The sequence below is a fragment of the Halobacillus sp. KGW1 genome, assembly GCF_001592845.1.
In the GTDB taxonomy this organism is placed as follows: domain Bacteria; phylum Bacillota; class Bacilli; order Bacillales; family Halobacillaceae; genus Halobacillus.
In genome coordinates this window covers 1-226,941 of the sequence record NZ_LSOC01000003.1, presented here as the reverse complement: position 1 = coordinate 226,941, position 226,941 = coordinate 1, and the positions used below count along the sequence as shown (strand labels likewise).

At 46.0% G+C, this 226,941-nt stretch carries 248 protein-coding genes, 1 tRNA gene, 1 other RNA gene, 1 pseudogene, 5 riboswitches and 1 other annotated feature (1 of these 257 only partly in view); of the genes and pseudogenes, 191 read left to right on the top strand and 60 right to left on the bottom strand.

What is annotated here, in order from left to right:
• Together AXG56_RS10180 and AXG56_RS10170 are read left to right on the top strand one after the other, a co-directional pair.
• Positions 1-908, top strand: the 3' portion of a protein-coding gene (locus AXG56_RS10180; protein ID WP_008634230.1) for a YecA family protein. It extends 118 nt beyond the left edge of the window; the window shows 908 of its 1,026 coding nt (coding positions 119-1,026); its start codon lies off the left edge, out of view; the stop codon is at positions 906-908.
• Between the two features lie 275 nt (positions 909-1,183).
• Complete coding sequence (locus tag AXG56_RS10170; protein ID WP_062514299.1) at positions 1,184-1,645, top strand: hypothetical protein; 462 nt, start codon at positions 1,184-1,186, stop codon at positions 1,643-1,645.
• A gap of 34 nt (positions 1,646-1,679) precedes the next feature.
• Here the strand turns inward: AXG56_RS10170 and AXG56_RS10165 are convergent, their stop codons facing one another.
• Positions 1,680-4,136, bottom strand: a complete 2,457-nt coding sequence (locus tag AXG56_RS10165) for a glycoside hydrolase family 13 protein (RefSeq protein ID WP_062514298.1) — start codon at positions 4,134-4,136, stop codon at positions 1,680-1,682.
• Between the two features lie 129 nt (positions 4,137-4,265).
• Positions 4,266-4,856, bottom strand: coding sequence for a YdcF family protein (locus AXG56_RS10160; protein ID WP_062514296.1), 591 nt, complete (start codon positions 4,854-4,856; stop codon positions 4,266-4,268).
• A gap of 223 nt (positions 4,857-5,079) precedes the next feature.
• Here AXG56_RS10160 and AXG56_RS10155 point away from each other — a divergent pair, with 223 nt between their 5' ends.
• The gene (locus AXG56_RS10155; RefSeq protein WP_008635516.1) at positions 5,080-5,289 is read left to right on the top strand and encodes a YkvS family protein; all 210 of its coding nucleotides are present in this window, start codon (positions 5,080-5,082) and stop codon (positions 5,287-5,289) included.
• 219 nt (positions 5,290-5,508) lie between these two features.
• A complete protein-coding gene (locus AXG56_RS10150; RefSeq protein WP_153017415.1) occupies positions 5,509-5,763 on the top strand; it encodes a hypothetical protein in 255 nt (84 codons plus the stop codon).
• A 101-nt stretch (positions 5,764-5,864) separates the two neighbouring features.
• Here the strand turns inward: AXG56_RS10150 and AXG56_RS10145 are convergent, their stop codons facing one another.
• Together AXG56_RS10145 and AXG56_RS10140 are read right to left on the bottom strand one after the other, a co-directional pair.
• Positions 5,865-6,986, bottom strand: a complete 1,122-nt coding sequence (locus tag AXG56_RS10145) for an LCP family protein (protein WP_064503493.1) — start codon at positions 6,984-6,986, stop codon at positions 5,865-5,867.
• 197 nt (positions 6,987-7,183) lie between these two features.
• Complete coding sequence (locus tag AXG56_RS10140) at positions 7,184-8,647, bottom strand: APC family permease (RefSeq protein WP_062514292.1); 1,464 nt, start codon at positions 8,645-8,647, stop codon at positions 7,184-7,186.
• Between the two features lie 355 nt (positions 8,648-9,002).
• On the opposite strand from AXG56_RS10140, the gene AXG56_RS10135 reads away from it, so the two are divergent.
• Positions 9,003-10,046 carry a glycosyltransferase family 4 protein gene (locus tag AXG56_RS10135; protein ID WP_008635524.1) on the top strand — a complete coding sequence of 348 codons (1,044 nt, stop codon included), beginning with the start codon at positions 9,003-9,005 and terminating at the stop codon, positions 10,044-10,046.
• Between the two features lie 79 nt (positions 10,047-10,125).
• On the opposite strand, the gene AXG56_RS10130 is transcribed toward AXG56_RS10135, so the two are convergent.
• Together AXG56_RS10130 and AXG56_RS10125 are read right to left on the bottom strand one after the other, a co-directional pair.
• Complete coding sequence (locus tag AXG56_RS10130; RefSeq protein ID WP_008635527.1) at positions 10,126-11,139, bottom strand: LCP family protein; 1,014 nt, start codon at positions 11,137-11,139, stop codon at positions 10,126-10,128.
• A 17-nt stretch (positions 11,140-11,156) separates the two neighbouring features.
• Positions 11,157-11,798 carry a YigZ family protein gene (locus tag AXG56_RS10125; RefSeq protein WP_008635529.1) on the bottom strand — a complete coding sequence of 214 codons (642 nt, stop codon included), beginning with the start codon at positions 11,796-11,798 and terminating at the stop codon, positions 11,157-11,159.
• A gap of 189 nt (positions 11,799-11,987) precedes the next feature.
• Between AXG56_RS10125 and AXG56_RS10120 the strand changes: the two genes are divergently transcribed.
• From AXG56_RS10120 to AXG56_RS09950, 37 genes are all read left to right on the top strand, one after another.
• The gene (locus tag AXG56_RS10120; protein WP_062514290.1) at positions 11,988-13,127 is read left to right on the top strand and encodes a sensor histidine kinase; all 1,140 of its coding nucleotides are present in this window, start codon (positions 11,988-11,990) and stop codon (positions 13,125-13,127) included.
• Positions 13,128-13,291: 164 nt separating this feature from the next.
• A complete protein-coding gene (locus AXG56_RS10115) occupies positions 13,292-13,969 on the top strand; it encodes a response regulator transcription factor (RefSeq protein ID WP_008635534.1) in 678 nt (225 codons plus the stop codon).
• A gap of 209 nt (positions 13,970-14,178) precedes the next feature.
• Positions 14,179-15,024: a DegV family protein gene (locus AXG56_RS10110; protein ID WP_062514288.1), complete on the top strand. Its 846-nt coding sequence runs from the start codon at positions 14,179-14,181 to the stop codon at positions 15,022-15,024.
• A gap of 336 nt (positions 15,025-15,360) precedes the next feature.
• Positions 15,361-16,476: a DNA/RNA helicase gene (locus AXG56_RS10105; RefSeq protein WP_062514286.1), complete on the top strand. Its 1,116-nt coding sequence runs from the start codon at positions 15,361-15,363 to the stop codon at positions 16,474-16,476.
• Between the two features lie 128 nt (positions 16,477-16,604).
• A complete protein-coding gene (locus AXG56_RS10100; protein WP_008635550.1) occupies positions 16,605-17,138 on the top strand; it encodes a ComF family protein in 534 nt (177 codons plus the stop codon).
• A gap of 73 nt (positions 17,139-17,211) precedes the next feature.
• Complete coding sequence (locus AXG56_RS10095) at positions 17,212-17,634, top strand: TIGR03826 family flagellar region protein (protein WP_062514284.1); 423 nt, start codon at positions 17,212-17,214, stop codon at positions 17,632-17,634.
• Between the two features lie 77 nt (positions 17,635-17,711).
• Positions 17,712-17,975, top strand: a complete 264-nt coding sequence (gene flgM, locus AXG56_RS10090; protein ID WP_062514282.1) for a flagellar biosynthesis anti-sigma factor FlgM — start codon at positions 17,712-17,714, stop codon at positions 17,973-17,975.
• 12 nt (positions 17,976-17,987) lie between these two features.
• The gene (locus AXG56_RS10085; RefSeq protein ID WP_062514280.1) at positions 17,988-18,482 is read left to right on the top strand and encodes a flagellar protein FlgN; all 495 of its coding nucleotides are present in this window, start codon (positions 17,988-17,990) and stop codon (positions 18,480-18,482) included.
• A gap of 20 nt (positions 18,483-18,502) precedes the next feature.
• A complete protein-coding gene (flgK, locus tag AXG56_RS10080) occupies positions 18,503-20,041 on the top strand; it encodes a flagellar hook-associated protein FlgK (RefSeq protein ID WP_062514278.1) in 1,539 nt (512 codons plus the stop codon).
• An 18-nt stretch (positions 20,042-20,059) separates the two neighbouring features.
• On the top strand, positions 20,060-20,941 hold the full coding sequence (gene flgL, locus AXG56_RS10075) for a flagellar hook-associated protein FlgL (protein ID WP_062514276.1): 882 nt from the start codon (positions 20,060-20,062) through the stop codon (positions 20,939-20,941).
• A 70-nt stretch (positions 20,942-21,011) separates the two neighbouring features.
• A complete protein-coding gene (locus AXG56_RS10070; protein ID WP_062514274.1) occupies positions 21,012-21,563 on the top strand; it encodes a DUF6470 family protein in 552 nt (183 codons plus the stop codon).
• Between the two features lie 2 nt (positions 21,564-21,565).
• Positions 21,566-22,012 carry a flagellar assembly protein FliW gene (gene fliW, locus AXG56_RS10065; protein ID WP_008635557.1) on the top strand — a complete coding sequence of 149 codons (447 nt, stop codon included), beginning with the start codon at positions 21,566-21,568 and terminating at the stop codon, positions 22,010-22,012.
• Positions 21,999-22,226, top strand: coding sequence for a carbon storage regulator CsrA (gene csrA, locus AXG56_RS10060; RefSeq protein WP_008635559.1), 228 nt, complete (start codon positions 21,999-22,001; stop codon positions 22,224-22,226). The genes fliW and csrA overlap by 14 nt, the downstream gene beginning before the upstream one ends.
• A 156-nt stretch (positions 22,227-22,382) precedes the next feature.
• Entirely contained in the window at positions 22,383-22,736 is a 354-nt protein-coding gene (gene flaG, locus AXG56_RS10055) for a flagellar protein FlaG (RefSeq protein WP_026578203.1), read from the top strand.
• Between the two features lie 12 nt (positions 22,737-22,748).
• Positions 22,749-24,284: a flagellar hook-associated protein 2 gene (locus AXG56_RS10050; RefSeq protein WP_062514272.1), complete on the top strand. Its 1,536-nt coding sequence runs from the start codon at positions 22,749-22,751 to the stop codon at positions 24,282-24,284.
• Positions 24,285-24,300: 16 nt separating this feature from the next.
• The gene (gene fliS / locus AXG56_RS10045) at positions 24,301-24,690 is read left to right on the top strand and encodes a flagellar export chaperone FliS (protein ID WP_008635562.1); all 390 of its coding nucleotides are present in this window, start codon (positions 24,301-24,303) and stop codon (positions 24,688-24,690) included.
• Positions 24,690-25,040: a hypothetical protein gene (locus tag AXG56_RS10040; protein ID WP_008635569.1), complete on the top strand. Its 351-nt coding sequence runs from the start codon at positions 24,690-24,692 to the stop codon at positions 25,038-25,040. Before fliS ends, AXG56_RS10040 begins: the two co-directional genes overlap by 1 nt.
• 22 nt (positions 25,041-25,062) lie before the next feature.
• A complete protein-coding gene (locus tag AXG56_RS10035; protein ID WP_161484911.1) occupies positions 25,063-25,434 on the top strand; it encodes a hypothetical protein in 372 nt (123 codons plus the stop codon).
• A gap of 259 nt (positions 25,435-25,693) precedes the next feature.
• Positions 25,694-26,251, top strand: coding sequence for a ribosome hibernation-promoting factor, HPF/YfiA family (gene hpf / locus AXG56_RS10030; protein ID WP_008635578.1), 558 nt, complete (start codon positions 25,694-25,696; stop codon positions 26,249-26,251).
• A 44-nt stretch (positions 26,252-26,295) separates the two neighbouring features.
• A complete protein-coding gene (locus AXG56_RS19455; RefSeq protein ID WP_161484910.1) occupies positions 26,296-26,436 on the top strand; it encodes a hypothetical protein in 141 nt (46 codons plus the stop codon).
• A gap of 20 nt (positions 26,437-26,456) precedes the next feature.
• Positions 26,457-26,621 (top strand): hypothetical protein, encoded by a 165-nt coding sequence (locus AXG56_RS19450; RefSeq protein ID WP_161484909.1) that lies wholly within the window; start codon positions 26,457-26,459, stop codon positions 26,619-26,621.
• 120 nt (positions 26,622-26,741) lie between these two features.
• The gene (secA, locus tag AXG56_RS10025; RefSeq protein ID WP_008635580.1) at positions 26,742-29,255 is read left to right on the top strand and encodes a preprotein translocase subunit SecA; all 2,514 of its coding nucleotides are present in this window, start codon (positions 26,742-26,744) and stop codon (positions 29,253-29,255) included.
• Between the two features lie 72 nt (positions 29,256-29,327).
• A protein-coding gene (gene prfB / locus AXG56_RS10020; protein WP_152413350.1) for a peptide chain release factor 2 occupies positions 29,328-30,432 on the top strand; the annotation gives its coding sequence in 2 pieces (ribosomal slippage) (positions 29,328-29,399 and positions 29,401-30,432; 1,104 coding nt in all).
• A gap of 122 nt (positions 30,433-30,554) precedes the next feature.
• Positions 30,555-31,436: a UTP--glucose-1-phosphate uridylyltransferase GalU gene (gene galU, locus AXG56_RS10015; protein ID WP_026578206.1), complete on the top strand. Its 882-nt coding sequence runs from the start codon at positions 30,555-30,557 to the stop codon at positions 31,434-31,436.
• A 211-nt stretch (positions 31,437-31,647) separates the two neighbouring features.
• Entirely contained in the window at positions 31,648-32,487 is an 840-nt protein-coding gene (locus tag AXG56_RS10010; protein ID WP_008635586.1) for a YitT family protein, read from the top strand.
• Positions 32,488-32,542: 55 nt separating this feature from the next.
• A complete protein-coding gene (gene cccB, locus AXG56_RS10005) occupies positions 32,543-32,908 on the top strand; it encodes a cytochrome c551 (protein WP_062514270.1) in 366 nt (121 codons plus the stop codon).
• A 157-nt stretch (positions 32,909-33,065) separates the two neighbouring features.
• Positions 33,066-33,752 carry a cell division ATP-binding protein FtsE gene (gene ftsE / locus AXG56_RS10000; RefSeq protein ID WP_008635590.1) on the top strand — a complete coding sequence of 229 codons (687 nt, stop codon included), beginning with the start codon at positions 33,066-33,068 and terminating at the stop codon, positions 33,750-33,752.
• Between the two features lie 227 nt (positions 33,753-33,979).
• Positions 33,980-35,476, top strand: a complete 1,497-nt coding sequence (locus AXG56_RS09995; RefSeq protein WP_062514268.1) for a S41 family peptidase — start codon at positions 33,980-33,982, stop codon at positions 35,474-35,476.
• Between the two features lie 99 nt (positions 35,477-35,575).
• Complete coding sequence (locus AXG56_RS09990) at positions 35,576-36,763, top strand: PDZ domain-containing protein (protein WP_062514266.1); 1,188 nt, start codon at positions 35,576-35,578, stop codon at positions 36,761-36,763.
• A 100-nt stretch (positions 36,764-36,863) separates the two neighbouring features.
• A complete protein-coding gene (locus tag AXG56_RS19765) occupies positions 36,864-37,187 on the top strand; it encodes a DUF6366 family protein (RefSeq protein ID WP_235601493.1) in 324 nt (107 codons plus the stop codon).
• A 64-nt stretch (positions 37,188-37,251) separates the two neighbouring features.
• Positions 37,252-37,617, top strand: coding sequence for a hypothetical protein (locus AXG56_RS09980; RefSeq protein WP_161484908.1), 366 nt, complete (start codon positions 37,252-37,254; stop codon positions 37,615-37,617).
• Between the two features lie 119 nt (positions 37,618-37,736).
• Positions 37,737-38,393, top strand: coding sequence for an HAD family hydrolase (locus AXG56_RS09975; protein ID WP_062514262.1), 657 nt, complete (start codon positions 37,737-37,739; stop codon positions 38,391-38,393).
• A gap of 120 nt (positions 38,394-38,513) precedes the next feature.
• Entirely contained in the window at positions 38,514-39,035 is a 522-nt protein-coding gene (locus AXG56_RS09970; RefSeq protein WP_062515234.1) for a sigma-70 family RNA polymerase sigma factor, read from the top strand.
• The gene (locus tag AXG56_RS09965) at positions 39,025-39,447 is read left to right on the top strand and encodes a PadR family transcriptional regulator (protein WP_082794462.1); all 423 of its coding nucleotides are present in this window, start codon (positions 39,025-39,027) and stop codon (positions 39,445-39,447) included. The genes AXG56_RS09970 and AXG56_RS09965 overlap by 11 nt, the downstream gene beginning before the upstream one ends.
• On the top strand, positions 39,444-40,706 hold the full coding sequence (locus AXG56_RS09960) for an FtsW/RodA/SpoVE family cell cycle protein (RefSeq protein WP_062514259.1): 1,263 nt from the start codon (positions 39,444-39,446) through the stop codon (positions 40,704-40,706). The genes AXG56_RS09965 and AXG56_RS09960 overlap by 4 nt, the downstream gene beginning before the upstream one ends.
• A gap of 83 nt (positions 40,707-40,789) precedes the next feature.
• Positions 40,790-40,975, top strand: coding sequence for a hypothetical protein (locus tag AXG56_RS19445; protein ID WP_008635609.1), 186 nt, complete (start codon positions 40,790-40,792; stop codon positions 40,973-40,975).
• Positions 40,976-40,988: 13 nt separating this feature from the next.
• Complete coding sequence (locus AXG56_RS09950; protein WP_062514258.1) at positions 40,989-41,432, top strand: GNAT family N-acetyltransferase; 444 nt, start codon at positions 40,989-40,991, stop codon at positions 41,430-41,432.
• A 35-nt stretch (positions 41,433-41,467) separates the two neighbouring features.
• Here AXG56_RS09950 and AXG56_RS09945 read toward each other — a convergent pair whose 3' ends face one another.
• Positions 41,468-42,847, bottom strand: a complete 1,380-nt coding sequence (locus AXG56_RS09945; RefSeq protein ID WP_008635614.1) for a YfcC family protein — start codon at positions 42,845-42,847, stop codon at positions 41,468-41,470.
• A 276-nt stretch (positions 42,848-43,123) separates the two neighbouring features.
• A riboswitch (purine riboswitch) is annotated at positions 43,124-43,223 on the top strand.
• A gap of 60 nt (positions 43,224-43,283) precedes the next feature.
• On the opposite strand from AXG56_RS09945, the gene AXG56_RS09940 reads away from it, so the two are divergent.
• The 8 genes from AXG56_RS09940 (at position 43,284) to AXG56_RS09905 (ending at position 52,298) form a co-directional block, all read left to right on the top strand.
• Positions 43,284-44,621, top strand: a complete 1,338-nt coding sequence (locus AXG56_RS09940; RefSeq protein ID WP_026578211.1) for a 5'-deoxyadenosine deaminase — start codon at positions 43,284-43,286, stop codon at positions 44,619-44,621.
• A 180-nt stretch (positions 44,622-44,801) separates the two neighbouring features.
• Positions 44,802-45,869, top strand: a complete 1,068-nt coding sequence (locus AXG56_RS09935; protein ID WP_062514255.1) for an XdhC family protein — start codon at positions 44,802-44,804, stop codon at positions 45,867-45,869.
• Positions 45,853-46,491, top strand: coding sequence for an NTP transferase domain-containing protein (locus AXG56_RS09930; protein WP_161484907.1), 639 nt, complete (start codon positions 45,853-45,855; stop codon positions 46,489-46,491). Before AXG56_RS09935 ends, AXG56_RS09930 begins: the two co-directional genes overlap by 17 nt.
• Positions 46,488-47,360: an FAD binding domain-containing protein gene (locus tag AXG56_RS09925; RefSeq protein WP_062514253.1), complete on the top strand. Its 873-nt coding sequence runs from the start codon at positions 46,488-46,490 to the stop codon at positions 47,358-47,360. Before AXG56_RS09930 ends, AXG56_RS09925 begins: the two co-directional genes overlap by 4 nt.
• 3 nt (positions 47,361-47,363) lie before the next feature.
• Positions 47,364-49,622 carry a xanthine dehydrogenase subunit D gene (pucD, locus tag AXG56_RS09920; protein ID WP_062514250.1) on the top strand — a complete coding sequence of 753 codons (2,259 nt, stop codon included), beginning with the start codon at positions 47,364-47,366 and terminating at the stop codon, positions 49,620-49,622.
• Positions 49,613-50,134 carry a (2Fe-2S)-binding protein gene (locus AXG56_RS09915; RefSeq protein ID WP_062514248.1) on the top strand — a complete coding sequence of 174 codons (522 nt, stop codon included), beginning with the start codon at positions 49,613-49,615 and terminating at the stop codon, positions 50,132-50,134. The genes pucD and AXG56_RS09915 overlap by 10 nt, the downstream gene beginning before the upstream one ends.
• A gap of 102 nt (positions 50,135-50,236) precedes the next feature.
• On the top strand, positions 50,237-51,469 hold the full coding sequence (locus AXG56_RS09910; RefSeq protein WP_062514246.1) for an amidase: 1,233 nt from the start codon (positions 50,237-50,239) through the stop codon (positions 51,467-51,469).
• On the top strand, positions 51,414-52,298 hold the full coding sequence (locus AXG56_RS09905) for a fumarylacetoacetate hydrolase family protein (RefSeq protein ID WP_062514244.1): 885 nt from the start codon (positions 51,414-51,416) through the stop codon (positions 52,296-52,298). Before AXG56_RS09910 ends, AXG56_RS09905 begins: the two co-directional genes overlap by 56 nt.
• A gap of 22 nt (positions 52,299-52,320) precedes the next feature.
• Here the strand turns inward: AXG56_RS09905 and allB are convergent, their stop codons facing one another.
• The 3 genes from allB to AXG56_RS09890 are packed head-to-tail and all read right to left on the bottom strand — an operon-like array spanning position 52,321 to position 56,194.
• Complete coding sequence (gene allB, locus AXG56_RS09900; protein WP_062514242.1) at positions 52,321-53,649, bottom strand: allantoinase AllB; 1,329 nt, start codon at positions 53,647-53,649, stop codon at positions 52,321-52,323.
• Positions 53,650-53,668: 19 nt separating this feature from the next.
• A complete protein-coding gene (locus AXG56_RS09895) occupies positions 53,669-54,928 on the bottom strand; it encodes an alanine--glyoxylate aminotransferase family protein (protein WP_062514240.1) in 1,260 nt (419 codons plus the stop codon).
• Positions 54,929-54,943: 15 nt separating this feature from the next.
• On the bottom strand, positions 54,944-56,194 hold the full coding sequence (locus AXG56_RS09890) for a M20 family metallo-hydrolase (protein WP_062514238.1): 1,251 nt from the start codon (positions 56,192-56,194) through the stop codon (positions 54,944-54,946).
• Between the two features lie 194 nt (positions 56,195-56,388).
• Between AXG56_RS09890 and AXG56_RS09885 the strand changes: the two genes are divergently transcribed.
• From AXG56_RS09885 to AXG56_RS09845, 8 genes and pseudogenes are all read left to right on the top strand, one after another.
• A complete protein-coding gene (locus AXG56_RS09885) occupies positions 56,389-58,026 on the top strand; it encodes a PucR family transcriptional regulator (RefSeq protein ID WP_062514235.1) in 1,638 nt (545 codons plus the stop codon).
• A 93-nt stretch (positions 58,027-58,119) separates the two neighbouring features.
• Positions 58,120-59,610: pseudogene (gene pucL / locus AXG56_RS09875) on the top strand (factor-independent urate hydroxylase).
• A gap of 12 nt (positions 59,611-59,622) precedes the next feature.
• On the top strand, positions 59,623-59,970 hold the full coding sequence (gene uraH, locus AXG56_RS09870) for a hydroxyisourate hydrolase (RefSeq protein ID WP_008635643.1): 348 nt from the start codon (positions 59,623-59,625) through the stop codon (positions 59,968-59,970).
• A 67-nt stretch (positions 59,971-60,037) separates the two neighbouring features.
• Complete coding sequence (locus tag AXG56_RS09865; RefSeq protein WP_026578222.1) at positions 60,038-61,651, top strand: gamma-glutamyltransferase family protein; 1,614 nt, start codon at positions 60,038-60,040, stop codon at positions 61,649-61,651.
• Between the two features lie 18 nt (positions 61,652-61,669).
• On the top strand, positions 61,670-62,230 hold the full coding sequence (locus AXG56_RS09860; RefSeq protein ID WP_008635646.1) for a chromate transporter: 561 nt from the start codon (positions 61,670-61,672) through the stop codon (positions 62,228-62,230).
• Positions 62,227-62,757, top strand: a complete 531-nt coding sequence (locus AXG56_RS09855; protein ID WP_008635649.1) for a chromate transporter — start codon at positions 62,227-62,229, stop codon at positions 62,755-62,757. The genes AXG56_RS09860 and AXG56_RS09855 overlap by 4 nt, the downstream gene beginning before the upstream one ends.
• A 181-nt stretch (positions 62,758-62,938) precedes the next feature.
• Complete coding sequence (locus AXG56_RS09850; protein ID WP_008635652.1) at positions 62,939-63,781, top strand: ABC transporter ATP-binding protein; 843 nt, start codon at positions 62,939-62,941, stop codon at positions 63,779-63,781.
• 222 nt (positions 63,782-64,003) lie between these two features.
• Positions 64,004-64,888 (top strand): heme A synthase, encoded by an 885-nt coding sequence (locus tag AXG56_RS09845; protein ID WP_008635655.1) that lies wholly within the window; start codon positions 64,004-64,006, stop codon positions 64,886-64,888.
• 41 nt (positions 64,889-64,929) lie between these two features.
• Here the strand turns inward: AXG56_RS09845 and AXG56_RS09840 are convergent, their stop codons facing one another.
• Positions 64,930-68,130, bottom strand: coding sequence for a DEAD/DEAH box helicase (locus AXG56_RS09840; RefSeq protein ID WP_062514230.1), 3,201 nt, complete (start codon positions 68,128-68,130; stop codon positions 64,930-64,932).
• Positions 68,131-68,415: 285 nt separating this feature from the next.
• Here AXG56_RS09840 and AXG56_RS09835 point away from each other — a divergent pair, with 285 nt between their 5' ends.
• The 32 genes from AXG56_RS09835 (at position 68,416) to AXG56_RS09680 (ending at position 100,464) form a co-directional block, all read left to right on the top strand.
• Entirely contained in the window at positions 68,416-70,005 is a 1,590-nt protein-coding gene (locus AXG56_RS09835) for a peptide chain release factor 3 (RefSeq protein WP_008635659.1), read from the top strand.
• A 245-nt stretch (positions 70,006-70,250) separates the two neighbouring features.
• On the top strand, positions 70,251-72,230 hold the full coding sequence (gene uvrB / locus AXG56_RS09830; RefSeq protein ID WP_008635661.1) for an excinuclease ABC subunit UvrB: 1,980 nt from the start codon (positions 70,251-70,253) through the stop codon (positions 72,228-72,230).
• Positions 72,231-72,237: 7 nt separating this feature from the next.
• Positions 72,238-75,114, top strand: coding sequence for an excinuclease ABC subunit UvrA (gene uvrA / locus AXG56_RS09825; protein WP_008635667.1), 2,877 nt, complete (start codon positions 72,238-72,240; stop codon positions 75,112-75,114).
• A 66-nt stretch (positions 75,115-75,180) separates the two neighbouring features.
• Positions 75,181-75,552, top strand: coding sequence for a YojF family protein (locus tag AXG56_RS09820; protein ID WP_008635669.1), 372 nt, complete (start codon positions 75,181-75,183; stop codon positions 75,550-75,552).
• Positions 75,545-76,189 carry a bacillithiol biosynthesis deacetylase BshB2 gene (gene bshB2 / locus AXG56_RS09815; protein ID WP_008635670.1) on the top strand — a complete coding sequence of 215 codons (645 nt, stop codon included), beginning with the start codon at positions 75,545-75,547 and terminating at the stop codon, positions 76,187-76,189. Before AXG56_RS09820 ends, bshB2 begins: the two co-directional genes overlap by 8 nt.
• Positions 76,190-76,285: 96 nt before the next feature.
• Complete coding sequence (locus AXG56_RS09810; RefSeq protein WP_026578225.1) at positions 76,286-77,317, top strand: DUF4097 family beta strand repeat-containing protein; 1,032 nt, start codon at positions 76,286-76,288, stop codon at positions 77,315-77,317.
• A 31-nt stretch (positions 77,318-77,348) separates the two neighbouring features.
• Positions 77,349-77,702 (top strand): phage holin family protein, encoded by a 354-nt coding sequence (locus AXG56_RS09805; RefSeq protein WP_008635672.1) that lies wholly within the window; start codon positions 77,349-77,351, stop codon positions 77,700-77,702.
• A gap of 137 nt (positions 77,703-77,839) precedes the next feature.
• A complete protein-coding gene (hprK, locus tag AXG56_RS09800; RefSeq protein WP_026578226.1) occupies positions 77,840-78,772 on the top strand; it encodes an HPr(Ser) kinase/phosphatase in 933 nt (310 codons plus the stop codon).
• 15 nt (positions 78,773-78,787) lie between these two features.
• Complete coding sequence (gene lgt / locus AXG56_RS09795) at positions 78,788-79,624, top strand: prolipoprotein diacylglyceryl transferase (protein WP_008634040.1); 837 nt, start codon at positions 78,788-78,790, stop codon at positions 79,622-79,624.
• Positions 79,625-79,637: 13 nt separating this feature from the next.
• Entirely contained in the window at positions 79,638-80,594 is a 957-nt protein-coding gene (locus tag AXG56_RS09790; protein WP_026578227.1) for a nucleoside recognition domain-containing protein, read from the top strand.
• Positions 80,569-81,207 carry a pyrophosphatase PpaX gene (ppaX, locus tag AXG56_RS09785; RefSeq protein ID WP_026578228.1) on the top strand — a complete coding sequence of 213 codons (639 nt, stop codon included), beginning with the start codon at positions 80,569-80,571 and terminating at the stop codon, positions 81,205-81,207. Before AXG56_RS09790 ends, ppaX begins: the two co-directional genes overlap by 26 nt.
• Positions 81,208-81,211: 4 nt before the next feature.
• Positions 81,212-81,742 (top strand): DapH/DapD/GlmU-related protein, encoded by a 531-nt coding sequence (locus AXG56_RS09780; RefSeq protein ID WP_008634047.1) that lies wholly within the window; start codon positions 81,212-81,214, stop codon positions 81,740-81,742.
• The gene (locus tag AXG56_RS09775; RefSeq protein ID WP_008634049.1) at positions 81,739-82,284 is read left to right on the top strand and encodes a glycerol-3-phosphate responsive antiterminator; all 546 of its coding nucleotides are present in this window, start codon (positions 81,739-81,741) and stop codon (positions 82,282-82,284) included. Before AXG56_RS09780 ends, AXG56_RS09775 begins: the two co-directional genes overlap by 4 nt.
• Positions 82,285-82,407: 123 nt before the next feature.
• Positions 82,408-83,211 carry an MIP/aquaporin family protein gene (locus AXG56_RS09770; protein WP_026578229.1) on the top strand — a complete coding sequence of 268 codons (804 nt, stop codon included), beginning with the start codon at positions 82,408-82,410 and terminating at the stop codon, positions 83,209-83,211.
• 13 nt (positions 83,212-83,224) lie between these two features.
• The gene (glpK, locus tag AXG56_RS09765; RefSeq protein ID WP_062514228.1) at positions 83,225-84,724 is read left to right on the top strand and encodes a glycerol kinase GlpK; all 1,500 of its coding nucleotides are present in this window, start codon (positions 83,225-83,227) and stop codon (positions 84,722-84,724) included.
• A 245-nt stretch (positions 84,725-84,969) separates the two neighbouring features.
• Entirely contained in the window at positions 84,970-86,637 is a 1,668-nt protein-coding gene (locus AXG56_RS09760) for a glycerol-3-phosphate dehydrogenase/oxidase (RefSeq protein ID WP_008634058.1), read from the top strand.
• 121 nt (positions 86,638-86,758) lie between these two features.
• Positions 86,759-87,580, top strand: a complete 822-nt coding sequence (locus AXG56_RS09755) for a hypothetical protein (RefSeq protein ID WP_062514226.1) — start codon at positions 86,759-86,761, stop codon at positions 87,578-87,580.
• Between the two features lie 271 nt (positions 87,581-87,851).
• A complete protein-coding gene (locus AXG56_RS09750) occupies positions 87,852-89,033 on the top strand; it encodes an ATP phosphoribosyltransferase regulatory subunit (RefSeq protein WP_008634063.1) in 1,182 nt (393 codons plus the stop codon).
• Positions 89,026-89,664: an ATP phosphoribosyltransferase gene (hisG, locus tag AXG56_RS09745; RefSeq protein ID WP_008634065.1), complete on the top strand. Its 639-nt coding sequence runs from the start codon at positions 89,026-89,028 to the stop codon at positions 89,662-89,664. Before AXG56_RS09750 ends, hisG begins: the two co-directional genes overlap by 8 nt.
• A complete protein-coding gene (gene hisD / locus AXG56_RS09740) occupies positions 89,661-90,935 on the top strand; it encodes a histidinol dehydrogenase (RefSeq protein ID WP_008634067.1) in 1,275 nt (424 codons plus the stop codon). Before hisG ends, hisD begins: the two co-directional genes overlap by 4 nt.
• On the top strand, positions 90,926-91,519 hold the full coding sequence (gene hisB, locus AXG56_RS09735; protein WP_039870769.1) for an imidazoleglycerol-phosphate dehydratase HisB: 594 nt from the start codon (positions 90,926-90,928) through the stop codon (positions 91,517-91,519). The genes hisD and hisB overlap by 10 nt, the downstream gene beginning before the upstream one ends.
• Before the next feature lies 1 nt (position 91,520).
• Positions 91,521-92,159, top strand: coding sequence for an imidazole glycerol phosphate synthase subunit HisH (gene hisH, locus AXG56_RS09730; RefSeq protein ID WP_008634071.1), 639 nt, complete (start codon positions 91,521-91,523; stop codon positions 92,157-92,159).
• Between the two features lie 2 nt (positions 92,160-92,161).
• Positions 92,162-92,893, top strand: a complete 732-nt coding sequence (gene hisA, locus AXG56_RS09725) for a 1-(5-phosphoribosyl)-5-[(5-phosphoribosylamino)methylideneamino]imidazole-4-carboxamide isomerase (RefSeq protein ID WP_062514224.1) — start codon at positions 92,162-92,164, stop codon at positions 92,891-92,893.
• Entirely contained in the window at positions 92,893-93,651 is a 759-nt protein-coding gene (gene hisF / locus AXG56_RS09720; RefSeq protein WP_008634077.1) for an imidazole glycerol phosphate synthase subunit HisF, read from the top strand. The genes hisA and hisF overlap by 1 nt, the downstream gene beginning before the upstream one ends.
• Positions 93,648-94,271 carry a bifunctional phosphoribosyl-AMP cyclohydrolase/phosphoribosyl-ATP diphosphatase HisIE gene (hisIE, locus tag AXG56_RS09715; protein ID WP_008634079.1) on the top strand — a complete coding sequence of 208 codons (624 nt, stop codon included), beginning with the start codon at positions 93,648-93,650 and terminating at the stop codon, positions 94,269-94,271. The genes hisF and hisIE overlap by 4 nt, the downstream gene beginning before the upstream one ends.
• 89 nt (positions 94,272-94,360) lie before the next feature.
• On the top strand, positions 94,361-95,377 hold the full coding sequence (locus AXG56_RS09710; protein WP_008634081.1) for a lipopolysaccharide assembly protein LapB: 1,017 nt from the start codon (positions 94,361-94,363) through the stop codon (positions 95,375-95,377).
• Positions 95,378-95,584: 207 nt separating this feature from the next.
• The gene (gene trxB / locus AXG56_RS09705; protein WP_008634082.1) at positions 95,585-96,535 is read left to right on the top strand and encodes a thioredoxin-disulfide reductase; all 951 of its coding nucleotides are present in this window, start codon (positions 95,585-95,587) and stop codon (positions 96,533-96,535) included.
• Positions 96,536-96,765: 230 nt separating this feature from the next.
• Positions 96,766-97,236: an 8-oxo-dGTP diphosphatase gene (locus AXG56_RS09700; RefSeq protein ID WP_026578233.1), complete on the top strand. Its 471-nt coding sequence runs from the start codon at positions 96,766-96,768 to the stop codon at positions 97,234-97,236.
• A gap of 21 nt (positions 97,237-97,257) precedes the next feature.
• Positions 97,258-98,136, top strand: coding sequence for an RNase adapter RapZ (gene rapZ, locus AXG56_RS09695; RefSeq protein ID WP_152522225.1), 879 nt, complete (start codon positions 97,258-97,260; stop codon positions 98,134-98,136).
• Positions 98,137-98,139: 3 nt separating this feature from the next.
• On the top strand, positions 98,140-99,093 hold the full coding sequence (gene yvcK / locus AXG56_RS09690; RefSeq protein ID WP_008634090.1) for a YvcK family protein: 954 nt from the start codon (positions 98,140-98,142) through the stop codon (positions 99,091-99,093).
• A 32-nt stretch (positions 99,094-99,125) separates the two neighbouring features.
• A complete protein-coding gene (whiA, locus tag AXG56_RS09685) occupies positions 99,126-100,082 on the top strand; it encodes a DNA-binding protein WhiA (RefSeq protein WP_008634091.1) in 957 nt (318 codons plus the stop codon).
• Between the two features lie 130 nt (positions 100,083-100,212).
• On the top strand, positions 100,213-100,464 hold the full coding sequence (locus tag AXG56_RS09680; protein WP_008634092.1) for an HPr family phosphocarrier protein: 252 nt from the start codon (positions 100,213-100,215) through the stop codon (positions 100,462-100,464).
• A 95-nt stretch (positions 100,465-100,559) separates the two neighbouring features.
• On the opposite strand, the gene clpP is transcribed toward AXG56_RS09680, so the two are convergent.
• A complete protein-coding gene (gene clpP / locus AXG56_RS09675) occupies positions 100,560-101,150 on the bottom strand; it encodes an ATP-dependent Clp endopeptidase proteolytic subunit ClpP (RefSeq protein WP_008634093.1) in 591 nt (196 codons plus the stop codon).
• A 278-nt stretch (positions 101,151-101,428) separates the two neighbouring features.
• Here clpP and AXG56_RS09670 point away from each other — a divergent pair.
• The 11 genes from AXG56_RS09670 (at position 101,429) to AXG56_RS09620 (ending at position 110,721) form a co-directional block, all read left to right on the top strand.
• Positions 101,429-101,504 (top strand) — tRNA-Arg (locus tag AXG56_RS09670).
• 281 nt (positions 101,505-101,785) lie between these two features.
• Positions 101,786-102,010 (top strand): hypothetical protein, encoded by a 225-nt coding sequence (locus AXG56_RS09665; RefSeq protein WP_008634094.1) that lies wholly within the window; start codon positions 101,786-101,788, stop codon positions 102,008-102,010.
• A 33-nt stretch (positions 102,011-102,043) separates the two neighbouring features.
• Entirely contained in the window at positions 102,044-102,265 is a 222-nt protein-coding gene (locus AXG56_RS09660) for a glutaredoxin family protein (protein ID WP_062514221.1), read from the top strand.
• A 152-nt stretch (positions 102,266-102,417) separates the two neighbouring features.
• Positions 102,418-103,446 carry a sugar-binding transcriptional regulator gene (locus AXG56_RS09655; RefSeq protein WP_062514219.1) on the top strand — a complete coding sequence of 343 codons (1,029 nt, stop codon included), beginning with the start codon at positions 102,418-102,420 and terminating at the stop codon, positions 103,444-103,446.
• A gap of 36 nt (positions 103,447-103,482) precedes the next feature.
• Positions 103,483-104,490, top strand: a complete 1,008-nt coding sequence (gene gap / locus AXG56_RS09650) for a type I glyceraldehyde-3-phosphate dehydrogenase (protein ID WP_062514217.1) — start codon at positions 103,483-103,485, stop codon at positions 104,488-104,490.
• 172 nt (positions 104,491-104,662) lie between these two features.
• The gene (gene pgk / locus AXG56_RS09645; protein WP_008634099.1) at positions 104,663-105,844 is read left to right on the top strand and encodes a phosphoglycerate kinase; all 1,182 of its coding nucleotides are present in this window, start codon (positions 104,663-104,665) and stop codon (positions 105,842-105,844) included.
• Between the two features lie 20 nt (positions 105,845-105,864).
• Entirely contained in the window at positions 105,865-106,626 is a 762-nt protein-coding gene (gene tpiA / locus AXG56_RS09640) for a triose-phosphate isomerase (RefSeq protein ID WP_008634100.1), read from the top strand.
• Entirely contained in the window at positions 106,619-108,154 is a 1,536-nt protein-coding gene (gene gpmI / locus AXG56_RS09635; RefSeq protein WP_008634101.1) for a 2,3-bisphosphoglycerate-independent phosphoglycerate mutase, read from the top strand. The genes tpiA and gpmI overlap by 8 nt, the downstream gene beginning before the upstream one ends.
• Positions 108,155-108,172: 18 nt before the next feature.
• Positions 108,173-109,459 carry a phosphopyruvate hydratase gene (gene eno / locus AXG56_RS09630; protein ID WP_008634102.1) on the top strand — a complete coding sequence of 429 codons (1,287 nt, stop codon included), beginning with the start codon at positions 108,173-108,175 and terminating at the stop codon, positions 109,457-109,459.
• A 90-nt stretch (positions 109,460-109,549) separates the two neighbouring features.
• A complete protein-coding gene (locus AXG56_RS09625; RefSeq protein WP_008634103.1) occupies positions 109,550-110,134 on the top strand; it encodes a YdcF family protein in 585 nt (194 codons plus the stop codon).
• An 8-nt stretch (positions 110,135-110,142) separates the two neighbouring features.
• The gene (locus tag AXG56_RS09620) at positions 110,143-110,721 is read left to right on the top strand and encodes a nitroreductase (protein WP_008634104.1); all 579 of its coding nucleotides are present in this window, start codon (positions 110,143-110,145) and stop codon (positions 110,719-110,721) included.
• 139 nt (positions 110,722-110,860) lie between these two features.
• Here AXG56_RS09620 and ytzI read toward each other — a convergent pair whose 3' ends face one another.
• From ytzI to AXG56_RS09595, 6 genes are all read right to left on the bottom strand, one after another.
• Positions 110,861-111,025 carry a YtzI protein gene (ytzI, locus tag AXG56_RS19150; RefSeq protein ID WP_008634105.1) on the bottom strand — a complete coding sequence of 55 codons (165 nt, stop codon included), beginning with the start codon at positions 111,023-111,025 and terminating at the stop codon, positions 110,861-110,863.
• Between the two features lie 89 nt (positions 111,026-111,114).
• Positions 111,115-112,830 carry a phosphoenolpyruvate--protein phosphotransferase gene (gene ptsP, locus AXG56_RS09615; protein ID WP_008634106.1) on the bottom strand — a complete coding sequence of 572 codons (1,716 nt, stop codon included), beginning with the start codon at positions 112,828-112,830 and terminating at the stop codon, positions 111,115-111,117.
• Between the two features lie 4 nt (positions 112,831-112,834).
• Positions 112,835-113,101 (bottom strand): phosphocarrier protein HPr, encoded by a 267-nt coding sequence (locus AXG56_RS09610; protein WP_008634107.1) that lies wholly within the window; start codon positions 113,099-113,101, stop codon positions 112,835-112,837.
• Between the two features lie 55 nt (positions 113,102-113,156).
• Positions 113,157-115,052 (bottom strand): PTS fructose transporter subunit IIABC, encoded by a 1,896-nt coding sequence (locus tag AXG56_RS09605; protein ID WP_008634108.1) that lies wholly within the window; start codon positions 115,050-115,052, stop codon positions 113,157-113,159.
• A 13-nt stretch (positions 115,053-115,065) separates the two neighbouring features.
• Positions 115,066-115,980: a 1-phosphofructokinase gene (gene pfkB / locus AXG56_RS09600; protein WP_008634109.1), complete on the bottom strand. Its 915-nt coding sequence runs from the start codon at positions 115,978-115,980 to the stop codon at positions 115,066-115,068.
• Positions 115,977-116,726, bottom strand: coding sequence for a DeoR/GlpR family DNA-binding transcription regulator (locus AXG56_RS09595; protein WP_008634110.1), 750 nt, complete (start codon positions 116,724-116,726; stop codon positions 115,977-115,979). The genes pfkB and AXG56_RS09595 overlap by 4 nt, the downstream gene beginning before the upstream one ends.
• Positions 116,727-116,964: 238 nt before the next feature.
• On the opposite strand from AXG56_RS09595, the gene secG reads away from it, so the two are divergent.
• The 3 genes from secG (at position 116,965) to rnr (ending at position 120,465) form a co-directional block, all read left to right on the top strand.
• Entirely contained in the window at positions 116,965-117,198 is a 234-nt protein-coding gene (gene secG / locus AXG56_RS09590) for a preprotein translocase subunit SecG (protein WP_008634112.1), read from the top strand.
• Positions 117,199-117,387: 189 nt separating this feature from the next.
• Positions 117,388-118,131 (top strand): carboxylesterase, encoded by a 744-nt coding sequence (locus AXG56_RS09585; RefSeq protein ID WP_008634114.1) that lies wholly within the window; start codon positions 117,388-117,390, stop codon positions 118,129-118,131.
• A gap of 42 nt (positions 118,132-118,173) precedes the next feature.
• Positions 118,174-120,465, top strand: coding sequence for a ribonuclease R (rnr, locus tag AXG56_RS09580; protein ID WP_008634116.1), 2,292 nt, complete (start codon positions 118,174-118,176; stop codon positions 120,463-120,465).
• Positions 120,466-120,499: 34 nt separating this feature from the next.
• Here rnr and AXG56_RS09575 read toward each other — a convergent pair whose 3' ends face one another.
• A complete protein-coding gene (locus AXG56_RS09575) occupies positions 120,500-120,919 on the bottom strand; it encodes a hypothetical protein (RefSeq protein WP_008634118.1) in 420 nt (139 codons plus the stop codon).
• Between the two features lie 67 nt (positions 120,920-120,986).
• Positions 120,987-121,871, bottom strand: coding sequence for a GNAT family N-acetyltransferase (locus AXG56_RS09570; protein ID WP_026578243.1), 885 nt, complete (start codon positions 121,869-121,871; stop codon positions 120,987-120,989).
• 155 nt (positions 121,872-122,026) lie between these two features.
• Between AXG56_RS09570 and smpB the strand changes: the two genes are divergently transcribed.
• Both smpB and ssrA read left to right on the top strand, forming a co-directional pair.
• On the top strand, positions 122,027-122,491 hold the full coding sequence (gene smpB, locus AXG56_RS09565) for an SsrA-binding protein SmpB (protein WP_008634122.1): 465 nt from the start codon (positions 122,027-122,029) through the stop codon (positions 122,489-122,491).
• Positions 122,492-122,586: 95 nt separating this feature from the next.
• Positions 122,587-122,947: a transfer-messenger RNA gene (ssrA, locus tag AXG56_RS09560) on the top strand.
• Positions 122,948-123,014: 67 nt separating this feature from the next.
• Here ssrA and AXG56_RS09555 read toward each other — a convergent pair.
• Positions 123,015-123,950 (bottom strand): arginine deiminase family protein, encoded by a 936-nt coding sequence (locus AXG56_RS09555; RefSeq protein ID WP_008634124.1) that lies wholly within the window; start codon positions 123,948-123,950, stop codon positions 123,015-123,017.
• Positions 123,951-124,065: 115 nt separating this feature from the next.
• Here AXG56_RS09555 and AXG56_RS09550 point away from each other — a divergent pair, with 115 nt between their 5' ends.
• Complete coding sequence (locus tag AXG56_RS09550; protein WP_008634126.1) at positions 124,066-125,367, top strand: amino acid permease; 1,302 nt, start codon at positions 124,066-124,068, stop codon at positions 125,365-125,367.
• Here the strand turns inward: AXG56_RS09550 and AXG56_RS09545 are convergent.
• From AXG56_RS09545 to AXG56_RS09535, 3 genes are all read right to left on the bottom strand, one after another.
• Positions 125,362-126,105 carry a YqcI/YcgG family protein gene (locus AXG56_RS09545; RefSeq protein WP_062514216.1) on the bottom strand — a complete coding sequence of 248 codons (744 nt, stop codon included), beginning with the start codon at positions 126,103-126,105 and terminating at the stop codon, positions 125,362-125,364. The genes AXG56_RS09550 and AXG56_RS09545 overlap by 6 nt on opposite strands.
• 67 nt (positions 126,106-126,172) lie before the next feature.
• Positions 126,173-126,793, bottom strand: a complete 621-nt coding sequence (locus AXG56_RS09540; RefSeq protein WP_008634130.1) for a LysE family transporter — start codon at positions 126,791-126,793, stop codon at positions 126,173-126,175.
• A gap of 103 nt (positions 126,794-126,896) precedes the next feature.
• Positions 126,897-127,517, bottom strand: coding sequence for a spore coat protein (locus AXG56_RS09535; protein ID WP_062514214.1), 621 nt, complete (start codon positions 127,515-127,517; stop codon positions 126,897-126,899).
• A 174-nt stretch (positions 127,518-127,691) separates the two neighbouring features.
• Between AXG56_RS09535 and AXG56_RS09530 the strand changes: the two genes are divergently transcribed.
• A complete protein-coding gene (locus AXG56_RS09530; protein ID WP_062514213.1) occupies positions 127,692-128,294 on the top strand; it encodes a YpjP family protein in 603 nt (200 codons plus the stop codon).
• A gap of 71 nt (positions 128,295-128,365) precedes the next feature.
• On the opposite strand, the gene AXG56_RS09525 is transcribed toward AXG56_RS09530, so the two are convergent.
• On the bottom strand, positions 128,366-128,743 hold the full coding sequence (locus AXG56_RS09525) for a helix-turn-helix domain-containing protein (protein ID WP_062514211.1): 378 nt from the start codon (positions 128,741-128,743) through the stop codon (positions 128,366-128,368).
• 135 nt (positions 128,744-128,878) lie between these two features.
• Here AXG56_RS09525 and AXG56_RS09520 point away from each other — a divergent pair, with 135 nt between their 5' ends.
• Positions 128,879-129,856, top strand: a complete 978-nt coding sequence (locus AXG56_RS09520) for a zinc-binding dehydrogenase (protein WP_062514208.1) — start codon at positions 128,879-128,881, stop codon at positions 129,854-129,856.
• Positions 129,857-129,893: 37 nt separating this feature from the next.
• Here AXG56_RS09520 and murB read toward each other — a convergent pair whose 3' ends face one another.
• Positions 129,894-130,814, bottom strand: coding sequence for a UDP-N-acetylmuramate dehydrogenase (gene murB, locus AXG56_RS09515; protein ID WP_008635800.1), 921 nt, complete (start codon positions 130,812-130,814; stop codon positions 129,894-129,896).
• A 237-nt stretch (positions 130,815-131,051) separates the two neighbouring features.
• On the opposite strand from murB, the gene AXG56_RS19015 reads away from it, so the two are divergent.
• The 6 genes from AXG56_RS19015 to hpaB all read left to right on the top strand — a co-directional run bounded on the left by AXG56_RS19015 (position 131,052) and on the right by hpaB (position 138,552).
• Positions 131,052-131,210, top strand: a complete 159-nt coding sequence (locus AXG56_RS19015; protein ID WP_008635799.1) for a DUF1540 domain-containing protein — start codon at positions 131,052-131,054, stop codon at positions 131,208-131,210.
• A gap of 182 nt (positions 131,211-131,392) precedes the next feature.
• Positions 131,393-133,108, top strand: coding sequence for a dihydroxy-acid dehydratase (gene ilvD, locus AXG56_RS09510; protein ID WP_035388336.1), 1,716 nt, complete (start codon positions 131,393-131,395; stop codon positions 133,106-133,108).
• Between the two features lie 63 nt (positions 133,109-133,171).
• Positions 133,172-133,744 (top strand): histidine phosphatase family protein, encoded by a 573-nt coding sequence (locus AXG56_RS09505; RefSeq protein WP_026578249.1) that lies wholly within the window; start codon positions 133,172-133,174, stop codon positions 133,742-133,744.
• Positions 133,745-134,083: 339 nt separating this feature from the next.
• Positions 134,084-135,670 carry a malate synthase A gene (aceB, locus tag AXG56_RS09500; protein ID WP_026578250.1) on the top strand — a complete coding sequence of 529 codons (1,587 nt, stop codon included), beginning with the start codon at positions 134,084-134,086 and terminating at the stop codon, positions 135,668-135,670.
• 15 nt (positions 135,671-135,685) lie between these two features.
• Positions 135,686-136,978 carry an isocitrate lyase gene (gene aceA / locus AXG56_RS09495; protein ID WP_008635792.1) on the top strand — a complete coding sequence of 431 codons (1,293 nt, stop codon included), beginning with the start codon at positions 135,686-135,688 and terminating at the stop codon, positions 136,976-136,978.
• 134 nt (positions 136,979-137,112) lie between these two features.
• The gene (gene hpaB, locus AXG56_RS09490; RefSeq protein WP_062514206.1) at positions 137,113-138,552 is read left to right on the top strand and encodes a 4-hydroxyphenylacetate 3-monooxygenase, oxygenase component; all 1,440 of its coding nucleotides are present in this window, start codon (positions 137,113-137,115) and stop codon (positions 138,550-138,552) included.
• Between the two features lie 18 nt (positions 138,553-138,570).
• On the opposite strand, the gene AXG56_RS19660 is transcribed toward hpaB, so the two are convergent.
• On the bottom strand, positions 138,571-138,708 hold the full coding sequence (locus AXG56_RS19660; protein WP_201029310.1) for a hypothetical protein: 138 nt from the start codon (positions 138,706-138,708) through the stop codon (positions 138,571-138,573).
• Positions 138,709-138,836: 128 nt separating this feature from the next.
• On the opposite strand from AXG56_RS19660, the gene AXG56_RS09485 reads away from it, so the two are divergent.
• Together AXG56_RS09485 and AXG56_RS09480 are read left to right on the top strand one after the other, a co-directional pair.
• Positions 138,837-139,022, top strand: a complete 186-nt coding sequence (locus tag AXG56_RS09485; RefSeq protein WP_235601492.1) for a YozQ family protein — start codon at positions 138,837-138,839, stop codon at positions 139,020-139,022.
• 4 nt (positions 139,023-139,026) lie between these two features.
• Positions 139,027-139,290: an alpha/beta-type small acid-soluble spore protein gene (locus AXG56_RS09480; protein ID WP_026578251.1), complete on the top strand. Its 264-nt coding sequence runs from the start codon at positions 139,027-139,029 to the stop codon at positions 139,288-139,290.
• 45 nt (positions 139,291-139,335) lie between these two features.
• Here AXG56_RS09480 and AXG56_RS09475 read toward each other — a convergent pair whose 3' ends face one another.
• Both AXG56_RS09475 and AXG56_RS09470 read right to left on the bottom strand, forming a co-directional pair.
• The gene (locus AXG56_RS09475; protein ID WP_026578252.1) at positions 139,336-139,791 is read right to left on the bottom strand and encodes a flavodoxin; all 456 of its coding nucleotides are present in this window, start codon (positions 139,789-139,791) and stop codon (positions 139,336-139,338) included.
• A 4-nt stretch (positions 139,792-139,795) separates the two neighbouring features.
• Positions 139,796-140,182: a hypothetical protein gene (locus AXG56_RS09470; RefSeq protein WP_062514204.1), complete on the bottom strand. Its 387-nt coding sequence runs from the start codon at positions 140,180-140,182 to the stop codon at positions 139,796-139,798.
• A gap of 150 nt (positions 140,183-140,332) precedes the next feature.
• On the opposite strand from AXG56_RS09470, the gene AXG56_RS09465 reads away from it, so the two are divergent.
• Entirely contained in the window at positions 140,333-140,926 is a 594-nt protein-coding gene (locus tag AXG56_RS09465) for a hypothetical protein (RefSeq protein ID WP_008635778.1), read from the top strand.
• 74 nt (positions 140,927-141,000) lie between these two features.
• Here the strand turns inward: AXG56_RS09465 and AXG56_RS09460 are convergent, their stop codons facing one another.
• Entirely contained in the window at positions 141,001-141,759 is a 759-nt protein-coding gene (locus AXG56_RS09460; protein WP_062514202.1) for a TrmB family transcriptional regulator, read from the bottom strand.
• Between the two features lie 131 nt (positions 141,760-141,890).
• On the opposite strand from AXG56_RS09460, the gene AXG56_RS09455 reads away from it, so the two are divergent.
• From AXG56_RS09455 to AXG56_RS09420, 8 genes are all read left to right on the top strand, one after another.
• Positions 141,891-143,063 carry an MFS transporter gene (locus tag AXG56_RS09455; RefSeq protein ID WP_062514201.1) on the top strand — a complete coding sequence of 391 codons (1,173 nt, stop codon included), beginning with the start codon at positions 141,891-141,893 and terminating at the stop codon, positions 143,061-143,063.
• Between the two features lie 75 nt (positions 143,064-143,138).
• Positions 143,139-143,321 carry a YfhD family protein gene (locus tag AXG56_RS09450; protein WP_008635774.1) on the top strand — a complete coding sequence of 61 codons (183 nt, stop codon included), beginning with the start codon at positions 143,139-143,141 and terminating at the stop codon, positions 143,319-143,321.
• 126 nt (positions 143,322-143,447) lie between these two features.
• Entirely contained in the window at positions 143,448-144,257 is an 810-nt protein-coding gene (locus AXG56_RS09445) for a VLRF1 family aeRF1-type release factor (RefSeq protein ID WP_008635773.1), read from the top strand.
• Between the two features lie 164 nt (positions 144,258-144,421).
• Positions 144,422-144,727: an antibiotic biosynthesis monooxygenase gene (locus AXG56_RS09440; RefSeq protein ID WP_008635772.1), complete on the top strand. Its 306-nt coding sequence runs from the start codon at positions 144,422-144,424 to the stop codon at positions 144,725-144,727.
• Positions 144,724-145,092, top strand: a complete 369-nt coding sequence (locus AXG56_RS09435; RefSeq protein ID WP_062514199.1) for a hypothetical protein — start codon at positions 144,724-144,726, stop codon at positions 145,090-145,092. Before AXG56_RS09440 ends, AXG56_RS09435 begins: the two co-directional genes overlap by 4 nt.
• A 5-nt stretch (positions 145,093-145,097) precedes the next feature.
• Positions 145,098-145,757 carry a B12-binding domain-containing protein gene (locus AXG56_RS09430; RefSeq protein WP_062514197.1) on the top strand — a complete coding sequence of 220 codons (660 nt, stop codon included), beginning with the start codon at positions 145,098-145,100 and terminating at the stop codon, positions 145,755-145,757.
• Positions 145,744-146,508, top strand: coding sequence for an STAS domain-containing protein (locus AXG56_RS09425; protein ID WP_008635765.1), 765 nt, complete (start codon positions 145,744-145,746; stop codon positions 146,506-146,508). Before AXG56_RS09430 ends, AXG56_RS09425 begins: the two co-directional genes overlap by 14 nt.
• A 90-nt stretch (positions 146,509-146,598) precedes the next feature.
• The gene (locus AXG56_RS09420; protein ID WP_008635764.1) at positions 146,599-146,805 is read left to right on the top strand and encodes a cation transporter; all 207 of its coding nucleotides are present in this window, start codon (positions 146,599-146,601) and stop codon (positions 146,803-146,805) included.
• 35 nt (positions 146,806-146,840) lie between these two features.
• Here the strand turns inward: AXG56_RS09420 and AXG56_RS09415 are convergent, their stop codons facing one another.
• Both AXG56_RS09415 and AXG56_RS09410 read right to left on the bottom strand, forming a co-directional pair.
• Positions 146,841-147,170, bottom strand: a complete 330-nt coding sequence (locus tag AXG56_RS09415; protein WP_008635763.1) for a spore coat protein — start codon at positions 147,168-147,170, stop codon at positions 146,841-146,843.
• 11 nt (positions 147,171-147,181) lie between these two features.
• Positions 147,182-147,445, bottom strand: a complete 264-nt coding sequence (locus AXG56_RS09410; RefSeq protein ID WP_008635762.1) for a hypothetical protein — start codon at positions 147,443-147,445, stop codon at positions 147,182-147,184.
• 214 nt (positions 147,446-147,659) lie between these two features.
• On the opposite strand from AXG56_RS09410, the gene AXG56_RS09405 reads away from it, so the two are divergent.
• From AXG56_RS09405 to AXG56_RS09365, 9 genes are all read left to right on the top strand, one after another.
• Positions 147,660-148,577, top strand: coding sequence for a proline dehydrogenase family protein (locus AXG56_RS09405; RefSeq protein WP_062514195.1), 918 nt, complete (start codon positions 147,660-147,662; stop codon positions 148,575-148,577).
• Between the two features lie 211 nt (positions 148,578-148,788).
• On the top strand, positions 148,789-151,176 hold the full coding sequence (locus tag AXG56_RS09400) for a 3-hydroxyacyl-CoA dehydrogenase/enoyl-CoA hydratase family protein (protein ID WP_062514193.1): 2,388 nt from the start codon (positions 148,789-148,791) through the stop codon (positions 151,174-151,176).
• 24 nt (positions 151,177-151,200) lie between these two features.
• Positions 151,201-152,376, top strand: coding sequence for an acetyl-CoA C-acetyltransferase (locus AXG56_RS09395; RefSeq protein ID WP_062514192.1), 1,176 nt, complete (start codon positions 151,201-151,203; stop codon positions 152,374-152,376).
• Positions 152,377-152,393: 17 nt separating this feature from the next.
• Positions 152,394-154,175: an acyl-CoA dehydrogenase family protein gene (locus AXG56_RS09390; RefSeq protein WP_008635758.1), complete on the top strand. Its 1,782-nt coding sequence runs from the start codon at positions 152,394-152,396 to the stop codon at positions 154,173-154,175.
• Between the two features lie 139 nt (positions 154,176-154,314).
• Positions 154,315-154,674, top strand: a complete 360-nt coding sequence (locus AXG56_RS09385; RefSeq protein WP_008635757.1) for an arsenate reductase family protein — start codon at positions 154,315-154,317, stop codon at positions 154,672-154,674.
• An 83-nt stretch (positions 154,675-154,757) separates the two neighbouring features.
• The gene (gcvH, locus tag AXG56_RS09380) at positions 154,758-155,141 is read left to right on the top strand and encodes a glycine cleavage system protein GcvH (RefSeq protein ID WP_008635756.1); all 384 of its coding nucleotides are present in this window, start codon (positions 154,758-154,760) and stop codon (positions 155,139-155,141) included.
• Between the two features lie 119 nt (positions 155,142-155,260).
• Positions 155,261-155,608, top strand: a complete 348-nt coding sequence (locus tag AXG56_RS09375; protein ID WP_008635754.1) for a toprim domain-containing protein — start codon at positions 155,261-155,263, stop codon at positions 155,606-155,608.
• A 10-nt stretch (positions 155,609-155,618) separates the two neighbouring features.
• Positions 155,619-155,933 (top strand): thioredoxin family protein, encoded by a 315-nt coding sequence (locus tag AXG56_RS09370; protein ID WP_008635753.1) that lies wholly within the window; start codon positions 155,619-155,621, stop codon positions 155,931-155,933.
• A gap of 95 nt (positions 155,934-156,028) precedes the next feature.
• Positions 156,029-156,349, top strand: coding sequence for a hypothetical protein (locus tag AXG56_RS09365; protein ID WP_026578260.1), 321 nt, complete (start codon positions 156,029-156,031; stop codon positions 156,347-156,349).
• Here the strand turns inward: AXG56_RS09365 and AXG56_RS09360 are convergent.
• Entirely contained in the window at positions 156,342-156,761 is a 420-nt protein-coding gene (locus tag AXG56_RS09360; RefSeq protein ID WP_026578261.1) for a TlpA disulfide reductase family protein, read from the bottom strand. The genes AXG56_RS09365 and AXG56_RS09360 overlap by 8 nt on opposite strands.
• 197 nt (positions 156,762-156,958) lie before the next feature.
• Positions 156,959-157,067: riboswitch (SAM riboswitch) on the top strand.
• Positions 157,068-157,146: 79 nt separating this feature from the next.
• Here AXG56_RS09360 and AXG56_RS09355 point away from each other — a divergent pair.
• The 17 genes from AXG56_RS09355 to AXG56_RS19145 all read left to right on the top strand — a co-directional run bounded on the left by AXG56_RS09355 (position 157,147) and on the right by AXG56_RS19145 (position 173,482).
• Complete coding sequence (locus tag AXG56_RS09355) at positions 157,147-158,172, top strand: methionine ABC transporter ATP-binding protein (protein WP_062514190.1); 1,026 nt, start codon at positions 157,147-157,149, stop codon at positions 158,170-158,172.
• Positions 158,165-158,833, top strand: a complete 669-nt coding sequence (locus AXG56_RS09350; protein ID WP_008635749.1) for a methionine ABC transporter permease — start codon at positions 158,165-158,167, stop codon at positions 158,831-158,833. The genes AXG56_RS09355 and AXG56_RS09350 overlap by 8 nt, the downstream gene beginning before the upstream one ends.
• 24 nt (positions 158,834-158,857) lie before the next feature.
• Positions 158,858-159,688, top strand: a complete 831-nt coding sequence (locus AXG56_RS09345) for a MetQ/NlpA family ABC transporter substrate-binding protein (protein ID WP_062514188.1) — start codon at positions 158,858-158,860, stop codon at positions 159,686-159,688.
• A gap of 65 nt (positions 159,689-159,753) precedes the next feature.
• Entirely contained in the window at positions 159,754-160,119 is a 366-nt protein-coding gene (locus AXG56_RS09340; RefSeq protein WP_008635747.1) for a carboxymuconolactone decarboxylase family protein, read from the top strand.
• Positions 160,120-160,345: 226 nt separating this feature from the next.
• Positions 160,346-160,486 carry a hypothetical protein gene (locus AXG56_RS19595; protein WP_008635746.1) on the top strand — a complete coding sequence of 47 codons (141 nt, stop codon included), beginning with the start codon at positions 160,346-160,348 and terminating at the stop codon, positions 160,484-160,486.
• 235 nt (positions 160,487-160,721) lie between these two features.
• Positions 160,722-161,507, top strand: a complete 786-nt coding sequence (gene sufC / locus AXG56_RS09335; RefSeq protein ID WP_008635743.1) for a Fe-S cluster assembly ATPase SufC — start codon at positions 160,722-160,724, stop codon at positions 161,505-161,507.
• 19 nt (positions 161,508-161,526) lie between these two features.
• Positions 161,527-162,834: a Fe-S cluster assembly protein SufD gene (gene sufD / locus AXG56_RS09330; RefSeq protein WP_008635741.1), complete on the top strand. Its 1,308-nt coding sequence runs from the start codon at positions 161,527-161,529 to the stop codon at positions 162,832-162,834.
• 1 nt (position 162,835) lies between these two features.
• Positions 162,836-164,056: a cysteine desulfurase gene (locus AXG56_RS09325; protein WP_008635738.1), complete on the top strand. Its 1,221-nt coding sequence runs from the start codon at positions 162,836-162,838 to the stop codon at positions 164,054-164,056.
• Positions 164,046-164,489, top strand: a complete 444-nt coding sequence (gene sufU, locus AXG56_RS09320) for a Fe-S cluster assembly sulfur transfer protein SufU (RefSeq protein WP_008635737.1) — start codon at positions 164,046-164,048, stop codon at positions 164,487-164,489. The genes AXG56_RS09325 and sufU overlap by 11 nt, the downstream gene beginning before the upstream one ends.
• Positions 164,490-164,522: 33 nt before the next feature.
• The gene (gene sufB, locus AXG56_RS09315) at positions 164,523-165,920 is read left to right on the top strand and encodes a Fe-S cluster assembly protein SufB (protein ID WP_008635736.1); all 1,398 of its coding nucleotides are present in this window, start codon (positions 164,523-164,525) and stop codon (positions 165,918-165,920) included.
• Between the two features lie 151 nt (positions 165,921-166,071).
• A complete protein-coding gene (locus AXG56_RS09310) occupies positions 166,072-166,383 on the top strand; it encodes a hypothetical protein (RefSeq protein WP_062514186.1) in 312 nt (103 codons plus the stop codon).
• A 161-nt stretch (positions 166,384-166,544) separates the two neighbouring features.
• Entirely contained in the window at positions 166,545-167,357 is an 813-nt protein-coding gene (locus AXG56_RS09305; protein WP_008635734.1) for a sulfite exporter TauE/SafE family protein, read from the top strand.
• Positions 167,358-167,364: 7 nt separating this feature from the next.
• Positions 167,365-168,765 carry a bifunctional UDP-sugar hydrolase/5'-nucleotidase gene (locus tag AXG56_RS09300; RefSeq protein ID WP_062514184.1) on the top strand — a complete coding sequence of 467 codons (1,401 nt, stop codon included), beginning with the start codon at positions 167,365-167,367 and terminating at the stop codon, positions 168,763-168,765.
• Between the two features lie 58 nt (positions 168,766-168,823).
• Positions 168,824-169,591, top strand: coding sequence for a sporulation protein YunB (yunB, locus tag AXG56_RS09295; RefSeq protein ID WP_008635733.1), 768 nt, complete (start codon positions 168,824-168,826; stop codon positions 169,589-169,591).
• A 54-nt stretch (positions 169,592-169,645) separates the two neighbouring features.
• Positions 169,646-169,829, top strand: a riboswitch (Lysine riboswitch).
• Positions 169,830-169,963: 134 nt separating this feature from the next.
• The gene (locus tag AXG56_RS09290; RefSeq protein ID WP_062514182.1) at positions 169,964-171,520 is read left to right on the top strand and encodes a Na+/H+ antiporter NhaC family protein; all 1,557 of its coding nucleotides are present in this window, start codon (positions 169,964-169,966) and stop codon (positions 171,518-171,520) included.
• Positions 171,521-171,846: 326 nt separating this feature from the next.
• Positions 171,847-173,376 carry a sodium-dependent transporter gene (locus AXG56_RS09285; RefSeq protein WP_008635731.1) on the top strand — a complete coding sequence of 510 codons (1,530 nt, stop codon included), beginning with the start codon at positions 171,847-171,849 and terminating at the stop codon, positions 173,374-173,376.
• 1 nt (position 173,377) lies between these two features.
• The gene (locus tag AXG56_RS19145; protein WP_008635730.1) at positions 173,378-173,482 is read left to right on the top strand and encodes a methionine/alanine import family NSS transporter small subunit; all 105 of its coding nucleotides are present in this window, start codon (positions 173,378-173,380) and stop codon (positions 173,480-173,482) included.
• A gap of 40 nt (positions 173,483-173,522) precedes the next feature.
• Here AXG56_RS19145 and AXG56_RS09280 read toward each other — a convergent pair whose 3' ends face one another.
• Positions 173,523-174,458, bottom strand: coding sequence for a M23 family metallopeptidase (locus AXG56_RS09280; protein ID WP_008635729.1), 936 nt, complete (start codon positions 174,456-174,458; stop codon positions 173,523-173,525).
• A gap of 67 nt (positions 174,459-174,525) precedes the next feature.
• Positions 174,526-175,155, bottom strand: a complete 630-nt coding sequence (locus AXG56_RS09275) for a YhcN/YlaJ family sporulation lipoprotein (protein ID WP_008635728.1) — start codon at positions 175,153-175,155, stop codon at positions 174,526-174,528.
• Positions 175,156-175,295: 140 nt separating this feature from the next.
• Here AXG56_RS09275 and AXG56_RS09270 point away from each other — a divergent pair, with 140 nt between their 5' ends.
• A complete protein-coding gene (locus tag AXG56_RS09270) occupies positions 175,296-175,571 on the top strand; it encodes a YutD family protein (protein WP_008635726.1) in 276 nt (91 codons plus the stop codon).
• A 50-nt stretch (positions 175,572-175,621) separates the two neighbouring features.
• Here AXG56_RS09270 and AXG56_RS09265 read toward each other — a convergent pair whose 3' ends face one another.
• Both AXG56_RS09265 and AXG56_RS09260 read right to left on the bottom strand, forming a co-directional pair.
• Entirely contained in the window at positions 175,622-175,900 is a 279-nt protein-coding gene (locus AXG56_RS09265) for a hypothetical protein (RefSeq protein ID WP_008635722.1), read from the bottom strand.
• A 52-nt stretch (positions 175,901-175,952) separates the two neighbouring features.
• Positions 175,953-176,219, bottom strand: a complete 267-nt coding sequence (locus AXG56_RS09260) for a DUF3055 domain-containing protein (RefSeq protein ID WP_026578267.1) — start codon at positions 176,217-176,219, stop codon at positions 175,953-175,955.
• Between the two features lie 158 nt (positions 176,220-176,377).
• Here AXG56_RS09260 and AXG56_RS09255 point away from each other — a divergent pair, with 158 nt between their 5' ends.
• Positions 176,378-176,818, top strand: coding sequence for a DUF86 domain-containing protein (locus AXG56_RS09255; protein WP_026578268.1), 441 nt, complete (start codon positions 176,378-176,380; stop codon positions 176,816-176,818).
• 23 nt (positions 176,819-176,841) lie between these two features.
• A complete protein-coding gene (locus AXG56_RS09250; protein WP_062514180.1) occupies positions 176,842-177,612 on the top strand; it encodes a TIGR01457 family HAD-type hydrolase in 771 nt (256 codons plus the stop codon).
• Between the two features lie 47 nt (positions 177,613-177,659).
• On the opposite strand, the gene AXG56_RS09245 is transcribed toward AXG56_RS09250, so the two are convergent.
• Complete coding sequence (locus AXG56_RS09245) at positions 177,660-179,213, bottom strand: hypothetical protein (RefSeq protein WP_062514178.1); 1,554 nt, start codon at positions 179,211-179,213, stop codon at positions 177,660-177,662.
• 129 nt (positions 179,214-179,342) lie between these two features.
• On the bottom strand, positions 179,343-179,849 hold the full coding sequence (locus tag AXG56_RS09240; RefSeq protein ID WP_008635712.1) for a phosphatidylglycerophosphatase A: 507 nt from the start codon (positions 179,847-179,849) through the stop codon (positions 179,343-179,345).
• Positions 179,850-180,016: 167 nt separating this feature from the next.
• On the opposite strand from AXG56_RS09240, the gene AXG56_RS09235 reads away from it, so the two are divergent.
• Positions 180,017-180,982 carry a D-glycerate dehydrogenase gene (locus AXG56_RS09235; protein WP_062514177.1) on the top strand — a complete coding sequence of 322 codons (966 nt, stop codon included), beginning with the start codon at positions 180,017-180,019 and terminating at the stop codon, positions 180,980-180,982.
• A gap of 47 nt (positions 180,983-181,029) precedes the next feature.
• On the opposite strand, the gene AXG56_RS09230 is transcribed toward AXG56_RS09235, so the two are convergent.
• The gene (locus tag AXG56_RS09230) at positions 181,030-181,251 is read right to left on the bottom strand and encodes a NifU family protein (RefSeq protein ID WP_008635710.1); all 222 of its coding nucleotides are present in this window, start codon (positions 181,249-181,251) and stop codon (positions 181,030-181,032) included.
• A gap of 163 nt (positions 181,252-181,414) precedes the next feature.
• Between AXG56_RS09230 and AXG56_RS09225 the strand changes: the two genes are divergently transcribed.
• The 3 genes from AXG56_RS09225 to AXG56_RS09215 all read left to right on the top strand — a co-directional run bounded on the left by AXG56_RS09225 (position 181,415) and on the right by AXG56_RS09215 (position 182,530).
• Positions 181,415-181,744, top strand: a complete 330-nt coding sequence (locus AXG56_RS09225; RefSeq protein WP_008635709.1) for a YuzD family protein — start codon at positions 181,415-181,417, stop codon at positions 181,742-181,744.
• 69 nt (positions 181,745-181,813) lie between these two features.
• Positions 181,814-182,044 carry a YuzB family protein gene (locus tag AXG56_RS09220; RefSeq protein WP_008635708.1) on the top strand — a complete coding sequence of 77 codons (231 nt, stop codon included), beginning with the start codon at positions 181,814-181,816 and terminating at the stop codon, positions 182,042-182,044.
• Positions 182,045-182,170: 126 nt separating this feature from the next.
• On the top strand, positions 182,171-182,530 hold the full coding sequence (locus AXG56_RS09215; protein WP_008635707.1) for an iron-sulfur cluster assembly accessory protein: 360 nt from the start codon (positions 182,171-182,173) through the stop codon (positions 182,528-182,530).
• 78 nt (positions 182,531-182,608) lie between these two features.
• Here AXG56_RS09215 and AXG56_RS09210 read toward each other — a convergent pair whose 3' ends face one another.
• Positions 182,609-183,595 carry an NAD(P)/FAD-dependent oxidoreductase gene (locus AXG56_RS09210; RefSeq protein WP_008635706.1) on the bottom strand — a complete coding sequence of 329 codons (987 nt, stop codon included), beginning with the start codon at positions 183,593-183,595 and terminating at the stop codon, positions 182,609-182,611.
• Positions 183,596-183,825: 230 nt separating this feature from the next.
• Between AXG56_RS09210 and AXG56_RS09205 the strand changes: the two genes are divergently transcribed.
• From AXG56_RS09205 to AXG56_RS09195, 3 genes are all read left to right on the top strand, one after another.
• Positions 183,826-185,049 (top strand): NAD(P)/FAD-dependent oxidoreductase, encoded by a 1,224-nt coding sequence (locus tag AXG56_RS09205; RefSeq protein ID WP_008635704.1) that lies wholly within the window; start codon positions 183,826-183,828, stop codon positions 185,047-185,049.
• Positions 185,050-185,210: 161 nt separating this feature from the next.
• Positions 185,211-185,528, top strand: a complete 318-nt coding sequence (locus AXG56_RS09200) for a YuiB family protein (RefSeq protein WP_008635702.1) — start codon at positions 185,211-185,213, stop codon at positions 185,526-185,528.
• An 83-nt stretch (positions 185,529-185,611) separates the two neighbouring features.
• The gene (locus AXG56_RS09195) at positions 185,612-186,253 is read left to right on the top strand and encodes a 3D domain-containing protein (protein WP_062514175.1); all 642 of its coding nucleotides are present in this window, start codon (positions 185,612-185,614) and stop codon (positions 186,251-186,253) included.
• Positions 186,254-186,316: 63 nt separating this feature from the next.
• Here AXG56_RS09195 and AXG56_RS09190 read toward each other — a convergent pair whose 3' ends face one another.
• Positions 186,317-186,799, bottom strand: a complete 483-nt coding sequence (locus tag AXG56_RS09190; protein ID WP_008635699.1) for a divergent PAP2 family protein — start codon at positions 186,797-186,799, stop codon at positions 186,317-186,319.
• A 195-nt stretch (positions 186,800-186,994) separates the two neighbouring features.
• Here AXG56_RS09190 and AXG56_RS09185 point away from each other — a divergent pair, with 195 nt between their 5' ends.
• Entirely contained in the window at positions 186,995-187,195 is a 201-nt protein-coding gene (locus AXG56_RS09185) for a hypothetical protein (protein ID WP_062514173.1), read from the top strand.
• A 30-nt stretch (positions 187,196-187,225) separates the two neighbouring features.
• Here AXG56_RS09185 and deoD read toward each other — a convergent pair whose 3' ends face one another.
• Positions 187,226-187,936, bottom strand: coding sequence for a purine-nucleoside phosphorylase (deoD, locus tag AXG56_RS09180; RefSeq protein WP_062514171.1), 711 nt, complete (start codon positions 187,934-187,936; stop codon positions 187,226-187,228).
• A gap of 97 nt (positions 187,937-188,033) precedes the next feature.
• Positions 188,034-188,414: a kinase-associated lipoprotein B gene (locus AXG56_RS09175; protein WP_008635689.1), complete on the bottom strand. Its 381-nt coding sequence runs from the start codon at positions 188,412-188,414 to the stop codon at positions 188,034-188,036.
• A gap of 125 nt (positions 188,415-188,539) precedes the next feature.
• Between AXG56_RS09175 and AXG56_RS09170 the strand changes: the two genes are divergently transcribed.
• A complete protein-coding gene (locus AXG56_RS09170; protein WP_062514168.1) occupies positions 188,540-188,746 on the top strand; it encodes a hypothetical protein in 207 nt (68 codons plus the stop codon).
• Between the two features lie 89 nt (positions 188,747-188,835).
• Positions 188,836-189,405, top strand: a complete 570-nt coding sequence (locus tag AXG56_RS09165) for a superoxide dismutase family protein (protein ID WP_062514166.1) — start codon at positions 188,836-188,838, stop codon at positions 189,403-189,405.
• Positions 189,406-189,449: 44 nt separating this feature from the next.
• Here AXG56_RS09165 and AXG56_RS09160 read toward each other — a convergent pair whose 3' ends face one another.
• A complete protein-coding gene (locus AXG56_RS09160) occupies positions 189,450-190,616 on the bottom strand; it encodes a MalY/PatB family protein (RefSeq protein ID WP_008637542.1) in 1,167 nt (388 codons plus the stop codon).
• Between the two features lie 210 nt (positions 190,617-190,826).
• Positions 190,827-191,180, bottom strand: coding sequence for a helix-turn-helix domain-containing protein (locus AXG56_RS09155; protein ID WP_026578274.1), 354 nt, complete (start codon positions 191,178-191,180; stop codon positions 190,827-190,829).
• A 180-nt stretch (positions 191,181-191,360) separates the two neighbouring features.
• Between AXG56_RS09155 and yugI the strand changes: the two genes are divergently transcribed.
• The gene (gene yugI / locus AXG56_RS09150; RefSeq protein WP_008637545.1) at positions 191,361-191,747 is read left to right on the top strand and encodes a S1 domain-containing post-transcriptional regulator GSP13; all 387 of its coding nucleotides are present in this window, start codon (positions 191,361-191,363) and stop codon (positions 191,745-191,747) included.
• Between the two features lie 44 nt (positions 191,748-191,791).
• Here the strand turns inward: yugI and AXG56_RS09145 are convergent, their stop codons facing one another.
• On the bottom strand, positions 191,792-192,028 hold the full coding sequence (locus AXG56_RS09145; protein ID WP_008637547.1) for a DUF378 domain-containing protein: 237 nt from the start codon (positions 192,026-192,028) through the stop codon (positions 191,792-191,794).
• 145 nt (positions 192,029-192,173) lie between these two features.
• On the opposite strand from AXG56_RS09145, the gene AXG56_RS09140 reads away from it, so the two are divergent.
• The 3 genes from AXG56_RS09140 (at position 192,174) to AXG56_RS09130 (ending at position 195,343) form a co-directional block, all read left to right on the top strand.
• Positions 192,174-193,340, top strand: coding sequence for an iron-containing alcohol dehydrogenase (locus tag AXG56_RS09140; RefSeq protein WP_062514164.1), 1,167 nt, complete (start codon positions 192,174-192,176; stop codon positions 193,338-193,340).
• A 144-nt stretch (positions 193,341-193,484) separates the two neighbouring features.
• Positions 193,485-194,831 (top strand): glucose-6-phosphate isomerase, encoded by a 1,347-nt coding sequence (locus AXG56_RS09135; protein ID WP_008637550.1) that lies wholly within the window; start codon positions 193,485-193,487, stop codon positions 194,829-194,831.
• A 95-nt stretch (positions 194,832-194,926) separates the two neighbouring features.
• Positions 194,927-195,343, top strand: a complete 417-nt coding sequence (locus tag AXG56_RS09130; protein WP_026578276.1) for a YugN-like family protein — start codon at positions 194,927-194,929, stop codon at positions 195,341-195,343.
• On the opposite strand, the gene AXG56_RS09125 is transcribed toward AXG56_RS09130, so the two are convergent.
• Positions 195,326-196,324, bottom strand: a complete 999-nt coding sequence (locus AXG56_RS09125) for a TrkA family potassium uptake protein (protein ID WP_008637552.1) — start codon at positions 196,322-196,324, stop codon at positions 195,326-195,328. The genes AXG56_RS09130 and AXG56_RS09125 overlap by 18 nt on opposite strands.
• 96 nt (positions 196,325-196,420) lie before the next feature.
• Positions 196,421-196,978: a thioredoxin family protein gene (locus AXG56_RS09120; protein ID WP_008637553.1), complete on the bottom strand. Its 558-nt coding sequence runs from the start codon at positions 196,976-196,978 to the stop codon at positions 196,421-196,423.
• A 122-nt stretch (positions 196,979-197,100) separates the two neighbouring features.
• Here AXG56_RS09120 and AXG56_RS09115 point away from each other — a divergent pair, with 122 nt between their 5' ends.
• Entirely contained in the window at positions 197,101-198,159 is a 1,059-nt protein-coding gene (locus AXG56_RS09115) for a M20/M25/M40 family metallo-hydrolase (protein ID WP_008637554.1), read from the top strand.
• 112 nt (positions 198,160-198,271) lie between these two features.
• A complete protein-coding gene (locus AXG56_RS09110) occupies positions 198,272-198,496 on the top strand; it encodes a hypothetical protein (RefSeq protein WP_008637555.1) in 225 nt (74 codons plus the stop codon).
• A 46-nt stretch (positions 198,497-198,542) separates the two neighbouring features.
• Here the strand turns inward: AXG56_RS09110 and AXG56_RS09105 are convergent, their stop codons facing one another.
• From AXG56_RS09105 to AXG56_RS09100, 3 genes are all read right to left on the bottom strand, one after another.
• Positions 198,543-200,033 carry a potassium/proton antiporter gene (locus AXG56_RS09105; RefSeq protein ID WP_062514162.1) on the bottom strand — a complete coding sequence of 497 codons (1,491 nt, stop codon included), beginning with the start codon at positions 200,031-200,033 and terminating at the stop codon, positions 198,543-198,545.
• A gap of 83 nt (positions 200,034-200,116) precedes the next feature.
• A complete protein-coding gene (locus AXG56_RS19655; RefSeq protein WP_008637557.1) occupies positions 200,117-200,293 on the bottom strand; it encodes a hypothetical protein in 177 nt (58 codons plus the stop codon).
• A 52-nt stretch (positions 200,294-200,345) separates the two neighbouring features.
• Entirely contained in the window at positions 200,346-200,681 is a 336-nt protein-coding gene (locus tag AXG56_RS09100; RefSeq protein ID WP_062514160.1) for a hypothetical protein, read from the bottom strand.
• Positions 200,682-200,954: 273 nt separating this feature from the next.
• Between AXG56_RS09100 and AXG56_RS09095 the strand changes: the two genes are divergently transcribed.
• From AXG56_RS09095 to AXG56_RS09085, 3 genes are all read left to right on the top strand, one after another.
• On the top strand, positions 200,955-201,179 hold the full coding sequence (locus tag AXG56_RS09095) for an NAD(P)H nitroreductase (protein WP_008637558.1): 225 nt from the start codon (positions 200,955-200,957) through the stop codon (positions 201,177-201,179).
• A 121-nt stretch (positions 201,180-201,300) separates the two neighbouring features.
• The gene (locus tag AXG56_RS09090; protein ID WP_062515232.1) at positions 201,301-201,876 is read left to right on the top strand and encodes a TetR/AcrR family transcriptional regulator; all 576 of its coding nucleotides are present in this window, start codon (positions 201,301-201,303) and stop codon (positions 201,874-201,876) included.
• A gap of 48 nt (positions 201,877-201,924) precedes the next feature.
• Positions 201,925-202,857 (top strand): SDR family NAD(P)-dependent oxidoreductase, encoded by a 933-nt coding sequence (locus AXG56_RS09085; RefSeq protein ID WP_062514158.1) that lies wholly within the window; start codon positions 201,925-201,927, stop codon positions 202,855-202,857.
• Positions 202,858-202,879: 22 nt separating this feature from the next.
• Here the strand turns inward: AXG56_RS09085 and AXG56_RS09080 are convergent, their stop codons facing one another.
• Complete coding sequence (locus AXG56_RS09080) at positions 202,880-203,398, bottom strand: GNAT family N-acetyltransferase (RefSeq protein WP_062514157.1); 519 nt, start codon at positions 203,396-203,398, stop codon at positions 202,880-202,882.
• A gap of 80 nt (positions 203,399-203,478) precedes the next feature.
• Between AXG56_RS09080 and AXG56_RS09075 the strand changes: the two genes are divergently transcribed.
• The 3 genes from AXG56_RS09075 (at position 203,479) to AXG56_RS09065 (ending at position 205,622) form a co-directional block, all read left to right on the top strand.
• Complete coding sequence (locus AXG56_RS09075) at positions 203,479-203,970, top strand: ferritin (protein ID WP_062514155.1); 492 nt, start codon at positions 203,479-203,481, stop codon at positions 203,968-203,970.
• 246 nt (positions 203,971-204,216) lie between these two features.
• On the top strand, positions 204,217-204,510 hold the full coding sequence (locus AXG56_RS09070) for a hypothetical protein (protein ID WP_153017414.1): 294 nt from the start codon (positions 204,217-204,219) through the stop codon (positions 204,508-204,510).
• A gap of 207 nt (positions 204,511-204,717) precedes the next feature.
• Positions 204,718-204,862, top strand: a riboswitch (FMN riboswitch).
• A 166-nt stretch (positions 204,863-205,028) separates the two neighbouring features.
• Positions 205,029-205,622 carry an ECF transporter S component gene (locus tag AXG56_RS09065; protein ID WP_008637569.1) on the top strand — a complete coding sequence of 198 codons (594 nt, stop codon included), beginning with the start codon at positions 205,029-205,031 and terminating at the stop codon, positions 205,620-205,622.
• Positions 205,623-205,650: 28 nt separating this feature from the next.
• Here the strand turns inward: AXG56_RS09065 and AXG56_RS09060 are convergent, their stop codons facing one another.
• The 3 genes from AXG56_RS09060 to AXG56_RS09050 form a co-directional block, all read right to left on the bottom strand.
• Positions 205,651-206,028: a TraR/DksA C4-type zinc finger protein gene (locus AXG56_RS09060; RefSeq protein ID WP_035388343.1), complete on the bottom strand. Its 378-nt coding sequence runs from the start codon at positions 206,026-206,028 to the stop codon at positions 205,651-205,653.
• A 34-nt stretch (positions 206,029-206,062) separates the two neighbouring features.
• On the bottom strand, positions 206,063-206,458 hold the full coding sequence (locus AXG56_RS09055) for a hotdog fold thioesterase (protein WP_008637574.1): 396 nt from the start codon (positions 206,456-206,458) through the stop codon (positions 206,063-206,065).
• 132 nt (positions 206,459-206,590) lie between these two features.
• Positions 206,591-207,535 (bottom strand): 1,4-dihydroxy-2-naphthoate polyprenyltransferase, encoded by a 945-nt coding sequence (locus AXG56_RS09050; protein ID WP_008637583.1) that lies wholly within the window; start codon positions 207,533-207,535, stop codon positions 206,591-206,593.
• Between the two features lie 221 nt (positions 207,536-207,756).
• On the opposite strand from AXG56_RS09050, the gene AXG56_RS09045 reads away from it, so the two are divergent.
• The 8 genes from AXG56_RS09045 to ytkD all read left to right on the top strand — a co-directional run bounded on the left by AXG56_RS09045 (position 207,757) and on the right by ytkD (position 216,247).
• A complete protein-coding gene (locus AXG56_RS09045) occupies positions 207,757-209,148 on the top strand; it encodes an isochorismate synthase MenF (protein ID WP_026578288.1) in 1,392 nt (463 codons plus the stop codon).
• Positions 209,149-210,885 carry a 2-succinyl-5-enolpyruvyl-6-hydroxy-3-cyclohexene-1-carboxylic-acid synthase gene (gene menD / locus AXG56_RS09040; protein WP_062514151.1) on the top strand — a complete coding sequence of 579 codons (1,737 nt, stop codon included), beginning with the start codon at positions 209,149-209,151 and terminating at the stop codon, positions 210,883-210,885.
• On the top strand, positions 210,885-211,682 hold the full coding sequence (gene menH, locus AXG56_RS09035) for a 2-succinyl-6-hydroxy-2,4-cyclohexadiene-1-carboxylate synthase (protein WP_062514149.1): 798 nt from the start codon (positions 210,885-210,887) through the stop codon (positions 211,680-211,682). The genes menD and menH overlap by 1 nt, the downstream gene beginning before the upstream one ends.
• A gap of 58 nt (positions 211,683-211,740) precedes the next feature.
• A complete protein-coding gene (gene menB, locus AXG56_RS09030) occupies positions 211,741-212,559 on the top strand; it encodes a 1,4-dihydroxy-2-naphthoyl-CoA synthase (RefSeq protein ID WP_008637591.1) in 819 nt (272 codons plus the stop codon).
• An 84-nt stretch (positions 212,560-212,643) separates the two neighbouring features.
• Positions 212,644-214,098, top strand: coding sequence for an o-succinylbenzoate--CoA ligase (locus AXG56_RS09025; protein WP_082794459.1), 1,455 nt, complete (start codon positions 212,644-212,646; stop codon positions 214,096-214,098).
• Positions 214,095-215,201 (top strand): o-succinylbenzoate synthase, encoded by a 1,107-nt coding sequence (gene menC, locus AXG56_RS09020; protein ID WP_062514147.1) that lies wholly within the window; start codon positions 214,095-214,097, stop codon positions 215,199-215,201. Before AXG56_RS09025 ends, menC begins: the two co-directional genes overlap by 4 nt.
• Before the next feature lie 69 nt (positions 215,202-215,270).
• The gene (locus tag AXG56_RS09015) at positions 215,271-215,582 is read left to right on the top strand and encodes a hypothetical protein (protein WP_008637597.1); all 312 of its coding nucleotides are present in this window, start codon (positions 215,271-215,273) and stop codon (positions 215,580-215,582) included.
• A 197-nt stretch (positions 215,583-215,779) separates the two neighbouring features.
• The gene (gene ytkD, locus AXG56_RS09010) at positions 215,780-216,247 is read left to right on the top strand and encodes an RNA deprotection pyrophosphohydrolase (protein ID WP_008637598.1); all 468 of its coding nucleotides are present in this window, start codon (positions 215,780-215,782) and stop codon (positions 216,245-216,247) included.
• A 47-nt stretch (positions 216,248-216,294) separates the two neighbouring features.
• Here the strand turns inward: ytkD and pckA are convergent, their stop codons facing one another.
• The gene (gene pckA, locus AXG56_RS09005) at positions 216,295-217,884 is read right to left on the bottom strand and encodes a phosphoenolpyruvate carboxykinase (ATP) (protein WP_062514145.1); all 1,590 of its coding nucleotides are present in this window, start codon (positions 217,882-217,884) and stop codon (positions 216,295-216,297) included.
• A 317-nt stretch (positions 217,885-218,201) separates the two neighbouring features.
• Positions 218,202-218,316, top strand: a riboswitch (SAM riboswitch).
• Between the two features lie 214 nt (positions 218,317-218,530).
• Here pckA and metK point away from each other — a divergent pair.
• Positions 218,531-219,727, top strand: coding sequence for a methionine adenosyltransferase (gene metK / locus AXG56_RS09000; protein ID WP_008637600.1), 1,197 nt, complete (start codon positions 218,531-218,533; stop codon positions 219,725-219,727).
• Positions 219,728-219,764: 37 nt separating this feature from the next.
• On the opposite strand, the gene AXG56_RS08995 is transcribed toward metK, so the two are convergent.
• On the bottom strand, positions 219,765-220,283 hold the full coding sequence (locus tag AXG56_RS08995; RefSeq protein WP_008637601.1) for a gamma carbonic anhydrase family protein: 519 nt from the start codon (positions 220,281-220,283) through the stop codon (positions 219,765-219,767).
• Positions 220,284-220,343: 60 nt separating this feature from the next.
• On the opposite strand from AXG56_RS08995, the gene AXG56_RS08990 reads away from it, so the two are divergent.
• Entirely contained in the window at positions 220,344-221,123 is a 780-nt protein-coding gene (locus AXG56_RS08990) for an alpha/beta hydrolase (protein ID WP_062514143.1), read from the top strand.
• 16 nt (positions 221,124-221,139) lie between these two features.
• Positions 221,140-222,216 carry a tetraprenyl-beta-curcumene synthase family protein gene (locus AXG56_RS08985; RefSeq protein WP_008637606.1) on the top strand — a complete coding sequence of 359 codons (1,077 nt, stop codon included), beginning with the start codon at positions 221,140-221,142 and terminating at the stop codon, positions 222,214-222,216.
• 21 nt (positions 222,217-222,237) lie between these two features.
• Here AXG56_RS08985 and AXG56_RS08980 read toward each other — a convergent pair whose 3' ends face one another.
• On the bottom strand, positions 222,238-222,810 hold the full coding sequence (locus AXG56_RS08980) for a class I SAM-dependent methyltransferase (protein WP_008637608.1): 573 nt from the start codon (positions 222,808-222,810) through the stop codon (positions 222,238-222,240).
• An 81-nt stretch (positions 222,811-222,891) separates the two neighbouring features.
• On the bottom strand, positions 222,892-223,023 hold the full coding sequence (locus AXG56_RS19830) for a hypothetical protein (protein ID WP_255358524.1): 132 nt from the start codon (positions 223,021-223,023) through the stop codon (positions 222,892-222,894).
• Between the two features lie 115 nt (positions 223,024-223,138).
• Positions 223,139-223,358 (top strand) — a binding site (T-box leader).
• 78 nt (positions 223,359-223,436) lie between these two features.
• Here AXG56_RS19830 and leuS point away from each other — a divergent pair.
• The 3 genes from leuS (at position 223,437) to AXG56_RS08965 (ending at position 226,652) form a co-directional block, all read left to right on the top strand.
• A complete protein-coding gene (gene leuS, locus AXG56_RS08975; RefSeq protein ID WP_008637609.1) occupies positions 223,437-225,851 on the top strand; it encodes a leucine--tRNA ligase in 2,415 nt (804 codons plus the stop codon).
• A 122-nt stretch (positions 225,852-225,973) separates the two neighbouring features.
• Positions 225,974-226,285: a rhodanese-like domain-containing protein gene (locus AXG56_RS08970; RefSeq protein ID WP_062514142.1), complete on the top strand. Its 312-nt coding sequence runs from the start codon at positions 225,974-225,976 to the stop codon at positions 226,283-226,285.
• Between the two features lie 19 nt (positions 226,286-226,304).
• Entirely contained in the window at positions 226,305-226,652 is a 348-nt protein-coding gene (locus AXG56_RS08965; protein ID WP_062514141.1) for a rhodanese-like domain-containing protein, read from the top strand.
• Positions 226,653-226,941: the final 289 nt, after the last annotated feature.

Genomic DNA, 226,941 nt, shown 5'->3' with positions numbered 1-226,941 from the left:
ACAATCATTACAGTCACTTGATGGCTTATGTGAACCGCAACTACCCGAATTTGGCTCCGCTGGAACAAAAAGAGACCCAGGAAGAAGAAATCGAAGCGGCCTTCCGAATGGTGCAGAAGGTCTTTATGGAAGAACAGGAGAATGGCGGCACGATCTTCGATGAGTTCTTTGAGAAGAAAAAGAAAAAAATAAACCGACCTTCCACGCTTGCTTCCATGGAAGAGTGGAAGCAGCCGAAGACCGGCATTTTTAAAATTGTCAACGTTGACGCTGCTCAAAGTGTCACCGTCGAGGACGTTTGGACGAAGGAACTGTTGGAAGTCAATCAGCAGGGAATTCCTCTTAAGGAAGAGAACTATGCGCGCATGCCTTACTGCATTGGTATCCTTCTGAAGTGGGGACCGGTCTTTAACTTCATTCCATTGTCCATCCCTAATTATGAGGAATCCTACCTTTCCTTCCGAGAACAGCTGGAAGAGAATTATGCTGCATCAGAAGCATCCTCCATCGAGGCTTATCTGGAAGAGACATTTATTGAATCCCTGAGAAAATGGATGTTCATGAACGGGGAGCAGCAGGTGCAGACAGAAGAGCAGGCAAAAGCAGCTCCTTCCAATGAAAACGATGAAGTGCTGGAGTTGTTGCAGCTGGATATGGATGATCAAGAAGCGGTTGATCGACTGGAGAGAGCATGGCTGTCTTATAAAGAAGCAGAGCAGCCGAATCTTAGAAAGCCTGAAGTCGTCGCTGCAGCGCTTGAGCATATGTTTGTCACAACGACGTACTTCCGGGAAGAGACACAAAAAGTCACAAAGAAAGCTGTTGCTGAAAAATATGGGGTAAGCCCAAGCAGCATGACAAACCGGATCAATCAACTAAAAGAGTATTTTGACACGATTACAGAATGAAACTTCTGGAAAGACACCTGGATACAGGTGTCTTTTTTTGGATAAAAAAGCTTACCGTACAGGAAATCCCTAAATACGAAGAGAGATACGCAATGGATAAAAAGGAAAATCAAGATAATCTGTTGGCCTTGGGCAGAGGGGCATCCTGTTCAATCAGCCAAATTTGCGGACAGTCAACCAGGCATAAGGATAAAGGACAAAAAAGAGCCCGCCATTCGATGCCAGGCTCTTTTTTGTCCTTCTTCTGCATAGGGTAAGGAAGGAGGGGGGAAGAAATGAAAAGGAAGAAGCAGCCTGCATTAATCCTCTTCATTCTGTTCTTATTGCTGACACTGATAGCTGCCGGAGCATTTTTCATTATGACAAGGCCGAGTTATCAAGCTGAACGAGTGGTCGATGAGTTTTATACGTTGGAGCAGGAAGGCGAGTACAATAAGTCATGGGAATTGTTACATACCAGCATACAGGAGAAATTTGCGAAGGGAACATACATCCAAGACCGATCCCACGTATTCATGAACCACTTCGGTGCGGACACCTTCACCTTTACGATAGACGGCAAGAAGAAAAGAGATAACTGGAAGATGGAGAAGGATGGGGAGCCGTTTGGTGTTGTCTACGAAATGGTCGTCACGCAGACGTACCATGGTAAATACGGACACTTCCTTTTTACACAATTCGTTTACGTTACGAAGGAAGAAGGGGAATGGCGTATCCTATGGGATTATAATAAGTGAGCCCCATCCATCTATAAGGAGGGGGCTCACTTATTTATCTCAGTTTACCTTTGACTTCATAGGCGGATACTGTTTTTGCTTCACTTTCAATCATCAATTTCCCTTTATGACTCTTGTATTTATCCTTGTCCAACAGTGATTGGAGCTGCACACGATTAGGGGTACGCTGATTGTATAATTCAAAAGCGTCCAGGCGTCGATTCTCTGTTCCCTGGTTAACGACGACTAATACATGATTTTTACGTGTTTTCCTTTCAAAAACAAGGACGTCTTCATCAGAGTAAACAATCCTGAAATCGCCGTGGGTGAGCGCCTGCTCCTTCGTGCGGATATCAATCAACTTCTTGTAATGATTTTTGATTTCCCTGTTTTGTTCCTGCTTATTCCAGGGCATAAATTCGCGGTAATAGCGGTCCTTCCATTCTTCTACAGCATTGTGGTCACCGCTTTGGGACAGCCCTACTTCATCACCGTAATAAATGATCGGTGCTCCCGGAAGCAGGAATTGAAGAGTGGCCGCGTTTTTCATGGTCGTTTCATTTTCCTTCGCTTCATAGAAGAAGCGTGGCATATCGTGGCTGTCAAGGAACGTAGCAGCGACGAATTCCTCGGCATACCCGTTTTGGATGGTTTCAAGCGAAGCAGCCAGTTCGTTCATCGATTTTCCTTGAATAAATGCGCCGTGAAGAGCGGTTTGCGTTTCGAAATCAATAGCGCCGTCAAGCTTCCCGGTGTAGGAAGTGATCGTATCCAAGTCATCCCATACCTCTCCGAAAATGAATGCGTTGGAATCAATCGACTTTACTTTATGTCGAAAGTCGACCCAGAAGCTCTGGCTCGGTCCTTTGGCATAATCAAGACGAAAGCCGTCGACACCGATGTCTTCCATCCAGAATGGAACGACTTCATTCAGCATGTAGTCCCTCGTGTCCGGATTATCATTGTTCAGCTCCGGAAGCTCTTTGACACTGTAGAAAGTATCGTATTCGTCCGGCCATTTGGTAAACGTGTACCAGTCATAGTATTTACTGCCTGTTCCTTGGGACAGGGCATCTTGGAAAAAGTCATGCTGGTTCGATGTGTGGTTGGGAACGAGATCATAGATGACTTTCATATCCCGTTTGTGTGCTTTTTTGACCAATTCTTTCATCAGCTTATTGCTGCCGAACCGGGGATCAACCTTCATAAAATCGGTTGGATGATAGCCGTGGGAATAGGGCCCTTCATAGATCGGTGAGATCCATAACGTATTGACACCCAGTTCTTCGATGTAATCCAGCTTATCGATGACTCCCTGAAGGTCTCCTCCCATCCAGCCTTTCAGCTGTTCGTCTTTCGGAAGATCAGGCTGAACGGATGTGTTGTTGGTTACATCGCCATCCCGGAAACGGTCGACGAATACTTGATAGATGACTGCTTCTTTTGCCCATTTCGGCGATTTATAGTCATCGACATAGTAAGCGAACTCCGTTGCTTCCTCAGATGTCAACGCGTTATTATCAGCAAACTGGGACCCTTCAGATGACTTGTTCCACACATCTATCTTATATTTGACGCGGGTCTTGTTCTTTTGAGCAGGAATGGTGCCTTCCAATATGGACGTCTGTAAACCGTCCGGGGCAGTAGATGTCTCTTGAACAGTAAGGAAGGACGTCCTGCCTTGAACAGCTGTTCCGCGTTTTCCATCTGGAATCGATCCGTCTGTCGTGTAGTAGACCGCGCCCGCGTCAATTGGGCCGAAATGCTGGACCTCTACTTCTACCTGGACGACGTCTTTTTTATTAGGAGTGTAAGGGGCGTGATTAAAATCATGACGCACAGATTGGGCGACTGGAATTGTCAACCATTTGTCGACTTTATCGTACACGTTGTCGCCGTCTTCACGCAGCGTTACGGTCCGCGGATCTGTCCGATCTTCCTTATAAGCTTCACCTGAAAGGCTGTAGAAGTAGGTAAGCTCCTCGGAAGCATCCCCGACAACGCGGAGGGTGTAGATGCCGTCTCCTGTTTTCTCCATCGGGCTGACGGTGTAATTGAAACCGTTTTTGCTTGATGCGACAGTCGGGATTGCCCAGTCCGGTGTCTCTTCAGGCACAGACAAATTCAACGTGACACTGCCGCTGTGGGTATCCGCTAAGCGGATATCAACGGTCCTTTCTTTGTCCGGATGGAAGGTAAAGATATATTTCCCATCTTGAGAAGGGGTGAACGTCAAGTTCGATCCTTCCATCCACTTGCCGTCATAGACGAACTTATACTCCACGGTTTTTCCACCCTTTAGTTCCACAGGTGCACTTTCCCAAAGCTGCTTCTCTGCATCATAAGCAAGTGGATGATTATCCGACCCCCAATCCAATGACTCCGCACTGCCGCGAAGAACTACCTTGTCATATGTAGTCTCCGCCGCATCCGCTTTCTGTGCAAACGGTTGCGCAAAAAGCAAAAACAAAAGTGCTATCCCTACGAATGAAATAAGCGACCACTTTTTCATTAACTGCATTCCCCCTCATAATTTTGAAATCGCTTTCATAATATAGAATAAAGCTTCGAATGTCTATGGGACTAATCTAGTGATTTCCAGAAAAAAGAAAAGGCAGAGGGGACTCTGCCCTCTACCCGATTAATAAGTCAGCAGTCTGACGGAATAGGCGATATACTTCACATACTCACTGAACGTCATTTTTTGTTCCCGCTCATTTAATCCGTCACTTGCGTCGAAAAAGGAGGGGGCGAATGCATAGGAAAGGTCGATGGAATCTTCATAGATCTTATCAAAGGTCATCTTCGTCCTACGGGAATGGTAATCGCTTGTTACCACAATTGCTGAAGTGAAGTCGTATTTGAACATGATTTCTTCGGATAATACAGCATTATCCAAGGTGCTCTCGGCCTCCGTTTCTTCAATAATCGCGTCCGATGGAACACCCAGGTTCTCTGCGTCCTCTCGTGTTACGCCCTTCTCTGTAGAATTTGTGAGAATGATAGAATCGGCAAGTCCTTGATTGAAGAGATCGACGGCATAAGGGAGACGGTTGGATTCGCCGCTCAAAACAATGAGAGCATCTGCCGGCTGCACGTCTTCTGAATCCTCTATGAACAAAAAGCCACTCCCTAAGTTGTAGAGTATGATGATTCCGGTAATGAATAATACAACGGTAATTGCGAAGATACTTAGAATAACTTTCTTGACTCTCGGCAAAGGTGTGTGCACCATAGACTTCCTTTCTATGTAACGAGAAATTATAGAATATTTTACCACATGTTTTGACATAATTGTTAGGAGGGTATAACAGTTTAAGTCTGGTTCGACTTGTTTTTTTTAATGGAATCGAGTAATATATCCTGTAAAACATTTTATTTGAATTGTTTGTCAATTAGATGTAAAATGAATTCAACTTTGTTGAAAATATGAATATGAGAAAGGGTAGAGAAAGATGATAAAGCCTGATGATCGCATTGCAACACCCGGTCAAATAGTAACGTTTGAAAGAAACGATATTGTTTTTAAAGGAAGAGTAATCCCCAGTCAATGCCAACAGTCTGTCATCGTCGACCTGACCATCATGGACAATTTAGCAGAGATTGACTTTGAGTATGACAGAACTGTAGTAGCTCATACCAATTACCGCATTATAGAAGAATAGTGTTGAACCTCCTCTTATATAGGGGAGGTATTTTTATGTAGCAATGCTTTATATCGTAATATATACGACGAGTCAATATGATAATTTTTCCTCTACTTTATTTTATAGGAAAAAATCCTGTGTTCATCTTCCGTTTTTTTTATTACTATTAAAAGGAGGGGGACGTACTGGGGGATTCGTGAATAAATGAGCATGAGAGGATGAAGTGGTTTGGCGCATTTGACTAAATTACTTTTGGATCAGGATGAACTATCGATCACCGGGCGCTACAGTGTGCGTATCGATAAGACAATTGTCATTGAGCCTCTTCGGCACCTGACGGAAGACACCTTCCGTAATTTGCTTAGAAGTAAGGCAATTGTGAAGCGGATCGGAATTCGCAGACAGGAAGATGAGAGCTTCCTGACGTTCGATGGACCGTACTCTTTCCGCAGGGTGAACGGTATCTTGATCTTCCAGCGTACGGCAATATAATCCATACATAACATCTTTAGAACTTCCAAACAGGAGTGGGGAGTTCTTTTTGATTGGTATGATGAAAAAAAGCGCCCGCATTATTTGCGGGCGCTGCTTCGTTATTGGGAATAATAGTTGTCTTCTTCATACTGCGAGTCCGATGAGTTGTATTCATTGGACTGGTTATAGCCACTGTCGGTTTCTTCGTAACTAGATTCATTCGTCTGGCCATTTTCTTGTTCAGCTGGTGGATCGAGATTCAGAGCATCTCTCAATTTCGTTTGAACATCAAAGAGACTCTCCTCATCAGGAGTGAAGTAATACAGTCCATCCTGCAACCGTTCATTGACACCTTCAATTTCAAATGTCTTCGCATTAGACTCGGAAGAGAAGGCTTTCTGAATCGCGTAAATTTCACGTGGACTCAAATTCGTTTGAATGTTCTTCCCTAAAATATCAGTAATTTCTCCAACTTTAAAGATGGTACCGGCTGAGATAGCCTCGTCCATGGCGGCCTTGATGAATTGTCTCTGTCTTTCATCCCGTGGATAGTTGACGGCGGCTGCCTGTTTTCTCATCCGAACAAAGGCGAGGGCTTCTTCTCCATCCATCTTTTGTGGTCCTGCTTCAAATTCAATTCGTTTATCATGATCGAGGTGGCTCCGTTCCCAGAACCCTTCTTTGACATCAACCGTTACTCCTCCAAGTGCATCAACAATTTCAGTGAACCCTTGGAAGTTTACGGTGACATATTTATCTATAGGAATGCCTAGCTCATCTTCAATCGTTTCAACCGCTAAGCGTTCGGCCCCGTATCCGGAAAGTTCCCCGATTGAATAGGATGCGTTTAATTTATGGTAGCCGGCATACTCTTCCCCGACTTTGGATGCAGGTAGTTCAATCTGCGTATCCCGCGGTATAGATGTCATCGTCACTTCATTCGTTTTTGGATCGAGTGTCATGACAATTTGGGTATCCGCCCGCCCGGCTTGTCCGTTTGTGGAGTAATCTTCTACTCCAAGGAGCAAAATAGATATTGGATCATCCCCGATATCTACGGCTTCTTCCCGCAGATCAGACTTCTCGCCGCGATCTAACCCTTCAAAAGATGCTGTATAAACTTGGGAAACGTAATAAAAGCCGCTCCCCACTAATAGTCCAAGTAATAACAGGACGAACACGAGCCTTCTTATCTTTTTCTTTCGGCTGCGCCTTCGAACGCGTACAATTCGTTTAGCCAATGGTTACACCTCAATTCTTAACCTCTCGATGTTCTATTCTATCACAATTGTCGATAATGGAAGAACAAGTTACACAGGTGTATAGATTTGTAATTTATTTGTCATATTATCCCGAATTCTGAAACTTTCACGTTGTTTTTCCGTCTAAATCTATAACAAAAGCAAAGAACCTTCCTGTTATAAGGAAGGTTCTTTTATTAATCGATTTCTTCTTTTTCAAAAATGAGGTAGTTCATTTCTTTGCGGCTGATGCTGTTGTAACGTTTAGCATTAAAGAGATAAAAGACGAGTCCGATCATAATCCAAACACCGAGAGCGATGTAGGATTCCCTTCCTAGTGCTGCGGGAGACCATGGCAGCAGGAGCAAGGCGAGGAACCCGATGGAGCTGATTATTCCGATCAAGGACAATGCTTTCCTTCCGGGGGCAACGGTTTTAGGGAAGCTCCCGTGTCTATCTTGTTCCGACCACGCCAAAAATTTATAAGCTGCAGCGGTACAGAAGAAATATGCGACAGCTACACCAGTCGAAGACATGTCTACGACCCACAGCAATGCCTCTCTGCCGAACCACGGGGCAAACAGACAAAAGAACATCGTAAATAGGATGCCGATGTATGGCGTATTATATTTCGGATGAAGACGCCGGAAAGCATCTGGGAGAATTCGGGCGCGGCTCATAGCAAACGTCAGTCTGCTTGACGAAATGTAAAAACCGTTCAATCCAGTAAATATTCCCATACAGACAGCCAGGGCAATAATGAAGACACCGGCTCTTCCAAGGTAACTTTCAATCGCATCTCCTGTCCCCCATACCGATCCCGTGTCTTGTATATAGGTAAGAAGTTCCTGCCATGGCATGGAGCTCGCTGTCACCCAGATCATTATACTGTAAGCGAGTCCGGCTGCGAGAAGAGACCAGATAATCAATCCGAAGGCTTTCTTCGGCTCGAATTCGAACTCTTCTGCTGCCTGGGGGATATTATCAAATCCTACATAAGCAAAAGGAGCCAGGGCTAATATTGTTAAAATGGAACCAATTGGTGTCTTATCAGGCGAGAATCCAGGAGACATATTGGTAAGGCTCGGGCCCTCCGTCAGGATTGCTCCGATCGCGAGCAGCACAATTCCGGCAATGAGCAGCATGCTGAAAAAGAATTGTGTACGCCCGGAAAAGCTCGCTCCACGGATGTTTAATAATGCGAATATAATAAGAGCGATACTGGCAATAGCAATTTGAATGATGGATACGTCATAGCCCGCCACTGTGTATAGGTTTCCGGTATGGACGAATTCCGGAAAAAGAAATTTAGCGAGTAGAGCCAGCGCTGATGCATTCAATGCAACGATACAAATATAACCAAGTGTTAAAAACCAGCCGGCGAAAAAAGCAACCTTTCGACCGAATCCTATATAGGCATAGGCGAATTCCCCTCCGGTTACGGGGAATTTCTCAATCAGAAACCCGTAGCTGACGCCGATAATCATCATCAGGACAGCTCCAAGAAGAATACCGATCGTCACGCCCATAGGCCCTGCTTGATTAATCCAATCGGTAGGCAGCACAAATGCTCCCCAGCCAATGGCGGAACCAAAGGCAATAGCCCAGACCCAGTGAGGCTTAAGGGATTTTTCTAATTTTTTTCTTTCTGACGTAGTCATGGTGTCATAATCCTCCTAAAGATTTAAAAACATACTTTCCGAGCTTATAGAGTATAAAAGACTGGTGCAAACAAAACGAATTCAAACGAAAACATTCAGAATTTAAATATAAATGTGAGAGGATTAGAAGGGTGATAAAAAGGGGATAAGCCAGATGTGGAAAACCATTTGCCATTTTTAGTAAATGGGTGGCGGAATTTTAAAGAAATTGTTATGTTTGACATGAAATTGTTGTGCTATAATTCTTATGGTTAATATGTCGTGGACAAAGGGTTCTTATTCGAATCCATTTGGAAAAAATATTAAAGCTTACGACATACAGGGAGAGGACATAATAAACCGGAGGAGGGTCTTTATGGAATACAAGGCCTTGCTGTTTTGCTTGATTGCATCTGTGCTCATCACACCGCTCGTCAAGAAAATGGCATTGAAGATAGGTGCTACAGATAAACCGAACCATCGAAAAGTACACAAAAATGTAATGCCGCGGCTTGGCGGCTTAGCTATTTTTCTCAGCTTTGCATTGGGGATAATTTTCTTCTTTCCGGAAAGCTCCTACACTTGGCCGGTGCTGATCGGTGCGACAGTGATTATTATTACTGGTGTCGTTGATGATATGCGAGAGCTTTCGGCTAAGGTAAAGCTTGCCGGACAGCTGCTTGCAGCTGCGATTGTTGTTATCGGCGGCGTTCAGGTCGAGTTCATCAATTTACCTTTCGGAGGCCAGCTTGATTTTGGATATTTGAGTATACCGATTACTATTTTATGGATTGTGGGCATTACTAACGCCATCAATCTCATAGACGGCTTGGACGGCTTAGCCGCAGGTGTTTCAGCTATTGCCTTACTGACGATTTCCGGTATCGCCATCACGATGGGGAACGTATTCGTTGTTTTTGCCGGTCTGATGATGCTTGGAAGTACACTTGGCTTCCTTGTCTATAACTTTTACCCGGCTAAGATCTTCATGGGCGACACAGGAGCACTTTTCCTCGGGTTTATGATTAGTGTGTTGTCTTTACTCGGCTTTAAGAACGTCACGTTGTTTTCCTTCATTATTCCAGTCATCATTCTCGGTGTACCGATATCTGATACGCTGTTTGCAATTGTACGTCGAATTATTCAGCGAAAGCCGCTTTCGGCACCTGACAAATCTCACCTGCACCACTGCCTCCTTAATTTGGGGTATAGTCATCCCGAAACGGTATTGATGATTTATGCAGTCAGTGCTTTGTTCAGTCTTGCGGCAGTTATCTTCTCCCAGGCAACGATCCTTGGAGCCATGGCTGTTATTCTGGCACTCATTATTATGATTGAACTGATTGTCGAAGTTACAGGATTAATTGGAAAAGAATACAGACCAATTCTGAACATGATACGTGATCGAAATCGAAGATAAAAAGAAGGTGCGCCGGCTAATGCCGGGCACCTTCTTTTAATTATATCTTATTGCCTGGGAAATAATTTCTGCAAATACTTCATTCATTCGGCATGGCTTGCTCTTCTCCAGAAGACGGACTGAGTTCCGGCTCGTCCGTTTCTACAAATGGTTGATCCATGTCGAGATGTGTTTTTAATGAACCAATCGTTGTCGTCAGGCTCTCCTGGTCGACTTGATAATACCATCCACCATTTATATACATGCCTTCTCCATCCAACTGGAGTTTATCGAAATCAAGTCCGTCCTTTTGTAACAGATAGTCTTTAAAGGATATCATTTCATCAAAGGTCAAGTTCGTCTTCATATTCTCACTCACTGAAGTGAGGATGCTGTCCATATTGTTCAGGGAACGGGTAGAAATTGTTTCACTGATGATCTCCTGGATAATGTCCATCTGCCGCTGTCCTCTTGCAAGATCGCTGTCGTATTTGCGTGTCCTAGCCAATGCCAGGGCTTCCTCTCCATTCAAGAGTTGAACCCCTTCCTCCAGTTTAATGACACCTGCTTCCCGGGAGCTGTCCTGTTCTGTCATATCGAATGGGACGTCATAGGTAATGCCGCCGATGGCGTCGACGATGTCAACGAAAGATTGGAAATCGAGCCGGACATAATAATCGACAGGAACATCCAGCATTTGCTCCACGGTTTCTACTGTTGCATCCACTCCGCCGAACGCATGGGCGTGGGTGATTTTATCCTGATAGCCGACCTCTGGAATGTAGGTATAAGAATCCCTCGGGATATTGACCATCTTTATGGATTTGTTTTCATCATTGAATGTTGCGAGGACAAGAGCATCAGAGCGTGAGGGTGCCTCGGCTGCAGTTTCATCTACCCCGACGAAAAGGACGGAAATGTGGTCGGACCCCGGGTTTACAGCTTTCGTTCTTTTTTCTGATTTATCTCCCCGGTCTAATTCCTGGTGGGACTCCGTGGCAGTCTGTTTGACCTGATCGGTTAAATAAAGAGCGTATCCACCGGCAGCGCCGATGGCGATCAGCAATACGAAAAATAGAGACAAAAGGAAAATTCTTGTTTTTTTCCTTTTCATATCATAGACGGGCTCCTTTACTCGGGTTTGACATCCTTTTCTACATAAGAAGTTGTACCCTCATGGATTTCAGCCTGTGCGCTTGTCAAATCGGTCATCCATGAGATAAATGCTTCTTCTTCTCCACTTACTACATATACTATCAATTCCACATTTTCGAGATAATTAACCGTTTCGAGTGTATATTTGGAATTCCTTACTTCGTTTTCCACTTTTCCAAGTAAGTGATATTCCACTTTTACCTTTATTTCTTTCATTAACTGCCTCTTCACTACACCGGTCGTATTGATGGCAGCAGAGGCCGTAGAGGAATAGGCGCGAATGAGACCGCCCGCTCCGAGTTTTATACCACCGAAGTAACGGGTGACGACAACGGCTGTATCTTTAAGCCCCTTTTTCTTAAGTACTTCAAGCATCGGCACGCCTGCTGTGCCGCTTGGCTCTCCGTCATCGTTGGCTTTTTGTATCAAATCATGTTCTCCAATCATATAGGCGGAGCAGTTATGGGTTGCATCACTGTGTTTCTTCTTGATTTCCTGAATGAATGATTGTGCTTCCTCTTCTGTTTCGCAGCGTTTCACATAGCCGATGAAACGGGATTTTTGAATGACGACTTCTTCTGAACCTTCCGGCTTTACGGTATAATACGTTTCTAACATCGATTAACAAACCTCCTGTATTCAATTATATAGAGGGAAGGAATAATCGGCAATCTCGGGGAACTAATTACATAGGCTGATAAAAGAAGTATTTGCTATATACTTTTTTGTTCATTGTTCAGCGAACACCCCCACAAATGGACATGGGCCATACGAATGATTATGTGAATATTGATGGAGGGACTTGTCATGAGCGAAAGGAAAAATGGGGATATCGCCCTTGACTATATTATTAATGAAATGGTCGAGACGGTCACCAACAGTAAGGATGAGATATTTCAAATTGGTGAAGAATCCCGGAGCGAATTCGAAACACTGAATAAAGAGCTTGCGGAAACAAAGGACCAAGTGCTCACTCTTATTGAGGAGGGAGACATTCTGGACCGAAAAGTACGTTTCTCGCGTATACGCTTATCCGAAGTTAGCAAAGAATTCCAGAAATATTCAGAAGATGAAATCCGTAAAGTGTATGAACAGACGCACGCTTTGCAGATGGATCTATCCATGAAACGAGAAAAAGAAAAACAACTGCGTGAACGCCGGGATGACATAGAAAGAAGGCTGCGCAACCTGGAAGAGACGATTGGGCGGGCGGAGGCCTTGAGTGGAAAGATTTCGGTCGTCCTCAATTATTTGACAGAAGACTTCAAGCATGTGTCCGATGTGCTTGAGACGGCAAAAGAAAAGCAGCAGTTCGGCCTGCAGATCATTGAGGCGCAGGAGGAAGAACGCCGGCGCTTGTCCAGAGAAATCCATGATGGGCCGGCACAGATGCTGGCGAACGTGATGCTGCGGTCCGACCTTGTCGACCGGACATATCGTGAACGGGGCATTGAAGAAGCGATGGCAGAGGTAAAGAGTGTCCGATCTATGGTTCGGTCTGCTCTATACGAAGTGCGCCGCATTATATACGACCTCCGACCAATGGCGCTTGACGATCTCGGTTTGATTCCTACACTTAAGAAATACCTCACAACGGTCGAAGATTATAATGAAGGAATGGTTTTCTCCTTTACATCTTTCGGTTCTGAGGAGAGGTTGGAGTCCAAGTACGAAGTTGCACTTTTTAGATTAATACAGGAAGCCGTCCAGAATGCCGTTAAGCATGCAGAAGCAAAAGAAGTTAAAGTGAAAATTGAGATTCAGCCCTACGCGGCAACCATCATTGTGAAAGATGATGGGAAAGGCTTCGACCCTTCGGCGAAAAAAGAGAAGTCATTCGGGTTGGTCGGAATGAGGGAACGTGTCGACATGCTCGAGGGGGACCTTCATATCGATTCCAGCCCTGGAGAAGGGACCATTGTCACGATCCATTTACCAATAAATTGATATTCTATACAAAAACTATGTAAATGGACGTGTATCGTTTATAATAGAAATAGGATTAGGGTAGATCGACCAAACACAGATAAAGATAGATGTAGACAGAGAAGGAATAGGTTTCAGGGGAACGTGAAAACCATTCTATGTATAAGAATCAGGAGGAAGTAATCATGACGACCAGAATAGTCCTAATCGACGATCACAAATTATTTCGGGAGGGCGTAAAAAGAATTTTGGATTTTGAATCCAGTTTCGAAGTCGTGGCAGAAGGCGACGATGGAGATACAGCCCTTCAAATCATCGAAGAATACATGCCGGATGTTGTGTTAATGGATATCAACATGCCGAGCATGAACGGAGTCGAGGCGACTGCGGAGATTACAAAGCGTTATCCGGAAATGAAAGTGATCATTCTTTCTATCCATGACGACGAAAACTATGTGACTCATGCGTTGAAAACTGGTGCGCAGGGGTACTTGCTGAAAGAGATGGATTCAGACGCTTTGATTGAAGCAATCAAAGTTGTAGGGGCAGGCGGTTCTTACCTGCATCCGAAAGTGACTCATAATTTAGTTGCGGAATATCGCCGCCTTTCTGAGACGAAAGGAAGCAGCGCATACCGTACGATCGAATACCGTAAGCCACTTCATCTCTTGACCCGTCGCGAGTGTGAAGTGCTTCAGCTTCTTGCCGATGGAAACAGTAACCGAGGTGTAGCAGAGTCTCTGTACATCAGTGAGAAAACCGTTAAAAACCATGTGAGTAATATCCTTCAGAAGATGAATGTAAATGACCGTACGCAGGCCGTTGTTACAGCAATAAAGAATGGATGGGTAGAAGTTATTTAACCCACTCTGACCTTTGGAAACAAGCGGGTCGTTTTTCAGGCATACGAAATGTATACCTGAAAAACGACCCCTTTTTTGTAGATGGGGCCGGTGTTAGTTTTCTGATGCATTGTTACACCCCTTCATGTAAAATAAGAGGAAGAAGAAGCTGGAAGGTTTTCGTGCATAGTTAGAGGAATGTTAAATATTAAAGCAAGGAGTTGAATCGGATGAAAACAGCGGTAATTACGGATAGTACAGCATATTTACCGAAGCAGGTCCGACAGACGAATCATATACATATGGTGCCGTTAAACGTTATTTTTGGAGAAGAATCGTACCAGGAAGAGATCGATATTAAAGCAGATGACTTTTATGACATGGTAAGAGAAGGGGGGAAGCTTCCTAAAACATCCCAACCTGCTATTGGATTGATGACGAAAAAGCTGGAAGAGCTTGCGAAAGAGTATGATGCGGTCGTTGCCATCCATCTTTCGAGTGGAATCAGTGGTACATACCAGGCGATGGTGACAGCAGGTGAAATGGTAGAAAACATGGAAGTGTATGTTTTCGACTCAGAGATCAGTTGTCACATGCAGGGCTATTATGCTCTTGAAGCGTCTGAGTTGGCTGCGAATGGTGCGACACCGGGTCAAATTCTGAGTCGCTTGGAAGAAATGAAAGCGAGCATGCGCGCTTATTTCATGGTGGATGATCTCAGCCACCTTCACCGCGGCGGGAGATTGAACGGCGCTCAAGCGTTTGTTGGAAGCCTGCTGCAGGTGAAGCCTGTGCTTCATTTCGTAGATAAGCAAATTGTTCCTTTCGAAAAGATCCGTACAAATAAAAAAGCGATCAAGCGAATTCTCCAACTGTTTGATGAGGACGTCCGCAATGGCGGGAACTACCGTGCTTGTATCATTCATGCCAACCGTCCTGCGGAAGCGGAGCAGATTAAAGAAGAACTGGAGTCTTCCTATGATAATGTGGAAATGTCTGTCAGTTACTTCGGCCCTGTCATCGGTACGCACCTGGGTGAGGGAGCGATCGGTCTGGGTTGGTACCGCCGCTCCTGAGGATAAAGGGAGCCTGTTTGTGAGACTCAAACAGGCTCTAATTATCACATGGAAGGTGAATCAATGGTGAAATTATGGTTGAACAAAAAGAAAGACGATTATTCCTGGCTCCCGCACGATTCCCCCTCTCATACCACTCCGGAACTGGCTGGAAAATTGTTGTTGAAACACGAGCTCCCTTTTGATATACCTCCTCATTATGTTACACCTCTCTCATCTATCGAAATGTCTTGGTCCGGTTACCTTTGTCGGAGGTGCGGCAATTCGTCTCCCCATCTTTTTGGAAACATGCCCCATTGTGGTGATACTTGCACGTACTGCCGTTCGTGCATTCAAATGGGGAGGGTGTTATCCTGTGAACCCCTCTATTACGGAAGTCCTAACGTAACTTGGCCGTTTTTTTCATCCCCCTGCAAATGGACAGGCAGACGCACAGTCTCCCAGGATAATGCTGCCGAAACCATCCGCGATCTCGTTGACCGCGGATCGGGGGAACTGCTGGTTTGGGCCGTTTGTGGAGCGGGGAAAACCGAAATGCTGTTTTCCGGCCTTTCCGCTGCTCTTGAAGCAGGTAAAAGAATCTGCCTTGCCACTCCTAGAACGGATGTTGTACGCGAATTACTTCCACGTCTTCAACGGGCATTTCCCGATGTTCCAATTCAGGGGTTGTATGGAGAAAGCCCGACCAAAACTAGCGATGCTCCTTTTCTAATAGCAACGACCCACCAACTTTACCGCTTTGCACGTGCTTTCGACTTTTTAATCATTGATGAAGTCGACGCTTTCCCTTACCATAACGATCCGAATCTTCATTACGCTTCCAGACGCGCAGCCAAAACAGATGCTGCTATCGTCTATTTGACAGCTACTCCTCGCAAAGCGGAAAGAAAACGCATTCGCAATAAGTCCCTTCCTGCCGTTTTCATTCCAAAAAGATTCCACGGCCACCCTCTTCCAGTTCCCATATTAAAGCTCCTTTTCCATTTAAATTCCTATTTAAAAAAGGGAATGCTTCCACCGAAAATCTTACAAATGATTGCCGAACAACAGACGTCTTCTCGGCAGTTGCTTCTATTTCTTCCATCTATTAAAAAAGCGGAAGAGGTTGCACGAATGCTTAAACAATTAGGTTATTGTGTGACGGCTGTCCATGCGGATGATCCGGACAGAGCGGCTAAGGTGGACGCATTCCGTGAGAAGAATTACCGGATGCTTGTTACGACGACAATCCTGGAAAGAGGCGTTACTTTCCCTTCGGTTGATGTGTATGTAATTGATGCCGGTCACGCCGTATTTGATGAACCGGCACTCGTACAAATTGCCGGCCGAGCCGGGCGGAGTCCGGAAGACCCGGACGGGGACGTGTACTTTTTTCACGGAGGCAAAACCGACGATATGTTGGATGCGGTAGATTCGATTCTTTATATGAACAAGCTTGGCAGGAAATTATGAAGTGTCTGATCTGTCACGGGGAGATTATTCCGGATGTAACATGGGTTACTTTTTGGAGACTTCCTGATAAGAAACAATGCTGTCGGTCCTGCTCCCGTGCTTTTAGGATAATTGAGAATCCCGGTTGTTTGAAGTGCGGGCGTCCGGATGGAGACGGCATCTGTCCGGACTGCCGGCAGTGGCAGGTTACGAATCCGGGCTTACTCGAATGGAACCGGTCTGTTTTCAGCTATGAAGAGGCTGCAAAAGATTTCGTGGCGCGGTGGAAGTATCGGGGGGATTATGCTCTTTTGGAGGCATTAATACCAGAAGTTCAGCGGATTTTTAAGCGTGAGCAGCTTGGCGAAGTCTCATTTCTTGCCGTTCCTTTAAGTATAGAAAGAGAGAAAGAGCGTGGGTTCAATCAGTCAGAAGCAATCATTCATCATCTTGGTCTTAAGCCAATCCATGCATTCAAGCGTGTTCATTCAGGGAAACAGGCGAAGAAGGGCCGCCAAGGACGACTTCGCGGCATCAATCCTTTTTCGCTGGTGACAGAAGTTGATGGTCCCTGCGTGATCGTCGATGATATCTATACGACAGGAAGGACCATCCGCCATATGGCAGCCCTTCTGAAACAATCGGGTTGCCCGGCGGTCTATTCTTTTACGCTTTTTCGATGAATATACTCTCCGGACTTTGGAATCTCTTTTTTCTGACGATATAATATAAAAGAGAGATTTGGGAGGCGGAATGATGGGAGAAGTGGCGAATTGTCCCAGATGTAACGGCATTTTCATAAAAGGTTCTTCGGTAGTTTGTCCGAACTGTAAGCAGAAGGAAGAGAGCGATTTTCAAGCCGTGTACACTTTTATGCGTAAAAAACAGAACCGGACGGCTGTGGTGGCAGAAATTGTTGCTAAGACTGGCGTTTCGGAGGAGAGAATCAGGCAGTTTGTAAAACAAAAGCGCCTGCATCCCTCCCAATTTCCGAATTTAGATTACCCTTGTGAGAAATGCGGGACGTCGATATCTGAAGGTAGAATCTGTAAAGGATGCCGGGAAGATATCACGCGTGGTGTTGCTGTCGATGAAAGAAATAAAGCACTGGAGGATCGAAAGCGTGCAGCTGAGAAAGAGCGTGTGAGCAGGACTTATTATTCAGTAGAAAATGATTAATAAGGCATATTAAACTACAAAAGAACGATACCGATAAAAGAGGTAACTACAACCGGACTGGAAACGAGGTGAACACGATGAAAATCAACGGGCCGAACTCCACTAATTTTAATCCCTATCAGAAACAAATCCAGAAACAACCGGACGTCCGTATGCAGCAGAAGAATGATCAGCTGCACATTTCCAAGGAAGCGAAGATGATGCAGGAGGCGGACAAGCCGGATCAAGCCCGCATGAATCTCATCGAGAAGATCAAAGCAGATATTGATTCTGATCAATACAAGGTAGATACGAATGCGGTTGCTAAGAAAATGCTCGATTTCTGGTCAACCAAAGAATAAAGGAGAACGGATATGACAGTAAATGCGATCGTTGAAGAAATGGGACGCCTGCAACAGCTGCATGAGAGTCTCCTCGCGTTGTCGACGCAAAAGACAAGTGCTTTAAAATCTAATGATACAAAGGCAATTCAGCAGCTGTTGACTAAAGAGCGTAAACACATTCAGGCGATAGAGAAAATAGAGAAAGAACGCAGGACAGCCGTCGACAGCTGGCTTCACAAAACAGGAATGAATATGGATAGCCCTACGGTTTCCGCCATTTGTGAATGTCTTGAAGGGCAGGATAAGCAGATGCTGGAAGGAGCATATGAGTCGCTTCTTCATGTTCTTGCAGACTTGAAGAGTCAGGAAGAGTTGAATGCGGAACTTACAAAGCAGTCCTTGCAGTTCGTTTCCCTATCCCTGGATCTTCTGCAGCCATCCATTCAGTCGATGAACTATGCTCAAAACGAAAACCCAGGTGATAGTGGTGCGCCGAAGCGCTCGCTGTTTGATTCCAAAGCTTAACAGAAGAGGAGCAAAAGAATATGGTATCAACTTTCCACGGACTGGAAGTGGCAAAGCGGGGACTCTACGCCCAGCAGTCCGCTTTATACACGACAAGCCACAACATTGCTAATGCGAATACAGAAGGATATACGAGACAGCGCGTGAATTTTGAGCAGACTGGTCCTTTCCCTCCTGCTTCAAGGAACCGACCGCAAATACCCGGTCAGGTGGGAAGCGGAGTGCAGGCAGGCTCCATCGAACGTGTACGTACGGGATTCCTCGATCACCAATTTCGTGGGGAAAACAGTAAATCCGGCTATTATGACTCCCGCTCGGAAGCGTTGGGCAGATTGGAGACGGTCATGAATGAACCTTCTGAGGATGGCTTGTCTGCAACGATGGGCCGCTTTTGGAAATCTCTCCAGGATTTATCCACGAATCCGGAGAATTCCGGAGCAAGGTCCGTCGTAAAACAACGGGGCGAAGCAGTAGCGGATACGTTTAATTACCTGGCGGGCACCCTTCAGACGATTCAGAAGGATATCAAACAGGAAACACGTGTGACAGAGACAGAGATCAATTCGATTGCCAATCAAATCAACAACATCAATCGGCAGATTTCAGAAGTCGAGCCGCACGGCCTTGTTCCTAATGATTTATATGACGAACGGGATCGCCTCATTGATCAGCTTTCCAAACATGTGAACGTTCAGGTAAGCTACGAAAACACGGCGGATTCGGCAAGTCCTCTGGCTATGGGGAATGTAACAATTTCGTTAGTTGACAAGGACGGTCAGGATTTGACTCCAGCAGCGAAACTTGTTGATGGAGCTGTTAATGAAGTGAATACTGTCCAAGTTTCTTACGAGAACGGAGGACCGGCAGCCAATGGTATACAAATAGGAGAAGAGACGTATTCCATTGAAAGTTTTGGATCTCAGGGGAAACTGAAAGCATTGATCGAATCAGGCGGGTATATCGAGGCTGGAGAACAGAAAGGAACGTATGCAGAGATGCTTTCCAATCTTGATCGGATGGCGACTGGTTTTGCTGACGCTTTCAATACGATTCATAAAGAAGGACAGTCTCTGAACAGTATAAAAAACGGGGATGCTGTTCCTGATTTCTTCGCTATTGATATGACCGAAGTAAATGAAGATGGTGTAGTAGAAGGAATTGCGGGCAGGCTGTCTCTCACGGATGAGATTCAGACAGATCCGGATCATATCGCAGCAGCAGGAGCCTTGCAGACAGGGAACGGAGAAAATGCTCTGAGACTCTCTGAAGTGCAGAACGAAGCTAATGCCCTTTTTGGAGAAGAGACGTCATTAAACAGCTTCTACCAATCGATGATAGGAACGATGGGCGTAGAAGCACAGGAAGCATCACGCATGTCCAGAAATGCCGGCACGTTGAAATCAGCCGTGGATGAGCAGCGTCAGTCAGTCAGCTCGGTTTCTCTCGATGAAGAGATGTCTAACATGATTAAATTTCAGCATGCCTATAACGCAGCAGCCAGAAATATCACTGTCATAGATGAGATGCTCGATACAATCATCAACCGTATGGGTGTGTAGAAAGGAAGGTGAACCTAAATGCGTGTTACGCAATCCATGCTGTCGAACAATATGATGCGCAACTTGAGCGACAGCTACCGCAATATGGGAATATACCAGGATCAGCTTGCAACTGGGAAGAAAATAAGCAGGCCGTCTCAGGATCCTGTTGTTGCAATGAAAGGAATGAATTACCGCTCTCAAGTAGAGGAAGTAGAGCAGTTCCAACGGAATATCGGCGAGGTGCACAACTGGATGGACAATACGGACTCCTCTCTTGATAAGGCGACACAGGCAATGCAGAGAATACGAGAGCTGACGGTACAGGCGAGTAACGATACATATGAAGAAGGACAACGCACCGCTGTCGCTAAAGAAATACGTCAGTTGAAAGAACACCTCGGTACGATAGCTAATACGAAGGTGAACGACAAATATATTTTCAACGGGGCAAATACGCTGGAAGCGCCTTTTGATATCAGTGATTTGGAAAATTCCGGTCCGCCGAGTTCAGATCCGGTCCTCATCGAAGTATCTGCTGGAGTAAAAATCCAAACGAACGTCACAGGAGGAAATGTCTTCAATCAGGATTTGTTTCAGGACTTGGAGAACTTTGCATCGGCCCTTGAAGGAAACGGTACCGAAGAAGAGCTTGGCAGCTTTCTTGATACCTTTGACGGACATATCAACAATATCGTAAACGAACGCGCAGACCTTGGAGCTCGGATGAACCGTGTTGAGCTGATTGAAGACCGTCTGGAGACGCAGAAAATCAGTGCGACGAAAATGATGTCCGATAACGAAGATGCCGATATAGAGAAAGTAATTACGAATTTAAAGACACAGGAGAGCATCCACCGGGCTGCAATGGGCGTCGGTGCGAGGATCATCCAGCCAACACTGATGGACTTCCTGCGCTGACGAATATCACTAAAATAGGAAGCTTTCTCTGGTATAGAGGAAGCTTCTTTTTACGAAAGGGAAGAGAAACATGGGCGTCCCGCAAATCCAATTACAGACCTCTCCGGGGAAGATCAGCCTTTCGACAAAGAGACCGGAACAAACAATCCGTCAACCAAGGGCCGAGCAGTCGATAGAACAACCTAAAGCTGATGTAACCATACGCCAGAAAAAAGGGAAGCTTACGATTGACCAAACGAATGCATGGCATAACATCGATTTAAAAAGTTCCCCTGTACGTACAAGAGAGCTCGCAGGAATGGCAAGGGAAGACCTGCTGTCAGGGATCGCGAGGGTGGCCGGCGAAGGAGACGAGCTGATGAGGATTGAAAACGGCGGCAGTCCAATTGCCGATCAAGCTCAGCGTAACAGTGGCTATGACTTCACTTTCACCCCTGGCGGCCGTCCTGTCTACGAACTCGTTGCTCTTTCTTATGAGCCTGGGAAAGCGGAAATTTCCGTGACACCAAGGAAACCAATAATTGAAACCGTGCCCCATAAACCAGAACACATCTATAGAAAGGGGGCTGTCCAAGTGGAGATGGCCCACTATCCAGAATTGAAGATTGATTGGAAGGTGTAAGCATGTATATACAGACAAAATATTTTTCTGAGTTGGAAGTAACGGACAGCGATCTTTTAGTATTCGCCCATGGTTTGCCCGGGTTTGAAGACTATCATCAATTTGTTTTACTTCCAATCGATGACACTGGAACCTACTTCGTATTACAGTCCGTCGAAGAAGCGGATGTAGCTTTGATCGTAACGAATCCGTACCTTTTCTATAAAAATTATTCTTTCGATTTTGATGAGAAATCTATGGGGATTAAAGGACTGGAAGAAGTAGCGGTGTACAGTGTCGTCACGTTAGAAGATCCGTTTGAGAAATCTACGTTAAACCTTCAGGCACCGATCGTTATCAATGTCAGGACAAAAGAGGGAAAACAAATCATTTTGAATGATTCCGTCTACCGGACGAAACATGAACTTCTTCAGGAAATAAAAGGTGGTGGCAATCATGCTCGTTCTTAACAGGAAGGAAGGGGAGTCGCTTCGAATTGGCGACGATATTATTGTCACGATTACAGCCGTCGAAGGTGGTCAGGTGAAACTTGGTATCGAAGCCCCGAAAGATATCGCCATCCACCGCGAAGAAATTTATATCTCTATTAAGGATGAAAACAAGGCAGCAGCCTCTGCTCCCGATCATATGCTCGATTTGTTAAAAAGCTTCCATACGGATTAATCCATCGCTGGAGGTATTGGAGGTAAAAGGGTATAGTCGGTGTCTTGGTTCAGATTGTATATAGGTAAGCAATTCTTTTCTTCCCCGTTCTATTAAACTAATTTCTCTTATTCCGATATTATTATAAAGCGAATGAGATTTAAGGAGTTGTTCGGTGTGGATATAACTAAGCATCAATCACTTCTGCAGAGCAGTATGCCCCTTAGTCCTACAACAACCGCTCAGAAGCAAGGTTCAGTCGCGCAGGAAGGTTTACAAAAAGCGGTCTACTTTTCCGATCGGAATGAGAAAGAGAAAGTGAAACAAATGGTGGAAAGTGTAAATGAGTTTCTGAAACCGGTAAGAACTTCGCTTCAGTTCCAATTTCATGACAAGCTTGGCGAGTACTATGTAACCGTCGTTGATAATGAAACGAGAGAGGTCGTTAAGGAAGTGCCTCCGAAGAAGCTTCTTGATATGTACGCGGCGATTGCAGAGAAGCTGGGGTTCCTTGTCGATCATAAAATATAAGCAGGTGATCATATGAGTGATATGCGAATTGGCGGTCTTGCATCCGGAATGGATACAGATCAGATTATAAAAGACTTGATGAAAGCGGAACGTATGCCGCTAGACAAAATGGAGCAGAAACGGGAGTGGCTCACTTACCAGAGAGACTCCTATCGTGATGTGAACAAGCTGCTTTCGGAATTGGATGAAATGGCGTTCGATATGCGGTTGGAACGCACCTATTCCCAAAAAACGACAAGCTCATCGAGCGATGCTGTGTCTGCAACAGGGACCGCGACGGCAGATAACGGCAGTTATAAAGTAGAAGTGCTGGCACTTGCTGAACGGGCTTACAACTACAGCGAGAGCCGCATAACTAATGGAAGCTTCGATCCTGATGATGCACTTCAAAATCAAAAAGACAATTTTATAAACGGACTGACACTGGATGAAGCCTTCTCGATTACGACCTACAATGCGGAGGGAGAAGAAACGACAGTGTCCTTCGATGTATCCGGGGATAAGTCGTTGAATGACTTGTTAAAGGAAATCAGTGACTCGGATCTTGGTGTCCGGGCTTTTTATGATAAAGGTGCAGACAAGGTAATGATGGAGCGTACCATAACAGGAAACTTTAATAAAGACGAAAACAAATTTCTTGGTGCGGAAATCGGCTTTAATGGAAGTACGGCTCCTTTTCTAGCCGATACACTAAATATTAAGAACGGGTCAAATGATGGGACTGGATGGGTTTTAAATGAGAAAGGCGGGACAGATGCCCGTTTCAAATACAATAATTCCTTTGAAATGACGTCACACACAAACGATTATAGTTTAAACGGCATGAATTTCACCTTCCACGAAGTCGGGACGTCTACGATCAGTGTTTCCAATAACGTCGATGACTCCTTTGATAAAGTGAAAGAGTTTGTTGATAAATATAATTCCATCATCGAAGACTTGAATGGAAAGCTTCAGGAGAAGCGTTACCGCGACTTTCAACCGTTGACAGCAGAACAAAAAAAAGCAATGGAAGAGAACGAAATTGAATTATGGGAAGAGAAATCGAAGAGCGGGATGCTTAGAGGCGATTCCGTCATCAGTAGTGCTCTGAGTAAAATGCGCCAGAATTGGTACACTCCCGTGGAGACAGGTGGTGCGTTTACCCAGCTGGCCGACATCGGCATTAAGACCTCCTCCAACTATCTGGATCGTGGGAAACTGGAAATTACCGAGGCGGACCTTCGTAAAGCACTCCAGGAGGATCCATCCTCCGTTCGCCAGCTTTTTGCAGGAACGGAAGAGAAGCCTGGTATTGCGCGCAGGTTGGAGGCGACGATGACGGAAGCGGTCAAGTCGATTGAGAGCAAAGCCGGAAAACCGACGAGCCTGGACAATAATTTCCTGCTGGGGAGACAGATCAAGGATATCAATGAGGAAATGACAGATTTCGAGGACCGTCTGACATCCATAGAGGATAGGTACTGGCGGCAATTTGGCGCAATGGAGAGTGCCATTCAGAAGATGAATTCCCAATCCGCATATATTATGCAGAACTTTTTTAATTAAAGGAAGTGTTTGATAGATGTCTATTCAAGCGTATCAAAACAACTCTGTTTCCACAGCTTCTCCCGGGGAACTGACGCTCATGCTTTATAATGGCTGTATTAAGTTTATTAAAGCCGGGAAAAAAGCGATGGAAAGCAACGAGATCGAAGCAAAAAATACAAACATTCAAAAAGCCCAGAAGATTATCCAGGAGCTGATGGTCACCATCGACGATCAGTATGAGGTATCGAAACAGATTCTTCCGCTCTATGATTATATGAACCGTCGCTTGATCGAAGCGAATACGAAAAATGATACCGGCGTTCTTGATGAAGTTCAAGGAATGGTGGAGGAGTTTCGTGATACTTGGAAGCAGGTGCTGCTTGCTGACAGGAAACTTCAGCATGGTTCCGGCGGGAATGCTTGATGTGTGTGTGGGAGCAGTTTCTAACAGTAACGAAAGAACTGAAACACACTGTAGAACAGCCCGTAACGGACCAGAATAGAGCGGGAATCATTGCAGATATTCAGAAACTTTTAGCGAAAAGAGATGATTTGCTTCCCCATCTTCCTCAGCCTTCTCGATCAGAGCAAGAACTGGTTAGAGCTGTCGGTAACCATGATCTTGTGATTAATCAAAAGATGGAGTTTCTTTTTGAAGGGTTAAAAAGGGATATGCGGAACATGAAGAAGCAGAAAAAATCAAAACAAAGCTATACAAATCCGTATCAAAGCATTTCTGGTTATGACGGGATGTATCTGGACCATAAGAAGTAGAATAGGTGATTATTTGAAAGCTTTGGCAGAAGCTCAGCACTACTTGCTTATCCAATATGACAACCTAATACATACAATCAGTGAAGGGTTGGAATATGTGGAAAAACAAATCTGTGATGGAGGTTCATTCAGGACACCAGTGGTTTTCCAGGATATCCTGGATGCCTTCATCCAGATGAACCACACCCATGAGCAGATAGCAGACATCTTCAACGAAGAGGGGATGCACCTGCTTTTAGAAGAATTCAGTCGGATGATCATTCATTTACAGGCATGGTTTGATGAAGATACAGAAGAAGGGAAAATACTTCTCCTTCGTACCCGGATCATTCCAAGTTATGAAGCTTGGAAACTGGACGTTCAGCGGTATCTGTATCCATATGTCACCCATTAATAGAGAGAAACAAGTCCGTCCTCTTCTTAGTAAGGGGGCTTTTTTAAGTTCTCCTTTGATAGAAGAAACACCCTCTTCCACCCGATGTTTATATTTTTCTACTTAATGCGACCGTCGAAAATCAACGTTTTTCCCTCCGATTGACACCTTCCAGCAATTACCGACACAAATATGACAAAATATTTAGAAAGTTTATGCAGGAAAGGCCATGGGTATGGTAGAATATATATCACATAAGGATGAAAGGAGGACACTTCTGATGCTACAATACAACATTCGTGGTGAAAACTTGGAAGTGACGGATTCTATCAAGGATTATGTGGAGAAAAAGGTGGGCAAGCTTGAACGCTACTTTGACACTCCCCCGACTTCCGAGGTACACGTAAACTTAAGTGTCTATAATGATGAGCAGACAATCGAGGTAACGATCCCGATGAAGAATTTACTTCTTCGTGCCGAGGAACATAACACAGATCTATATGCTGCCATCGACCTTGTGGTAGATAAATTGGAACGACAGATTCGAAAGCATAAAACGAAAGTGAATCGCCGTTTCCGCCAAGAGGGTGCTCCGAAATACGTCTTTGCTGAACTTGAACGCGAGTCTCAGCAGGGCCAGATCCAAGATGAGAATGAACTCGATGTACAAATCGTAAAAACGAAACGTTTTGACTTGAAACCGATGGACAGCGAAGAAGCGGCTCTTCAAATGGATATGCTGGGTCATAACTTCTTTGTCTTCACAAATGCAAGCACCGACGAAACAAATATTGTCTACAAACGTCGGGATGGCCGTTATGGCTTGATCGAAACTTAATATAAGAAAAGATGCTCCTCCTGCCCCGGCAGGAGGATTTTTTAATGTTTGTAGAGTTTGATGTAGCAATTCTTCCTTTTTTATACGCTGAAAAGGGAATTTTCGACATGAAAACCGGTGAAGAATTGATATTTGGCTCCTCGCTCCAGTCTTATTTATGTAGTATAAACAGTGTAGAAGATTAATTAGATGAGGAGAGGATGGAATGATGTGCAACGAATGCAGGGATGTTAAGGAACGTTTGAAAAGACAGGAAGATACGATTGCCCAACTGGTTACGATTATTGCCGCCACCAACCGCCGTGTCTCCGATATGGATCAGTTTCTCCACGAGCCACTAAAAGAGGAAGTAACCCCCTCCCCAATATAATATTTCCACACAAATTCCTCATTTGTCTCCTTTATTGTCAGTCTGCTTCTCTTAGTGTTATGATAGGACATGGATTACACTATTTAATGAAGATAGGAAATCAATAGAGGAGCGGTTTCAATGCTTGGAACGTTAAAAAAAATATTTGGCGATGGAAATAACCGCCAACTCAAAAAGTTAGAAAAGGTTGCCGACGATATTGAGGCAATGGAATCACAAATAGAGAAATTATCCGATGAAGAACTGACAAATAAGACAGCTGAATTTAAAGAGCGTTATGAGAAAGGCGAGAAGCTGGATGATATGCTTGTCGAGGCATTCTCGGTCGTCCGGGAAGCTTCTAAGCGTGTTCTTGAGATGCGTCCCTTCAAAGTCCAGCTTTTAGGCGCGCTCGCTCTGCATGAGGGTAATATTGCAGAGATGAAGACAGGGGAAGGTAAAACTCTTGCTTCCACAATGCCTGCCTACTTGAACGCAATTACAGGAAAAGGTGTACACATCATCACGGTCAACGATTACTTGGCCAGCCGTGACGCGAAGGAAATGGGTGAGCTGTTCCAATTCCTCGGATTGACTGTCGGTCTTAACCTGAACGGGATGTCCAAGGAAGAGAAACGTGATGCTTATCTGGCTGATATCACGTACGGAACGAATAACGAATTCGGGTTTGATTACCTGCGTGACAATATGGTGCTTTATAAGGAACAGATGGTCCAACGTCCGTTACACTATGCCATTATTGACGAGGTCGACTCTATTCTAATTGACGAAGCACGTACGCCGTTGATCATTTCCGGCTCCGCTTCAAAGTCTGCAGACTTGTATCAGTCTGCAAACTCGTTCGTCCGTCTTCTTGAGAAAGAAGAGGACTTTACGTATGATGAGAAAACGAAAAATGCCCAGCTTACAGAAGAAGGTATTAATAAAGCAGAACGGTTCTTTAAAATTGAGAACTTGTTCGATTTGTCCAACGTCTCTTTGATTCATCATATCAATCAGGCGCTGAAGGCCCATTCTTCTATGCACCGTGATACGGACTATGTCATTGAAGACGGAGAAGTAGTCATTGTGGACCAGTTCACAGGCCGTTTGATGAAGGGACGCCGGTACAGTGATGGTCTTCACCAGGCTATCGAAGCAAAAGAAGGCTTGGAAATTCAAAATGAAAGCCAGACGCTTGCCTCCATCACATTCCAGAACCTTTTCCGTATGTACGAGAAGCTTTCCGGGATGACCGGTACAGCAAAAACAGAAGAAGAGGAATTTCTGAACATTTATAATATGCGTGTTATTGTCATTCCGACGAACCGCGACATTGCGCGTGATGATAAGCCGGACCTCGTTTATAAAACGATGGATGGAAAATTCAAAGCGGTAGTGGAAGATATCAAACAGCGTTATGATCTTGGGCAGCCTGTCCTTGTCGGTACCGTTGCTGTCGAGACGTCTGAAATTATCTCCCGCTACTTGAATAAAGCCGGCGTTCCGCACAACGTCCTCAATGCGAAGAACCACTTCAGAGAAGCGGAAATCATTGAGAATGCAGGTCAAAAAGGTGCGGTGACAATCGCAACTAACATGGCCGGTCGTGGAACGGACATCAAGTTAGGCGAAGGCGTCAGAGAGCTTGGCGGACTGGCTGTCATCGGTACAGAGCGTCATGAATCACGTCGGATCGATAACCAGCTCCGTGGTCGTTCCGGTCGTCAAGGGGACCCTGGTATGTCCCAGTTCTATCTGGCGACGGATGACGAATTGATGCGGCGCTTCGCCTCAGACAATATTCGCAGTATGATGGATCGTCTCGGTATGGATGATTCTCAACCGATCGAAAGTAAAATGATCTCCCGCGCTGTTGAATCTGCCCAGAAACGGGTGGAAGGAAACAACTTTGATGCTCGTAAAACCGTTCTTTCCTATGATGATGTGCTTCGCCAGCAGCGTGAAGTTATCTATAAACAACGATATGAAGTGCTGACTTCTGAGAACCTGCGTGAAATCATAGAACAGATGATAGAACGTGTCGTGTCTCAAACAGTCGATGTTCATACGGCAGATGACGAGGACGAAAACTGGAACCTGGAAGCAGTTGCAGAGTATTTGAGAGCTAACCTTCTTCAGGAAGGGGACGTTACTGCTGATGACCTGAAAGGTAAAGATCCGGAAGAAATGAAGGAACTGATCCTCGATAAAGTCAAGCTGCGCTATGACGAGAAGGAAGAAGAGCTTTCATCCGAACAAATGCGGGAATTTGAGAAAGTTATCCTGCTTCGTTCCGTCGACCAGAAGTGGATGGATCACATTGATCAGATGGACCAGCTTCGTCAAGGAATTCATCTGCGTGCTTATGGGCAGAACGACCCACTTCGTGAATATAACTTTGAAGGCTTCCGTATGTTTGAACAGATGATTGCAAACATTGATGAAGAAGCGGCCCGTTATATTATGAAAGCGCAGATTCGCAACAACCTTCAACGACAGGAAGTTGCGCAGGGGGCGAAAGCCGTCTCCGGCGGCGGGGAAAGCAAGGAAGCGAAGAAGAAGACCCCTTTCGTGAAGAAAGATACAGTCGGTCGAAATGACCCTTGTCCTTGCGGAAGCGGTAAGAAATACAAGAATTGCCACGGTCAATAAGGTTGAAGACACTCTCTTTATATAAGAGGGTGTCTTCCCTTGTGTGTTAGATATTAAGAGGAGTGATCATTTATGGATATGGCAGAAATTCGCCACGAGTTAGATAATACAGCTAAGAGATTAGCGGACTTCAGGGGGTCTCTTTGACGTCGATCATAAGAAGACCCGCATTGCAGAATTAGAGGAACAAATGACAGAGCCTGGTTTTTGGGACGACCAAAACACGGCTCAAAAAGTCATTGACGAGGTGAACGGGCTGAAAGGTTTAGTCCACACACTGGAAGCGCACGAGGAATCCCACGAAAACCTTGAAGTTTCCTATGAGCTTGTAAAAGAGGAAGCGGATGAGGAACTGCTGGAAGATCTTATACAAGAAGTCCAGCAGCTCTCTAAGGATTTGAACGAGTATGAGCTTAACATTTTGCTCAGCGAGCCTTATGACAAAAATAATGCGATTCTCGAACTTCATCCCGGTGCAGGTGGAACAGAGTCACAAGACTGGGCGAGCCTTCTGCTGCGTATGTACACCAGGTGGGCAGAGAAGAAAGGTTTTTCCGTCAGTACGATGGATTACCTTCCGGGAGAAGAAGCTGGTGTCAAGAGTGTCACGCTTCTTATTAAAGGTCATAATGCGTACGGCTACTTGAAAGCGGAAAAAGGCGTTCATCGCCTTGTACGGATATCTCCGTTCGATTCCTCGGGCCGTCGTCACACATCTTTCGTATCGTGCGAAGTAATGCCGGAATTCAATGACGAAGTGGAAATCGATGTGAAAACAGAAGATCTTAAGATCGATACGTATCGTTCCAGTGGTGCCGGCGGGCAGCACGTTAACACAACAGATTCCGCTGTCCGGATTACCCACCTGCCAACGAATACAGTTGTAACCTGTCAGTCTGAGCGTTCTCAGATCAAAAACCGTGAGCAGGCGATGAAGATGTTGAAGGCAAAGCTCTATCAACTTGAGATTGAGCGTCAGCAGCAGGAGCTAGACGATATTCGTGGAGAACAGAAAGAAATCGGCTGGGGAAGTCAGATCCGTTCTTACGTCTTCCACCCGTATTCAATGGTGAAAGATCACCGGACGAATATTGAAAATGGAAATACACAAGCTGTCATGGATGGAGACCTTGATAAGTTCATCAATGCGTACCTTCGTTCTCAAATGGATAAATGATATAAAAGCTTTCCGCCCAAAAGGCGGGAAGCTTTTTTTGTTTGTCATTATAGATGATTTTCCTGAAGAACGAAATTCTGCTACTATGAAAGCAGATACATACGGAGGAGGCGTTAGGAAGGATGAAGGTGAAAAAAGCAATTATACCGGCTGCCGGGCTCGGGACAAGGTTTCTTCCGGCGACGAAAGCGATGCCGAAAGAAATGCTGCCAATCGTTGATAAGCCGACTATACAGTACATTGTAGAAGAAGCCATTGAGTCCGGGATAGAAGATATCATTATCGTAACAGGGAAAGGAAAACGTGCGATTGAAGATCATTTCGATCACGCGTTTGAGCTGGAGGAGAACCTTTTCAAAAAAGGGAAGATTGACCTGCTTCAGGAAGTGAAGCAATCCGCGAAGGTTGATATCCACTATATTCGCCAGAAAGAGCCGAAGGGGCTCGGTCATGCTGTCTGGTGCGCGCGTAAATTTATAGGTAATGAGCCTTTTGCGGTTCTGCTTGGTGATGATATTGTGCGTGCCGATAAGCCATGTTTAAAGCAGTTGATGGAACAGTATGAAGAAACAGGGGCTTCTGTGATTGGTGTTAAAGAAGTGCCGAGAGAAGAGACCTTCCGGTACGGTATTATCGACCCTGAGGAGCAGCAGGATCGTCGTTACGGGGTGAAGCGCTTCGTTGAAAAACCGAATGTGGAAGACGCCCCATCCAATCTTGCCATCATCGGCCGCTACATATTCACACCCGAGATCATGGATTTGTTGTCCACGCAGGAATCAGGCGCCGGCGGTGAGATTCAATTGACCGATGCCATTGAACGTTTGAATGCAGAGCAGCCGGTGTATGGGTATCGATTCACTGGCGACCGATATGACGTTGGTGATCAACTTGGCTTTATTAAAACAACTCTTTCTATTGCTATGGAGAGGGAACATATGAGAGATGATGTCCTGAAACTTCTTCATGAGGTGTTGGAAGAACAGGAGTCAATCCAACGGTGAAAAAAGCAGGGGTGCCCTGCTTTTTTTCATGGATAGAAACGGTGGAATGAATGAGACTATACATAGACGCTTTACTCTGGTAACACGTTATCCGGCATTCATTTACACGGTGGGTGCCTAGTGTTATACTCCAATCGGTTAAATAAACGGGACAAATGTTCAGGGAGAGTTGGACAATATGATGATGGCAAAAAAATACCGTAGAGAACCGATGCCGCCGCTGCTCCGGCATGGGTTCGATTATGTGTTGGTTATAGTAGGCGCATTCTTCGTTGCGCTGGCATTTAATTTATTCTTATTGCCAAATAATATCGCTTCCGGTGGTGTTGCTGGAATTAGTACCATTACGAAGTACGTCTTCGGATGGGAACCCGGCATTGTTCAATGGGCGCTGAATATCCCATTATTTATAATGGGACTGCTGATTCTCGGCAAAAATTTCGGCATCAAATCGTTTGTCGGCACGGTTACACTCCCGCTATTCGTGCTTCTGACAAGTGAACTTGCCCCTGCGACTCCCAATCCTCTTCTTGGGGCAATTTTCGGAGGTATGGGAGTAGGACTGGGTCTCGGCATCGTATTTCGCGGCAGAGCTTCTACAGGCGGGATTGACCTGGCAGCTCAAGTCGTACATAAGTATACACACCTCCCTCTCGGAATTTGCGTTGCAATGCTGGACGGAACGATTGTGATCACTTCGGCTTTCGTCTTTTCGCTTGAATCCGGTCTTTACGCCTTGATTGGATTGTTTGTAACAAGCCGTACGATTGATTTCGTTCAGGTTGGATTAAACACATCAAAAAATGTTCTCATTATAACGGATGAAGTGGATGGAGTAAGGGCAGCCATATTCAAGCGGATCGACCGCGGGGTAACGGTTTTAAGCGGATCGGGCGGATATACGGATAAAGAGAGACAGGTCGTTATGTGCGTCGTTCAGCAGAATGAATTCATTAAATTGACACAAACGGTTAAAACGGTGGACCCGCGGGCATTCGTTGTCGCCATGAATGCGACCGAAGTTCTCGGTGAGGGTTTCAAAACGACGTGACTCGGTTATAATACAGGTTAGTAGAATGTACGTTTCATGAAGGGGGACTTTTTGGATGGAGAAGTGGTGGTTGGTATTATGTTTAGGGCTTGTACTTGTCCTTGCTGCCTGTGGCGGTGGACAGGAAGACGGAACGCAGGATGATACCGGATCAGATGAGCAGACAGAAGAAGATGCGGGTGCAGATAGTAATGGTGACGCTTCAGCAGCGGAAGCCGTTTATCAAGCTAATTGTACAAACTGTCACGGTGGGAATCTGGAAGGCGGCTTCGGGCCTTCGTTGACAACGATCGGTTCCAAGTATTCTGCAGACGAAATAAAGGAAATTATTTTAAATGGGCGTGGCAGCATGCCGCAGCAGGATGTATCAGAAGAAGATGCAGACCTGGTGGCCAAATGGTTGTCTACAATGGAAGAATAGAACGAAGGAGTCCGGGTTGTACCGGGCTCTTTTTTTTCGACATTGAAAAACAATTGTAATAATTTCATGTCTAAATTCATCGAATATTAATGTTATAATGGACTTGTTTGTCAATGATAACTGGATTAACAAATATAGAAATACAGGTGATTCTTATATGATAGAAATGCAAGGGGTATATAAAACCTATACCAACGGTGTGACAGCGCTGAACGGTGTCGATGTCAAGATTGATCAAGGTGAATTCGTCTATATCGTCGGTCCGAGTGGAGCAGGTAAGTCTACGTTTACGAAATTAATTTACAGAGAAGAAAAGCCGACAACAGGCAAAGTGACGATAAACAATATGGATACGTCCACAATGAAGCAGCGCAAGATTCCTCAACTGCGCAGGCAGATCGGTGTTGTCTACCAGGACTTCAGACTGCTGCCGACGCTGAGCGTCTATGAGAATGTTGCTTTCGCTCTGGAAGTAATCGAAGAGAACCCGGCCAATATCCGCCGCCGTGTCATGGATGTACTTGATCAAGTACGCCTGAAAAACAAGGCACGGTTTCTTCCGGATGAATTGTCCGGCGGGGAACAGCAGCGGGTATCCATTGCCCGTGCCATCGTCAATCATCCGAAGGTCGTCATCGCAGATGAGCCGACAGGAAATCTCGATCCGGAAACGTCTTGGGAGATCATGCACATTCTGGAGGAGATTAATGCCGGTGGAACGACTGTGTTAATGGCGACCCACAGCCAGGAAATCGTGAATACGATTCGTAAGCGGGTCATAGCGATTGAAGACGGCATGATCGTGCGTGATGAAAGCCGTGGAGAATACGGATATCAATACTGACAGATGAAGGCTGCCTCTTACTGAAAGAGGTGGTTTTTCTTTTTTTAGGCCTGCTATATCATCCAAATACCGGTAGATAGATGGCGGAGGATGACTTATAATGGAGAGGACATGCTCTTATGGAAAGATGCATATAGTAGTAGCACATAGAGGCATTGGTCTATGATCACCGAGCTCATCGGTAGCACGATCAGCATAGGGAAATCCATTATAGAAGGGTGAATGCGATGAATTGGAAACCGCGTTACATCGCGCTGTTGATGGCGCTTGCGGTCCTCGTGGGAGCAGCAGGCTCTTACATAGGGATAGAGTACTTCGGCAGTGGGGAACAACAATCGCAGTCCGCACAAGTCGCAGATAAAGGCGCGGAGAACTTTGGCAGCTTATCTGCAGATGAACAGAAAGAATTCTTGAAGGACATGGCTGGCTCGGAGGATTTGAAGAAAATTGAGCAGGCAATGGGTGTCATCAAGAAGAATTACGTAGAAGAGGTAGACGATAAGAAGCTCGTTGAAGGCGCCGTTCAGGGTATGCTTGATACGCTCGAAGATCCATACAGTGTTTACATGGATCAGGAAACGATGGAGCAGTTCAATGAGACGATCGAGTCTTCTTTTGAAGGAATCGGCGCAGAAGTCAGCATGGTCAATGATAAAGTGACCATTGTTGCTCCAATTAAAGGTTCCCCCGCGGAAGAAGCGGGTCTGAAGCCGAACGATCAGATTCTGAAGGTGGACGGTAAAAGTGTCGAAGGCCTTGATTTGTATGATGCGGTTCTTAAGATCCGTGGGGAAAAAGGAACAGAGGTAACGCTCGAGATCGACCGCCCCGGGGTGACGGACCCGCTCAGTATTAAGCTGGTACGTGACGATATTCCGTTGGAGACCGTCTACAGCGATATGAAGACGATCGATGGTAAAAAGGCCGGAGTGATTGAGATTACTTCCTTCTCGGAACAGACGTCTGATGAATTTCATGAAGCCCTGCAGAAGCTGGAAGAGGATGGAATGGAAGGTCTTGTGATCGATGTCCGTGGAAATCCAGGGGGATTGTTCACGGATGTCAAAGATATTCTGAAAGAATTCCTCACGGATGATAAACCGATCGTACAGGTGGAAGATCGGAATGGAGAAATTTCGAAGGAATATTCCAGTAAGAGTAAGAAGAAGGACTATCCGATTACGGTATTGATGGATGAAGGCAGTGCTTCCGCCTCTGAGATATTAGCGGCATCGATGCAGGAAGCAGGAGGCTATGACCTTGTTGGAACGAAGAGTTTCGGTAAAGGTACGGTTCAGCAGGCGATTCCGATGGGGGATGGAAGCACCATCAAACTTACCCTCTTCAAATGGTTGACACCGGACGGTAACTGGATCCACGAAAAAGGGATCAAACCGACGGTGGAAGTAAAACAGCCGGCCTATTTTTATACCAATCCGGTGGAAATCAAAGAACCGTTGAAATACAATGACACGGATGAGAAAGTAGGAAACATCCAGAAGATGCTGAAGGGGCTCGGTCACGATCCCGGCCGTACGGACGGCTATTTCAGTAAAGGAACGGAAGCCGCTGTCAAAGATTTTCAGAAGGAAGCGGACCTTTCCGTAACCGGTGAAGTCGACGAAGAGACCGGTGGAAAACTGGAAGAGGCAATTATTGAGGAAGTTCGTAACGAGGACAATGATAAACAGATGCAGAAAGCCTTGGACGTCTTGTTCCAATAAGGAGGATTCTGTTGAAGTTTGCCGAACTATATCCGTAGTCGATGACTGCGGATTTTTTCGTACATAAGACATCAAGAAGATTCAGAAAGGAGAATCACGTTGGACGTTTGGATTTGGGAGCTTTTGCGGGGGATCGGGCGAGCATTCGCCCAGCCCTTTTTGTACATAGCATTTTTTGGAATGGCTTGGTTTGCTGTGAAGCGTATAAAGAAGGAGCGTGCCACCTTCGGCATTCGTATTTTTGATCGATATTCCGATTGGCGCGGGACGGTCGTACTATCGATCGCTGCAGGGCTGCTGTTATCCATTCTTGCTGTCGGAGGAGGAATAGTTATCAGCTTTTCTTTTCTTCTGCTTGTATCGGTCGTTCTTCTTCTGGTTAGTTTGACGGGAAAATCAAATTGGTACTCGCCGGCTTATACGCTTGGAATCAGTTATTTGCTGCTTTTGTTCCTTCCGCTCCTGCCGGAAAGATATCGTTCCAATGGCTCGGTGGAATCTCTGGAACAAACTCCGCTGACAGGGGTAGTCCTTGTGTTGGCGGTGTTATTGTTCGTCGAAGCGTTTCTTTTTTTGAAGACAACACCTTCTCACACTTATCCGGAGCGGGTGATGGGAAGCCGAGGCATGTGGATCGGACAGCACCGTTCGCGGAATATCGCTGTTGTGCCTTTCTTTGCCCTTCTACCTTCGGGAAGTATCGAATCGCTCGCCTCCTGGTGGCCGCTGTTTCCAATTGGACAGGACGGCTTTGGCCTCATTCTTATTCCGTTCGTCATGGGATCGGAATGGACGGCACGGGGACAGGCGCCGGAAGTGGCAGCAAAGGCATTAGGAAGACATACGTTCCTTCTTGCGTTTCTGGTCCTTTGTCTGGCCGGTGCCAGCTTTTATATCCACGCCCTCTCCCTTGCGGCGGTAATAGTAAGTCTTTTAGGGCGGGAAATGATTCATATCCTGCACCGGCTGAGGGAAGATAGACCTGCTTTCTTCTCCTCCAATCCAAAGGGCGTTCGGATTCTGGGTATTCTTCCGGGAAGCCCTGCCAGTCAGATGGGGCTTGTTCCCGGTGAAGTGATTGAGCGTGTGAACAGTATCCCTGTCCGTACAGAGAATCAGTTCTATGAAGCTCTGCAGAATACCGGCGCTTTTACGAAGCTGGAGGTCCGTGACGCGGAGGGGGAAAACCGCTACGTACAGCGTGCTATGTATGAAGGGGAACACTTTGAATTAGGAATTGTTTTTGTAGAGCCACCAGCTCACGAATCCTCGGTAGGTTTCTTTTAAAACAATAGGTCACTGCCACACCGGTTTCCGCTGTGGTGGTGACCTTTTTTCTTGTGATAAAAAGATTCGTTTGAAATAATTGTAAAAAGGAGGAGTGGGGATGAGTGAAGCAAAGGAAACACCGGAAGAAAGAAGAGAACGTATGCGTGCGAAGGACATCAAGCGTAACTCATCGAGTGCATCCGGAGGCGGGGCACTGCCGGATTTGGTCGGAGCACTCGGGTCAAAGTGGACGACGCTGTTTCTCGTGCTGCTGATCGTCGGGTATGTCATTTACCAGGTTTTTAATGAGCAGGGGGCGGAGTATAAGCTGCTTGGAAAAAGCCTTCCCACCGTGTTTAGCAGAAGATGTACGGGTAGTTCTATCATTATGGAGAAAAAAAACGTTCCATGTTTCCGGAACCTTTTGTGTACGGTTTCATGAAACAGAACTCGTGATCCCTGAACGAATGTACGATAAGCCCATCTCCTCTCGGCTGGTTAATAACTTGACAGACCAGCAGCAGATGATCGCGGCCTGCCTTTTTTCAAGACATCACGATGGATTTGAAAGACAGAATCAGCTGGAGAAAATCCTGAGCTTTAAAAACGTGTATCCTTGGGTGCTGCCATATGTAATTCGTCTGTCCGGGGAGTATGTGAAGGAAATCCTCCATGTCATATATGACAACAGGCGGAGGCTCGATACAGAGGAATTAAACAGGTTCCTTTTGGATAACCCTGTCTTCCATCAGCTTATCGAGAGCCGAGTGATCAGCTATTGGAATGCTTATTACAGGGAGGAGTACCCGGATCGTTCCACCTATATTGGTACTAAAATCATACAATTCTATCGGGAAGCTTTCTATGATTGAGAATGGTGATTCTTTTTAATGGAAACCGATAGAGACTGGCCGCCGAATCTTCCTTTCTTTTTAGGGAGATTGTAACCGGTGGAGTACTATCATTACTTTTTTTATGGAGGTTCTGGTTCATGATTAAAGCCGTTCTTTGTGATTTAGATGGAACGATGCTTGATAGGGATTCTTCCCTTAAACGGTTTGTCACGGCACAGTATGACCGTTTGACGGAGCAATTGACTCACGTACCAAAACAGGACTATGTGGATCGTTTCATCGAACTGGATAACCATGGATACGTTTGGAAGGATATTGTATATCAGCAGCTCATCGAGGAGTTTTCTATCTCCTCTTTGACATGGGAGTGGCTGCTGGCCGACTACATTAACCATTTTCCGTGCTACTGCATTCCTTTTCCCGGCATGATGGAAACGGTCAGGAAGTGGAAAACGGAGAAGCTTCTTATCGGTATCATTACTAATGGCAAAAGCGGTTTTCAAAGGGCCAACATCACCGCGCTCGGATTGGATCCGTATGTAGATGTTATTCTTGTATCGGAAACGGAAGGGATAAAGAAACCTGACCCCGCTATTTTTCAACGAGCTGTGGACGCCTTGTGTGTATCTCCGGAAGCTTGTGTATTCCTCGGCGATCACCCCGTGAACGATATAGAAGGAGCAAGGAATGCCGGTATGCAGACAGCGTGGAAAGACGACGGTCGAAGTAAGGGAGTACCGGCGGATTACATATGGAAGGACTGGAAAGAACTGCGCCCCATCTTTCATCGTTAGAAGAAGTTCCTTTTCAACGGGAATTTCTTTTTTTTATGAGAAAAAGAAAACTATAAGTCAGGTAGTGTCGTTAAATAGGCAGGAGGCGAGAATGTGGAACAATCAATCGAGAAATACACGATGTTAGAAGACAAGGAACGGGCAATTGCGGAAATTATGCATACGTATGGAGATGATGTGCTTCGGCTTGTTTATACATATGTGAGAAACCAGGCAATAGCGGAGGACCTCACCCAGGAGATTTTCATTAAGTGCTATACAAATCTGCATAAATATAACGGTACCTCAAAACTGAAAACGTGGTTGTGGCGAATTGCAATCAATCAATGCAAAGATTATTTAAAGAGCTGGTACAACAGAAAAGTCATCGCTGTAGGAGAAGAGACGCTTAGGCAGAAGGAGGAGCCTTTGGGCACGGAGGAAAAGGTTGTTCGGGGCTTTATGGATGTAGAACTAATAGCGGCTGTCATGCAGCTCCCTCCGAAGTATCGGGAAGTCATTTATCTCTATTATTACGAAGAGATGACTGCCAAGGAAATTGGAAACGTGACAAAGAAGAGTGAAAATACGATCAAGACCCGTCTTAAACGGGCGAAGGAACTGCTTGAAAATCAATTGGGAGGAGATTTGTATGATGGATGAACGATTGAAGAGATTAAAACATTCTCTAGATGAAACAGCATTAGGCAGGCTTCGGTTTAGTGAAGAAAAAATGGAGACCGTTATCAACCATATACGGAAACAGGAGGGAGAAAGGGATATTGATGTGTTACTTGTTGTCTTCCAACTGCTTGTGTATAAGAAAAACGGGCATCATTTGACGCAGCAGCTTAGAGTGAGAGGGATTACAAGGTTTGACGGCGAGGAAGGCAGACTCTATCTTCTGTTGCACAAACTGGAGAACCAGTCCTATCTCTCTTCATCCTGGGAATCGGACGTTAAATATTATCGACTGACATCTAAAGGTCAAAGACTCCTGAAGAAGTACGAAACTACCCCTGGAACGAAAAAGACTCTGTTTCAACCCTTGCTTGAGTCGGTGATTCACGTATGACCAGAGTCGAAAGTGATTTCTTACACCAAGTAAAGGGACATATTAAAAACAAAGAAGCGAGGGAACTGGTAGGAGAAGAGTTGGCTCGCCATTTAGAGACCGAAAGGGAGCGTCTCGTTAAGGAAGGTATCCCACATGATCATGCAGAACAACAGGCGGTGGAACAAATGGGGAACCCGGTTTCCCTTGGTATGGATTTAAATAAGCTTCATCGTCCGAAGACAGATTGGTGGATGGTATTGCTTCTCGGTATCGCCATCACTCTTAGTTTTCTTCCGGTTTTTGATTACGGAATAGACCAAGGATACTCGACTTGGAACAAAGTGTTGTACACAACGCTAGGCATAGCGATTATGACAGCTTTGTTCTTTCTGGACTATCGTTTGTTGAGGAAGTGGGGTGGGTTAGTGTATGGATTCGGGGTGGCAGGGCTGTTTTCTTTACTGGTCCTTCCGGTATCTTTTGTCAACGGAGCTCCAGTTTTGCAGGCTGGTCCCCTCTCTTTCAAAGCATTCATGTTCCTCCCGTTGCTGCTGGTTGGATTCGCTGCCTTTTTCGTAAAGAAAAGTTCAAATAGATGGATAGGTCTTGCCATGATTGCTCTTCCTTTGTTTCTCTATGTGATGATGCCCGACATCGCATCGCTGTTTCTATTACTGACTGCCTTTATTGCAATGGCATGGAATGCAAACTGGCACAGGAGGATGATTGCGGGGGTATTAATCGGTGGATCAGCAGTTATAGTTGGTGGTGGTGTATGGGTATGGAAACACATGGAAGTATATCAAAAAGAACGATTGCTCGCCTTCCTTCATCCGGAGCAATTTACAGAAGGAAGTGGAGCTGTCTATATGGGAGTCAGATATATGCTCTTGAACGGCGGCTGGTTCGGACACAGGAGTGAGCCGGATGTTTTGACTTCTCCATATGAAGATTTCATGTATGCCAGTCTCGTCTATCACTTTGGCTGGATTACTGCGTTCATAGTCCTGTTCGTTCTCGTCCTTCTTATCATACGTCTTGTCCTCGTTCATCTAAGGGTAAGGGATCCGTTCGGGAAAATGTTGGTGACGGGTGGAGGAGTGTTCTTCACTGTTCAAACCTTCTATCATATATTGATGATCGTGGGTCTTCTTCCTATTACGAGAATCTCTTTGCCGTTTTTCAGCTACGGCTTCTATCCGACGGTTATGAGTGCTTTAGTGTTCGGACTCGTCCTCAGCGTACACCGGAAAAAAGATATAATATACGTCCACTAATTCCTTATTAAACTGAAAATTCGGTCATTTAAAAGGGAGACTGTGGTAAACTAGTGGAAAGGGAAAAAATGGAGGTGGACGTAATGAATGTTCTGGCGGGTATTGGACTGGGATTGCTTACGATCATCTGGCTGTCGATGGAGATCGCTTCCGTTAGTGATGAGGGTGGAGGCTTCCGCTCTTATTTTCGGGCTTTACGAGGGTCGCTGCTCTTCGTCATTCCGCTGTTTTCGCTGGCGGGTTTCATTTATTACGGCTTTTTCAATTAATGGAGGGATAGGTTTGAACTACAGCACGGCTTCTTTGAAAGGAGAAGACCTCGTATCCTGTGTGGAGCTGTTTCGGACTATTTTTCAGTCAGCCCCCTGGCTTGAATCATGGTCCGTGACGGCTGCAGAGGAACGATTGCGCGATTTAATGAATACACCTAAAAGTTTCGGTCTGGCTTTGTATGCGGAAGGGAAAATGATCGGTTTTACTATTGGAAACAGCAGGCGGACGTCGGGAGGGTGGACCTTCTATATAGCGGAATTCTGTATCGACAATCGTTTGCAGGGCCGGGGTGCCGGTTCTTTTTTAATGCGGTCTTTAGAAGAATTCCTAGAGGAGAAAGGTGTTTCTTCTATTAATCTACTGACAAGCCATGCAGGTGACGCTGCCGATTTCTACATAAAGAACGGCTTTGTGGAAAAAGAAAATCGGATTGTAATGGTGAAACAAACATAAAAAGAACAGCACCGAATTCGGTGCTGTTCTTTTTTTTATACTCCTGTCCACTGAAGCCATTGTGCCAGGATGAGAAAGAGGATGCTGACGCCCACCCACATCCCGAACAGTGGCAGGTAGAACTTGACCCACTTCTGCCACTTCACGCCGGCTAGTACCAGAGTTGCCATGAAATATCCGGACGTCGGGTAAAGAATATTTCCGAGCCCGTCCCCTAATTGATAAGCGAGTACGGCTGTTTGTTTTGTGACGCCGATGATTTCGGCAAGAGGAGCCATGATCGGAATGGTCACGAGCGCTTGACCACTTCCTGACGGCACGAGGAAGTTGAACAGTAATTGCACACCGAACATGCCGATGGCGCTGAAAATGGAAGGGAAATGCCCGACCCATTCTCCGAGATAAAAAACAATCGTATCCATAATTTGCGCTTCTTCCATGATGACGGCTACGGCTCTTGCGACACCTACGATGAATGCGCCGAGCAGGACGTTTTTAAAGCCTTCATTAAAGCCATCGCATATATCACTGGTCGACAATCCTGCCACGAGCCCGACCACGATACCCATCATAATGAACAGCCCGGCCATTTCCATCATGAACCAACCATGTTTCAGGACACCATAAACAAGAATTCCGAAGAAAAGGAGCGCTGTAACGGCTGCTGCTTTTTGTCTTTTTGTTGCCTTGTAGCGTTTTGTTTGATCGGCGGAAGAATAGAGCTGTCGTTTTTCTTTGTCTTCTTCATAGACAAAACTGGCAGATGGAGTAGTGCGTATATTCTTCGCGTATTTCATGACATAAAGGATACCAATAGTAATGATGATAAGGAATATTCCTAGGCGCAGACCGAGGCCGCTGTATAAAGGGACACCGGCAAGCTGCTGGCCGAGCCCCGTGTTAATCGGGTTTAAGAATCCGGCAGTGAAACCTGCTGTTGTCGCACAGAGGGCTATGGCTACAGCGGTCATGGAGTCGTAACCCAGTGCGATGATGAGAGGAAGGATGACAGGCACATAGACGAGGCTCAGTTCCTGTGTTCCTATTAAACTGCAGACGACTGCAAAGGTGATCATCAGAACCGGGACGACCGCCAGGCTTCTGCCGGCAAATGTCCTCGTCAATCCATCTACTGCGTTTTCGATAATGCCCGTTTTTCTAAGAACCATGAATAAGCCGCCAATAATGAAGGTGAAGAATACCACGGAACCGGCGCTAACCAATCCTTGAGGGAAAGCCAGCATAAAGTCCATTAAACTGGTGGGGTTGGATTCGGCTGCTTGATAAGAGGTGGGATCAATCGTAGTTCTGCCCTCCGGTCCCTCAATCCTGTCGTAGGTTCCTGCGGGAATGAAGTAGGTAGCAATGGCTGCCAGAGCGCTGAATGTAAACAAGATGACGTAGATATGGGGCATTTGAAATTTTCTTGGAGCCCCTTCAGGCAGATTTTTCTGTGCTGGACGGGGTGTTTGAGATGCCAAATTAGGTAAACTGATAAGATCTCCTCCTGTTTCATTACAAGTTATGTAAGATTTGTTGACATTATATCTAACGAATGAATGATGGTCATTAGTTAAAATGACTATAATATTTCTGAATTTTTGGATTTCATCAACAAAGGAGGGCGAAGGAACCATTGAATTTGTTTGTTACATAATGTGACATAACTGTTGAGTGATTGGAAAAACCAGGGTACGATTGCTGAAAGTGTTCGTATAAACCTGATAATTGGTTCGGGTGTTTCTACAGGGAACCGTAAATTCCCGGCTACGCAACGCAGAGGGGGATCTCTGTGGATCAGTTGGGTTGGAGTATCTCCTTGCTCTCTTATTAAATGAAGGGGTGGGTTTGTTGGAGATAACGTTAATTAAAAATGCGGAAATCGTAACGATGAATGCGGACGAAGAGGTTTTGTGCGGCGATATATTAATAGAAGGGGACGTTATTGCGGGAATTGGAAAAGATCTACAAGAATCCCGTGCTCATCGAATGGTGGACGCCGGTGGCAGAACGGTCATCCCCGGTTTTGTGCAAACGCACATCCATTTATGTCAAACGATCTTTCGGGGGCGCGGCGATGATTTGGAGTTGATGGATTGGTTAAAGAACAGGATATGGCCGCTGGAAGCAGCTCATGATGAGGAATCTGTCTATTATTCCGCCATGCTTGGGATTGGTGAATTGATTCAAAGCGGAACGACGACTGTAGTGGATATGGAAACGGTCCATCATACAGATTCGGCATTCCGGGCCTTGTCGGAGAGTGGTATTCGAGCGCTCTCAGGGAAAGTGATGATGGATAAGGGGGATGAGGTGCCGCGTGAGCTTCAGGAAACGACGGAGAGATCCGTCATGGATAGTCTCGACTTGTTGGATAAATGGCATAACTACGACGGGGGAAGAATCCGTTATGCTTTTTCGCCTAGATTTGCTGTCTCTTGCACGGAGGAGTTGTTAAGGGAAGTTGCGCGTCTTTCAAAAGAACGTCAAATATTCGTCCACACCCATGCGTCTGAAAATCGAGGGGAAATTGCCATCGTTGAAGCGGAGACCGGTATGAGAAATGTCGTTTATCTGGATCATCTGGGCCTTGCCAACGAGCGTTTAATACTTGCTCATTGTGTATGGTTGGATGAAGTGGAAAAACGAATCATTAAGGAAAAAGGGGTCCATGTCAGCCATTGTCCAGGGTCGAACTTGAAGCTTGCATCAGGCATTGCTGATACGAAAGGTATGTTGGATCGCGGCATTTCGCTCAGTTTAGGTGCGGACGGAGCACCCTGTAACAATAATCTGGATATGTTTCAGGAGATGAGACTTGCTGCTTTACTGCCGAAACCTTTTCATGGTCCGACAGCTATGGATGCCAGAACCGTATTTCGAATGGCAACGATCGGTGGCGCGAAAGCTGTTGGTATGGAAAAAGAGATCGGCAGTCTCGAAGTGGGAAAGAAAGCGGATTTGTCGATATTGAATTTGGAAGATTTTCATACCTATCCAATGCATGGGGTGGACCCGATTTCCAGAATCGTCTATTCCGCTACCCGGGCGGATGTGGAATCGACTATGGTTGGGGGCAGATTTTTGATGGAAAATCGAAAAATGAAAACGATGGATAAAGCGGTCGTTCTAAAAGAAGCTGACGTATCGATTAAAAGACTCATAAAGCGTACGCCTGTGTTAACGTAATTGTTTAATGTGCTGAAAAGCCGGAGTTTTATTGGTCAGCTTGAACAATGACCTGAGTAGTCGTTTGGTCTAAACTGATGGTAATAACACCAAATATGACAAATAATTACATCTCTGTAATTTTAATTATCGGAATATTATAACAATTAATAAAAGACTAAATTAGGAGGGAAGGCCGGAATGGACGACATCCATGGAATTTTTAGAGATTTAAAGGGGATTCCGTCCCTGGGCAGTGTGATGGCGTCGATTGTTTATGTGGAAGGCTCCGCCTATAAAAAAGAAGGGGCGAGGATGATCATTGACAGAGACGGCTGCCAATACGGCATGCTTAGTGCAGGCTGTCTCGAGCAGGATCTTGCCGCCAGGATGGAGCAGGGGAAAATACCAAAAGATCCTGAAGTGATTATCTATGATATGCGGGGATTTGACATGCTTTCCTGGGGGGAAGGATCGGGGTGCAATGGTGTCATTCATGTTCTTGTCGAATGGGTCACACCCAAAGTTCAGAAGGAGCTGGCTGCTTTAAGGGATGCTCTTGAACGCGGGGAGCAGATAACCATGATCCGGACGCTCCCGGAAAAAGGATCACCGTCGTTTGTGATGTATAAAGGAAGCGAAGGAAATAGATTCGGTGATCACTGGCTTTCTCATTCAGCAGAACAGAAGCTTCTTCATGAGGCAACCTATCGTTCGAATGAAAGAAGTCAGCGGATTCAGGGGACGTCCGTGAAAGAAGATATATTCATCCATACCTTCCAGCCTAAGCAGCGATTGGTCATACTCGGTGCAGGTAGAGATGCACGTCCGGTGCTGGAACTTGCTGAAAAAGTCGGGTACTATACGATTCTCGCAGACTGGCGTCCCGGTTTGATTGTAGAAGATTCATGCTGTCCCGCAGATGAAAGAATAGCTGCCTCCCCTGCCGATATAATCAAGCATATCCATTGGCAGCCAAATGACTGTGTAATGATTATGACTCACAGTTTTCAAAAAGACCGGGAGTTCCTTCAGGGATTAATAGGGAAGCAATTGAAGTATCTGGGGATCCTGGGTTCGAAACAACGGACGAAACGTCTGTTGGGAAACAAGGAGATTCCACCTTCCATCACCACTCCTCTCGGCTTATCAATCAAAGCGGAGGGGCCCGAAGAAATAGCAGTAAGCATCATGGCGGAGCTCATTCCTTTATCCAAAATCGTACATGGTGTTTCGAAGGAGGCTGTCGCCCGTGAAACGCTGGAATAAAGTAGGGATCCTCCTTGCGGCTGGACAGAGCAGGAGAATGGGGGAAAACAAGCTTGCACTACCCTTTGAAGGAAGCACGATTGGAAGCAGAGCTTTGAGCAGAGCCTTAGATTCTGAGCTGGATCATGTGTTTGTTGTCGTAAGGAAGGGGGATTCGCTCCATTGGATCGATCCTCTCCTGAAAGACCCGTCTTTCTCTGAGAAGTGGAGTGCTGTCCGATGCACCGAATCTGCTGACGGACAGTCGAAATCCTTGGCCCAAGGTGTTCGGGCAGCTCAAGCTTATGGCGCATCCTTTGTCATTACGCTTCTTGCTGACCAGCCATTCCTGTCTGCGAGTATCATCAATAAACTGATCACCTGCTACAGTGCTGAGAAGGAGCATGGTATTTATTATGTCGCTTCCGTTCATGAGGGAATTGTGCAGCCGCCTGTATTAATGGGCGCTCCCATTTTCGAACACTTACTTTCTTTGGAAGGAGATGCTGGGGCAGGTCGATTACTGAAGCAATTTGCAGAAAGAGGCAGGCGTGTACCATTTCGAAACGGATGGAGCTTCTTCGACGTTGACACGAGAGCGGATTATGCGTGGGTTAGAAGTATGGAGGTGGAAGCGAAATGACGACAACTGACCCCCCTGCCGTTTCCTCTCCGGTTACATTAACAGAAGCATGGCGGATGAAAACCATGCACGGATCTGATGCTGTTTATACAGCCGGAGGGACGATCCTCCAGTTACAGCGGGAGAAAGGTGAAGATATCCCCTTTCATATCGTAAGTCTGTCAGCAATTCCAAACCTTGATAAAGTCGACTATTTGGTAAGGAATGGAGAACGGGAATTGTCTATTGGAGCGATGACGAAGCTCCAGGAATGTGCCTCTCACCCATTGATTCAGGCGAAGTGGCCAGTTCTTTCGGAAGCAGCTTCAAGAATCGCTTCCCCGGCTGTCCGTAATCAGGCAGTCATCGGAGGCAATGTCGGCTATGGAATCGGCGACCTTGTGCCTGCGCTGCTGGTTTTGGGAGCGAAAGTTGTTTGGTTCCATGGTGGTAAAGAAATGGTTGAACCTCTTCGTTCATTTATTCGGTCACCGAAACCGAAAAATATGATTCTTGTATCCTTTCGACTACCTGATGAAGAGAGAATATGCTTTTACCGGAAAGTAGGGAGGAGAGAGGGGTTTATTCCATCTGTCGTTACTGTAGCGGGAGGCATTGAAATCGATTCCGATCAGAACGTAAAGAAAGTACGTATAGCGGTCGGTGGAGGAGGATACCAGCCGAGACGTCTGGAGAGGACGGAGCTGTTTCTCAGGGATCATGCGATTCGCCGAGACCGATGGGAGGATGTTGCAAAGATAATAGAAGAGGAATACCACCCGGCTCCTACACCTTTCGCATCCGAGGAATATTGCCGGCAGGTCGTAGTGAACATTGTTGCCTTTGAGATGGAGAGGCTTAGGAATGAACTTTGGACTGGAGGAATCTAGAAAATGGAAACATTGTCATCTTATAAGCAGATGATCCGTCCGGATGGAAAGGCGAAAGTTTCAGGAGAACTGCAATATTTAAGTGATCTGTCTTTCCCCTCCATGCTTTATGGGAAGGTGTTGAGAAGCGGTTATCCGCATGCGGAGATTCTCTCCATTGATACAACAGCTGCTGAAAAGATTCCAGGAGTGCAGGCAGTCATTACAGCAGCCGATATTCCGGGTCTTAATGGATTTGGTATTATCACACCGGATCAACCGGTGTTCTGTGAAGATAGAGTCCGGTATGTGGGAGATGCCGTTGCGGCGGTGGCGGCTGATTCTATGACCATCGCAGAAAAAGCATTGTCCCGGATCTATGTAGAGTATGCCCCTTTACCTGTAATCGATGATCCTGAAAAAGCCATGGATGAGGCTGCGATCCTTCTCCATCCAACCGGGAACCTTCTTCATGAGGCATCTCATAGAAAAGGGAATGTAGCAGAAGGATTTGGTTATTGTACGACTATTATTGAAGAAACTTATTCCGTTCCCCGCCAGATGCATACGTATATGGAAACAGAGGGGGGAGTGATTGTCCCCGAAGCTGATGGAAAGTTGACGGTCTATGTAGGGACACAGCATGGATACAAAGACCGTTTCCAATTAGCGAGGATTCTTGACATGAAGGAAGAAGATATTCGAATCATATCAAGTCCTATGGGAGGTTCGTTCGGTGGAAAAGATGAATTGAATATTCAGCCGTACGCTGCTCTTCTGGCTTTAAAGACAAAGAGGCCGGTCAAGATTCATCAGACGAGGAGGGAGTCCATTGTTTCCGGTCTCAAGCGGCACCCAATGAAAATCACCATGAGAACCGGGATGGACAGCGCGGGGAGACTCCAAGCGCATCAGGTTAAGATTCTCTCTGACACAGGAGCATACGCCACGCTAGGTCCGGCGATCCTTGACTTTGCTGTAGAACATGCCGTCGGCCCATATATCGTACCGCATGTCGAAACAGAAGGGAAAGCCGTGTTTACAAATAACGGGGTGTCCGGCGAATTTCGTGGATTCGGAGGAAACCAGGTGACTTTTGCGCTTGAAGGACAGATGGACCGGCTGGCAGAGGCAGCTGGAATCGATCCGCTTGAACTCAGGAAGATCAATATCCGGGGAGTGGACGATCCGGGCCCCCTCAATCATCGCATTGCCCCGACAAACGGAGCGTCCGCTGTTCTTGAAAAGATGGTGGAACATGTAAAGAGAAAGGAACTGAATGTCCCCGGGAATGGGAAACTCACTGGTAGTGGTATCTCCATATCCATGCACGGAGGTGGTCTTGGTTATGGGCGTCTTGATCCTGCAGGGGGGAGTCTTACTTTAAAGAAGGACGGCAAAATCGAAGCGGCTTTTGGTTTTGAAGAAGTAGGGCAGGGGATTTTAAACGTAATAGAAACGATCGGGGTAGCGGAGTTGAATATTACTACCGAAGATTTGATAATTATTATCGGGGACACCGATAAAGTACCTTCGACCGGCTCTACGACAGCATCGAGAGGAACGAGCATGGTATGGCATGCATTTCGCCGGATGAAGGAACCGTTCCAGAGGCTTATTACACAGGAAGCGTCAAGATTAACAGGGGACCCGTACGAAGAATTACGGCTCGGGCCGGGTGGCGTGTATAAGCGTTTATCGGAGGAACGACTTCTTGATTTTCAGACAATAGCAAAGCACGCTGCAAACGGAAAACCGCTTTGCGTGACAACAGAATTTGATTTTCCAACGACTTCTGATCCAGTAGATGGCGGTCATTTTCTTTATACATTCAGTGCGGCTTATGCACAGGTGGAAGTTGATACGTGTTCAGGGCAGGTGACGGTGACGGACTTGGATCAAATCGTTGCCGCCGGGCCGGTTGTCAGCTTAATTGGCTATCGTGGACAAATCGAGGGCGGAGGCATTATGGGGCTTGGGTACGCCTTGATGGAAGACGCCATTATGGATAAGGGGAGGTATGTGACAGAGAACTTGGATGAGTATTTAATACCTACCATAAAGGATGTTCCCAAGACAATGCTGGTGGAACCAATCCAGGAATTGGAATTTGGGGATGAATACGGTCCGAGAGGTGTAGGGGAAATAGGCACCGTGGCAGCAGCACCCGCCATTGCTTCCGCCGTATTTCATGCAACAGGTCATTGGGTGGACCGCCTTCCTATTTCACCTGCTGCCGTCCTTGGAGCGCTTGCTGACAGGAGGAACAAGCAATGGATATGAGAGAAATGGAAGATGAAACCAGGGGGAGAAAGGACGCTCCTCCGCTCCGTATTACAATTAATGGGGATTATGAGGAGTATTACGTCGACCCCTCTATGCGGCTTGTAGATTTCCTTCGTGATTACCTGGGTATGACAGGAACAAAAATCTCCTGCGAAATCGGCCGTTGCGGTGCTTGTTCAGTACTTGTGGACGAGGTGTTAATGAACGCATGTTTGCTGAATGTGTATCAGGTTGCAGGTAAGTCCATCCAAACCATTGAGGGATTGAAGGGAGAAAAGGCGCTTCACCCAATCCAAGAAAGTTTCCTGAAGGATGGAGGTTTCCAGTGCGGGTACTGCACACCGGGGATGGTGATGGCCGTTCAGGCATTATTGGCAGAATACCCCGAACCGACAGAAGTGCAAATTAGAGAAGGTTTGTCCGGAAACCTCTGCCGCTGCACAGGCTACGGAGGGATTATCCGTGCTGTTAAAAGAGCGGCACGTGAGCTTCGTCAAGTCAAGATATAAAAAGGAAGAGCCGTGGTATCTCAGTGGTATAGAGGGTGTATGAGTGAAAGATTTCTTATTATCCTGTGAAAAATACATCTTTAAGATGGGGGAGTTTAGGAGATGACTGATGCTTTCATAAAAGAAGATATGCGGAAGGAACCGACTGGGTCCGGAATTCTTGACGGCTTAACCTTCGGTGTGAAGGATGTTATTTCTGTGGAAGGTCACACAAACGCAGCAGGTAACCCGGATTGGTTGAATACCCATGCTCCTGCACAGCACAATGCGCCTGTCATAGACCGGCTGCTTGAGGAAGGAGCATTACTTCACGGGATGACTCATACAGATGAGCTGATGTACAGTTTGAACGGAGAAAATGTTCACTATGGTACACCAATCAATCCAAAGTCCCCTGCCTGTATTCCTGGTGGTTCCTCAAGTGGATCGGCGGCAGCGGCATCGGGTGGTGAGGTCCATTTCGCATTAGGGACGGATACGGGCGGATCTGTGCGGATCCCAAGTTCTTACTGCGGAATATATGGATTTCGGCCGACGCATGGAGCAATCGACGTTCAAGGGGTCATCCCCCTGGCTCCCAGTTTTGATACGATAGGCTGGATGGCAGATGATCCTGTGATACTGTCACGTGTCGGGGATATTTTCTTCCGAAGGGGAAAAGGGAGTCCGCGGTTGGAAAAGATAAAAATCGCATCAGATCTATGGGAGCTGCTCGATCCCGACTTACATAAATGCTATGCCGCTCCGCTTCGTCAAGTGAAAGCGATGTTTAAGGAAGAAGAAACACGCCTTCTTTCTGAGGATGGTCTTGGGAAATGGGCGGATACGTTCCGGGTGCTCCAGGCGCAGGAAATATGGCAGGAACACGGGGGGTGGATAACAGACGTTCGTCCAAGGTTTGCTTATGATATATACAGACGCCTTCTTTGGGCCCGTTCTATCTCTGGTCAGGATATGACGGAACGAAAGGCTTACCGGAATAAAATCAAGGCTTGGACGAATGCGTGGATTGGTGATGACGGAGTACTTCTTCTTCCGACTACTCCTGCGGGCCCGCCGAAGAGAGGTACCCCCGCATCGCGTTTGGAGGATATTCGTACCAAAACAATGAAATTGTCATGCATCGCAGGTCTCGCCGGCCTCCCTCAGGTCACTATTCCTCTTCCTTCTACGGTCGAAGGACCGGTTAGCATATCGCTCATAGCGGCAAAGGGACAGGATCTGAAATTATTAGAAACGGCGTGCTTGATTAGTAAAGAACTACGAAAAGGGGATGCTTATGAAACTGACAGCGTTCAAGGAACACCAGAAGAGTTACTGTGGAATCGTGCATGAAGGCAAGGTTGTTTCTCTGCAGACAATCAATTATATAGAAGGAAAGAACTGGAGTATTGATTTGGACGGGCTGTTGAAGGAAGGACAATGGGAAGAGCTTGTGGGTTGGTATCGGAGTTCCGGAAGAAACAAGCTTTCCTCTTTTCCTTATCGGAAATTAGAGAACCTTCAGCCGGATGATATGCTTCTCTGTCCCGGGAAAACTCTTGGTGTAGGTATGAACTATGTAGAGAAAGTGATGGAGCTTACAGGCGAAGCGCCGAAAAAGGAGCCGGTTACGTTTATGAAGCCTCCAACAACGTTGATCGGTCCTGGAGCGGCGGTGCAGCTTCCGAAGGGATCGACTTCTGTAGCAGCGGAAGGAGAGCTTGCTATTATTATAGGAAAAACCTGCAGGGATATAGAGGTGAGGGAGGCTCAGCGCTTTATTGCCGGGTACACGACAGCTCTTGATATGACGGAGAAAGACATTCATAGAGCTGATGATAAGTATCTGCAGTGGTCCAAAAGCTTTGATACCTTTTGTTCCCTTGGGTCCGATCTCGTATCTGGAGATCATTGGTCTTCTCTTGAAGACGTCATAGTGAAGACAACCTTAAATGGAAAAGTTACGCATGAGAATACAGTAGGAAATATGATGTATTCACCAGCTTTCATCGTTTCTTTTTTCTCGAAAATCATGACGTTACAGCCCGGGGATGTCATTTTGACCGGGACGCCGGGTTCAAACATGATTCATCCAGGTGACCGTCCTGGCTGCTTAATCACCGGTTTAAATCCATTGGAAAATCCAGTAGAAAGAAAAGAAACCAGGGTGACCGTCCTTTAGCAGGATGGAGCCCTGGTTTCTTTTAATTAGTGCGTTGCTTTTCGTAGTCTTGCTTGAAAACCATCCTCCCGCGTGACAGAGATGCTTCGATCGTGCACGGAAAAGTGTGTCCCATATATATGCTGTGCTTATGCTTAGCCCGGAAGTTGTCCTCTGTCACGGTGAAGGGTCTTCTGGTGTTCACTAAGGCGAAATCTGCATCGTTACCAATTCGGATATGTCCTTTGTTTTCCAATTGAAACCGCCTTGCAGCATTGCCGGCAGTCAACGAAGCAATTTTTTCAAAAGGAATATTATAAGTGACGGCAAGCTCGACCATAGATAGTAGGGTGAATTGTCCACCACTGATACCGCCCCATGACTCAAACAAGTTGTCCGATGATTTCATATCGGGGGGGCATGGAGAGTGATCGGAAGTAATGAAATCGAATCGCTCTTCCATCACCAGTTCAATCAATTCTTTTTGCTCCTCTTCGGAGCGCAGTGGTGGAGCGCATTTAGCGATGGCTCCTTTTTGCTTTAATGCGATATGGTTGAATAATAAATAGTGGGCACATGTTTCGACTGTAATGTCCATGCCCTTTGCTTTCGCTGCTTCAATTCTTTCTAAGGATCTCTTGCTGCTTATATGGACGAAATGGAGAGGGCATTTCGCTATCTCCGCATAATAAATAGCTCTTTCCACTGCTTCCAGTTCTGCTTCGACAGGTCTGGAAGCGAGGTATTCCTCCGGTGTACCATTACCTCTTTTTGAAAATTCCTTTGTTAGAAATGCAGTCATTGGTCCACTTTCAGCATGCAAAGCCAGGATCTTTCCTGTTTTTGCGATTTCTTTCATTCCTTGAATCAAGGTATGGTCATCGACTGCTTCAAATTCATCGTTTCCTGTCTCAGAAAGAAAGGCTTTAAAGCCGATCACCCCCTCCTCCGCCATGGACGCGAGGTGGTGTTCATTTCCGGGAACCAAACCACCCCATAATCTGAAATCTATGAGTGATTTTTGAGCTGCTACTCTTTGCTTTTCGATGAGGGCTCCGCGTGTGGTGGTGGACGGTATGCCGTTCAAAGGCATATCGAAGAACATCGTTGCGCCTCCGGCGGCCATCATGCGTGAACCGGTAGTGAACCCTTCCCATTCTTCCCGGCCCGGTTCATTGAAATGGACATGGGTGTCGATCATCCCCGGGAACAGATGCAGCCCGGAGGCATCATACACATCGGCGGCCGGTTGGGAAAGCGTATCTTCGATAGAGACGACCTTCCCGTTTTTAACACCGATATCCTTCTGTAGGATACCGCTTTCTAAAACGACGGACGCCTGTTTTATTATTAAGTCCAACGTTCCATTCATATCAGCTGTCCCCTTTCTGTCAGTGCTGCGCTGACTTTCTGAATGTCTGTACGCCGTAGCTGTCCAAAGCAGCCTGCAGTGCTTTTCCGGGCTGTATATCTGTGCCGTGTCGGATAAGAACAGCTTCCAACGCGCTCAGTGTGTGGAGGATGTTTTCCTTCCGGCAGCTGTACCCCATCGTTCCTATTCTCCATATTTTTCCTTGGAGAGGACCGAATGAACTTGCGATCTCGATTCCGAATTCATCAAGCAGCATCCTTCGTACCGATTCCCCATCAATCTCAGAAGGTATTGTCACACACGTTACGGTCGGGAGTTTGCAGGCTGGATTGCCGAAGATTTGCAGCCCCATTGCTTCTAATCCTTTGATGAGGGCGGACTCATGGTGCTTGTGGCGTTCAAACCTATATTCCAGCCCTTCTTCCAGAACGATGCGCAGGCCTTCTCTCAGAGCATACAGCATGGTCGTAGCTTCTGTGTGGTGATTCAGCCTTCTAGGGCCCCAATAATCCTGCAGCATACTTAAATCCAGGTAGTTGCTCTTAATAAATGGTTTGGATCTGAGTCCTTCTTTTTCGCGGTCCCCTTCTGTCGAGATGCCGCGTTCGACTTTCTTCCTCGCTCGGATTAGTTCCTCAATTCGTTCGTTATAAGTGAGCGGTGCCATTCCGGAAGGTACGGAAAGGCATTTTTGTGTTCCGCCGACAATTCCGTCGATCTCCCATTCGTCTACTTTAATTTCCACTCCACCTATGGAGGCAACAGCATCGACAATAAAAAGGGCGCCCGCCTGTCGACATGCGTGTCCTATCTTCGTCATAGGCTGCATCCGGCCGGTCGATGTCTCTCCGTGGACAAGGGCAACGATTTTAGGAGAAATTCGTTCTATTTCTTTGATTACCTGCTCCTCCTCGAACACTTCTCCCCAGGGGCATTCCATCGTGTGTACCTCTGCTCCGTACCGCTCGCAGATTTCCGCCAAAAGATAGCCGAACCGTCCGAAAATCGGGACGAGAACGTTGTCGCCCGGCTCGATGATGCTGCACAGCATCGCTTCTATTCCGGATCTCGATGTACCGTCGACGGGAAATGCCCATTTGTTCTTTGTCTGAAACGTTTGCCGGAGCATTTCCATTACTTCGTTCATAATGGCGGTAAAGGCGGGGTCAAATTGTCCGACGATCGGTGTGCTCATGGCTCGAAGCACTCGAGGGTCCACCTCCACAGGTCCTGGTGTCATAATGGTTCGTATTGGAGTGTTTAAGTCACGGTAGGTCATATTCTTTCTCCCTTCTTATACATAAGCAGATTGATAAAGCATACTTGTGAGCAGCTCAATTCCCTTTTCCAGTTCTTCGGGGGGTGTATATTCTTCCGGGCAGTGGCTTCGTCCATTTCGACTCGGGACGAATAGGAGAGAGGTTGGACAGAAAGGAGCGAAAACCTGTGCGTCATGTCCGGCTCCACTGATGATCGTTCTCGCGTTAATGTTCATCCTGTCAGCCGTATGGCAGGCTAATTGAAACAGAGACGGATCCATTTCTGCCGGCGTTACCTCAAGCCAGGGCTTCATATCGACAGACATGAGATAGGCGGCTTCGCAGTGAAGACAGTAACGGTGGATTTCCTCACAATAATCCTGGAGAATGTCGTTATCCTGGTGGCGGACGTCAAGGGTGAAAAGGGCTTCCCCTGCAATGACGTTGGGAACGTTCGGTACCGGCCGGATCTGCCCGACTGTGGCGACGAGGTCCGGGTGTGTGGATGCAGCCGTTTTCGTAATGAAATGAATGATATCCGCTGAAACGGCGAGGGCATCCTTTCGAAAAGGCATTGGTGTCGTACCTGCGTGATTGCTTTCTCCATTAACTTTTATGGTGAAGCGTTTCTGTCCGACGATATGGCGGACGATACCCAGCGCTGATCCGGTTTTTTCAAGGACGATTCCCTGTTCAATATGACACTCAAAGAAACGATGGATATCCTTCCGAACGGGGGAAGTGTACCGGGCAGGATCGAAGCCGCATGCTTTCATCGCTTCATATAAGGAAATACCGTTATGATCCTGGATGTTGGATCCATCCTCCAAACCATATCGTCCTGTAATGTGTCCGGAACCCCAGAAGGTAATGGGAAACCTGCTGCCCTCTTCTTCGCAGAGAGAAACGATTTCAATCGAGCGCTTCGGTCTTCCGAATTCATTCATTAGTCGCTGAACGGCAATCAGACCCGCAATGATTCCGTAGGCGCCGTCATATTTGCCTCCGTTCCTTACGGTATCGATATGAGAACCGGTCAGGACGCAGTCCGCTTCCGGCTCACTTCCTTCCAATCTCCCAAAAAGATTGCCGACACTGTCAAAGCGGGAAGTGAGTCCGATAGATTCCATGTGTTCCTTCAAAGCGTTCTGGGCACTCAGCCAAGCCTCCGTATAGAGGAGACGTTCGACACCTCCATCTTTTGTTTTACCGTAGGATGCCAGCCATTCGATCAGTTCCTCGTTTGCAGGAATATTGATTTGATCTCTTCCCGTATTGGTATTCATTCCTATCCATCCTTTGTCTGGTAATGGAGACAGGAAAGGTCCTGTAACCATAATAGTAGTTGTAAGTGTATCAATAGACAGGAAGAACATCATTAGCAATTATGTAGGATTTTGCTCATTTATTTGTGCAACATCAATAAATTATCAGAAATTTGTGATAAAATGTACGCAATAATAGTTAGGGGGATACTCGTTTGAAAGTAAAAAATGTTTTAGATGTTCCGGCGTTGAGCGGCAGCAGAGTGATTGCCGGTGTCACGGGGATCGACCGGGAAGTGCTCCATGTCAATATGATGGATGCACCTGACATCGCGCGCTTTTTGAAACAGGATGAAATGCTTGTCACGACTGCCTATCATGTTCGGAAAAATCCTGCGGAGCTCGTAGACCTCGTTCGACATATGGATAGTCAGGGATGTGCTGCACTCGGAATTAAAACGAAGCGTTTTTTACAGGAGATCCCTGGTGAGGTATTGGGGGAAGGAGATAGTCTCGGGTTTCCAATCATTGAAATTCCTGCAGATAATTCTCTTGGGGATATTGTCAATGAAATTTTGAGCAGTATTCTCGACCGGCGTACCAATGAGCTGAAGGAAGCATTGGAGACGCATAAACGCTTTACCGATCATGTGATGAGAGGCAAGGGGATGGAGGGATTGATGAGGAACATTGCAGAAACGATCGACCATCCAGTTGTTCTGCTTGATCCTTATGCGAAGCCGATCGCTTATTCAAATGTCAGCACACGATTGAAAAAAGGGATTGGAGAGCTGTATTTCAAAGATTTTTCTGCTTATTTTCCGGATACTCCGTTCTTCAGTTTTTCCATCGTGTCTGATCGGGAGTGTTACTCTGTGTTTGTCGTTCATACACACGAGAAAAGAGCAGGGTACCTCCTTGTCATGGGGGAACTTCATCCGACCGATCATGGTAAGATGCTTACCATTGAACAGGCTGTCAACGTCATATCTTTTGAACTCGTAAAGGAAAATGCACTGAAGCAGTACTCCAAACGGGTAAAGAATGATTTCTTTTTCCATTTCACAGAGGGTTTATACCATTCCGATGATGAAATCGTAAGCCGAGCGAAAGAATTCTCGCTGCAGAGGGAAGCGAATTACATATGTGCAGCAGGAAAAGTAGATGGGAGTCTTGCTGAAGGGAGCTATACTCAGAATCAGAGAGCGATCGATGCCATCTATGAATATATGGAAGATGAAGTAATCCGGCTTTCTTCATCCACTCATTTATTCACGAAGGGGGATCTGTGTGTCCTCATCTTTGAAGTGAAGGACACGGTGGAAAATATTAATGCCTATGCCCGGTCCTCCCTGGGGTTGGTTCAAAAGAAAATAGAACAGCGTTTTCAACGTTCTTTGTCTTTTGGAGTCAGCAATATTGCGAGGGGGCTTCTGCAGGTGAAGAACGCCTTCAAGGAAGCTGAGAGAGCTATGAAGACGGGAACGTTAGCCGGGAAGCACGGGTTTATTCAACTCTATCAAACGAAAGATATCGAAGAATTGCTGCGCATTATTCCTCGGGAAGATTTACAGGAGTTCTGCGCTCATTCCCTGAAGCCTTTGCTCTCCAGGGGGATGGATAAAGAAGAGACGCTGCTTCAGACTTTGTTTGTTTTTCTTGAAACACATTGTCAAATCTCTGAAACGGCAAAACGGCTGTACGTTCACAGAAATACAGTGGTGTATCGTCTTGAGAAATGTGAAGAGCTGCTGGGGGAACGTGTATCAGATTCAGAGGTCACCATCCGTCTTCGACTTGCACTACGAATCAGACACTTACTAGAGGCGCCTGAATTTAGTTACTATGATTAAAATTGTGTGTGAAACTTGTGGATGCTGCATAATGACTTTTGTCAGAATATTAAGTAAAATTCAGGTAAATAAAGCATGGTGGAGGAGGAAGCGATGGTCCGATTACAAGAATTGAATGATTGGAATGACGAGCAATTTATCCAGGAGCTCGGTGGAGTGTTCGAAAGCTCCCCGTGGGTGGCGAAGAAAGCAGCCAAGTTCAGGCCTTTCATCTCCCTGAAAGACCTTCATGAGAAAATGGTCGGAATTGTGGCTGATTCTCCTCAAACGGAACAGCTGGAGCTTATCCGTTCTCACCCCGACTTGGGTGCAAACATTAAAATGAGCAGTCAATCTGTTTCTGAACAAGAAGAGGCGGGACTGAGAGATTTAACAGAAGAAGAATTCAGGAGTTTCCATCATCTGAATGAAATCTATCAGCAGCGTTTTCAGTTTCCTTTCATTTTTGCGGTGAAGGGAAAACGTAAAACTGAGATTCACGCCGCATTGCGAACGCGGGTTGCTAATGACAGACGAGCGGAATTTGAGAAGGCGCTGGAAGAAGTCTATGCGATCGCTTCCTTTCGTCTTATAGACAAAATAGAAGAATAGAGGAGAGATTTAATGGATAATGACCGCTTAATGTATTATGGGAAAAAAGATGTCTTTGCTTACCGCACCTATATGAAACCGCTCGAAGGAGTAAAGGAAATCCCGGAATCGGACTTCAGTGGCCGTGACAATGTCGTGTACGGCCTCAATGCAAGCGTATCTGTCGGAGGGAAGGAATTTTTATCCTCTTTTACCGAAGGGGATAATACAAAAGTTGTCGCGACGGATTCTATGAAAAACTTCATTCTAAGGCACCTTGCCACCTACGAAGGAGCAACGACGGAGGGATTCCTTGCTTACGCAGCCAAGGCTTTCCTGGATCGGTATCCCCACTTTGAGCGGGTGGAAATGTCAGGGGAAGAAATCCCTTTTGAGCAGACCTCAGCACGATCCCTTTCTGACGGCAGGAGTAAGAGCGATGTCGTTTTCAAGCATTCCCGGAATGAGCGGGTATCCGCTTCGACGGAATTTATCCGTACAGCAGACGGTGGAACGGTCATAAACAAACAACGCAGCTCTCTGACCGACCTTCAATTGATCAAAGTAAAGGGAAATTCATTTACGGGGTACATTCGTGATGAGTATACGACGCTTCCGGAAGACAGCAACCGACCGTTATTCATTTACCTGAATATTCACTGGGGTTATGAAAATGTTGCAGATGCCTATGGTGGGAAACCTCCATTATACGTTGCCGCCGAACAAATCAGGGATATTGCTTCCAGTGTGTTTCACGAACTCCAGACACCATCGATCCAAAACCTCATCTACAGGATCGGCTGCCGTATTCTCGAACGTTTCCCGCAGCTGAAGGACGTGACCTTTGAATCCCAGAACCGGACGTGGGAGGCCGTAGTAGAGGAAATCGAGGGGTCTGAGGGGAAAGTCTATACGGAGCCCCGTCCGCCTTATGGTTTTCAGGTATTCCACGTAACAAAAGCTGATCTTGGTTCCGAAGAAACTACCGTATCCGAAGCACGGATGCATACGTAAGGAGTTTAACTGATGGCATCACTGACTACGCATGTACTTAATCTTGCTGATGGGAAACCCGCATCCCGAGTGAAAATTGACTGTCTGGAAATTCGAGACGGGGAATACTTTCATTTAAAAACGGATTATACGAATGAAGACGGGCGTCTGGATGCTCCAATTGTGGAAGAGGGCTCGTTGCATGACGGAACGTATGAACTTGTTTTTCATATAGGGGACTATTTTAAAGAGAGGGGCGTAGACGGACAGCCGTTCCTGCAAACGATTCCGGTTCGATTCGGAGTGGAAGCAGGGGAAGATCATTACCATGTACCGCTTCTCGTCTCACCGTTTGGTTATCAGGTTTACAGAGGAAGCTGATCAGGAAATGGCGGAATTCCGTCATTTCCTTTCTGTCTGTTCATAGAAAAAAGAAAGGGTGGAAAGAATGGCGAAAATCAATCACTTGCATTACCCATATCAATCCCGTCGTGTGAGCACAACGGCCAGGAAAGGGATGGTGGCAACATCTCAACCGCTTGCGGCTCAAATCGGGTTGGATATATTGAAGAAAGGGGGGAACGCTGTCGATGCAGCGATCGCATCTGCTGCTGCCTTGACAGTTGTCGAACCGACATCGAACGGTATCGGCGGTGATGCCTTCGCGTTAGTCTGGATAAATGGAAAACTGCACGGGCTGAACGGGAGCGGTCCCGCCCCTTCAGGCATATCGATTAATAAAATGAAAGCTCTTGGGTATGAAGAGATGCCGCAATATGGCTGGATGCCTGTGACGGTACCTGGTGCTCCCGGGGCGTGGGTGGAACTTTCGAAAAAGTTCGGAAAGCTTCCATTTCGGGAACTTCTTGAGCCGGCAATTGCATATGCAAAAGAAGGGTTTGCAGTCTCTCCCATCGTGAGCAAGCTGTGGAACAGGGCATATGAACGGTATAAGCATGAGTTGACGAGGGAAGAATTCTCTTCTTGGTTTGATACCTTTGCACCGGGAGGAAAGGTTCCGAAAGCCGGCGATACATGGCAGTCGACAGACCACGCTGCGACACTTGCCGCCATAGCTGAAACGGAGGGGGCTGATTTTTATACCGGCGAACTTGCTGACCGTATAGCGGCATTCTCTGAACAGTGCGGTGGTTTCCTTACGAAAGAGGACCTCTCCGGTTACAAGCCGGAATGGGTGGACCCCGTGTCTGTCCCGTACCGGGGGTATGAGGTATGGGAGATGCCTCCGAACGGACAGGGAATCGTCGCTTTGATGGCCCTTCGTTTGTTGGACGGATTCTCATTTGAAGAGAGAGACAGCGGCAGCACGTTCCATAAGCAGATTGAGGCAATGAAGCTTGCCTTTGCAGACGGTGGTCACTATATTGCTGAGAAACATTCAATGAGAGTTGATGTTGATGAACTCCTGAGTGAAGCATATGCAGATAGTAGAAGAGGAGAAATCGGTGCTAAGGCCGCTTTGCCGGCACCTGGAAATCCATCGACGGGTGGAACGGTTTATTTAGCAACAGCAGATGAAGAAGGAAACATGGTTTCTTTCATACAGAGCAACTATAACGGATTTGGATCCGGACTTGTCGTTCCAGGAACAGGAATTGCGCTTCAAAATCGCGGTCGTAATTTCTCTTTTGACCCCGATCACCCCAACTGCCTGGAGGGTGGAAAGCGAAGTTACCACACGATCATTCCCGGTTTCCTGACATGTAAGGGGCAGGCAGTGGGGCCGTTCGGTGTCATGGGAGAGTTCATGCAGCCGCAGGGGCATGTCCAGGTCATTATGAATATGATCGATTTCCACCTGAACCCCCAAGCCTCTCTTGATGCACCCCGCTGGCAATGGAAAACCGGCAGGAATGTGCTTGTAGAAAGTGATTTTCCATTAGAGGCATTGGAGGCATTGCGCGCACGGGGCCATGAGATAGAAGTGATGGAAGACAGAACATCGTTCGGACGTGGGCAGATCATCTGGAGAGATTCGGAGACCGGCACGTTATACGGAGGAACAGAATCCCGGACCGACGGTTCTGTCGCGGCCTGGTAAAGGGAAGGGGGAAGGGAAATGAGAATACAGCTTCAAATCTTCCTCGCATTCTTCCGAGTAGGTATCCTCGGCTATGGCGGGGGGCCGTCTTCTATACCGCTCGTACATAAAGAGGTCGTTGAAAAGTATAAATGGATGAATGATGATGAATTTGGTGATCTTCTCGCTCTTGCGAATACGCTGCCTGGACCCATTGCGACTAAAATGGCCGGCTATATCGGTTTTCGGGTAAAAGGAACGCTGGGGATGACCAATGCCATTCTAGCTACCATTCTCCCCACCATTGTTTTGATGATTGTGCTGTTGACTTCGCTTTCTTCTTTTAAAGACAAAGCATGGGTGCAGGGGATGACGCAGGCGGTCATACCGGTTGTCGGTGTGATGCTTGCCGTTCTGACTTGGCAGTTTCTACAGAAAGCAGCAAATGGACTTGGTTATCTAATGACAGGTTTGCTTGCATGTGGCACGCTCCTCCTTTTGCGGCCGCTGGGCGTACACCCGGGAATTATCATTGCCATTCTGTTAGTAGCGGCACTGACCGGTAAAGGGAAGCAAAAATCGAAGGAGGGTGCATCATGATCTATTGGAAGATATTTGTCGCCTTTTTCATACCGGGGATTCTAGGATACGGCGGTGGACCGTCTTCCATCCCTTTAGTGGAGAATGAAGTAGTGGATCGTTATGGTTGGTATGAGGTTAGGGAGTTCAGTGAAATATTGGCTATGGGGAATGCATTGCCCGGACCGATTGCGACAAAAATGGCAGGTTACATCGGATATGAACAGGGCGGGGTTCTCGGTGCCGTCATCGGAATTGCAGCCACAGTAGGGCCGTCCATGATTCTAATGATCGCACTGCTTGGAATTTTGTATAAATACAAAGAATCACCACGCGTAAAGCGGATGACTATGCTGGTGAGACCAACGATCGCTGTATTGCTCGGAATAATTACGTATGATTTTTTTGTGAATTCTTATGAAGGGGCGGGGCTTTTCCAAACTATTTTTCTGATAGCAGCGAGCTTTCTGCTTTTGGAACGGTGGAAAGTCCACCCTGCGTTGGTCATTGCAGGTGCACTTGGTTACGGCGCGCTTTTTCTCGGATAAGAAGAGTTCTTTCACAGAGGCATCCTGCATATTATTTTCAAGTGTGTAATGAAAATGATTCTCAAATTCATTGACAGCAATCGATAGAGCCCATAAACTAGAAAGTAGAGAAAACTCGGAATTCCATGATTGAATATAGATGACGGCGTTGGAATGTGTGATAACAAAGGAGAGATCGACTATGGATACCTTGTTTGCAAATAACTTGACATTAGGATATGGCGACTCAATCATTATCGATTCTTTGGATGTGAAAATCCCTAAAGGAAAAGTGACGGTACTCATCGGTGGGAACGGGTGCGGGAAGTCCACTCTGCTCCGGTCAATGGCGCGGTTACTGAAACCGAAATCAGGCGAAGTCATCCTTGATAGTAAGGATATCGCAAAAATGCGGACAAAAGAGGTTGCCAAGAAGATGGCGATTCTTCCGCAAAGTCCAACGACTCCGGAAGGTTTGACTGTGTATCAGCTTGTTAAACAGGGCCGCTATCCATACCAGGGCTTCGGAAAGCGTTGGTCGAAAGACGATGAACATGCAGTGATGACGGCATTAGAAGATACGAATTTAACGGAATTGAAGGATCGTACCGTCGATTCTCTTTCCGGTGGACAACGGCAGCGTGCGTGGATTGCCATGACATTGGCTCAAGACACCGATACGCTTCTGCTTGATGAACCGACTACCTATCTGGATATGACTCACCAGATTGAGATTTTAGATCTGCTGTTCGACTTGAATCAGGATAAAGGCCGGACGGTCGTCATGGTGCTCCATGATATCAACCTTGCCTGTCGTTATGCCGACCATATCATCGCTGTCAAAGATAAAACGGTGTATTCTCAAGGGAAGCCGGAAGAAGTCGTTTCCTGTGAAATGATGCAGCACGTATTTGAGATGACGTGTGATGTCAGAGAAGATCCGTTGTTCGGCACACCGATGTGTATCCCGCACGGAAAGGGCCGCTGTCTTATCAAACAAGCCCAGGCGGAAGCGCGCAAACAACAAGCAGCAGTTACGGTCTGATGGAAACCGGGGAGGAATGGACCTTCCCGGTTTTTTTTGTTTTATGATCGTCCATTCTTTTAATGGTCAACCTCGAAGAAGTAGGTGAATTTAGGTTGTTCACAAAAAGTTCATGAGAAACGTATAGGATTTCCTTTCTCTATTAATTCTAATTCGTGATATGATTTATTTTGGAACTTCATGTTTTTATAATTAACATCTAAATAGAGAAAGGGTAAGACGATGAAGAAATTTTCAATTTTAACTACCATCGTCACGTTTCTCGCACTAATTCTCGGGAACCTTGTCGTCGCAACCGATTCCGGGGATGCGTGCGGAAGTACGTGGCCTGTATGTAATGGACAAATTATTCCTGATATTACGGATTATCATGTCATCATCGAGTATTCCCACCGTTTAATGGTTCCACTTCTTGTTGTATTGACTGGAATCAATGCAATCGGTGCTATCATCAAATACCGTAAGCATAAGCCTGTATTCGTATTGGCTATCCTGAGTATCATTCTGCTGCTTTTCCAATCCATGGTTGGTGGTTTGAACGTGCTCTTGGGAACACCTCCCGGCTTCACGACATTTGATGTAACGTTCAGCCAAATGCTGTTGGTCATTCTTGTACTGCTCAGCTACAGTTTGAACAACAAACCAGTCGAGTTGGATCGAGATCGCTGGTCGTCTGTATCTCAAAGCTACCGTGCTTTCCTGATCGGCTATAGTGTATACGTTCTTCAAGTCATTTTGGGTGCTTTCTTTAAACATAGTCGTGCCAGCAATGTTCTCTTGGATATACCTGCAATGGAGTACTTAATTAAGAGTGAATCCATTGCCAACATGATTTATTCGCTCCATTGGGTCGCTACGTTCGTCATTATCGTAGCTGCCATTTGGTTTGTCATTTACGCTTCCAGGTTCCGCTATCATATCTTGTTGTCCTGGTTGTACCTGTTATCAATCGTTATGAACGCTGCTGTAGGGTTTGTAATCGTCATTACGGGCAATGTCGTATTGGCATCGTCCCTCCACATGTTGATATCAACGGTTACGATGGCTATCGGAGCAAGCATCCTTGGCGGGTACTGGTTTAAAATGCGTAAAAAAGCCGCAGTGTAAACAAAAGCAGCTGTCTCTTGTGAGACAGCTGCTTTTTTATTTCATGCAAAGAGTTGTTTGATTTCCTCTTCACTTAAAGAGGTAAGCATCGATTCACCAGGCTGGATAATTTGATCAACAAGATCCCTTTTCTTCTGCTGCAGTTGATAGATCCTTTCTTCAATCGTACCTTCTGCTATCATTCGAATGACCTGAACGACTTTTTCCTGGCCGATTCGATGTGCACGACCGGCGGCTTGTTCCTCGATTGCCGGGTTCCACCACAGGTCATACAAAATGACCGTGTCGGCTCCGGTCAAATTCAGACCGGTCCCTCCGGCTTTTAAGGAGATAAAGAAAGCATCTTTCTCTCCGGCATTGAACCGATCGACCATTTCCATACGTTTTTCTGTTTTTGTCCGACCGTCCAAATAAAAGGCATCCAGACCGGATTTCTGGAGTTCCTCGTGCATGAGAGAAAGCATACTGGAAAACTGAGAGAAAATAAGAAGACGGTTGCCATTTTCTTTCCGTTCCAAAGCAAGTTCCTTCAGCTGCTCCAATTTACCTGATTTCCCTTCATAGTTCTCCAGGAATAATGCCGGGTGGCAGCAAATTTGGCGGAGGCGTGTTAATCCAGCCAGGATCTCAAGTTTCCCTCGCTGTATTCCTTTTGTCGCAATGGTCTCCTGGATATCGTTCTGGATTCGTTCCAGGTAGGCGAGGTAAACCTCTTTCTGCTCCCTGGTCAGCTCTGAGTACTGGACAGAATCGATCTTATCCGGTAGTTCATCAAGAACCTCCGTCTTCATCCGTCGTAATATAAACGGCCGCGTCATCATGGAGATCTTCTCTGGTTTTAATTGCGTGAATTTCTTTTTGCTCGGAAAGAACCCCGGCATAATTGCACGGAATAAAGACCACAACTCTTGAAGAGAATTCTCAATTGGTGTTCCACTTAAGGCGAAGCGGTGTCTGCTTTTTACGGATCGTACCGCGACGGCAGTTTTGGTCGCTTCGTTTTTGATCGCCTGTGATTCATCAAGAATCATGGTGTGGAATGACTGGTCGCTGTAGGAGGCAACATCCTGTCTCAATAATGGATACGAGGTAATCCAAACATCTTTAGAAGCAGCTGCTTCCAGAGCTTCCTGACGTGAAGACGGGTCCCCGGTCAACACCTGGAGAGAAAGGGAAGGTGCAAATTTCTCTAATTCCTTCTTCCAGTTAAAGACGAGAGAAGCCGGAGCAACAATCAGCGCCGGTTCATTCATCAGCCCTTCTTCTTTTTCATGAAGCAGGTAAGTGATCGTCTGCAGCGTTTTTCCAAGTCCCATATCATCCGCAAGGACACCGCCGAGACCATAGTGGCTGAGCATCTTCATCCAACGAAAACCGGTGAGCTGATAGGAGCGCAGCTCTGCATTCAGTCCAGATGGAGGTGCGATATCAAACGACTGTGGTGATTTAAGCTGGTTCACAAGTTCATGGAACAGCCGGTTTCGTTCCGCATCCGTCGGTTGAAGGGCATCTTCCACCTGAAGGCTCCGCGCCGTGGAAACGTGGAGTTGATTGTCATCTAAATCCTGTGCGGTAAGATCCAGTTCGTTCATAAGTTTCTGGAAGCGTTCAAAGGAGTCCGAGGTCAAAGACATTAGAGCTCCATCCGAGAGTCGATAATACTTTTTCTTTTCAATTACGGCCTTGAGCGCTTCGTGTATGTCATCAGAGCTGATTCCCTCAATGGTAAAGCGGATATCAAGCCAGTTCCCTTCGTTTTCAAGCTCGACGGAACTTTGGAGTTCGTGTGCTTCTTCGCTAATTAAAGAGCGTACGGAGGAAGATAAGTAGACATCACTCCACTCTTTAAGCTTCGGAAGATAATAGCGCAGAAAAACATCTAAAGGGTATTCATCTTCAATATAGACCATTTCTCCATCAAATTTAAATTCGGCAGACTCAATGATCTGCATGATATGCTCTTCCGTTTGACTGTCTCTCTGTATAATTGCCTGAGAGACGTTATTCTGTTGAAAAGGATCGATGGTAATGTCACCATAATGGAACTTTACATCAATGGTTAATGTCCATTGGGAGAAGTCCAAATAAACTTCTGCCCGCAATGGCTCCTGAATAATTCTTTCCTTAGCGGAAGAGTCCAGATTAACGTCAGCTATCCGCTCTAACTCTGGCAGGACGTAGGAAACAATTCCTTCCATATCGTGATAGCTTACTGTGTGACTTCCGCTCGAGTTGTATGGGAGCGTGGTATATAAGGTCCTCAAAATATCTTCTTTCTCCGGGTCAATTGGATAGAAGGAAGACTGACGGTACAGCATATGGTAATCTGCCAGGTAATCATATTCCTTCAACTTGTTCATATGCATATGAAAGTGACCGCGTTCTTCCGTTACGTAAAAGGACAAATCCGGAAAATCTTGTTCGAAGCGGAAAGCCCCCATCGGATCGCCACGGTCAATCATCGCAGCATTTTGTTCCTGTAGCAATGGAAGGAGATCCTTGGTCATGGCAGGTGGAATGCGTAAAACTTTCTTATCGTTCATACTCCAATGCTGCTCATAAAACTGCTCCTGTTCATATGCCCGCTGAAGAATATGGAAAATTCGCTTATCCAGCTCTGTAAACAGGTGTTCGGATGGGTCAAAGGTGAACTTTTTCGTAATCCTGTAAGGCTGCTGCTTCCGAATGTGGTCAAGAAGCTCCCGAATATTCTTGATGACGTAGGGATAGCCTTCGCCGATTTTAATCTCCATTCCAAGACTCTTCGCGCCAAGCATGGATTGAAGGTGCAGAAAATAGTTGACTTGCAGCGGCCGCTTGCTTTCTGTTTCCGACTGGTTTTCCTGACGCTGCCGGAAAGCCTCAAACAAACTTACAGCGAACATACGGTCTTGACTGGCCGGAGGGAATTGGACGTTCTTCCCTTTCTCAGCCAGACGCGGAGCGAGCTCCTCCAATGTTTTCTCACGTATGGCGATTAAAACGGCGGCGATATGTTTACACGTATAGTGCTCTGCATATGCCGGGCATTCGCACGTCGCCTCGACATCTTCATCGTCAAAAAAGAAAACGCGGACTTCATAATCATGGGTCCCCGCTACGACCGCCCGCCAGGAACGGATGGCGCTATTATGTGACAGTCCATACACTTTACCTGATTCGAAGTAGCGTTTACCCCGCTCATAGTAAGTGGGACCGGTAATCTTTTGTATATCTTTCGGTTGTAGTAAATAACTTTGCATATATGGCATCCTTACTGAACGTTATTTGCTTCTATTATAACAGGTTTGCAGAGGGGGAGAGAAGTGGAAGGAATCATGGCCTGTCACGTCAAGCATTGATTTTAGCGGGCGGTTATGCTAACTTTCAAAGTATAATCAAAAGTGTTGAAGCGCTCTGAAATCGAGGCGCGCTTTTTTTATGGAAAAGGAATGCTGTACGGATCATGTGTCCACGACACGGTCGTTGTAACGTATATCCTGCCTTAAATCAAAACATATAAAATTTATAACATGGAGGATATCACGATGAATCCTATTCAAGAAGAAATGAAAAAGCGTCGTACGTTTGCTATTATCTCCCACCCGGACGCCGGAAAAACGACGATGACGGAAAAAATGCTGCTGTTTGGTAATCTGATTCGTTCAGCAGGAACGGTAAAAGGAAAGAAATCTGGTAAATTCGCTACATCCGACTGGATGGAAATTGAGAAGCAGCGGGGAATCTCAGTAACATCGAGTGTTATGAACTTCCCATATAAAGGCTACCAGGTCAATATACTGGATACGCCTGGCCATGAAGACTTCAGTGAAGACACGTATCGCACGCTGACAGCTGTCGACAGTGTTGTCATGGTTATTGACGGGACGAAAGGAATCGAGGCACAGACGCTCAAGTTGTTTAAAGTCTGTAAAATGCGCGGCATCCCAATTTTTACGTTCATTAACAAGATGGACCGGGAAGGACGCGAGCCGTTCGATTTAATGCAGGAAATTGAAGAAACTTTAAATATTGAAACATACCCGATGACCTGGCCTGCCGGTATGGGGAAACGATTCCTCGGGGTTTTTGACAGAGAACAGGAACAGTTCGTTCATTTCACAGGAAATGAGGAAGAAGATTATATTCCTTATAACCAGCTCGATCAGTATCCGGAATTAACAGAAAATGCAACATTCCAGGAAGCTCAGGAAGAGATGGAACTTGTGGCAGAAGCCGGGGAAGCTTTTGATATGGAGAAGGTGCTGCGCGGTGATCAAACGCCGGTATTCTTCGGTAGTGCACTCGCCCCATTCGGAGTCGAAACATTCTTTAATTCATTTATTGAAATGGCACCCGAACCTGCACCACGTAAGTCAACGGAAGGTGTCGTTTCACCAGAAGACGAGGAGTTTTCAGGTTTTATTTTCAAAATCCAGGCTAACATGAATCCGCAGCACCGCGATCGGATCGCTTTTGTTCGAGTTTGTTCCGGTAAATTCGAACGCGGAATGAACGTCACGCTCTCGCGAACCGGAAAAACCTTTAAACTTGCCCAGTCACAACAGTTCGTAGCCTCTTCCCGTGGAACCGTAGAGGAAGGATATGCAGGAGATATTATCGGAATCTATGATCCAAACGTCTATCGGATCGGCGATACGATTGTTACAGGTAAATCCAAGTTTGAATATGATGAACTTCCTCAATTCCCGCCGGAGATCTTCAAGAAGGTTACAGCTAAAAACGTTATGAAATCGAAGCAGTTCCGCAAAGGTTTGGAACAGCTGGTTCAGGAAGGAGCAATTCAGCTGTTTAAACGCTACAGCTTCGAAGATTTTATCATCGGTGCTGTCGGAGAACTTCAATACGAAGTATTCGAATATCGGATGAAGAATGAGTATAATGTGGATATTGAGTTAATACCGCTTGGAGAGCGTATTCCACGCTGGCTTAAAGAGGATCAGGTGGACGTTTCGCTGTTCGATGAACGGAACATGCTTGCTGAAGATCGGGAAGGGAATCCGGTTGTTCTGTTCAAAAACGATTTTTCCCTGCGTTGGTTCATTGATAAGAATCCGGATATTGAGTTGATCGATTTGTTTGAAGTAAATGAATATAATCAAACCTTTGATGCGTAAGCCCTGAATTGATATAGAAATAAAGAAAGCACCTGTGGATACAGGTGCTTTCTTTATTTTTCCGAGTCGTAAAGGATATAGGTGAGCGTTGGTTGGATGGAAAAGGAGTATGTCGGAGAGAGGGGGTAAATATGGAAAAATAGGGAAAAACCAATTGCAAGTGCGAATGTTTGTTCGTTTAAGGTTAGAATGGTAAACTGTTGTGGTAAACTAGGAAGGAATAGTGAGGAACGGAGGTTTTCGTCGTGGAGGGACAATTCGAATTAGTATCTAAATACACCCCGCAGGGAGATCAGCCGCGAGCAATCAAAGCATTGGTCGAAGGGATTAACAATGGGGAAAAACATCAGACGTTACTCGGTGCAACGGGTACCGGTAAGACGTTCACCATGTCAAACGTCATTGAACAGGTCAACAAGCCGACACTGATCATAGCCCATAACAAAACGTTGGCAGGGCAGCTCTACAGTGAATTCAAGGAGTTCTTTCCAAATAACGCTGTGGAATATTTTGTCAGTTACTATGATTATTATCAGCCGGAAGCTTATGTCCCTTCGTCGGATACGTTTATCGAGAAGGACGCGAGCATCAATGATGAGATCGACAAGCTGCGCCACTCCGCTACGTCTGCTTTGTTTGAGCGGAACGATGTCATCATTGTTGCCAGTGTTTCTTGTATTTATGGTTTAGGTTCTCCCGACGAATATCGAAGTCAGGTGCTTTCCATTCGTACGGGAATGGAGAAGGATCGGGATCAGCTGCTCCGGAACCTTGTAGACATTCAATATGCGCGGAACGATATTGACTTTCAGCGTGGTACATTCCGCGTGCGCGGGGATTCGGTGGAAATTATTCCTGCTTCACGGGAAGAACATGCGATGAGGATTGAATTTTTCGGAGACGAAATTGACCGGATCAGAGAAGTGGATGTGTTGACCGGCGAAGTGATCGGCGATCGGGAGCATGTAGCGATTTTCCCGGCCTCCCACTTCGTCACCCGGGAAGAAAAGTTGAAAAAAGCCATTGAAAATATAGAACAGGAAATGAAAGACCGTGTAAAAGAGCTTCGGGACAACGACAAGCTTCTCGAAGCGCAGCGTCTGGAGCAGCGGACAAACTACGATTTGGAAATGATGAGGGAAATGGGTTTCTGTTCAGGAATCGAAAACTATTCCCGTCATTTGACGTTCCGGGAGCCGGGAGCGACGCCTTATACGCTTCTCGACTATTTCCCGGATGATTTCCTGATTATGATTGATGAATCCCATGTGACACTTCCACAGGTGAGAGGGATGTATAACGGGGACAGGGCTAGGAAACAAGTGCTCGTCGATCATGGATTCCGTCTCCCTTCCGCTATGGACAACAGGCCGCTTATGTTTCATGAATTCGAGGAACACATCAACCAGATTGCTTACGTTTCGGCGACGCCTGGTCCATACGAAATCGAACATACACCGAAGATGATCGAGCAGATTATCCGGCCGACCGGACTTCTTGATCCGGAAATTGAAGTGCGTCCGATTCATGGTCAGATCGATGATCTGGTGGGAGAGATCAACAAGCGGAAAGATCGAAATGAGAGGATACTGGTTACAACACTTACGAAGAAAATGTCTGAGGATTTAACGGACTACCTCAAAGAGTTGGGAATGAAGGTTGCTTACCTCCATTCAGAAATCAAGACGCTCGAACGGATTGAAATCATCCGGGATCTTCGTGTCGGTAAATACGATGTGTTGATCGGAATCAACTTGTTGAGAGAAGGTCTGGACATTCCGGAAGTATCTCTCGTTACTATTCTCGATGCAGATAAAGAAGGTTTCCTCCGTTCCGACCGTTCCCTGATTCAGACGATCGGACGTGCAGCACGAAATGAAAACGGAAGAGTTATCATGTATGCCGACAAAGTGACGGCTTCCATGCAGTTTGCTATAGATGAAACATACCGTCGTCGGGAGAAGCAGATTGCCTATAACGAAGAGCACGGTGTAACTCCGACAACGATCAAGAAAGAAGTGCGTGACGTTATTAAGGCTACTGCCGTCGCAGAAGAAGAGGAACAGTACGATACGGGTAAGAAGCCGTCGGAAATGACGAAGCGCGAACGTCAGGAGCTTATCGACAATATGGAAACGGAAATGAAGCAGGCAGCTCGGGAACTCGATTTCGAGCGTGCGGCTGAACTGCGTGATGTTTTGTTGGAACTAAAAGCGGAGGGATGATTTGAGTATGGCTAGTAAACATATAAGTATCAAGGGAGCCAGAGCCCACAATTTGAAGAATGTCGATATCGACATTCCAAAGAATAAGCTGGTGGTCATGACTGGTTTATCCGGTTCAGGGAAGTCTTCGTTGGCATTCGATACCATTTATGCCGAGGGACAGCGCCGATATGTGGAATCCTTGAGTGCTTATGCCCGTCAGTTCCTTGGGCAGATGGATAAACCGGACGTCGATGCAATTGAAGGGTTATCCCCGGCAATTTCCATCGACCAGAAAACGACAAGTCGGAACCCTCGTTCTACTGTAGGGACCGTGACCGAAATTTACGATTATTTACGTCTGCTCTTCGCCAGGATTGGACGTCCGACCTGTCCGAAACACGGAATAGAAATCAGTTCTCAAACCGTCCAGCAGATGGTGGATCGTGTGATGGAGTATCCTGAAAGAACGAAGCTTCAGATTCTCGCACCTGTCGTCTCCGGGCGAAAAGGGGAACACGTGAAGGTGTTTGAACAGCTCCAAAAAGAAGGATATATCCGTCTTCGTGTCGACGGAGAAATGCGCGAAATTTCCGAGGAAATAAAACTGGATAAGAACAAGAAACATTCAATAGAAGTCGTCATCGACCGAATTGTTGTTAAAGATGGTGTGGAAGGCCGCCTTTCTGATTCCATCGAAACGGCTCTTAATCTAGGAAATGGACATACGATTGTGGATGTAATCGGCGAGGAGGAGCTGATGTTCAGTGAACACCATGCATGCCCGATATGCGGATTTTCCATCAGCGAGCTGGAGCCGCGTATGTTTTCCTTTAACAGCCCGTTTGGAGCATGCAGCCGCTGCGACGGTTTAGGTACTCAGCTTGAAGTAGATATCGATCTTGTGATTCCAGACAGGAGCCGGTCCTTGAACGAACACGCAATCGCCGCCTGGGAACCTCAAAGCTCACAATACTATCCGCAGCTGCTTAAGAGTGTTTCAGATCACTACGGTATTGATATGGATCAGCCTTTCGAAGAATTACCGGAGGAGCATAAAGAACGGATCCTTTACGGTAGTGGAGAGGAGAAGGTTTATTTCCGCTATGAGAACGATTTTGGAAAAGTAAGGGAAAATGAAATCTTCTTTGAAGGCGTTATTCCAAACATTTCCCGGCGCTATAGAGAAACCAGTTCCGACTATATTCGTGAGCAGATGGAAAAGTACATGGCACAGAAACCGTGTCCGAAGTGTAAAGGAAACAGATTGAATGAAGAAGCTCTCGCCGTTCTCATCAACGGCAAACACATCGGGGTGACAACAGACTTCTCTGTTACGGAAGCGAAGAATTTCTTCGATTCATTAGAACTGACAGAGAAGGAGGAAACGATCGCGCGAATGATCCTGAAGGAGATTGTAGAGAGATTGAGCTTTCTTGCGAATGTCGGCCTTGATTATTTAACACTTTCCCGGTCTGCCGGTACCCTTTCCGGCGGTGAAGCGCAGCGGATCAGGCTTGCGACCCAGATCGGTTCTGCACTTACGGGAGTATTATATGTACTGGACGAGCCTTCCATCGGCCTCCACCAGCGTGATAACGACAGACTGATTGAAACGCTCAAGCGGATGCGTGATTTGGATAATACGCTGATCGTGGTAGAACATGATGAAGATACGATGTTGGCTGCCGACTATTTAATCGACATTGGACCTGGTGCAGGAGCACATGGCGGAAATATTGTTTCCCAGGGAACGCCGAAGCAGGTAATGAAGAGTCGGAAGTCTTTAACCGGGCAGTACTTGTCCGGTAAAAAATTCATTCCGCTTCCAGCAGAGCGCCGGAAACCGGATGGCCGCTTTTTGAAAATCAAAGGAGCGGAAGAGAACAACCTTAAGAAAGTGAACGCCGATGTGCCGCTTGGACTTCTGACCGCTGTCACCGGGGTATCAGGTTCAGGGAAGAGTACATTGATCAATGAAATCCTCTACAAAACACTTTCGATGCGGCTTCATAACGGAAAACAAAAACCAGGGAAGCATAAAACTGTAGAAGGAATCGATCAGCTCGACAAAGTGATTGATATCGATCAGTCGCCTATCGGCCGGACACCACGCTCCAACCCGGCTACGTACACAGGTGTATTCGATGATATCCGGGATGTTTTTGCACAGACGAACGAAGCGAAAATCCGCGGATACAAAAAAGGACGATTCAGCTTCAACGTCAAAGGTGGAAGGTGTGAAGCGTGTCGCGGGGATGGAATTATTAAAATCGAAATGCACTTTCTGCCGGATGTTTACGTTCCGTGCGAGGTATGTGACGGGAAACGCTATAACCGGGAAACGCTCGAAGTGAAATATAAAGGGAAGAGCATTGCAGATGTACTGGGGATGACGATTGAAGAAGCGCTGGATTTCTTTGCCAACATCCCGAAAATCAAACGGAAGCTGCAGACGGTGGCGGATGTCGGGCTTGATTACATTAAGCTTGGGCAGCCTGCGACGACCCTTTCCGGTGGGGAAGCCCAGCGTGTGAAACTTGCCAGCGAGCTTCATCGCCGTTCAAACGGAAAGTCCTTCTATATTCTGGACGAACCGACGACAGGATTACACGTGGACGACATATCCCGACTTCTTCAAGTGCTGCAGCGACTTGTGGAAAACGGAGATTCCGTTCTGATTATTGAACATAATCTGGATGTCATTAAAGCGGCAGATCACATCATTGATCTTGGACCGGAAGGCGGACAGAATGGCGGACAGATCATTGCTACCGGTACACCGGAAGAAGTGGCAGAACACAGGGAGTCCTATACGGGACGGTATTTAAAACCGGTTCTGGAAAGAGACCGCAAGCGAATGGAACAGCGTATGAGTGAGCGGGAAGAAGTCGCCTCCAAGTAGATGTTTTGACGCCTGCCGGAGAATTCAGTATCGTTAAACAAGAATCGTTTGACGGGAGGAATACTAGTGAAAGCAATACAGCAAGAAGCAGTTCAGAACAAAATAGATCAATTTGCCAACAAAGATGTCTACGTTCACTTGGAAACGACGAATGGGGCTTATGCCAGCCACTTTGATCAAAACGCCTATAATGTAGGGGCATTTATTCGCAATGCAAAAGTGAAATATAAGCATGGAAAAATTGTCAGCACAGGCGGAGGTTTCCGCGTCGGATTGAAACTGGATCTTGGATGGGTGTACGCAGAAGGAGTGTCGGACTTCGAAATTGATGAACATGACCGTCTCCTTTTGGCTGGACACGACCGGGAAGGTCGCCTTATGGTAGCTCTGGAAATCAGTGAGACTCCTTTTTCTCATGAGGTCGATCCGGATGAGTAAAGAGAAAGTGCTCGTCATCTTCCCTCATCCGGATGATGAATCCTTTGGGGCTTCGGGAACCATATCGAAGTTCAGGGAAGAAGGCGCAGAAGTCACTTATCTATGTGGTACATTAGGAGAGATGGGGCGTAATATGGGTAAGCCCGTATTTGCAAACAGAGAGACGCTCTCCTCGTTCCGTAAGGAGGAGCTCCAAAAAGCGGTTGAGGAGCTGGATATCGGCCTGGAATTTCTCGGTTACCGTGACAAGACGCTGGAGTTTGAACCATTGGATCAAATGGCTCTCTATCTGAAAGAGAGAATCGAGGCGTACGGAGCTTCCATCATTATCACACACTATCCTGGCTATGCCGTACACCCGGATCACGACGCTCTCGGTGCCGGCGTGGTGGAGGCTGTGCGTTTAATGGATGATTCGAAGCGGCCGGAGCTGTGGCTGCATGCCATTTCCAACGATCATCAGGAAGATTTGGGAGAACCGGAAATCGTATTGGATATCCGCCCTCATTGGGATAAGAAAATGGCAGCCATACGCGCTCACCTGTCTCAGGTGGATGGTATGATGAGTTTAATGGAACAGAACCCGGAACAATTAGAACGTATGAAAACAGAGCGTTTCTACCGCTGTAGTATTTAGGCAGATTACACCTTGAGAAGACACGATGTCTTTTCAAGGTGTTTTTTGAATCACTGGCTGTTGGCAAATCGTACGAAGAAGTAAGGAGTGAGGAAAATGACAGAAGAGCGAATGAAGATCCTCAAAATGATTGAAGAGGGGAAAATAACGGCTGATGAAGGAGCGAAGCTGCTTGAAGCTGTAGAAAGAAAGCCGGAGGAAGACAAAGAGAAACCCGCCTCCAAAAGGTATGGGTTACGAAACTTTTTCGATGATGCGGTTGAGAAAGTGAAAAAATCAGATTTTGACATGGTTTTCGGGGAATATCAATCTTTTTCCGAGGAGGCAGTGCTGGAGGCAGGGGAAATGAATGATATCGATGTATGGATTGCAAATGGTTCCCTTGTACTTCGATCGTGGGATCAGGATTATGTCAAAGCCGTATTTGATGGGAGGGTGTATGGGGCGGAGAGTGAACAGCAGGCGAAGGACAGGTTCCAAGAGGACGTGAACCTGACTTTGAAAGCAGGTTTGCTCCGACTTTCCAGCCCGGTCAAAAAAACAAAGGTGAAGGTGGAGCTTTATGTTCCTCCTGTCCACCTTTCCTTTATTAAAGCGAAGCTGTCCAACGGTGAGCTGGAAATAGAGGAGCTGAAAGCAGATCAGCTGCAGTTGAAAACATCAAATGGTCCTGTGAAATTAAAGGAGTTGATTGGTCGCAGCTGCAAGGTTGAAACAGGTAATGGAAGTATTACGGCAGCATCCGTTAATTTTGAGGAGTGGGAAGCAGATACCATCAATGGGACCGTCTCCCTTGTTGGTGATCTTGGCAAGAGTGATATTTCAACCGTAAGCGGACAAATTAAAGTGGATCATTTGAGCAATAAAGCTCATACGGGCTTCTATAAGACAACTGCTGGAAGCATTCGTGTTTCCATACCCAATGAAAGAAAAATAGTAGGATTATTGAAAAGCAATATAGGGAACGTATATTGCGAGTTGGAAAACTACAAGATTCTAAAAGACAAGAAAGATGTAATGAACAAACGTCTGGAATTCGAAGCTTACGAACAATATGACCAGACATATCATATAGAGGCTGAGACAAAGACCGGGCCTGTGACCGTCACCCCGCCGTCCATCCTCTGATCTTGTCTAAAAAAATAGGTAGGTGGATAGTGTGAAGAATTGGTTCCTGCATATCTTGGTGAATGCCATAGCGATCATAGCTGTCGGTGCCCTGTTTGATTCTGTACAAATTGAAGGGGTGGGCGGGGCATTACTCGCTGCGCTGATCTTATCGATCCTGAACGCAATTGTACGTCCAATATTGGTTATCTTGACGCTGCCGATTACGCTCGTATCTCTTGGACTCTTCCTGTTCGTCATTAACGCCATTACACTTTGGCTTACAGATGCGCTGCTTGGCAGTACCTTTGATATTGATGGATTCGGAATGGCAATCATTTCTGCCATCATCATTTCCATTATCAACCTGGTATTGAACAGTCTGATCAAAGATATGAAAAAATAATGTTCTATGGAAGCACGGGCGAAACAGCCTGTGCTTTTTTTATGGATTACTCTGTAGTCAGGACTAAATATTCAAGAATTAAAAAAACATGCTACAATAGGGGACAGTGGTTCACGAATAAGGAGGTTGTTAGAGAGATGAGCAAGGTCCGAACAGAAGATTTATTAGAGCAGTTTAAATTAGAATTGATAGCCGGAGAAGACGGCATTCATCGTGAAATACATATGAGTGATATTTCCAGACCTGGTGTGGAAATGACCGGGTATTTCAAGTTCTATCCAAAAGATCGTCTCCAACTATTGGGCAAAACGGAACTATCCTACTTCAATGAGTTGACACATGAACAGAGAAAAGAGCGTGCCGAAAAACTGTGTACGGATTTGACGCCGGGTATTGTCATTACCAGAGGAATGGATGTACCTGAAGAACTTCGTGAGGCAGCGATTGATGCCGGCGTTCCATTAATGAGGTCGCCGTACAAGACGACACGTGTGATCAGCCGTTTGACAAATTTTCTTGAATCTAAATTCGCACCATTCACCGCAATTCATGGTGTACTCGTAGATATATATGGTATCGGCGTTCTGATTACCGGTCAAAGCGGCGTCGGTAAAAGTGAAACAGCGCTCGAACTTGTCAAGAGAGGGCACAGGCTCGTTGCGGACGATAGTGTAGAGATTCGTCAAGAAGACTACGATACATTGATCGGGAACAGTCCCCCTTTGATTGAACATCTATTGGAAATCCGTGGTCTCGGCATTATCAATGTGATGACATTGTTCGGTGCCGGTGCTGTCCGCAGTTTCAAGCGAATCACTCTTGTCATTGATCTGGAGCTTTGGGATAAGAATAAACAATACGACCGTCTCGGTCTCGAAGAAGAAACGATGAAGATCATGGATGTCGAAGTTCCGAAGGCGACCATTCCTGTACGACCGGGAAGAAACCTGGCTGTTATCATCGAAGTGGCAGCAATGAATTTCCGTTTGAAACGGATGGGCGTCAATGCAGCAGAAGAGTTCTCAGAACGTTTGACTAAAGTGATTGACCAAGATAAAGAGACGGAGTAAAGGAGGAAATACATCATGCAAGTTTGTACACCAGAACCGTTGAATCCGGTGTTCCTCCAGCTCGGTCCTCTCACCATCTACTGGTATGGGTTGATTATCGCCACCGGAGCCTTTCTTGGGCTGCTCATAGCAACAAGGGAGACGGAACGACTTGGTTTAAAGAAAGATTACATGGTGGATATCGTGGTTTATGCGATTCCGGCAGCTATTATCTGTGCCCGTGCCTACTACGTTCTGTTTGAATGGGATCGGTATGCGGGAGGGCCGTGGTGGAAAGTTTTCGCCGTATGGGAAGGCGGAATTGCTATACACGGCGGTTTGATCGGAGCTGTATTAACCGCCTATCTTTATACCCGTGCGAAGAAGCTGTCCTTTTGGCAGATGGCCGACATTGCCGCACCGAGCATCATTCTCGGACAGGCAATCGGACGCTGGGGTAATTTCATGAATCAGGAAGCGCACGGAGGCCCGGTCTCTGAATCGTTCTATAATAATTACATGCAGTATCTGCCCGACTTTATTAATCAACAGATGTGTATCGAAGGGACCGTCTATCATCCTACGTTCCTCTATGAATCCCTGTGGAGCATCATCGGATTCATCTTATTGCTGATTCTTCGTCACAAATTCGATCCTCGTCGAGGGGAAGTTTTCCTGAGCTATGTCATCTGGTATTCCGTCGGACGCTATTTTATCGAAGGAATGCGGACGGACAGCCTGTATCTATTTGCTGAAATCCGCACAGCTCAGTTCATTTCGATCGTGCTGATTGTCTTATCTGTCATTCTGATCATTTATCGCAGGAAGTCAGGAATGGCGGATAAATATTATAGTGGAAAAAAAGTAAAATAAAGGAGCATGTGCCATGATGGGTGTTGCGAAAAGAGGGGCTCGAAAAGGGATCGATTTGACATGGACGTTGGGGAAGGTCATCTTTCCTGTAACGTTGATTGTAACGATTCTTCAATACACCCCTGTTTTACCTTGGGTCATTGATCGGTTGGAACCGATGATGCGGTGGATTGGTCTATCTGGAGAAGCGGCGGTTCCACTTGTTTTAGGTAATGCATTGAACTTGTATGCGGGAATAGCCGCAATCTTGTCATTTGAATTCACGGTCAAAGAAGTATTCATCATGGCAATCATGCTGTCCTTCTCGCACAACCTATTAATTGAATCGACGGTTGCCAAGAAAGTTGGAGTCAGCTGGTGGATCGTTATCTGCGTCCGCGTGGGTTTGGCACTTCTTGCTGCGGTGACGGTCAACCTCGTCTGGAACGGCGGCAGTGAAATCGCCCAATACGGCCTCGCTCCTGAGCAGGCAGCTGATCCGGAAGGCTGGTCAGCAATTATCTTTCACGGAGTTCAGACGGCCTTCATGGGGATCGTCCAACTGGCATTGATTGTTATTCCGCTCATGATTGTCATGCAGTACTTAAGGGAACGAGGGTGGCTCGATCGCTTCTCAGGCTGGATTGCGCCTGCGACCCGCTTCCTCGGTATGGAGAGAAACACGTCGATGACGCTTGTTGCCGGGTTAACGATCGGTCTCGCGTATGGGGCCGGGTTGATGATTCAGGCGGTCAAAGAAGACGGCGTCTCAAAGAAAGATATGACACTCGCAGTGATCTTTCTTGTCTCCTGCCACGCAGTGGTCGAAGATACGCTTGTCTTTATCCCGCTCGGAATACCGGTATGGCCTCTGCTTGTTATCCGGTTGCTCACGGCTGTTATTTTGACCGCGGTCATCGGTTTTGTTTGGAACAGACTACACCAAGATAGGAAGGATTCTACTAATGAGCATACGTACCATTCTCTTTGACTTGGACGGAACGCTGATCGACACGAACGAACTGATCATCGCTTCCTTTACACACACCATTGAGCAATTTGCAGATCGTCCTTACAGCAGGGAGGAAATCCTTGATTTTATCGGTCCGCCTCTTATAGAAAGTCTGAGAAAAGTTAACCCTGATAAAGTACAGGAAATGATTGAAGTTTATCGGGAACACAATGTGGAAAATCATGACAAGTATGTGAAGGCATATGAAGGAGTGGTGGAGACGATTCAGACATTGAAGGAAGAAGGATACCACCTCGGAATCGTCACTACGAAAATGCGTCACACCGTCCAGATGGGGCTGGAAATGACCGGTCTTGCCGGTATGTTCGAAACGATCATCACCCTGGATGATGTCACGAATGCGAAGCCGCATCCGGAACCAATTGTCAAAGCACTCGATCGTTTAGGTTCCAAAGCATCGGAAGCATTGATGGTCGGAGACAACACGCATGATATTGAAGCAGGACAGAACGCCGGCACAAAGACCGCAGGCGTGGCGTGGACAATAAAGGGAAGACGCGTTTTGGATGAGTTAAATCCGGATTACATGCTGTCCAACATGCGCGACCTGCTTTCCATTACAAGGGGTTGAAGGAATGAGGAAGACGGATCGTTATCCGGTGGAAGGCGGCAACTCACTTTGGCACATCTACAAGACCGTTCCGTTCACTAAAGTGGTAAAAAATTTTGTCATTATTCAGGTGGCAAGATACACGCCGTTTCTCGGGTTGAAAAATTGGCTTTATCGGACCTTTTTAAGGATGGAAGTCGGAGGGCAGACGGCATTTGCGCTCATGGTCATGGTGGATATTATGTTTCCGGAGAAGATCCGTGTCGGACGGAATTCGGTTATCGGCTACAATACGACGATTCTTGCTCATGAATATTTAATCGATGAATATCGTTTGGGGATAATTGACATTGGAGATGAAGTCTTGATCGGTGCAAACACGACGATTCTTCCTGGTGTCACAATTGGAGACAGAGCTGTTGTATCGGCAGGGACGCTTGTGCATAAAGACGTTCCTGCCGGAGCCTTTGTCGGTGGTAACCCGATGCAGATCATCTATACGAAAGACCAAATGGAAGAGAGGAACAACATGCAGGGAAAAGAGGAGACGTTATGAGCTTCAGCCAGCCGGTACTGCCCGCTGTTAAGAAAATAAAGGAATTTGAAACGCTTTTGGAAAGTAACACGGATTACATTATTCTTCTGGAGAGCCGGCTCGGACTATTGAGGAAGCTCGTGAAGGTGGGGCAGAAAGCAGGTAAGAAAGTATTGGTCCATGTTGATTTGATTCAAGGTTTGAAGGCCGATGATTACGGCATGGAATACATTGGTCAGGAAGTAAAACCGGATGGTGTGATCAGTACAAGAGCCCATGTCATCCATCAGGCTAAGAAGTATGGCATTCTCTCCGTCCAACGTTTATTTCTGATAGACAGTCAGGCGATAGAACACAACGTGAAGATCATCCAGAAGACATCCCCGGACTATGTGGAAGTTTTACCGGGTATTTTGCCGGGTATGATAAAAGAGATTAAGGATCGTATAGGAGTTCCGGTGATTGCGGGTGGTTTGATACGCACAGATGAAGAGGTTGAGAAAGCGCTTGCGTCCGGAGCTTCAGCTGTTTCCACCTCACGTTCAGAATTATGGAAGTTTTAGCATCACGAATACATACCACCTTTCGTGAGGGGACAGACGGATCCACACAATCATTAGCGTGACTAATATTGTGTGGTTTTTTTGTTCGATCTGTTCAATAGGAGAAAGGGGATGTCGTTGCATATGACGGAATTCGTCGGGGAACTGATCGGGACGATGATCTTGATTATTTTTGGTGCCGGTGTCATCGCAGGTGCTAACTTAAAAGCAACAAAGGCCGATGGGAATTGGGTGTTGATCACCATCGCGTGGGGGCTTGCGGTAGCTTTAGGTGTCTATGCTGTAGGAAGGATCACCGATGCTCATATTAATCCAGCGGTGACGCTCGGATTCGCTATTGTCGGAGATTTCCCATGGTCAAAGGTGCCACAGTATATCACCGCTCAAATGATTGGTGCCTTCATTGGTGCTGCAATTGTATATTTTCATTACCTGCCCCATTTCAAAGATACAGAGGACCAGCTTGCTATAAAGTCTATTTTCTGTACGGATCCCGCGATTCGGAGCCCAATCTCCAACCTTGTCAGTGAAATGATTGGAACATTCGTATTGGTGATGGGATTGTTATTCATAGGTGCCAATGATTTCACGGATGGTCTGAATCCGCTTATTGTCGGATTATTGATTGTAGCGATCGGGATGTCGCTCGGTTCTACAACGGGATATGCCATTAACCCCGCCCGTGATCTTGGACCGCGGATCGCTCATGCGGTTCTTCCAATTCCGGGTAAAGGCGGGTCGGACTGGGGGTATGCCTGGATACCAGTGCTTGGTCCTGCAATCGGCGGTATGTATGGAGGATTGTTTTATAAAGCCATTTTTGAGGGCGAACCAACGATCGTTTTCTGGGTCGGGACAATCCTTGTCGGTGCCATCCTGCTCTCATCCATGAGGGTGGAATTAAGAAAAGCGGCTCAAGTCAATTAAAGGAGTGATGAAGATGGAAAAATATATTTTATCGATCGATCAGGGGACGACCAGTTCACGAGCAATTTTATTCAATAAAGAAGGCGAAATCGTGGAGACCGGTCAAAAGGAGTTTGAACAATATTTTCCTAAGCCGGGCTGGGTGGAGCATGATGCCAATGAAATCTGGACATCTGTGCTTGCGTGTATTGCAGATGTACTTAGAAAATCGGATGTCGAAGCGGATCAAGTAGCCGGCATCGGTATAACAAATCAGAGGGAAACAACCGTTGTGTGGGACAAGAATACAGGGAAGCCGGTCCACAAGGCAATTGTATGGCAGAGCAGACAAACGCAGCCGATCTGCAATGAGTTAAAAGAGCAGGGACATGAACCGACGTTCCGTGAAAAGACGGGGCTGCTTCTCGATCCCTATTTTGCCGGTACGAAGGTCAAATGGATTCTCGACAATGTAGAAGGAGCACGTGAAAAAGCGGATCAAGGAGAGTTGATGTTTGGAACGATTGACACGTGGCTTATCTATAAGTTGTCCGGGAAGGCGGCTCATGTAACGGATTATTCCAATGCTTCCCGGACATTGATGTACAATATTTTCGATTTGAAGTGGGATGATGAACTCCTTGAAATTCTTGGTGTTCCGTCCAGTATGCTTCCGGAAGTAAAAGAATCATCAGAAGTCTATGCAGAAACGGTGGATTATCACTTCTTCGGAAAAAATATTCCCATTGCCGGCATAGCCGGCGATCAGCAGGCAGCTTTGTTCGGGCAGGCTTGTTTTGAGAAAGGCATGGCTAAGAATACCTATGGTACTGGTGGATTCATGTTGATGAATACCGGAGAAGAGGCGGTTAAGTCCAATAACGGCCTGTTGACCACAATTGCCTGGGGGTTGGATGGAAAAGTGGAATATGCACTGGAAGGGAGCATTTTCGTCTCCGGTTCTGCTATTCAGTGGCTCAGGGACGGACTGGAGATGATCGAATCATCTCCTGCCAGTGAAGAAATTGCCGGCAGTGTCAACTCGACGGAAGGTGTGTATGTCGTACCTGCCTTTGTAGGATTGGGAACGCCGTATTGGGATAGTGAAGCACGAGGAGCTGTGTTCGGACTGACGCGCGGAACAACGAAAGCCCATTTTGTACGTGCAACTCTCGATTCTCTTGCGTATCAGACGAAAGACGTCGTTGATGCAATGGTGGAGGATTCCGGAATTGAGTTGAAAAAGCTGCGTGTTGATGGAGGAGCGGTCAAAAACAACTTATTGATGCAGTTCCAAAGTGATCTTCTGATTGTTACGGTGGAGCGTCCGAGAATTAATGAAACGACGGCTCTTGGTGCTGCCTATTTGGCGGGACTTGCGGTAGGATTCTGGGAAGACCGTAAAGATATAGATTCCCAATGGGAAATGGAGCGGGAGTTCGACCCTGCCATGAAGGAAGAGAAGAGGAAAAAACTTTATCAAGGCTGGCAGAAGGCTGTGGAGGCGACAAGGGTGTTTAAACAGGAAGAGTAAAGCCTTTGACACACGTATGAGCGTAGGATATAATATACCCATAAGTTAATCAAATTGGTCGGAGATACGGAGAGACCACGAAACTTTATGTTTATACATAAAGGTGTTCGTGGTCTCTTTTTTTGTATTCTCCTACGGAAGAGACGGCCGCTCGATGAGCAATCGGACACATATTTGGGCCCGTTTTAGGGAATACCCCTATCAGACCGATTAAATTGAACATCAATGGAAGAAGGAGAGATCGTATGCAATCACTTTCTAGTTATGAAAGACAGGATCAATTAAATCGTTTGGCACAGGAAGAGTGGGATGTTCTAGTAATTGGTGGAGGTATCACCGGTTCCGGAATCGCTTTAGATGCGGCAAGCCGGGGAATGAAAACAGCTGTCGTAGAAATGCAGGACTATGCAGCAGGTACATCCAGCCGTTCGACAAAGCTCGTTCACGGAGGGTTGCGTTATTTGAAGCAATTTGAAGTGAAGATGGTCGCTGAAGTAGGGAAAGAAAGGGAGATCGTCTATGAGAACGGTCCACATGTAACGACTCCTGAATGGATGCTGCTGCCGTTCCATGAAGGCGGTAACTTCGGTCCGTTCTCCACGAACATCGGTCTGCGGGTATATGACTACCTGGCAGGTGTTAAGAAATCAGAACGCCGTACCATGATGAGTGCGGAAGAAGCGCTTAAACGTGAGCCTTTGATTAAGAGTGAGGGGCTGAAAGGTGCCGGCTATTATGTAGAATATAAAACAGACGATGCCCGTTTGACTCTGGAAGTCATGAAGAAAGCAGTTGAACACGGCGCCTTGTCTTCGAACTATACGAAAGTTGTTGATTTCATTTATGATGACGGCGGCAAACTTGCCGGTGCTAAAGTCGAAGATACAGTAACGAATGAACAGTACCACGTGAAAGCGAAGAAAATTATTAATGCAGGTGGTCCGTGGGTAGACGAATTACGTGAAATTGATGGTTCCAAAAAAGGGAAGACCCTTCATTTGACGAAAGGTGTCCACCTTGTGTTTGACCAAGCCAAGTTCCCATTGAAACAAGCGATTTATTTTGATACGCCGGACGGCCGCATGGTCTTTGCCATTCCTCGTGATGGAAAGACCTATGTGGGTACAACAGATACGACGTATGACGAAGATATTGCGCATCCGACTATGACAGAAGATGACCGAGACTATATCTTGAATTCTATTCATATGATGTTCCCGTCTGTAGAAATTAACGCCAATGACGTGGAATCCAGCTGGGCCGGTCTTCGTCCGCTTATTCATGAAGAAGGAAAAGATCCGTCTGAAATCTCCCGTAAGGATGAAATTTTCGTTTCGGATTCCGGGCTTATTTCCATGGCCGGAGGTAAACTTACCGGTTATCGTAAAATGGCACAGACAGCCGTTGATCTTGTTCGTGATCAATTGACGGAAGAGTACGGCATTCGTTACTCTGATTCAGAAACGAAACATATGCCTATTTCCGGTGGGGAAGTCGGCGGATCCAAAGGCTTTAAGAAATTCAAAGAAGAACGGATGAAAATTGGAGATTCCATCGGCCTGGACGCTAAAGTAGCGGATAAATTGATCCGCCTGTATGGTGCTAATGTCGATAAGGTTTTCCAAAACCTTAAGAATCGCAGGCAGGAAGCGGAACAAGCCGGCGTGGATCCTGTTGTATTCGCTCAGCTTACGTACGGATTGGAGAATGAACTGGTTATGAAGCCGGTCGATTTCTTTGTCCGCCGTACAGGTGCCCTGTTCTTTGATATCAACTGGGTACATGAGCACAAGGATTCCGTTATTGAATACTTGACGACTGCACTTGGGTATTCCGAACAGCAGAAACAAGAGTACACGAAAGAACTGAACCTTCTGCTTGAAGAAGCAGTTAAACCGGTGGAGTTTGTATAAAGACGTTCTAAAAAAGCCTCTCCAAATTAGGAGAGGCTTTTTTGTTAACAACAGTCAGTTTTCAGCGAAGTGGAACCTTTCTCTAAGTCAAACCGTAGAAACAGTTAGAGGAGGGATACATATGACGAGTGTAGAGGAACTTATTAAAAAGGATGCGAAACGCCAACTGCTGGCAGGGACGGTGCTGTCCATATTAGCGGTTCTTTTCCTTGTTGAACTATTTTGGTACCGGTCTGTCTCTATTGCATTCATGGGTTTATACTCATTCGCTTTCACGCTGGGCGGAATCGGCCTTTTGCGAACTGGTTTTGTTGATTGGAAGAAAGCAAAGAAAACGGATATGCATGTCAAGGCTGACGAAACGTCCTTGACCATTGAGAGGGTCCTAGGCAGGATGTATGTCGGTCAGAAAACATTAGATTCCGCCCATGCGGTGCTGGTGGATATGGATGGAGCCGTATATGCAGAAGCAGAGGAAAGGAAACTGGGGAAGTATCCGCTTTGGAGAAAGCTTTCTGTATTGCTTTCTGTGTCTGACATTCGTTCCTTTGAATGTGAAGTGACGGACAGAGAAGGAAACCTCTTGTACACGATGGAGAAAAAAGGAGGATTTGCTTGGCGAGGGTACGTTCAGAACCATGCGGGTGAGTACGTCGCTTATACCAAAGAAACAAAAGACCGGGAATCCGGGAAACGTACGATTGTCTATGTCGGGACGGATAATAAGCGCTGGACTGCAGAAGGGGATGCCTTTATCGGTCATTTTCTTGTTAAAGATCAAGCTGGTAAGGAATGGGCAATGATCAAGCGTGGTGCGATCCCTTCGGAAGCGGCGGACCGGTTTGAGAAGATGCCCGGCTGTTTGATTGAGTGGAAAGAGAGGGGGAAGATTCCAGCCTCTTTAATTGCTTTCTTATTTTTAATGAATACAAGGGAAAGATAAAAGAGCCTTTCTTAATGGAGGGGCTCTTTTTCTGTGCTTCGAGAAAAGGTTAACAGAAGGCAATAAATATAATCCATTTTTAGCAATAAACGAGAAAAGCGTCTATTTCAAGCATATTTTTATGATAAGATGTCGTATTTACAGAAATATTTCGACATTTTCTGCTATCATTGATGAATAAAAGCAAAAAAAGGAAAAGATGTTTGACGCACTATCTTTATTTTGTTAGCATGTTAGCAGACTAAAGGATTTGGGGAAAGGATGAGTTCCGTTGGTTAAACGTCTAATGTTTGAAAAACCTTTAGGGATGCGAGACACGCTGCCCTTCTTTCATAATCAAAAAACGAATGCACGTAAAAAATTAGCCGATACAATCTTATCTTATGGCTATTCTTTTATGGATACGCCGATCATGGAATATCACGAAACAGTTGGAAAAGTGAGTGCTACGCTTGATACACAATTGTTCAAGCTTCTCGATCAGCAGGGACACACGTTGGTGCTGCGCCCGGATATGACCGCACCAATTGCAAGAGTGGCTGCATCCCAGCTTAAAAACTCAGAGTTCCCTCTCAGGCTTGCTTATGATGGACCGGTGTTCCGTGCGCAACAGACGGAAGGCGGGAAGCCTGCCCAGTTCGAGCAGGTAGGCACGGAGCTGATTGGTGATCATTCGTCATATGCCGATGCGGAAGTAATCGCACTACTCGTCGAATCTTTGAAACGGACGGGGCTGCAGGACTTTGTCGTTACAGTCGGGCATATCGGCTATGTGAAGGCATTTTTCCAGGACCTCCTCGGAGAAGAGCAGGAAACAATGGAAAAGCTCTTGAATTACTTATACCGTAAGAATTATGTGGGATATAGAGAAGCGGTCAAGGAACTTACGATCAGCGGGGATAAGCAGGATGCTTTGCTCCAGCTTTTAAACTTGAAGGGCGGAGAAGAAATATTCGATGCAAGCCGGTCCCTTGCCCGTAATCAATCATGTATGCAGGCGGTAAATGAATTGAAGCAGTTATTCCGACTGCTCAAACAATATGGCGTCGAACGCTACATTCATTTCGACCTGAATTTGATCAGCCATATGGACTACTACACAGGAATTCTATTCGAAGGGTATGCACCACACATAGGTGCGCTGCTCTGCAACGGCGGCCGATACGATACACTGCTTCCTTCTTTCCAGCTGAATGCATCAGCTACAGGCTTTGCCATTCACCTGGAACGTCTAGTGGAAGCATTGGACGAGAGGGAAGGAAGCGACGAACGGGTAGGAATCATTGTCGATGATGACAGCTTTCAGAAGGGTCTTTCTCTAGCTTCTGACTATCGGGAGACGGGGAGAAAAGTATTGCTTCAGCATATGGATCAAATCCCGGATATTCAAGCATTTCGTAAGGAGTTAGCAGAAACGGTGGATGTAACGAAAGGTGGTAGCGGGAATGAGTAAACCATTGACGATTGCCATGCCGAAAGGACGTATTTATGAAGAAGCAGCGGAACTAATGAAGCGGGCAGGTTATGAACTGGGCGCCGATCTTGATGAATCAAGAAAATTGATTTTGGAGTTTCCTGATGAGAATATCCGAGTGATGATGGCAAAACCGATGGATGTCGTGACTTATGTCGAGTACGGGGCAGCAGATATCGGCATCGCCGGCAAGGACGTCCTACTTGAACAGGACCGGGATGTATATGAAGTTCTCGATTTGAAAATCAGCCCTTGTTACCTTGCTGTTGCTGGTCTTCCTGATCAGCCGCTCAGCAGAATTGCTCCAAAGATTGCGACTAAGTATCCCAAAGTCGCTTCCGACTATTTCCGTGAACAGGGAGAACAGATAGAAATCATTCCGCTTAATGGTTCCATCGAACTGGCACCGCTGATCGGTCTCGCTGATCGAATTGTCGATATTGTATCGACAGGTCGTACGCTTAAGGAGAACGGTCTGATCGAATATGAAAAAATCACAGAAATTACGTCCCGTTTAATTGTGAACCCGGTCAGCTACCGACTGAAAAGTGAGGAAATCGAACAGATGGTTACCAATTTGAGTCTGGTCATGGAAGGAGAAAAGGCATGAAGATAGTAAAGAAGAGTGACCGGATCTCCTTGAAGCGAAGTGTTGATCAAGGAACAGAAGAGCAGCGGAAGACGGTGCAGTCTATCATCCAGGATGTTAAAGTCATGGGGGACCAGGCACTTATAGACTACACACAAAAGTTTGACGGTATTATGCTGAATTCCATCCAAGTGTCGGAAGCAGAATTCGAGGAGGCTTACGAATCGCTAGAGGGCGGGTATGTAGAAATCTTGGAAGAGGCAGCGGCAAATATTCGCCGATTCCATGAAAAGCAGCTCCCGAATTCATGGTTTGACACCACGCAGGACGGTTCGATTCTCGGCCAGAAGATTACAGCAATCGCAGCAGCAGGTGTGTATGTGCCGGGAGGGACAGCTGCCTATCCATCTTCTGTTTTTATGAATGTCATTCCCGCGCAGGTAGCCGGAGTGGAACGTATTGTCATGGTCACTCCTCCTGGAAGTGATGGCAAAGTGCCGGCGGGTGTCCTGGTCGCGGCGCGTATTCTGGGCGTGGATAATGTGTTCAAAGTGGGCGGTGCCCAGGCGATTGCGGCATTGGCATATGGAACAGAAAGTTTAGCTCCTGTTGATAAAATAACCGGTCCCGGCAATATATACGTGGCTCTTGCGAAACGGGAAGTTTTCGGGGATGTGGATATCGATATGATAGCTGGTCCCAGTGAGATCGCCATCCTCGCTGACGACACAGCGTTTCCGGGTGAAGTGGCGGCCGACCTCCTTTCCCAGGCGGAACATGATGCGCGATCTTCAAGCGTGCTTGTAACAACAAGTGCAGCGCTCGCAGAAGCTGTAAAGGAAGAAGTGCGGACGCAGGTTAAAGTGCTGCCAAGGTCAGATATTGCCAGAAAGAGTGTAGAAGACTACGGAATGATCATCATTTGTGATACATGGCAGGAGGCCGTGGATACGGTGAATGAAATAGCACCGGAACACCTGGAAGTTCTAACAGAGGATCCGTTCCGCGACCTTGCTCTGATCAAAAACGCCGGAGCCGTCTTTTTAGGTCCTTACAGCTCGGAACCTGTCGGGGATTATTTTGCTGGACCCAACCACGTGCTTCCGACGAACGGTACAGCCCGGTTCTCCAGCCCTTTGACGGTCGACGATTTTCTAAAGAAATCCAGTGTTATATCCTACAGCGAGGCAGCCTTGAAAAGAAATGCAGATAAAATTGCCCGCTTTGCGCGTCTTGAAGGTCTCGAAGGTCACGCCAGAGCAGTAGAAATCAGGAAGGAGCGATGGAATTGACGAGAAGTGCAGCAATTGAACGTACGACAAGAGAAACAGATATCCGACTGGAATTCAATGTAGACGGGCAGGGGAAAGCGGATTTGGATGTGCAGGTGCCCTTTCTGTCACACATGCTGGAGCTGTTTACGAAGCATGGACTGTTCGATTTAAAGGTGGATGGTAAAGGGGACATCGAAGTGGATGATCACCACTTGACCGAAGACATAGGCATCTGCCTTGGACAGGCACTGAGGAAGGCTGTCGGGGATAAGTACGGGATGAAGCGCTACGGGTCTATGACGCTCCCTATGGATGAAACGCTTGTAACGGTGGCTGTTGATTTGAGTGATCGACCGCACTTGGAATGGAGAGCAGAACTTCCCAAAGATAAGGTAGGTACATTTGATACGGAGAACGTCCATGAGTTCTTCTGGAAGCTTGCAGTCGAAGCGCGGATGAACCTACATATTGTTCTACACCACGGCATAAACACCCATCACATTATCGAAGCTATGTTCAAAGCGCTTGGGCGAGCCTTAGATGAAGCAACGACCATTGATCCGCGTGTGAAGGGTGTGCCGAGTACGAAAGGAAGTTTGTGAAATGATCGGAATAATTGATTATGGAATGGGCAATTTATTCAGTGTTTCCAAGGCGCTGGAGCGAATCGGTGTCGACTATTGTATCGGAGACCGTCCCGAACTGCTGGAAGGTTGCGACGGCTACATACTGCCGGGTGTGGGAGCCTTCCCAGATGCGATGAAAGCTCTCGATCTTCATGGGTTCATCCCATTCATCAAAGCGGAGGTATCGAGAGGTGTTCCGTTGTACGGGATCTGTCTTGGTATGCAGCTGCTATTCGAATCCAGTGAAGAGGGCGGATGGACGGAGGGTTTAGGCCTCTTTCCAGGAACCATCACCCGTTTTCCAGGTGTAGATGAAGAAGGTAAGTCTTATAAGGTTCCTCATATGGGATGGAACGAGCTTGATATTCACAAGCCGGGCGAGCCTCTCCTTGCCAATGTGAAAGCGGAACATGTCTACTTTGTCCATTCTTATGTGGCCAGGACTGAAGCCAGGGAAATTCTTTATGCGACTTCCGACTATCATGTCGAAGTTCCTGCGATCATCGGTAAAGAAAATCTCGTTGCAAGTCAATTCCATCCGGAAAAGAGTGGGCGGGCAGGGATGCAGCTGCTCGAGAATTTTTGCAAAGTAATGTGTAAACAGGGAGTGGTATAATCATGACTTTCACTATATACCCGGCCATCGATATGCGTGGCGGCAAGTGTGTTCGTTTAGAACAGGGGGACTTCGCAAAAGAGACGATTTATGGCGAGAACCCTTTTGAAGTAGCAAAAGAGTTCGCGGAAGCCGGTGCATCATGGATCCATATGGTGGACCTTGACGGTGCCAAAGCGGGTTCAAGAAAGAACGCGGAATATGTTATTCGTACAGCTGAAGAGCTCGATTGTCGTGTCCAGATCGGCGGGGGCATCCGTACGGAAGATGATGTACGCTACTACTTGGATAAAGGAGTTGACCGTGTCATTATCGGTTCACTTGCCGTCAGCGACACAGAAGCCACGAAGCAACTGTTGAGGAAATACGGCGGAAGGATTGCCATCGGTCTTGATGCAAGGAATGGCTTCGTTTCTACAGCCGGATGGCTGGAGCAATCCAAGGTTCGTGCGGTGGATTTAGGTAAAGAGCTGGCCGAAGCAGGAGCGGAAACGTTTATTTATACGGACATTGCTAAAGATGGAATGCTTTCCGGACCAAATACGGAAGAAATAGCCCGGCTTGCCGTAGAGACCGGTGTTAATGTCATTGCTTCCGGTGGAATTAAAGGACTGGATGATTTAACAGAACTGAAAGAATACAGCGATAAGCACGTAGTCGGTTCTATAATCGGTAAAGCGCTATACACGAATCAATTCACTTTGCGTGAAGCATTAGAAGTGGAGGAGGACTGATGTTATCGAAACGGATCATTCCATGTTTGGATGTAAAAGAGGGACGGGTTGTCAAAGGTATCCAATTTGTCGACATCCGTGATGCCGGTGATCCTGTGGAACTGGCGAAGGTGTATGATGAACAAGGAGCGGACGAACTGGTCTTCCTTGACATTTCCGCAACCCATGAAGGGAAGAAAACGATGATTGACGTCGTAAGGGCTGTCGCTTCCGAGCTTGCGATACCGTTCACTGTAGGTGGCGGCATTCGCACCCTTGAAGATATGAAGGAGACGCTTCGGAACGGCGCGGACAAGGTGTCCCTTAATTCCGCAGCAGTATTACGGCCGGATTTAATACGAGAAGGTTCAGATTTTTTCGGCAGTCAATGCATCGTGCTTGCCATTGATGCAAGGTATGACGAAGAAGCGGGAGACTGGAGGGTTTACACGCACGGCGGGAGGACACCGACAGACTGGCTTGTGACCGAATGGGCGGAAGAAGGAGTTCGACTGGGTGCCGGTGAAATCCTCCTTACTTCCATGAATAAAGATGGCGAAAAAACCGGATTTGACCTTCCGCTATTGAAAGCTGTTCAGCAAGTCGTCTCCGTTCCTGTTATTGCTTCCGGAGGAGCGGGGCACGCCGAACATTTTCATGAAGTATTCACGGAGGTCGATGCAGACGCTGCCCTGGCAGCTTCGATCTTCCATTATAAAGAAACATCCGTAGCAAATGTGAAAACCTATTTGAAGGAAAAAGGAGTGCCGGTGCGATGAATATGAGCGATGTGAAGTACGATGAAAAGGGCTTGGTCCCTGCGATTGTCCAGGATGCAAGATCTAAAACTGTATTGACACTTGCTTACATGAGTGAAGAATCTTTGAAAGAAACCCTTCGTAAAGAAGAAACGGTGTTTTACAGTCGCTCCAGAGAAGAACTTTGGTACAAGGGTCAGACTTCCGGGAATACGCAGCGTGTAACAAGTATCCACTATGACTGTGATCAGGATGCCTTGCTCGTACAGGTTATCCCGGCTGGTCCTGCCTGTCATAAAGGGGACTACAGCTGTTTTTCAGAGGAGCTGACAAACACAGGCGTAGAGCCTAAAGAAGAGCGGTATCAGATTCTTGATACACTGCAGACGATTCTTGCAGAACGGAAAGCATCACTCCCTGAGGATTCTTATACAGGGCAGCTGTTTGCAGAAGGCATCGACAGAATCGCTAAGAAAATAGGAGAAGAAGCCGGGGAAGTGATTATCGCAGCGAAGAACGACGATCCGAAAGAACTGGCTATGGAATCGGCCGATCTTCTGTTCCACTTGATGATGGTTCTGACGGATTGTGGTGTTCCTCTTGATGAAGTGCTGAAAGTGTTGGAGCAGAGACACTCCTGATTTTGTTACCTTTTTCTCCTATTTCTATATCGACATTTATGTTATACTGCATAACTAGTGAGATTGGAAACGGAAATAGGGGGACAGTCATGACGACATCACTAAAAGAAACAGCGGCACAAAAGGATACGAATATTATCCCATTTCTTCCATCAGGGTCGTTTTATTTCACCCATGGGATTCAGGCTTTCAAAAAGCGTCGTTTCAGTGCTGCTGTGAAGTGGCTGAAAAAAGCGATGGAAGCTTCTCCCGATGAACCGCTCTATCAGTGCCAACTTTCTGTCGTGTACACGGAAGTTGGTTCTTATCATGCTGCCAATCAGGTATTGACGGAAGTGTTGGCGCAGTTCGGCAAAGAATATGTCGATTGCTATTATTTGATGGCGAACAATTATGCACATCTTGGTCTTTTAAGTGACGCGAAGAAGTATGTAGAAACCTATTTGGAACAGGCAGAGGACGGAGAGTTCGAGGACGCTGCCTTACAGCTTCGGGACATGTTGGATAACTTAGAAGAAGAGGACGAAGAAGATGATTGGGCATTTGAAGATGAAGATGAACTTCTTATCTATCAGGAGACAGCTTTTTATCACCTAGAGCACGAAGAGTGGCCTCAGGCATTGAGTGTTCTGGAGGAAATGATGGAATCATTTCCGGAATTTTCGCTTGCGAAGCATAAATATGCCTATGCATTATTTATGAACGGCGATCAGGAGGCGGCTTTGGAATTTGAACGTTCGATATTGGAAGAAGATCATTCTAACATCCAAAGTTATGTGAATCTGGCCGTCTTTTTATTAAAACAGGGAAAGACGGAGGAAGCGATGAATTATGTCCGTCTGCTGCGTAATGTTTATCCGATGCATGAGCAACAGAAGGTGGCAATTGCCGAAATTCTTACAAGGGCGGGCCACTATCAGGAAGCCGTGGATCGGTTCCGTCTATTGAAGGATAGACAAGTGACTCGACGGAGAGGCTATTATAAATGGTACAGCATTGCTGTATATCATACAGGCAACCCTTCCAAGGCCCTTCAGCTTTGGGAAAAAGGCTGCAAACAGTTTCCTAAGATGGCGGATGAAGGCGGACCGTGGGAAGAGGTATAATAAATATCCTGCGGCTTCCCTTCCTGCATACACGGACATAAGCTGAGCGCTTCTGTGAAGTCCAGTCCTTCACTGCGGCGCTTGTCTTATGTCGATGCGGTTTTGCAGTCCGCTTATTTAAGCACATTGATGGACGGGTTGCACTTGATTTATTATGATTAAGACATCAGACAACAGTGTCTATGCTAACGAAGGAGTGGATAATCAATGACGGAAGAACGTATTTATGATGTAATCATTGCAGGAGCCGGTCCTGCTGGAATGACTGCTGCCGTATACGCTTCCCGTGCCAACCTGGATACGCTTATGATTGAACGCGGCGTACCCGGCGGTCAGATGGCAAACACGGAAGATGTAGAGAACTATCCTGGATATGAAAGCATTCTTGGTCCGGACCTTTCCAATAAAATGTTCGAGCACGCGAAGAAATTCGGTGCGGAGTATGCGTACGGAGATATTAAAGAAGTTATAGACGGCAAGGAATATAAAACGGTCCGTGCCGGTAATAAGGAGTATAAAGCCCGTGCTGTCATCGTGACGACCGGCGCCCAGTATAAAGAACTAGGTGTACCGGGTGAAAAAGAGCTCGGAGGTCGTGGTGTGTCCTATTGCGCGGTGTGTGACGGAGCTTTCTTCCGTGATAAAGAACTCGTCGTTGTAGGAGGCGGAGATTCCGCTGTAGAAGAAGGGGTATATCTCACTCGCTTTGCCAGCAAAGTTACGATTATACACCGTCGCGATGAGCTTCGTGCACAGAAAATCCTTCAAGACCGTGCATTTGATAACGATAAGATCGAATTCATCTGGGATACGGTTGTTAAATCCATCAATGATAAAGACGGGAAAGTGGGAAGTGTCACACTTCACAACAATAAAACAGGCGAAACGCAGGAATTTGATACGAACGGTGCATTCATTTATATTGGAATGAATCCTCTGAGTAAGCCTTTTGAAAGCCTTGGGATTACGAATGAACAAGGTTATATTGAAACAGACGAAAACATGGAAACGAAAGTTCCTGGTATTTTTGCAGCCGGGGATATTCGTGAGAAAGAGCTGCGGCAAATCGTCACTGCGACTGGTGACGGCAGTATCGCCGCTCAATCTGCGCAGCACTATATCGAGAACCTTTTAGAAGAATTGAAAGTGGTCAATTAACACAGCTTTTTAACGCATGTGTAACACGTGTGAAACATTCACTTGTTATGATGAAATCAAGCAATTGACCCCCCTTTAATAGATTTTTCCATCAGGCACAGGTGCATGTCATCTGTGCCTTTTTTTGCGCTTTGGACCAGGCGTATCAATCCAATCATTGTGGGCGTCTGTGTATTCATTGTATAATGGGGGAAGATGCCTTTTCAGAAAGAAACAGAGGTGACTGGAGAATGCAACGTGTAGCAAACTGTGTATTACATGTGAATGATTATGTACTGTTATTGAAAAAGCCGCGCCGAGGATGGTATGTAGCACCGGGCGGGAAAATGGAAGCAGGCGAAAACATCAAAGATTCAGCTGTCCGTGAATTTTGGGAAGAGACGGGATTGACCGTCACAGATCCTGAAATGCGCGGTTCTTTCACGTTCGTCATGCGTGAAGAAGGAACGACCGTTCAGGAATGGATGATGTTCACTTTTTACAGCACTTCCTATACAGGAGAACTCCTCGAAATCAGCGAAGAAGGTGAACTGGAGTGGGTACACGTAGACGACGTGCTTCAAAAACCGATGGCTGAAGGAGACCGGGAAATTTTCCGCCATCTTCTCAACAGTAAGGAACAAGTATATGGAACATTTGTATATACGACGGACTTCCAGTTGCTTGATAAGGAACTGGACCCGTCTCAGCCTGAAAAATGAGGAGCGATGCAAACGATGCATATGGATACAGATGAAACGCAGTTAGTCATTATCACAGGAATGTCAGGTGCAGGAAAAACCGTGGCTGTTCAAAGTTTTGAAGATCTCGGTTTTTTTTGTGTCGATAATTTACCACCCGCTCTCCTTCCAAAGTTCCTGGAACTGATGAAAGATTCGAGCAATAATATACAAAACGTGGCTCTTGTCATGGATCTGCGTGGAAGAGAATTCTTTGATTCCTTATTTGACTCGCTGGACCGGCTGGGTAAAGAAGAGTGGTTGCAGGAGCATATTCTATTTCTCGACGCAGAGGATCAATCACTTGTGTCCCGCTATAAAGAAACAAGGCGTTCTCATCCACTTGCGAAAGACGGGCTTCCCCTTGAAGGGATAAGGAAAGAACGTAAGATGTTGGATGAGCTTCGGGGAAGATCACAGAAAATTATTGACACCACCACATTAAAGCCTAAAGAATTACGTGAACAAATCATAGAGAACTATCGTCAGAGAGAACAGCAGGTCTTTTCTGTCCAGATGGTGTCGTTCGGTTTTAAGTACGGGGTGCCTATTGATGCAGATCTAATGTTTGACGTTCGTTTCCTCCCAAACCCCCATTACGTGGAACACATGCGTCCTCTAACCGGATTGAATACAGAGGTGTCTTCGTATGTTTTTAAATGGTCGGACACTCAGAAATTCCTTGAGAAATTGAAGGATCTTCTCCAATTCATGCTTCCCCAGTATAAAAGGGAAGGAAAGAGCCAGCTCGTAGTTGCGATCGGTTGTACAGGCGGTCAGCACCGCTCTGTCGCATTGGCTGAGCATTTGTGCGAATATTTCTCCTCAGACTTTGTCACCCACGTGACTCATCGAGACATTGAGAAGAGAAAGGGTCGGTAAGGGATGGATAAGAAGACGAAACCACGCGTCGTCGTCGTAGGAGGCGGGACTGGAATGCCGGTCTTGTTACGCGGTTTGAAGTATCTCCCCATTGATTTATCCGCAATTGTTACCGTAGCAGACGACGGAGGCAGCTCGGGTCGTCTGCGGACGGAAATGGCAATCCCGGCTCCTGGTGATATTCGAAACGTGGTAGCTGCGTTGTCGGATGCAGAACCAATGCTTCTGGAATTGTTTCAGCACAGATTCTCAAATGGGAACGGCTTATCCGGTCACTCTATGGGAAACCTTTTACTGGCTGCGATGGCATCGATGACCGGGGACTTCTATCAGGGTATTAAAGAAATCTCCCGGGTGCTGAACGTGCGCGGAAACATATACCCGATCGCCAATCATTCGATGAGCCTGCATGCAGAAATGGAAGACGGAACCATTGTTACAGGTGAATCGCTCATTCCTAAGCAGAATAAAAGGATCAAGAAGGTGTTTGTAAGCCCTACACCGGTGCAGCCACTTCCGGAAGCGGTCGAAGCAATCAATGCTGCAGACTTGATTGTCATCTCTCCGGGGAGCCTGTATACCAGTATCCTTCCAAATATCATCATCCCGGAAATTGGAGAGGCATTAAGGGAAACGAAAGCAAAAGTGACGTATATCTGCAATGTGATGACCCAGGAAGGGGAAACTTCCGGTTATACGGCAGCAGATCACATCCAGGCACTGTTCGATCATATCGGTGAAGGTGTACTCCAGTCGGTCATTGTCCATAATCAGCCGATTGATCGAGGTGTCAGGAAGGCATACGCCGAGGAAAATGCAGAACCGGTAGTTTATGACATCGATCGGATCAAATCGATGGGAATAGAAGTAATAGAAGAAGACATCATAGACAGGAGCAAGCCAATGCTTCGTCATGATACAGAGAAAATTGCCCGTTTACTGCAATCCATGCTTTAAACGGTAACTTCTCGACAAAGGGGGTGGACATCATGTCATTTGCATCAGAAATTAAGAAAGAATTGACCAATGTAGAGTCGGATACACATTGCATGGAATCAGAATTGGCGGCTTTAGTGAGAATGAACGGGACGTTTTCCTTCTCAAATCGAGAATATATCCTCGATGTCCAAACGGAAAATGCGGCTATTGCGAGGAGAATCTATACGCTCATCAAGAAGCTCTATCCCTACCCGGTAGAACTGCTTGTTAGGAAAAAAATGCGTTTGAAAAAGAATAATGTCTATATTGTCAGGCTGACGGAGAATGCGAAAATCGTTCTGGAGGACTTGGAAATATTAAAGGGGCCGCTGTCGATAAATCCTGAAATTCCCGAGAAGTATTTGCAAGAAACCTGCTGTAAACGTGCATACTTGAGAGGCGCATTTCTTGCAGGGGGATCTGTTAACAATCCAGAGACATCTTCCTATCACTTAGAGATTTACTCATCCGATGAGGAACACAACGAAGCGTTGTGTACGTTGATGAACAGTTTCGGTCTTCATGCACGCACTCTGAGCAGAAAAAAGGGCTATATCACGTATTTGAAAGAAGCAGATAAAATTACAGAATTGATTAGTAACATCGGAGCACACCAGGCTTTATTCAAATTCGAAGACGTACGTATTGTACGCGATATGCGAAACTCGGTGAACCGTCTCGTCAACTGCGAAACGGCGAATTTGAATAAAACGATCGGTGCAGCGTTCCGTCAGGTAGAGAACATCAAGTTCATAAAACGTACGGTTGGTTTAGAAGCTCTTCCGGATAAACTCCAGGAGATAGCTATGCTTCGGCTTCAATATCAGGAAGTTTCCTTGAAAGAACTGGGCGAGTATGTCTCAGGTGGTGCCATCAGTAAATCAGGAATCAATCATCGTTTACGGAAAATAGACGAGTTTGCTGAAAAGGTACGCAGAGGAGAAGTTGCAGAAAACTCAAGAAACTGATGTAAGCTTAACAAATCCGTGCTATAATATTAGGTAATCCAACGCTTTCATAATTTTGGAAAGCGTTCTTTTTTACACCGGACTGAATCCGCTTACAACGGAGCGGTATTTATAGAGAGGAGCGTGAGTGATGATTGAGAAACAAGTGAAAATTGAATTGGACACAGGGCTTCAGGCAAGACCGGCCGCGCAGTTTGTCCAGGAAGCCAACAAGTTTTCTGCTGATGTGTTTATAGAAAAGGCGGAGAAGCGTGTAAATGCGAAAAGCATTATGGGATTAATGAGTCTTGCTGTCGGAACAGACGAGGAAATCAAATTGATTGCTGACGGTACAGATGAACAGGAAGCGATAGAGCGTCTGACAGCATTCGTGAAGAATTGACGACATTCTTGTGAAAGAATGAGCGCAAAGCAGGTATCGATTTCAAAAAAATAAAAAATCCTCTTCGGCTGACCGCCGGAGAGGATTTTTTGGAGTTATTTGTCTGTAACTTTTGTCATAACCTTATCAATCAAACCATACTCTACCGCTTCATGTGCGGACATAAAGTTGTCGCGGTCTGTGTCGCGCTCGATTACTTCAATCGGCTGACCTGTACGCTCGGAAAGGATTTGGTTTAATTTTTCACGCATTTTAATAATTCGTTTCGCGTGAATCTCGATGTCCGTCGCTTGTCCTTGCGTACCTCCAAGCGGCTGGTGGATCATTACTTCACTGTTAGGAAGTGCGTAACGTTTGCCGGGTTCTCCTGCATTAAGGAGGAACGCACCCATAGACGCTGCCATACCTGTACAGATGGTGGATACATCAGGCTTGATGAACTGCATCGTATCATAGATGGCCATACCTGCGGTAATAGATCCACCCGGAGAGTTAATGTATAGAGAGATATCTTTCTCCGGATCATCAGCGGCAAGGAATAGCAGCTGGGAAACGACAGAGTTCGCGATATTATCATCGATCGGGCTGCCGAGCATGATGATACGGTCTTTAAGTAAGCGGGAGTAAATGTCGTAAGCACGCTCTCCACGGTTTGTCTGTTCAATAACTGTTGGGACTAGATTCATTTCAAATTCCTCCTTATCATCAAGTCAATATGATGGAATACATTAATCATACAATTAAGGTCAATGAAGGTCAAACAAAAACGATCGACCTTTTTCTCGATTTTCCTTCTACCATCATACCCTTAAATTTCCTTACTAAACGTCGCACGTCGTAATTGAATAATTTTTCTGCCTTTCCTCTTTATTTCCCTCCTTGATAAATAAGATTTCAGGAATGTAGTGGAAAAGGTTGCGTTTTTTTAAGAATAACCTTATAATAGATTTTGCATGTCGCTAATGCGCCTGTAGCTCAGTTGGATAGAGCGGTAGATTCCGGTTCTACGTCAGTCGGGGGTTCGAATCCTCTCAGGCGCGCTGAAAATACATAATGTGATAAAAACCCCGATCATTCATTGAGAAGATCGGGGTTTTTATTTTGTGCGTATCTGTTATTATATAAATATAATGATTTTCGAAGGATGAACTGCGGTTACAAAGATGTTCTTTAGATTAAAGTTATACAAAATACGCACAAATACGATACGAACATTTATTTGGTTTTGCTATCGTAATGTAGTTCCTTAAAGGGTCGGAGTATGTTAGAATTTATATAATAGATGAGATACTTTTCGCTTTGGAATAGAAAAGGGGTATATATGACAAACCTAATCCGTTACAAAATGTTGTCGACTGAGGAAATATCTGAAGACAGACGGATCCACGTGTTCGACATGCAGCGTCAGCGGAAGCTGTCCTTCAATTATGAGTCGCTGAAACGTACACCCGAGAATTATGTAGGCGAAGAGTTAACGGACTTTCTGAAAAAGAGGAAAATGAAAATCGACAATGGTTTTTACGATAAGACCGGGCACGCTTCATAAGCGTGCCTTTTTTGTAAGGAAAGGGGTGTTCATATGAAGGAGGTAGTCTTGTACAGCAAGCCGGGTTGTAAATTGTGTGAAGAGGTAAAACAGTTGATCGAACTGTTCGATGCACATGTATTGGAAGTAAATATTGAGGATAATCCAGATCTATTGGAGAAATATATACTTGAAATACCGGTGGTCGATATCTCAGGCGAGACATTGGATTATAGAAGCATAGACTATTTCCAGTTGGAAAAGCGTTTACAATAAAAAACGTGTCGTATTCTGCTTGCGATTAGCCGGAGCGACTGTTAATATTAAACCTGTAATAAGATATTTTTTTGCTCCAAGCGGGACAGAATATGACTGGCTGGGACATAAATTATCCCGGTTGGTATTATTTCAAAGAAGGAGCTTTTTCCATGAGAGCGTTCATCGACTTACAGAAGAAATTATTCCCCGACGTTCTGGACGTTATGCAGCGGCGTTATCAGTTGTTGTACTACATTCAGATCATGCAGCCAGTCGGGCGGAGGGCGTTGGCGGAGAACATAGCACTCGCTGAGCGTACCGTTCGAAGTGAGGTTGATTTTCTTAATAAACAAGGCGCCGTCGAGATTACGTCCAGAGGTATGCATTTGACATATGAAGGGCAGAACATTCTTGAGCAGCTAGCCGAGTTTATTAAAGAGGTCACGGGAATAAAGGTTTTAGAACAGCAGCTTAAGGATAAATTAAACCTAGATTATGCTGTTGTTGTTCCTGGAGACAGCGATGAGCTCCCTTGGGTTAAACAAGAGATGGGAAAAGCGTGTACCGAATATTTGAAAAGGCATATTGTCCCGAATCAAGCAATCGCCATTACAGGTGGATCCACGATGGCCGCTGTCGCACAAATGATGCGTTCATACCGTGGAGCCGACCAGTGCCTGTATGTGCCTGCCCGCGGCGGTCTTGGGGAGAGAGTGGAGAATCAGGCCAATACGATCTGTGCTGAAATGGCCAAAAAAGCAAAAGGAGACTATCGTCTTCTTTATGTACCCGATCCACTTAGTGAAGAATCCTATATGACGATAAAAAAAGAGCCTTCCATTAAAGAAGTGCTTGAAATCATCCGCCATGCGGATATCGTCATCCACGGAGTAGGAGACGCCCTGACGATGGCTGAACGACGGAAAACATCCCGGGAACAGCTGGAGCTCATTAAAGAGAACCATGCTGTCGGGGAAGCTTTCGGATATTACTTCAATAGAAGTGGGGAAGTTGTTCATAAAGTCCGCACCGTCGGCCTTCAATTAGAAGATCTGAAGGATGCAGAGCACGTCATCGCTGTCGCAGGCGGCCGTTCCAAAGCCCAGGCGATCGCATCTTATTTCCAGCCCGGACAAAGTAATGTCCTCATCACGGATGAAGGGGCTGCACAAGAGTTAATAAGGGGTTTATCCCTTTAAATAAATGATTTTTTAATCATCAAGGAGGAATTTTGCATGACAGTAAGAATTGGTATTAACGGTTTTGGACGTATTGGACGTAACGTATTCCGCGCTGCGTTGAAAAACAACGACGTTAAGGTAGTTGCAGTAAACGACCTTACAGACGCTAACATGCTTGCACACCTTCTACAGTACGATACTGTACATGGTAAGTTGGATCAGGAAGTATCTACAAACGGTGACAACCTTATCGTTGGTGGTAAAGAAATTAAAGTACTTTCTGAAAAAGATCCTGCGCAACTTGGTTGGGGAGATCACGGTGTAGATATCGTAATTGAATCTACCGGCCGTTTCACTCAACGTGAAGATGCTAAGAAACACTTGGATGCAGGCGCGAAGAAAGTTATCATCTCTGCTCCAGCTAAAGGGGAAGACCTTACAGTCGTAATGGGAGTTAACGAAGACAAATACGACAAAGATTCTCACCATGTAATCTCTAACGCTTCTTGTACGACTAACTGCCTTGCTCCATATGCTAAGGTACTTGACGAGAAATTCGGTCTTAAACGCGGTATGATGACAACTGTTCACTCTTACACAAATGACCAGCAGATCCTTGACCTTCCACACAAGGATTACCGTCGTGCGCGTGCAGCAGCGGAAAACATCATTCCTACAACAACAGGTGCTGCTCAAGCAGTTGCTAAAGTTCTTCCACACCTTGATGGTAAACTTAGCGGTATGGCTATGCGTGTACCGACTGCGAACGTATCTATCGTAGACTTGGTTGCGGAGCTTGACAAAGACGTTACTGCTGAAGAAGTTAACGAAGCGCTTAAAGCAGAAGCAGAAGGCAAACTTAAAGGTATCCTTGGATACAGCGACGAGCCACTTGTATCTACTGACTACAATGGCAACACTCACTCTTCTGTAGTAGATGGTCTATCTACTCTTATCCTTGAAAACAACATGGTTAAAGTTGTATCTTGGTATGATAACGAAACTGGATACTCCAACCGTTGTGTAGACCTAGCTGTTTACCTTAAAAATCAAGGCCTGTAAGCCGAAAGCCTGATTTGAAAATACTATAAAAAAATGGAAAGGAGGGGGTCTCATGTCCTCCTCCTTTATCCATGTTTTATTGGTTCCCGTTCAGACGGCGTTTCCATATCAGGAAGATGTGGAAACGTACATAAGGGGACATCAAACACAACTCTAAGGAGGTTGTCATTCTATGAACAAGCAAACAATCCGCGACGTAGAAGTACAAGGGAAGACGGTTTTCTGCCGTGTGGACTTCAACGTACCTATGGCTGATGGAGAAGTGACAGATGACACTAGAATTAAAGCTGCCCTTCCTACCATCAAACACCTGACTGGCAACGGAGCGAAAGTCGTTCTTGCAAGTCACCTTGGACGTCCTAAGGGAGAAGTAGTAGAAGACCTGCGTCTTGATCCTGTTGCGAAGCGTCTAAGCGATCTGCTGGGGCAGACGGTTACGAAGACAGACGAAGTAGTAGGAGACGAAGTGAACAAAGCTGTGTCTGACATGGCAAACGGCGACATCGTCCTAATCGAAAACGTCCGTTTCCACCCTGGTGAAGAGAAGAATGACGCAGATTTGGCGAAAGCATTCGCAGATTTGGCTGACCTCTATGTGAATGATGCCTTCGGTGCAGCTCACCGTGCACATGCTTCTACAGCTGGTATTGCCGAGCATGTTCCTGCTGTAGCTGGCTTCTTGATGGAGAAAGAGATCAATGTACTCGGTAAAGCTCTATCAGATCCGGAGCGTCCGTTCACGGCAATTGTCGGCGGCGCGAAAGTTAAAGACAAAATTGGTGTGATCGATAATCTGCTAGACAAAGTCGATAATCTGATTATCGGTGGAGGACTTGCTTATACATTCGTGAAGTCTCTTGGCCACGAAATTGGTAAATCCCTGTTGGAAGAAGATAAAATCGATCTGGCGAAGGAATACATGAAGAAAGCAGAAGAAAAAGGCGTGAACTTCTATATGCCTGAAGATGTTGTCGTAGCCGACGACTTCTCTGATTCTGCCAATAAAAAAGAAGTTGCGATCGACAGCATTCCTGCTGATTGGGAAGCGCTTGATATCGGACCGAAAACGAGAGAGAAATACGCTAAAGTCATCAAGGATTCCAAACTTGTAATTTGGAACGGACCAATGGGCGTATTTGAAATTGAATCTTTCGCTAACGGTACGAAAGCTGTAGCCAACGCTCTTTCTGAAACGGAAGGATATACAGTCATTGGTGGAGGCGACTCTGCGGCGGCTGTCGAGAAATTCGGATTTGCAGACGCCATGGATCACGTATCCACAGGCGGCGGTGCTTCTCTTGAATTCATGGAAGGTAAAGAACTTCCAGGCGTCGCTCTATTGAACGATAAATAATAAAGGAGAGGTGAATCATTATGCGTAAACAAGTCATTGCAGGTAACTGGAAAATGAATAAGAATCACCGTGAAGCGGCTGATTTTGTTCAGACGACAAAAAATGAGGTTCCTTCTTCCGAGCAAGTGGAATCCATCGTTTGTGCTCCGTTCCCTTTTCTACAGAAACTGGTAGAAGAGACGGAAGGTACAAGCCTGAAAATCGGTGCACAGAATATGCACTTTGAAGAAAACGGAGCATTCACTGGGGAAGTTAGTCCGGTTATGCTGAAAGAACTTGGCGTGTCCCATGTCGTACTTGGTCACTCCGAGCGTCGCGAGATCTTCAAAGAAACAGACGAAGAAGTAAACAAGAAAGTCCATGCGGCATTCAAGCACGGTTTGACTCCAATCATCTGTGTAGGGGAATCCCTTGAACAGCGTGAAGCGGACCAGACAATGGACGTTGTTGAAACGCAAGTGAAGAAAGCGTTGGACGGTCTTACAAATGAACAGTGTGCAGAATCCATCATTGCTTACGAGCCTATCTGGGCGATCGGTACCGGTCGTACAGCTACTTCCGAGCAGGCAAATGAAGTATGCACATACATTCGTAAAGTTGTCAGCGAATTTGTTAACACAGAAGCTGCAGAAGCTGTACGTATCCAGTACGGTGGAAGCGTGAAGCCTGCTAACGTAGAGGAACTTCTATCCCAGTCTGATATCGACGGCGCACTTGTCGGCGGTGCCAGCTTAGAAGCGGATTCTTTCTTGAAATTAGTGGAGGCAGGTAAGCATGAGTAATCAAAACCTTGCTGCCTTGATCATCCTTGACGGCTTCGCTATCCGCGAGGAAGAGAAGGGGAATGCCGTCAAACAGGCGAACACACCAAATTTTGATCGGTACTGGAACAATTACCCCCACTCCCAGCTTACGGCTAGTGGAGAAGCGGTTGGGCTTCCGGAAGGTCAAATGGGTAACTCAGAAGTGGGTCACTTAAATATTGGTGCAGGCCGGGTGGTCTACCAAAGCTTGACAAGAATCAATCTTTCCATCCGTGAAGGAGATTTCTTTGAAAATGAAGTATTGCTGAACGCCGTTCGCCATGCAAAAGAAAACGGCAAAGCGCTTCACATTTTCGGTCTGCTTTCCGACGGTGGAATTCACAGTCATATCGATCATATGATTGCAACATTAAAGCTTGCTAAACAGGAAGGGCTGGAGAAAGTATTTATCCACGCATTCCTAGATGGTCGTGACGTAGGACAGCAGTCAGCGAAAACGTACATCAAGCAGGCACAGGAAGCGATGAAAGAAATTGGTATTGGTCAAATTGCGACGCTTTCCGGTCGTTATTTTGCGATGGACCGTGACAATCGCTGGGAACGTGTGAAGAAGGCTTATGACGCCATCGCTTATGGAGAAGGATCTAAGTATCAGGATCCAATTAAAGCGATGGATGATTCCTACGCAGAAAACGTGTACGATGAATTCGTTGAGCCGGTCGTTCTGACTGATGAAAACGGACAACCGCTCGGAACGGTAGAAGATGAAGAAAGTGTTGTATTCTTCAACTTCCGTCCTGACCGTGCGATCCAGCTTTCCAAGGCGTTCGCCAACGATGATTTCAGTGACTACGATCGTGGAGAAGAAGCTCCTAAGAATCTTCACTTCGTAGGAATGACTCAATACAGCGATCAAGTGAACAGTAAAGTTGCTTTTCCTCCGAACAATCTGAAGAATACGGTCGGAGAAGTACTTGCATCTAATGATATGAAGCAGCTGCGTATTGCGGAAACGGAGAAATACCCGCACGTAACGTTCTTCATGAGCGGTGGCCGCGAGCAGGAATTTGAAGGGGAAGAGCGCATCCTCATCGATTCTCCGAAAGTGGCGACATACGACCTTAAACCGGAAATGAGCGCCTACGAAGTAACGGATGCTCTACTGGGTGAATTGGATGCGGATAAGCATAATGCTATCATCCTCAACTTTGCCAACCCGGATATGGTTGGTCACTCCGGCATGCTTGAGCCGACAGTCAAAGCGATAGAAGCTGTCGATGAATGTCTAGGTAAAATCGTAGACAAAATCCTTGAAAAAGGCGGCCATGCGATCATCACGGCCGATCATGGTAATTCCGACGAGGTGACGACCTTGGACGGTGATGCGATGACGGCACACACGACGAACCCGGTTCCTGTAATCGTAACGAAAGAAGGCGTAGAACTTCGCGAAGGCGGAATTCTGGGCGATCTTTCACCGACGCTTCTTGAACTATTGGATGTCGAGCAACCAGAAGAAATGACAGGAAAATCATTAATCAAATAATTAAGGGAGAGAATTTATATGCCATACATTACTGACGTATATGCACGCGAAGTCCTTGACTCTCGTGGTAACCCAACTGTAGAAGTAGAAGTTTATACAGAATCCGGAGCTTTCGGTACAGCACTTGTACCAAGTGGAGCTTCAACTGGTGAATATGAAGCAGTTGAACTTCGTGACGGTGACAAAGAACGCTACCTTGGTAAAGGTGTTGAAAAAGCAGTTGCCAACGTAAATGAAACAATTGCTCCAAAACTTCTTGGAATGGACGTTACACAACAAGTCCTTATCGACCAAATGATGAGAGAACTTGATGGTACAGAAAACAAAGGAAACCTTGGTGCGAATGCAATTCTTGGTGTTTCCATGGCTGTTGCACACGCGGCTGCAGATGTTGTAGGTCTTCCACTTTACAAATATCTTGGAGGATTCACTGCTTCTACTCTTCCAACACCGATGATGAACATCCTAAACGGTGGAGAGCACGCGGATAACAACGTAGATATCCAAGAATTCATGATCATGCCTGTGGGCGCTCCTACTTTCAAAGAAGCTCTACGTATGGGTGCGGAAATTTTCCACTCCCTTAAGACAGTTCTTAAGAACAAAGGCTACAACACTGGTGTTGGTGACGAAGGCGGATTCGCTCCAAACCTTCAATCCAACGAAGAAGCACTATCTACTATTATTGAAGCAATTGAAGCAGCAGGCTACAAGCCGGATGCAGAAGTTAAGCTTGCTATGGACGTAGCATCTTCTGAAATCTATGAAGACGGCAAATATAACCTTAAAGGTGAAGGTGTCGTACGTACTTCTGAAGAAATGGTTGACTGGTACGAAGAGCTTGTTAACAAGTACCCGATCGTATCAATTGAAGACGGTCTTGATGAGAACGACTGGGAAGGTACGAAGCTTCTTACAGACCGTATCGGCGACCGCGTACAGCTTGTTGGTGACGACTTGTTCGTTACAAACACAGCTAAACTAAGCCGTGCGATTGAAGAAGGCGTTGGCAACTCTATCCTGATTAAAGTTAACCAAATTGGTACGCTTACAGAAACATTCGAAGCGATCGAAATGGCTAAACGTGCAGGTTACACAGCAGTCATCTCCCACCGCTCCGGTGAAACAGAAGACGCTACTATTGCTGACATCGCAGTTGCGACGAACGCTGGTCAAATTAAGACTGGTGCACCGTCCCGTACAGACCGTGTAGCTAAATACAACCAGCTTCTTCGTATTGAAGATCAGTTGCTTGGAACAGCTAACTATGCAGGTGAAAAAGCGTTCTACAACCTGAATAAATAATTTTTTCAAATTGAGCCTCTCTGATTATTCAGAGGGGCTTTTTTCTATGATATGATAGGAAAAGATTATCAGGAGTAGGAGAACGAATGTATGAAACGAGTAGCCAAATTCGTATGTTTAATTGTCTTTATATACAGTATTTATACCGCATATTCTGTGTGGACCTATGGAGAAGAGGAGCCTGTTCAAAAAGCAGATGCAGCCATCGTCCTCGGAGCCGCTCAATGGAATGGAAAACCAAGCCCTGTCTTTGAAGGAAGACTGAAACAGGGGATTGAACTGTATAAGGACGGGAAAGTGGACTACCTCGTCTTGACAGGTGGTAGAAGTGAAAACGCAGCTTCTTCGGAAGGGGAGACTGGTAAGGCCTATGCGATGGAGCATGGGGTCCCGGAAGAGCATATTCTTTATGAGGATCGTTCCATGGTGACGGAAGAGAATTTGACGAATGCAAAAGAGGTAGCCGAACAAAAAGGGATTCACACGTATATTCTCGTCAGTGATCAATTCCACCTCAAGCGTGCGGTAGGGATGGCGAAGAACCAGGGAATGAACGTACGAGGCGTCCCGACGAAATATAGTGCTTATGAGACGTTGGAAACGAAAGTACCCTTTTTCCTGAAGGAGTGGGGGTACTCGATGGGCCAGCAGGTAACGAAGATTTTAATTGTGTGAGGTGACTTATGGAGCTGGAAGATGCGATTCTCGGGCGAAGATCCGTTCATGAGTATAAACAGGAGTTGGTTCCCGAAGGAGTATTAGAGGGAATTTTCACAAAAGCTTCCTGGGCTCCCACCCACCATATGAAGGAGCCTTGGAATATTTATATGTACCAGGGGGCGGGGGTGAAAATGTATGCGGACAATGTGCTCCGCAGCTATGAGAGGCAGGGCTTCTTCTCGGGATACAAAGAAGACCGTCAAACAAAAGTGAGAGAAGGTATCCGTGATTTCTTATTGCGCATTCCTCATCATGCCCTTATTTATATGGAGAAGGACCCGGATAAGAGGAAATACGATGAAGATTATGCTGCGGTATGCGCCTATATCCAAAATGTTCAGCTTCTCGCCTGGGAATCTGGAGTGGGTGTTCTGTGGACGACGAATCCTTATTTGTACGATTCGGAGTTCGTCCGTGATATCGGATTGGATCCGCACATTCACCGTCTCGTGTCTGTGTTGCAGATGGGGTATCCGGCGAGAGTTCCTAAGCCGAAGCTGCGGACGGAGATAGGTAAGAAGTTGAGTATTATCGATCGATAATAAACAGAGTGAACCCGACGTGGGCATTATAAGCGACAAAGACCATGGTTAGAAGCGTTTTCGTTGCGTGGCAGGGTTTGGGGTTTGTAATAGGCAGAAAGATCATAGAAGGTCTCTAATAAAGAAAAAAAGCTGACGCTTAAGGGGCGTCAGCTTTTTTGTGTTTGTCTTCATGGAGATCCTCTGCGGGCAAAGGATCGACGGTGTGTTTATAGTCATAGCCTTTAGAGACAGCAAAACCAAACATAGCGGCTATCAGTAGTACAATACCGATGCACACGATTAAGAGAATCGTCAATGTCATGGAAACACATCTCTTTCGTCAGATTCGACGTACTGAGACTTGCATCAGCACACACTTATTGTCCCACAAAGCAATTAGTTATACCAGTTTTATTTCTGTGTCTTTTCTTTAATGAAATCAACGACTTCTTCTGCAGTACCCATAGAAAGAATCTGATCCTTGAAGGAAGCAAGCTCTTTCTTGGATAGATCTTTGATTTGTGTACGTGCAGGAAGAATGGATGTGGCGCTCATACTGAATTCGTCCAAGCCGAGTCCAAGCAGGATAGGGATAGCGATTTCGTCTCCCGCCATCTCTCCACACATGCCGGCCCATTTGCCTTCGGCGTGAGCAGCTTCAATCACGTTATTGATAAGGTTCAGGATGGCAGGGTTGTATGGTTGATACAAGTAGGATACTCGTTCGTTCATACGGTCAGCAGCCATCGTGTATTGAATAAGGTCATTTGTACCGATACTGAAGAAGTCGACTTCTTTAGCGAACTGACGAGCGATGACCGCCGTAGCAGGGATCTCAACCATCATACCGACTTCAATGTCATCCGATACTTCCTGACCTTCCTTCACCAAGTTGGCTTTCTCTTCTTCAAGAAGAGCTTTTGCCTGACGGAACTCGTCCAGCGTAGCAATCATTGGGAACATGATTTTAAGGTTCCCGTGAACGCTCGCACGAAGTAGTGCTCTCAGCTGCACACGGAAAATATCGTCGCGCTCAAGGCAGAGACGGATAGCACGATAGCCGAGGAACGGGTTCATTTCATGTGGAAGTTCCAAATAGTCCAATTCTTTGTCGCCGCCGATGTCAAGCGTCCGGACAACAACTGGTTTGTCTCCCATTTGCTTCAGAACGGAGGAATACGCATCGTATTGCTCTTCTTCTGTTGGAAGCTGGCTTTTGCCCATGTATAGGAATTCTGTACGATACAGACCGACACCTTCACCGCCGTTGTTCAAAACTCCTTCTACGTCTTCCGGAGTACCGATGTTGGCAACAAGCTCCACGTGCTCCCCTTCAGAAGTGATGGTCGGCTCATCTTTAAGCTTCGCCCATTCCTGTTTCTGCTTCTCGAAATCATCCTGCTTCTGTTTGTACGCTGCAATCTGCTCGTCAGAAGGATCGATGATGACATCTCCGCTGATACCGTCAACGATGATCATCGTATCTTTATCAGCCTGGGAAGTGATGTTCTTCGTACCTACGACCGCAGGGATTTCAAGCGAGCGGGCCATGATAGCGGAGTGGGATGTACGTCCTCCGATGTCTGTAGTAAACCCTTTAACGTACTGTTTGTTTAATTGAGCTGTATCAGAAGGAGTAAGATCATCGGCAACGATGACTACTTCTTCGTTGATCAATGCTGGATCCGGGAAGGTCACACCCAGAAGGTGGGCCATAACACGTTTTGTAACGTCGCGGATATCAGCAGCACGTTCGCGCATGTACTCGTTATCCATGCTTTCAAACATGTTGATAAACATATCCGCCGTTTCAGATAAGGCAAACTCAGCATTTACATTATCACTCTTGATTTTATCTTCTACAGGCTGGATCAACTCCGGATCACTAAGGACCAAAAGGTGAGCAGAAAAGATTTCTGCATGTTCGTCACCAAGTGATTTCTTCGTATGTTCCTTGATTTTCTCCAATTCTGATTTAGAAGTGTTCAAAGCCTCATGCAGGCGTTTTACTTCTTCTTCTGGTTGTTCAATATCGTTTTTCGTGAACGAAAGGTCTGGAGCTTCCAGACGATATACTTTCGCTATGGCGATGCCGCTGGAAGCTGCAATACCTTGAAGCTGTGTCATGCTGTTATTCCCCCAAGCCTTCATTCTTCATAGTGTTTTCTAAATGATCGATTGCTTCTTGTTCATCGTTGCCTTCTGCAGTAATCTTCACTTCTGCGCCGGCAGGGATGCCAAGGCTCATGATTCCCATGATGGATTTCAGGTTCACGGCCTTCTCTTTGTAATGTAAGTTGATATCAGACTCGTATTTACCAGCATTCTGAACAAGAACAGTGGCTGGACGAGCGTGTACACCGTCAGCAGATGTAATTTTAAAAGTTTTTTCTACCATGATAATTCCTCCTAAGAATTAGTGTTAATGATGAAAATACCCTAACTTTATCATTTTAAGCTTTTCTTAGGTCTTTTTTCAACAATCCTACAATAATTGCGCCAAGAATCGATCCGGCAATAATTGCCACCAGGTAAAGCAGAATTTGCGTTATTCCACCTGCCACCAACGGAGCTACAATAATTCCGCCGTGTGGTGCCTGTAGGTCGATGCCGAACAACATTGTCAACATTCCGGCGAGGGCGCTACCAGCCACCATGGACGGGATAACACGCGCCGGGTCCGCTGCTGCAAACGGAATCGCACCTTCGGTAATGAAGAATGCGCCGAGTGGATAGGCTGCTTTTCCAGTTTCGCGTTCTTCTTTCGTAAATTTATTTTTGAACAGCGTTGTGGCAAGAGCCATAGCCAGTGGTGGAACCATTCCACCTGCCATCGCTGCTGCGATGAACGTGTAGTTTCCAGCCTCAAGAGCTGCGATACCGAACGTGTAAGCCGCTTTGTTTACGGGACCACCCATATCTACAGCCATCATACCGCCGACAATTAACCCGAGAAGGGCAAGGTTGGAACCGCTCATGCTGTCAAGTAAATCAAAGAGCCATGTGTATACACTTGTTAGAGCAGGGTTGATGAGTAACATAATCATTCCTGTAAGGAAAATCGCAAAAAGAGGATATAGAAGAACCGTCTTCAATCCGTCCATAACAGCTGGCAGGCCTTCAAGCATTTTCTTCACAAGGAGTGTCAAATAACCGGCTAGGAAACCGGCGATTAATCCGCCTAAGAAACCAGAACCGTTTCCAGCACCTTCAACTGTTTGAGTAACGGCAATCAAACCACCGATCATACCTGGGGCGAAACCTGGTTTATCAGCAATACTGGATGCGATGAAACCGGCAAGGACAGGAACGAGCAGGAAGAATGCGTTTGCGCCGCCAATGATGTTCAGCATTTCTGCGAAGCGGTTGTATTCGCCGCTGGCCGGATCTGCGGAGTTAATTCCCCAGAAGAAAGAAATAGCGATCAGAATTCCGCCTCCGACAACAAATGGAAGCATGTTGGATACACCGTTCATCAGGTGCTTGTAGAATCCGGAACGTCCTTTAGCATCAGAGCCGCTGTCTTGCTTCTCGCCTCCGCCTTGATAGATCGGTGCGTCTTTATCTACTGCTTTCTGAATAAGTTCTTTCGCTTCGTGGATTGCTTTGGCAACAGGTACTTGAATGACCGGCTTGCCGGCGAATCCTGACATATCCACATTGACATCAGCTGCTACGATGATAGCGTCTGCTTCTTCAATATCTTCTGCTGTCAGACGGTTTTTTACACCGCTGGACCCGTTAGTCTGTACTTTGATCTGGACACCCATGTCTTTAGCTGTTGCTTTCAACTTATCAGCCGCCATGTACGTGTGAGCGATACCTGTTGGGCATGCAGTGACTGCAAGGACTTTACCGGATGCGCCGTCTCCTGTTTCTTCTTCGCCTTCTTCTTCCGCTTCTTTAGCGTTAATAGCAGCGAGAACGTCTTCATCCGTCTCTGCTGCTTCCAGCTTCTCGCGGAAATTCGTGTCCATCAAGAAGGAAGAAAGGCGGGACAGCGTTTCCAGGTGAGCGTTGTTTGCACCTTCAGAAGCCGCAATCATGAAGAACAAGTTTGTCGGCTGTCCGTCCAGTGACTCGTAATCCAATCCTTCTGTGGAACGTCCAAAAGCGATCGCTGGATTTTTTACAGCAGCTGTTTTGGCGTGAGGAATAGCAATTCCGTCACCGATTCCTGTTGTGCTTTGTTCTTCCCGAGCTTCGATGGCCTGTTTGAATGCAGCGCGGTCATTCAATTTTCCTGCGGTATCAAGCTTACCGACAAGTTCATCGATCGCTTCCGGCTTAGAAGCGGCAGACATGTTCAACAAAATGGTGTCTTTTGTCAAAAGATCTGTGATTTTCATATGGTTACACTCCTTATTTAATAGTAGTTAATTTAATTTCTGGCAGTAATTTCTCCACGTCTTCCTGCTGACAAAGGTCATCCTGGAAGGCTGTAGCACTTCCGGAAGCTACGCCGTAGCGGAATGCTTCCTCTTCCGGCTTGCCGTGGTGAAGGGCAGATAGAAAACCGGATACGACAGAATCGCCGGCTCCTACTGAATTCTTCAATACACCTTTCGGAACATTGGCGTAACGAACGCTCTCTTTTCCTACATAAACGGCGCCCTCGCCGCCCATTGATACAATGACGTGCTCCACACCTTTGTCCAAAAGTTTCTTCCCATACTCCGCTGCGAGTTCTTTGGAGTCTATCGTTACATCAAATAACTCTCCAAGTTCATGGTGATTGGGTTTCAGCAGGAATAAAGGAAGGCCGATCAGCTGTTCGAGTGCTTTTCCTGAAGTATCGGCTACTACTTTCGTTCCGTTCTCTGCGCAGATACCTACAACGGTTACGTAGAAATCAGATGGCAGGGAGGAAGGGACACTTCCTGCAAGCACAAGCGTATCGTTCTCATCCATACTGCGGATTTGTGTAAGGAGGGTTTCCTGTAATATTTCTGAGATTTCAGGTCCTGGACCGTTAATTTCAGACTCACCCTGGCTCTTCAACTTAACATTGACACGCGTGTTCTGCTTCGTGTCGATGAAGTCGTGGGATACATTTTCCGCTTCAAGAGCTTCTTTTACAAACGCTCCCGTGAACCCGCCGAGGAACCCGAGTGCTTTTGTTTCGACACCGAGTCTGCCCATGACGCGGGACACGTTGATTCCTTTTCCGCCCGGGTAGTAGAAGGTCCGTTCTGCGCGGTTCAATTCACCGGCTTCGAATCCATCTACATGCATAATGTAATCAATGGAAGGATTCAATGTACAAGTATAAATCATGTAGTCACAACCTTTATGTTCGTTTTGCTTTGATATTCTTTCAAGTCTTCTCCATCATAGTCTGTCACAATTTCAGCATCCGATAGATCGGAAATCTTAGTGAAGCTGACTTCCCCGAATTTCGAGTGATCAATCAATACATAACGCTTCCGCGAAAAACGGATCGTCGTTTGTTTGATAACAGCTTCTTCAGGATCCGGTGTCGTAAAACCGTCCTCCAGGGTGACGCCGTTCGCTCCCATGAAACAGATATCAAAGCGATACTGCTTCAAGTTATCCAAAGCGCCGGCTCCTATGACTGCGCCGGTCCGGTGTTTGACCCTTCCACCTAAGACGTATGTCGCTATCTGATGGTCATTGAGGGCATCCAGATGGGATAGACCGTTCGTTACAACAGTGATGTCGTTTTGCTTAAGGTACGGAATCATTTCGAATGTTGTGGAACCCGCATCAAGAAATATGCAATCTCCGTCCTGTACAAGGGATGCGGCAAATTTTGCTATGTGAGTTTTTTCTTTGTGAAACTTGGTAGCTTTCTCGCGCATCGTCGGTTCCGTATTCGCAGAGCTCTTCAGGGAGGCACCGCCGTGGACGCGTCTCAGCAACCCTTCCTTTTCCAAATGATCTAAGTCACGACGGATCGTTGATTCAGAAGCACCCGTAGCATCGACCAGTTGTTGTATCTTAGCTGTGTGATTGTTTTTGACTGCTTTCAGGATGAGTTGGTGACGATCTGGCGTGAGCATGCACGATCCTCCTCTCCGATGATTCCTACAACCATAATAAAGTAAGCACTTACATAAAGCAACCAAAAATAATCAAAAACAATCAATAACTTTCAACATTATACACGAAATTCGTCAAAATACGCGAAAAACCTACAAAAAATTTTAGAGTGGAATGGATAATTATCTTGCTGGAACAAGGTGTTTATGCTACATTTAAACTAGTTATTTGTACGTCTTCCGGGAGGTGTTGGATATTATGGAAACACTTGCGATTACTTTATTGACGATTGATACGGTTATTTTGATCATTCTGGTTCTTCTGCAGTCAGGAAAGAGTGCCGGGCTGTCCGGAGCTATTTCCGGCGGAGCGGAACAGCTGTTCGGTAAGCAAAAAGCAAGAGGGATTGATGCAGTCCTTCACAGAGCAACTATCGTGACAGGAGTTCTGTTCTTCGTTTTCGCTTTCTTGGCGACATATATTCTCGGGTAAAACAAAATGATGCACATAAGACCGCGCCTATTTTAAGCGCGGTTTTTCTATTTATTCCCCTGCTTCCATGATCTGCATGCATGGAAAGGAAATGCCACTTCTTCTTGCATTTGATAAAATAGAAACGATTGTGTAAGAGAATGAAATTGCGTAATTAGGACAATGATGAAGGTAAGGAGAGAATGACATATGAAAATCAAACAACCTCAGCCATTTACGTTTGAAGGAGGAGAACGTGCGGTATTATTACTACATGGATTCACGGGGCATTCTGCCGATGTGAGAATGCTGGGACGATTCCTTCAAAAGAACGGATATACGGCTCATGCGCCCATTTACAGAGGGCACGGCCGTGAACTGGAAGCTTTGATCGATGCAAGACCGGAGGATTGGTGGAAGGATGTACAGGATTCCTTAAACCATCTAAGGGATTCCGGTTACGAGAAGATTGCAGTCGCTGGTCTTTCCCTAGGCGGTGTGCTCGGATTGAAAACCGCTTATTCCGAACCGATTAAAGGTCTTGTTACGATGTGTGCACCGATGTTCTTCGATAACGAAAAACAGCTCACACAAGGATTTGAATTCAAAGCAAGACAGTACAAACAACTGGAAGGCAAAGATAAAGAAACGATTGATAAAGAGGTAGCTGAGCTGCTCGATGAATCGTCTGAAATGTTCAAACAACTTGGCGCTTTTATCACAAGCGTACACGATGAAGTCGACCAAATCTACACACCGACTTTCGTTGTCCAGGCTGCACAGGATGACATGATCAACACAGATAGTGCTGACTACATCTATGAGCAGGTGGAAGCAGATCAAAAAGATATTAAATGGTACAAAAACTCCGGGCATGTCATTACGATGGATAAGGAAAAGGAACAGCTTCACGAAGATATACTTGAATTCCTTGAATCATTGGATTGGTCATAAACACCGGAGTCTTGTCCTTCATTTAAAAGGAGGTAAGACAAATTGAGTTCAGAATTAAAGCAGAAGATATTAGATTTATTCCAGGAGCATATTTCCAAACCATTATCCGTCGAAGAATTGCAGGATGCATTGGAACTTGATGGGGCTGATTCATTTAAGGAATTAATGAAGACGCTGAACAGTCTTGAAGAGGAAGGGGAGCTCGTTCGTACTAGGAAAAACCGCTTCGGTCTACCGGAGAAGATGAATTTGATCCGTGGCCGAATCCAAATGCATGCCAAAGGTTTCGCATTCCTCATTCCTGATGAGGAAGACAAAGATGATGTGTACATCCATCATTCCGATTTGAATTCTTCCATGAACAATGACAAAGTACTTGTTCGAATTGAGAAGCGGAAGGAAGATGGAACAAGGCCGGAAGGTGCGGTTATCAGAATTCTTGAAAGAGCGACAACCCGCGTGGTGGGGACCTATGAATCCAGCCGCAATTTCGGTTTTGTCATTGCGGATGATAAACGTATCCCTAATGATATTTTCATTCCGAAGGGACAGACGAATGGTGCGGTGGACGGCCATAAAGTCATCGTCAATATCACCAAATTCCCTGAAGGGCGTATGAGTGCGGAAGGTGAAATTGTTGAAATACTTGGTCACAAAAATGACCCGGGTATCGATATCATTTCCATTATATATAAGCACGGAATTAAGGTGGACTTTCCGGAAGAAGTGCTGCAGCAGGCAGCGGATACACCGGAGACAATCAGTGAAGATGAAATTAAGAACCGTCGGGATCTTCGTGATGAAACGATCGTTACGATTGACGGGGCGGATGCGAAGGACTTGGATGACGCGGTTACAGTGAAGAAACTGGATAACGGCCATTTCAAACTCGGTGTTCATATCGCAGATGTTTCCTATTATGTCAAAGACGGATCTCCTATTGATAAAGAAGCGAGGGAACGCGCGACCAGTGTGTATTTGGTGGATCGGGTTATTCCTATGATTCCTCACCGGTTATCGAATGGAATCTGCTCTCTGAATCCTCAGGTGGACAGGTTGACGTTGTCCTGCGAGATGGAAATCGACAGCAGCGGTGAAGTAGTCCAACATGAAATTTTCCAAAGTGTGATCAAGACAAATGAACGAATGACATATAAAGATGTAAACAGCATTCTTGAAGATGAGGATGAGGAACTCATTAAGAAATATGAGAGCCTTGTACCGATGTTCCGGGAAATGGAAAGACTGGCCAGCACGCTGCGCGGAAAACGCATGGGACGCGGAGCTATCGATTTCGATTTCAAAGAAGCCGGCGTCGTTGTGGACGAAGAAGGAAAAGCAGTCGATGTCAAGCTTCGGGAACGGTCGGTGGCAGAGCGTTTGATTGAAGAATTCATGCTTGCAGCCAACGAAACCGTTGCGGAGCACTTCCACTGGATGGAGGTCCCTTTCATTCACCGGATTCACCAGGACCCGGATGAAGAGAAACTGCAAAAGTTCTTTGAATTTGTAGCAAACCTGGGCTATGTCGTGAAAGGCTCTGCCGAGAGTGTTCACCCGCAGGCGCTGCAGAAAGTGTTGGAAGAAGTCAAAGGGACGCAGGAAGACATGATCATATCAAAACTGATGCTCAGATCCATGCAGCAGGCTAAGTATGATCCGCAGAGCCTTGGACACTTCGGTCTTGCAACGGATTTCTATACGCACTTTACATCTCCGATCCGCCGTTACCCGGACTTAATTGTGCATCGCCTGATCCGCACTTACCTTGTAGAAGATAAGCTGGATTATAAGACGCGTAAGCATTGGAAAGATCAAATGCCGGAGATCGCCCGCCATTCGTCCGAAATGGAACGGGCGGCAGTTGATGCCGAACGGGAAACAGATGATTTGAAAAAAGCGGAATTCATGCAGGATAAAATCGGGGAAGAGTTTGAAGGTGTCATCAGTTCCATCACCAGTTTCGGTATGTTCGTTGAATTACCGAATACAGTGGAGGGCCTTGTTCATGTTAGTACTTTAACAGATGATTACTATTCCTTCCACGAAAACCAGTTCGCTATGATTGGAGAAAGGACCGGGAACGTCTTCCGTATTGGAGATGAAGTCACCATCCGTGTGACGAATGTAAATCTTGATGAACGGGTTGTGGATTTCGAAATTGACGGTATGAAGCCCCGTAAACAGCGTCCCCGTCCGGAGCGTCCAAAGCAGATTAAATCCAAAGGACCGGAACGGAAGAAAGATAAGAAGAAAAACAAGCAAAAAGGAAACAAACCATTTTATAGAAATAAAGGCGTTCCTAAAAAAGGAAGCAAGAAAAAGAAAAAATAACAAAAAAGCCGTCCATTGCGGACGGCTTTTTTGTTTAGGCACTGAGTTTGTTCTGTACGTTCTCGATGTCTTTTTCGTTGAGGTGACGGGCAGAGGTCTTTAGGTCTACATCGACATAGCGCGCCCATTGAGGCAGCTCCTGCTCGTCGATCAAATGATTGTTCAAAACCTCGCCGTTGTGTTCTGCGCAGATTTGGTAGGAAACGAACAGTCTGCCCTGCATCAGTTCACGATCGTGAGAAACGGAAACGATCGTCCAGCGGTCTTTTTCTACCTGCTCCCAGTCGTCTGCGAGAGCGTCTGTCGTGGAGAGTTGATAGATAGCCGGTTCATTGTGATCGAAGAAGCTTATCGTTCCTTGTTCGTCTTTTGTTATATATCCAGCACTTGTCCATGAAGTACGTCGTAATGCATTACCTTCGTCCAACAGCTGTACGGCTTGAATAAAGTTCATTTTATCATTTATCCTTTCTGGAGAAGAAGTTTCACCATCAGGATTTTAAAGACTAAACCCACTCGTGTCAATACTTACAGGTTGATTTCATTAAAAAGTCAAGATGGTTCCGCTTCCATTGTCCGTACAGGATCCAAGGGTCCTGAAATTCAAAGGCAGTCGTGTTTGGGATGGTTTGGAAGCCTGCTTCGGTAAAGTCAAACCAGCACCCATCATTTTCGCTGTTCTTCTTCCAGTACTCCAGCACGGTTTCATAAAAACCGGGTTGATGAAAAGCATCATCCCAACTGTATTTCACATGGGCATATGCTTCACCTTTTACATCATTTCTAATGATCATAAAACGATCCTCTGCTTTGTTTATGTAGAAAGAGGAAGCTTTCATGTAAGCATCTGTAAAGAATACCTCGTCGTAGGGAAGGGGATAGTAGCATTCATAAGGGAAAACCTTTGAAGCGTACTGCATCAGAAGGCTGCGTTTATGAGAGGGATCGGTGACTTCCTCCCAGACAGGCCCTGGTGTGTGCCCTTTCAAGTGCTCTGGTTTCTTAAGAATGACGGCATGAGTAACCGATTCACCGTGAAAACCGAGTTTGGAAAATACTCTTCTCGCTGCTTTGTTGTTTATTTGTGTGTGCCCTCCGAACCAACGGATATTCTCATTTATTTGAAAATCTTCAATAACGCGGGAAAGCAGGTTGGTGGAGCAGCCCTTTCCTTGGTGCCGTCGGTCACTCCGCAGCCGCCCCAGCATCGCATAACGTCCCTTGCCATATAGACTGATGCCGCAGATGGAAAGGAGGGCATCGTCTTCAAACATCCCGTACAAGTACTCGCTATCCGATTCCACTAAACGTGGAAAGATACGCAGCACGTAATCATCTTCTATTCCTGTATCCATTCGCTTAAAGACATCATAGTCGTTTCGTGTTAAGCGCCTTATATCAGCCATCGCTTGTTCTCCTTTTCTATATATACATCCATCTTCTCATATGCCGTTTAAAGAAGTCTATTCTAATAAATCAGATAATTGCGACGTTCGTTTGGAATTGGAAACAACGGGTACATTTGGTACAATAGAAGGTACGCGAAAGAGGAGGAAAGCTTATGCCTAAGGGAAACGGAAAGACATTAGCACAAAATAAAAAAGCACGTCATGATTACCATATAGAAGAGACGTTTGAAGCGGGCATTGTCCTTCAGGGCACGGAGATCAAGTCGATCCGTAATGGACGCCTAAATTTGAAAGACAGCTTCGCCCGGATTAATAAAGGGGAAGTGTTTCTCCATAACATGCATATTTCGCCTTATGAACAGGGGAACATCTTCAATCACGACCCGACTCGGGCGCGTAAACTGCTTCTGCACCGAAAAGAAATCAACCAGCTTATTGGTCAGACCCAGCAGAAAGGGTATTCGGTCGTACCGCTCAAAGTCTATATAAAAAACGGGGTAGCGAAGGTTTTAATTGGACTCGGTAAAGGGAAGAAGAAATATGACAAACGGGAAGACTTGAAGCAGAAACAGCAGAAGCGGGAAATTGACCGCGCCATGAAAGACAGCCTGCGGTAGCTCCGGGTTGAAAAAATAAATGTTTCTGTTATAATAATATTTGTCGTCAATATGACATTGGATACAGCTTGACTGTACTCCCTTTTAATCCTAACGGGGACGTTACGGATTCGACGGGGATAGGTCGAGCTCGGGTCGCGAGTCGAGCGACGTCTCGTAAACCGTCATTTGCCTATAATAACTGGCGAATCTAAACAAAACCTAGCTGTAGCTGCGTAAGTAGTCTATAGCTGATCCTTCCCGGCATCGCCCATGTGCTGGATGAAGGGTCTCAAACTGAAGTGGGCTACGCGTTTCTCCACCGCCTGAGGAGAGACGAAGAGACTAATCAGGCTAGCTCCTCGGAAGCCTGTTGATAGGCCGAAGAGGTAGTGAATGATAATATATCAACTACGCCCGTAGAAGCCCGAGTGCCGATATCTCCGGACGTGGGTTCGACTCCCACCGTCTCCACCAATACATACTATTGGTGGTTTTTTTATGCTTAAAAAACAGAAAGCTGCCCCTGAAGGAGCAGCTTTTTTTATTCTCTTGTCACAGGCAGCGTCATGCAGCGTATTCCACCACCGCCTTTTTCCAGTTCATCAACATCAATTTCAATCAGCCGCTTCTTTCGGAAGACATCTTCTTTAAGAATTTTTTTGTTGGCTTTCGTACTGATCAGGATGGTTTCCGGATCCAAATTAAGAAAGTTAATATCTGCGACAGTATGCTTTACATCATCGGTCCACACGGGGGAATAACCGTGACGCTCAAGGAAGGGGCCTGTCATCATATACGAAGCACCATCCTCCTTCCATACTTCCACAGGAAAGAAACGCATGTAGCTTTTGCAGAGGATGGAAGTCGCACCTATGATGGCGCAGTTCATATCCAAGTGCATTTCCGCTCCTTGTCGGGGCAGATCAATGATACCGACTTCTGAGAATCCGCTTGCAAGCAGTCGATCTTTCAAAAGTCGTGCGCTCTCGTGACTGGAGCGTAATCCTACATTGATAAAGACGGCATCTCTGCTGAGAAGGAGAACATCTCCAAATTCGAGCGCGTGCAGAGGATCGTTCCAGTCAACAGAATATTGGTCAGGACTTGTCCATTTCTCAAAAAGAGGATGCGCAAGCCGGTATTCCGGCCGTCTTAGAGAGGTGCCAGCTTCACCAGGGATGAATATCGATCCGAAACTGCAGGCAAGATCTCTTGTGAAATAACGGTTGATTAATTGTTTATGGGTGTTTTGGTCCTCTTTAGACAAGTAATTGCAGTAGTTGATCACTTCCACACCCTCTGTCTTCATCGCATCCACCATGCCTTCGAAAGAGGCCCTAGCTTTGTCGGATTGGACGGGCTTTTCCCACTGCACATAATCCGCAGTTTTCTGATCGGGAATATCGAGACAGGATGGTGTACAGACGATGACAGTCTTCAAACGATCAAATTCATTCCAGCAGTTCGGATTCAGCATAACACGTTCCCCCTGGTCATTTTTAAATTTAGTTTGTCCCTACGTGCTTTATCCATTCGTTTACATAAACTTCTCATTTCCCCTAAGACTAAGAAATAAAAAGGGGGAGAAAACCGTGGATGGAAAGCTGACTTGGTGGCAGATGTCCTTCATAGGCGTGGGCTGTATTATCGGAACAGGATTTTTCTTAGGGTCAAGCATAGCGATAGAACTGGCCGGGCCGTCGGTCCTTGTTTGTTATCTGGCAGCCGGAATCGGTACCTATATCGTTTTTCACGCCCTTGCTTCTATGACGGCACACCATCCAGAGAAAGGGTCCTTCCGTACGTATGCGAAACAGGCATTTGGAACGTGGGCGGGATTTGGGAACGGTTGGCTGTACTGGTGCTCCGAAATGCTTATTATGGGGAGTCAATTAACTGCCTTAGCAATATTCGCCAGGTTCTGGTTCCCGAATGTGCCTCTTTGGTTGTGTGCGGCCTGTTTCGCGGTGCTTGGTCTGAGTGTGTTGTGGATCGGTACACAATTAATTGAGAAACTTGAGAATATATGTGGGCTGATTAAATTGGCAGCACTCGTCATGTTTCTTATCTTAGCGATTGTCGCTCTCTTCGGGGGCTTTGAGGAATCCGCCGGACAAACCCTTTCCTCTCCGCTGGAAGAATTTTTCACGCAGGGGTTCAACGGGATATGGGCAGCTCTGATCTTTTGTTTTTATGCCTTTGGTGGAATAGAAGTGATGGGGCTGATGGCAAAGGAATTAAAAGATCCTAAGGACGCATTAAGGTCGGGTAAGTGGATGCTTCTTGCGTTGACGGTCCTCTATATTCTGGGGTTCTGGCTTGTTATGGAGATTGTTTCGTGGGCAGCGATATCGCCCGATGAGAGTCCTTTTCTTTCGGCCTTGAAGACGTTCTCCCTTCCGTTGGTCCCTGATATCTTCAACGGTCTTTTGATTGTTGCCGGATTTTCGACGATGGTCGCCTCGCTGTATGCTGTCACTACGATGTTAATGACTTTAAGTGAGGAGGGGGATGCTCCGGCTCGGTTTAAGGAAGAGAAATCGGGAAGGGTTTCCGGAGCAGCATTCTTGCTTACTGTGATCGTGGTCGCCGCTTCGGTTATTCTCGCCGTCTGGCTGCCTGAGACGATCTTCGAGTATATCACCACGGCTGCGGGACTGCTCCTTCTTTATAACTGGGCATTCATCCTCCTCTCTTATTATAAATTAATGGCTCGGGCATGGTTTGCCAAGATCAGGGTTACAACCGGTCTCCTGCTTCTATTGTCAGCGGTGACAGGTACACTTCTTGAAAAGATTGCAAGAACCGGCTTTTATGTAAGTCTGCTGTTTCTCATTGTGATCGCAATTGCCACCTATATAAAGCAAAAACAGTCTCCGATCATGAAGTCATGATCGGAGACTGTTCCATTTCTGTTTCATTGCCATAAACGGGCACTTAGAAGGCGAGGTATTCTCTTCTGCCAGGAAATATTGTTTCCATTCGTGGTTATTCTCTTCTCCGTACCACTTAAGGGAAGGGTGGATAGGGAGGTCATCATAAATAGAAAGACGTTTCCTTATAACATTCTGCAGTTTTCTCCCTAGCGGAGTGGAGGCGTTTATTTTTTCAAATACAAAGCGGGGCTGGAAGGCGAGAAGCAGATAAGGAAAGTGTCTGCTCTTCCTTCGTTCGTGAGCGGGAGTCGCGCAGAAAGCGAAGTAAGGCTCTCCGTCGTAACAGAATTCCCAGGCAGGATCTGATGGGTCAAGTGGGATATGTTCGGGCCATTCTCTTTCGTCCGCAGCGTGACATTCATTTAGAAGGTTCCAGAACAACGACTCATAATCTTTGATTTGATAAGAATGGAGGCAAGGCTCACACAAAACGACAAGAGAAGCGTAATCACCCGTTTCTCTTGAAATTGTTCCGTATTGCTTTAAAATTTGTCCAAGTGTTTCCGGCGCAGCGGATCCGCTTGGATCGGATAAAAATGCGAACCGCAGCATATCCGCTTTGAATCCTTGGATACCGGGAACACATGGATAGGGGCTCTCTCTGGAGAGCATCAATTCGGAAAAGCTTGTGAAGGCTTTAGACTGCCAAGTGGTTCGTTCCGGAGCATTCTCCAGTTCTGTTTTTCTGTAAAGCATAAACAAGCGCGCTCCTTCCTGGGGATACATACCTATCGTATGGAAGGAGGAGAATGCGGGTGTTTGTCTATCCAAAAATCATTCGGTATGCTTGAAAGCCAAAATACACTCCGAAGCCCATCAGCATGATTCCGGACGTAATGGATACGCCGCGAAGCAGTCGTCCGGTGAGTAGACGGCGTGCGCCGGATGCGGCGAGTGCCATCAGGATGTCCCATAACATGATGCCGAGAAATATGCCGCCGCTGTATAGAAGTATCTCTGCGTCATCATATCTGGACGAAACCTCGGCGAGAATGGAACCGTAAATCCCCATCCAAAACAGAATGTTCAAAGGATTTGTCAGGGCCATAAGGAAGCCTGTCCGAAACGATTTCCTTTTCGAGCTGCCGGATATGTGCTCCTCTTCGTTCCACCCTCCGGAGGAGTGGATACTTTCCACTCCCGTATAGAGAAGAACGAAAGCCCCGAACGACCAGAGGAAGCTCTTAACAAGAGGGAAATCGACATACTGGGCCAGTCCAAGATAAATAAGCAGCATAAACAGGGCATCTGCTGCCATCGCTCCGATTCCGACAAGCCATGCATGGAGAAAACCGTAACGAACTCCTTTGTCCAACTGGGCGGCGTTAATAGGACCGAGGGGAGCGGATAGGGAGATGCCGAGTAGTATGTAACTGAAAAACATCCAATTCCTCCTTTATGGGAGCGGTTGTTTCTATTATACGATGCTTCTTTTCAACATATGAAAGAGGAAAGAGGCCCGGGCAGCCGGATCTCTTTCCTGTAGATCAGTGCATTTGGTTTTGGGACTGCACCGTCGAATAGCTTTGCAGCATTTGATTCATGTCCTGCTGCTGCAGCTGCGGCACTTGGTAATAGGCATGTTTGTTCTGATAAAGAAAAATCTCATAGCTCATTTCGATGAAGTTGGGAACGCTGTCTGCGATGACACGACGAAGAACGGGGTTTGTCATCTCAAGCGCGGTCATAGAAAGGAGTGTTGCAAGTCCTTTCGTTTGGCCGAGCATATAGGCGGAAAGACCATTCTCCGAAAGATCATTGACAGACTGATTCGGCTTTTTCGGTTGCCCAGGCTTGATACCATAGACGACTTCATTACTCTGCTGCATTTTATACTGCTGTGTGTCTACAGATGGATCCTGTCCGCTGCGGAAGCTTTCCACAATGGAATTGTAGAGCTGAGTGACGAACATTTCCTGACGCTTTAAAATATCCCTCAACTCTTGATCCTTTATATGCTGGTCGTACATTTGATACTGGTCGAGCATCGTTATGATTCCAGCAATGACTTCATGAGCGTCAAACAGCTCATGCCCTCCATGGGCCTGGCTCGTATGGTTCGTCGGCATTTGCGCCTGTTGTTGGGCTTGGTTTTGAGTTACGTTCATGGATACATCCTCCTTAAGATCTTGGTACATCTTATGGATTCCCAAGCTGGCTGTATTCATGAATAGTAAATGATGCATAGTATTTTGGAAGCGATTTCAGCGCATGTATGGACAAGCTGTCTGAAAATGGTATACAATTATAAATAAGTGATTACATAAAAGGGAGTAAATGCAATGAAACCGTTGATGAAGAGAATATTCGTTGTTCTTATATCCGTTATGACATTGGGGATGTATGTCCCTCCCATTCATATAGATGCAGATGCTGCAGAGAAGAAACATATCGCAGGGGAAGGGTCCATTAAAGAACAGAGCGGCCTTCTTTCCGAAGAAGAACTTGATTTAGACGCACCGCCGTTCGAAGCGCAGACATCAGAGCAGCGTATTCAACAATTAACGGAGTCTGCGAAGTCACAGACGGTGATCAAGATGGGACCAAGAATTATTGAAAAAGTGGACGCTGATATGACTTCGGAGATTCTTCCGAAAATAGAAGAGGTCGTCACAGATCTTTTGGTGAACGCCGGGGATGAAGAAGTACCATATTTGGAGATAACAGAAGAGCCGACAGCAGGTTATGGAGAGAAGATATTTAATGTATATAACCAACGGACAAAAGAAGAAATAGCCAGATTCCATGTCCGCAGAGATAAACGGCCGGGCGAAGGGTACTGGTTCAATTTCCATTACCATTTGAAAGATGATCAATTTGTTAAGCACCATCAAATCGGTGAGGTATTCTGGGAGAAGAATACTCCCCCGAAATGGATGTCCTAAGTATTTTATTTCTTACCTGAGTGAAGTATGAGGCGTGATAAAAAAAGGAGGCCGTAACAGGGCCTCCTTTTTTAGTTCTGTTCCTTTATAAAATCCGTTTGCGACCAACACCTGTTCATTTGAATTCCGTGGCCCTCTGCGTACTCATCACCCCAGCGGCACATCGCGTACAAAGCAGGCTGCAGACCGCGGCCGAGATCTGTCGTTGTATATTCTACCCGCGGGGGTACCTCATCATAAACAGTGCGTTCCACCAAGCCGTGTTCTTCCAATTCCCTTAATTGCTGTGCCAGCATCTTACGTGTGATTCCCGGCACGGATCGCTGCAGTTCGTTGAAACGCTTCGTACCCTCGTTCAAGTTCCATAACAGAAGCACCTTCCATTTCCCTCCAATGATATCGATGACGAGATCGATGGCGCATGTATATTCCGGTTGTAATTTCTTCATATTCATTCCTCCAAAAAAACCGCCTATGTTACTGTCTGGTAACTACGTTACGGAAAAGTGCCTTCTTGTCCGCAGACCGGCATCTGTTTTAGTATAGAGGATGAAAGTGTGAATGTTAAATAAAGGAGTGTCATCATGAAAGCACTGGTTCTTAAGAATAAAAATAAATGGCGTGAGATGCAGATAGAAGAAGTGATTACCCCGGATCCTGGCAATGGAGAAGTACTGGTGGAGGTACAGGCGGTAGGACTGAATCCAGTGGACTATAAAACAGGTACGAACGGCAACCCGTCATGGAGTTATCCTCATATTCTCGGGTTGGACGTTGCGGGTACGATTGCCGGGGTCGGAGAGGATGTACAGGGATGGAAAGTTGGAGACCCGGTCGTCTATCACGGGGATCTGCGCAGGAGCGGAGGATACTCGGAATTTGATGTAGCAGATGCGGATATTCTGTCCCGCATTCCGTCGGGAGTGTCTTTTGCTGAAGCGGCTGCTCTTCCTACAGCGGGATATACAGCTTACCAGGCTGTCCATCGGAAGCTTCCTTTAGATCGTGTGAATTCTCTCTTGATTCACGCCGGGGCCGGAGGAGTAGGTGGATTCGCTGTTCAACTGGCCAAACTGGCAGGCAAGACCGTTTATACGACAGCATCGGAACACAACCATGAATATGTCCGTTCTTTAGGGGCTGATGGAGTCATTGATTATCGTCAGGAAGATGTTCATACCAAGATTATGGAATGGACAGAGGGACGAGGGGTGGATGCGGTTATTGATACGGTCAGCCGGGATAATGCAACGGCCTCTCTTGATTCCATTGCCTATATGGGGCATATCGTTTATATAGCGGGTGCACCTGATTTCACAAAGGTTAAGCCGTTCACCAGTGTCGTTTCTTATCATGAAGTGGCATTGGCTGCCAATCATAAAGCTGGTCGGGAAGCAAGAAAAGATCTCGGTATGATAGGAGATGCTATGCTCCGATTCGTTGCCGATAAGAAACTCTCTCCAATGCTGAAGGATACTGTTGCCATGGAAGAAGTTCCGGCTGCACTGGAAAGGCTGTCTGAGAGACACGTTAATGGAAAACTTGTAGCGGTGTGGAAATAATAGAAAAAAGGCTGTGCAGCTGCACAGCCTTCTTTTTTTATTCTTTATCTTCTCCGATAATCCGTACTTCCCTTTCCAATTCCACGCCGAACTTCTGCTTCACTGTTTTCTGTACGTGCTCGATGAGGGAGATATAATCGGAGGTGGATGCATTATCTTTATTGACGATAAAACCGGCATGTTTCTTGGAAACTTCCGCTCCACCGATGTTCGTACCTTGAAGGTCGCTGTCCTGAATCAGCTTTCCTGCGAAATATCCAGGCGGACGTTTGAATACACTTCCGCACGAAGGGTATTCCAACGGCTGCTTCGATTCACGCTTGTAAGTCAGGTCGTCCATGACTTCTTTGATTTCTTCGTAGGACGCAGGTTTTAAGTGGAACGTCGCTTCTACTACGATGTCCCCGTTTGCAGCAATATTGCTGGTCCTGTAATCAAGGTCCAGCTCGGAAGCGAGTCGTTTCACGAGGTTCCCTTCTTTGTCAACAACGTAGGCGTAGTCAAGCACATCCTTGACCTCCCCGCCATAGGCTCCTGCATTCATATACAAGGCTCCTCCGACGGTACCTGGAATGCCGCAGGCGAATTCTAAACCGGACAATTTCTCCTCCAAAGCGAAGCGGGAGGCATCAATGATTCGTGCTCCACTCTGTGCGACAAGAACGCCGCCTTCAGAAGAAATGTTGTCCAGATGCTTCAAGTTGATTACAATGCCGCGAATGCCGCCGTCTTTAATAATTAAATTAGATCCATTACCCAGGAGTGTCAGGGGAATATCCTCCTCGTTGGACAACCGGACGACGTGCTGCACTTCCTCGAAAGTCGTCGGAGTGATAAAGAAGTCCGCCTTCCCTCCAAGCTTCGTATATAGATGATCTTTGAGCATCTCGTCGACTTTTACATTGTCTTCTTTCACGAGATCCAAAAGTTTATGGTACAGCTTTTCCTTTTTATTCATAAAAAAACACCATTCCTATTTGAGATGTATTCCTTCCAAACCATTCGTTCCAAAGCGCACTTATTCTCCTACCAGTTTATGAAGGGCGATAAGGAAACGTTCAATAAGCGATATAATCACGATATTTATTCTAACATAAATGACCGTAGTAGTTGGGTAGGAATTTGTTTGGGCGTATTTGGCACGAATAGGCGTGTGCACACAAGGCAATCTATGTCTGTAAGGGAGGTGTGTAAGATGGCCCTTGATGTCAGATGCGAAGTACGCAACTGTGTACACAACCGGGACGGCAAAGCCTGTGGTGCAGATGAAATTTTTGTCGTCAGCCACTCTGGAAAGAAAGCCAGTGACAGCAAAGAAACAGATTGTAAGACGTTCGAACCTGCGAGTTTGTAATGTTGAGAAGGCCTGCTTTTGACAGCAGGCTTTTTTTTCATTTTTTTCGGAAGAAGAAAGCGCTTAACCAATGCTGAAAGTTCCTTATTTTCTGAAAAGTCATTGCCATTTCATGCTCTTGTTAGTATCATCATGGTAAGTTGTTTTCATAAGAAAAATCGACAAGAAATTCATAAGCCAGGATGGAAAGGGTGTCAGCATTGGAGAAGACAAAAAAAGATTTACGGATAAAGAGTAAAGTCATCAGTGAAGGTGTAAACAGAGTTCCAAACCGCTCGATGCTGCGTGCAGTCGGATTTACAGACGAAGATTTCAAAAAGCCGATGATCGGTATTGCCAGTACTTGGAGTGAAGTGACTCCGTGTAACGTACATATAGATAAATTGGCACGGGAAGCCAAGGACGGGGCGCGCGATAACGGAGGCGCACCGATGATATTCAATACGATTACCGTTGCAGATGGTATTGCTATGGGACATGAGGGAATGTTCTACTCCCTTCCAAGTCGTGAAGTGATCGCAGATTCCATTGAAACCGTAACGAATGCCGAGCGTCTAGACGGTATCGTTGCCATAGGCGGCTGTGACAAGACGACTCCGGGGTGTCTTATTTCCATTGGTAGAATGAATATTCCTTCCGTCTATGTATACGGAGGAACCATACAGCCGGGTAAATTGAATGGTGAAGACATCGATATCGTCTCCTCTTTCGAAGCAGTCGGCCAATATCACGAAGGAACAATCGGAGAGGAAGAGCTGCACAAAGTAGAGTGTCATGCCTGTCCAGGCGCCGGTGCATGTGGAGGTATGTACACAGCTAATACTATGGCTTCAGCCGTGGAAGCTCTTGGAATGAGTATTCCAGGTTCTTCTTCTACGCCTGCAGTGAATGACTATAAAGAATCAGAATGTAAACAGGCTGGAGAATTGGTCATTGAACTGTTGGAGAAAGATATCTATCCTCGAGACATTATGACAAAAGAAGCGTTTGAGAACGCTATTACCGTCGTTATGGCTCTTGGGGGATCCACCAATGCGTTTCTTCACCTGCTGGCCATTGCCCATTCAGCCGGTGTCGACTTGACGCTGGATGACTTTGAGCGGGTCAGACAGGAAGTTCCTCACATTGCTGATATGAAGCCGAGCGGTAAATACGTCATGCAGGACCTTTACGAGGCGGGTGGCGTACCTGCAGTTATGAAGCTTCTTCTTGAAGAAGGGCTGCTTCATGGGGATTGTCTGACAGTAACAGGTAAAACGGTGGCAGAGAACCTTGCGGAGGTTCCTTCTTTGAAAGAAGGCCAGCAGGTCATCGTACCGTTTGATAAACCGATTAAACCTAAAGGCCCATTGGTTGTCATGAAGGGGAATCTGGCACCGGAAGGCGCTGTTGCAAAAATGTCCGGTCAGAAGATCAGCCGCTTTGAAGGGCCTGCCCGTGTCTTTGACGGAGAGGACGCAACGACAGAAGCTATCGTTAATGATGAAGTAAAAGCCGGAGATGTGATCGTAATTCGCAATGTAGGACCAAAGGGCGGACCTGGAATGCCGGAAATGCTGTCTATTACAGCGATGATTGTCGGGAAAGGTTTAAATGGGAAAGTCGCTTTAATGACAGATGGACGCTTTTCCGGAGGATCCCACGGGTTCGTCATCGGACACGTGGCTCCGGAAGCATATGTAGGTGGACCGATCGGTCTTCTGCAGGACGGTGACATCATCACCATTGACAGTGACACGCAGCAGATCAATGTAGATCTAAGCGAAGAAGAGTTCGAACGTCGCAGACAGGGGTGGATGAAACCGGAGCCCAAGCATACATCCGGGGTTCTTGCCAAGTACGCCCGTCTCGTCTCTTCTTCTGCAAAAGGTGCGGTAACAGATTTAGATTTGGAATAAGCCTAGACAAGGGATCGTTGTTCAGACGATCCCTTATTTTATTTACAGAGAGGAGCAGTCCAATTGAAGGTATTACTAATTAGACACGGTGTTACCTCATGGAATAAAGAAAAGAGGGCACAAGGGTCGGCGGATATCCCATTGGATGAAGAAGGGAAAGCCCAGGCACGGATGCTTGCCGCCCGACTCAAAGGGGAGAAATGGGATGTTCTATGTGCCAGTCCGTTATTACGGGCAGTGGAAACTGCCGAAATTATTCAGGACAGCGTCGGTGCCCCCGTTTTTTATACCGATGAAAGGCTTAAAGAAGTGGACGGCGGTCAAATCGAAGGAACGACGGAAGAAGAGCGGGTGGCCCGCTGGGGGAAAGAATGGCGAGGGATCGACCTTGGAATAGAGAAGCCGGATAAGATCATGGAGCGTACGCAAGACTTTATGGCCGCTCTATTAAATAAGTCAAAAGGAAAACGGGTGATCGTCGTCACACACGGAGGCTGGATTGGGAACTGGTTGAAAGCAGAAGAAGTGGAAGGTGTGGAAGGGAATCTGGATAATACATCATTGACCGAACTGGAGTGGCGAGACGGAAACTGGCTGTGCCACACCTTCAACTGCGTCCGACATTTATCTGATTGAGCGGTCCCTTTTAAGGGATCGCTTTTTTGTGTGGAAATGCCTAAATAGAAATTTCTTCAAAAAAAGGGTTGCATAATCCATCAACCGAATATAAACTGTTACATAACAGATAAACAAAATAAAATCTGTTATAAAAGAGGAGGAATTATAATGAATAAGCAGAAGAAACAAACCGGTACCCTTTGTCCGCAGTGTGGTAGTAACGTGGAAGGACATATCTATACTTATATGATGGAATGTGATCGCTGCCTTTCTAAGAAAGAGGAATAGCATGCACTTTCTGTTATATAACAATCGTAAAATTAATTTAATGTTTTATTACAGTTGAGGGGGAGAAGGATGGAAATAGAATTGTCGGGAATATCCTGTACAGGGATCATGGAGGAGCGTTTTGAAGTAGTCCTTTCCGATGGTGCTGTGCAATTTTTACAACAGCTCCATGAACGTTTTAATGACAGACGACAGGAATTGCTTCAAAAGAGGAGGGAAAGGGAGGCTCTTCTGGAGAAAGGAGAGCTTCCTGACTTTCTTGAAGAGACCGAATCCATAAGAAGATCTGATTGGAGAGTAAGTCCGGTCCCAAAGGATTTAGAGGATCGTCGTGTGGAGATGACAGGGCCCGTAGACAGAAAAATGATCATTAACGGATTGAATTCAGGAGCAAAAGTTTTCATGGCCGACTTCGAAGATGCCCATTCTCCGACTTGGTCAAACACGATAAACGGGCAGATCAACTTAATGGACGCGGTGAATCGGGATATACGATTTACGAACGAATCGGGTAAAGTTTACCAGCTCCATGAACATCCGGCCGTTCTCATGGTCCGGCCGCGCGGCCTTCATTTGGATGAAAAGCATCTGTTGTATAACGGGGCACCGATGGCGGCAAGCTTCGTAGATTTTGGTCTCTACATGTATCACAATGCAAGGAAGCTCATCCAAGACGGGTCCGGCCCTTATTTTTATTTGCCGAAACTTGAAAGTCACCTGGAGGCAAGATTATGGAACGATGTATTTCTATTTACGCAGGAATTCCTTGGCATAAGCCGTGGGACAGTGAAAGCGACGGTGCTGATTGAAACGATCATGGCAGCATTTGAAATGGATGAAATTCTCTATGAGCTGAAAGAACATTCAGCAGGTCTCAACTGTGGGCGCTGGGATTATATTTTCAGCTACTTGAAGAAGATGAAAAGCCGGGATGTTGTCCTCCCGGATCGGTCGACTATTACAATGACCGTGCCATTTATGCGGGCTTATTCCCAACTGACTATTCAAACCTGTCATAGAAGAAAGATTCATGCTATGGGAGGGATGGCTGCCCAAATACCCGTGAGAGATGATGCAAACCTAAACGCACTTGCCTTTGAAAAAGTCAGGAAGGATAAGGAGCGAGAGGTGAAGGATGGTCACGACGGGACGTGGGTCGCCCACCCGGGCATGGTACAGACTGCCATGGATGTTTTTAACAAATATATGCCTTCCAATAATCAAATCGACAGGCAGGATGAATGGAAGTCGATCACAAGAGAACAGTTGTTGGAAGAACCTGTAGGCGATATATCCGAAGGTGGGCTCCGGCTCAATATAAATACAGGCATTCAATATGTTGCTTCCTGGCTGTCAGGGCGAGGTGCGGCACCAATTCACCACTTGATGGAAGATGCCGCTACTGCAGAAATTTCGAGAGCTCAAGTATGGCAGTGGATTCGTCATCCAAGAGGAGTGCTTATGGATGGACGTAAGATAACACTTGCGTTGTATCATTCTCTGAAAGAGGAAGAAATGAATACGATTCGCAGGGAAGTGGGCGAAGATGTATTTAAGAAAGGGCGGTTTGAAGAAGCCGGGGATTTGTTTGATGAGTGGGCAGAGCAGGAGGAACTGGAAGAGTTTCTGACTTGGAAAGCTTATGAAAAATTATAAGGGAGATGAGAGGTTATGAAGGAAAGAGCGGAGCGTTTGCAGCGGACATGGGAAAATGAGGATAGGTGGAAGGGTGTCAATAGACCGTATACAGCAGAAGAGGTTATCAAACTGCGCGGGTCCTTGGATATTCAACATACCCTTGCAGCAAGAGGTGCTGATAAGCTTTGGGGGATGTTGAAGGAAGATGGATATGTTCATGCTCTTGGAGCCTTGACAGGAAATCAAGCTATGCAGCAGGTAAAAGCAGGTTTAAAAGCGATCTATCTTAGTGGATGGCAGGTAGCGGCGGACGCAAATCTTTCCGGGCATATGTATCCGGATCAAAGCCTGTATCCTGCGAACAGCGTTCCGCAAGTGGTGAAGAGAATCAATCAGGCGCTTCAACGGGCTGATCAGATCCACCATATGGAGGGAGATAACTCTATTGATTGGTTTGCTCCGATTGTCGCTGATGCGGAAGCGGGATTTGGAGGGCAGCTGAACGTTTTTGAGCTAATGAAAGGCATGATTGAAGCGGGAGCATCGGCTGTCCATTTTGAAGATCAGCTTTCTTCCGAGAAAAAATGTGGTCATCTCGGTGGAAAGGTGCTCTTACCGACGCAGACGGCTGTGAAAAACCTTATCTCTGCAAGGCTTGCCGCGGACGTGATGGGGGTCCCAACCATCATTATTGCTCGAACGGATGCGAATGCAGCAGAGTTGATTACCAGCGATATCGACGGAGAAGACGCAGCCTTCCTGACAGGAGAACGGACGCCGGAAGGATTCTTTAAAACAAAAGCAGGTATTGACCAGGCCATTGCCAGGGGGCTTGCTTATGCTCCTTACGCGGACTTGATCTGGTGCGAAACATCGGAACCGAACTTGGAGGAAGCGCGAAGGTTTGCGAATGCGATTCATGAGCAGTATCCCGGAAAGCTGCTTGCTTATAACTGCTCTCCTTCGTTTAATTGGAAGAAAAAGCTGAAAGACGAGACGATAGAACACTTTCAAGAACAGCTTGGCGAAATGGGGTATAAGTTCCAGTTTGTTACCCTTGCCGGTTTCCATTCTTTAAATCATGGAATGTTCGAGCTTGCCAGGCAATATAAAGATCGAGGAATGGCGGCTTATTCTGAACTGCAGCAGGCGGAATTCGCCAGTGAAGTTCACGGTTATTCTGCTACAAGGCATCAGCGGGAGGTGGGAACCGGCTATTTTGATGAAGTCGCTCAGGTAATAACAGGAGGCACTTCTTCGACAACCGCTTGGAAAGGTTCCACAGAGGCAGAGCAATTCACAGAAGAGCCGATAGCGAAAAGGTGAGTATGAAACACAAACATCTGCTTGGTTAAGCAGATGTTTGTGTTCTTTCTTATTTACATAGGCACATCTTCTCGTTTATTTAATATGGTAGGGTATCAACATATTTAATCTGTGCAAAGACATGGAGTGATATCATGCCGGTAATAACAGGCGAGGAGTATAAACGGCGGTTGGATGCTATGAAGACGGACGTACGGATGGAAGGCGGACGCTTGAAAGGTAAGATTTCGGAACATCCGGCTTTCCGGGGCGTCATCCAAACGCAGTCCGAACTATACGATTTACAACACCATCCTGATTGGAAGGATACATTAACCTATACATCAGAAACTTCGGGAAATGCGATCGGACTTTCCTATTTAATACCGAAATCGCGGGGGGATTTGGAGAGAAGGCGGACGATGGTCCAGCATTGGGCGAGGCACACCGGTGGCGTATTGGGCAGAAGCCCTGATTATATGAACACTGTGCTTGCAGCCTTCGCCGCTTCGGTCGATCTTCTGGACGGAGAAGAAAACTGTTATCCGGAACGTCTGCTTCGTTTTTATGAATATGCTCGGGAGAACGATTTATCATTCACTCATACGTTTGTGAATCCTCAGAGCAACAGAGGAAAACTTGCTTTCCTTGAAGAAGATGTCACGAATGCCAGAATTGTGGACCGTACGGAAGCAGGATTAGTAATGAAAGGAGCGAAGCTGTTGGCTACACAGGGCGGGATGACAGATGAATTGATTGTTTTCTCTGCTCCCGGCGCCGTGGATAATTCTCACGCCTATGGTTTTTCTATACCTAGTGACACAAAGGGACTGACGTTCATATGCAGGGAATCCTTTGCCAGCGCAGGTTCTGCCTTCGATTACCCGCTCTCTTCCAAATATGCAGAAATGGATACCATCGTTTTGTTCGACGACGTCATCGTACCATGGGAGCGTGTTTTCTTTCATGACAATCTAAGAGCTGCGACCCAGATGTACGTGAAAGGAAAGTTTGTACCGTTTACCTTGCACCAAATTGTTTCGAGGCAGGTGGTGAAATCAGAATTCATGCTGGGCATTGCTCAGCGGATTGTCGATACAATCAACATCGAAGAATACCAGCACGTGCAGAGCAAAGTAGTGGAAATTGTAAAAGGAGTACAGACACAGAAGGCGCTCCTGCTGCTGTCGGAACAGGAAGCAGAAGTAGATGCTACGGGTATCATGGTTCCTTCCCGCCAGCCGTTGTACGTAGCGATCAACAACTTTCAGGAATTCTATCCCAGGTTCTCTGAAATTGTGCAGTTGTTGGGAGCAAGCGGTCTAATGTCGATTCCAAAGGAGAAAGAATTCCTTTCTGAAACAGGCGAACGTTTAAACCATTATTTACAGGGTGTGGACGTAAAAGGGAAGGAACGCGTCGCGTTATTCCGTCTGGCGTGGGATATGACAATGAGCAGCTTTGGAGCAAGACAGACGCTTTACGAGCGTTTCTTTTTCGGGGATCCGATTCGATTGTCACAATCTATCTACGCGCTTTACGATGATGAAAACTCCCAGGAACTTGTTTCGAAGTTTCTTCCTGAAGAAAGCTGACCTGTAAGGGTCAGCTTTTTATCGTTTTGTATTTGCTTTTTTCGCTTTTTGTTCCAGTTGGGAGTCAGGACGTTGATCTGCTGCATCCTCTGACATGCCTTGAGGGTTCACGGTCTTTTTTCGGACTCCTTTGTGAGCGTTACTTTTGTTACTCATTTCTATACACCTCCGTAATTAGTATGAGGGTTTGCAGAATATTTATAAGAGGATAAATCAGGGGGAGGAACCATGGAATGTTTTCTGAACTTTTAGCGGAAGCTATGGAAAACAAGGAGGGAAAAGGGATGACAAACAAGAGAAAAGAACGTCCTTCACAGGAAGAAGACAGCAGCGGTTTGGCTGTGACAGAGGAGCAGGTTTCCGATACGTTGACGGAAGGCACGATAGAAGCGGAAATAGACCAAGTCGATGATCAAGGTCATTTAATCAGCCACCATGGAGAGAAAATCCGCGGAAAGAATCACAGGTGAGAATATGCCAAACAGAAAGCGGATATTAGTTCCAGAAGCGAGAGCTGGACTGGATCAACTGAAGAAAGAAGTAACAAGAAGCAGCACCGCAGACCGAGCGAAGTTTGAAGTGGCGGAAGAATTGGGTATTCCTTTGAGAGAAAAAGGGAACGGTGATTTGTCTACAAAAGATGCCGGTCGTATAGGCGGGAGAATAGGTGGAGGAATGGTTAAAGAGATGATCCGCCGGGCACAAATGGAGCTTCAGCATAAGAATACAGAAGAATAAAAATAAAACAGCGAACGGAAGAGGTGCGGACCTCTTCCGTTTTTGTTATACGCCGACTTTCATGAGATAGTGAGAGACGCGTTCTGCAAATACCTTGCATTTGTTGACATCTTCTTCCGAGTCGGGAGTCATTTCAATTTCCAGGCCGTCTTGAATAATGGCTGCTCCGTTTGCTTTCAACTGTGCCTGCAGCAAGTGAACGGCTTCACAGAACTGTGGATAGATCCTGTCACCGGAACCGAAGACTGCTCCGTGCACCTCTCTCAGGTCATTCTCTGACAACTCCTCATAAAAATCCTCCACCTCATATGGTAGATCCCCGTCGTTCCAAGTGTAGGAACCGATTAATACACAATCAAAATCACGGAGTTCGGTAATTTCGGTTTCTTCAATTTCCTTCATAATCACTTCATAGTCATTTTTAAGATGGGAATGGATGATGTCCGCAATTTCTTCCGTATTTCCAGACATACTTGCATAACAGATCAAGATACGCGCCACTCTATCACTCCTTCAGCACTGGTGTGAATTCCGGGTGCAGAGCTTTGAAACGGTCGAAAGCTTTGGAATGTTGCAGGAATACTTTTTTCTCTTTCCTGTCCAGCGCTTCATTCACTTTATATTTGTGGTAGTTCATAGCGAGTGTCAGGTCCATCTTCGTATATAACGCTTGTTTCTCGTATAAATCATCAATAAAATGTGCGGCCATATAGAAAGGAGAAGAATCGTTCTTCTGAACGGCGATGTACCATCCTAATGAATCAACATAGAACGGGTCCCCGGCAATATGTAACAGATCACCGTGCTGGAACCGGATAATTTCGTGACAGGAACAGTCAGTATTTCCTTTCTCGTAACGAAAAGGTTTATAAACAAACAATGTGCCTTCCATAATTAGGTCTCCCTTCGAGAAGTTATATTCAATATAATTGATAATGATTATCAATGTCAAATAGTTTTGAGTAAAAGTAACATGTTTTATTCTTCATTTTGGTATAATGGAGGTAATAAAGATGCTTTTTCATAGAGGTGATTCCTTGTGATGAAGATAGAGGATAAAGTGAGAGAGGTTGTCTTTGAAAATGGCAGGATCACAAATATACCGGAAGGATTCCGGTGTGTTGGGCAGGGAAGAAGTGCTGCCGTATTCCATGTTCAGGATTCTAATACAGCTGTCAAAGTTTTTTATCCGGAGTTCGCTGAACTTGCAGAAGTGGAAGCGGAGGTTTATGAAAGTTTAAATAACAGTGAGATGTTCCCTCTTTTTATTTCTCAGGGAAAAGGGTATCTCGTTATGGAATATCTGGAAGGAATGACCTTTTATGACTGTCTTGTGAGCGGTGTACCCATCACTGCAGAGATGGTCAAGCAGGTGGAAGAAGCGCTTCTGTTCGCCTGCAGCTTAGGTCTGAACCCTTCTGATATTCATTTAAAAAACATGCTGCTCACATCATCGGGGAAAGTGAAAGTCATCGATGTCGTCCGCTTTAAACAGGAGCAGGACTGTCCGCATTGGCGTGATTTGAAGAAAGCGTATGAGACGTATTATGTGAAGCCTTACATGCCTAAAAAGCTGCCCAGATTCTTTATCGAGTGCATCATTCGCCTATATCGCAGGAGATTATTGCCGATTTAATGGATAAAAGGATCACAAAAAACCGCACATCCCAACGGGTGTGCGGTTTTACTTTATGAACGGGGATGAAGTACTTAATATCGAAGCTTCATCAAAATATTTTTGACCTCTTCATCTTCCATCAAGATGTCTTTATATTTTTCGGTGATTTCTGCCAGGGCGACATCGTGGTAAAAATATTCCGTGAAAAATTTGACCAGTGGCTTGGAAAGCGTGTGTATTCCTTGAGATACTCCCGATTCGGAACCGGCGAACACCATCTCCTCGCCGTCAATAATGACAAGCTTGTGCCGTTCTAATGCTTCGTGCGTCTCGTTCGGGTGCAGAATATGCGATTGGAACATGGGTGCATCAAGGTCCCCTACAGAAAGAAGCTCCACCATTACGCCTTGCTCCGCTTTCCGCTCTAAATCTGTGACCAAAGAGGCCAATTCATCATTCCAGCCCGTAAGAAGAATGCTGTTAGTGGCTCGATCTATACATGCCTTCAACAGCGCTGTAATGGATTGTTCATTTTCCATTGTCCAAACGCGCTCATCGGAGACAGGGAGCGTGTACTCCTTCGTTTTCAATTCTTCCAAGTTAGCTTCGAAGTCTGACGTCAGCTTTTCAATGGTCGTTTCAAGAGCAAGTGCTGTATATAATTTTCTTTTTCCGTGGAACGATGTGAGGATTAGGCCTTTCTCTTGAAGGCGTTGAAGGACTTCGTACACTTTGGACTTAGGAACTTGTGAATACTTTACAATGCTCGTTGCATCAAGTGGTTCACGGCTGGATGTTAATACTTCAAATACATTGCTTTCATATTGGGTGAAACCGAATTTCTGTAGCATGAATGTCTCCTTTATTTTGCTGTTACATAAATGATACACCGAACATCCGACTAACGTAAACATGACCTATTGTAATTGTCTCTCATTTTAGTTACCATCATAGTGGTAACTAAAATGAGAGGGTCGAAACTATGAACAAAAAAATTTACTTGCTGACAATTGTTGCCTTTGTAGTAGGAACGGTTGAATTAATTATCGGAGGAATTCTGGATCTTGTTGCGGCTGATTTACAGGTGTCAGTCGGAAGAGCCGGTTTGCTCATTTCCTTGTTTTCTATAGTATTCGCTGTCGCTTCACCGATCTTGTTGACTGTGACTGCCAATATGGAACGGAAGAAGCTGATGATCGTTACATTATTCATTTTCTTCCTGGGGAACTTGATCGCCTTTTGGAGTCCAAACTATACGATATTGATGTTGTCGCGGATCGTAACGGCTGCAAGCGGCTCCCTGTTGGTTGTACTGGCTATTACCATCGCCTCTTCCATTTCAGAACCTGCCTATAGAGGAAGAGCGATCGGAACAATTTTCATGGGAATCAGCGGTTCGCTTGTATTGGGCGTACCCATCGGCCTTACGATTGGGAATGCATTCGGTTGGAGGGCACCGTTCCTTTTGATCAGTGTTCTCACATTATTATCAATGGTGGCGGTCGCGGTATCCTTAGGTACGATAGCACCGAAGCCGATCATTTCCTTGAAAGATCAGATCCGTACTTTGAAAGACAATAAAATATGGACCGCCCAATTCACTTCTTTTCTGTTTTTGAGCGGACATTTAACTTTGTATGCGTATTTGACACCATTCTTGAAATCGGAGCTTGGCATGAACGGTACTTGGGTCAGTATCGTATATTTCGTATTCGGTGTAGCTGCCGTCCTGGGAGGCGGAGTAGGAGGATATTTATCCGACAAGTTCGGACCTGAAAAAAGCATCATTGGAATCATCGCTCTATTTGCTGTGGCTCTTTTCGTCGTTCCACACGTCACATTTTCCTTGCCGCTTTTCCTTATCGTGCTTGTCATTTGGAGCGCACTCAGTTGGGCCGTTACTCCTGCTCAGCAAAACTATCTCGTTTCTACCGCTCCGGAAACGTCAGATATTCAGCAAAGCCTGAACAACTCCGCCCTTCATTTCGGAATTGCTTTCGGTTCTTCCGTGGGGAGTGTAGTTATTGAGCAGACCTCGGTCATTTATAATGCCTCTGTCGGTGGTGTGTTCGTACTTATTGCCCTTGGAACGGCTATTTTCTCGATTACAAGGGTGAAACCGGCGAAAAGGAAACAGCTCCTTCGATCTTCTTGATTTTTAAAGGAATCGAATAAATCCGTCGCCCCGGGATCATACTAACATTGTTCCTAATTTAAGGAGGGGTTAGTCATGGGTAGAGACGATCACCGAAAAGGTAAAGGGAAACAGAAATATAAATTACCTCAAACTCCTAAGAACGAAAAACATCCTAATATTGATGTTGAGTTCTCAGAGGAACTAGCGGATCGGGAAGATAAAATTGCTCAAGAACGAAGCAAGGCCGCCGACCGCAGAGCACATCGACAGAAATAAATTGGAAACGGACATCCTCGGATGTCCGTTTTTTTATGAAGTACTTCAAATGAAGTTTAACCCCTTTTTAATTTGGAAACATACGTACCATAAGCTCAAATAAACATATCGAAAGGGGTCTTTTGCATGAATTTGAATAAAGAACTAAAAAAATTAGAAGCTATTCATTTAGAAAAACCGGAAAAAGTTTTTACGATGTACTTAAACACCGATCCTTCCGATCCCGAGCAGCAAGGTGGAGAGTGGAAGATCCATCTTAAGAACGGTCTGAACAACTTCGAATCCTATCTTCAGGAAGACGGGGATTCTGATGAGAAAAGGAATTTTTGGGCGGTCAAAGAGAAAGTCCAACAATTTATCGAGGAAAACGAACAAAATTTCGCAAAAAGCGTCGTTCTTTTCGCTACAGGTGATGATACGATATGGTTCGCTGAACGCTTTCAAATGCCCGTAAAGACAGAGTTCTATTGGGAGGAAACGCCGCGTCTGGAACAGTTGAAGGAAATGAAGGATAAATTCCCGAAAACAGGAATCGTTTTGACTCAAAAGAATCAGATCAAATTAATCGATGCAGAGCTTGGAATGTTGAAAGATACCCAGCTGTTTGAACTGGATCTCGATACGGAAGATTGGCGCCAGCACCAGGGGCCGCACCAGGCTCAGCCTTCCATGGGTAAAGGCGGAGCGAAATCATCCAAGAAGGATGAGTTCCAGGAGCGGTTTGAAGCAAATCGCTACAGATGGTATAAGAGTGTAGCACCCAAGCTTGATAAACTCGCAAAAGATTATGAATGGGAACGATTGTATTTAGTCGGCCATAAAGAAGAATTGAAAGACCTGCAGGACAATATGAACAAATCGGCCGATGATATGGTAAACAAGAATCTTCTTGATCATGAAGAGACGCATGTCATTAAAGAAGTCGTTCCATCCTGAATAGTAAAAGTGCCTGGTTGAACCCAGGCACTTTTTTTGCTTGTGATGAAGAAAGCAGGGGATCTAAGGGCAAAGGTGGAAGTAAATCTTTACATTATACATAGGTAAAATCAATATGATAAAATATTATTCAGAGAAAATAATTGAGAATGGGGAATTTTTAAATGTATGTAGTGGATTCCATGGTTGTAGTTCCAGAACATAAGGCGGAAGATTTAATTAATATATACCGAAAGCGCTCGAGGCTTGTAGATGAAGCGGAAGGATTTTTGTCTTTTCAACTCCTTCAGAATGACCGCAAGCCTGGTGAGTTAACGGTACACATGGAATGGGAATCAAAAGCGGCATATTTGGAATGGGTGCGCAGCGAGCAGTTTAGAAAAATCCACGAGCTGGAGAAGAAATACCCGGACGAAGAACTGCAGGGGATTGTACCTAAAGTCACGAAATATGAGGTGGTTGCGACATGAATCCGGAAGAGCAGAACCGGCTTGCTCGAAAAGTTACCGATGAAATTTATGAAGCTTATCCTTATTTGTGGGAGAAGTTCGGCCAGAACGGCCGGGAAAGAACAGAAGAGGACAACCATCATCATTTGGATCACCTCCAAGCAGCGTATGAAATGGATAGTGTCCATTTCTTCCTTGACTATACCTCCTGGTTAAATAACGTCCTCACATCCAGACAGGTCCCTACAGCGATGATCATAGATAATTTTGAGAGACTGATACGGCTCCTTGAAGCAATGGAAGTAGATGATAAGGAGCAGAAAGAGCACTATATAGAATATTTGCAGCAGGCTTTACAGCATTTGGATATCCTTACGGAGAGGTGAACAGTTTGGAACTGCATCATGAGCGACTGGCCCGTTATTTCCTTGATGGAGATGAAGAGGCAGCGTTGCAATATATAAGGCAATTGTTAGAGGAACACCCCCGGGCATATTTGTACGAAGACATTTTGACACCCGCTATGTACTATATCGGTGAACTATGGGAGCGAAATGAAATATCCGTTGCGGATGAACATTTGGCAACGGCTATTTGTGATTTTGTCTTATCTAAATTGGAACAGGAAAAGAAGACCGATAAGAAATATAGAAATAAGAAATATAAAGCCCTGTTATTTGGTGTGGAAGAAGAACATCATTACATAGGTTTGAAAATGGTCGCTGAGACGTTTAAGGAACATGGTTGGCGTGTCCGGTATCTTGGGCCGAATTTGTCTCTGCAGCACGCTCTAGTCCAAATAGAAAAGTATCGCCCGGATGTAATCGGTATATCTGCAGCCTTGTCTTATCGTCTGCCAGCCATTAAGGATCTGGTCAACCATTTCACTACGTTGGATTGGAAACCATTTATTATGATTGGTGGACGGATGGCCGGCAAATATGACCTGAGCCAGCTGGAGTCGGATCAGTCTATGGTAATCAAAGACTTGAATCACTTGAACCAATGGTTTAAAGAGGGAAGGGATGAAGCAATAAATGAAACAAGTTGAACGTACATTCCCACTCCCTTATTTCATTATTAATAAAAACTACTTCGTCCAATCGTATTCCAAAGAAGCGGAACAGGCTTTTGGGAGACAGGAAAACCTGCTTGAATTATTAGATGAGGCAAGTGTACCTAAGGTGAAGAACTGGGTAACTCCGGAAGTTCAGAAATTATCCTTGGAAGTCCACTTAAAGCCGGAGGATGGTCAAGGGAATCCGCAAACATGTGACATGCATGTGAAATGGGAGAATGACATGTATGCGGAAGTACTTATTCTGACGAAAGATGAACAGTTGTCCAAGGTGACCAAAACACTGGATCAGCTCCGGTCACGTTTAAACGATACCAACTTCGAGCTGTTGGAAGAGAAAGAAAAGTTAGAAGATGCTATTGAAAACAGCAACCAATTGTCAGCCCCTTTCATCCGCCTTACAGCGGACACCGCACTAGTGCCGTTATTCGGAGATATCACCGCAGAGAAAATGTATTCGGTGGAAACGTCTATATTAAAGGCTGCGCAAAAGTCTGATATCGATCGTGTTTTGTTTGATTTTACAGCTGTTGGAGAAATGGAGCTGGAGGGCGCGGGTCTCCTGAAGAACATCATGATTTCCCTTCTTTATATGGGGGCAGAAGTTATGATTATAGGGATGCAGCCTGTCCAGGCACAAAGTTTTCAGATGCAGCACTTCCCTTCGAGTATCAAATATATGAACTCCCTGCAGCAAGCTGTACAAAAATACTGTGTGAAATGAGCGTTCCTAAGATAGGAATGCTTTTTTTATGTTATATTTTTCCTTCCTTGTGGAATGGACCAGTATAAAGAAAGTGAAGGAGGAGTTTTCATGGAATTGACTTTGGAAGTGAATGGAATGTCTTGTGAGAAGTGCAGGGAATCGGTAAAAGACGCTCTTCAGACGTTAGAGGGGGTGCACGGTGTCGAGGTGCTTCTTGAGAGTGGAAAAGTTCATATCGCTTACGACGAAGCATATGTTTCAAAAGGACTGATGAAAGAAGCTGTGAGAGCGCAAGGATATGAAGCAGTAGGATAAAGAAAGCCCGGCGTTATACCGCCGGGCTTTCTCATTTACTGTACATTGTAAGGAAGTTGATTTTTGTATCCATTGAACTGTTGATAGGTCTGCTGAACTTTTTGTTGTTCCGCCTGTTCGACAGCATACCAGCCATTTTGAAACATCAGGTTATACAAGTTGCGCTGGCAGTCCTGTGTCTCTTTGAAAATCGTAGCTAAGTCCTGATAAAGGTTTTGATTGCTTGCTTCGTTCAAAGCGACATTATAAGAAGAAGTCATATACTTTTCGGTGGTTAATTGATCGTTCAGGAAATCTCTTTCATTCATCTGCGGCGTCTTTGGGACATTTGTTTCCGGGTTTTGAATCTTTTGAGACTGGTTCATCTTGGTCCTCCTTAGTTCAAGTTTTGTTTAGGGGCATTCAGATGGTTTAATAATTTATCGTAATGTCGTTGGTGCATTTGACCTGCAGCTTCAAGGGCAGCCTGAACTTCAGGTGTCTGACAATTTTGGGCGAAGAAGTGTGCTTTCTTACTTGCGTTTAAATTCCAGGAAAGCATGTCCGCTAAATACAGCTGATCCTTCGTAGAGACAATATCAGGTACCTGCGTCATCGGCTGCGCCTGTTGAATGGATTGATTCTGTTGCTGCTGTTGCATCTACATCATCCTCCTTTGGCTGTTTTGTTTAGTATGACCGGAAATAATAGTTCTATTTAGGGTGGGTTTTTATGGGAATATAAGGATAACATTGTCGAAATGAAGGTTCTTTTTATCCCTTTTTTTCTGTGTAAGTGATAAAATATAATTGCTAGCGATTACAAGACGGAAATATATAAATATTTTGATATTTTTGCTGGCAGGGGGTAATGGCATGGAAAAGATCCTTAAGAATTTCTTTTTATTTCTATCCAAAAACCGGTTCTTTACAAAGCTGGCAAAACGATACGGACTTCGCTTCGGAGCTGGAAGGTTTGTTGCCGGAGAAACCATTGAAGCAGCTGTTCAAACGATCAAGGAACTGAATGACAAGGGAATGTCCGTCACAATCGATCACTTGGGGGAGTTTATCGACAGCAGATCGGAAGCTGTAGCAGCAGCGGAAGAGTGCATGGAAGCGATCCGTGCAATTGCTGATAACAAGCTTGATTCCCAACTATCCCTGAAGCTTACTTCCATGGGGATGGATATAGCCGATGATCTGGTTATGGATAATATGCGCCGGATATTGGATGTGGCTGAAGAAAAAGATGTATTTGTAACTATTGATATGGAGGACTTCGAGCGGTGTGAGAAGACGCTTGAGATTTTCAAAAAGCTGAGAGAGGATTATGATCATATTGGTACTGTTCTGCAGTCTTATTTGTACCGTACCGAGGAGGATATAAAAGCGCTGAATGCTTATAGTCCGAACCTTCGCCTTGTTAAGGGAGCCTATAAAGAATCAGCAAAAGTCGCTTTCCCTGAAAAGAAAGACGTAGACGAAAATTTAAAGAATATCATCCGTATACATTTCATGAATGGAAACTATACGGCTGTAGCGAGTCACGATGATGCGATCATTGATTATACGAAACAGCTGGTAGCGGAAAAGAAAATACCAAACGATCGCTTTGAATTTCAGATGCTTTATGGAATCCGCGTGGACCGTCAGGAAGAGCTTGTCAAAGAGGGATACAAGGTGAGAGTTTATGTGCCGTATGGAAATGATTGGTATGGGTACTTCATGCGCAGACTTGCAGAGCGTCCAGCCAATGTTGCATTCGTTTTAAAAGGCGTTTTTGGTAAATAAAGAGGGGTTTGTCAAGGGGCGAGATGCCGGTTTGATGGGGAGACTGGAGCCGCCCTTGTCCTCAATTGGAAGATCTTGTCCTTTTTTACGACAAAAGGATTGCGAAATATCTGAAAATATTTTATATTATACATAGATACGATTTTGTCGTACTTATTTTTTTGAATTTAAAATGAATGACTGTTCATTCAAAATGACAGGGGGATTAGGAATGGCTCATAAAATCAAACGAGCAGCCGTGCTCGGTTCAGGAGTAATGGGGGCAGGTATTGCCGCTCATCTGGCTAACATAGGTATCCCGACACTTATGCTCGATATGGCTCCTAAGGAACTGACAGAAGCGGAGAAAAATCGTGGGTTGACGTTGGAAGATCGTACGGTCCGCAATCGGATTTCATCTGATAATAAACAGAAACTGTTGAAGCATAAACCGGCACCACTGACGAGTAAGCGTAACATGGATTTAATTGAAACAGGTAATTTTGAAGACGATTTAAGTAGGATTGCTGACGTGGACTGGGTAGTTGAAGTCGTCGTTGAAAATCTGGACATCAAGAAGAAGGTCCTTGCTGATGTGGACCGGTTTAGAAAACAGGGGGCAATTGTCAGTTCAAACACTTCGGGAATATCCATTGAAGCCATGGCGGAAGACTGCAGTGAAGATTTTCGAAGCCACTTTTTAGGAACGCATTTCTTCAATCCGCCTCGTTATTTAAAGCTGCTCGAAGTCATCCCGACAAAGGATACGGATCCGGAAGTTCTACAGTTCATGAAAACGTTTGGAGAAGATGTGCTTGGTAAAGGCGTAGTGGAAGCGAAAGATACACCGAACTTCATCGCCAACCGAATCGGAACATACGGGCTTTTGATCACCGTCCAGCAGATGCTTGAAAAAGGGTACAGTGTCGGGGAAGTGGACTCGGTCACGGGCCCGCTGATCGGTCGTCCGAAAAGTGCAACGTTCCGAACCTTGGATGTCGTGGGTCTCGATACGTTCGCTCATGTGGCGAAGAATGTTTACGATCAAGTGGATGGAGAAGAGAAGCAGGCGTTTGAAATACCGGCCTTTATGAAACAGATGCTTGACAAAGGCTGGCTCGGATCTAAGAGTGGCCAAGGATTCTTTTTAAAGCAAAAAGGAGAAATCCTGCAGCTCAATCCTCAGACGATGGATTACGAACCGAGGGCGAAATTGAAAACGAGAGCAACGGAGGCTGCCAAACAGGAAAAAGGCACCCGCAGAAAGTTAAAGACACTGGTAGCAGCCAATGATGACCGGGCTGGAGATCTTGTTTGGTCTGTCTTGAAGCCGGTGCTTATCTATTCTGCTCAATTGGCTGGTGAAATTGCAGATGATATCGTTGCGATTGATAAAGCGATGAAGTGGGGATTCGGATGGGAATTGGGACCGTTTGAACTTTGGGACGCCATCGGACTCGAAACATCGGTGAAGCGGATGAAGGACGAAGGAGATGCAGTTCCAGGTTGGGTCGAAGCCATGATTAAGGAAGGTAAGGAGAGCTTTTACAAACAGGAAAATGGAAACGTTTACTTTTATCACGAAGGAAACTACATCCAGCAGTCCTTCAACAAGAAGAACATCCATTTAAAGCGCCTGAAAGAGGAAAAAAACGTTATTAAAAAGAATGCCGGTGCGAGTCTGATTGATTTGGGAGACGGGGTGGCAGGACTTGAATTCCACTCTCAAAGCAATTCGATCGGGCCGGATATTGTCCAGATGATCAATTATGCAGTGGAAGAGGTTGACAAAAATTTCGAGGGTCTTGTCCTTGGAAACCAAGGGAAGAACTTCTGCGTTGGTGCCAACCTTGGAATGATCCTGATGGAAGCCCAGGACTTTAACTTCTTCGAAATCGAAATGGTCGTGAAGAATTTTCAGGACAGTATGATGAGACTGAAGTATTCCGATAAACCGGTCGTTGCAGCACCATTCGGTATGACACTTGGAGGAGGAGCGGAAGTTTGTCTGCCGGCTTCTGCCATCCAGGCATCTTCAGAAACCTATATGGGACTGGTGGAAACGGGAGTCGGACTGATTCCGGGCGGTGGTGGAAATAAAGAACTTTACATGAAACAACTGCGAAGTATTCCAAAAGATGTTGCCGTCGATTTACAGAAGGTCGCTGTAAGTGTGTTTGAAAAAATCGCCATGGCGAAGGTGTCGACCTCCGGAGAAGAAGCGAAGGAAAATGGATTCCTTGATCAGATGGATGCCATTAGTCCAAATGGGGATCACTTGATCCACGATGCGAAAGAGAAAGTACTTGGTCTTGCCGGGGCGGGATATACATCTCCAAAACGGACGAAGGTTCCGGTTGCGGGTGAACAGGGGTACGCAACGATGCTGCTTGGTGCAAAGTCGCTGTTGTTAAGCGGCTATGCAAGTGAACATGATTTGAAGATTGCGGAAAAACTGGCGAACGTCCTGGCCGGCGGCCGGCTGAAAGAAGGCACACTTGTAGATGAGCAATATTTATTGGACCTTGAAAGAGAAGCATTCCTAAGCCTCGTCGGAGAACCGAAATCGCAGGCAAGAATGCAGCATATGCTTATGAAAGGTAAACCACTGCGTAACTAATCGTTTAAAAAGGGGGAAGGAACCGTGAGAGAAGCTGTTATTGTTGCAGGTGCACGAACACCTGTCGGCCGTGCAAAAAAAGGCTCGCTTGCCTTTACACGTCCTGACGATCTTGCTGCACTTACCATTAAAGAAACATTAAGGCGTGCCAACAACTATGAGGGCAACATCGATGATTTGATTATCGGATGCGCCATGCCGGAAGCAGAACAGGGGATGAATATGGCGCGAAACATAGCGGGCCTTGCCGGTCTCTCCCATGAAGTGCCGGCAATTACCATAAATCGTTACTGCTCTTCAGGGCTTCAAAGTGTCGCCTATGCAGCCGAAAAAATCATGCTCGGTCATCACGACACTGCACTTGCTGGTGGTGCAGAGTCCATGAGTCTCATTCCGATGGGCGGCCATGTCATTAAACCGAACGTCAAACTTGTGGAAAACGCACCGGAATATTACATGTCCATGGGTCATACCGCAGAAGAAGTGGCGAACCGTTTCGATATTTCCAGGGAAGATCAGGACGCTTTCGCCGTCCAAAGTCATGCAAGAGCGGCTAAGGCAGTAGAAGAAGGTAAATTTACGGATGAGATCGTGCCTGTAGAGGTGATGAATCGTGAGCTCGGCAGTGATTTCAAAGTTAAGGAAACGACTAGAACTTTCTCGGTGGATGAAGGAGTTCGTCCAGGCACGACCGCCGAAGTACTCGGAAAACTGAAGCCTGCTTTTTCTGTCAAAGGGTCCGTCACGGCAGGGAATTCCTCACAAATGAGTGATGGTGCGGCTTCCGTGCTGCTGATGGATAGAGAAAAAGCAGAAAGCGAAGGGTTGCAGCCATTAGTGAAGTTCCGGTCTTTTGCCGTTGCCGGGGTCGAACCTGAAATTATGGGGGTAGGACCGGTGGAAGCGGTACCGAAGGCTTTGAAGATGGCAGGCTTATCCTTAGCTGATATTGGGTTGTTTGAATTGAATGAAGCGTTTGCTTCGCAATCTCTTCGTGTGATTCGCGCACTCGACCTCGATCCGGAGAAGGTGAATGTAAACGGAGGAGCGATCGCTCTCGGTCACCCACTCGGATGTACCGGAACGAAACTGACGCTCAGTCTGATACATGAAATGAAAAGGAGAAACGAACAGTTCGGTGTTGTCACGATGTGTATCGGTGGAGGTATGGGTGCTGCCGGCGTATTCGAATTAATATAATCAGGGAGGCTGTAAAAATGAGCGATTTGAAAGAGATGATTAAAGGTGGCGGATTTGTAGTAGAGGACTTGAAAGCGGAAGATATCATCACGCCGGAGGATTTTACGGATGAACATTTGATGATTGCTAAGACGACGGAAGATTTTGTAGTAGGAGAAGTCGTTCCGAAAATTGATCAACTTGAAAATCACGAGTTTGAACATTCCGTAGCTCTATTGAAGAAGGCCGGTGAACTCGGTTTGCTTGGTGCCGATGTCCCGGAAGAATACGGAGGGTTACAGCTTGATAAAATCAGTTCCTCCCTTATTACAGAAAAGTTTGCAAGAGCCGGCGGCTTTTCCATTACACACGGGGCTCACGTGGGGATTGGATCCCTTCCAATCGTGTTCTTCGGTAACGACGACCAGAAGCAAAAGTACCTTCCTGCACTGGCTGTAGGCGATAAAATTGCAGCATATGCTTTGACGGAGCCGGGCTCCGGATCCGACGCCCTCGGAGCGAAAACGACGGCCAAGTTGAATGAAGCAGGGACGCATTACATTTTGAATGGAGAGAAGCAATGGATCACGAACTCGGCCTTTGCCGATGTGTTTGTTGTCTATGCCAAGATCGATGGAGATAAATTTACTGCGTTTATCGTCGAAAGAGATTACAAAGGTGTCTCAACGGGGGCGGAAGAGAAAAAGATGGGAATCAAGAGTTCTTCTACACGAACACTGATTCTTGAGGATGCAGAGGTCCCGGTAGAGAATGTTCTCGGAGAAGTAGGGCGCGGACACGTCATCGCTTTCAACATCCTTAACGTCGGTCGCTACAAACTGGCAATCGGAGGGGTAGGAGGAGCGAAACGGGCCGTCGAGTTATCTGTCACTTACGCTAAACAGCGTAAGCAGTTTAAAACGCCGATCTCAAGTTTCCCGTTGATCCAGGAAAAAATCGCCTCCGTCGCTGCGAATACGTATGCAAATGAAAGCTCTGTGTACAGGACGGTTGGACTCTTTGAACAAAGCATGGGCAAACTATCAGATGAGGAATTGAAGGATGGTGCCGCTGTAGCGAAGGTCATTGCAGAGTATGCTATTGAATGCTCCTTGAACAAAGTGTTCGCGACGGAACTGCTGGACTTTGCCGTTGATGAAGCGGTACAAATTCACGGCGGGTATGGCTTTATGGCTGAGTATGAAGTAGAGCGGATTTACCGGGATTCAAGGATCAACCGTATTTTTGAAGGAACCAACGAGATCAACCGGATGATTGTTCCCGGTACGCTGCTGAAAAAAGCGATGAAAGGTGAACTGCCGCTGCTTCAGAAAGCACAGAAGCTGCAGGAAGAAATCATGACGATGATGCCGGAAGAGCCTGGCACAGAACCACTTGCTCAAGAGAAATATCTGGTTGCCAATGCTAAGAAAATCGGTCTTCTTGCTGCCGGCGTTGCTGCTCAGAAGTTTGGGGAGAAGCTGGAAAGTGAGCAGGAAGTTCTTGTGAATATTGCTGATATGGTCGGAGAGGTATACAATATGGAATCTGCCGTTCTCCGAACAGAAAAAGCGATGGATAAAGTAGGAGAAGAGAATAGTAAACAAAAGTTGTTGTACACGCAAGTTTATGTGCAGGAAGCGTTCAACCGTCTAGAAGCACATGCTAAGGAAACACTGATCGCTGCAGACAGTGGGGATTCTTTACGAATGATGCTTGGGGCACTACGAAAACTTACCCGTTACACTCCTACAAATGTCATCGCCAAGAAACGGGAAATTGCTAAAGCTCTGATCGAAGCAGAAAAATATATCGTATAAACTGCGTGAAGAAGGCGCCCTGTTCTTCCTTGATCGATGGAAGTGCAGGGTTCTTTTCATTTGTGCAAAAAAATCACCATGAAATATAACCTGGCAATGTGATAGAATAAAATACAATAAGAAGGAAGGAGCGTTTTGTATGACTGTAACCTTCTATTGGTATCCGAACTGCGGAACCTGTAAAAAGGCAAAAAAGTGGTTCGATGAAAACGGGGTGGACTATAAAGCTGTACATATTGTCGAAGAGCCACCTTCAGAAGAGCAATTGAAAGACCTGGTCTCTAAAAGCGGAAAACCTGCCAAGAAGTTCTTTAACACGAGCGGGAAAAAGTATAGAGAGCAGAACATGAAAGAAAAGCTGAAAGACGCAGATGAAGATACGATGATTCAATGGCTCGCTTCTGACGGCATGCTCATCAAACGGCCTGTTGTAACAGACGGCACCCGGGTCACCGTCGGCTTCAAAGCGGAAGAGTTTGAAGAAAACTGGCTTCCGTGAGCAGATGTGTGGAAATAAAGGCATTCTTGCTTTTATGGTAATAAAATAAACAAAATATAATTTGATTGTGGAGGTATTCTTACATGAGCTTACCAAAAGAACTACGTTATTCTGAAGAACACGAATGGGTGAAAGACGAAGGAGAAAAAGTACGTATCGGCATCACTGACTTTGCACAAGCAGAGCTTGGCGACATCGTATTCGTTGAACTTCCGGAAGTGGGAGATGAGCTGGAAGCGGACGAGCCGTTCGGCAGTGTGGAATCCGTTAAAACCGTTTCTGAATTATATGCTCCGGTAAGCGGTAAAGTAGTAGAAGTGAACGAAGATCTGGAAGACAGCCCGGAATTCGTCAATGAGTCTCCTTATGAAAAGGCATGGATGGTTGTCGTAGAGCCGAATGACTCTTCTGAAATAGACAAACTAATGTCTCCGGAACAATACAAGGAAATGATCAACGAAGATTAATTATTTCAGTACGGACAGGTGGGAACAGGCGCTTGTCTGACATGATCGCGTTGGATCTTAATCATGTTCAGACCATGTCTCTTCCGGCATGGTCTGTTTCTTTATAGAAGGTGATGCATATGGATGGAGAGCGAATCGTCATTGTCGAAGGGATAACCGACAAGAAGAAACTGAAGAAAGTGCTGGATGAAGAAGTGGAAATCATCTGCACGTACGGCACCTTAGGAATCGAGCGGATGGAGGAGATGATTTTCAACCACAACCTGGATGATCGCAGGGTATATATTTTAGTGGATGAAGACGATTCGGGCTACAAACTAAGGAAGCAGTTGACCGAAGAGCTTCCGCACGCCGAGCATATTTATATCGATAAAGCCTTCCGGGAAGTAGCAGCCACGCCTGAACAGGAGCTCGCCCGAGCATTGTTGAACCACCATTTTCAAGTGAAGTCCATTTATCTGATTTAGGAGGAAGCTTGTGCAGGAACTTGACTCACAGGAGTGGACCGAGCAGTCGAAGCAGGACCGATACACGTTGTCGTTCATTCACAGCCCTTTTTGTGCTACCTGTCATTTAGCAGAAAAGATGCTGAGGACGTTGGAAGAATTGTATAACGAGGAAGTATTCATAAAAGTGAATGCTTCCTTGAACCCTTCCGCTATGGAGCGTTTTCAAATTGAGAGTGTTCCATGCCTTTTAATCATGAAGAACGAACAAATCGTCAAAAAGGTGTATGCGTTTCAATCGGTCCCTCATATGTATGAACAAACAGCTGAATATGTAAAACAATAAGCTAATTTCCCGGGAAATGACGAAGGAAAGCCTTGTTGGTAAACAGGAAAAACGCCCCCTTTGCAAGAATGTCTAAGCAAAGGGGGCGTTTTAGGATGGTGGAAATGATGAAGACTTGGATAGAGAAAGTGAACCATAGGAACGATCTGATTCCATCTTGGCGGGAAAGAGAGATCCATGTAGCTTTTCAGTCCAAGAATAATTTATTTACTTTCCTCATCACTCCGGCGGGGATATGTCCTGATGTGCAAAGAACGGATGATGGCACGCTTTGTATCCATGTGGAAGATTCTGTGATGGAGGATCTGCTTGCCGGCAGGGAAAGGCTGACGGCGATGGACGACTCCCTCATCCGAATTCACGGCTCCTTCTCTGATGTGCTTTATTTGGAATCCCTGATGTTTCTTGCTAAATGATTCTTCCCAAGGACTGTGCGATATCGAGAAAGGAAGCTTGATCACCAAACGCTTCGTGGATAAACCCGTTCTGATCGATGATGACCGTTGAGGGTACTCCTCTGCATCCGAACAGGTCATATACGGTCCTGTCCTTATCGGCAAGGGTCGGCTGAGTGAGGAATTCTTTCGTGTAAGCGATGCCCGCTTCCGGACTTCTTTCCCGCCCTGTGACATTGATCGTCAGCATTTTTACTTTTTCTTTATCTGCGTTCTGATATAGCTGTTCCTTCAAAGGAAGATCCCTTCCGCAATCCGGGCACCAGGATGCCCAGAAGGTCAGAACGACGGCTTTTCCTTTATCTTCTCTTAGTTGATAAGTTCCTTGTTTATTTATAAACGGTAATTCGAAGTCGGGTGCTTTTTGTTTCATATCTGCGGCTCCTTTATGTGATTGGACTAAGCTTACAGCAACATGCTACCACATATTGTCCGAGTCCTTCGACCAATGAGAGGCACATGGAAACGACTTATTTTTCTGAAAAACGGAATATTTCCAGTTGACACAATTTTGGTGCGATGCTACAATCCATCTTGTGCTATTAAAATTATACATGCGAATAAGCGAATCTCTTATCCAGAGAGGCGGAGGGACTGGCCCTATGATGCCCGGCAACCGGCAAGCGTACGCTTGACAAGGTGCCAAATCCTGCAGAGTTAAAATTCTGGGAGATGAGAGAACAGAGCGAATACAATAGATGTGCGCTTTTCTGTTCTCCTGAACAGAGAAGCGCTTTTTTTGTCAGGAGGGAAACATCATGATTACTATCAAAGGTCTATCGAAGATTTTTCAGACCAAAGATCGTGAAGTACGTGCGGTGGATGACCTCAGCGTCACGATCAATAAAGGAGAAATCTATGGCGTTATCGGATACAGTGGTGCAGGGAAAAGTACGTTTATCCGGCTGCTGAACAGACTGGAAGACCCGACGGAGGGAAGTATTATCGTCGATGATCAGGACTTAACCACTTTAAGCAAGAATAAATTGCGGGTGGCAAGACAGGACATCGGGATGATCTTCCAGCACTTTAATCTCCTGTGGTCCCGTACCGTCTTTGATAACATCGCATTTCCATTAGAAATAGCAGGGATACCGAAAGAAGACAGGAAGAAGCGTGTCAATGAACTCATCGATCTTGTCGGCCTGTCAGGCAGGGGGAATTCATATCCGTCCCAATTGAGTGGAGGGCAGAAGCAGCGGGTCGGAATCGCCCGGGCCCTTGCCAACAACCCGAAGGTCCTGCTGTGCGATGAAGCGACATCTGCTTTAGACCCGGAGACGACGGACTCGATTCTCGACCTCCTCGTTGATATCAACGAAAAGCTTGGGTTGACCATCGTGCTGATTACTCATGAAATGCACGTCATTCGAAAAATATGCCATCAGGTAGCGGTGATGGAGCAGGGGAAGATTGTAGAACATGGGGACGTGCTCGATGTTTTCCTTCGTCCACAAAAAACGGTGACGAAGAAGTTTGTTGATCAAGTAATGGGAGATCCCGATAAAGAGAACTCTCTCCAGTTGATCAAAGACCATTATTCGTCTGGTGAAATCGTCCGGCTCCACTTTGTAGGAGAAAGTACGAATCAGGCGCTGATCAGTGAGATCTCAAGGGAGTTTGCGCTCGATGTCAATATCCTGCACGGTAAGATCACCCAAACACAAAAAGGGGCGTATGGTACCTTGTTCGTGCAATTGGAAGGGGAAGAAAGTGAGAGGCAGCGGGCCATCTCCTATATTCAATCTACATCCGTAGAAGTGGAGGTGAATCCGAATGTTTAATCAACTGTTTCCAAACGTAAGAATGGAAGATATGATCACGGCGACGAATGAGACATTATATATGACTATCATATCTGTGATCGGGACGTTTATCCTCGGCTTACTGCTCGGGCTTCTGTTGTACCTCACTTCTCCGGGAGGTTTATGGCAGAACAAGATTTTAAATGGTATAACAGCTTCGGTCGTCAACGTATTCCGGGCCATACCTTTCATCATTTTGATTCTGTTGCTTTTCCCTTTCACCGACTTCCTTATCGGGACAATCCGTGGACCGCAGGCTGCGCTTCCGGCATTGATCATCGGTGGTGCTCCGTTCTATGCACGCCTTGTAGAAATTGCATTGAAGGAAGTGGATAAAGGAGTGGTGGAAGCGGCAAAATCGATGGGGGCGAAATACTCCACCATTATCTTCAAGGTGCTGCTTCCGGAATCGATGCCAGCTTTGATTTCGGGTATTACTGTTACAGCAATTGCCCTTGTAGGCTATACGGCTGTAGCCGGAGCGATCGGTGCAGGAGGTCTTGGGGACTTCGCGTATTTCTATGGCTTCCAGCGCAGTGATTTCGATGTCGTATTCGTCTGTACTGTGTTAATCATTCTGCTCGTATTCATCTTCCAATTCATCGGGGATTTCATTTCCCGTCGATTGGATAAAAGATAAAACAACCTTAGGAGGAAAATACTTATGAAAAAATGGTCACTAGGTTTACTGGCAATATTGTTCACTGTTGTCCTGTCCGCTTGTGGTTCTTCTGATGAAGAATCCGGTGATTCGAATGAAATTAAGGTGGGGGCTTCCAGTGTCCCACACGCAGAAATATTGGAAGAAGCTAAGCCGCTTCTTGAAGAGGAAGGCATTACGCTGACAATTGAAACGTACCAGGATTATATCCTTCCAAACAAAGACTTGGACGAAGGACGTATTGATGCGAACTACTTCCAGACGATTCCCTACATGGAACTGCAGGAGAAAGATAACGATTACGATTTTGTGAACCTTGGCGGCATCCACATTGAGCCTATGGGGATCTATTCTCAGAAATATGATGATATCAAAGATGTAGAGGACGGAACGACACTCGTCATGAGCCGCTCTATATCCGATCATGGACGAATCCTTGCCCTCTTGGAGCGCGAAGGCCTGATCAAGCTTGACGAAAACGTGGAGAAAGTCGATGCCCAGGTGGATGATATCGTGGAAAACCCTAAAAATATTAAATTCGATTCCGGTGTAGATGCAGCCAACCTTCCGGAAACGTATAAGCGGGAAGAAGAAGTTCTTGTAGCAATCAACACGAACTATGCCATTGAAGCAGGTCTGGATCCCCAGGAGGATTCCCTTATTTTAGAGAGTCCGGATTCCCCTTACGTGAACGTGATTGCAGCTAACAGCGATGATAAAGACAATGAAGCGTTGAAGAAATTGGTTGAGGTGCTTCATTCTGATGAGATTCAAACGTTTATTGAAGAAGAATACGATGGTGCCGTCGTACCTGTGAAGGAAGACAGCGAATAACGGATAAAACGAGTGGCTGCGGGGATAATAACCGCAGTCACTTATTTTATTGGGAGGTTATACGCATGGAGGAAAACAATAGAACATGGACAGAAACATACTTACACGATTATAAGGAAGGAATGGGCCTGTTCAAGGAGCATATGCCTGAAGTAGCTCATCAATTCAGTCAGTTTACGGAAGAGTGCTTTAAGGAGGGCGAGATTTCTCAAAAGCAGAAGCAGTTGATTGCCCTCGGAATCAGCATCGTTGCCCAGGACGAATATTGCATGATTTATCATACAAAAGGATGTGTCGACCAAGGCGCTTCTGAGAAAGAGGTTCTGGAAGCGTGCGGGGTTGCCGCGGCTTTTGGTGGCGGTGCTGCTCTGAGTCAAGCCGTTACGCTTGTCCAGGATGCCTATAAAGATTTGTCCACAAACGTCAATTGATGGGACAATCCAACAATGGATACCAATGTTGAATAAATGACCATCTGAAATAAAAATAAACGCTTTCATTGGAACATTTGCTTTGTCATGGCCGGAAATAAGGTTTGGCAGGATTTTATTCCGGGTATCGTTTTGTGATAATCTGGAAATGCAAATAACTTGAAAGGGTTGATTTATTATTAGTGACGATTTACAGCTCCATTATACTGCTGATATGGAAAAAGCCATGCACCAGGCTCATAATATGAGCTATGCCGAGTACAGTAGGAAGCTCGATACAAGGATGAAGGTGGAAGAGCAGCGTCAGCGTAATTTTGAAGAGAGCAAGAAGATAATCGCACAGGTCGACCGTCAACTCCATAGATGAGAAAGTATGGAATCAGGTGCCGTTTAGTCACCTGATTTTTTCATGTTATAATAATGTAGAAACCGAGGGGAATATGTCATTCAGGATGTCCGTTCCTTCTATATTATCAATAGTAGGAAAATGTTGATAACAAATACTAAATGATATAAGATTGTAATGAGAATAAAATGAGAATGGTTCTTTGATCCCTATCAACCAGGACATTCGATAATAATAGATACTGGAGGTATTCATTATGGCAGGATCAACGTTAGAAATTAAAGATCTTCATGTTGAAATTGAAGGTCAGGAAATCCTAAAAGGTGTGAACTTAACAATCAACGGTGGTGAATTCCACGCGGTCATGGGACCAAACGGAACAGGTAAATCCACATTGGCTTCCGCAATTATGGGACACCCTAAATACGAAGTAACCAAAGGTGAAATTCTTCTTGACGGTGAAAACGTTCTGGAGATGGAAGTAGACGAGCGTGCTCAAGCAGGTCTTTTCCTTGCCATGCAGTATCCGAGCGAAATCAGCGGTGTAACGAACTCTGACTTCCTTCGTTCTGCAATCAACGCACACCGAGAAGAGGGCGACGAAATTTCCCTGATGAAGTTCATTAAAGATATGGACGGTAAGATGGATACGCTGGAAATGGATAAAAACATGGCGCAGCGTTACTTGAATGAAGGATTCTCCGGCGGAGAGAAGAAGCGCAACGAAATTCTGCAGCTTATGATGATCCAACCGGCAATCGCCATCCTTGATGAAATTGACTCCGGTCTAGATATTGATGCACTGAAAGTTGTTGCCAAAGGTATTAACGAAATGCGTAATGATTCCTTCGGCTGCCTGATCATTACCCACTATCAGCGTCTGTTGAACTATATCACACCAGACAAAGTACACGTTATGATGCAAGGCCGTGTCGTCAAATCAGGTGGTCCTGAACTTTCCCAGCGTCTTGAGGAAGAAGGATACGACTGGATCAAGCAGGAGCTTGGTATCGAAGACGAAACAATCGGTCAAAAAGCGTAATCAAGATAGGAGGGTAATCATGACAGTAGAAGTCTCACTACCATACGACAAAGATTATGTCACAAAATTCTCTAATGGTCTTCAGGAACCGGAATGGATGAAGAACCTGCGCCTTAGCGCCTTGGAGAAATCAGAATCACTTCCGCTTCCTAAGCCGGATAAGACAAATATCTCTAAATGGAACTTCACCGAGTTCGATCATCACGTAACAAGTGAAACGATCGGTGCGCTCGATGAACTTCCGGTGGAGATAAAAGATTTCATGGATCAGGACAAAGCGCCTAAAAACCTTGTCATTCAGCGTAATCATACAGTGGCTTATGCTGCGATTGATGAAAACCTGAAAGAACAGGGAGTTATCTTTACAGACATCGCTACAGCTCTGCGCGAACACGGAGAGCTCGTGGAAAAGTATTATATGAATGATGCGGTGCACGTCGATGAGCACCGTTTGACAGCCCTTCATGCAGCGCTAATGAACGGTGGTATCTTCCTTTATGTACCGAAAAACGTACAGATTGAAGAACCGATTCAAGCTATTTTCTGGCAGGAAGACCAGAAAGCTTCCTTAATCAATCACATTCTTGTCGTTGCTGAAGAAAACAGCTCTGTTACGTATGTGGAGAACTACATCTCTCATAATAAAGAAGAGAAGACATCTGCTAATATTGTAGCGGAAGTTATTGCCAAGGACGGTGCGAAAGTATCGTATGGTGCAGTGGATAACTTCGACAAAGGAACAACCGTTTATGCAAACCGCCGCGGTGTTGCCTATCGGGATGCCGTCATTGAGTGGGCGTTGGGTCAAATGAATGAAGGGGATACTGTCTCCGAAAATATCACCCACCTGATTGGTGATAACTCCCACTCCAATGCCAAAACGGTAGCAATCGGCCGCGGAGACCAGAAGCAGAACTTTACAGCAAACATCACACACTTCGGTAAAGGTTCAGACGGCTACATTCTTCAGCACGGAGTGATGAAGGATAAAGCATCCGCTATTTTTAACGGAATTGGTAAGATTGAACACGGAGCCAGCAAATCCAACGCAGAGCAGGAGTCACGTGTACTTATGCTCAGTAAAGATGCCCGTGGAGATGCCAACCCTATTCTTTTGATTGATGAAGATGATGTAACGGCAGGACACGCAGCTTCCGTTGGCCGCGTAGATCCTATGCAGTTGTATTACTTGATGAGCCGCGGAATTTCCAAATTCGAAGCGGAGCGTTTGATCATTCACGGGTTCCTTGCACCGGTGGTAAACCAGCTGCCTGTAGAAGCTGTGAAGCGTCAACTTCAGCAAGTGATTGAAAGGAAAGTAAATTAACATGGATGTCAAAGCCATACGCGAGGAATTTCCTATTCTGCATCAGGAAGTCAACGGTCATCCGCTCGTGTATTTGGACTCTGCAGCAACCTCTCAGAAGCCACTTAAAGTGATCGAGAAGTTGAACGAATATTACAGAGGCTACAATTCCAATGTGCACCGGGGCGTTCATACCCTTGGCACAAAAGCGACGGATGAGTATGAAGGCGCAAGGGAAAAGGTCAGGCGCTTCATTAATGCTTCCAGTACGCAGGAAGTGATATTCACAAGAGGAACAACGACAGCCATTAATACAGTCGCCGCAAGTTACGGCAGGAGCAACCTTGGGGAAGGTGACGAAATCGTCATCACACCCATGGAGCACCACAGTAACATCATTCCTTGGCAGCAAATTGCTAAAGAAACTGGTGCGACCTTGAAATACATGCCGCTACAACCGGATGGCACCATTCGTTTGGAAGATGCGAAACAAACGATCACTTCCAATACGAAAATCGTTGCCATCGTACACGTTTCCAACGTGCTTGGTACCATCAATCCAGTGAAAGAGATCGCTCGTATGGCCCATGAGCAGGGAGCCGTCATCCTTATTGATGGTGCCCAAAGTGTGCCGCACATGCGTGTCGACGTTCAGGATCTGGATGCTGACTTCTATGCCTTTTCCGGTCATAAAATGGGAGGCCCTACAGGTATTGGTGTTCTCTACGGGAAGAAGGCGCTTCTTAACGCTATGGAGCCTGTGGAGTTCGGAGGCGAAATGATCGATTTCGTAAACTTGTACGACTCCACGTGGAAAGAGCTTCCGTGGAAGTTTGAAGGCGGAACGCCGATTATCGCAGGTGCTGTCGGACTGGGTGCTGCCATTGATTTTCTTACCGATATCGGCATGGATAACATTCTTGCACATGAGGAAAGGCTTGCTGCCTATGCTCAAGATCGCATGAAAACAGTGGACGGACTTACCATCTACGGTCCGGAACACCGCGCAGGTCTCGTTACGTTCAATTTAAGCGACGTACACCCTCATGACCTCGCAACGGTATTGGATGCAGAAGGAATCGCTGTACGAGCCGGTCACCATTGTGCCCAGCCTCTGATGAGGTGGCTCGATGTATCAGCGACGGCTCGTGCCAGCTTCTACCTGTATAATACCGAAGAAGAAATAGATCGACTCGTTGAAGGACTACAAACAACAAAGGAGTATTTTGGCGATGTCTTTTAATAACTTAGATACACTCTATCGCCAAGTGATCATGGACCATTACAAGAACCCTCGTAACCGCGGATCTATCGAAGGTAATCCGATGATTGTGGATATGAATAACCCGACATGCGGGGATCGTATCCAACTGCAGTTGTTGATCGATAACGGGCTTGTAAAGGATGCCAAGTTCGATGGAGAGGGTTGTTCCATCAGCCTCTCCTCTGCTTCCATGATGACCCAGGCGATCAAAGGAAAGTCCGTAGACGACGCATTGAAAATGTCTAAGCTGTTCTCAGAAATCATGCAGGGGAACGATATTGAGGAAGAAGATATCGACCTCGGTGATATCGAAGCACTCCAGGGAGTTTCCAAGTTTCCGGCTCGAATTAAATGTGCCACGTTAGCTTGGAAAGCCATGGAGAAAGGTGTCGATGAAGAGAAGCAGGACTAAGCGTCTGTTCATACCAAAAGGAGGTATATAATCATGGCTAAAAAAGCGCCAGAAGTAGGAGAGTACCAATACGGATTCCATGAAAAAGATGTGTCCATCTTCCGTACGCAAAAAGGTCTGACGAAAGAAGTCGTCAAACAGATCTCCGACTATAAACAAGAACCAGAATGGATGCTCGACTTCCGTCTTAAGTCCTTAGAGCAATTCTATAAAATGCCGATGCCGCAATGGGGCGGCGACCTATCCGAACTTGATTTTGATGAAATCACGTACTACGTTAAACCATCCGAACGCTCCGAGCGTTCATGGGACGAAGTACCGGAAGAAATCAAAAACACGTTCGACCGTCTGGGTATCCCGGAAGCGGAACAAAAATACCTGGCAGGTGTCTCTGCTCAGTATGAATCCGAAGTGGTATACCACAACATGGAGAAAGACTTGGAAGATCTCGGTGTTATCTTTAAGGATACCGATTCTGCTCTCAAAGAAAACGAAGATCTCTTCAAGGAGTATTTCGGTAAAGTCATTCCTCCGTCCGATAACAAGTTTGCAGCGCTGAACTCTGCTGTATGGTCGGGAGGTTCCTTCATTTATGTTCCTAAAGATACGAAGGTGGAGACGCCGCTTCAGGCATACTTCCGTATCAACTCAGAGAACATGGGTCAGTTCGAACGTACCTTGATCATTGCGGATGAAGGTTCTTCCGTACACTACGTCGAGGGATGTACAGCACCGACTTATTCATCCAGTTCTCTGCATAGTGCCGTAGTAGAAATTTTCGTCAAAGATAACGCCTACTGCCGCTACACAACGATTCAAAACTGGGCGAACAACGTGTACAACCTTGTAACGAAGCGTGCCGTTGCTGAATCCAATGCAACGATGGAGTGGGTCGACGGTAACCTCGGTTCCAAGTTGACAATGAAATATCCAGCCGTTCTTCTTAAAGGAGAAGGAGCCCGCGGTATGACACTTTCCATCGCGCTGGCAGGAAAAGGACAGCACCAGGATGCCGGTGCCAAGATGCACCACCTGGCACCGAATACGTCTTCAACGATCGTATCTAAATCCATCTCCAAGCATGGTGGTAAAGTAACGTATCGTGGTATCGTTCAATTCGGTCGTAAAGCAGAAGGGGCCCGTTCCAATGTCGAGTGTGATACACTCATCATGGATAACGAGTCCACTTCAGATACCATTCCTTACAACGAAATCATGAACGAGAACATCTCTCTTGAGCACGAAGCAAAAGTTTCGAAAGTGTCTGAAGAACAGTTGTTCTACTTGATGAGTCGTGGGATCTCAGAAGAAGAGGCGACAGAAATGATCGTCATGGGCTTCATCGAGCCATTCACGAAAGAACTGCCAATGGAATACGCCGTGGAAATGAACCGCCTGATCAAGTTCGAAATGGAAGGTTCCATCGGTTAAAGGTTTAGATTTAGTATAATAGCGGAGTCTCGTCTTATTTAGGCTGACTCCGCTATTTTTGTTGTTTAAATAATTTTCAACAGTTGGTAAAAAATGTAATTTGAAGATTTCGTTCATAGTAGTGTATTTGTAAAAATTGAAGAGGTGTAATATGAGTCTAAAAGAAAGTCAAACATATAAATCAGTTAGAATCTATCCTGAAGATTTTGAAATGGTCAGGCAACTAGCATTTTTCCAAAATAAAAAAAATATAGAAGTTATATCAGAAGCGATAACTTTATATAAGAATGAACATGATTTAAATCAAGAAATCGAAATTCAACTAAGTATAAAGCAATCTGAAGTTAAGAAATATATTGAGGATATTGATTTTCTATTAAGAAGTCAAGTTTTAAAGGAAGATGACAATGTAATAAATCTTGATAAAAATGAATTACATAATAAATTGAGAAGCATGGTGTAACAATAATATGAGTTAACCTAAATTATTGTGTGACCATTAATCATTAAAGTTATTTTATAACATCAAGGTAAACCCTCATAACGAATCAAGCAGGCGTCATGTTTTATGAATACAAAACGTGATACTATAATAGTATCTATCAAAGGTTAAGGAAGGTTACCATGTTTCTGATTATGTTCTTCATTGGTTTAGTGACAGCAATTATCGGGAGCGTCGCTGGACTTGGCGGCGGCGTCATTCTGGTGCCCGCGTTATTGTTCCTCGGCGATCACTATGCGTCTTTTGACTGGGTCACTCCGCAGTCGATCGTTGGTATATCGCTCGTCGTGATGATCTTTACCGGGATGGCATCCGCCATCTCCTATATTAAACACAAGCGCGTCGATAAGAAAATCGGCGTCATTTTCCTTTATGGAAGCATTCCCGGTGGTATAGTCGGATCGTGGCTGAATCAATTTTTTGAATCAGATGGATTCTCGCTGTTTTTCGGCGTGATTATGATTGCCGTTTCGCTTTTGTTCTTTATTCCAAGACGACGGCCTGATAATCCACTATTTACAACAGGTATTCAAAGAGAGAAAGTCGTGGATGGAGAAACCTATACGTATCAGATGCCCGTCATGTTTGGGCTGGTCTTATCGTTCGCCGTCGGACTATTGTCCGGACTGCTTGGTATCGGCGGGGGGTCGCTTATGGTACCTGCAATGATCCTGCTGCTCGGCTTGCCGGCACATATAGCCACGGCTACATCCATGTTCATGATCTTTTTTGCTAGTATATCCAGCTCTGCCACTCATATTGCTCTCGGGCATGTAGAGTGGGCTCATACGCTGTGGTTCATCCCTGGGGCATATATAGGTGGCACGCTCGGTGCTTGGATGAACCGTAAACTGCGTGGACAGGCGGTCGAATGGTTCTTGCGGATCCTTTTGATTTTGATCGGCATCCGCTTAATCTGGCAAGGAATAGGGTGAGGATACGATGAATAAAGAGAGATTGTATTTCTACTATACAAGCGATCTGCACAGCCATTTTGAAAATTGGCCGCAGATCGTCGGCTATTTTCAAGAAAAAAAAGAGAAGCATGACAGAAGGAAGGAAGATTACTGGTTGTTTGACAACGGGGATCACGTAGACCGTTTCCACCCGATTACGGAAGGGTTAATGGGGAAAGGGAACGTGGAGCTTATGAATCGCGCTGCATATGATGTCGCTACCTTGGGAAATAACGAAGGAATTACCTTGGCTAAGGAAGATCTTCATTCTTTGTATGACGAAGCAGACTTCGGTGTCGTGTGTGCCAACCTCGTTTGTCATCATCAAGAGGCTCCTACATGGCTCCAAAATTATAAAATTGAGACGTCTAAACAAGGGACGAAAATCGGTGTTATTGGACTGACTGCTCCTTTCCGTCCGTTTTATCAACAGTTAGGCTGGGATGTCGAATCTCCTTATGACATACTGGACAGCCTGCTTCCGGAAGTGGAGCGGGAAGCAGATATCATTGTATTGTTATCGCATCTCGGCATCCATGACGACGAAGAGATCGCCAGGCGCTATTCCTCCATCGATGTCATTATCGGCGGACATACCCATCACTTGTTCAAGACAGGCGAGATCGTGGACGGATCATTATTAACGGCCGTAGGAAAGCACGGAACGCATCTTGGTGAAGTGATGATTGAATGGGACAATGATACCCATACGCTTGTAAATAAAGAAGCCTATGCCGTTCCGACGGAGCATTTAGGCAAGGACAAACAGACAACGGATGATCTGCTTCGTATAAGAAAAGAAGCGTTGGATCACTTAAACACACCTGTTACAAGGTTGAGAGAGCCTCTTCACATCACATGGTTCAAGGATAATGAATTAATGACAAGTCTTACGGACCAATTAAGGGAGTGGACATCATCCGATATCGCGATGTTAAATGCGGGGGTCCTTCTTGATCATTTACCGGCGGGGGAAATCACGTACGAAGAGGTCCACCGCATCTGCCCACACCCGATGAATCCCTGCAGGGTCGAGCTTGAGGGCGATAAAATAATGGAAGTGATCCGGGCTGCCCATACGAAAGAATTGATGGAAACCAAATTGAAAGGTCTGGGCTTCCGTGGAGAGGTAATCGGGAAAATGGTCTTTTCCGGAGTGGACATTAATGTACGGAAGGCGTCCAACGGGGAGCTTCAGGTGACGGATGTTACTTTCGACGGCCGTCCGCTTGATCCTGATAAAGTCTATCGTTTCGCTACAGCGGATACGTTTACTTTCGGTCGATTCTTTCCTGAGATCGCCTATGCCTCAGAGAAAAAGTATTATATGCCGGAACTGCTGCGTGATCTGCTGTCTGAAGCGCTTCAGACATACGGGAGTCCGTGAGAATTATTCAAATAAAACCCTTCTCGCCTACATATAGATAGGTGAGGAGGGTTGTTTCATGTCTAAGAAAAGAGTGACGGGCGGGTCGTCGATCGGAAAACGGGTCGTCATCAGTCTACTGTTTTTCGCTGTATTCACAGCCCTAAGCCTATGGTTTATAAACAGGGGAGTCACGCCCGCACTTGTAGATATTGCTGAGACGAAGGCGCAGCAGCTGGCGAGGGATGCAATCAATGAGGCGGTCAGTAAACAAATAGCCGAAGACCTTCAGTTCAATGATCTTGTGAAAATGGAGCAGGATAACCAGGGAAACGTCGTTTATATGGGATGGAATTCCGTCATGGTAAACCGTGCTCTGCGTGACACCACGATTCGGGTGCAGAATTTCCTGAAGCGGATGGAGCTTGGAGAGTTACCGATGGAGGATACCTCACTCGAGCCGTCCATCGATCCGAATATGACGGCAGAGGAGTTAGGGGAGCAGCCGGCCACTTTGATTGAAGTGCCGGTAGGGCTTGCCACAGGAAACAGTCTGCTTGCAAACCTTGGCCCGAAAGTTCCCGTGCAACTCAGGGTGATCGGCGACGTTCAGTCTCAGGTGAAAAGTAAAATTACAGAATATGGTTTGAACGCCGCCTTGTTTGAGATTTCCATCCATTTTGAAGTAAGTCTCCGAATCGTTATCCCGTTCTCTACGGAGACAACGGTCGTAAAGAACGATATTCCGATAGATACGGCGACTATTTTAGGAAAGGTTCCCAATTTCTACAGCGGTGTAGACGGTCAGGACCCATCTTTTTCCTATCCAATGGATCCCTTGCAATAATGCATGTCTACTGGTAGAATGGCTAAGAACTGAATATGCGTGACCTTATCAGATCGGTGAGGTAGAGGCGCAGACATCATGAGTAGTCAATGGGAGTATGACAAGCGAGGATCATTGGTGAAGGGGGTGTCTGCCGAAGTGTAAGACAGCGAGTCGGGCTGTTTAACGCTGGTGTACATCTGAACAGGAGATACACTGTCATGCATGCTTTTTGGGTGCATGGAGCGCTACTGATCGAAATGGAGGATAATCCAATTGCCGCTGAGGCAGTGGTAGATTATTTTCTATCATTGTCTTTTTTTATTCCTCAATTTTAATCCACAGTAGCCTTCCAAATCCCGTTACACCATTAGATTAACGGAGGGGAACCACATGGAAGGAACGATCTATTCATTAATTCCAGCTATACTTATGCTTATCCTTGTCCTTGTTACAAGGAAAGTCATCCTATCCCTTGGTATAGGGATCATTGTCGGAGCATTCATGCTTACACAAATGGACATCGGAGCCGGTATCGGCTTGATTTGGTCCATCTTTTCCACTATTTTCTACAGTGAAGGTGCACTTAATTCAGGTAATATTTACCTGCTGTCTTTTTTACTTTTACTAGGAGTTACCACTGCATTTATGACAGCCTCCGGAGGCAGCAAGGCATTCGGAAAGTGGGCGGTGAAGCGGATCCGTACACGTCAGGGTGCTACACTCGTACCTGCTCTGCTCGGAATTGTTATTTTCATTGATGATTACTTCAATGCACTTGCTGTCGGGCAGGTGGCAAAACCGGTGACGGACAGGTACCGCGTCTCAAGAGCAAAACTGGCCTATTATATCGATTCGACTTCTGCACCAATCACGGTTATTTCTCCCATATCCAGCTGGGGAGCATATATCATCGGTACCATCGGTAGTATCCTTGCGGCAAATGAAATTACCGAATATGGTGCTTTTGAAGCGTTTGTTTTGATGATACCAGCGAACTTATACGTTTTCGCAGCTTTACTTCTCGTATTCCTGACAATTTATATGCGCCTTGATTTCGGGCCGATGCGCAGTCACGAAATCCGTGCGCAGAAGACAGGAGAGCTCACGAATCCGGAAAAGGGTGACATTCCAGGAGACCTGAATGACGAATTCGAAGAGCACAATAATGGGAAGATTTCGCACTTGATTCTGCCGATTGTTGCGCTTGTCGTCGGTACGGTAGCCATGATGTTCTACACAGGTATTCAGGCAACAGAGGGAAGCGCCACACTGCTTGATGCTTTTGCTAATACGAATGTAAACATTTCCCTGTTCACCGGAGGTCTGGTCTCTGTATTGGTTGCAGGCGGTCTTTACATCAGCCAGCCTAAACCGAAATCAGGGCTTGGCCACGTATTTACAGAAGGACTCAAAGCTATGCTTCCGGCTATCTATATCCTGGTCTTCGCCTGGATGATCGGGGATGTCATCAGCCAGCTTCAAACAGGAGAGTTTTTGGCAAATCAATTTACAGAGGCAAGCATTGATATTGCTTACCTGCCTTTAATCATCTTCTTATTGTCCGGCTTTATGGCGCTGTCTACCGGTACATCTTGGGGAACGTTCGGTATCATGCTACCGATCGCAGGAGAAATAGCAGCTGTTACCGATCCGTCCATGATTCTACCGGCCTTGTCCGCGGTTCTTGCCGGCTCCGTTTTCGGTGACCACTGTTCACCGATCTCAGATACGACCATTCTTTCTTCTACCGGGGCAGGTTCCAATCATATCGATCACGTCATGACCCAGCTTCCATATGCGCTGCTCGCAGCCTTAGGGGCGACAGTCGGGTATCTTGTCCTTGGGTTTACCGGACAGGTTTGGATTCCGCTGCTACTCGCTATGGCTATAGTAGCTGTCATTGCCATGATCATTCATAAAGTAAATCCGAAAATTGAACCAGAGTAAGTTGTATAAGAGGAACAGGGATGACGCCATCCCTGTTCTTTTTTTAAGCCTTTGGTGTGATGGATGAATAGGGCCGATAGACATAAGAGGATGACTGGATATTATTAAAAATGTAAATCCCTCCATATAAAGGTAGGAAGATTAACCTATGGAACATCCTCCTGAGACTACCTCCTCTGTTATTATCTGAAAATTATAAAATTATTTTGACAAGCCGTAGCGCGGTGGTTATAATTTAAACAGAAATAATCAGAAAAAAATAAAAATTTTGAACACTATTCTTTCATAAAATTTATAAACGTGTTCAAAACAGGGAGGTCTTTCACATGGAGAATCGTGCACAATGGGGTACGAGGGCTGGGTTCATTCTGGCTGCTGTCGGTTCGGCTATTGGTCTTGGGAACATATGGAGGTTTCCATCTGTAGCTTATGAGAATGGAGGAGGAGCATTTTTCATTCCTTATCTATTCGCTCTTTTGACAGCAGGGATACCGTTGCTGATCATGGAGTTTACCATCGGTCACAAGTACCGTGGATCTGCTCCACTATCCTTCTTCAAAATGAGCCGCAAAACAGAATGGCTCGGCTGGTGGGCTGTATTGGTGGCATTCGTCATTTCTACTTATTACTCTGTCATCATTGCGTGGGCAATGTCCTACAGTGTCTTTTCCTTAAATCTTTCTTGGGGATCCGATACAGAAACGTTCTTATTTAGTGATTACCTGCAATTATCATCCATTACTCCAGGGCAGACAGGCAGCCTTGTCCCGGGCGTTTTAATTCCGCTCGTACTTGTATGGATCATTACCCTTGGTGTACTGTTCGCAGGTGTCAAAAAAGGAATCGAAACAGCGAACAAGATTTTCATTCCAACGCTTGTTATTCTTTTCCTGATCATTGTCATCCGCGCGGTCACACTTCCAGGAGCCGCGGAAGGTCTACAGACATTCTTTGCTCCGAATTTTGAAACAATCATGAACGGTTCGGTTTGGGTAGCTGCTTACGGTCAGATCTTCTTCAGTCTTTCCATTGCATTTGCCATTATGATTACTTATTCCAGCTATCTTCCGAAGAAATCGGATATTACGAACAACGCATTTATTACAGGATTCAGTAACTCGAGCTTTGAGTTGTTAGCCGGTATCGGGGTTTTCGGAGCTTTAGGATTCATGGCTTCACAAAGTAATGTCCCGGTGGAAGAGGTTGTGAGCGGCGGGGTTGGTCTTGCATTCGTCGTATTCCCGCAGATCATCAATGAGTTTCCCGCTTTGAATGGACTTTTTGGAGTCCTGTTCTTCCTGTCCTTAGTTCTTGCCGGGTTGTCTTCTCTAATCTCCATTTCCGAAACATACGTAGCGGGTATTCAGGAGAAGTTTGGTATATCAAGAAAAGCTGCTGTTGGAATCGGTGGCGGGATCTCTGCCATCATATCGCTGCTCTTTGCTACCCAAGGAGGACTATTCTTCCTGGACGCAGCAGATTACTTCATCAACCAGTTTGGGGTCGCCTTCGTCGGTCTTGTCGAAGTCGTTGTGATCGCCTGGTTCCTTCGTAAGTTGAACGACTTCCAAAACCATGCCAATGCCATTTCTGATATCCGTCTTGGCGGCTGGTGGAAAGTCTGTTTAGGACTGGTCACACCTGTTGTCCTTGGTTACATGATGTTCGATCTTTTCAGAACCAATCTGGAGCGTGCATTCGATACGCCGACAGGGAACTATGAAGGATATACGGATACCTTCATTTTATACGGCGGCTGGTTCGTCGCGGCGTTTGCTTTAGTCGCAGGTTTCCTTATGACATTCAAACGCTGGCATACGAACTCATTGGAAGAAGTAAAAAAGGAGGTAAGCTGATATGACAGGTAGTGCAATAGCTATGATGATTATCGGCATCGTTGTCATATGGGGTGGACTTGCAGCGAGCATAACGAATGCAGTTCGCAAATCCAAACAACAATAAAAAGCAGAAAAACCGCCGCACAATCATGTGCGGCGGTTTTTTAATCGACCATCTGTTCCCATCGTTTTAAATAAGGAGTTGGGTCGAAGGACCATTCATTTTTCCCATTATCCTGATACATGCCATAATGGAGATGCGGTGGAAATTTTCCGGAAGTACCGGGCGGTCCATAGCCGGAAGCACCCACGGCACCAATAACGTCACCAGGTTTTACGACGTCTCCCACTTTTATATCCTCTGCAAAATTTTGAAGATGTGCGTAATAGTGGTAAATATTGTAAATGTCCCTGATGCCGATTCTCCAACCGCCGAACTTGTTCCAGCCTTTCATTTCAACCACACCATAGGTGGTCGATTTCACAGGCACTCCGTAATTGGCAAAGATATCGGTACCTTCATGAACTCTGCGGCCACCAAAGCCGCGTGCGTCCCCCCAAGTACTGCGATAGCTGAAGTTTGCCTCCAACGGAAGTGGAAAATCCCTGTTCTTTAAATGAACGGTTCCGAAGTTTCGGAAAACTTGGGCGGTGTTCATAATCGTTTGCACAGTCAGGTCACGCTGGTAGTAATCCCATAGGGCAATTTTTATATCTTCTTCTGTTGTTCCATATGATTTGACGTAATCGGCAATGGACCATAGCAGATCATCATCCTGATCTATTTCCACTTTACCGTCTCCATTTCCGTCAGAGCCCCAGCCTTCGGGAAACAAGTCGGCAGGCATCTCTCCATTGGTCCCTGTCCAGAACATTGGATCCGGTTTTATAGCGGTAACCCTGTCTTTCTCGGGGTCCCCGTTGACCTGTCTTTCGTATTGATCGATAGCTGCTAAATATTCCCAAGGAATGTCAGTAAGGGCAGCTGTCTTCTTATACAAGGCCATCCGGTCATCACTTTCTTTATCGGCGTATGTCGGTGACGGAAAAAGTAAGGCGCCAGCCACAACGACGCTTAATAAGAGCCTGAAGTATATCATATACTCACCTACAACTTTTTAATACCTTTAGCATGAGGCAGTCAGGAGAATGTTATGTTTGGAAATATCAGTTCTCCATGCCTGTTTCTTCTTTTGTGTTCATGTTCGGACCTACATCCGGTTGTCTCGGGTCATCCTGCTTCACTTTACCTTGGGGTGCTTTTTTCATTTTTTTAATGATACTGTCGATATTCTCATTATAGTTTTCGTCGTATACGGTCGATGTGCTCAAACTTTGAATGTCTCCAAAAGAAGCTGGATTGTCGGACACATAGACGTGGTAGAAGCTCGGCACAAGCGAATAGGCGGTCTTTTGAACCATATCTGCTGCCGTCTCTCGATCCGTATCGTCTGCTTTACTGTAAGCGACAAGCACCTCATTATCGGTTACGACAGTCGCTACATCGTCAAAATTGTCATATCGTAAAATCATGCGGGAAATCATGTCTGCCATTTCTTCGCGGTTCACTTTGATTTCATGGTGTTCTTCGTCATCCCGTTCCATCTGCGTCTGATTGAAGCGGACATAACCTACCTGCCCGTCCGATCCATCTTCATTGTAGCCGTCCATAGCATTTCCGTTTAGGGGATCATCGGCTCGTTTATTTTGTTTAGCTGATTCATCTGTTTCCTGGCACCCTGCCATTGTCAGTGCAAGGAGGCCGGTCAAACATACAGTACTCCATCGCTTATTCAAAGTATTTCCTCCTTATTCGTTAGTCGGTGACGGTATGGTTAGGTTGGACTTTTATTAGAAGAATCATACGGTTTTTGAAAAGCGGCAATTCCGTCCATATACGGAAGTGTGGTACACTTATAGAAGATAGAGGTGATGATATGGTTGAATTAAACGGGAAGACGTACGACCTGCTTGAAGACCATCAGGAAGGGTTTCAGCAGGAAGAAGTGGAAAGCCGCTACAGTGATATTCTTAATAAGTATGACTTTATCGTAGGGGACTGGGGTTACGGACAGCTTCGCCTTAAAGGCTTTTATGATGACCAGAATTCAAAGGCCAGCTTTGATACCAAAATTAGTACGTTAGAGGATTATCTATATGAATACTGTAATTTCGGCTGTTCCTATTTTGTTCTAAAGCGGATACGACAATAACCGACGTGCTGAAGAAAAGCACGCCGGTTTTTTATTACCTGGGCAATATTTTATTGTTCCTCTGACGGCTTTACATCCTGGTCCTTTTCGTCATGAGTAGGGTGGGCGCCGGCTTCCTGGCGCGGCAGATCCTGGTGTAAAGCCTTAAATTCATAATTGAACGCACTATAGTACCTTTGCTTATCTGTCCAAGGGGAGCTTTTTTCGTTGGAAACGGGCTCATATTTGTTTCTTGGAGCACCATAGGGTCCTTCCGGCAGCTGTTCTGGAACAAGGTAGTTCCGTTGTGCTTCCACATTAGCGAAGTCGGAATATTTATCTTCGGGCATTTAAAAAACCTCCTTCAGGAATAGTTTCGCCCGTTGGAGGTTTCTTATTCTTTCATAGTAAGTCGGGGAGATAGGTTCGAAGCTCTTCTGCTTCCATCGTACTCAGCTGAAACATATGCTCTAAGTGTCCGGCCCTGTTTATATTTTCTAAATCGAGCAGAGCCTGACGGTTTTTGGGCAGGTTGATGACCATAGTCTGGTTATCGAAGCAGTCTGCTTTCATTAAGGCAAGCTCAAAACGATGGCTGCCTGCGGTGAAGGAGACAAACCGGGTGCTGGTGTCTTGTGTGAAATCCTCTAAAAGTGGCCGTTCCGCCATGAATGATCACCTCCTGTCCTATGTCGGCGGCTGGTATATTCGTCCACATAAGTATGCCCGGGATGTCGGAAAATATGCGCGGTTTCCATGGCTGGGAGAGGGATCGGATAGCAATTTATGTTATTCTTAACAAAGAAAAATACACGGGAGGTAGGAACATGTATTTCGTCGACAGAAAAAAATTAGAAGAAATTTTAAATTATATGAATACGGTGCTGCAAGAGGTGACGGAGAACCGCTATGAAACGTTCTCAGACCGTCTATTATTGGAGAGAACCACTCATGTAACTATTGAAGCTATTCTGGATGTGGGAAATATGATGATCGACGGCTTTATCATGCGGGATCCGGGCAGTTACGAAGATATCATTGACATACTGACCGATGAACAAGTGCTTCCAAAGGGGGAAGAGGAAGCCTATAAGGCGTTCATCGGTTTGAGGAAAATGATTGTTCAGGAATACACAGCTGTTGATCATCAAGAAATCAGCGGAATATGGAATCAGTATAAAGCAGTCATTCTTTCTTTTCCTGAAAAGGTCAGGAGCTATCTAGATACAGAGCTTGGCCCTGTATCCACATTTACGAATAACGATTGATTCAGGGATGAGGTGTTATCAACATGTACAGGGATTATAAAGCGTATTTAATTGATTTGGATGGGACGATGTACAAAGGAACGGACAAAATAGACGGCGCCGGGGAATTTGTTCAAGCGTTGGTTGACAAGGAACGCCCCTTCCTCTTTCTGACCAACAATTCTTCTAAAAGGGTGGAACAGGTCGCCGCTAAATTGACGGATTTAGGAATACCGGCAAACCCTGATCAAGTGTACACGAGCAGTATTGCCACAGCGGAATACATCAAAAGCGAGAATCACCAAGCCCGTGTTTTTGTGATCGGAGAAGACGGGCTGCTGGATGCCCTTGATCGGGAAGGATTGACCAGAGTGGAAAGCCGCTCGGATTATGTAGTTATCGGCATTGACCGGGAGATTACATATGAAAAGCTGGCAAGGGCATGCTTGGAAGTTCGAAATGGAGCGAAATTGATCAGTACCAACGGAGATATCGCTATTCCGACCGAACGAGGGATGCTTCCGGGAAACGGCGCACTTACATCTGTTGTCGCGGTTAGTACAGGGGTGGACCCGGTATTTGTAGGAAAACCGGAATCATTGATCATGGATCGGGCTCTAAAGCGGATTGGATTTGGGAAAGACGAAGTCCTCATGGTGGGGGATAATTATAACACCGATATTCTTGCAGGTATTCGTGCAGGGATCGACACATTGATGGTGGAGACAGGAGTCAGTTCTTTTGATGAGTTGAAACAAACGGATCCTGCACCGACCTATAAGTGCCGGGACTTGTATGAATGGATGAAAGGTTGAATGGACAGGAAAGAGCGCCTGGATTAACTAATCCAAGCGCTCTTTCTTTATAGGAGGTAGGGGCCAAAGAATACGGTTATAAAAGCAACATGCACACCGATGAAATAAGAGAGTTGTATAAATGGGGACCAGTCTTTGACACGGTGGAATGCACGGACCAACACATAAGCGATTAAGGCGAATGCCAAAAGGTATATAAAAGTACTTCCGGAGAAATTCAAATAATCCGGGGTGCGCGCCAACAATTGTTCCGAAAAGACGGGGCCCTTGAATAAGAAGACGGCGGCGAGGTAGATGACAGCGCCTGTATAAAACACCCATGCTCTGTCTTCATCCATGGCTTTCGTTTTCGTAAACATTAAAATGGTCAGAAAGACTAAAGGCCAGATGATCCAAACTAAAGAAATAGGAACAATAAGCATTCCAAATGAAAGCATGCCGGCGGTTTTCCCTCCTGCCTGAAGCAAATTCCCGCTGGAAATTCCATCGGTTTTACTTATAACTGCTTTCTCGTCGGAAGCAAGAAGGACCTCATAATGATCTCCCTTTTTATCCAACCAGATGATGGAATGAGAATCGATCCATTGAGGAGTGAGAGAAGGGCTGGGAGTATTACTGATACGCGTTACTCTGTTCACACCCTTTTCTTTCACCTGCGCCTGATAAATATTAAATTGGGTCTCCTTGTTAAACATCGTGTCAGTTTTGCCGAGAGCTTTGAATAAAAGAAGAGATTTGTCTCCGCGTACCGTAAGTTCTATATCTGATAATTCCTCTAATGATTTTCCTGTTACGGGATCTGAAAAAGTAACACGGCTCATTTTCGGTGCCGACGCCTCTTCTTCTGCCGGGAAGGCAGCATAATAATGCAGCTGCTTCTTCTTACCCGTCATCGACTGTTTCTGTAATGTAGACTGAATCAGTCGTATGTCGTTCTCCGCAGCTGCAAAATGCATCTCTTTCAATTCTTCCCCGCTCTGCAAGGGAATGTCCGCTTCCCGCACTTTTTCCAGTGTACCATCCTTCAGGTGGTAGAATGTCAGGTGATTTCCTGACGATTCCGTTATTCGGGTGGCCAGGTAAGTGCCATCGTGGTTCTCATATGTAAGTACTTCCGCTTTCTCATCAGGCAGTGTCAATATAGAAGTAAGGCTGCCATCCTCTTCATACACATACACATCTGTCCCTTTTGTAAATATAACTTCGTTCTGTAAAGGGAGAAAGGTATCCAGGTCGGATATCTTTTCCTTTTTTTCGGTAAATAACTGATGATAGTCGGAATAAACGAGTTGATTTCCTGGTGTAGCAATGGAAGTGAACTTATCAACAGGAATATCAATGTTTGTTTCCTCTGTGCTGGAGTACTCTTGGTCATAACCTGTTTGTTTCACGCCTTCTTCCGTCAAGTATGCGATCTTCGCACCATTCGTCGCCGACGACACAGCCGGAGAGTCGGAAGTCACCGTTTCCCCTAATTCCAGTGGTCGGCTCCAATCCGAGTCCGGTGGTTCGGTCACATCCTCAAAATTACGGACAAAGAGCAAAACGATTCCTAACAGCACAAGAAGGGCCGGCACAATCCATACTATTTTCTGTTTCATCTGGTCCTTTCTCCTTTCTTTATTTTCCATAATACGGAATTCACTATAACATATGTACGGATATAATAGTTAATAAGTTTCAGAATAATAAAAAAACTGTGCGCTCGGCACAGTTTTTAAGAAAATTAGTTAGTCTTCTGGATCGCCTGCGATGCTGTGAGCGAGCCTGCTTGAAGCAGCGGCTGCTATAGCCCCGACAATATCGTCTAAGAAAGTATGGCACTCACCAGTCGATTTATCATTTAACTTCTGAAGAATACCAGGCTTTTGTTTATCGATATACCCGTAGTTCGTAAAACCTATGGAACCGTATACGTTTACAATGGAGAAAGCGATGATTTCATCAATGCCGTACAGGCTCTCATCCACTTCAATAGTAGATTGCAGCGGTTCTTCCAGCATTTTCTTTTCTGCTAACATATCCAATTGTATCCCGGTAATAATCGCGTTTTGAACCTCGCGCTTCGTCAACACTTTGTTAACGTTGTATCGGCATTCATCCATCGTCAGTTTTTCGTGATATTTCGACTGAAGGTAGTGGACGAGCTCAGCGATATCATCAATGGATACTCCGCGATCGTTGAGCCATTCCCGTGCTGTTTTCTCGAGATTGGATATTTTCTTGTTATTTGTCATAAAGAAACCCTCCTACTCCTCATATCATTGCCTGTTTCGATACCCGTCATGAATATGGCACAAACGGATGGTTATATCCTTATTATATCAGAGAATTCAGTCAGAGATGCAGAGTCCTTCCAATCCTTTGTGATACACTGATAATTAACAGGGAAGGAGTGGGACTAATGGGGAAACCAAAAGTTTATATTACAAGGGCTTTACCGGAAGAAGTTGTGGAGCCGTATCGAAATGAACTGGATATCGAGATGTGGCCGGAAGCGGAGGAAGCGGTGGACAGGGAGCTTTTAATAGAAAAGGTCCGTCAATCGGACGGTCTTGTGACGATGTTGTCGGAGTCCATTGATGAAGCACTTTTGAAGGAGGCGGAGAGTCTCAAGATTGTCGCTAACTTGGCCGTCGGTTATGATAACATCGACTTGAAAAGTACACAGGAGCACGGCGTAGCGGTAACGAATACTCCGGATGTCCTGTCTGATACGACCGCAGATTTGACATTCTCCCTGCTGACAGCTACGGCACGGAGGATCGTCGAAGCAGATACGTACATAAAAGAAGGGAAGTGGCAGCACTGGTCCCCATTGCTGCTGGCAGGCCACGATATTCACCATAAGACAATAGGAATTGTCGGGATGGGGAGAATCGGTGAAACGGTAGCGAAGCGTGCCACTGGTTTTGAGATGGATATTTTGTACCACAATCGTTCGAGAAACAGGAAAGCGGAAGAAGAACTCGGTGCAGTTTATGTGGATTTTGATGACCTTCTGCGTCGTTCCGACTTCGTTGTTTGTCTGACCCCTTTGACAGAAGAAACCCATCGATTATTTGATAAACAAGCTTTTGCCATGATGAAGGATGATGCGATTTTCATTAATGCTTCACGTGGAGCAGTCGTTGATGAAAAAGCACTGGAACATGCAATTAAAGAAGGAGAAATTGCGGCTGCAGGACTGGATGTGTTTGAAAACGAGCCGATTTCAAAAGATCACCCCCTCCTTCAGCTGCCGCAGGTTGTCTGCCTTCCACACATCGGCTCAGCGTCTAAAGAAACGCGCTATGCAATGATGAGGCTGTGTTTAGACAATATCTGCCGCCATTTCCGGGGAGAAACACTGATCAGCCCTGTCCAATAAAAAAACCGCACACCCTCATAAAGGTGTGCGGTTTTCTAATGGTTTGATCAGAAAACTTGTTCTACTTCGTAAATGCCAGGGATTTCTTGTGCAAGCGCACGCTCGATACCAGCTTTCAACGTGATGGTTGAGCTCGGGCAGTTCCCGCAGGCGCCCATCAGGCGAAGGCGTACGATGCCGTCTTCCACATCTACAAGCTCTACGTCCCCACCGTCACGAAGTAAAAATGGGCGAAGTTTATTGAGTACTTCCTGTACTTGTTCATGCATCTTCATCTTCCCCTTTCTAAGTAATAGTATAAAACGAAAGCAGCAAAAAATCTATGGTTGCGTCGTTAAGTCCATTTTTATAATGAGAACTATTATCATTTTATCTTTTTTCAATTCTTTTGTAAAATAAAATAAAAGTATCAATTTCAAGGGGTGGGATACAATGGGGGTAAAAGTAACAGTGTACGGATCGGATGTCAGATGTGCGAGTTGTGTGAATGCACCCGGTTCTAAGGAAACGTATGAGTGGATCCAGGCAGCGATTGCACGGAAGTATGGAGAGAAAGCAGCAATCAGCTATTCTTATTTCGATATCAACAGGGATGACCAGCCGGATGCGGATGACACACTGCTGGAACAGCTGCAGTCGGATGAACTTTTTTATCCGCTCGTCCTCGTGGAAGAAGAAATCGTTGGAGAGGGAAGTCCCCGGTTGAAGCCGATTTATAAGGCCCTGGAAAGTCATGGGATTGCAGAGCCTTCCTCTACCTGACACGAAATCCCTGTTTTATGGTAAACTAAAGCACATATAGGGTTTCATCCATATAAAGAGGTGATGCGGATGAATCCGACTGTAGAGTTTTGTATCAATAATTTAGCTAATGGTTCCCAGCAGGCGATGGCTGAGCTTGAGAAAGATCCAGATCTGGATGTTCTTGAATATGGTTGTTTAAGAAATTGCGGCTTATGTTCTCAAACCTTGTATGCACTGGTGGAGGGGGAACGGGTAATCGCAGATACGCCGGAAGAACTCGTGGATAAAGTGTATGAACAATTGGACGAAATCCTATAGAGCAGATTAAGGGAAGGTGTCCAAATTCAAGGGATGCCTTTTCTTATGGCGAGCGGGTCGCGCCATTTGATAAAGCGATCGGCAGTTTAGTATACTGACTGTAAGAAGAGAAAGGAGAGGCTTGGGATGATTCTGAACATTACGGAAGCCGCTGGTCACCAGATCAAGGAGATGATGAAGGAAGAAGAAGGAGATGTCCGTCTTCGCTTCGGAGTAAAGGGTGGAGGCTGTAGTGGATTGTCTTATGCCATGGGGTTTGAAGATGACATCAATGAAGAACTTGATGTGATCGATGAATCGGCAGGGATTCCTGTCGTCATCAACCGCCAGGATGTACCGATCATTGAAGGTACGACGATTGACTTCAAACAGAACATGATGGGTGGAGGATTCACGATCGACAATCCGAACGCGATTGTTTCGTGCGGGTGTGGATCTTCTTTCAAAACGGCGACAAATGCAGGTGTGCCGGATCCCAGCTGTTAAATAGACGACAAACCTCCCCTTGTGGGGAGGTTTTTTTACATTGGAAAAAAGACGCCCGATTATCGGGCGTCTTTTTGTTTATCCGAACATGCTTGTGGAGTGCTTCGGCTGCACGCGTGCATCTGGATCTATATATGCTTTTGCATTGTTAACCGCCGTTGGTCCTTCGCCGAATCCGGAGGCAATCAATTTAACTTTGCCGGGATAGGTGCAGATATCTCCAGCAGCATAGATGCCTTCGATGTTCGTTTCCATTTTGGAATTGACGACAATGCTGTTTTTTTCTATTTCCAGTTCCCAGTCCTTAATAGGCCCGAGAGAAGAGATGAAGCCGTAGTTGACGATGACGTCATCCACGTCGATCGTTTCTACACGGTCTCCCTTAACTTCATGAAGTTCCACTTGTTCAATCCGATCAGAACCGATCAGTTTCTCCGGGTTGTAAGGTGTCAAAACTCTTACATTGGATTCATGCAGCTGTGCCACGCTGTGTTCGTGTGCCCGGAACTTATCACGGCGGTGAACTAGCGTAACCTGCTTGGCGATCGGCTCCAGCATAAGTGACCAGTCGACAGCAGAGTCGCCGCCGCCGGCAATCATAACATTCTTATCCCGGAACCGGTCCATGTTACTTACGTGGTAATGAAGGTTTGTTCCTTCGAATTTATCTGTATCGTCAATCTTCAACTTCCTTGGCTGGAAAGCGCCGTTTCCGGCTGTGACAATGATTGTCTTCGTATAATGGACTTCTTTATCGGTGGTAAGCTTGATCGAACCATCTTCCATGCGTTCCACGGAAAGAACTTCCTGGCTGAGCGCAATCGTAGGGTCAAAAGCCATCGCCTGCTCTTCCAAGTTGTCCACGAGTTCCTGTGCCCGAACTTTAGGGAATCCTGCAACATCGTAAATGTACTTTTCCGGATACAGTGCAGTCAGCTGTCCGCCCAGATGGGGAAGGCTTTCAATTATCTTTACACTTGCATCGCGCATACCGCCGTAAAAAGCGGTAAACAACCCGACCGGGCCGCCGCCGATGACGGTTATATCGTATATCTTATCACTCATAATTACCCTCCTGTTCAAAATTACACTAATACATATTCTATCATAAAAAAATTTCAAGTGGGAATACTGAAGGCATGTAAGCCGTTCCAATTGAAGTTACTCCTATGTTCTCTAATGTGCTTCCTTTTGTTGAAAGCAGTTATAATCAGTTTTATCATAAATGAGAAGAAGGAATAATGACAAAAATGTGACGATTTATCCAGAATATGAATGGAATGGAGTGATGAAAGATGAAAAAACCGAATATCGTTATTCTGGGTGCCGGCTATGGCGGCATGATGACGGCCGTCAAGCTGCAGAAGAACATAGGAGTCAATGATGCGAACGTAACGTTGGTTAATAAGCACAGCTATCACTACCAGACCACCTGGCTTCACGAAAATGCTGCAGGTACGCTGCATCATGATCGGACTCGTATCCCTATCAAAGACGTCATCGATACAAGCAAAATTAAGTTGATTCAAGACACAGTCCTCGAAATCAAACCATCTGAAAAGCGTGTACTTCTGGAGGATGGGGAAGTAACATACGACTACCTCGTCATTTCGCTCGGTTTTGAAGCAGCTACTTTTGGAATTCAAGGATTGAAAGAGCATGCCTTCACTATCGGTAGTATAAATAGTGCCCGTCTCATCCGTCAGCATATCGAATATAATTTTGCCAAATATAATACAGAGCCGGATAAAAAGCCGGAGCGTTTAAATATCGTCGTCGGCGGTGCCGGGTTTACAGGGATCGAGTTTGTCGGAGAGTTGGCAAACCGTGTTCCCGACCTGTGCAGGGAATATGATATTCCTCGCGATCAAGTTCGGATCATCTGTGTGGAAGCTGCACCTACTGCACTCCCGGGATTTGATCCCCAGCTCGTAGAGTACGCCATGAATTCACTGGAAGCACGTGGAGTAGAATTCAAACTGAGTGCTATGATCAAAGAAGTGACAGAGAACAAGCTGGTATTTGAGAAGGATGACCAGCGTGAAGAGATTGGGACGAATACAGTTGTATGGGCAGCAGGTGTCCGCGGGAATTCAATCGTCGAAGAGTCTGGTTTTGAAGCCAATCGAGGGCGGATTCCTGTGCGTGAGGATCTTCGGCCGGAAGGATATGATGATGTCTTCATTGTAGGGGACTGTGCTTTGGTCATGAACGAAGAAGCAGAGCGTCCCTATCCTCCAACAGCTCAAATTGCTATTCAGGAAGCGGAGCACACGGCTGGTAATTTGGAACGTCTTATCAAGGGGGAGCGGCACCTGGAGCCTTTCGTCCCGGATCTGAAAGGAACGGTTGCTTCGCTCGGCGATTCAGATGCCATTGGAGTTGTTTTCGACGACAAGAAGCTGTACGGTTGGTCGGCAACGGCGATGAAGAAGGTCATTGATAACCGCTACCTCTTAAAGCTTGGCGGCATCGGGCTCGTCTTAAAGAAAGGGAAATTAAACTTTTTCCATTTTTAAGAAGAAAGCCTTGGCCGGGTTCAATTTATAGTTAGGTATAAAAAAGTGGAGAACAATTCTCCGCTTTTTTATATGCTTCGACTGGTGAGCTTGCGGATTTGATGTAAGCGTTATAAAATGGTACATACTGATCGGCTTGTAAGATTTAGGGGGAAGAAGCGGTGAATATAGTTCAGTTTGTCGTATCCATTCTGTTATTTTTCGTATTGTTTTTCGGTATTTCCTTTCTACTCAACATGATCCTGCGTTCATCCTGGCTCATGGCAGTCGTGTATCCGGCTATTGTCCTGTTAATTGTGGATGATCATCCGTGGACGCAGTATTTCACAGATGCCGGTACGGCATTTCCTGCGGTATGGGAGCACTTGATGAACCTTAAGGTTGTCGATATTGTTATTCTTACCAGCGGCTTTGCAGGTACCATCCTTGCCGGAGTCGTCATTCGTCTTCTGCGACGAAGCGGATATCAGATGTTTTGAACGGACAGCTGCCCCCATTGGAGGCAGCTGTTTTTTGTATAATTATTACCAGCTTGGACATGATGACACCTAGAGGTGATTTCATGAAAAAGTGGACGACCTATATATTTTTTTCCGTTTTGTTTCTATTTGCATGGTACAGTACGGTCACAAATATAACGAATCTATCGATCAAAGATGTGGATGATTGGCTGAAAATAAAAATGGACGGGGAAGAGCAGGCAGAAGAAGTGTCCGGTTCCATGCAGCGCCCGAAACACGTAGCGAGCGCTGCCAATGTGGAGGCACTCGAGAAATTGGAAGCTTCTCTGGATCTTGCTCAGTACGACCGATATGAGGTGACGGCTACGGGTTATACGGCAGGAGTAGAGTCGACGGGAAAGGACGAAAGTCATCCGGCCTACGGAATTACGTATTCAGGAGTGACGGTGAAGAGGGACTTGTATTCCACCATCGCAGCAGACCTTGAGCTGTTTCCGCTTGGTACGATTCTCTTCATTCCGGGCTATGGCTATGGAGTGGTCGCAGATACAGGCGGTGCCATTAAAGGGGACCGACTGGATCTTTATTATCCCTCGGTTGAGGACGTGTACAAACAGTGGGGGAAACAAACACTTCACGTCTATGTCATTAAAGAAGGTAATGGAGAATTGTCAGAAGAAGACTTGAACAAGATGAATGAACAGGAGTCCATGCAGGTATTCCGTTCCCAAATGATACGATGAAAAAGAACCCTTGCTCCACACGTTGGAGAAGGGTTCTTTTTAGTTTTTCTATCTTTACAGTCATTAATAAAGGAGTGTGTGGAACAAAAAGGTGAGCAGCACGCCGGTCAAACCGCCAAAGAATACTTCGATCGGCTGATGACCCAGCAGTTCCTTCAATTCTTCTTTTTTCTGGTATTCTTCCTTCGCCTGCCAGCTCTTCGCTTCACTTACGAAACGATTAAAGTCTTTTAAGAGGATGTTTAACATAATCGCCTGTTCACCGGTCTGGCGTCTTACACCAGTGCTGTCAAACATAACGATGATGGCAAAAACGCAGGCGACCGCAAAAATCGAGGAGCCGAATCCCTGTTCGATTCCGACACCGGTCGCAAGTGCGGTAACAGCAGCTGAGTGGCTCGAGGGCATACCGCCGGTGCTGAAAGCAAGGCTTGCGTTCAGCTTTCTGGATGCGATGAATTGGATGGGTATTTTGACGATTTGTGCGAATACGATGGAGGCGATGGCCGCCCATAAGGGGAAGTTATGCAATAGATCTAACAGCATGGTGACATCCTTTCTTCCTGCGGTATGTGATGGGAATGTGTACCAATGAATTATTAAGCATTATACCATAGGAGCACGGTCTCCGTCCTACATGCCGTGTTCTGTATTTTAAAGATGGATATCTGGGCATCAGCCCTGCCCGATGCTCTTCCAGGAAGATAAGATAAAAGATAACAGTCGACAGGAGGCAGGCTGATGAAGGAGAAATCCAATAATCTTACTTCCTTTTTATTCGGGGTCCCCACGCATCAAAAAGTAGGTACCATATGCAGTATTGTTACTATTACAGAATGGTACACAGGAAAATTGGAGGCAGTGACGGGTAGTTTGCTGTTTATTCGAACAGGAGAGGATCTCCATGAAATACGACGAAATGATGTCCGGTCCGTTCTATAAAAAACGCACCCGGAACGGGTGCGTTTGCATTTATTCTTTAATAGCAGCTTCCAATGCTACTTCAATCATTTCGTTGAACGTTGTCTGGCGCTCTTCAGCAGTTGTTTCTTCTCCTGTCAGAATATGATCGCTGACTGTAAGAACCGACAGGGCCTGACGGTCATATTTGGCTGCCAGTGTATATAACGCGGTTGTTTCCATCTCGACGGCAAGTACATTGTACTTAGCGAGCAGCTCGAACGTTTCCATTGCGTTTTCCCTATAGAAGCTGTCACTTGTGAAGACGTTCCCTACACGAAGTTTCAGACCTTTTTCCGTCCCGGCATCATAGGCGTTTTTCAAAAGTTCGAAGTCAGCAGTCGGCGCATAATCGATGCCGCCGAATACCATCCGGTTCATTTGGGAATCGGTCGTTGATGTTGAAGCAAGGATGACATCTCTTACCTTTACGTGGCTTTGCAGTGCGCCGCAGGAACCTACTCGAATCAACTTCTGTACGCCGTAGCTTTCCATCAGCTCATTGACATAGATGGATATAGAAGGGACACCCATGCCTGTACCTTGTACAGAAATGCGTTCGCCTTTGTATGTACCAGTGTATCCGTACATCCCGCGAACTTCATTGTAGCACGTTGCATCTTCCAGGAAATTTTCTGCAATATATTTAGCTCGCAGTGGATCCCCGGGCAGCAGGATCTTTTCAGCGATATCGCCAGGATTGGCTCCGATGTGTGTTGTCATAGGTATGACCTCCTCATAAATTAAGACTACTTTAAATTACCACACCGCATAAGAGAAAACAAATGCGCTTTCATTGGCTTTGAAGGGTGGTTTTCCCTCATTCGAAATACTGGCGCTCAAGATCTTCGAGTCTATCTTTTGCGCTTTGGTTAAACGTCGTTTCCCTGCGCATTAACTTTTCCTTTAATGCTTCAACGGAGTCTTTTAATGACTGCTTGTACTCCGGGATATCCCCTTCGTACAGATGGACGGCTTCTTTCTGAACGTTTGCTTTTTCCGTATAGCTCAAGGCCTTCCTTTGGTGAAAGAAGACGTCCTCGGTCTTCCCTGGATTGTGCAGGTCTCCCTGCATGGGGTGCTTTGCCACGGCCAACACTTTCACCAGGAAAAATCGATTTCGGTCCTCTACGACTTCGCCTATGTAGATTCCTGACTTATAATGGGCTTTAACGGTGCTTCCCTGTTTTATCTCCGTCATTATTAGACCTCCATATATCTTTTACACCATTATAGCAAAGGTCCTATTCGTTGGAAAAAATGACGGGCAGGTAAGAACAGAGCTTGTGTCTTTGTTATAATGAAATGGAAGGAAGTGGTTTTGGTATGATGGAATTTTTGTACTTTCCAGAGGACAAGTCGGAATACATCCCGGCGGTATTCATGCTGTTGCTTTTCATCGTGTTGGCATCGCTCGCTATGATTTGGATTATCAGGGCCTCTCAGAAAGAAGAGAAGAAGTGGGACAAGCTAGAACAAACATCCGATACCATGAATCGTGAAGATCAAAAGCCGCGGGAAGGGAAATCCTGAGCGGCTTTTTTTTATGATCCCGTTCCTTCCTCATATTTTGTGTGTATAGGGAGATACTATCCATAACTATGTTGGAAGGGCGGATGTAGATGGTAAACAAATGGATAGGAACAGCTTTATTGCTAATATTAATGGCCGGGTGCACAGGAGAAGAGAGGTCACCGCTTGATACGTCGATCTATAATGCAGAGAGCGACAAAATTGGTACGGCCACATTAAAGGAAACGCCGGAGGGTGTTCAAGTGACTTTGAAGGTAGAAGGACTTGAACCTGGTCCGCACGGTTTACATGTTCACGAGTTTCCTAAATGTGAGCCGCCGGACTTTCAAACAGCAGGTAATCACTTTAATCCACTATCCAAGGATCACGGGTTAATGAATGAGAAGGGGCCGCATGCCGGCGATCTTCCTAATGTCGAAGCGGATGCCAGCGGAATGGTGGATACAGAATTGGTGCTTCCGGAAGCTACCTTGAAAGACGACCAAATGTCCCTTTTAAGAAAAGAGGGCACCTCCTTGGTCATTACGAGTGAAGCGGATGATGGAATGTCGCAGCCTTCCGGTAATTCCGGAGAGCGGGTTGCATGCGGGAAAATTACGCTGAAAGCGGATGGGGATGAAGCAAGCGATCCGACGGAACCAGATAAAAAAGAAGAGTAGATAAAAAGCCGCCCGGCCGGGCGGCTTTTTATCTACTCGCATTTCTATTTCCTTGCAGCCTCGATAATTCGTGATACACCTTCTTCAATGGTAGAGCGGGGAGCAGCGATATTGATCCGCATAAATCCTGTTCCTGCTTTACCGAAGGAGACGCCGTCATTTAAACCGACTTTTGCCTGCTTCTGCATGAAGGATTTGAGTTCGCTGTGCTTCATTTCCAACCCGGTACAGTCAAGCCAAAGCAGGTAGGTTCCTTCCGCAGGAAAGACACGTACAGCGGTTTCGTTATGGAGCCTTTCCATAACGTAGTCCCTGTTTTCTTCCAGGGTTGTCATTAGTCCTTCCAGCCACTCTTCGCCGTGCTCATATGCCGCCTCCATTGCTGTAAGCCCCAGAGTATTCAACATACCCATTCCTTGATTTTTAAATTGCTTATCAAGCTTCTCTTTCGATTCTTTATCAGCAGTTACGACGAAAGATGCTTGTAGCCCCGCCAAATTAAACGTTTTGGTCGGTGACATGCAGGTGATAGTCTTTCTGCTGACGTCTTCAGAAACAGAGGCGATTGGAATGTGACGGTGCCCGCTGTATATAAGATCCGCATGTATTTCATCAGCAATAATTCGGACATCGTGCTTAAGGCAAATGCTGCTCAACCGGTTCAACTCTTCCCGCGTCCAAACACGTCCGACCGGGTTATGGGGATTACAGAGAATAAATAATTGGACGTTGTTTTCTTTAATTTTCTTCTCAAAGTCCTCAAAATCAATTTCATATTTGTTTCCTTCTACGATCAGCGGGTTCTCAATGATGTGACGCCCGTGGTCCCTGACTACGCTGTAGAACGGTGGATAGACCGGTGTCTGGATAATGACGTTGTCACCAATATCGGTCAATGATTGAATGATCATATGAAGCGAAGGAATGACACCGGGACTGTAGGTAATCCACTCCGGATCGATGGACCAATCATGTCTAGTCTGAAGCCACTGTACGATCTGCTGCTTTACGCGGTCATCTGGGACTGTATAGCCGAAGATGCCGTGATCGACACGTTCCTTTATTGCTGCCGTTACCGCCTTGGGGGTCTGAAAATCCATGTCTGCTACCCACATAGGAAGAACGTCTTTATCTTTATACAATTCTTCTGCCATATCCCATTTGACAGAGCGGGTTCCCTTACGTGAAATGACTCGTTTGAACTGTTCCAAAACGATGGCCTCCTATACTTTTAATTTCTGTAATCTATCATAACCGAAAATCCATGGAAGAAGAAAATATGTTGTTTGACCGGGATGATGGGGAAAAGAGAGCAAAAAAAAGAAGCAAAGCGAACGTTCGCTTTGCTTACACAGGGGGAATACGAGAAAGTCTTACGTTATTTAATATATCCAGTTTTGATAGATTATAAACCTACTTTTTCATTTTTTTTGCTGATTTAATTCATAAAGTAGTTTCATAGCATGAAGAACGTCTTCTTCCGAGAAATCCCGTGTCTTTTTCAACAAGAGTTTAGTCCGCTTGACGCCCACTTCTGCAATCAAGTTCTGCAACTCTTCATCAATGGTTGTATCTTCTTCTTGAAATTCCATCAGTTCGGATGCCGGGATATCCAGAACGGTTGATATTTTAAGGATGGTATCTAATTCCGGTGCGCGCTCATCTGTTTCGTAGCTTTCCAATGTTTGGACGCCCATTCTCGCTTTCATAGCGAGCTCTTCTTTAGTGAAATTCTTTAACTCACGGTATTTCCTAATATTATTTCCTACAGACATACAGGTTCCTCCTCTGTCATTATTATCTATTATACCATGTTCAATGATGCACAAAGTGTCGAAATTCCGAAAAATAAAGGGTGTTTATCAAAACTGTACTTTGCTTATTGGAGGTTTTTGTGCTAAAATCATTAATTGCGTGAAATGAAGCGAATAATAACAAATCAGGAGTTGTATAGAATGTCAGAGAAGTTCCAAGAAGGTCAAGTATTAGAAGGTAAAGTTACAGGAATTCAGCCCTACGGTGCTTTCGTTGCATTGGATGAAAAAGTTCAAGGTCTTGTGCACATTTCAGAAGTTACCCACGGGTATGTGAAAGATATTAATGAGCACCTTTCTGAAGGTGATGAAGTTCAAGTTAAGATCTTGAACATCGACGAGAAGAGCAACAAGTATTCTCTATCTATCCGTGCGACACAGGAAGCTCCAAAGGCAGCACCACGTCGTCCGCGCAAGCAGGCTGCAGCACCAAAGCATGAAGAATCAACTGCAGGTTTCAACACGCTTAAAGACAAGTTGGAAGATTGGATCAAACAATCGGACGACCGCGAAAAATTCCGTAAATAAAGTACAGGTAGAAAAAGCCGGGTCCTAGAGGACCCGGCTTTTTTTTATTCAGTCGTTTCCGCTGTCCGGTCGCTGTATTCTGCTGCCGGTGAGAAGTAAATGGAAATGGCGATAAGTCCGCTGATCCCTACAAGTGTATATATGACACGAGCGAAGGCACCGCTTTGTTCGCCACCGCCGAATAGTCCTGCGACTAAATCATATTGGAACAATCCGATCAATCCCCAGTTGATTGCGCCTACGATGATAAGCAGAAGGGCGATACGTTGAATCCAACTCATGGTCCAACCTCCTTTTTTTATAAGTTCATGGTTCGTCTTTATAATTGAACAAGCGGGTCGTATTTATTCATCAAGCATTTCTTTTGAGATATCATCTGAATTCGGGGATAATAATCATCGAATGTTCATGAAGGGAGTTTTATCAATGGATGCATTTAAATTTCATAATCCGACGAAATTAATTTTCGGACAGAACCAAGTGACACAATTACAAACAGAATTACCTGAAAATACAAATAAAGTTCTCCTCGTTTATGGAGGGGGAAGCATCAAGCGTAACGGCGTGTATGATGCAGTTGTGGCGGAATTGAAAAAGGCAGAGGTAGAGGTTTTTGAACTTTCCGGTGTAGAGCCAAACCCTAGACTTTCCACGGTTAGACGCGGGGTCGAGGCATGCAAGGAAAACGATATCGACTTCATCCTCGCTGTAGGCGGTGGAAGTGTCATCGACTGCACGAAGACCATTGCTGCTGGAGCCAAATACGATGGTGATGCCTGGGATCTTGTTACAAGAGAGGCGACACCAGAATCAGCGCTTCCGTTTGGAACGGTCCTTACCCTTGCTGCTACAGGTAGTGAGATGAATGCCGGTGCGGTCATCACAAATTGGGAAACGAATGAGAAGTACGGCTGGGGTGCTGCGCCTTTGACAAACCCTATGTTCTCCATTTTGGATCCCGCCTACACGACAAGTGTTCCAAAAGATCAGACTATCTACGGAATCGTAGACATGATGACGCACATGTTTGAACAATATTTCCACAATCCGACCAAGTCACCGGTACAGGATGAAATGATCGAGGGCGTCCTGCGTGCTGTCATGGAAACGGCCCCTAAGCTTCTTGATAATCTGGAATCTGTCGAGCATCGTGAGACGATTCTATATGCTGGAACGATTGCACTAAACGGTATGCTGCAAATGGGATATCGCGGAGACTGGGCGAGTCACAACATCGAGCATGCTGTTTCCGCCGTTTATGATATTCCACATGCGGGTGGACTGGCGATTCTCTTCCCTAACTGGATGAAGCATAACCTGGACGTGGACCCGTCCCGTTTCGCCAAACTTGCGACAAACGTATTCGGCGTCAATGCAGAAGGTAAGAGCGAGAAGGAAGTGGCGGAAGAAGGAATCGATGCTTTGAGAAAATTCTGGTCTTCCCTCGGAGCGCCGGAGCGACTTGCCGATTACGAAATCGGAGAAGAGAAGTTCGACGTTATTGTCGATCGTTCCATGAAACGTGGAGCTTTCGGGAACTTCAACAAGCTTAAAGAAGACGACGTACAGAAGATTCTGGAAATGTCCAAGTAATGGAGAAAAGGTGCGGGCTGCCCGCACCTTTTTTGATGAATTCTATTTGTACACGCTTTCATGAAAGTGCTTGCTTGATTTGGATGAAAGGTTCCGATAAAGTGAAAAGTGGATGAAGTAAAATGATGATTTGGAGGGACATTTATGACACACGTTCGTTTTGATTACGAAAAAGCTTTGCCGTTCTTTGGTGAACATGAACTAGAATATATGCAGGGAGCCGTTTCTCTGGCTCATAAGAACCTACATGAGAAAACCGGTGCAGGGAACGACTTTTTAGGCTGGGTCGATCTGCCTGAAGATTATGATAAAGAAGAGTTCTCCCGCATCCAAAAAGCAGCAGAGAAGATTCAATCTGATTCTGATGTTCTTTTAGTCATCGGTATCGGCGGATCTTATCTTGGTGCCCGTGCAGCGCTGGAAATGCTGAACCACAGCTTCTACAATGTACTCGGTGGAGAAGAGCGCAAAACTCCCCAGGTATTTTTTGTAGGAAACAGCATCAGTCCTTCTTACATGAACGACTTGTTCGATGTGCTTAAGGATAAAGACGTTTCCATCAACGTCATTTCGAAAAGCGGAACGACGACGGAACCTGCTATTGCCTTCCGCGTATTCCGTAAGTTCCTGGAAGAGAAATACGGCAGGGAAGAAGCGCAGAAGCGCATCTATGCTACAACGGATAAGAATAAAGGTGCCCTTAAAACACTTGCTACCGAGCAGGGCTATGAATCCTTCGTGGTACCGGATGATGTAGGCGGCCGTTATTCTGTTCTTACTGCCGTTGGTCTGCTGCCTATCGCGGCAAGTGGTATCGACATCGTGGAAATGATGAAAGGCGCGCAGCAGGCTCGTGAAGAACTCAGCACGGACAAGCTGTCGGAAAACCCTGCTTATCAATATGCTGCTGTAAGAAACGTTCTTTACAACAAAGGCAAAACAATTGAAATGCTTGTCAATTATGAACCGTCCCTTCAGTATTTCGCTGAATGGTGGAAACAGTTGTTCGGAGAAAGTGAAGGCAAAGATTACAAAGGAATCTTCCCGGCTTCTGCCAACTTCTCTACAGATCTGCACTCTCTCGGACAATATATTCAGGATGGACGAAGAGATATGTTTGAAACGGTCCTTCACGTGGAGAATTCCAATTCTGATATTACGATCGAGGAAGACGAGCAGAACCTGGACGGTTTGAACTACCTTGCAGGGGAGACAGTCCACGAAGTCAACGAGAAGGCATACCTCGGTACAATGCTTGCTCACACAGACGGAGATGTGCCGAACTTGATCGTTCACCTTCCGAAGCGTGATGCTTTCACCTTTGGTTACCTTGTGTACTTCTTCGAGAAGGCTTGTGCAATCAGCGGATACCTCCTGGGTGTCAATCCGTTTGACCAGCCCGGCGTAGAAGCGTATAAGAAGAATATGTTCGCTCTTCTGGGTAAGCCTGGCTTTGAAGATGAAAAAGAGAAACTGGAGAAAAGACTATAAAGGCAGTAAATAGTATAAAGAGGGGGATCATCCATAAAAAGGATGATCCCCCTTGTTTTATTTGGGCATAGTAAAAGAGAAAGGAGTGATGAGCGATGATACCACTATCTTCCCCGCTTACAGGAACGACTTATAAGTTTAATGAACTGGAGAAGGAACTTCAGGGTCTCGGCTTTAAACTAGCGGATAATTGGGATTATGAGCATGGTTATTTCGATTATAAAATTGATGATCATGTCGGCTACCAGTTTATTCGTCTTCCGTTCGTCGTGACCTCAGGATCTTTGGATGCACCTAGTGATTATGCACTTGTGGAGATGAAGGAACCCTTTCTGCTCTCCCATAAATATAACCCGGGTCTCGATGATAATGTGAAAGAAGGGAATTTCCGAGCCATTTTTGATCAATTTCAAGAGCCTGTCGATAAAGATGCCAGTTTCCCTGAAGAACACGTGCATACAGGGCGGGAGTTGTTAAAAAAGGTGGAACAAGCATTACTTACGAAGCGGTGAGAAAACAACGAGCACGTCTCCCTCTTGCAGCGTAAGGTCCGGATGGATATGAAACAGCACATCTTCCCTGCGGCGGACAGCGATGACCTGGTAACAATCTTTCATATAGTATTGGAAGGCCTCCGTGACAGGATTTCCAATCAAAGACTTTGGAACAGCTTCTTCATGAAACTGCCGTTCTGCAAGCAGGCCGAGCAGGAGTTCGAACGGCTTCGCCGGATCATTCCGGTAGAGTTCCTGATAGAAGAGGCTGCTCATGAAGTCATTGGAGCGAATGACGGTATCCGCACCGGCCCGTTCCGCATTAATTTTCTGCTTATCTGTCAGTACTTCTGCGATAATAAACAGCCCGGGGTGGTGTCCCTTTGCGGCGACAATCTGATGGATGACGGACTGATCGGACTGTTCTTCTGATAAAGAAGGATCCGCAGTGATGATGGCAAGTTTGGCATGAAGCAGATTTGCCTTCTCCAACGTTTCTTCATTCGTCGCGCTGCCGCTGATGAAGTGGACAGAGGGAAGGCGCTGATAAAAGGTATTCATCGTTCGGTCGATCAGCACGACTTCTTCCGGCTGCTGATGCTTCTGAATCATATCGATCAAATGTCTTGTCCGCTCGTTCCACCCGATGAGGACCAGGTGTTTGGCTCCTTTGTACGGGACTTTTCCTTCCGATAGATCCGTCTCATGCTTGACGGTGGAAGCGGAGAGTGTAGCCATGTAGAAAGTGACCAGTCCACCACCGGATAAGATCAGCAGGATAGCCATCAGTTTACCATAGGGACTTAATGGAACATAGTCGCCATACCCGACGGTTGCTCCCGTAACGAATGCCCACCAGATTCCGTCAAAGACGGTTGGAAAGTTTGCGGGTTCAATCATATGGATGACGAATCCGAACAACGTCATCGTAAAAAACACCGTTGCTAACAATCTCAGGAACAGTGGCAGTTGAAAATATAAACGTACCCAATGCTGCATGGCTTTGGTGCCCCTTTTTTATCTACAGTATGTCTCTGGAAGAACGTATTCAAACATAGAAAAAGCCTGCCGCACGACAGGGCAGGCGGCAAGCTGTTAATAAGCAAAGAATGTCTTCTTTAAATCTTCATACACATAATTCCAAAAATCATGATGATCACGGTAAGCTTTCGTAATGAAGGTAAGCATTTCTTTCTGTTTTTCATTAAAGTCTTCGGCCTCTTTATCCGGAAGGCCTTGTCTTGCTGTATCAATGAACTGTTGGACTTCGGGCGCTCTCGGTCCCCAGTTTGCCACTTCTTCCCCATTCTTATCCATCAAGATGATTTTCGGGATGGAACGGGCACGTCCGTCTGTCAAATAGTTGTCCATTAAATCCAAATTCTCATCTCTCAAAAGGAAGTGAACTGGTATTTGAGCTGCTTCCGCCATACGAAGGAAAATGGGTACATTCATCATGGCATCTCCGCACCAGTCTTCGGTTAACACAATCGCTCGAAGTCCGTTCATTCGGGAGCGCGTAAATGTTGGTTCATCTTCGACCGGTATCCCGAAATTTTCGTATATATAAATAAAGTTTTCCTGATGTGTCTGCATTTGATCGACGTACGTTTGTGCCGTCATTCCTTTGTTAAACCATTCTTCTAAGCGCATAACTAATTCCTCCTCAAAAAATCCATACAAGGTCTTGTTCCCGTTCCTGCAAAGGAATATGCATCCGATTAATGTTTTCCCCGTTATTTTTGATATGATGGAAAGGTGAAGGAGGAGTAATTATGAATGAAGATCGACTTAATTTCTTATTGGAACTATTGACTACCCCGTCCCCCTCCAGCATGGAGATGGAGATACAGAAGAAATGGATTGCGGATATGGAAGAAGCAGCGGATGAGATAAGAACCGATAATGCCGGTAATGCGATTGCAGTCCTTAACCCGGATGCGGACTTCAAGATCCTGCTTGCAGGTCACTGTGATGAAATTGCATTAGTCATCAACAGGATTGATGAACAAGGGTATCTCCATTTTGATAAAATGGGAGGCATCAATCCGAAAGCAGCTGTCGGTATGAAAGTGAGAGTCCTTGGGGAAGAAAAGGAGCTGACAGGAGTGATCGGCGTCAATGCGCAGCACCACGGAGGCTTAAAAGGGGATTTCGGTGTGGAAGATCTCTTTATCGATTGTGGAGCAAAATCGAAGGATGAAATCGCAGAGTACGTGCAGATTGGCGATCTTGCTGTCTACAAACGAGAGCCTGAGATACTTATGGATCGTTACATAGCAGGTCGTGGACTGGATAATAGAACGGGGCAGTTCATCGTAGGGGAAGTTTTACGACGGTTAAAGGACAAGAAGCTCCGTGTAGGTGTTTATGCGGCGAGCACGGTCAATGAAGAAACGAACATGGGTGGTGCGTACTTCGCAGCAGCGGGCATTCAGCCGAACATGGCGATCGCCTGCGACGTGACGTTTGCCACGGACTACCCTGGAGTAAATAAAAGCAAATATGGAGACGTCCGGCTCGATGGTGGACCGGTTCTTGCCAAGGGAGCGCCGATCAACCGTAAGATCAACAAATGGCTGGAACGCTCGGCCAAAAAGTTGAACATGGACGTCCAGTACGAATTGACACCAAGGATGACAGGCACCGATGCGGATAAGATGCGGTTGACGGGAAGTGGAGTACCGGTCAGTCTCGTCTCTTTACCCCTCCGTTATATGCACTCTCCAGTTGAAACAGTAAGCATGAAGGATATAGAAGAGGAGATTGAGCTTCTCGTCGACATGATTGCCGGTATGACCGGGGAAGAAAGCTTGAATCCACTTGAAGATTAAGACAGAGAACGTCCGGATATTTATCCGGGCGTTTTGTCTTGTTTTGGTTAAGAGTAGTCATAGTTGGCAAGAATAGCAGATATAATCTTTCTAATATGAGGGAGTGATCTGCATGGAGCGGGAAAGACTACACGAACAAATTTTGTCTTTGAAAGGGAAAATTTGCGCGGGCCAGCTGCAACTGCAGGGATACGATGATTATCTCCTGCTTCAGCTTGATAAAGTGAAAGACAGTGAGGACGGACTGGTGGATGTATCGACAGTATCTTCGACGTTGAAGTTGTTCATCGACGCGACGGAAAAAGTGAAAGCGGCTCCTGAGAAGCGGCTGAGCTGAATTTTAAGCTAAAAAAGAGCGGAGCCGTCAGGCTTCGCTCTTTTATCTATCCTCGATCTTTTTTTGATGCTCGCTGCTCCAAGCGTTTTTTCAACTGATCTTTATATTTAGATTCGACGAGAATATATAGGAAGTCGCCGGCTTGAATCACGGTCTCGCCATAGGGGGTGATGACCTGGTTGTCTCTGATGATTGCGTTAATATTTGAATGGTTCGGCAGCGTCAATTCTTTCAATTTCTGACCGACAAGCGCGGATTCTTCGCTCGTTTGAAACTGCACCATTTCAGCGGCTGCTTTCCCCATCGATATAAGTTCGATCGAGTGGTGCGGTACATCTTTCTGAGGTCCGACCAAGTCCAGCTTCTTGGCCACCCAAGAGATGCTGGCCCCTTGCACAAGAGCGGAGGTCAGAACGATGAAGAAGACGATATTGAAGATGATCTGACTGTTCTCCAAACCTTCTACAATCGGAAAGGTAGCGAGCACAATCGGTACGGCTCCGCGCAATCCGGCCCATGAAATGAAGAGCTTCTCCTTGACGGAATACTTTAGCTTGATCAAGGACAAGAAAACGGCGAGCGGACGGGCGACGACAATCAACAGGATGGAGAGAATCAAGCCATCTACGATGACAGCAGAAGAGAAAACCTGCTCCGGGAACGCGAGAAGTCCCAAGATGATGAACATAAGGATCTGAGCCATCCAGGCGAATCCTTCATTGAATTGAAAGATGGAATACCGGTACGTAAGCTCCCTGTTTCCTATAACAAGGGCAGCAATATAAACGGCTAGGAATCCACTTCCCCCGACGAATGCTGTAATCCCATAAGTAATCAGGGCGAAGGCTACCGAAAGAATAGGGTATAATGCGCTGGACCCTAGTTTAATAGTATTGATGGAATAAGAAGCGAGCCTCCCAAAAATGATCCCCAACACGAGACCTATCCCCATTTGGAGAAAAAAGGTCGGGATCAGCATCCAGATCGAACCATCCGGCTTGGTGATCAGCTCAATGAATGAAAGCGTGAGGAAAACGGCCATCGGATCATTGGTTCCTGATTCTGCTTCCAATGTGGCACCCATCTTTGCCTTTATATTTCTTTCTTTCAAAGCCGCAAAAACCGCGGCGGCGTCTGTCGATCCAACAATAGCACCTAGAAGGAGACCTTCGAGTAATGTTAAATCGAAGAGGAGATAGGCAGCGACTCCAATCGTTGAGGAGGTTACTAAGACTCCCACGGTAGCGAGCGATAGAGAGGGCACGGCTACAGAACGGACCGTTGCCCATTTCGTATGCAGGCCACCTTCAAATAAGATGATAACCAAAGCCAGCACACCGATAAGCTGAGCTGTATCTGCGTTATCGAAATAAATGATTCCGAGTCCGTCACTTCCTACAAGCATACCTACGATGATGAACAAGATGAGGGAAGGCACACCCCATCTGTTGGAAAACTTAGCGGCGAAGATTCCGCTGAACAGCAGGAAAGCAACTAATAAAAGAAATGCATCGGTTCCAAATGTGTCTAAAAACATGTAATGAAATTCTCCTTATGAATGGCGTTTGACGAATTGGGAATGAAGAGAAGGGGCGAATGGAACAGCCCCTTCCCGGATGGTTACAGACCTATAATATGTTTCAGCTCTTCCACATTGATCATTTTCCAGGAGAGTTCAAACGTGTAACCCTCCCAATGGACTCCGGTGAGGATACCTGATACATAAATCCCACCGAAAAATAGAAAGAAGATAAGGAAGCAGACGACAACATAGGTCAGTTTATCTTTTTCATTCATTCACATTCGTCTCCTTATTGAATCAAGATCATACGTTTGGCATAAGGAGAAGTCATATGTAATTGGATTGGTTATATATCGTAATGAGAAACCCCGGCCTGCTGGTTTTAGAAAGATCGATATTTCGGAAACGGATCTTATCAAACGCCACAGGGAAATCTGCAGGGGAGTCCCCGCAAATAGTTGGATCGAGGCCTTTCGTACTGACGGGCTGGGGGATCGATTGGTTTTGTATTTTGATAGCCTGATGATCAGAATAAGAAACGGCTGCTGAGAATTCGGAGTCATGAGCCAGTGTGCTTCTTATATCGTCGATTTTTTCAGATGGACTGAAAAAAACGGCGAAGTTCAAAAAAACCACCAATATCAAAAAAATATCTTTCTTCATCACGGTCCCCCTTTCCTGATTGTACCTATTCATTATATCAGAGATTTTCTCTCTTAACTTTGGCTGGAAAACTTGTTTTGAAATGTGCGTGATGCCGAAAGCTTGTAGGAGTTTTTCATGTGAATTACCATGGTAGAAAGAATTAGACAATAAGAAAGGGTGTTAAACATGAGTCGTGAAAACAGAAAGATATTATAGAATCCTTACTTCAGAAACACAACGAAAAGGTTTCATGTTGCGAAGAAAATTACTAAAGAAGACTTCACCTTCATTTTGGAGACAGCCAGGTTATCTCCAAGTTCCTTAGGCTTTGACCGTGGAAATATCGATTGTACAAACCCCGAGCTGCGTGAACAGTTAAAGGGGGAAGCGCAGGTTCTTTTGGATAGAGAAACCTATGGAGTATCTTCCATGGCGGCCTTCGGCTGTCGAGCGGAGGACCCGTCCCGGCCGAAGATGAGACGGAATATGAAGAACATGGCGGAATGGATAGAGTAATTGAGCTGGAACCCTATCTGTAAAGGACCGGGTTTTTGCTATGGTAATTATTATTGACATAAAATTCTAATTGTTTTATATTTTATTTGAACAGTGGTTAATAAATGAGGAGGAGTCAGCGATTACACCTAGAAAACCGATCGAACAGCAAGTAGAACAAGAAGCTATATTGAACGTCGCGAGAGATCTCTTTGTAAAGAAAGGATTCAGAGATGTGTCCATGCGGCAGATCGCTGCCGAGCTGGAAATGAGCCATGGAATGATTTATTATCATTTCAATAATAAAGCCGGTTTATTTTATGCTGTCGTAGCCAAAGACTTCGCGCTCCTCGATGAAATCCTGGAAGAAATAATGAGGGGAGAAGCAGATCCTGTACAAAAGTTGAAACACCTATTCGTCGCCTACATGAAATTCGGTATCGATTACTCCAGTCATTATGAAATGATGTTTCTAATCAAAGATGAGCAATTGAACACGCTCATGAATGAGGAGCCGAATAGGAGTTATGAACGGTTTGCCAAGGCAGTTGCTGCGCTTGTCGGTCCTAAATGCGCAACGACCCAGAGCATCTGGTCGGCGTTTTTATCCTTACACGGTTTCGTCGTTCACTATTACAAGACAGGGCAGACGTTTAACGAAATGAAAAGTCTCGTAGAAGGTCATGCAGAATTTATTATAAAATCACTGGATATATAAATTTTTTTTGCAGATAATTGACCAGTGGTTAATAAGGGGTGGAGAATGATGAAAAAAGCATTGGTATTAGGGGCATCCGGGGGAATGGGCAGCGCCCTGGTAGAAGAACTTTTGGAAGCAGGCATAGAGGTCGTTGCATTTGCAAGAACAGAAGAAAAGCTGAAACGGATGTTCCGGGGAAGGGCGCAGATCTTAGCGGGGGATGTGTTCTCAGAAGCAGATTTGCATGAGGCTGCTAAGGGAGTCGATGTGATCTTCCATGCGGTTAGCATTCCTTACTATCAATGGGCGGGACATCAGCTGCGGCTGATGCAGAATGTCATAAACGCCTCGGAAAAGGCAGCCAGTAAATTGGTCATTGTCGACAATATTTATGCCTATGGTCCCGGAATGGGAACTTTAATAAAGGAGGATGCTCCCAAAGTTCCCTTAACTAAAAAGGGGAACATCCGTTTAGAAGTTGAAAACCTTGTAAGGGAAGCGCAGGTACCTTGGATGATTGCTCATTTCCCTGATTTTTACGGGCCCAATGCAGAAAATACGGTTCTTGGCCAAACGCTGCAAGGAGCAGCTGCAAATAAACGAGGGATATTTATTGGAGATAAGCGGAAGCCAAGGGAATATATTTATACCCCGGATGGTGCGAAAGCACTTCTTTCGCTGGCGATTCGCCCTTCTGCATACGGACAGACGTGGAATATACCAGGAGCTGGAGTCATATCGGGAGAGGAGATTATCCGGTTGTTAAAAGGAGAAAGCGGTTATGACAAACGGGTGATTACTGTCACAAAAGGAATGGTGAGGATGCTTGGTCTATTTGACAAAATGATGAGAGAGTTTGTGGAAATGATGTATTTATATGAACAGCCTGTTGTTTTATCGGGAGCCAAATTCGAAAGGGAGATTGGTCCTGTACCGACAACATCGTATAAAGACGGTATTGGTCGGACGATGGAAGCGATGGCAGGACACCGTTCTTAGAGGGCGAGGAAGGCAGCCCTTTTTATAAGAATACCTGGTAGGCATACCTTTCTCCATGCGGAATTGGTAAATGAATGATCCCTTTGAATTGGAAGGCATGATTGGTGATCACCTTCTGCATTGCTCTGTTTAAAGGATGCGTATCTATTCTTACTTCTGACATCCCACTTTCCCGAGCGGCGGCCAGCAGAAGCTTGAAGAATAGAGCTGCATACCCGCGCCCGTTCCTTTCTGGAAGGATGGCGAATCTGTGAATAACGGCGTAATCGGCATCATTTTTCTCCCATTGGCCGTAAACGATGGTTTCATATGCAGTCTCCTGACCTTTTGTCAGGGCAGCGGTACCTATAATTTGCTGATTGATGAGAAAAACATAATTATTTCCATCTTCCATATCCGTTCTAAGCCTTGCCTCCGATGGAGCATCCTCACCGGACCACTGCGGTGATCCTGAGGCTGCAAGCTTCAGCTGAGCAGATCGGATAATCTCTTTAACTGCTGGAAGATCATCGATCGTTCCTTGTCGCATTTGTATATTCATCTAATCTCTCCTTACAAACCTAAATATTCCTCCCACCTTCAGCATATCATGGAATGAGTTTTCAAAGAGGAGGAGATTGTATGAATGAGGAGATGCAGAAGCTGTTCAACCGACTCATTGAAATTGAACAAGTATCAACGACCCTTTATCTTGCCATGTCTGCCTATATGGCAAGAGAGAATTATACGGGCATGGCTCATTGGCTGCAGCTTCAGTCTGATGAGGAACGAACCCATTTATTGAAATTGATCCAATATGTGAGTGACAAGAATGGTACCGTTCAATTATCCAATATTCCGGCCCAGCCCAGTGAATATGGAACGCCCCTGGAAACCTTCCAAAAAGTTTTGGAACATGAGCAGTTTGTTACTAATTCCTACAGACAAGCCTACAATTATGCCGTCCAGGTGGACCCGCAGGCGGCTGTCATTATTCAAGATTTTCTCCGGGAACAGATAGATGAAGAGGCTCAGGCTCAAACGATAGTGGATCGCTTATCACTGGCCCAAAACAATTCCTCTGCGCTTTTACTTTTAGATCAAGAGCTTGGGCAAAGGCAGGCAGCAGGATGAAAAACAGCTCGGTAATGTAGGGAATTTGGTAACGCAGAAAGAAGCGCGAAGATCTATCGTAGGGCGCTCTCACGTTACGGGTCGGATGGAGCGAATCATCCAGGCTCGTTTTTTTTTTGTGCCTTCTCTTCCTTTTTTTATTAGGAAAATGTTACCTTTATATGGGTGTGCTTGGAAATGGATTGGCTGAAACTCTTAATGATTACGCGCAGTAAAGCGTCAGGTCTGCAAGAAGGATGCGTTGCCTTGAGCAAATTTCGGATGGGAAAATTGGTGGTAACTATGAAATATTTCTTTACATTCATTCCAGCTGTATTGCTTACCTTAATAAGTGCAGATTTTAGTGGAGTATATGTAGAAGATGAACAGCAGTATAGAACGTATTTGGAGCATGCAAGGGAATGTGGGATGGAATTGGGGTTTCCCTTTCATTTCGTTACGCAGAATCCATCGAAGCTCTCGCCGCCGTTCCCTTATAAATTCGGACTGGAGATGGAGAGAATTACAAACTTGAATGTCCTTCCTTCCTTTCTTTGTTAACGTCGGGATCTATTTCATGATTATTCTCTTCATGCATTTCTTCTTTAATAGAATTATAAGGAAAGCGAGAAGAATAGGATGAAAGCAGGCAGAGCGGAGAGAGGAACCGGACTTAGTCCGGGATTCGTCGAAATTAATCAGAAGCAGAACTTCTAACTTGCGATATCATCACATTTTGACTACAATGAGGATACAATATCATATCGGTTCCATCTTCGGGGCAGGGTGTAATTCCCGACCGACGGTATTAGGTGCATAGATACCTAGAGTCCGTGACCCGCAGGTTCTTCCTGCGGCTGATCTGGTGAGAGTCCAGAACCGACAGTTAAAGTCTGGATGGGAGAAGATGTCGAGCGGAATGAGGAGAGGTTTTTTTGAACCTGCCCTCTATTTCCTGTGGACAATCTGTACTCCCTTAAGCATATAGCGCTTAGGGGTTTTTTATTGGACACACGGAAGTACCGTTCAACCTTCATCTGGGATGTGAACCGACGACAAGATGAAGGGGGAGATCGATGATGAATCCTTATACAGGTCAATCATCCAAGTTGCTCAAGTTAGTCATTTTAGCTTTATTCGGAAGTATTTCGATGGTACTCATGTTTTTAAATTTTCCTTTGCCGTTCCTGCCGCCTTATTTAAAGGTGGATTTCAGTGATGTTCCTGCGTTGATTGCAGGCATACTGTTTACGCCTGCCGCAGGTATAATAGTGGAGGGGCTGAAGAATTTACTTTATCTCATTTATACCGGTGCCGGAGATCCCGTCGGCGTCGTAGCAAACTTTGCCGCCGGTGTCTTGTTCGTTGCACCTGTCGCGATGATCTACCATAAATTCAAGACCACGAAATCGTTAGTTTCCGGCTTGGTGTTCAGCGCCGTAATTATGGCGCTTGGAATGAGCGTATTGAATTATTTCCTCGTCCTGCCTGCTTACAGCTGGTTCATGGGTTGGGAGACGATGTCTGCTCAGGTAAAATGGGCGACCGTTCTTGCAGGTATTCTGCCGTTCAATGCCTTGAAAGGAATCATTATCGGAGCTTTGTTCGTTCCGCTGTTCATTAAGCTGAAACCTTGGCTGGAGCAGAAACGGATACAATCCTCCGCAGCATAAGAAAAAGAGCGCCCGAAGGGGCGCTCTTTTATTTTTCTTTTTCCATTTCTTCCTGTTCTTCAATGGTGTAGCGTGCGGCAGGCATGACTTCGAGTCGCTCTTCAGGAATCGGCTTGCCGGATTTTTCACTCTTCCCATACGTGCCTTCTTCCATCCGCTGCAAGGCATCCTCAGCATCCATCAGCTTTTCTCTTGCCTGCTCGTAAAATGTCTGCTCTTTAGACCGTTCAAACTGATCCGTTCCTAGGTCGCCGGGATGATCGGCTACGCTTGAAATCTCCCCGGTACTGTCATTTGGATAGTCCTCTTTCGTACGGTCATTTTTATATTCTTCCATTTGTTGTTCCGCTTCTTCTTTCATTTCGAGCAATCGCTGCTTGAGTTCCTGTTTCTTTTCTTCTGTCATGATCTATTCTCTCCTCCCTGTAAATGAAAGCGAGTTATTTCTTCGCCGGGACGACACCGATCGTGCATCGGGACAGGCAGACAGTATCCCCTTGTTCGTTTTCCATTTTGATTTCCCAAACCATCGTGGTCCTGCCGATATGGGCAGGGGTTGCACGGGCGGTGACGAAGCCGCTCCGGATACTCTTCATATGATTTGCATTGATTTCAAGGCCGAATACTTGCTGCTTTTCCGGATCGACGTTCAGAAACGCTCCAATACTTGCTGCGCTTTCCGCAAGAGCAACATTGGCTCCTCCATGAAGGAAACCCATTGGTTGGTGGGTACGGCTGTCTGCAGGCATCGTCATGATAACTTCCTCTTTCGAAGCCTTCACGACTTCCATTCCAAGCGTTTCCATCAATGTATTCTTCATCATTTCTTTATTCATAACATCCCGTCCTTTGTGTATTATTCCCATTATCCAAACGCTCAAACCTATAGAAAAAAGGATGGAGGCGGTCCATCCTTTTCCTGGAATGTGCAGCGAACGTAATGCATGGCACATTCAAACTTTTCATAATCATCCGATCGGGATATAAATTTGTAGAAGCATGGACAGTCCGAGCAGGAATCCATATATCGTATTCGTTTTGGCTGTAGCAACCATGCCCGGCATCATCTCGAGAGGCTCGCTCTTTCCTACAAATCCCTGTATGGCTTGCCGGCCTTTAATCAAACTAAGGAAAGTGATAAAGGACCACAGCGGCAGAAGACCTGCGAAGATAAGCACGACGGTAAGGGCGTAGGCAATAAAGAACAGGGCCGTCAGGAATCGGATCGAACCTTGATGGCCGAACAGAATAGCCAGTGTTCTTCGTCCGTTCTTCGCATCACCGACACGGTCGCGGATGTTGTTGGTAAGCAGAATAGATCCAACAAAAATAGCAACCGGAATGGACACGATTACGACGTCCCAAGTCACCGCAGCCGTCTGTATGAAGTAACTGATTCCGATGATGACCGTGCCCATGAAAAAGCCTGCCGTGATTTCTCCGAATGGACTGTAGGCGATCGGATAGGGACCGCCTGTATAAAGGTAACCGAAAAGCATGGAAACGAGACCGATAACGGCGATCCACCAGCTCGATGAGGCACAAATATACACCCCTAATATCGCAGCGACCGCATAGAAAGTGAAAGCAAGAGTAAGAACCGTCCTTGGACTAATGCCGTCCCTTACAATGGTTCCTCCTATGCCCACAGAATTTTCGTTATCTAAACCGCGAACATAATCATAATACTCATTGAACATATTCGTAGCAGCTTGAATGAGGATGGATGCGAGCAACATTGCGGCAAATAACCAGAAATTGATCGATTGTTCCAGAGCAGCGAACATCGTCCCGACAAAGACAGGAACGAAAGCTGCCGTCAACGTGTGGGGGCGTAAGAGCCTCCACCAAACTTGGAATCCGTCACGTTCATTCAAGGAAGTTTTTACATTTTGATTTTGTACTGAACTCATGGATGTCCTCTCCCTTGTATCCAAATTGATTTTATGATAACAATTTAAGTTTAGGGAAACAGGCCTTTAGTGTCAATCAATGTAAGAAAATGTTTCCTTGAGTGAAGAATTCTTGAGTCAAGGGAAAAAAGAGAATAAAATAGAGAATGATGCACACAGATCTTAAATAATTTGTGTCGCAAGTATACTGGAACGTCCCTTAAAGAATGGGAGGAATTTTTATGCTTCATACGAAGGCACCTCATATTGAAGAAGTTATCGGGGAAGCCCTTCAGAGAGCACATCATCTTGGGGAACCTATTTTTATCAGTTTCGTTGAACACATAGATGATCAAGAGCCGTATCGTTTTTTTGAAGCTGGTCTTACGGTGGATTCCCACCGCTCGTTCTGGCAGAGCGCGGAGGGAGACTTCACAATGGTGGGCATTGGGAAAGCCAGCCAACTTTTTGCAGAGGGAAACGATCGTTTCAAAGAAGTACAGTCTCTATGGAACGACTTGAAGGAAAACGCCGTCGTGCACGATTCGTTCGGGGAGAAGGGCACGGGAATGGTTGCGCTGGGTGGTTTCCGTTTCGACCCGGAAGAGCCGGAAGGAAAACCTTGGGATAACTTTAAGGACAGCCAGCTGTCCATTCCATCCTTCTTGTTGACCAACGTCGGCGGGAAGTCGTATTTGACTTCAAATGCTCTCCTCTTTCCGGAGGATCACGCCCAACAGATCGCCGCACAGATAGCTGATCAGAAGGAGCAGTTATTGAATGGGCTGCCCGGTACTTATAAGGTGCCGGAAATTGAGACGGCTGTAGAAGTTGCTCCGCACGAATGGAAAGAGACGATCAGACGAGCTACAGAGGATATCAAAGCTGGTCTCCTCGAAAAGATTGTCCTGGCGAGAGAACTTCGCCTCTCCTTCAAGGAGGATGTGTCCGTTTCTTCCGTGCTGCGTGCACTTGCGGAATCCCAGCCGAACAGCTACATTTTCGCCTTCGAGAGTGAAGGAGATTATTTTGTGGGCGCAACGCCGGAGAGGTTGGTTAAAGTTGACGAGCGCAGACTCGTTTCCACTTGTCTTGCCGGTACCATTCCACGTGGAGCTACGCCGGAAGCGGATTTGGCGCTGGGAGAAGAACTGCTGAACGATCCTAAAAACCGGCAGGAGCATCAATTTGTCGTGGAAATGATCAGACAAGCTGTCGAAGCCTGCAGCAGTGACGTACAGATTCCGGAGGCGCCGGTGCTGTATCCGCTTAGAAACCTTCAACATCTGTACACACCGGTTAATGCCATTTTGGATGAGGGATATACGCTTTTGAATGTGGTGGAGAAGCTTCATCCGACTCCGGCACTCGGTGGAATGCCCCAGAAGGAATCCGTTGCTTACATCCGTGAGAAGGAAACGCTCAACAGAGGATGGTATGCCGGACCGGTCGGCTGGTTCGATGCGATGGATAATGGGGAATTTGCTGTAGCGATCCGGTCTGCTTTAATTCAGAAGAGGATGGCTTCTTTATTCGCAGGATGCGGGGTCGTTGCCGACTCGGACCCTCAGGCGGAATACGAAGAGACCGCTGTGAAGTTGAAGCCGATGTTGTCTGTTTTGGGAGGGTCATAATTGGGACATGTAGAATCGTTATCTAAATATGTAACACATTTTGTGGATCAGCTTGCTTCTTCGGGGGTGGAGCATGTAGTCATTTCTCCAGGATCACGATCCACACCGCTTGCAATGACGTTTGCTGAGCATTCTGAGATGGAACACTGGGTCCATCTTGATGAACGCTCGGCAGCTTTTTTTGCGCTCGGAATAGCGAAACGAGAACAGAAACCGGTGGCGGTTGTTTGTACCTCCGGGACGGCTGCGGCAAATTATTATCCTGCTATCGTGGAAGCCTATTATAGCCGTGTCCCGCTTCTGATTCTTACAGCTGATCGGCCGCATGAATTGAGGGGGGTCGGTGCACCACAGGCCATCAATCAAATTCAGATGTTTGGTAACTACGTGAAATGGTATCAGGACCTTGCTCTACCAGAGCCGGGAAACCATATATACGCCAGACGTCAGGCTTCCAGGGCGGTCGAGGAAGCGAAGAACGGCCATATGGGTCCTGTCCATTTGAATTTTCCGTTCCGAGAGCCGCTTATCCCTGATTTTCATCTGGAAGGCTGCTGGCGGGAAGAGGGCGTGACGGTTCCCCGAGCTTCTTATGGAAAGAGAATGCTGGATGCCTCGGTGGTCTCCCAATATTTGCAGACGTTTGCGGAGAAAGACTGTGGTCTGATTGTAGTGGGCCCACAGATGGACCCTGACCTGGCTGAGGCTGTGACGCGACTTGCATCCCGACTTGGTGTGCCGGTATTGGCAGATCCGCTCTCACAACTCCGTGCCGGAACGCATGACAAAAGAAATATTATGGAGAACTATGATAGTCTCCTGAAATCGGAAGCTGTCGGGGAAGAGGTCATTCCCGGCTATATTCTAAGATTCGGAGCCATGCCGGTATCCAAGGCATACTTGAAATGGGTTCAGAAATTCGGGGAGCAGGTAGATCATTTCGTTGCAGATGAACATCCGAGTCATCGGGAGCCTGCCGGCATCGATGCTCATTACATTTGGGCGGATCCTGTGATGTTTTGTGAGCAGTTGGCGAATCATCTTCCGGAGGATAATGTCGAAACGGAATGGCTCTCCCGCTGGCAGGAAATGAATAATAGGGCGAAAGCCGAAATGCTTGCTCAGGAGGATGAAAGTCTCAACGAAGGCCATGCCGTCGTTTATCTGGCGGATTCCATTCCGAACCAGTCTAATCTTTTTATCGGAAACAGCATGCCGATCAGAGACGTAGACAGCTTCTTTATGTCCACGCCAAAGCAGGTAAGGATGATGGCTAACAGAGGTGCGAACGGCATTGATGGTGTCATTTCTGCGGCTGCCGGCACGACCGTATCAGGGGAGAGAACGACGCTTCTGATTGGGGACGTCTCCTTCTTTCATGATATGAACGGTCTTTGGCTCGTTAAACACAAAAAACTCCCTCTTACGATTGTTGTGATCAACAACGATGGAGGAGGAATTTTTTCCTATCTGCCTCAGTCCAAACAACAGGATCACTTCGAGGAGTTGTTCGGTACTCCATTGGGGCTTGATCTTTCGGCGGTCACTGCTTTGTACGATGGTAGACATCACGTTGTGGAAACATGGGATTCCTATCGTCATGCACTTGCCGAAAGCTACAAGAAGGAGGGTTTATCCGTTATTGAAGTGCGAACGGACAGAAGCACCCACGTTGATTTCCATAAAGAGAAGTGGGCGAAAGTCGAAGCCTCCATCTTATCCGGGGGGAGCAAGTGATGAGATACACCATTAACAGACGGTCCTATTGGGTGGAAGATAGCGGAACAGGCTTTCCTCTGGTTATGCTGCACGGATTCACGGGTAGTACACGAACGTTTGATGAAACGTGTGCTTCTTTGGACGGAGACTACCGGTTAATCAAGGTGGATCTGCCGGGGCATGGCCGGACCGGTCCGCTCGGAGTGGTCACGATGGAGCAATTCTGCCGGGACCTTGACGCTTTGTTCGACGCACTGGAGCTGGAGAGAGCGGCTGTTCTCGGATATTCGCTCGGAGGGAGGGCTGCGTTGTCTTTTGCAGCCCTTTATCCAGAACGGGTAGAGAAACTTCTGCTGGAGAGTGCTTCACCCGGGCTTGAAACGACGGAAGAGCAGCTGGCGAGACAGGCAAAGGATAAAACGTTGGCGGAAATGATACGGGATAAAGGAATAGATGCATTCGTATCTTATTGGGAGAACATCCCTTTGTTCCGTACCCAGAACCGTCTTTCTCAACAGGCGAAGACGGCGATACGCGAAGAACGTCTTGCTCAGGATCCGGGGGGGCTCCGGGAATCTTTACTTGGTATGGGAACCGGTCATCAACCTTCCTGGTGGGAGCGTATGTCGGACCTTCAGATGGATGTGCAGCTTGTCGTTGGAGCGCTTGACGAGAAGTTTTGTCGAATAAATGATAGGATGGAAAAGCGTATTCCTGAAGCATCCTACATAGTGGTGGAAAAGGCTGGACATGCAATACACCTTGAGAAACCAAAAATTTTTGCTAAAATTGTAGATGGCTTCATGATAAAATGAGTGAGTAATGAAACCGTTTTTCATGAACGGAAAGTGTACTTTTAAGGAGGAATAAGTTATGTCTTTTGAATGGATTCAAGAGCGCGAATACGAAGATATCATGTATGAAACACTAGACGGAATTGCTAAAATCACGATCAACCGTCCGGAAGTGCGAAATGCGTTTCGTCCTCAAACGGTTAACGAATTGATTGATGCATTCTCACGTGCACGTGACAATTCCCGTGTCGGAGTTATCGTCCTTGCAGGTGCTGGAGACGATGCATTCTGTGCAGGTGGAGACCAGAAAGTCCGCGGTCACGGCGGCTATGTAGGGGATGATCAGATTCCACGCCTGAACGTCCTTGATCTCCAACGTTTGATCCGCGTCATTCCTAAGCCGGTAATCGCAATGGTTTCCGGTTATGCTATCGGCGGTGGACATGTGCTTCACGTTGTCTGTGACCTTACAATCGCAGCGGACAATGCGATTTTCGGACAAACAGGTCCAAAGGTTGGAAGTTTCGATGCTGGATATGGTGCAGGTCTGCTTGCGCGTATGGTAGGCCACAAGAAAGCGCGTGAAATTTGGTTCCTTTGCCGTCAATACAGTGCCAAGGAAGCGGAAGATATGGGACTGGTGAATACAGTGGTTCCATTAGAGGATCTTGAAGCTGAAACGGTACAATGGTGCCGTGAAATCCTTGAGAAATCACCGACGGCTCTTCGTTTCTTGAAAGCTTCTTTCAATGCAGATACAGATGGATTGGCAGGTCTGCAGCAAATGGGCGGAGACGCTACCCTGTTGTATTACACGACAGAGGAAGCGAAGGAAGGCCGCGATGCCTTCAAGGAGAAGAGAAAACCTGATTTCGATCAGTTCCCTCGTTTCCCTTGATCATCAACCATATGGTAAAGAAAGGGGCGTCCCGTTGTATCGGGGAGCCCCTTTTTTCAGTTTTAAAAAGGATGGAGCGAAGTAATGATGACGACGATCATACCTCACTGGTTAGATAAACAAGCAGAACTTAATCCAGATGGGAACGCTTTTGAAACACCAAACGGAGAAGGCTTGACGTTTCAGGAATTGAGAGAACGAAGCAGAAGCATGGCTTTCCGTATGAAAGCGGCAGGGGTGAAAGATGGAGACCATGTGGCGTTCCTTCGCACTAATGATCTGCAGTATCCTGTCTTTATCCATGCAATCAGCTATATCGGTGCAGTTGTTGTGTTAATAAATACAAGACTGACTGCTCCAGAAATCCGTTACCAACTGGAAGATGCACATATTAATCACTTCTTCATCGGTGAAGAGTTTGAACAGACAGCCCGGACGTCTGTTCAAGGTCTTGATATTATCGTACACCGTTTGGGTTCGCTGCCGGTAGCGCAGACGACGTCAGGTTTGAAGGGAGATTTGAACTTCGAAGACGTGTACACAATGATGTACACATCCGGGACTACAGGGCGCCCGAAGGCGGTTATACACACATACGGAAATCACTGGTACAGTGCTGTTGCGTCTTCATTGAATCTTGGACTCCATTCAGATGATAAATGGCTGACCTGTCTTCCGTTCTTCCATGTAGGCGGCTTCTCTCTTCTTATGAAAAGTGTTATTTACGGAATGCCGGTTTATTTGTTGAAGAAATTCGATGCATCTGTCGTGAATCGGGCTATCAAAGAAGACGGCGTTACTCACGCGTCGGTCGTTACTGTCATGCTGCAGCGGCTGTTGGAAGAAATGGGAGAGTCCCGCTATCCGTCCAGCTTCCGCTGTATGCTCCTTGGCGGTGGTCCTGTACCGGAGAGCATACTTCGAAAGTCAGAAGATCGGTACATTCCAGTTTTTCAAACGTATGGAATGACGGAAACCTCCTCACAAATCGCTACGCTAAGTCCGAAATCCGCCCTTGCAAAAATGGGTTCTGCCGGGAAAGCCCTGAGTATGGCCGATCTGGTCATAGATTCGCACCAGAATGGTGAAGTGGGGGAGATACTGGTAAAGGGCCCGATGGTTTCCAAAGGCTACTATAATAGGGACCGGAATGCAGAGACATACCTTCGGACAGGGGATCTCGGTTATAAGGATGATGACGGGTTTCTCTATGTGGTGGACCGCTTGAAAGACGTCATTATATCAGGTGGGGAGAATGTGTACCCCGCGGAAATCGAAAGCGTCCTAACATCTATTCCCGGGATAAAAGAAGCCGGCGTCACAGGACGACGGGATGATACGTGGGGAGAAGTTCCTGTCGCTTTCCTTGTTGGTGATAAAGCGACAGGAGACAAAGAAATCACGGATTATTGTCTGGAGCGTCTTGGGAAATTTAAAGTACCTGCACAGTTTTACTGGGTCGATGAACTTCCCAGAAACGCGTCGAATAAACTGCTTCGCCGAAAGTTATTATCTTTAGTGGAAGAAGGGAATGTATGATGAAGGTCGAAGCTGTACGTATCCGCACCATTGAGCTCCCGTTAAAGAAGCCTTTCATCACTCATCAGGCAAGCATCGATCGGAGGAAGCTTCTCATCGTAGAAGCGGAAGATCCGGAAGGAAGAATCGGCTACGGGGAGGTCACTGCCTTTGAGTCTCCTTTTTACACATCAGAGACGATCGTTACCGCTTTTCACGTACTGAAAGAGTTCCTGATACCTCTTCTATTTGGATTGGAAGAGCAGACACCTGCAGCCTTCGCCGAAGGTGTCCGACCCATTCAAGGCCACCCAATGGCGAAAGCAGGTCTTGAAGGAGCTTTGTGGGATCTTTACGGCAAGAAGGAAAATAAGAGTCTTAAGAAACTGCTCGGCGGCATTCGCGAAAGCGTCAAGGCTGGTGCTGTGCTGAGTCTGACGGATAATCTTCGGGAAGAAGTGGAGGCACTGAAGCTGGAGGGGTACGAACGATACAAGTTAAAGGTGAGGAAAGGCTGCGAGAAAGAAACAATTGAAGCACTTAGAAAGATAGCGCCGGATCTTCCGGTAATGATTGATGCCAACGGTCAATATGGACCGGATGACTTTCACAGACTTCAAGAGATGGATGAATATGGTCTTATGATGATTGAGCAGCCGTTCCAACCCGCCGACTTCTTTTATCATAAAGAACTGCAGGCGACAATGCGGACACCCTTGTGTCTCGATGAATCAATCATGTCTTTTCATGATGCTGTCCAGGGTGTAGAGCTCGAGTCCTGCCGCATCGTGAATGTGAAAATAAGCAGGGTGGGCGGCTTGACCGAAGCAAAGGCAATCCATGATTTCTGCGAGCGTCGGGGAGTGCCTGTTTGGTGCGGGGGGATGGTCGAATCCGGTGTATCCAAAGCACACAACCTTGCGCTTGCAACACTTCCTAATTTCACTATCCCGGGTGATTTATCGAGCTCCACACGGTATTTCGAAAGAGATATTGTGCAACCACCAATTATCATGGATCGGGGAGAAATCCGTGTGCCGGAGGGCCCTGGAATTGGAATAGACGTCGACAGGGAATACCTTGAATTCGTTACTAATCACTCTTATGAAGCTAAGGCAACTTAACCACCCCGGGGATTTTCGTAATAACTTCGTCCTTCTTCGACCACAATAAGAATATAAGGAGGGCGAAGGATGGACAGAAACAAGTATTATATCAATATTGGGACAAGGGAAATCTCCCTGAATCATGATGCGAACAACGATGATTTCATCATTTACGCGACAGAGGAAGAAGTGATCGGCCTTCGTGAAATTTTCGATGAAATCAATAATGCGGACAATCGGTCCTTCTATCGAGCGCATATCCCATTCATGCCTTACCATAAAGATGAGGATAATGATGAGACGGATGTGGACATGAAGAAGGCTTTCCAGCGCATTCATGAACTAGGTGATGATCAAACGAAAGATCACATCGTCCAGATGGGCGTGTTGGATCTTTGATGGAAAAAGCCCCTCCGTTAGACTGGAGCGGCTTTTTTTGTATGAAATCCTTTGTTTAGAGGAGTATTTCAAAAGGAATAATACAAATAGCAGCAGAGTATCGAAACGCACCGGTTTGTATTTATACATCCTTATGGTACGATTTATACAGGTACCATCAAGAACGTATAACTAGGATTAAAGGCAGTGGAGCAAACATGAAAACATTTTATGATTTTTACCAGAACCCTGTTCGACTATCATTTGAGGATCATCCGTTCTCTGCAACTCCGAAGCATGTTTGGGTCATTTGCCGTTATAAGGACCAATGGCTTTTGACGAGACATAAGGATCGAGGGTTCGAATTTCCCGGAGGAAAAGTCGAAGAGGGCGAAACAGCAGATCAGGCAGCTGTGCGGGAAGTTCAGGAAGAGACAGGTGCGAGAATTAAAGAGTTGACGTATATCGGTCAATACCATGTGGATGGTAAAGGTGGCACGGTTATAAAGAACGTATATTATGCCGTCATATCTGAACTGGCCGATCAGGAACACTATTTTGAAACACACGGCCCTGTCTTATTCCGACATCTCCCAAAGAACATGAGAGTGAATGAGCGCTTCAGCTTTATGATGAAGGATGAAGTCCTTCCGGAATGCATGAAACGTATTCAGCGTCATATCTGAAGAATAAATATCCCCCACGTGACCACGTGGGGGATATTTTATGATGTTCAGCTATGATAGGAAGGTCCTGCTTTCCTGATTGCTTCGCTCGCATAAGTGAATTTCTCAAAGTTCTTATGGAACTTTTCGGCAAGCGCTTTAGCGCTCAGGTCGTAGGCCTCTTTATCTGTCCATGTCTTACGAGGTGACAATACCTCATCAGGGACACCAGGGCAGTGGGTGGGAACGTGTAAACCGAAGAAAGGATCTTTATACGTCTCCGCTGAGCTTAATTCTCCTTCCAACGCAGCGTGAATCATAGCTCTTGTGTAGCTTAACTTGATCCGCTGTCCTTCCCCGTAAGACCCTCCGGACCATCCTGTATTCACTAGATAGACGTCGGTCTGGAATTGATCAATTTTCTCGCCAAGCATTTCTGCATACTTGGATGGAGTCAAGGGAAGGAATGGAGAGCCGAAGCAGGCGGAGAATGTCGCCTGCGGTTCTGTAATTCCCCTTTCTGTACCTGCGAGTTTGCTGGTATATCCGCTCAGGAAGTGGTACATTGCCTGTTCCTTCGTCAACTTACTGATCGGAGGGAGAACGCCTGTAGCATCAGCGGTCAAGAAAATGATCGCATTTGGATGACCAGCTACACTGGGCTGTACAGTGTTGGATATATGTTCAAGCGGATAAGCCGCACGAGTGTTTTCTGTCAAACTTGTGTCGTCATAATCCGGTTCATGTGAGTCTGCGCTTAGTATGACATTCTCCAGAACCGATCCAAAATGAATCGCATCGTAAATTTGTGGTTCCTTTTCTTTAGAAAGGTTGATACACTTGGCGTAGCAACCGCCTTCAATATTGAAGACGCCGTAGTTCGACCACGCATGCTCGTCATCCCCGATCAAACGGCGGGAAGGATCTGCAGAAAGGGTGGTCTTGCCCGTTCCGGATAACCCGAAGAAAAGAGCGACATCGCCTTCTTTACCAACGTTCGCTGAACAGTGCATCGGCAGGATGTTTTTCTCCGGAAGAATATAGTTCATGACGGAGAAAATCGATTTTTTGATTTCCCCGGCATACTCGGTTCCGCCAATTAAGACGATACGGTGTTTAAAGGAAATCATGATGAACGCTTCTGAATTTGTCCCGTCCACTTCAGGATCAGCCTTGAAGGTCGGAGCGGATATAACCGTGAATTCCGCTTCATGATCTGCCACCTCTTCCGTATTTGGACGAATGAACATCTGTTTAGCGAAAAGATTGTGCCACGCAAACTCTGTCACGACCTGGATGGGAAGACGATACCGTGTTTCTGCGCCGGCAAACCCTTTGAAAACAAAGAGTTCTTCCCGCTTCTTTAAATACGTAAGAACTTTGTGGTAAAGCTGAACGAAAGTACTCTCGTCAATCGGCGTATTGATCGTACCCCAATCCACTTTTTGTTCGGACGTGTCGTCTTTGACGATGAATTTGTCTTTTGGTGATCTGCCGGTGTAAGTACCAGTAGTCGCTTGAATTGCACCTTTTTCTGTTAATGTGCCTTCGTTGCGAGAGAGGATCTTCTCCACCAAGTGCGGAACGGAAAGTTGGTGATGGACATTTTCTTGAGCTAGTAATAGGTTAAGTTCAGACATTTGGTTAATGGTACTCATATAAGTCGACCCGCCTTTGTCAAATAATTTAATCATCCTTAAGATGGAATTAGTATAACACATTCATTTTTATAGTCCATACTATTTGGTGAAATTGTTTCCAATATTTTGTGAACAAATATTGGCTTCCTGTTAAAATCCGGATGGTTTATTTCTATCCTATGTTTTTTCCGGTGTGAACGTTTATAAATGGAAAGAAAAGGTGGCGGGTCCTTGGTTTTGTAAGGATCCGTAAAAACCGTACCTGGTCGGGGAGACGGGTGGAATCTGATTGACATGTTACATGGTTTTCGATACGATAACGAAGAACGGAAACTCTCTTATCCAGAGTTGGTGGAGGGACAGGCCCTTTGAAACCCAGCAACCGTCATGAGAATGGCATGGTGCTAACCTGAAGCAGGAAGGAACGAATTCCTTCTTGGACGATAAGAGCGAAAGGAAGCAGCCCCTTTCCTCGACATTAGGAAGGGTTTTTTCTTTTTATGGAGAAATATCCGAGCCGGAGGTCATCCGGTATAGATTCCTATATAAAGCTCTAATGGTTGTGGATGAAGCATGAACGAAGGAAACGGTTTTTCGTTTCTGCACATACTGGTAAAGAGTTCCGTCTAATACTTTGTACTTACAGAAGGAGGAGTTTTTCAGAATGCCTGCCAATCGCCGGTTATTCACATCAGAGTCAGTTACAGAAGGTCACCCCGATAAAATATGTGACCAGATTTCTGATGCCATTTTAGACGAAATTTTAAAAAATGACCCGAATGCTCGGGTTGCATGTGAGACAACAGTGACCACGGGACTTGTGCTCGTCTCAGGAGAGATCAGTACAAATACTTATGTAGACATCCCATCCATCGTTCGTCAAACAATTAAAGATATTGGATATACTCGAGCCAAATACGGCTTCGATGCGGATACGTGTGCCGTTCTGACTGCCATCGATGAGCAGTCCCCTGATATTGCAGGCGGAGTGGATGAAGCATTGGAATCCCGCGAGGGCAAGATGAGCGACGATGAGATTGAAGCGATCGGAGCTGGAGATCAGGGCTTAATGTTCGGTTTTGCTAATAATGAAACGAAAGAACTAATGCCTCTTCCTATTTCACTGGCACATAAACTGTCCAAGCGTCTTTCGGATGTCCGTAAAGACGGCACGCTGGATTACCTGCGCCCGGACGGGAAGACACAAGTGACCATCGAGTACGATGAGCTGGATAAACCTGTCCGCGTAGATACCATTGTCATTTCTACACAGCACGCGGAAGAAATTACATTGGAGCAGATTAAGAAAGATCTGCGCGACCATGTGATCGGTCCTGTTGTACCGGCGGAGCTCATTGATGAGCAGACGAAATACTTCATCAATCCGACAGGTCGTTTCGTTATCGGCGGTCCTCAAGGGGATGCCGGCTTGACGGGAAGAAAAATCATTGTGGATACGTATGGCGGATATGCCCGTCACGGCGGAGGTGCTTTCAGCGGGAAAGACGCGACGAAAGTGGACCGCTCTGCTGCTTATGCAGCCCGCTATGTTGCGAAGAACATCGTAGCTGCCGGACTTGCAGACGCTGTGGAAGTGCAGCTTGCGTATGCAATAGGTGTAGCGCAGCCGGTTTCCATTGCCATCAACTCGAATGGTACTGGCAAAGTATCGGAAGAGAAGCTGGTAGAAGCTGTGCGTGATCTGTTCGATCTGCGCCCTGCCGGTATTATCAAGATGCTGGATCTGCGTCGACCTATCTACCGTGATACGGCTGCTTATGGTCATTTCGGCCGCACGGATATTGAGTTCCCTTGGGAGCGTACGGACAAAGCAGAACAATTAAAATCTCGTTTTAATTAAGGACAAAAAAAGTACCCGCAAGGGTACTTTTTTGTTTTTAATCTTTTTCTTGCTGCTGTTTATAATAGTTTCCTTTCTCTATGTAAGTGGTTCTTATCCTTTCCAACTCTTGATAGTCATGCTCGTTCAGTTCCCGAACTACTTTCGCGGGCCGGCCGAAAGCGAGCGTCCTTGGAGGGATAACTTTTCCCGGCGGGACGAGGCTCCCAGCGCCGATGAAAGCTTCTTCTCCAATTATCGCTCCATCGAGTATGAGGGACCCCATACCAATCAGTGCGTTTTTCTTAATGTGTGCGGAATGCAGGGTCACTTGATGACCGACCGTCACGCCATCTTCAAGGATGAGTGGTTGACCCGGGCTTTGATGAAGCATACTGAGATCCTGTACATTTGTATTCCTGCCGATATGTACCGGAGCTACATCCCCGCGGATGACGGTTTTAAACCAGATGCTTGCTCCTTCATCGATAAAAACATCTCCTGTAATAACGGCATCATCAGCGATGTAAGCCGTCGGGTGTATAGACGGGCGCTTTCCTTTATATTCGCAAATCATAGTAAACCCCCTTATAATATTAGTTAAGGATAGTATAGCAGATGGAACGGGGGATAGACTGTGAATAAAAAGCAATCTCCAGCATCAGACGGCACCATCATTATCGTCCACGGAGCATTTGAACATGGTGGAAGATATGAGCGGTTGGCGGATCGGCTTCATAAAGATGGTTTCGATGTTATATACGGCGATCTGCCTGGCCAGGGGAATTCACCCGGAAGGAAAGGTCATATCCATTCCTTTGAGGAGTACATAAAGACAGTAGAGGGCTGGATCGGGGAAGCGGATCCCGATAAAAAAATATTTCTGCTCGGTCATAGTATGGGTGGTCTTGTAACGGTGCGGGTAATGGAACAGCTGCAACAGAAAATGGATGGTATCATCCTCTCGTCTCCTGCATTGGCTATTAAAGGCAGTGTAAGTGCGCCTGTGGAATGGTTGTCCTACCTATTGAATATCATAGCGCCCTCTTTACGTATGGATGCCAACCAAGACCCTTCATTGATTACAAGGGATACCGTGAAAGTCGAACAGTTTCGTAAAGATCCACTTGTCCTTAAGAAAGTCTCTGTGCGTTGGTACCGGGAGTTTCAACGTGCTTCCCGTCTGGCTTTCCGGGACGTCAACCAGTTTCCGGATGTACCTCTTCTTGTCTTGCAGGCGGGACGTGACGAACTGGTAGTGGCGGAAAAAACGGCAGAATGGTTTCATATAGTGGATGCTAAAGAAAAAACATACAAAGAATGGCCGGAATTATACCATGAACTATTCAATGAGCCGGAGTGGGAAGATGTGTACCTTTATACACTTTGGTTTTTACAACAGCAACTCAAGAAATAGACAGGGAGGGAAACATATGAAAGCAAATGTACCGAGTAACGCCCTGCATCTCATGTACCACGTGTACAAAAATATCTTTCCTTCCGTTCATAGAGAATTGAACGTTTGGATTGATCGGGCGCGTCAAATACCAGATCCGGAATTAAGGACACAGGCACTTGCCAGCATTGAAAGCAAAACGTTCCATTGTGAAGGCGGGTCGATTTATGCAGTGCTTGCAGGGGAGAGAAGGGACGAAGCGGTTCGTTTTATCGTAGCCTATCAAACCATTAGTGATTATCTTGATAACTTATGTGACAGAAGTACATCGATGGATCCGAAAGATTTCCGCATGCTCCATCAGGCGATGGCGGATGCGCTGACGCCAGGGAATGAAAGACAAGACTACTATAAATATCGTGAGGAATCAGACGACGCCGGTTACCTCCATCTCCTTGTGAAAACTTGTCAGGACGTACTTCGGAATGCGGAAGGCTATGACATAGTCCTGGAGCATACTCGGAATCTTGGTTCCCTTTACAGCGATCTTCAAGTACATAAACATGTGGTGGAAGAGGAACGTATTCCAAGGTTACAGCAATGGTTTGAAGATCACCAGAAGGACTGGCCGCAACTGAAATGGTATGAATTTTCGGCATGTACGGGCTCTACCCTTGGTATTTTCTGCCTTGTCTCTTATACTCTTGGTGGAAGAATTGACCCTTCTTTAGCAGAGCAGGTGACAAGAAGCTATTTCCCATTCATGCAGGGGCTTCACATTCTCCTTGATTACTATATTGATCAGGAGGAGGATGAAGAGGAAGGGGATTTGAATTTTTGTTCCTATTATGAGCACGAAGAGGAGATGCGGGCGAGGTTCAAGTATTTCGTCGAGAGAACGAACGAAGAGATTCAACGGTTACCAAACGCCGCTTTCCATGAGATGGTTCATGAAGGGCTTGTTGGAATGTATTTGGCCGATCGAAAAGTCGGGCGTATTGCCAATGCGAAGAGCTTTGTTAAAGAACTCTTGAAGACGAGTGGAAAGAAAGCGACGTTCTTTTACCTGAATACCAAAATGTATCACAAATTAAAGCCTGGACGTGAGTTGTAATCGTCCAGGCTGTTTTTTGTATTAATGCTTTTCTACAGCTAATATAAATGGTGGTTTACGTTTCTGATTGATGAAGCCGTAATGGAGCACGTGGTATTCTTTGGAATCGAGAGCGGTGAGGTATTCTAAGAGAGCGTCTTTCTCTTCTTCTCCGCCTTCATGCCCGTGGTATACCACCAGTACTAATAATCCACCGGGTTTTAATATAGACAAGGTCTCTTGAACGGAAGCTAATGTTTCCTCCGGTTTTGTAATGACCGTTTTGTCACTTCCCGGTAAGTAGCCAAGGTTATAAATGGCTGCCTGCACACGTTTTTTGTGCTCTCTGCTGATGGAAGTTTTCACTTGGGAGTGGGATTCGTGAAGGATTGTCGCTCTGTTCTCATTTCCTGCCTCTTTGAGGCGTTCTGTCGTGTTCTTCACAGCCACTTTCTGGATATCAAATCCATATACATGCCCTGTATCTCCGACTAAGTTAGTGAGGAATAAGGTATCATGACCATTCCCGCAAGTCCCGTCTATGACCACATCCCCTTCTTCTATAAATTGCTTCATAAGCATGTGTGAATAAGGGATGATTCTTTCTAAGTTCATTGCTAGTCCTCCGTCCGTTAATAATGTCCGCTGTATATTGTAGCACGAAGCCGGCCGTGTGCAAGAGAAACCCCGCCAATACTAGCGGGGGCGTTCTGTTCTGCTTTTAGATTTCTTCTTTTGAATCGTGTCGTAGGCCTTCTTTGCATAGTGCTTTGTTTTTTCGGGATTATTCTTTGCATAGTCGACTGCTTTTTTGATGAGTTTCTTCATGTTAATCCCTCCTTTATTTTCACTTATCCTAACACCCTTATGTGATGCGGGTCCAGTCGAAAGGGGAGGCCTGCTTGACAAAGAACCTGCCATTCATTAAGATACGAATATACGTATAAAGACTGGGAAAAGGAGTAGTAGTGAATTTACCAAGTTTTAGAGAGGCGGCGGGTGCTGGAAGTCGTCCTTGGTCATCACGAACTCGCCTTGGATGTTGCAGGAGTGAACCTGAGTAGTTTCTGCCGGTGGAAGCACCGTTATCAGCGATCGAGATGAACACGTGTCTGCGTGTTAATTTGGGTGGTACCGCGGGAATCAAACCTCTCGTCCCATATTGGGATGAGAGGTTTTTTGTATTTATACAGGCCTTTAAGGCCGCTTTACTCTGACAGAGATCATGGAGGGAATGGAAAATGGCTTTTAATCATAAGACAATCGAGAAGAAATGGCAGCAATACTGGCTTGATAACAAGACGTTCAAGACAGACAGTAACTCACAGAAAGAAAAATTCTACGCTTTGGATATGTTCCCATATCCATCAGGTGCTGGCCTGCACGTTGGGCACCCGGAGGGATACACGGCAACGGATATTCTTTCCCGGATGAAGCGAATGCAGGGGTATGAAGTGCTGCATCCAATCGGCTGGGATGCTTTCGGGCTTCCGGCAGAGCAGTATGCTCTGGATACAGGGAATGATCCAGAAGAGTTTACAAAGCAGAATATCGATAACTTCCGTCGACAGATTCAGGAACTTGGCTTTTCCTATGATTGGGACCGTGAAGTAAACACGACCGATCCTGACTATTATAAATGGACACAATGGATTTTTCTGAAACTTTATGAGAAGGGCCTCGCTTATATCGACGAAGTGGCTGTCAACTGGTGTCCGGCACTTGGAACGGTCCTTGCGAATGAAGAAGTCATTGATGGAAAGAGTGAGCGGGGAGGACACCCTGTCGAGCGACGTCCGATGAAACAGTGGATGTTGAAGATTACTGCCTATGCCGATCGTCTGTTGGAAGACTTGGAAGAACTGGATTGGCCGGAAAGTATCAAAGATATGCAGAGGAACTGGATCGGAAAGTCAGAAGGAGCAGAAGTCACTTTTGAAGTGGATGGAACGGATGAGTCCTTCAACGTATTCACGACAAGACCCGATACGCTCTTCGGTGCAACGTATACAGTGCTTGCTCCAGAACACCCGTTGGTACAGAAAGTTGTGACTGTTGAGCAACAGGATGCAGTGAATCAATATGTAGAAACTTCCAAGAACAAAAGCGACCTGGAGCGTACGGATTTAGCTAAGGACAAGTCCGGCGTGTTTACCGGAGGGTATGCCGTAAATCCGATTAACGGAGAAAAGCTTCCGATATGGGTGGCGGACTACGTATTGATGAGCTATGGCAGCGGCGCTATTATGGCCGTTCCGGCACATGACGAGAGAGACTATGAATTCGCCAAGAAGTTCGACTTATCCATCATCCCTGTATTGGAAGGTGGAGACGTTGAGGAAGAAGCTTATACAGGTGATGGAGCACATATTAACTCCGGTTTCTTGGACGGACTTGATAAAGAAGCAGCAATGACCAAAGCCATCCAATGGCTGGAAGAGAACGGAAAAGGAAAGAAACAGACGACTTATCGTCTGCGTGACTGGTTGTTCAGCCGCCAGCGCTACTGGGGAGAACCGATCCCTGTCATCCACTGGGAAGACGGATCCATCACGCCTGCGAAAGAAGAAGACCTTCCTGTACGTCTTCCGAAAACAAAAGAAATCAAACCGTCTGGAACCGGAGAATCTCCTCTTGCGAATATTGAGGACTGGGTGAATGTCGTCGATCCGGAAACAGGTATGAAAGGGCGCCGTGAAACAAATACCATGCCTCAGTGGGCAGGCAGCTGCTGGTACTACCTGCGTTATATCGATCCGGACAACAGCGAGAGCTTCGCAGACTATGAAGCCCTAAAGAAATGGCTTCCGGTCGATGTGTATATCGGGGGGGCAGAACACGCGGTTCTTCACTTGTTGTACGCCCGCTTCTGGCATAAAGTCCTTTACGACGCAGGGGTGGTACCTACAAAAGAACCGTTCCAGAAACTATTCAACCAAGGAATGATCCTTGGCGAGAATAATGAGAAAATGAGTAAATCAAAAGGAAATGTCGTCAATCCGGATGATATCGTTTATTCTCACGGTGCAGACACGTTGAGACTTTATGAAATGTTCATGGGTCCACTGGAAGCTTCCATTGCGTGGTCCGCAAATGGTCTGGATGGAGCGCGTCGTTTCCTTGATCGTGTCTGGAGACTTTATGTGAAGGATGGGTCCTTATCCGATGCCATTCAAGAAGGAGCCGCGAATGATGCTCTTGAGAAATCCTATCATGAGACGGTTATGAAAGTGACGGAAAACTTTGAGGCGCTCCGCTTCAATACAGGAATATCTCAAATGATGGTCTACATTAACGACAGCTACAAAGCGGATGTGCTGCCTAAGAGTTATATGGAAGGTTTTGTGAAGCTTCTGTCTCCTGTCGCCCCACACTTGGCGGAAGAGCTGTGGGAAAAACTGGGTCACACGGAAACAATCAGCTACCAACCGTGGCCGGATTTTGATGAATCCAAGCTGGTAGAAGACGAAGTCGAGGTTGTTATTCAAGTAATGGGTAAAGTCCGTGCGAAAATGATGGTAAACCCGGAAGCTTCTAAAGAAGAGCTTGAGAAAGAGGCGTTGGAGAACGAAGAAGTACAACAATGGCTGGAAGGGAAAACGGTTAGAAAAGTAATTGCTGTCCCTGGAAAGCTTGTCAATATCGTTGCGAATTAATGTGTGATTTATGGATGTCCCGGAATTTCCCGGGGCATCTTTTCTTTTGAAAACAGATATCTTGACTTTGAATTGGGATGATTTAGAATAAAGCTGCAACCTATCGATGAGGAGGAATATAAATGAAACATATTGAAGAAATTACTCCAGAAGAATTAGAAAACAAGCAAAAACGAAATGATGATTTTATCGCTATAGATGTCCGGGAAGACGAAGAAGTCGCAGAAGGAATGGTGCCTGATGCCAAGCACATCCGGTTGGGTGACATTCCGCAAGCAATTGATGGACTTTCCAAGAATCAGGAATACGTAATGATCTGCCGCTCCGGTCGTCGCAGCATGAATGCAGCAGAATTCATGCAAGAGAAAGGATTCACCAATGTTAAGAACATGAAAGGCGGCATGTTGGAGTGGAGTGGAGAGATCGTCTTTTAACAGGAAAGGGTAACTGCTAATGACAATTTTATATGGTTTTGTCCTGCTTTTACTTTTATGGTACGGATATCAGGTTTATAAGCGATCCATCGTTAAACCATACCGGGAGCACGGTGATCCGGAACTAGAATTCTGCATTATCGATATCAGGGATTATATCAGTGCATATCGATCCCCATATCCCGGAGCTGAGAACATCCCCCTCAGTTATCTTCCCCGTGTACTTAAAGGTCGCTTTGACTGTCAGGATGATATTCTGGTCGTCACGGATAATAAAAGAGCGGCGAAACTTGCAGCGAAAATGATTCGTAAGAACAAAAACACGGATGTTTACTATGTGAATTCTAAGGAAGGGTCTACTTTTTAGTGGGCCTTTCTCTATTTCGGTTGAGTTGATTAATATTTTTAAAAAAACTATTGACTTTGTTTTGTGAGGAGTGTAGTATTGAGTACGTTGCTCATTTAAACAGCAACAAAATTCTAGATTTAAAGAATATTTAAACATTTTCTTTCAAACCTATTGACGAAACATCGGGGGACATGCTAGAATTTGTTTACTGTCGAATACGGCAGACATCGATCTTTGAAAACTGAACGAACCAACCAGTACGTCAAACATTCTTTCTATTATATAGAGGGAATTCAAACAAGCACAT

Bases quoted from the DNA above. Each gene is read 5' to 3' on its own strand.
- AXG56_RS10170 (WP_062514299.1), top strand. From the start codon at position 1,184: ATGAAAAGGAAGAAGCAGCCTGCATTAATCCTCTTCATTCTGTTCTTA.
- AXG56_RS10165 (WP_062514298.1), bottom strand. From the start codon at position 4,136: ATGAAAAAGTGGTCGCTTATTTCATTCGTAGGGATAGCACTTTTGTTT.
- AXG56_RS10155 (WP_008635516.1), top strand. From the start codon at position 5,080: ATGATAAAGCCTGATGATCGCATTGCAACACCCGGTCAAATAGTAACG.
- AXG56_RS10140 (WP_062514292.1), bottom strand. From the start codon at position 8,647: ATGACTACGTCAGAAAGAAAAAAATTAGAAAAATCCCTTAAGCCTCAC.
- AXG56_RS10135 (WP_008635524.1), top strand. From the start codon at position 9,003: ATGGAATACAAGGCCTTGCTGTTTTGCTTGATTGCATCTGTGCTCATC.
- AXG56_RS10130 (WP_008635527.1), bottom strand. From the start codon at position 11,139: ATGAAAAGGAAAAAAACAAGAATTTTCCTTTTGTCTCTATTTTTCGTA.
- AXG56_RS10125 (WP_008635529.1), bottom strand. From the start codon at position 11,798: ATGTTAGAAACGTATTATACCGTAAAGCCGGAAGGTTCAGAAGAAGTC.
- AXG56_RS10120 (WP_062514290.1), top strand. From the start codon at position 11,988: ATGAGCGAAAGGAAAAATGGGGATATCGCCCTTGACTATATTATTAAT.
- AXG56_RS10115 (WP_008635534.1), top strand. From the start codon at position 13,292: ATGACGACCAGAATAGTCCTAATCGACGATCACAAATTATTTCGGGAG.
- AXG56_RS10110 (WP_062514288.1), top strand. From the start codon at position 14,179: ATGAAAACAGCGGTAATTACGGATAGTACAGCATATTTACCGAAGCAG.
- AXG56_RS10105 (WP_062514286.1), top strand. From the start codon at position 15,361: ATGGGGAGGGTGTTATCCTGTGAACCCCTCTATTACGGAAGTCCTAAC.
- AXG56_RS10095 (WP_062514284.1), top strand. From the start codon at position 17,212: ATGGGAGAAGTGGCGAATTGTCCCAGATGTAACGGCATTTTCATAAAA.
- flgM (WP_062514282.1), top strand. From the start codon at position 17,712: ATGAAAATCAACGGGCCGAACTCCACTAATTTTAATCCCTATCAGAAA.
- AXG56_RS10085 (WP_062514280.1), top strand. From the start codon at position 17,988: ATGACAGTAAATGCGATCGTTGAAGAAATGGGACGCCTGCAACAGCTG.
- flgK (WP_062514278.1), top strand. From the start codon at position 18,503: ATGGTATCAACTTTCCACGGACTGGAAGTGGCAAAGCGGGGACTCTAC.
- flgL (WP_062514276.1), top strand. From the start codon at position 20,060: ATGCGTGTTACGCAATCCATGCTGTCGAACAATATGATGCGCAACTTG.
- AXG56_RS10070 (WP_062514274.1), top strand. From the start codon at position 21,012: ATGGGCGTCCCGCAAATCCAATTACAGACCTCTCCGGGGAAGATCAGC.
- fliW (WP_008635557.1), top strand. From the start codon at position 21,566: ATGTATATACAGACAAAATATTTTTCTGAGTTGGAAGTAACGGACAGC.
- csrA (WP_008635559.1), top strand. From the start codon at position 21,999: ATGCTCGTTCTTAACAGGAAGGAAGGGGAGTCGCTTCGAATTGGCGAC.
- AXG56_RS10050 (WP_062514272.1), top strand. From the start codon at position 22,749: ATGAGTGATATGCGAATTGGCGGTCTTGCATCCGGAATGGATACAGAT.
- fliS (WP_008635562.1), top strand. From the start codon at position 24,301: ATGTCTATTCAAGCGTATCAAAACAACTCTGTTTCCACAGCTTCTCCC.
- AXG56_RS10040 (WP_008635569.1), top strand. From the start codon at position 24,690: ATGTGTGTGTGGGAGCAGTTTCTAACAGTAACGAAAGAACTGAAACAC.
- hpf (WP_008635578.1), top strand. From the start codon at position 25,694: ATGCTACAATACAACATTCGTGGTGAAAACTTGGAAGTGACGGATTCT.
- AXG56_RS19455 (WP_161484910.1), top strand. From the start codon at position 26,296: ATGTTTGTAGAGTTTGATGTAGCAATTCTTCCTTTTTTATACGCTGAA.
- AXG56_RS19450 (WP_161484909.1), top strand. From the start codon at position 26,457: ATGATGTGCAACGAATGCAGGGATGTTAAGGAACGTTTGAAAAGACAG.
- secA (WP_008635580.1), top strand. From the start codon at position 26,742: ATGCTTGGAACGTTAAAAAAAATATTTGGCGATGGAAATAACCGCCAA.
- galU (WP_026578206.1), top strand. From the start codon at position 30,555: ATGAAGGTGAAAAAAGCAATTATACCGGCTGCCGGGCTCGGGACAAGG.
- AXG56_RS10010 (WP_008635586.1), top strand. From the start codon at position 31,648: ATGCCGCCGCTGCTCCGGCATGGGTTCGATTATGTGTTGGTTATAGTA.
- cccB (WP_062514270.1), top strand. From the start codon at position 32,543: ATGGAGAAGTGGTGGTTGGTATTATGTTTAGGGCTTGTACTTGTCCTT.
- ftsE (WP_008635590.1), top strand. From the start codon at position 33,066: ATGATAGAAATGCAAGGGGTATATAAAACCTATACCAACGGTGTGACA.
- AXG56_RS09995 (WP_062514268.1), top strand. From the start codon at position 33,980: ATGAATTGGAAACCGCGTTACATCGCGCTGTTGATGGCGCTTGCGGTC.
- AXG56_RS19765 (WP_235601493.1), top strand. From the start codon at position 36,864: ATGAGTGAAGCAAAGGAAACACCGGAAGAAAGAAGAGAACGTATGCGT.
- AXG56_RS09975 (WP_062514262.1), top strand. From the start codon at position 37,737: ATGATTAAAGCCGTTCTTTGTGATTTAGATGGAACGATGCTTGATAGG.
- AXG56_RS09970 (WP_062515234.1), top strand. From the start codon at position 38,514: ATGTTAGAAGACAAGGAACGGGCAATTGCGGAAATTATGCATACGTAT.
- AXG56_RS09965 (WP_082794462.1), top strand. From the start codon at position 39,025: ATGATGGATGAACGATTGAAGAGATTAAAACATTCTCTAGATGAAACA.
- AXG56_RS09960 (WP_062514259.1), top strand. From the start codon at position 39,444: ATGACCAGAGTCGAAAGTGATTTCTTACACCAAGTAAAGGGACATATT.
- AXG56_RS19445 (WP_008635609.1), top strand. From the start codon at position 40,790: ATGAATGTTCTGGCGGGTATTGGACTGGGATTGCTTACGATCATCTGG.
- AXG56_RS09945 (WP_008635614.1), bottom strand. From the start codon at position 42,847: ATGCCCCATATCTACGTCATCTTGTTTACATTCAGCGCTCTGGCAGCC.
- AXG56_RS09935 (WP_062514255.1), top strand. From the start codon at position 44,802: ATGGACGACATCCATGGAATTTTTAGAGATTTAAAGGGGATTCCGTCC.
- AXG56_RS09925 (WP_062514253.1), top strand. From the start codon at position 46,488: ATGACGACAACTGACCCCCCTGCCGTTTCCTCTCCGGTTACATTAACA.
- pucD (WP_062514250.1), top strand. From the start codon at position 47,364: ATGGAAACATTGTCATCTTATAAGCAGATGATCCGTCCGGATGGAAAG.
- AXG56_RS09915 (WP_062514248.1), top strand. From the start codon at position 49,613: ATGGATATGAGAGAAATGGAAGATGAAACCAGGGGGAGAAAGGACGCT.
- AXG56_RS09910 (WP_062514246.1), top strand. From the start codon at position 50,237: ATGACTGATGCTTTCATAAAAGAAGATATGCGGAAGGAACCGACTGGG.
- AXG56_RS09905 (WP_062514244.1), top strand. From the start codon at position 51,414: ATGAAACTGACAGCGTTCAAGGAACACCAGAAGAGTTACTGTGGAATC.
- allB (WP_062514242.1), bottom strand. From the start codon at position 53,649: ATGAATGGAACGTTGGACTTAATAATAAAACAGGCGTCCGTCGTTTTA.
- AXG56_RS09895 (WP_062514240.1), bottom strand. From the start codon at position 54,928: ATGACCTACCGTGACTTAAACACTCCAATACGAACCATTATGACACCA.
- AXG56_RS09890 (WP_062514238.1), bottom strand. From the start codon at position 56,194: ATGAATACCAATACGGGAAGAGATCAAATCAATATTCCTGCAAACGAG.
- uraH (WP_008635643.1), top strand. From the start codon at position 59,623: ATGGCATCACTGACTACGCATGTACTTAATCTTGCTGATGGGAAACCC.
- AXG56_RS09865 (WP_026578222.1), top strand. From the start codon at position 60,038: ATGGCGAAAATCAATCACTTGCATTACCCATATCAATCCCGTCGTGTG.
- AXG56_RS09860 (WP_008635646.1), top strand. From the start codon at position 61,670: ATGAGAATACAGCTTCAAATCTTCCTCGCATTCTTCCGAGTAGGTATC.
- AXG56_RS09855 (WP_008635649.1), top strand. From the start codon at position 62,227: ATGATCTATTGGAAGATATTTGTCGCCTTTTTCATACCGGGGATTCTA.
- AXG56_RS09850 (WP_008635652.1), top strand. From the start codon at position 62,939: ATGGATACCTTGTTTGCAAATAACTTGACATTAGGATATGGCGACTCA.
- AXG56_RS09845 (WP_008635655.1), top strand. From the start codon at position 64,004: ATGAAGAAATTTTCAATTTTAACTACCATCGTCACGTTTCTCGCACTA.
- AXG56_RS09840 (WP_062514230.1), bottom strand. From the start codon at position 68,130: ATGCAAAGTTATTTACTACAACCGAAAGATATACAAAAGATTACCGGT.
- AXG56_RS09835 (WP_008635659.1), top strand. From the start codon at position 68,416: ATGAATCCTATTCAAGAAGAAATGAAAAAGCGTCGTACGTTTGCTATT.
- uvrA (WP_008635667.1), top strand. From the start codon at position 72,238: ATGGCTAGTAAACATATAAGTATCAAGGGAGCCAGAGCCCACAATTTG.
- bshB2 (WP_008635670.1), top strand. From the start codon at position 75,545: ATGAGTAAAGAGAAAGTGCTCGTCATCTTCCCTCATCCGGATGATGAA.
- AXG56_RS09810 (WP_026578225.1), top strand. From the start codon at position 76,286: ATGACAGAAGAGCGAATGAAGATCCTCAAAATGATTGAAGAGGGGAAA.
- hprK (WP_026578226.1), top strand. From the start codon at position 77,840: ATGAGCAAGGTCCGAACAGAAGATTTATTAGAGCAGTTTAAATTAGAA.
- lgt (WP_008634040.1), top strand. From the start codon at position 78,788: ATGCAAGTTTGTACACCAGAACCGTTGAATCCGGTGTTCCTCCAGCTC.
- AXG56_RS09790 (WP_026578227.1), top strand. From the start codon at position 79,638: ATGATGGGTGTTGCGAAAAGAGGGGCTCGAAAAGGGATCGATTTGACA.
- ppaX (WP_026578228.1), top strand. From the start codon at position 80,569: ATGAGCATACGTACCATTCTCTTTGACTTGGACGGAACGCTGATCGAC.
- AXG56_RS09780 (WP_008634047.1), top strand. From the start codon at position 81,212: ATGAGGAAGACGGATCGTTATCCGGTGGAAGGCGGCAACTCACTTTGG.
- AXG56_RS09775 (WP_008634049.1), top strand. From the start codon at position 81,739: ATGAGCTTCAGCCAGCCGGTACTGCCCGCTGTTAAGAAAATAAAGGAA.
- AXG56_RS09770 (WP_026578229.1), top strand. From the start codon at position 82,408: ATGACGGAATTCGTCGGGGAACTGATCGGGACGATGATCTTGATTATT.
- glpK (WP_062514228.1), top strand. From the start codon at position 83,225: ATGGAAAAATATATTTTATCGATCGATCAGGGGACGACCAGTTCACGA.
- AXG56_RS09760 (WP_008634058.1), top strand. From the start codon at position 84,970: ATGCAATCACTTTCTAGTTATGAAAGACAGGATCAATTAAATCGTTTG.
- AXG56_RS09755 (WP_062514226.1), top strand. From the start codon at position 86,759: ATGACGAGTGTAGAGGAACTTATTAAAAAGGATGCGAAACGCCAACTG.
- hisG (WP_008634065.1), top strand. From the start codon at position 89,026: ATGAGTAAACCATTGACGATTGCCATGCCGAAAGGACGTATTTATGAA.
- hisD (WP_008634067.1), top strand. From the start codon at position 89,661: ATGAAGATAGTAAAGAAGAGTGACCGGATCTCCTTGAAGCGAAGTGTT.
- hisB (WP_039870769.1), top strand. From the start codon at position 90,926: ATGGAATTGACGAGAAGTGCAGCAATTGAACGTACGACAAGAGAAACA.
- hisH (WP_008634071.1), top strand. From the start codon at position 91,521: ATGATCGGAATAATTGATTATGGAATGGGCAATTTATTCAGTGTTTCC.
- hisA (WP_062514224.1), top strand. From the start codon at position 92,162: ATGACTTTCACTATATACCCGGCCATCGATATGCGTGGCGGCAAGTGT.
- hisF (WP_008634077.1), top strand. From the start codon at position 92,893: ATGTTATCGAAACGGATCATTCCATGTTTGGATGTAAAAGAGGGACGG.
- hisIE (WP_008634079.1), top strand. From the start codon at position 93,648: ATGAATATGAGCGATGTGAAGTACGATGAAAAGGGCTTGGTCCCTGCG.
- AXG56_RS09710 (WP_008634081.1), top strand. From the start codon at position 94,361: ATGACGACATCACTAAAAGAAACAGCGGCACAAAAGGATACGAATATT.
- trxB (WP_008634082.1), top strand. From the start codon at position 95,585: ATGACGGAAGAACGTATTTATGATGTAATCATTGCAGGAGCCGGTCCT.
- AXG56_RS09700 (WP_026578233.1), top strand. From the start codon at position 96,766: ATGCAACGTGTAGCAAACTGTGTATTACATGTGAATGATTATGTACTG.
- rapZ (WP_152522225.1), top strand. From the start codon at position 97,258: ATGGATACAGATGAAACGCAGTTAGTCATTATCACAGGAATGTCAGGT.
- yvcK (WP_008634090.1), top strand. From the start codon at position 98,140: ATGGATAAGAAGACGAAACCACGCGTCGTCGTCGTAGGAGGCGGGACT.
- whiA (WP_008634091.1), top strand. From the start codon at position 99,126: ATGTCATTTGCATCAGAAATTAAGAAAGAATTGACCAATGTAGAGTCG.
- AXG56_RS09680 (WP_008634092.1), top strand. From the start codon at position 100,213: ATGATTGAGAAACAAGTGAAAATTGAATTGGACACAGGGCTTCAGGCA.
- clpP (WP_008634093.1), bottom strand. From the start codon at position 101,150: ATGAATCTAGTCCCAACAGTTATTGAACAGACAAACCGTGGAGAGCGT.
- AXG56_RS09665 (WP_008634094.1), top strand. From the start codon at position 101,786: ATGACAAACCTAATCCGTTACAAAATGTTGTCGACTGAGGAAATATCT.
- AXG56_RS09660 (WP_062514221.1), top strand. From the start codon at position 102,044: ATGAAGGAGGTAGTCTTGTACAGCAAGCCGGGTTGTAAATTGTGTGAA.
- AXG56_RS09655 (WP_062514219.1), top strand. From the start codon at position 102,418: ATGAGAGCGTTCATCGACTTACAGAAGAAATTATTCCCCGACGTTCTG.
- gap (WP_062514217.1), top strand. From the start codon at position 103,483: ATGACAGTAAGAATTGGTATTAACGGTTTTGGACGTATTGGACGTAAC.
- pgk (WP_008634099.1), top strand. From the start codon at position 104,663: ATGAACAAGCAAACAATCCGCGACGTAGAAGTACAAGGGAAGACGGTT.
- tpiA (WP_008634100.1), top strand. From the start codon at position 105,865: ATGCGTAAACAAGTCATTGCAGGTAACTGGAAAATGAATAAGAATCAC.
- gpmI (WP_008634101.1), top strand. From the start codon at position 106,619: ATGAGTAATCAAAACCTTGCTGCCTTGATCATCCTTGACGGCTTCGCT.
- eno (WP_008634102.1), top strand. From the start codon at position 108,173: ATGCCATACATTACTGACGTATATGCACGCGAAGTCCTTGACTCTCGT.
- AXG56_RS09625 (WP_008634103.1), top strand. From the start codon at position 109,550: ATGAAACGAGTAGCCAAATTCGTATGTTTAATTGTCTTTATATACAGT.
- AXG56_RS09620 (WP_008634104.1), top strand. From the start codon at position 110,143: ATGGAGCTGGAAGATGCGATTCTCGGGCGAAGATCCGTTCATGAGTAT.
- ytzI (WP_008634105.1), bottom strand. From the start codon at position 111,025: ATGACATTGACGATTCTCTTAATCGTGTGCATCGGTATTGTACTACTG.
- ptsP (WP_008634106.1), bottom strand. From the start codon at position 112,830: ATGACACAGCTTCAAGGTATTGCAGCTTCCAGCGGCATCGCCATAGCG.
- AXG56_RS09610 (WP_008634107.1), bottom strand. From the start codon at position 113,101: ATGGTAGAAAAAACTTTTAAAATTACATCTGCTGACGGTGTACACGCT.
- AXG56_RS09605 (WP_008634108.1), bottom strand. From the start codon at position 115,052: ATGAAAATCACAGATCTTTTGACAAAAGACACCATTTTGTTGAACATG.
- pfkB (WP_008634109.1), bottom strand. From the start codon at position 115,980: ATGATTTATACTTGTACATTGAATCCTTCCATTGATTACATTATGCAT.
- AXG56_RS09595 (WP_008634110.1), bottom strand. From the start codon at position 116,726: ATGCTCACGCCAGATCGTCACCAACTCATCCTGAAAGCAGTCAAAAAC.
- secG (WP_008634112.1), top strand. From the start codon at position 116,965: ATGGAAACACTTGCGATTACTTTATTGACGATTGATACGGTTATTTTG.
- AXG56_RS09585 (WP_008634114.1), top strand. From the start codon at position 117,388: ATGAAAATCAAACAACCTCAGCCATTTACGTTTGAAGGAGGAGAACGT.
- AXG56_RS09575 (WP_008634118.1), bottom strand. From the start codon at position 120,919: ATGAACTTTATTCAAGCCGTACAGCTGTTGGACGAAGGTAATGCATTA.
- AXG56_RS09570 (WP_026578243.1), bottom strand. From the start codon at position 121,871: ATGGCTGATATAAGGCGCTTAACACGAAACGACTATGATGTCTTTAAG.
- smpB (WP_008634122.1), top strand. From the start codon at position 122,027: ATGCCTAAGGGAAACGGAAAGACATTAGCACAAAATAAAAAAGCACGT.
- AXG56_RS09555 (WP_008634124.1), bottom strand. From the start codon at position 123,950: ATGCTGAATCCGAACTGCTGGAATGAATTTGATCGTTTGAAGACTGTC.
- AXG56_RS09545 (WP_062514216.1), bottom strand. From the start codon at position 126,105: ATGCTTTACAGAAAAACAGAACTGGAGAATGCTCCGGAACGAACCACT.
- AXG56_RS09540 (WP_008634130.1), bottom strand. From the start codon at position 126,793: ATGTTTTTCAGTTACATACTACTCGGCATCTCCCTATCCGCTCCCCTC.
- AXG56_RS09535 (WP_062514214.1), bottom strand. From the start codon at position 127,517: ATGAACGTAACTCAAAACCAAGCCCAACAACAGGCGCAAATGCCGACG.
- AXG56_RS09530 (WP_062514213.1), top strand. From the start codon at position 127,692: ATGAAACCGTTGATGAAGAGAATATTCGTTGTTCTTATATCCGTTATG.
- AXG56_RS09525 (WP_062514211.1), bottom strand. From the start codon at position 128,743: ATGAAGAAATTACAACCGGAATATACATGCGCCATCGATCTCGTCATC.
- AXG56_RS09520 (WP_062514208.1), top strand. From the start codon at position 128,879: ATGAAAGCACTGGTTCTTAAGAATAAAAATAAATGGCGTGAGATGCAG.
- murB (WP_008635800.1), bottom strand. From the start codon at position 130,814: ATGAATAAAAAGGAAAAGCTGTACCATAAACTTTTGGATCTCGTGAAA.
- AXG56_RS19015 (WP_008635799.1), top strand. From the start codon at position 131,052: ATGGCCCTTGATGTCAGATGCGAAGTACGCAACTGTGTACACAACCGG.
- ilvD (WP_035388336.1), top strand. From the start codon at position 131,393: ATGGAAAGGGTGTCAGCATTGGAGAAGACAAAAAAAGATTTACGGATA.
- aceB (WP_026578250.1), top strand. From the start codon at position 134,084: ATGGAAATAGAATTGTCGGGAATATCCTGTACAGGGATCATGGAGGAG.
- aceA (WP_008635792.1), top strand. From the start codon at position 135,686: ATGAAGGAAAGAGCGGAGCGTTTGCAGCGGACATGGGAAAATGAGGAT.
- hpaB (WP_062514206.1), top strand. From the start codon at position 137,113: ATGCCGGTAATAACAGGCGAGGAGTATAAACGGCGGTTGGATGCTATG.
- AXG56_RS19660 (WP_201029310.1), bottom strand. From the start codon at position 138,708: ATGAGTAACAAAAGTAACGCTCACAAAGGAGTCCGAAAAAAGACCGTG.
- AXG56_RS09485 (WP_235601492.1), top strand. From the start codon at position 138,837: ATGACAAACAAGAGAAAAGAACGTCCTTCACAGGAAGAAGACAGCAGC.
- AXG56_RS09480 (WP_026578251.1), top strand. From the start codon at position 139,027: ATGCCAAACAGAAAGCGGATATTAGTTCCAGAAGCGAGAGCTGGACTG.
- AXG56_RS09470 (WP_062514204.1), bottom strand. From the start codon at position 140,182: ATGGAAGGCACATTGTTTGTTTATAAACCTTTTCGTTACGAGAAAGGA.
- AXG56_RS09465 (WP_008635778.1), top strand. From the start codon at position 140,333: ATGAAGATAGAGGATAAAGTGAGAGAGGTTGTCTTTGAAAATGGCAGG.
- AXG56_RS09460 (WP_062514202.1), bottom strand. From the start codon at position 141,759: ATGCTACAGAAATTCGGTTTCACCCAATATGAAAGCAATGTATTTGAA.
- AXG56_RS09455 (WP_062514201.1), top strand. From the start codon at position 141,891: ATGAACAAAAAAATTTACTTGCTGACAATTGTTGCCTTTGTAGTAGGA.
- AXG56_RS09450 (WP_008635774.1), top strand. From the start codon at position 143,139: ATGGGTAGAGACGATCACCGAAAAGGTAAAGGGAAACAGAAATATAAA.
- AXG56_RS09445 (WP_008635773.1), top strand. From the start codon at position 143,448: ATGAATTTGAATAAAGAACTAAAAAAATTAGAAGCTATTCATTTAGAA.
- AXG56_RS09440 (WP_008635772.1), top strand. From the start codon at position 144,422: ATGTATGTAGTGGATTCCATGGTTGTAGTTCCAGAACATAAGGCGGAA.
- AXG56_RS09435 (WP_062514199.1), top strand. From the start codon at position 144,724: ATGAATCCGGAAGAGCAGAACCGGCTTGCTCGAAAAGTTACCGATGAA.
- AXG56_RS09425 (WP_008635765.1), top strand. From the start codon at position 145,744: ATGAAACAAGTTGAACGTACATTCCCACTCCCTTATTTCATTATTAAT.
- AXG56_RS09420 (WP_008635764.1), top strand. From the start codon at position 146,599: ATGGAATTGACTTTGGAAGTGAATGGAATGTCTTGTGAGAAGTGCAGG.
- AXG56_RS09415 (WP_008635763.1), bottom strand. From the start codon at position 147,170: ATGAACCAGTCTCAAAAGATTCAAAACCCGGAAACAAATGTCCCAAAG.
- AXG56_RS09410 (WP_008635762.1), bottom strand. From the start codon at position 147,445: ATGCAACAGCAGCAACAGAATCAATCCATTCAACAGGCGCAGCCGATG.
- AXG56_RS09405 (WP_062514195.1), top strand. From the start codon at position 147,660: ATGGAAAAGATCCTTAAGAATTTCTTTTTATTTCTATCCAAAAACCGG.
- AXG56_RS09400 (WP_062514193.1), top strand. From the start codon at position 148,789: ATGGCTCATAAAATCAAACGAGCAGCCGTGCTCGGTTCAGGAGTAATG.
- AXG56_RS09390 (WP_008635758.1), top strand. From the start codon at position 152,394: ATGAGCGATTTGAAAGAGATGATTAAAGGTGGCGGATTTGTAGTAGAG.
- AXG56_RS09385 (WP_008635757.1), top strand. From the start codon at position 154,315: ATGACTGTAACCTTCTATTGGTATCCGAACTGCGGAACCTGTAAAAAG.
- gcvH (WP_008635756.1), top strand. From the start codon at position 154,758: ATGAGCTTACCAAAAGAACTACGTTATTCTGAAGAACACGAATGGGTG.
- AXG56_RS09375 (WP_008635754.1), top strand. From the start codon at position 155,261: ATGGATGGAGAGCGAATCGTCATTGTCGAAGGGATAACCGACAAGAAG.
- AXG56_RS09365 (WP_026578260.1), top strand. From the start codon at position 156,029: ATGGTGGAAATGATGAAGACTTGGATAGAGAAAGTGAACCATAGGAAC.
- AXG56_RS09360 (WP_026578261.1), bottom strand. From the start codon at position 156,761: ATGAAACAAAAAGCACCCGACTTCGAATTACCGTTTATAAATAAACAA.
- AXG56_RS09355 (WP_062514190.1), top strand. From the start codon at position 157,147: ATGATTACTATCAAAGGTCTATCGAAGATTTTTCAGACCAAAGATCGT.
- AXG56_RS09350 (WP_008635749.1), top strand. From the start codon at position 158,165: ATGTTTAATCAACTGTTTCCAAACGTAAGAATGGAAGATATGATCACG.
- AXG56_RS09345 (WP_062514188.1), top strand. From the start codon at position 158,858: ATGAAAAAATGGTCACTAGGTTTACTGGCAATATTGTTCACTGTTGTC.
- AXG56_RS09340 (WP_008635747.1), top strand. From the start codon at position 159,754: ATGGAGGAAAACAATAGAACATGGACAGAAACATACTTACACGATTAT.
- AXG56_RS19595 (WP_008635746.1), top strand. From the start codon at position 160,346: ATGCACCAGGCTCATAATATGAGCTATGCCGAGTACAGTAGGAAGCTC.
- sufC (WP_008635743.1), top strand. From the start codon at position 160,722: ATGGCAGGATCAACGTTAGAAATTAAAGATCTTCATGTTGAAATTGAA.
- sufD (WP_008635741.1), top strand. From the start codon at position 161,527: ATGACAGTAGAAGTCTCACTACCATACGACAAAGATTATGTCACAAAA.
- AXG56_RS09325 (WP_008635738.1), top strand. From the start codon at position 162,836: ATGGATGTCAAAGCCATACGCGAGGAATTTCCTATTCTGCATCAGGAA.
- sufU (WP_008635737.1), top strand. From the start codon at position 164,046: ATGTCTTTTAATAACTTAGATACACTCTATCGCCAAGTGATCATGGAC.
- sufB (WP_008635736.1), top strand. From the start codon at position 164,523: ATGGCTAAAAAAGCGCCAGAAGTAGGAGAGTACCAATACGGATTCCAT.
- AXG56_RS09310 (WP_062514186.1), top strand. From the start codon at position 166,072: ATGAGTCTAAAAGAAAGTCAAACATATAAATCAGTTAGAATCTATCCT.
- AXG56_RS09305 (WP_008635734.1), top strand. From the start codon at position 166,545: ATGTTTCTGATTATGTTCTTCATTGGTTTAGTGACAGCAATTATCGGG.
- AXG56_RS09300 (WP_062514184.1), top strand. From the start codon at position 167,365: ATGAATAAAGAGAGATTGTATTTCTACTATACAAGCGATCTGCACAGC.
- yunB (WP_008635733.1), top strand. From the start codon at position 168,824: ATGTCTAAGAAAAGAGTGACGGGCGGGTCGTCGATCGGAAAACGGGTC.
- AXG56_RS09290 (WP_062514182.1), top strand. From the start codon at position 169,964: ATGGAAGGAACGATCTATTCATTAATTCCAGCTATACTTATGCTTATC.
- AXG56_RS09285 (WP_008635731.1), top strand. From the start codon at position 171,847: ATGGAGAATCGTGCACAATGGGGTACGAGGGCTGGGTTCATTCTGGCT.
- AXG56_RS19145 (WP_008635730.1), top strand. From the start codon at position 173,378: ATGACAGGTAGTGCAATAGCTATGATGATTATCGGCATCGTTGTCATA.
- AXG56_RS09280 (WP_008635729.1), bottom strand. From the start codon at position 174,458: ATGATATACTTCAGGCTCTTATTAAGCGTCGTTGTGGCTGGCGCCTTA.
- AXG56_RS09270 (WP_008635726.1), top strand. From the start codon at position 175,296: ATGGTTGAATTAAACGGGAAGACGTACGACCTGCTTGAAGACCATCAG.
- AXG56_RS09265 (WP_008635722.1), bottom strand. From the start codon at position 175,900: ATGCCCGAAGATAAATATTCCGACTTCGCTAATGTGGAAGCACAACGG.
- AXG56_RS09260 (WP_026578267.1), bottom strand. From the start codon at position 176,219: ATGGCGGAACGGCCACTTTTAGAGGATTTCACACAAGACACCAGCACC.
- AXG56_RS09255 (WP_026578268.1), top strand. From the start codon at position 176,378: ATGTATTTCGTCGACAGAAAAAAATTAGAAGAAATTTTAAATTATATG.
- AXG56_RS09250 (WP_062514180.1), top strand. From the start codon at position 176,842: ATGTACAGGGATTATAAAGCGTATTTAATTGATTTGGATGGGACGATG.
- AXG56_RS09245 (WP_062514178.1), bottom strand. From the start codon at position 179,213: ATGAAACAGAAAATAGTATGGATTGTGCCGGCCCTTCTTGTGCTGTTA.
- AXG56_RS09240 (WP_008635712.1), bottom strand. From the start codon at position 179,849: ATGACAAATAACAAGAAAATATCCAATCTCGAGAAAACAGCACGGGAA.
- AXG56_RS09235 (WP_062514177.1), top strand. From the start codon at position 180,017: ATGGGGAAACCAAAAGTTTATATTACAAGGGCTTTACCGGAAGAAGTT.
- AXG56_RS09230 (WP_008635710.1), bottom strand. From the start codon at position 181,251: ATGCATGAACAAGTACAGGAAGTACTCAATAAACTTCGCCCATTTTTA.
- AXG56_RS09225 (WP_008635709.1), top strand. From the start codon at position 181,415: ATGGGGGTAAAAGTAACAGTGTACGGATCGGATGTCAGATGTGCGAGT.
- AXG56_RS09220 (WP_008635708.1), top strand. From the start codon at position 181,814: ATGAATCCGACTGTAGAGTTTTGTATCAATAATTTAGCTAATGGTTCC.
- AXG56_RS09215 (WP_008635707.1), top strand. From the start codon at position 182,171: ATGATTCTGAACATTACGGAAGCCGCTGGTCACCAGATCAAGGAGATG.
- AXG56_RS09210 (WP_008635706.1), bottom strand. From the start codon at position 183,595: ATGAGTGATAAGATATACGATATAACCGTCATCGGCGGCGGCCCGGTC.
- AXG56_RS09205 (WP_008635704.1), top strand. From the start codon at position 183,826: ATGAAAAAACCGAATATCGTTATTCTGGGTGCCGGCTATGGCGGCATG.
- AXG56_RS09195 (WP_062514175.1), top strand. From the start codon at position 185,612: ATGAAAAAGTGGACGACCTATATATTTTTTTCCGTTTTGTTTCTATTT.
- AXG56_RS09190 (WP_008635699.1), bottom strand. From the start codon at position 186,799: ATGCTGTTAGATCTATTGCATAACTTCCCCTTATGGGCGGCCATCGCC.
- AXG56_RS09185 (WP_062514173.1), top strand. From the start codon at position 186,995: ATGAAGGAGAAATCCAATAATCTTACTTCCTTTTTATTCGGGGTCCCC.
- deoD (WP_062514171.1), bottom strand. From the start codon at position 187,936: ATGACAACACACATCGGAGCCAATCCTGGCGATATCGCTGAAAAGATC.
- AXG56_RS09175 (WP_008635689.1), bottom strand. From the start codon at position 188,414: ATGACGGAGATAAAACAGGGAAGCACCGTTAAAGCCCATTATAAGTCA.
- AXG56_RS09170 (WP_062514168.1), top strand. From the start codon at position 188,540: ATGATGGAATTTTTGTACTTTCCAGAGGACAAGTCGGAATACATCCCG.
- AXG56_RS09165 (WP_062514166.1), top strand. From the start codon at position 188,836: ATGGTAAACAAATGGATAGGAACAGCTTTATTGCTAATATTAATGGCC.
- AXG56_RS09155 (WP_026578274.1), bottom strand. From the start codon at position 191,180: ATGTCTGTAGGAAATAATATTAGGAAATACCGTGAGTTAAAGAATTTC.
- yugI (WP_008637545.1), top strand. From the start codon at position 191,361: ATGTCAGAGAAGTTCCAAGAAGGTCAAGTATTAGAAGGTAAAGTTACA.
- AXG56_RS09145 (WP_008637547.1), bottom strand. From the start codon at position 192,028: ATGAGTTGGATTCAACGTATCGCCCTTCTGCTTATCATCGTAGGCGCA.
- AXG56_RS09140 (WP_062514164.1), top strand. From the start codon at position 192,174: ATGGATGCATTTAAATTTCATAATCCGACGAAATTAATTTTCGGACAG.
- AXG56_RS09135 (WP_008637550.1), top strand. From the start codon at position 193,485: ATGACACACGTTCGTTTTGATTACGAAAAAGCTTTGCCGTTCTTTGGT.
- AXG56_RS09130 (WP_026578276.1), top strand. From the start codon at position 194,927: ATGATACCACTATCTTCCCCGCTTACAGGAACGACTTATAAGTTTAAT.
- AXG56_RS09125 (WP_008637552.1), bottom strand. From the start codon at position 196,324: ATGCAGCATTGGGTACGTTTATATTTTCAACTGCCACTGTTCCTGAGA.
- AXG56_RS09120 (WP_008637553.1), bottom strand. From the start codon at position 196,978: ATGCGCTTAGAAGAATGGTTTAACAAAGGAATGACGGCACAAACGTAC.
- AXG56_RS09115 (WP_008637554.1), top strand. From the start codon at position 197,101: ATGAATGAAGATCGACTTAATTTCTTATTGGAACTATTGACTACCCCG.
- AXG56_RS09110 (WP_008637555.1), top strand. From the start codon at position 198,272: ATGGAGCGGGAAAGACTACACGAACAAATTTTGTCTTTGAAAGGGAAA.
- AXG56_RS09105 (WP_062514162.1), bottom strand. From the start codon at position 200,033: ATGTTTTTAGACACATTTGGAACCGATGCATTTCTTTTATTAGTTGCT.
- AXG56_RS19655 (WP_008637557.1), bottom strand. From the start codon at position 200,293: ATGAATGAAAAAGATAAACTGACCTATGTTGTCGTCTGCTTCCTTATC.
- AXG56_RS09100 (WP_062514160.1), bottom strand. From the start codon at position 200,681: ATGAAGAAAGATATTTTTTTGATATTGGTGGTTTTTTTGAACTTCGCC.
- AXG56_RS09085 (WP_062514158.1), top strand. From the start codon at position 201,925: ATGAAAAAAGCATTGGTATTAGGGGCATCCGGGGGAATGGGCAGCGCC.
- AXG56_RS09080 (WP_062514157.1), bottom strand. From the start codon at position 203,398: ATGAATATACAAATGCGACAAGGAACGATCGATGATCTTCCAGCAGTT.
- AXG56_RS09075 (WP_062514155.1), top strand. From the start codon at position 203,479: ATGAATGAGGAGATGCAGAAGCTGTTCAACCGACTCATTGAAATTGAA.
- AXG56_RS09065 (WP_008637569.1), top strand. From the start codon at position 205,029: ATGAATCCTTATACAGGTCAATCATCCAAGTTGCTCAAGTTAGTCATT.
- AXG56_RS09060 (WP_035388343.1), bottom strand. From the start codon at position 206,028: ATGACAGAAGAAAAGAAACAGGAACTCAAGCAGCGATTGCTCGAAATG.
- AXG56_RS09055 (WP_008637574.1), bottom strand. From the start codon at position 206,458: ATGAATAAAGAAATGATGAAGAATACATTGATGGAAACGCTTGGAATG.
- AXG56_RS09050 (WP_008637583.1), bottom strand. From the start codon at position 207,535: ATGAGTTCAGTACAAAATCAAAATGTAAAAACTTCCTTGAATGAACGT.
- AXG56_RS09045 (WP_026578288.1), top strand. From the start codon at position 207,757: ATGCTTCATACGAAGGCACCTCATATTGAAGAAGTTATCGGGGAAGCC.
- menH (WP_062514149.1), top strand. From the start codon at position 210,885: ATGAGATACACCATTAACAGACGGTCCTATTGGGTGGAAGATAGCGGA.
- menB (WP_008637591.1), top strand. From the start codon at position 211,741: ATGTCTTTTGAATGGATTCAAGAGCGCGAATACGAAGATATCATGTAT.
- AXG56_RS09025 (WP_082794459.1), top strand. From the start codon at position 212,644: ATGATGACGACGATCATACCTCACTGGTTAGATAAACAAGCAGAACTT.
- menC (WP_062514147.1), top strand. From the start codon at position 214,095: ATGATGAAGGTCGAAGCTGTACGTATCCGCACCATTGAGCTCCCGTTA.
- AXG56_RS09015 (WP_008637597.1), top strand. From the start codon at position 215,271: ATGGACAGAAACAAGTATTATATCAATATTGGGACAAGGGAAATCTCC.
- ytkD (WP_008637598.1), top strand. From the start codon at position 215,780: ATGAAAACATTTTATGATTTTTACCAGAACCCTGTTCGACTATCATTT.
- pckA (WP_062514145.1), bottom strand. From the start codon at position 217,884: ATGAGTACCATTAACCAAATGTCTGAACTTAACCTATTACTAGCTCAA.
- metK (WP_008637600.1), top strand. From the start codon at position 218,531: ATGCCTGCCAATCGCCGGTTATTCACATCAGAGTCAGTTACAGAAGGT.
- AXG56_RS08995 (WP_008637601.1), bottom strand. From the start codon at position 220,283: ATGATTTGCGAATATAAAGGAAAGCGCCCGTCTATACACCCGACGGCT.
- AXG56_RS08985 (WP_008637606.1), top strand. From the start codon at position 221,140: ATGAAAGCAAATGTACCGAGTAACGCCCTGCATCTCATGTACCACGTG.
- AXG56_RS08980 (WP_008637608.1), bottom strand. From the start codon at position 222,810: ATGAACTTAGAAAGAATCATCCCTTATTCACACATGCTTATGAAGCAA.
- AXG56_RS19830 (WP_255358524.1), bottom strand. From the start codon at position 223,023: ATGAAGAAACTCATCAAAAAAGCAGTCGACTATGCAAAGAATAATCCC.
- leuS (WP_008637609.1), top strand. From the start codon at position 223,437: ATGGCTTTTAATCATAAGACAATCGAGAAGAAATGGCAGCAATACTGG.
- AXG56_RS08970 (WP_062514142.1), top strand. From the start codon at position 225,974: ATGAAACATATTGAAGAAATTACTCCAGAAGAATTAGAAAACAAGCAA.
- AXG56_RS08965 (WP_062514141.1), top strand. From the start codon at position 226,305: ATGACAATTTTATATGGTTTTGTCCTGCTTTTACTTTTATGGTACGGA.